This is a genomic window from Pseudomonas sp. AC211, assembly GCF_979258055.1.
In genome coordinates, this window is sequence record NZ_OZ409830.1 from 3,258,683 (window position 1) to 3,488,484 (window position 229,802).

Genomic DNA, 229,802 nt, shown 5'->3' on the forward strand with positions numbered 1-229,802 from the left:
CCGTACTCGAACCCGGTCGAGGCGAAGTCAACGTGCCGTTTCGCAAAGAAATCACCAACCACCTCGCCTCCGTGCACGCCATCGCCCTGTGCAACGCCGCCGAGCTGGCGGGCGGCATGATGACTGAAGTGTCGATTCCAGCCGGTGCGCGTTGGATTCCAAAAGGCATGACCGTCGAATACCCTGGCCAAAGCCAAAACTTCGGTACGCGCCATCGCCGACGGCAGCGCCATTGACTGGCAAACCGGCGGCGACAAAGTAGTGCCGGTGGAGATCTTCGACGAAGGCGGCGTGAAGGTTTTTACGGCGCGCATCACCATGAACGTGAAGCTCGGTTAACCCGTAAAAAAGCCGCCTCATGTGGGCGGCTTTTCTATTTGCGTTACGACTTCGGCGCTTCGCACGCCTGGCCGGACAATTCCACCCGGCCAAACTGCGCACCTTCGTTAAGTGGCGTTATGGCGAGTAGCTGATCCAGACGAATCTCCCGCTCGCCCTGCTCGTCACGCACCCGCAGGAACTCTTCGCTTGCGGCGCGGTGCGGGTGTCTAGCGCAGTGGCCTGAAGTTCGCCGCCATCGACCAGCTCAATCCGCAACGGATAAGCGTGCATGCAAGCGATTTCGAGGTAGTCGTACAAGTCGCAATTCATTGGCTGGTACTGGCTCATGCTGGTCTCCTGTTTGTGAGTGTGTCCAACAGTGGATGCCCATTGTGGTGATGGGTTCGCACGCGATGCTGACCGGTGCTGGCCGCCAAATCTATCGCGCCGCCGAAAAAGCGCGCTTAGAGCCAACGCAATTATTAAAGTTCCCCTCTATTCATCGAAATATTGCTGCGCTTACACTCGCGAACCGCTGTGCGTACCACGGAAGTTCGTTGACAGGTCGCTTTGTGACTTCGAATAAGAGAGCCCTCAATGCCCCTGTCCTTCCCAGCATCAACGTTGCGCATGTCTACACGCTTTGTCTTTGTTGGGGGGCTGCTGATGTTGGCGGGTTGCTCCACGCTGAATTTCGGCACCGCCGCGTTGACCGAAGACGAAGTGCGCAGCACCGTCGCCGCCGACAAGGCCGCCCTGGTGCGCGACGTTGAGCCGCTCATCGGCCCGCTCACCCTCGAAGGCGCCGTGGCGCGGGCCATCAAGTACAGCGCCGAGCAGCGCTACCGCGCGATGGAACAAGCGGTGGCGCAAGGCACGTTTGAAGTCGGCCAGTTCGACATGCTGCCCAAGCTCATCGCCTCCGCCGGCTACCGTGGCCGTGATAAAGAACTCATCTCGCGCGGCGAAGATTCGGTGACCGGCGAACCGTCCCTGGCCAACCCGTACATTTCCTCCAGCCGCGAAGCGATCACCACCGACGTCGGTATCTCGTGGAGTCTGCTGGACTTCGGCCAGAGCTATTACGCCGCCAAACAGAACGCCGACCGCGCGTTTATCGCTGGCGAGCGTCGCCGCAAGGCGCTGCATAACTTGATGGAAGAGGTGCGCGGCGCTTACTGGCGCGTGGTGGCGGCGCAGAAGCTGCTGCCGGTTTTGCGTACCACCATTGCCGATTCCGAGTTAGCACTTAAAGACGCCCAAGCCGCCGAAAACGAGAAAATCCGTTCGCCGCTCGAACCGCTGCGCTACCAGCGTCAGCTGCTGGAAAACCTGCGCCTGCTGGAGATGATTCAGCAGGAACTGTCGACCGCGCGCATCGAACTGGCGGCGCTGACCAACCTGCCGCTGGTTGCCGATTTCACCGTGGTCGAGCCGGCTAACGACAACAACGGCGCCTGGCTCAACCAACCGGTGGACCAGCTGGAACAATATGCTTTGCTGCGTAACCCGGACCTGCGCGAAGGTATTTATAACGGCCGCATCGCACAGGAAGAAACGCGCCGCACCCTGCTCAAACTGTTCCCCGGCGTGTCGTTCAACTACAGCTACCGCATTCCAGCGATGACGACTACCTGATCAACCGCCACTGGACCGACGCAGGCGTGCAGATCTCGTACAACCTGATGGGTCTGCTGGCCGCACCGGCGCAAATGCGTCTGGCCGATGCCGGCGTCGCCCTGGCCGATCAGCGCCGCATGGCCTGCACAAATGGTGGTGCTGACCAAACTGCATATCGCCCGCCTGCAATACGCCAACGCCACTCGCCAACTGGCGCGCGCGGACGCCATTGCCTCGAGACGAGCGCATGTCTACGCAAATCAGCAACCAGGCTGAGGCTCAACCTCACCCTGCTGGACCGCTGTTTCGTAGCAGCGCGGCGGTGCTGTCGCAGCCCGTCGTTACCAGGCGCTGTCCAGCAGCGGGCGCGGCGTCGCGCCGCAGCTGCGCTGGGTCTGGGCCGGTGGTTGAAGGCTCCGACAGCATGCCGCTGGCGCAGCTCACCGATGTGGTCGGCAGCGCCCTGCGCACCTGGAACCAGGGCCAACTGCCGCCGGTGCAGGCGTGCCCAATGAAAGCGGGTTGCACAGCGCTGACGCTGGTCGCCGCTACTCGCAGCCGGCAGCGTGAATGCGGCTGAGTCGCCTCTGGACAACCGCGAGATTCGCGCCCAGCTCACGCCGCAGCGCTACACCACGCTTTCGGCAGAAATCGGCGCGAAGATCGCCCGTTTGCCGTTGGCTGAAGGGGCGTCGTTCAAGCAAGGGCAAACGCTGGTGCAGTTCGATTGCCTGCTCCAGCAAGCGCAGTTGAACAAGGCTGAGGCCGCGCAAATGGCCGCCGACGCCGGCTGGAAAGGCAACCAGAAACTGGCGGAGCTCGACTCGGTAGGCAACATCGGATTGAATGTATCCAAAGCCGAGGCGCTGAAAGCCAAGGCCGAGGTGGCAGCCAACCGCACGCTGCTCAGCAAATGCCAGATCACCGCGCCCTTCCCCGGTCGAATTGCCGAGCAGAAAGTGCGCGGGCAACAGTTCGTTCAGCCCGGCCAGGCGCTGTTGGAAATTCTCGATGACGGCACCCTGGAACTGGAATTCATCGTGCCCTCGCGCTGGCTGGCGTGGCTACGGCCCGGCGCCACGTTTGACGTGAACATCGATGAAACCGGCAAAACCTACCCGGCCAAGGTGCAGCGAATCGGCGCGCGGGTGGACGCTGTAACCCAGTCGATCAAACTCAGCGCGGTGATCGACGGCCCGCATTGACGAGTTGATGGCCGGCATGAGCGGCAACGTGGTGATGAACCCGCCGTCGCAATAAACAACAAAAGCGGCCCAAGCCGCCTTTACGTGATCAGCGTTGTTCCGAACAGCTGTCTCAGGAGTTAGCCATGAACCAGTCCATCGCGTCCCTGCTTCGTTCTGCCATGAACGCAACGGCCGGTCCACGCTTGCGGCGCAACTCGCAGCTGTTGTCTCTGGAACAACGCTTTATGTTCGACGGCGCCGCCGTGGCCGATGCGGCCCACGCCGCGCAATCCCCAGACGCTGCCGCCACCGCCGCACCCGCCTTGCCGCCAGCTGTCACCGTGCGTGAGGCGGAGCCGACCAAAGACAACGGCAAGAAAGAAGTGGTGCTGGTCGACACCTCGCTCGCCAGCTACAAAGCGCTGGAAGCGGGCGTGCGCGATGGCGTAGGCATTGTCGAATTCGACGGCAGCAAAGACGGCCTGGCGCGGATTGCGCAATGGGCCTCGACGCAGAGCGGACTGGACGCCATTCATATCCTTTCCCATGGCTCCGAAGGTGTGCTCAACCTGGGCACCGCGCACATCACCGAAGCGTCGCTGAGCGATGCGGGCACCAAAGCCGAACTCGCGCAGTTGGGTCAGGCATTGGGCAGTGAAGGCGATTTGCTGTTGTACGGCTGCGACACCGGTGACAGCGCCGCGCTGCTTAATGGTCTGGCGCAAGCAACCGGGGCGGATGTGGCGGCTTCGACTGACCTGACCGGCGCCGCTAAACTGGGTGGCGATTGGGCGCTGGAAGCCCATGTGGGTGATGTCGATTCACGGGAGTTGGCGCTGACGGATTACGACGGTGTGCTGGCAACGGTCTCGTTCACCTATGGCTCCGATGCGAACGACATCACCCCGGTGACGACCATCGTCAAGAACGTCAGCGGTCAGAACATAACCTTCGCCAGTGGCGAGATCTATGACTACAACGACGGCGCGGGCATTTATCCGCTGGCTGCGGATCACAACTCCGTCACGCTTACCATCACCATCGGTGCGGGCTATGTGTTCGACGTCAGTTCGTTCCTGGCCCAAGGCAGCGTTAGTTCGGTTCAGGTTACAGCCACATTCAACGACGGCACCGTCGCCAACTTCACCAAGACCGGCATTAACACCAACTTCATGCTGGAGCCAGTGAACTTCGGGGCACAGCTCAACGACATAAAACAGCTTGTACTGACCTCGACGGACTACATGACGTTCCAGGACTTCGTCATCAACGACGTCAAGCTGGCCCCGCCAGTAGCAGTGGTGAACACGGCGGCGCTATCGAATGACACCGCTGCCAATGGCACCACCAATACCGACTTTGTCACCAGCGTTGCCAGCCAGACCATCAGCGGCACACTCTCGGCAAACCTCGCAGTGGGCGAGAAAGTGCAAGTATCGTTCGACAACGGCAGCACATGGGCCGACGCCACTTCGTACACTCAGGGCAGCAGCAACTGGAGCACTTCCACCACGTTGGCAGGTTCGAACACTTTCCAGGCCCGGGTCACTGGCAGCAATGGCGCCAGCTGCACGGCTTACACGCACACCTACACCCTCGACACCACCCAGCCGACCACCTCGTTTGGCAACATCACGTTCTCCCCGGATACGGGCTCCTCGAACACTGACCTGATCACCAACACCGCTAGCCAAACCATTACCGCCACCCTCAGCGCAGCGCCAGCCGGCACGGATACCGTGTGGGCATCGACCGACAACGGCAACACCTGGACCGACGTCACCAGCAAGGTGAGCGGCGCTACGCTGACGTGGACGGGCGCCACGCTCGATAACACCAACCAGACTCTGCGTTTTCGCGTTACCGATCTGGCGGGTAACGACAGCGCCACCAGCATTCAAGCGTATACGCTGGACACCACTGCTCCGACCACCCGGCGTGTCGACCGTGACGTTTTCCCACGACACCGGTACGTCGGGCGGTGATTTCGTCACTAATGACCCTGCGCAGACCATCAGCGGCACGCTTTCAGCCAACCTGCAGGCCGGTGAAACGGTCTACGTATCAATCGACAATGGGGTTACATGGGCGGCTGCGACTTCGGTTGCCGGGCAAAGCACATGGACGATAAACAGCACGCTTACGACCAGCAGCACGTTAAAAATCAGGGTCAGCGACCCAGCCAGCAACTTCGGCCCGGTGCTATCTCAGGTCTATGTTTATGACGCCACCTTGCCCACCACCACGTTCAGCGGTGTGGCGTTGTCAGCAGATACAGGCGCCAGCGCCAGCGACTTCATTACCTTTCACTCCGCTCAGACCATCTCTGCCACATTGTCGAACCCACTGGCCGCCGGCGACGTTCTGTACGGTTCGCTGGATAACGGCAACGGCTGGGTAGATCTCACCAGTAAAGTGAGCGGCACGACGCTGACCTGGAACGGTGTAACGCTGGCGGGCAGCAACACGCTGCAGCTGAGGGTTACGGATAAAGCCGGCAACAATGGCCCGGTGAGCGCTCAGGCCTACGTGCTCGATACGTCTGCCCCTGCCACCCCACCAGCGCCCGCTCTGGCGGCGGCATCCGATAGCGGCGCGTCCGGCAGCGACCGCGTGACGGCCGACAATACGCCGACCCTTACCGGCACCGCCGAAAGTGGTAGCCGGGTCGATATCTACGACGGCGCTACCCTGCTTGGCACTGCAATAGCCACTGGTGGCAACTGGACTTACACCACAGGCGCATTGGCGAACGGCGGCCACACCTTTACCGCCGTTGCTGAAGACAGCGCTGGCAACCGGTCGACGACGTCGGCCGGGCTGACCGTCACCATCGATACCGCAGCGCCTGTAGTCGGCTCGGTGGCAGTGCCGGCCAATGGCACCTACTACACCGGTGGGGCCCTGGACTTCACAGTGAATTTTGACGAAGCAGTAACTGTCGACACCACCGGCGGCACCCCGCGTATTTCGCTGGTGGTCGGCGGCAGCACGCGCTACGCCTCATACGTTTCAGGCTCCGGCACCAGCGCGCTGGTGTTCCGCTACACCGTGGTCAACGGCGACAGCGATGCCAACGGAATTGCACCTGGCGCATTCTCAAGCAACGGCGGCAGCATTCGCGATACAGCCGGGAACGACGCCACGACCACACTCAACAATGTAGGCAGCACAGCGGCGGTGCTGGTCGATGGCTCGCTACCCAGCGTAACCAATGTCAGCGCCAGCACCGCAGATGGCAACTATGGCGCTGGCCAGAGCATCACCCTGACGGTCGATTTTTCCGGCGCGGTGACGGTAGACACCAGCGGTGGCGCACCCACGCTGGCGCTCACCAGCGGCGGCACGGCTTCGTATACCGGCGGGTCGGGCGAGCAGCACATTGACCTTCGTTTACATTGTTGGCGCCGGGGACAACAGCGATGACCTCGACGTCGCCAACACCAATGCCCTGTCGCTAAATGGCGCGACGATCAAAGATGCCGGGGGCAGCCAACTGAACGCCTCAGTGGTGCTGAATACGCCCGGCACGGCCGGCTCGCTGAGCGCAAATAAAGACCTGATCATCGACACCACGGCGCCGACCAATACCGTCAACACCGCGAAATTTTCCGCCGATACCGGCACTTCGGGCACCGACTTCATTACCAAAACAGCGGCGCAGACCATCAGTGGCACGTTGACTTCCAACCTGGCAGCTGGCGAGAACGTGCATGTCTCGCTCGACAATGGCAGCAGTTGGACACTGGCCACTATCAGCGTCGGCAGCAAAAACTGGTCGCTGGCGGGCCAGACGTTGACGGGCAGCAGCACGCTGAAGGTTCGTGTCTCGGACGACGCCGGCAACAACGGCGGCGCCCTCGCTCAGGCCTATGTTCTCGATACCACCAACCCAACCACTACGTTCAGCGGTATCTCGTTTTCGGCTGATAACGGCGCCAGCGACAGCGACCTGATCACCAACGTCGCCGCGCAAACCATCAGCGCCACCCTGAGCAACGCGCCCGGTGCGGGTGACATTGTCTATGGCTCGCTGGATAACGGCGCCACCTGGGCCGACATCACCAGCAAGGTGTCGGGCACTACGCTGACCTGGACGGGCGTAACACTAGCCGGCAGCGACACGCTGCGTTTTCGTGTCACCGATGCTGCCGGCAATAACGGCAACGCCAGCGCCGCAGCGTACGTGCTGGACACCACGGGCTCCAACACCTCCGTCGCAAGCGTGAACTTTTCGGCCGACTCCGGCACCTCGCAAAGTGACTTCATTACCCGCAACTCAGGCCAAAACATCAGCGGCACGTTGTCGGCCAACCTGGCGGCCGGCGAAAGCGTGCTGGTGTCGCTGGACAACGGCGCGACGTGGGCCACCGCGTCCGCCACCGTCGGCAGCAGCAGTTGGGTGCTCAACGGGCAAACGCTGGTCAGCTCCGACACGCTGCAAGTCAAAGTGGTCGACATCGCCGGCAACGACGGCCCCGTGTTGTCGCAGTCGTATATTTACGACACCGCCGCCACCGTGCCGACCGTGGACCCGCTGACTACGCCGAGCGTGACGCCGGTGCTTACCGGCAATGCCAGCTTGGCGGCCGGCGAAACCCTGACCATTACTGTAGGCGGCGCGACGTACGACGTAACGCCGGTGGCGAGCGCCTGGAGCCTGGATTTAGCCGCAGCCGTGCCGGTAAGCGGCGCGCTGACGTTAACGTTGAACCAACAATACAGCGTGACCGCCACCGTCATCGACCTGGCCGGCAACAGCGCCAGCGACACCAGTACCGGCGAGCTGATTGTCGGCACGCTGGTGCCGCCGACCGTGCCGACCGCGCCTACCGAAGGCTTCCAAACTCCACCGGTTCGCCCCGAGCCGTTGCCGCCCATGGTTCAACCACCCTCGTTTCTGCCGCCGAGCGCCAGCGAACCTGTTGCCTTTGCCTCCGGCGTTCGACACCGGTGCCAGCAACCCATGGCAGTCGCCCAGCCTGTTTGGCGATGCGCTGTCGGGGAGCGCCGAAATCGACGGCGGTATGGCTGAGCTGATGAGCCCAGGCGCCGGCCTGGTGTTCATGGGCGGCCGAGACGGCGTGGGCAGCCGTGCGCCGCTCACCGATCTGGTGGTGCAAAGCGGTGAGCGCGTGAGCCTGCAGGTGAACGCCGAGTCGTTTATGCAAAGCCAGCCGGGGCAAACCGTGCGCCTGACCGCAGAGCTGGCCGATGGCCGTCCGCTGCCGAGCTGGTTGAAATTCAACTCCCGTGATGGTCGCTTTGAAGGCAAGGCGCCGGCTGATTTCAGCGGCAAACTCACCGTGCGCGTAATCGCCCGCGACGGCCTGGGCCATGAGGCGATACAGGAGTTCGACATCGTTATTGCGCGGCCGGATCAGGCACAGACCGCGGTGCCGGCAGCCGCAGAGTTGGCCGGCCGCAGCAGCCTTACCCAGCAACTGCGTGACGCTCGCAGCCACGGCGCCAACCGCCTCGCCGGGCTCGCCGCCGCAGCGGATGGTCGGCGCACATGAATGAAGCGGTAACCGCGCCCGCCAACCCGCTACTGACATTGATCGAACTGGGACAACGGGCGCGCGCGGCAGCCACCACCGCCGAGCTGGGCTTTGTGCTGGTAAACGACACCCGCGCCCTGCTCGCTTACCGCCAGGCCGCGTTATGGCTGAGCGATGGCGGCGTGCGCGCGCTGTCGGGCGTGGTGTCGGTGGACGGCAACGTACCTTACGCACAGTGGCTACAGCGGCTCGGCCGGCATCTTTCGAGCACACACACCAGCGACGCGCCGCTGGCCATCGACATCAACGCGCTACCTGCCGAGATCAGCGTCGAATGGGCCGAATGGCTGCCCGCTTATGCCACCTGGTTGCCGCTGCCCGCCGTGGGCGGTGGTGTGCTGCTAGGCGCCGATCATCCCCTGGCGCCGGAGCTGAATCCGTTACTCAGCGAATGGCGCGACATCTGGCAACACGCGTGGCTGGCCTTACAGCGTCCCGCGCGCTGGACGCCGTGGGCCAAGCGTACAGGCAGCGGCTTGCGTTGGCGCCGTTATGCCATCGGCGCGGCTATCGTGCTTGGGGTGCTGTGTTTTCCGGTGCGGCTCACGGTGCTGGCCCAAGGCGAACTGGTGCCGGCCAACCCGGCCACTATTCGCGCACCGCTGGACGGCGTGATCGCCGATTTCAGCGTGCGCCCGAACCAGAGCGTCAACCCTGGCGAAGTACTGTTCACCTTCGATCAGGCGCCGCTGGATAGCCGCCTGGCAGTGGCACGCGAAGCGCTGACCACCGCACGCGCCGAGTACCGGCAGGCCAGCCAGATGATGCTCAATGACCCGCAAGCGCGCGCGCAGATTTCCACGCTGCTGGGCAAGATCGCTGAGAAAGAAGCGCAAGCCACGTTCCTTCAGGGCCAGTCCGAACGCTCCCGCGTGCTCGCCCCGAGCGCCGGCATCGTACTGCTCGACGACCCCAGCGAATGGATCGGCCGCCCGGTGCAAACCGGCGAGAAAATACTGCAAGTGGCCGCCGCCAATGAAGTGGAAATCGAAGCCTGGATTCCCATCGGCGACGCCATTCCGTTGGCCGACCGGGCGCCTTTACAGTTGTACCTGGCCGCCTCGCCGCTCACCTCGCTTGAGGGCACCATTCGCTACATGAGCCACCGTGCCACGGCACGCCCAGACGGCAGTTTCGCCTACCGCGTGCGCGCCACGCTGGTGACCCCGTCGGATCAACGCATCGGCTTGAAAGGCACGGTAAAGCTCTACGGCGACCAGGTGCCGCTGGCCTACTGGGTGCTGCGTCGGCCACTGGCTGCCGTGCGCCAGTTTCTGGCGATCTGAGGCGCAGGGCATGGCCGCAACACTCCCCATTCTGCGCGACGAACTGACCATCGAACCCGGCCCACGGCTGAGCGATGGGCAACCGAGCTGGACGCTACACGACCCGGCCCGCAACCTGTTTTTCCAGATCGACTGGCCCAACTTTGAAATGCTCAGCCGCTGGCACCTGGGCCAGCCTGGCGCCATCGTCGAACAGGTCAATCGCGACACCACGCTGGAGCTTGATCTGCCCGCCTTCGACGAGCTGCAAACGTTCCTGCGCGATCAGCACCTGCTGCAGCCTTCTCTCGGCGCGGCGCCCGCCTTCGCCGCCAGCCTGACCAAACAGCGCGGCAGTTGGAGTGAATGGTTGCTGCACAACTACCTGTTCTTCCGTATTCCGCTGGTGCGCCCCGACCGTTTTCTTCGCCGCGCCAAGCCTTGCGTGGGGTTTGCCTTCACGCCGGTGTTCTGGTGGTTAACGCTGCTGGCCGCTGTAATCGGTGGCATGTCGGCGTACCGCGAAAGCGAGCGTTTCGTCGCCACCCTTATGGACACGCTCACCTGGCAAGGCATGGCCGCCTATGGCGCGGCGCTGTTCTTCGCCAAAACCTGTCACGAACTGGGCCACGCGTTCACTGCCAAGCACTACGGTTGCCGCGTGCCGACCATGGGCCTGGCGTTTCTGGTGATGTGGCCGGTGGCATACACCGACACCAACGATGTGTGGCGCCTGCCCCGCCGCGAGCAACGACTGGCCGTAGCCGGCGCCGGCATTCTTACCGAGCTGGCAATTGCCGCTTGGGCCACGCTGGCGTGGGCCTGGTTGCCCGAAGGTGGACCCAAGCAGATCGCGTTTCTGCTCTCGACCACCACATGGGTGTCGACGCTGATTATCAACGGCAGCCCGTTTATGCGCTTCGACGGTTACTTTCTGCTGTCCGACTACCTCGGCATCCCCAACCTGCACAGCCGTGCCTTTGCTCTGGCGCGCTGGGATTTGCGCGAACGCATGTTCAACGTTCAGGAACCGCCGCCGGAATATTTTCCGCCTCGCCGGCATAAGGGGCTGGTGATCTTTGCCTGGGCGGTGTGGATTTACCGCCTGGTGCTGTTTCTGGGCATCGCCGCGCTGGTCTATCACTTCTTTATCAAGGCCGTGGGCATCTTCTTGTTTATCGTCGAAATCAGCTGGTTTATCGCCATGCCGCTGTGGCGTGAAATCAAGGAATGGCGCTGCCGCTGGCCAACGATTCGACAGCACGGGCGGGTGCGGTTATCGGCATTGCTGACGCTGTTGCTGATTGGCTTGGTATTTATTCCCTGGCCCAACCGCGTACTCACCAGCGGCCTGCTGCACCCGCAACAGCACATGGGCTTGTACGCGCCCGCCAACGCGGTGGTCAGTGAAATTCCCGTCGCCAACGGCCAAGCCGTGGCGGCTGAACAACCGCTGCTCAGCCTGGCCTCGCCTGACCTGCAACTGCGCGCCAAGGAAGCCGGCGCCCGGCAAGACGCCTTGAGCTGGCAATCCGGCGCAGCGGCGTTTGACAACAAAACCCGCAAAGACTGGTTGCTGTTGCAAGACCAACTGGCCCATGCCAACGCCGAGCAGGCCACGGTGGGCGCCGACTTGCAACGCTATCAACCCGTCGCGCCTTACCCTGGCCGCTTCGTGGACATTGACCCGGACCTGCGCCAGGGCGACTGGCTGAAAATCCAGGAACCGCTAGGCGAACTGATCGGCGACGGCCCCTGGCAGGTGGTGACCTATGTCGACGAAGACGAAATCCGCCGCTTGCAGATTGGCGATCGCGCGCTGTTTATTGCCGACGGCATGGGTGGGCCAAACGTAAAAGCGCACGTCGCCAGCATCGACCACAACGCCAGCCGCACGCTCGGCGAAGCGGCGCTGTCGACCACCTCTGGCGGGCATATTCTGGTGCGCGAAAAAGGCGGCCTTCTCTATCCTGAACAAGCTGTCTACCGCGTGGTACTCGCCCTCGATACCGACGTTCCCGCCACCAGCCTGCTGGTACGCGGCCGAGTGGCGATCGCAGGGAATTGGGAATCGCCGATTTCGCGGTTCCTGCGTACAGCCGGTGCGGTGGCCTGGCGCGAGGCCGGTTTCTGATTACGGCGGCCCGGCTCAGGCGCTGCTTTTGACAAAGTCGATAAACGCCCGCAACGGCGAAGGCAAATAACGCCGACCCGGGTAATACAGAAACGGGCCGGAGAACGATTGCCACCAGGGTTTCAGCACCGGCACCAGCGCGCCGCTTTCAAAATGCGGGCGCAGCCAGTCTTCGAACAGGTAAATCACGCCCAAGCCATCGACAGCCGTTTGTACAGCCAGGTCGACGGCGCCGCCCACGCGCACGATCAATGGGCCGCTGGGGTCCACGCTGATGATTTCGCCCTTGCGCTCGTAGTCCCACAACGGCATGCCGCCGCTGGGAAATTTGCCACGTATGCAGGCGTGTTTGAGCAGATCACGAGGATGTTTGGGCGTGCCGTGGGCGGCCAGGTAAGCGGGTGACGCGGCTGTGGCGAAACGTTGAATACGCGGGCCGATGGGCACGGCGATCATGTCTTGCTCGAGGCGATCGTCGTAGCGAATGCCGGCATCGCAACCGGCAGCCAGCACGTCGACGAAGCTTTCTTCGGCGATGATTTCCAGGCGGATGTCCGGGTGCGCTTGCAGAAACGGCGTGATGATCGCGGGCAGCACCAGCCGCGCGGCGCTAAGCGGCACGTTGAGTTTCAACGTGCCGGAGGGCCAGTCGCGGAAGTCGTTGACCACGTCCAGCGCCGACTCCACTTCACTCAACGCCGGCACGATGCGCTCCATCAAGCGCGTGCCCGCTTCGGTGGGCACCACGCTGCGGGTGGTGCGGTTGAGCAGGCGCACGCCGAGGTCCGCTTCCACTCGGCGCACGGCTTCGCTGAGGTTGGAAGCCGATTTGCCGCTCAACCGCGCGCCTTCCCGAAAGCCACCCGCGTTAACCACGGTGACAAAGGCCAGCAGGTCTTGAATGTCTGTTTGCATTGTTCGCAACTCCGCACAACCCGTGCCGATTGCAGCGCATTATCAGCACAATGGTCAATGCCTATAGTGGCCGCCTCCCCCACCGAAACGAGGCCGTACCCATGAGCAACGCCAGCACTTTTCTACTCGGCGACCGCCGCGTTAACCGCATGGGCTACGGCGCCATGCAATTGGCTGGTCCGCAGGTGTTCGGCCCGCCGAAAGACCGCGCCGCCGCCCTCGCCGTGCTGCGCGCTGCCGTCGCCGCCGGGGTGAACCATATCGACACCTCGGACTTCTACGGCCCGCACGTGACCAACCAACTCATTCGCGAAGCCTTAGCGCCTTATGGCGACGAGCTTGTGATCGTCACCAAAGTTGGCGCAGTACGTGGCGCTGACGCCTCATGGAACCCGGCGCACAGCCCGGCCGAGCTGAAAAGCGCGGTGCACGACAACCTGCGCAACCTGGGCGTTGAGGTGCTGGACGTGGTGAATTACCGCGCCTGGGGCAACATGCATGCACCGGACGAGGCGTCTATCGAAGAAGGCTTCAGCACGCTCGCCGAGCTGCAACACCAAGGGCTGATTCGACATTTGGGCTTGAGCAATGTGTCCGCCGTGCAGGTGCAACAGGCGCAGGCCATTGCGCCGGTGGTGTGTGTGCAAAATCACTACAACCTTTGCCATCGCCACGATGAACAGTTGATTGCCGACCTGGCGCAACAGGGCATCGCCTATGTGCCGTTTTTCCCCCTGGGTGGAGTTTACGCCGTTGCAGTCCGACACTTTGTCCAGCGTGGCCGCCAGCTTGGGCGCATCGCCAATGCGGGTGGCGTTGGCGTGGCTGCTGCAACGCTCGCCGAACCTGCTGCTGATTCCGGGCACCTCGTCGGTCAAGCACTTGCAGGAAAACCTCAGCGCCGCCGAACTGGTGCTGCCGACCGAGGTGATCGCCGCGCTGGACGGGTTGGTCTGACGCCCGCCGCAACCGCTCATAGCCCCTAAAGCCCCGCCCGGCAGAGATACTTTGCAACGACTAGGCACTTGAGCCGGTTGCATCGCCTGTTAAATTGTCGCGGCGACGCCGGGCCCCTCTGACAGCTTTCTCAAGCTGCCATGTCGGAGTTGCAGTTTGTACAACTCTGACTTAGGAGGGGCTTATGAGCACCCTAGAACCGTTCTTCATGGCCGAGTTCCTCGGCACCGCCACCTGGTTGTGGCTCGTCTTCATCACCATCGTCATCAGCCTGCTGGTCTTCGACCTCGGGGTGCTTCACCGTGAGCACCGCGAAATTGGCGTGAAGGAAAGTCTGCTGTTGTCTGCCGGTTACATCACCGCCGGTTTGCTCTTTGGCCTGTGGGTCTGGCAGATGAAAGGCGGCGACGCCGGGATGGATTTCTACACCGGTTTTCTGATTGAAAAGTCGTTGTCGATGGACAACGTTTTTCTCATGGCGATGATCTTCAGCTTCCTGGCCATCCCGCGTAAGTACCAGCACGAGGTGCTGTTCTGGGGCATTCTCGGCGTGATTGTGCTGCGCGCCCTGATGATTGGCCTGGGCGCCGCGCTGATCGCCGAGTTCAGCTGGATTCTCTACGTGTTCGGCGCCTTCCTGCTGCTGACCGGCGTGCGCATGCTGTTCAGCAAGGTGGACGATCACCCGGACCTGTCGCAAAACCCGATGGTGAAATTTCTTCGCCGCCATATGCGCGTCACCGACCGTTTGCACGAAGGCCACTTCTTCGTGCGCCAGCCGAACGCCGAAGGCCGTGGCGTGCTCTGGGCGACGCCGTTGTTCCTGGCTCTGGTGCTGATCGAATGTGCAGACCTGGTGTTCGCCGTCGACAGCGTGCCGGCCATTTTCGCCATCACCCAGGACCCGTTCATTGTCTACACCTCGAACATCTTCGCGATCCTCGGCCTGCGCGCGCTGTACTTCGCCCTGGCCGCGATGATCCATCGCTTCGCCTACCTGAAATACGCCCTGGCGTTGGTGCTGGTGTTTATCGGCTGCAAGATTTTCCTGGTGGGCATCATCGGTAAAACCCCGCCGGTTATTTCCCTGAGCGTAACCCTCGGCCTGTTGTTCGGCGGCGTGCTGTTGTCGTTGTGGAAAACCCGCAACGACCCGCCGGCCGATACCAACACCGAACATTCCTGATCCATTGCGCGCCCCGCTAAAACCGGAGCGCACTCCCCGCTGGAGACACACATGAACACACCACGCCTGACCCTTTTCGCCCTCTTCGCCGCGCTTGGCTTAACCCTGAGCGGCTGTGAAATGGCCGAAGATTCGGCACCAAAATTCACCCAGAAAGCCGGCGAAGCCGCGAAAGAGATTGCCCGTGAAACGGTGAGCGACACCGTGAATGCGCTGAACGAGCAGATCGACAGCGCGCAGAAATCCACCAACGAATTGCTTGGCAAACCGACCGACAAATCAGCGGAAAACGAGCAGCCGCAACGCGAGGATGAAGCGGCGGAAAACAAACGCGAGCGCGACAGCGGCGTGGAAACCTGATCGCTGAAAACGCCAAAGGCCCGCCAATGGTGGCGGGCCTTCGTTCAAGCAAACGGCTTTAAATCTTGATCAGGTTCTGCGCCGCAAAGGCACCAAACGGCAGGGCCGCCAACGGGCCACCCACGGCCAGCGAGCCCAGGTCTACGGCGTGAAAGCCCATGGCTTCGATCAGCGCGCGCACTTCGGTTTTCGCGGCGGCGTCATCACCGGAGTACAACAGCACGCGCTTGCCACCGGCCACTTCCGGCTCGGCCAGCACATTCACATCCAAATGGTTGAACGCCTTTACCACGCGAGCGCCGCTTACGTAGGTGCTGAACACCGCGCTGGAATCTTTGCCGCCTAGATCAATGGCTTTGATGCCATACGCGGCCAGCGGATTGCTGGGGTCGTTGGCGTCGTCGCTGGCGGGGTCGAGTAACGCTACCGGGTTGGTGCCGTCGATGACGATGCGGTTGTTCCAGGCTGGCAACGCGCTCATCACGGCCTCGGCGTCGGTCCAGCGAATGGCGGCGAACACGATGTCAGCGCTGGCGGCTTCTGCCACCGTGCCGGCTTTAATGCTTGGGCCCAACTCAGCCACCAAGGCGGCCAACGATGCCGGGCCACGGCTGTTAGTAATGGTGGCGGCGATGCCTTTTTTCGCCAGTGCACGTGCAACGCTTGCGCCCAGGGCGCCTGAACCGATGATGCCGATACTCATGATGTTCTCCAGAAAACTTGAGGCCGAGGGCCGTGTGATAACGCGGTGTTATTTGAAAATGGGCACCGAGCCGGACGCTGTTTTCGCGCTGCTTTGCTCGCGCAGCCGACGTCCGATTTCAGCGATTTTTGCTTCGCCGGCCTCCAACGCTTCGGCGCTGGTGTGCACCGAGTAGTAACCCAGGTGCAGGTCATGGGGATGGGGCTTGGCCGAGCCGAGCACGAACACGGCGCCGTCTTTTCCACCCGTCAGGCGCACGGGCTGGCTGCCTTGTTCGAACACCGCCAACTCGCCGGCCTCGATAAATTCCGGCCCGCTCAAGTGGCCCCGGCTTACGCTCACCCACAACGAGCTGTGCCCCGCTGGCGGCGTGTATTCCCAGGTCTCGCCTTTACCCAGCGTGACCAGCAAATAATTAACGCCCTCCGGCGCTCGCACCGGGCTGCGCACCCCGGCGTGCTCGCCGACGATCACTCGGGCCGGGCCAGCGTGGGGCATGGCGGCAGCTTCGATGTATTGGCTGTCGACCTCGGCGTTCTCCAGTTCTGGCGGCAAGGCCAGCCACAGTTGGAAACCCTGAACACGCTGCGAGGTGCCGGCGCTCATTTCCTTGCCGTGCCACACGCCGCCACCGGCCCGCATCCACTCCACGCCGCCATAGGCGATTTCGCCGCTGCCGGCCTGCGGGTCATCGAAGTGCAAATTGCCCTCGGTGATCACCGTGACCGTTGCAATGCCCGAGTGCGGGTGCATCGGCATCTGACCGAGAAACGAACGGTCGCCTTCGAACAGGTCGAGAAACACAAACGGCTTGATCAGCTCGCCGAAATCGCTCGGGCTCATCAACCGCACGATGGCGCCATGTTGATGGCCAGTGGTGCGATGAGTGACGCTGCGGTGGTTGTCGGTGCGGCTACCAATGGCAGTACGAAGCGCTGAAATAGACATGACGACTCCTGATGGAAGCTGCCGTTGAACGGGGCAGCGGTGAATGTGGGAGTGATCATAGGGCGTCGGCATTGCTTTGATTAGCGGCTACAATTGCCTTTCACTCGTCCACTTATGGAGCAATGCCGATGCTGGATCTGAACGACCTGGCCCTGTTTGTTCAGATTGTCGAAGCCGGCAGCTTTGCCGCTGCCGCCCGGCGCATGGGCGTGCCCTCGAACACTTTGAGCCGGCGCGTAAAACAACTGGAAGAAACCCTGGGCGTGCGCCTGCTCCACCGCACCACGCGCAAGCTGGCGCTCACCGATGCCGGCCGCGCGTTGTTCGAGCAGAGCGCCAGCCAGGTGGGCGAATTGCTGGACGTAAGCCGCCGCTTTGTCGACGGCAGCGACGAGCCAGCAGGCCGCGTTCGGGTGACCGCCCAGGCGGATTTCTTCGACGTATTCCAAATGGAGTTCGTGGCGCGCTTTCTTGAGCAGCACCCGAAAATTCAGTTGGAATTCATGCTCAGCGACAACCATGTCGACCTAATCGCCGAACGCATCGACGTGGCCTTCCGCGCAGGCGCCCTGCCGGATTCCAGCCTGGTCGCGCGCAAAATACTGGTCAGCAGCCGGGTGTTGGTGGCCAGTCCCGACTATCTAAAAACCCACGGAACGCCCGCCGCCATCGAGAAACTGAGCGAGCACCAGTGCATTTTCCCGGCGACACCCAGCGGCTCGACCACCTGGCGTTTCACCGGGCCGCAGGGCGAGGCGCAGTGCGAAGTGACGGGCCGCGTGTGCGCCAACACGGCACAGGCACAACTGAAAGCGGCGGCGGCCGGAATGGGGATTTGCTTTCTGCCGCAGCCGATTGCGTTTGCCAGCCTCACGGCGGGCACGTTGGTGGAAGTGCTGCCGGACTATCGGCAGCGGGATATCGATATGTACGTGGTGTACCCGAGTCGCCGGCAGATACCGGCGGCGGTGACGGCTTTTGTGGAGCATGCGGTGGGGCATTTGTTGGAGGAGATGGGGCGGCAGCGGTGAGGGGGGCGGGAGCCTTGATAAAAACCACCGTCATTCCCGCGCACGCGGGAATCCAGAATTGCCCGACGAGCGCCGTTTCCTGAAAAACTCTGGATTCCGAATCGTCGGACCGCCGCCTTCGCGGGAATGACGGTGGACTATACAAAAACCTCCGTCATCCCCGCGCAGGCGGGGATCCAGAATTGCCCGACGAGCGCCGTAACCTGAAAAACTCTGGATTCCGAATCGTCGGACCGCCGCCTTCGCGGGAATGACGGCGGACTATACAAAAACCTCCGTCATCCCCGCGCAGGCGGGGATCCAGAATTGCCCGACGAACACCGTTACCTGAAAAACTCTGGATTCCGAATCGTCGGACCGCCGCCTTCGCGGGAATGACGGTGGACTATACAAAAACCTCCGTCATCCCCGCGCAGGCGGGGATCCAGAATTGCCCGACGAGCGCCGTTTCCTGAAAAACTCTGGATCCCCGCGTGCGCGAGGATGACGGTGGGCTTAGTCAAATCTCCGTGGCCTTCAGGAATGACGGTGGATTAAACAAAAACCTCCGTCATCCTCGCGTACGCGGTGGTCCGACAATTCGGAATCCAGAGTTGCATGCCGAACACCGTAGCCTGAATCCCTCGCATCCCAAATCCCGGATCAACACCACTAGCCCTCCCCAACCGCGCTCCCGATAATGCCAAACGCAAACCCACCCCCTGCAGATCCCAACCATGAACCGCCGCAAAAAAATCAATCAGCTGCTCAAAGCCCACGCGAAAAAAGGCCAGCGCTAAACTCGCGCCGAAAAGTAAGCCTAAATACGTTTGCAAAGCCGACCGCCTCAAGCTCGCGGCCGAGGCGCAAAGCGCTCCGGAGCAAAGCAGCGAAGCGCAGAACGAGGCCTGAGTCAGCCGAGGGATTTCTTCAGGAAAAACCGTGACCGGCCTTTAGGAAATTCCGGCAATTCGCCGAACACGGCGTACCCCTGCCGCTGATACAGCGCCAACGCCTCGGGGTTAAAGGTGTCCAGCCACGCTCCATGGCAATCCCGTATCAGCGCCTCCCGCTCTGCCGCTTCCAGCAGCTTGCCGCCGAACCCTTGGCCGCGAAGCGTTTCCGGCACCCAGAGCTTTTCGATAAACAACCAGCCCCACGCCGTGTAGCCGCTCAAGCCGCCAAGCACCTCGCCACCCGCATCGCCATCGCGGAGCAGAACGGCCAACGGTTGATGGCCGGATGCACCCACTTCGCCTTGGTTAAAGGCTCGCAGCCCATCGAGGATCAACTGCTGGGCCTCGGCGCTTGGTGAGTTGGAAACATCCAGTGTGATCGGTTTCATGGTCTGCCCTCCACGCCGCCTGTTAACAGCAGTTTTATGCCCGCCGCCGCAAATACCAATGCCAGCGCACCTTCAATCCAGCGCCGGGCGTGGCGGTAGGCGCGCACCATCGGCGCGGTGGAGAAGATCAGCGCATAGCCGCCAAAAATGCTCACGCTCAACACCGCGCAGGCGCCCAGGGTCGTAATCACCGTCGACAAGGTGGCGCCGGGCCCGAGACCGAGGGTCATGGTGGCGATCCAACTCAGAATCGCTTTCGGGTTGGTGAGGTGCATCAGCAAGCCTTGCCTGTACAAGGTCGCGCCGCAAACAGGCGGAGCGGCGGCCAGCGCTTGTTCATGCTGCGCTTGCGAGGTGAGCGCCGAGCGCCCGGCTTTAAAGGCGAGGAATAACAGGTACGCGCCGCCGATGATCTTCAGCACACCGATGGCTTGCGCGTAGCTGGCCAGCAACGCCGACACCCCGGACGCCGCCATCACGCCCCAGAAAAACGAGCCGCTGATAATGCCCGCCGCCAACATCAGCGCCGGGCGCCGCCCTCGGTGCATGGCCACGCCCATGATGCGCATGTTGCTCGGGCCGGGGCTGGCGGCGCCGAGGGTGTACACGGTGAGCACCAGGAGCAGGTGGTGGAAGTCGAAAGCCATGGGCCGCGCCTATCAAGCGAATGAGCAGGCCGAAGAATTATCACGTTGGCCACGGGCCCTGCCAGACACAGATGCCTCAGTAAAACTCGACCATCTGTGTGTCTACCCGAGCGCCGGGCATCATTTTTTCGAGCCCGTCGACCAACGCATCGCCGGCCGCTTGCAGCGCGTCGCGCGGCATCGACGGCAGCGCTTCAAGCACAAACCACATGCGCGTGGCGGTGCAATCCAAGCGGGTACGCACGCCTTGGCGCCAGTTCCAGCGCCGGCACGTGACGCCAATGTCGTCGCGCCAGATCACTTCGCCCTTGTCCGGCGACTCGTTGGCGAGTGCGCCGTCTTTGAAGGTGTCAAACAGCTCGGTGCCATCGGCCACGGTCAGACGCGGCGGCCCCACATAGGCGGCCAGGTTTTCGCCACCGACCGGCACGGCGAATTGCAGGCTGATGGCGTTGTACAAATCCACCACCGGATCAATGCTCGGCAATGCGCCGTCGCGCAGCACGCGTTTTCGCAGCGCTTCGGCCGAACACGGCGTGCGCTGCGGTTTGGCGCCGAACAGGCGAAACGTTTCAGCCCATGCCGCGAGGTGCGCGTCAGCCCACGCAGGGCCGCCGGCCGCTACAGCAGCGCAGGCGTTGCGCATGGCCTCGGCGGCCACCTGCGGCTGGGTGATGGGAGCGGCTTCAACGCTGATGCTCAGGGCGCAGAAGCCCGGCGCGAGGGTGGCGATTTCGGCGTCGAGAACAGGCAAAACCAATGACATGTGAACTCCCCGACTCAGCGACGTTTGAGGTTGCGCATGGCGTAACAGGCCCATGCAGCGTCGAGGGTACGGAGCGTGCGAATCAAGGCGTGGAGTCGGTGTTTCAACGGCGTTTTCCTCAGCAGATGTAAGACCAGTGTCGGTCAGCCCGCTGAATCCTCGCTGTTGAAGGCCATCAGGTCTAATGATTAGACCTGATGGCGTATTAGTTTTTCTTATCCCGCTGTCAGGCCGCCGCAGGAGCTGGCGCGGCCAGCGCAAAGCGATTTTTGCCCTGATGTTTGGCTTCATACAGCGCCAGATCGGCACGACGCATCAGGCTGAACAGGGTTTCGTCTGCCAGGTGTTCGGCCACGCCAATGCTGATTGAAAGCGTAACGCCCAGCACCGGCTGGCGATTCACGGCCTCGACAATCCGCTGCGCCAGGGCGCTGGCGGCGCCTGCATCGGCGAGCTGCGCGGCGACGGCAAACTCTTCTCCGCCGAGCCGGGCGACGTTATGGCCGGGGCTTTGTTCGCTGAGCACCTTGGCCACTTCCACTAACACGCGGTCGCCCACATCGTGGCCGTGGCCGTCGTTGATCTTCTTGAAGTCGTCAATGTCGAGCATCAGGAAAAACAGCGGCACGCGAGGTTCGCTGGCACTAACCGTGGCAGTCAGGCGCTGAATAAATGCGCGGCGATTGGGCAGCCCGGTGAGGGTGTCGCGGTAGGCCATGTCGTGCAGTTGGCTTTGCAGGTCGAACACATCTTTGCGGGTGCGGCACAGCGTGGTGCAGACCATGGTGGCGACCAGCAGGCTGGCGGTTATCAACATCAGCGTAAGGGTCAGGTCGAGCTGCCGGTCGAAGCTCGGTTGCACCACGGCAAACAGCGTGGCCCACACCGCAATGCCCGTGCTTAACGCATGGCCCGGATGGGCGTGCATCGCCGACACCGGCAAGCTGAATACCAGGCCGATAGGCAGAAACCAGATGGCCGGATTGCCAATGGCATTGGCCAGTGCACCGAGGCAGGCGGTACACGCGCAGACCAACAACAATCCGCTAAGCCAGAGCTGTTGCGTGGTGCGGGCCCGATAGGTGAGCACGCAGATGCCCGCCGACAGCACGCTGAAGCCGTATAACCAGGGGGAAATGGGTTGGCTTACATTGGCCACGATCAGCACGATCAGGCAGACAGCGGCCGCCAATATTTCGCTGGACACCACCAGCGGACGCAGTTGAGCGAAGGACTTCTGCTCAAGGCTTTCTTCGGTTCCGTGCACGCTTACTACCAGAAAGAACGGTCGGGCGCCCATGGTAGCTGAGCGGTGTGGCCAGCTCACCTCGTTTCTCAGGTGAACCGGCAACCGCCTTCAAGTGCTTAGAAATCCAACGTCAGGCCGGCATAAAACGCACGGCCATCGGCGGGCGCGTGTAACGACTGCTGCACGCTGGCGGTGGCGTCGTACCACACGTATTCGCTGTAGCGATCCGTGAGGTTTTTCACTTGCAGATCCACGCTCACGTCGGCGCTTATCCGGTAGCTCGCGCCGACGTTGAGCAAGGCAAAGTCGCCGTACTTGCCGGTGCTGTTGGTGCGTTCCAGGTAGTAGTCGCTTTGCCCGTTGACCCACGCCGACAACTGCAACGCTTCGCTGGCCTGGTAGGTGGAACCCAAGGCATACAGGTGATGGGGCACGTGGTCCATTTCCTGGCCTTTGCTGGCGGGCAGGTTGGGGTTGGGTTTGAGAATTTCCGAGAACTGCCGCGAGTACGACAGCCACACACTGGTGGCCTCGGTGGGGTACAGATTGAGCTGAATGTCGTAGCCACGGCGCAGGGTTTCGCCGACGTTTTCCGAGTCGCCGACGGCATCGTTGAGCTTGCGTTGCACCTCGTCCGAGGCCTTTTGTTCCCAGTAGGCGATGCGCCCGTCCAGCCACGGCGTCGGGTTGAATTTGAGCCCGGTTTCCCAACCGTCGTTGATCGAGGGGTTGAGGTCGTCGCGCTGGCTGGCCAGGCGGTAGCTGGCCGAACCGACGCCGATCTGAAAGCTACGGCCCCAGTTGGCATAGAGGCTGGCGTGCTCCCATGGGGCATAGACCACGCTGAGTTTTGGCTGGCGGATCAGGCCGTAGTCGTTGACGTCGGCGCGCTCGCCGGTGAGCGCGTTGCTGTAGTCGCCGTACACCTTGTCCACGCGATACGCCGGGATGATTTTCAGCGACTCCACGGGCTCGATCACCGCCTGCACATAGCCGCCGACCACATCCAGATCGAACTGCTGGTCGCGGGTTTGCGCGCTGCGTACGCGCTGAGTGGTGCGGTAGCGGCGACTTTCGTTCTCCTGGCGCTGCACGTCGGCGCCACCTTCCAAGGCGAAGCCATGCAGGTGTTCCACTTCCGGGCGCCAGGTCAGGGTGCTGAGGGCGCCGTACTGACGTTCATCGGCCACCCGCTCCTGCTGGGAAACGCTGCGCCAGTATTGGGTCCAGCGCTCATCTTTGAAGGTATTGAGGTAGGCCTTGCTGGCCCACGACAGGTCGTGTTCCAGGTTGATATCCAGGTGCAGGCTGGCCTGGTTCATTTCCCGGTTGCCCTGGTCGGTGGCGTTGTTGGCGTAGGAATCGCGCGGGTGGTCGTGGGCATCGCGCCGGTTCAGGTAACCGGCTTCGTCGGCGTCGCCCTGGTAGTGGCGCAGGATCAACCCGGCGCGCCAGGCGTCTTCATCGGCGGTGTAGAACCACTTGCCGGCGAAGCTCTGGCGGTCGGCGTTGGCGTGGTCGCGGTAGCCGTCGCTTTGCTGGTAGGCGAGAAAATAGTTCTGGCTCCAGTTGCCGCTTTCAATGCCTTTGACCACCTGCACTTCCTGAGTGTCGAAGCTGCCGTAGCGCACTCGCAGCTTGCCGTCGTTGCCACCGATGCGGGTGTTGATGCTGGCGTTGCCGGCGATGTTATGCAGGCCATAACGCGGGTCGTTGGTGCCGCGCACCACTTCAATGCTGTCGATATCCAGCGGGAACAGCATGTCGATAAAGGGCATGTTGCCGTCGTTGGTGTTGCTGGGAATGCCGTCGATCAACAGCTTCACGGCGTTCACTTCGCCCTCGCCATTGAAGCCACGAAACGACAACTTGCCGGAGGTGGTGCCCTGATTGAATTGGGTGAGCATTACGCCGGGCACGCGGTTGAACAGCTCCCAGCTGTATTGCACCGGCTGCTGTTCAATGATGTCGCTGCCGACCACGTCGACCGAGCTGAGAATGTTGCGGCTGGCCAGCGGACCGGCGTCGGGCGCAGTCACCGTAACGGCGCCGAGGGTCAGGGTTGAATCGGCCGGCGTGGCGGCAAAGTGAAGGCGGGAACGAGCAGAAACAGGCCGCCGAACGAGCGGCAAAACACAGGCGAATAAGCCATCGAATGAAATCCTGAAAGCCAGATAAGCGGGTGCGCGTTTCCTGCGAAACGGCACGTCAACAAAGCGCGGCAAGGCGCGCGGGGCAGTTCAAGCGATGGGCGGAGCGCGGGGGTTCAGCGAGGGCCAATTCAGGCGCGGGGGCGGTTGCGCGAAGCTGCGAACGACGATGGGCGCGACGCTGCGCGCGGGGATGAAATCCAGCGACCAGGCGCCGGTATTAACCGCCACCGCGGCTGCAAACGAGGAGCAGAGCGGGCAACTGACCTGGTCGAGATGAACGCTTTGCGTGTCCGAGCCGGTCAGTTCCACGCCTGCGCCGCTGTCTGTCGACACCGAGCAGAAGCCGCCGCCCAGGCCGCTGAGGTTTAGCGCGCTCATCTGGCCGTGATGAATACCGCACGCGAACAGACTGAACAGCACGCTGGCGTACAGCATCCATGCAGTCAGTGAGCGAGTGTGGCGGGCCATTTTCATGGGGCGCGACTCTAGCACCGCGCTTTGGCAACGAACAGACAGCGCATTGGGCGCAATTGCCGCACGGAACATGCGTGCGCCCTACCCTGCGTTTACATCGACGCGTATTGAATCGCCGCCGTACCGGAGCGCCAGGTGCTTGGGTTGGTGCCTTCGGTTTTCAAAAAGGTGCGGCAGAAATGCGCCTGGTCGCAGAAGCCGCATTCAGCGCCGATCTGGGTCAGGCTCTTGTCGGAGTTAGCGATCAGTTGCTTGGCCTGAGCCATGCGCTGCTGGTGAATCCATTCTTGCGGCGACAGCCCAGTGGTGCGTTTGAAGGCTCTGGAAAAATGGCTGCGCGACATGGCGCACGCCTCTGCCAATTGCGGAACGGTTAATCGACAGCCGAGGTTTTCCGCAATCATCTGTTTAGCCAATCGTTCGCGCCAAGGCGCTAAACCACCGATTACTTGAGTCTGTTTGGACTGTTCGAAATGATCAGCCGTGGGCAAAACATAGGCGCGCGAAAGACTCGCCATAACAGATTCTCCTGAAATGGATATAAGGATTGGGTGCACAAATAATGGGCAGAAAGTTAAAGGCGACTGGCTTGCGAGCCGCGGTGTTGCTGGCGTCCGCTGCTGGCTAGCGCGGCGCTCGTTATGTATCGAATTATCGTTGTTTGTTGTTTCAACTTAGCGAGTTCAACAACAGCTAATTCAAAGCAGCTGATTCAAATCGCTTGCCGGTTCCTCTTCTGTAAATAATTAACCAGTACGACCCCGGCACTGCACAGCACTAAATAAACCGCTGCCGTCAATAAATAGAACTCCACCAATTGGCCATTGCGTTGGCCTATTTGTCCGGCTGCGCCGAGAAAGTCGTTGAGGCTGATGACGTACACCAGCGACGTGTCTTTGAGCAGCCCGATGGTTTGGCTGACCAGCGCCGGGCTCATGTTGCGCAGCGCTTGCGGCATCACGATCAGGCGCAGGCACTGCAGGGTGCTCATGCCCAACGCTTTGCCGGCTGCCATCTGCCCGCCCTTTACGCTGTTGACGCCGGCACGCACCACTTCGCAGAAGTAGGCGGACTCGGCCAGCACCAGCGCAATGATCGCCGAGTACATCGCCCCCACCGTCAGGTAGGGGTTGCCCGTGATTGCCCTGAGCACAAATGGCATCAGAAAAAACATCCAGAAAATCGTCAAAATCAGCGGAATGGCGCGGAACAGATTCACGTAGCCCGCCGCCAGTTTGGCCAGCGCCCTCGGCCCGTAAATTCGCACCACGGCCAGCACGCAGCCCAGCGAAAAACCCAGCACCAGCGCGACGGCCACCAGCAGCAGCGTGGTCTGCAAGCCCTGCCACAAATAAGGCAGCGCCGGCACGATGCCGCTCCAATCAAATTCGTAACTCACCGCAGCGCCCCGGCTTCGCGCAGCTCGGGCACCGCCGTCTTCATTTCCAGGTGGCGCATCAGCAGCACGACGGCGTAGGTGATGCCCATGTAAATCAACGTGGCGGCAATAAACGACTCAAACGGCTGACCGGAAAACTCGCTGATCTGCCGACTTTGGCCGGTCAGTTCCATGAGCCCGATGGTCAAGGCCGCCGCCGAGTTCTTGAACACATTCATAAAGTCTGACGTCAACGACGGCAGCACCACGCGAAACGCCTGCGGCAGCAGCACAAACCGGTATACGCCCCAGCGCCCGAACCCCATGGCCCGCGCCGCCGGGGCCTGCTCCGCCGACACCGATTGCAGCCCAGCCCGCACCTGCTCTGCCACGCCCGCCGTGGTGTACAGCGTCAAGCACATCACCACGCTGAGGAACTGGTTCAGCATCGGGTTCATCTGCTTCAGCGCGTCGCCCCACGTTGCCGGCAACAGCTCCGGCACCACGAAGTACCAAAGAAACAACTGCACCAGCAGCGGCGTGTTGCGAAAACGGTGCACATAGACCGCCGCAGTCCAACGCAGCGCGCGGTTAGCCGAACCTCTGGCCATGCCGGTGAGCGTGCCCAGCCCCAACGCCAAGCCCCACGACAACAACGAAAGCGCCAGCGTCCACAGCACGCCCTCAGCCAGGAGCACTCCATACAGGCCTTCGCCCGTGATAGAGGGTTTGAAAAAAGAAGCTCCAGTCCCAGCTGTAGTTCATAAACGTGCGGTCCTGAAAGGCTTACTGAAGCGCCCGGTCGTTGGGATTTTGGTAAAGCTGCGCGTTTTCAGCCGACAGCGGTGCGTGTATTTGCAAGCCGCCTTTCACGTTGATTCGGGTGTTGAAGTACTTGCCGTAGAGCTGGTGCATTTCTCCGGACTTCTGCATACCGACGATCACCTCATCGGCGAGCTTTTTAAACGCCGGGTCATCCTTGCGCAGCATGCAGCCGTAAGCTTCGAGCGACTGCGGCGTGCCGACCACGGTCCACAGTTCCGGCTTTTTCGCGGTCGCGATGTTGCCGTAGAACATGATGTCGTCGCCCATCGAAGCCACCGCGCGGCCGGTCTCGACGGTGGTGAAGTTGGAGATATTGTCTTTCGATAACAGGATGCGGATGTCGAGGTTTTTCTCGCTGTTGAGGGTGCGCAGCAGGCGTTCGGAGGTGGTGCCGGCTTCCACCACCACCGACTTGCCCGCCAGGTCGGCGAAGTCCTGCACACCGGAATCCTTGCGGGTTAACAGTCGCGTGCCGACGACAAAAAACGTGTTGGAAAACGCCACCTGTTTCTGCCGCTCGGTGTTGTTGGTGGTGGAGCTGCATTCCAGGTCAACGGTTTGGTTAGCCACCAGGGCGATACGGGTTTGCGGCGTGAGATTGAGGGTGTTGATCTGGAGAGCCTGCAAACCCAGCTCCTGCTGTGCACGCTGGGCGATGCGCTGGGAAATCTCCCAACCGAAGCCGGCATGGTTGCCGTTGTCGTCGATGAAGTTGAACGGCGTCGAGGCTTCGCGGGTGCCGAGGGTGATGGCGCCGGTCGCTTTGATTTTGTCCAACGTGCCGGCGGCATGCGCCAGCCCCAGTTGAGCCACCAACAATAGCGGAGCGAGTGCCAAGACCTTGTTCATCGTATGTGCTGCCCTGTGGTTATTTTTTTCGAAAGCGTCGCAAGCGCCAACTCAAGGTCGCGCTGCAACTGGTCCAAGGGTTCCAGGCCGATGTGCAGACGCACGATCCATGGCGATTGTTTCCACGGCACCGAGGTGCGGCTGGCGCTGATGTTGGCCAAGGCCACCAGGCTTTGCGTACCGCCCCAACTGGCGCCGATCTGGAAGTGCTTCAGGCTATCGACAAAGCGCTCGATGCGGGCTTGATCGGTTTCACGCAGGGTCAAACTGATCACGCCGTTGCCGCCGCTGAAGTAGCGCTTGAAGCGCTCGTGCTGGCTGTCGCTTTCCAGTGCCGGGAAAAATACCTGCTCCACGGCCTCGACGCCTATTAGCCATTTGGCGATGTGGTAACCGCGTCTGGCGTGCTCGGCCAGACGCACCGGTAGCGTCTGCAAGCCGCGCAACACCAGGTACGCATCACTCGCCGCAACGCCGGTGCCCAGCGCCATGAACGCCGTTTTCAGGCGCTCGAACAGCTTGCGGTCTTTCACCGTGCACACGCCCATGCACACATCGGAGTGGCCGCTGGCGTATTTCGACAGCGCGGTGCTGACGATGTCGACGCCGTGCTCGAAACAATTTATCTGCCCAAAACCCCATGCGTTATCCATCAACACCAGGCTTCCGTTCTTGTGCGCCTGTGCTGAGATGACCGAAATATCCTGAATTTCCATGGTGTAAGAGCCCGGCGACTCAAGCACTACCAGGCGCGTGGAGTCGGTCAGCCAGGGTTCGATGGTGGATGCATCCGCCGGGAAAAACGTGTGAGTAATGCCGTACTGCGCCAGCAGCGAGGTGCACAGCTCGCGCGTTGGGCCGTACACGCAGTCGGCCAGCAACACGTGATCGCCCTGCTTGAGCAGCGCCAGCATCGGGTGCGTGACGGCGGCCAGGCCCGAGGGCACCAGCAAGCTGAACTCGCCGCCTTCAATGGTCGCTATCTGCTTTTCCAGCGCCCGCCCGGTCGGCGTGCCGTACAGGCCGTAGCTGAAGCCGTCGAACATGCGCTCCGAACGGTTCAAAAAGCTGCGCGCCGAGGTGAAGGTCAGCGTGGACGCATGGTGAACCGACATATTCAGCGCCGTGAACTCGGGCATAAGCGCGCGAATGGGGCGAAGGTCAGCGGGCAGAAAGAGTGATTTCACGGAGGGCCTTTGGCGTGCCAGGTTCTTAGGGTTCCGAAATTGACGCATTGCACGTATAACTTCCAATGCGAAGATGTCTTGCATCAATTCATTATTGATATAGGTAAGCGATGAACCCGCGACAAATCGAGGCTTTCCGGGCGGTTATGGTCACTGGAAGTACCGTGCGCGCCGCCGAAATGATCCACACCTCGCAGCCGGTTGTCAGCCGCCTGATTGCCCAGTTGGAAAGCAACTTGCGCTTCAAACTGTTCGAACGGGAGTCGTCCCGGCTGCGGCCGACGCCCGAAGCCAAGTCGCTATTTGTCGACGTGGAAAAGCTCTATTCGGGCATGGACCAGCTTGAAAAGAAGGCCAAGAGCCTGCGCGAAGGCCGCAGCGGTTTGCTCTCCATCGCCTGCTTGCCGGCCATGGCCTATGGGCCGATGCCGAAGTTTCTCGCCGAGTTGCAGCGCCAGTTGCCGGATTTGTCGGTGCGCCTGGATATCTGCTCCTCCAACGAGGTGCGCGAGCTGATCGCCAGCGGCCGCTGCGACATCGGTTTTGCCGCCGAAGAAATCGACACCCACGGCATCGTCGCCCGCAGCATAGCCCGCCGCCGTGCGTTGCTGGCGGTGCCGGTGGACCATCCGGTAGCGACGATGAGCGAGGTGTCGGTGCTGGACCTGGCCGACTATTCGTACCTGGGCTTGTCGTCCACCGACTCGACCCAGCGCTTTCTCAACGGCGTGATGGCCGAAGCCGGCAAGGCCCTGCGCATCACCATTGAAACGCCCTACACGCTGACCATCGCCTCGCTGGTGGTCAGCGGTGCCGGCGTCGGCCTTGTCGACCCCATCGCCCTAGAAGCCTTTGAATGGCCGGGGCTGAAATTGCTGCCGCTCAAAGAAGACATCTACTTCAATACCCTGGTGATCCACAGCGCCACGGCGCCGCTGTCCGCGCCGGGCAATCTGCTGGTGAGCATTGCCGAGCAGCACCTGGCCGGCCACTGACGGTGGCCTGCGGACAATACCGTTGCAACCCCCTACTCTTTGCTACTCGCCAAGCCGGATGTCGTCATGGATAGATTTCAGGAAATGAAGGTGCTGCTGGCCGTGACCGAGGCCGAGAGCTTTGCCGGCGGCGCCAAGCTGCTGGGCATGTCGCCGCCCAGCGCCACCCGCGCCATCGCCGCGCTGGAAAGCCGGCTGGGCACCGTGCTTTTGGCGCGCAACACCCGCAGCCTGCGGCTTACCGAAGCCGGGCGGCGCTATGTGGAAGACTGCAAACGCATCTTGCTCGAGCTTGAAGAAGCCGAGGAACTGGCCGCCGGCAGCGCCCTGCGTGCGCGCGGCAACCTGACGGTGACGGCGCCGGTGATGTTCGGCGAGCTGTACGTGATTCCGCTGATCACCAGTTACTTGGCCGCGCACCCGCAGGTGTCGGTGAATGCGCTGCTGGTCGATCGCTTGGTGCACATGGCCGACGAAGGTGTCGACGTGGGCCTGCGCATCGGCCAGTTACCCGAAGGCAACTTCAATGCCTTGAAGGTCGGCGACATTCGCCCGGTGGTGTGCGCGGCGCCGGCCTTTCTCGACCGCGTCGGCAGGCCGACAAAGCCGGACGATTTGCTCGGCGCGCAGGTGGTGATGTCGTCGGCCAGCACCTTGTTAGCCCACTGGTATTTCACCGGCCCGGACGGCAACCAGAGCGTGACGCCGACGCCGCGCCTGGTGGTCAGCTCCAACCAGGCGGCCATTAACGCCGCACGCATGGGCTGGGGGTTTACCTGCGTGTTGTCGTACCAAGTGGCCGAAGCGGTCGCCAAGGGCGAGCTGGAAATTGTGCTCAGCGCATTCGCCACCGCGCCCATCCCGGTGCACCTGGTGTACCAGAGCGGCAAGCAGGTGTCGGCCAAGGTGCGCACCTTTGTCGACCACTGCTACGAGCGCCTGGTGAACGACCCGGCGCTGCAACAGCTCGGCGCCTCTTAACGCCATGAGCACCCTGCCCAACCGCCACCAACAGATGCGCACGTTCGCCACCGTGGCCCGTACCGGCAGCCTGGCGGCAGCAGCGCGTGAACTGAAAGTGTCCACCGCCACCCTGATGCGCACGGTGGCGGCATTGGAAACACGACTGGGCGCCACCTTGTTGAAGCGCAGCCCGCGCGGCGTGAGCCTGAGCGCGGTGGGCGAGCAATTTGCCGAGCGCTGCCAGTTGATTCTTGCGCAAACCGCCGAGGCCGAACGCTCCGCCAGCGGCCTGCACAGCGATGCCGTGGGCAGGCTGACGGTGTCGATGCCGCTGCTTATGACCCATCAAGTATTTATGCCGCTGGCGGTGGATTACCTCGACGCCTTCCCCGACATGCAGCTGCTGACCCAGGCCCGCGAAACCCTGCCCAGGCTGCTTGACGACGGCATCGACGTGGCGCTGGTGGTGGGCCATCTTCCCGATTCCACCGGCTTTGCCGTGCAGGTCGGCGAGGTGCGGCCGATCATTTGTGCAGCGCCGACTTACCTCGCGCAATGGGGCGTTCCCCAGAGCGCTGAAGACTTGAAAAATCACCGCACCCTGGTGGCCAGCGCCACCGCCCAGGGTTCGGAGTGGCGCCTGCCTGTTGAAGGCGGGACGCGCTCGGTGCGAACCGCGCCGGTGCTCACCTGCTCTACGCAGCAAGGCGCCATTCAGGCAGCGGTGTGTGGCTTGGGGCTGATTCGTTGCCTGCGCTACGAAGCCCACCACGAGCTGCAGAACGGTTTGCTTGAACCCGTATTGCACGCCTTCCCGGCGCCGCTGTTGCCTGTGCACCTGACCTACCGCGAAGGCCGCAAAGCCAACGGGCGGGTGCGCAGCTTTATCGACTTTATCGCCCCGCGCCTGCGCGCCCACCCGGCCTTTCGCCCCTGAACGCGGCCGGTTATTTCACAAACTGAAATTCTGCATTGCCCGGCGTGGCGATTCTGCTCAACGGCCGGCGGGCGCAGCATGCCTGCACAGCGTCACATTCAGTCGACGCCCCCTCCAGCGGAGTGCACCCCATGCCACAGCAGCCGATCACCCTTTACCACTTTCCCCTCTCCGGCCACGCCCACCGCGTGCAGCTGATGCTGTCGCTGATGAACCTGCCGACCGAGGTGGTGTTTGTCGACCTGGCCAAAGGCGCGCACAAGCAACCGGAATTTCTCAAGCTCAACCCGTTCGGCCAAGTGCCGGTGATCGACGACAACGGCACCGTGCTCGCCGACTCCAACGCCATTCTGGTGTACCTGGCGAAAACCTACGGCGAAGGCCGCTGGCTGAGTGAAGAACCCGCTGCCGCCGCGCGCGTGCAACGCTGGTTGTCGGTGGCCGCCGGGCAAGTGGCATTCGGCCCGGCCGCAGCACGGTTGGTGACCGTGTTCGGCGCCTCGTTCAATGCCGAGGAAGTGATCAACCGCGCCCACAACCTGTTCGCCATGATGGAACGGGAACTGGCCAACACCGCCTTCCTGGCCGGTGCCGAGCCGAGCATCGCCGATGTCGCGAACTACAGTTACATCGCCCATGCGCCAGAGGGCAACGTGTCGCTGGAGGCCTACCCGAACTTGCGCGCGTGGCTGGCGCGAGTGGAAGCGCTGCCGGGTTTTGTGCCGATGCCGCCGACCGCCGCCGGCCTGCTCGCCAACTGATCGTCGCGCCCCGCTGCCGGTCAGCCCGGCAGCTCACAAGGAGGATCGCCCATGGAAACCTTGCCCAAACACCGCCGTTCGCCCTGGCATGACGGCGAACGCGTTCTGCAGCAGAAAGTGGGCGTGCTCGAGCGCATGGAAGTCGCCGGCCAGAAGTTTATTCGCGACTACATGCCCGACCAGCACCGCGAGTTTTATCAACAGCTGCCGTTCATGATCGTCGGCGCCGTGGACGATGCCGGCCGCCCCTGGGCGACTTTGCTGGAAGGCGAGCCTGGCTTCGCCCATTCCGCCGATGCCAAGCAACTGAGCCTGACCACCGCTCTGGATCCGCAAGACCCCGCCGCCTCTGGCCTGCAAGCCGGCAACGCGCTGGGCCTGCTGGGCATTGAACTGCATACGCGGCGGCGCAACCGCATCAATGGCGTCATCACCCACGCCTCGGCGCAGCAACTGGATATCGCCGTGGAGCACGCCTTCGGCAACTGCCCGCAGTACATCCAACAACGCGCTTACACCCGCGTTGCCGATGACGCGGCCGGCAAACCGGCACGCCAGGACTTCACCGCCCTCGACGCCGACGCCAGCGCCGTCATCACCGCCGCCGACACCTTTTTTGTCGCCAGCTACGTGGTGCATGACGACGGTCAGCGCTCGGTGGATGTGTCGCACCGTGGCGGCCGGCCGGGGTTTATTCAGGTGGAAGGCAACCGCCTGACCATTCCCGACTACGCCGGCAATCTGCACTTCAACACCCTGGGCAACCTGCAAACCAACCCGCAGGCCGGGCTGCTGTTTGTCGACTTCACCACCGGCGATGTGCTGCAACTGAGCGGCCATACCGAACTGGTGCTGGAAAGCCCGCTGATCACCGCGTTCGAAGGCGCAGAACGGCTGTGGACCTTCGACGTACAGCAAGTGGTGCGCCGCCCGGCAGCGCTGTCGCTGCGCTGGCAGTTCCAGAGTTTCGCGCCCACCAGCCTGATGACCGGCACCTGGGCCGACGCTAACCAGCGCCTGCGCCAGACCGAAGCGCGCAAGCAATGGCACCCGTGGCGCATCACCCGCGTGGAGCAGGAAAGCCACGACATTCGCTCGCTGTACCTGGAGGCCGTCGATGGCGGCGCCGTGAGCTTTCTGCCCGGCCAACATATTCCCGTGCGCCTGCACCTCGACAATGGCGACAGCGTGGTGCGCACCTACAGCGTGTCCAGCGCGCCGGCCGATGGGCATGTGCGCATCAGCGTTAAAGCCCAGGGCCCGGCGTCGCGGCATTTGCATGAGCAACTGAAGCTCGGTGACGTGCTGGAGATTCGCCACCCGCTCGGTAGCTTCACCTTGAAAACTGACGCTGCGCGGCCCGTGGTGTTGATTGGTGCGGGCGTCGGCATTACGCCGCTGCTGTCCATGGCGCGTGAATTGGTCGCCCAGATCAGCAGCGGCCAACGGCAACAACCGGTGTACCTGTTTCAAGGCGGCCGAAGCCTGGCCGACCTGCCCTTTCAGCAGGAACTGCAAGCCCTTCAACAGCGCGCCAATGGCCTGCTCCACCTCACACGCGCGCTAAGCACTGCCGGCGAACAGGCGACGTTGGGCGTGGATTTTGAACTGGCCGGAAGGTTGAGCATTGGGCCAATCAAAGCGCGTCTACCGCTCGATGATTACGACTTCTACCTCTGCGGCCCGGCGGCGTTTACCCAGGATATTTACGACGGTCTGCGCCAGCTGAACATCCCCGACGCGCGCATTCATGCCGAAGCGTTCGGCCCGTCCACCCTGCGCCGCCAGGGCGACGAGCAGCGCGCCACCCTCGTGCAACCGCCCCCCGCCAACACGCCCGTGCCGGTGTACTTTGCCAACTCCGCCAAGGAAGCACGCTGGACCCCACAAAGCGGCACGCTGCTGGAACTGGCCGAAAGCCGTGGCCTGAACCCCGAGTTCAGCTGCCGCGGCGGCTCGTGCGGCACCTGCCGCACCCGGCGCATCAGCGGCCAGGTGCACTACCCCAACCCGCCCGCCCAATTGCCCGACGACGACATGGTGCTGATCTGCTGCGCCGTGCCGGCCGACAGCGAAAACGGCGTTCAGCCACTGGTTCTGGACCTCTAAGGAGACGCGTGATGCGCACACTGACCTTCAACGACGCCGTGTCGCCATGGCACGACCCCACCGAGGAATCCGCCGCGCTGCCTTGTACCAGCTCGGAACGCGAACTCAGCTACATGCTGCCGCAGCTGGTTTCGCCTTATGAATGCCAGACGCGGCCTTTCATCCCCGACGGCCTCGCCCGCCTGCGCGCCTGGTTCGCGGGTATGTTCGCCCAGCATTAACGCGTCGGCGCCTCGCCCTTTACCGTGGTGCGGAACATCTCGCGGCGCATGCCGTGGTAGTCGGAAATCGGCATATGCCAGGTGCTGCGGTTATCCCAGATCGCCAAGGTGCCCTGGCGCCAACGCATGCGGCAGGTGAAGGCTGGGGAAGTGGCGAGGCTGAACAAATAATCCAGCAACGGCTGCGCCTCGGGCGGACGCAACCCTTTGATGCCCGATGTGTAGGCCGGGTTGATAAACAACACCTGCTTGCCGGTTTCCGGGTGGCGCGTCACCAGCGGATGACTGCGCGCCTCGTGGGAGGCGTCGCTGCCATAGCGGATCTGCATGTTCTCCAACAGCGCGTTGTGATTGGCGTTTTTCCCGTAGGCGCGCTCTGGGCTGTGCTCGGCTTCCAGTGGCGCCAGCAGCGCTTTCATGCCGGGCGACAGCCATTCATACGCCAGCGCCAGATTGGCGAAACAGGTATCACCGCCGTAGGCCGGAATGTCGTGGCCATACAACAAGGTGAAGGCCGGCGGGCGCTCCTGAAACGTCCAGTCCGTATGCCAGGCGCCGCCAAACACGAACGGCGCTTTTTCGTCCGCCTCCTTCACTACATGCACCACGTGGGGATGGTCTTCCATGCACGTGACGTAGGGCTCGCGGCCGAACTCGCCGAACTGCTGCGTCACCCGTTCAAGGTCGCTGACACTTAGCGATTGCCCATGGATAAACAGCACCTTGTGACTGAGCAGCGCCTGGCGCAGCTCGGCAAAACCTTCGGCGTTCAACGCGCGTAAATCCAGCCCCTCGACATCGGCGCCCAGCGCGCCAGTGGTTGGCGTCGCGCTGAAATGTTCATAACGGCCGGGTGGATTGCTGCTGGGTAGCGTGTAGATGAATTCGCTCATTTTTTGTTGTTCTCGCTGCGATCAGGTGGGCCCAGCATGGGACGGCTGAGCAGGCGGCTCCATGATCATTCCTGCCATTTCATGATGAACACTGCCAGCAGTTGGACTATAAGAAATGCCATAACAACAAGAGGGTCGCCCCATGAACTGGCGCCAACACCGCACCCTGACCGGCGTGCGTTACCTGCTCGACACCGCCCAGGCCGAAGGGCTGGACGCCAACAGTTGCCTGAAAGGCAGCGCCATCCGCCTGGCCGACGTGCACACCAGCACCGCCCAGATCGAAGCCTGGCAAGAACTCGCCGTCATCCGAAACCTGCTCGAACACTGCGACCGCCCCGGGCTGGGCTTTCTCGCCGGCCAGCGCTACCACCTCACCTCGCTTGGCCTGCTCGGCTTCACCATGCTCGCCAGCCGCACCCTGCTCGAAGCCTTCGCCTCCTTCAGCCGCTTCCAACTGATGGCACTCACCCTCTGCCCCACCCGCCTGGAACGCGACCGTCGCGGCATGTGGCTGCTGTTCGACTCCAGCGTATTGCCCCGCGACACCTGCGCCTTCGTCGTCGAACGCGGCCTGGCCGGCTCACTGCAAATCACCAGCGAACTGCTCAAACGCCGAGCCGCGCCCCTGACCGTGGAAATGACCGCCAGCGGCGGCGTACCGCACAGCGCGTTCCCCTACAGCGTGAGCGTGTCGGCCGAGCGCGACGGCATTCTGTTCTCCACCCAGGAACTGCAAAGCCCCCTGCCCCAAGCCCACATCGACGCCCAGCTACAAGGCGAACAATGGTGCCAAGCGCAATGCCAGGAAATCGCCCATCCACAAACCAACGGCCCTACCGCGCGGCATGTGCAGACCATCCTCATGGCCCAACCCGACACCCTGCTCGCCTGCCGCACCGTCGCCGAACGCCTAGGGCTTTCTGAACGCACCTTGCATAGACGTTTGGCCAGTGAAGGGCACTCGTTTCAGCGACTGAACGAACAAATAAAAAAGCGCCTGGCCAAACGGCTACTGAGCGAATCGCGGCTGGACGTGAACGCTGTGGCGCAGCGATTGGGGTACGCCGAAGCCGCAAGTTTTTCGCGGGCGTTTAGTCGGTGGACCGGGTATTCGCCAGGGTATTGGCAGCGCGTGGGTGGGGGGAATTGAGGGCTCGTTTTGGGGGCGATTGTTGGTTATAGGGATCGGGGCTAGAGCTGCTCTTGCAGGGATTGGTAATCCACTGTGAGAGCGGCTGGGCGGCGTTGCGATTGGCCGAGATAAGATTTGCTCGAATACGCGGATTCCGGACCATTACGCTGCCCCGTAGGAGCTAGCTTGCTTGCTAGCGAACCCTGCAAACGAAATTAGAGAATTGCTGTTCCAGGGTTCGCCACCAAGGTGGCTCCTACAAAAGCACCGGCGACAGCCTGTAGGAGCGGCTGGGCGGCATCCCGATCAGCCGCGATTGGCCGCGATTGGCCTAGCCTGCAAAGATTTAGAAAAAAAGAATAGATTTTTATGCGGCTCTAAATTAGAGCTGCTTAATAAAAGCTGCCTCCTTTTGTCTCTACAATCAACAAGAGACATTCAAGCCGCAAGCAGAAATAAAATCACTTATCGGTATATCAAGAAAGCTACTCTCTCCAGCGGAAAGAACATCTTGCAATGTGACTATGCCTTTTTCAAAGTCCAACGAAATGTCAAAGCAATTAAACTCGAATTCCCGGAGCAGAACGCTCTTTGAGCAAATCAGCTCATCAAAGCCATCGTTCAAAATAGAGCGAACGCTGTCGTCCAACTCTTGGGCGACAAATCGCTCTAGTAGTGTGCCGCCGCCGCTCATAATCATTCCTAACTAGTACGGGAAAGCAGTCTGAACATACTATCCCAAAAATTTATTTTGATTGCCGATGCTGGAGCGCCTGAGACGCTTGTTCCAATCACCTTACCTGCGTTGCACTCAATAACGTGCCCTCCTAGAAAAGAGGACAGATTCATCATTAAACTATAAATTAGAGCAACTTGACAAAAAAGGGGACAGATTTATTATTGAACTCTAAATTAGAGCAACTTAATAAATCTGTCCCCTTTTCTACACACATCAAGTACACCTACTAAAGCCAAGCGCAGGGCCGCACCTATATCAGAAGGGCTACTACCGCTGGGGATAGTGACATAGTTACTCTCACTTATACCCTTACCACTCCAGGCTTCTAGCTTTTCGTGATGGCTGGGGCGAATAACGATCTGATCACTCTTACTTTCGATACTGCATTTTTTCATATCTTTAAATAATGCACGCTTGGTCTTGTAGCCATAGCGCTCCAAAGTGTTGCCAACCCATTGATCATATCGTTGATTGGTCAGGTTGTAGTCGTAGAGTTCCATATCAAAAGTAGCTTCAGGATGAATCCAAACATCCTTTCGCGGCTCGGGAAGCACAAATCGTGCTATGAGCCAAGGCGTCAAGCACAGCAAGGCCTAGCTCTTTATCGGCAGCGTCAGGGCTGAAAAAATGCTCCACACCTTGCGGATCTGCTTGGCTACTTCGATAGCCAGAAAAAGTTTTCACGGAAATGAAATCTTTATTCACTTTCGCATCTGCCCAAGCTGTTTTTACGACTTCACTCATCTTAATCTACCTTGGTAATTTTCACCGTAACGCCTTTGCTCTGACCATACTCAATAGCTCTATTAATTTGATCCCACTGAGCACTCGTCGTAGCCTTTGGAACTGCCACTTGCATCAAAAAAGGGGACAGATTTATTTTTCAGCTCTAAATTAGTGCAACTTAATAAATCTGTCCTTATTTTTTTCGATAATATTAGCTGGCAAGTTCTTTTCTTCGGTATACGATCCTGAAGTCCCCACAGAACGCAGGAAGAGTATCTTGCCCCACGGTTAATTCAGCCCTACATTTCAAGCTTGAATTTTGATAGGCAGTGTACTGACAAACCACATCCTCTATTTCCTCAATGTCCTCCTCGACGCTTCTTTCTAGATAGAACTTAAGAACCCACTCGTTCGAGTCCCGCAGCAAGGCTACCATTCTAAAATTCGGCGAAATCGATCCAATCAAAGCCTGAACCAGCATAAGCATTTGATAATTCCACTCTTCCAATTCACACTTATTGATCATCAGGGTCTCCATTTCGGATTAGCTGGCACAACACTCGGGCTCTTCGTACCTTTGATAATAAAAACGCAAAAAGGGGACAGATTTATTATTGAAATCCAAATTAGAGCAATTTAATAAACCCGTCCCTTTTTCTACACATTCGTTTCCCTGAGTCCCTTGGTATAATCTAAATCGACAATATTACCGGCAGAGTCCGTAATGAACCTGGTGTATCTGGAGCGTTAGTAGTTGCTTTTGGACCAACTAATTCTCAGTCAAGTGCAAAAAAAACTTCTGGAATTACGAACTGAGCCCTCGTGGAACCATCAACTTCACAGAACTCAACTTCGTAATTTCCATCACCATAATCTTCTATAATGTAGCCCACATCATTCTCGTCGACACAATCATCAAGTCCATTTGGGCCGATATATTTCACGCGAGAATATAGAAATAGCTTCATTTTTGGCTCCTGGTGAAGCCAGAAAAAGGTGTATTCAACTTATGGGAAAAAAGGGGACAGATTTATTATTGAAAAAATGGGACAGATTTATTATTTAACTGTAAATTAGAGCAACTTAATAAGTCTACCCCTTTCCTCCTATCACCCCTGAATCACACAAAGAGCTGTAATGAGCTGCGTAGGCTGCTCCTCCAGAGGAACCCCCATCCCGTTACTTCAAGGGCACCATAATCACGACTGGTATAGAACCACTCTTCGGCCTCATCAAATTCTAAATTAGTGAATGGCAAAATATCGGCTACAAAACTTCCCAAACCTATGCTTCCCGGCAAAAGCCCTTTATAAACGAATCTATGTTCGGGCTCGCTCGGAAAGCTAAAATCATAAACCTTAACCGCGTACACCCTCCCATTACGAATAAGTATAGATAATGCAGGAACTCCCGATTTCACCTCACTGACAATTTCATCGCCACAAATAGAAAAGCAATAACCACCATTTCCGGACTCATCCAGATCATGCCTGCTCAAACAAAGGTCTGGCGCCCCCTCAAACCTATACTGTAAAGAATTTTTGTCCGTCAAATATGTAGAAAGCACAATCTCCAGATCAGCGGCACTTACATGCAAAGGTATTCCTGCAAGTGATACACCAGGAACAATTGGAGCATCCCAAACCACATAAAACTTATCCAGCGGCGTCATTCGGGAATCCACAAATTGGTGACAGGGTTGAATTTCACTTTCTGACCGTGCGGATTTAAGTATGTCGTATTTGCATCATAAATAGGCATAGAAGGTCCCTGGAATGTCGGTCTGTAGGTCGTAGGATCAATAACCTTGGCCTTACTACCATCAATATATGTAATTTTGAAGTACTCACCCACATGCAATGATTTGGCCGTTGCATCAACAGTGGAGGGACTATATTGAATCTCTCTAATGCCAGTTGTGCCACCTTCGACTTTGTACGTCTGTGCGTTACCAGATGTTCCAGTTTTCGGCGGCACGTATGTGAGCTTGGCACCATCCATCTTGAACGACTGCTGGATATCATCAATGGATTTCCCCCAAACATTCGACGGAGCATCGACCATATTTCGAGGAATTCCAGCTTGCGCTGCAAGGTCCTCCCGCAGTCCTACCCGTGTGGTTGCAGACGTAGCCGGCATTTCAGCAGCGCCAGTTGCCTTTGCACCCCTGTCCGCTATGTCTGCCGCTACGACCGGCACACCCCCAACCTGCCCTTTCGGCAACTCCCCATTCGCCACAGGCGCCGCTTTAAAATCGACCCACTTCCCTCCAACCCAGGCGACAAGCTTCCCGCCAACTCCTGCGACCAACAGTCCCGACGCGCTGTCGAGCAGCATCCCGCCGGTAGCCGCTGCGGGCATCGTTGCTACGTTGTCGAGTGCGCTTTCGATGGACTGCGCGGGGATGGGGCTGGTTATCCAGTCGACGGTAGCGCCAGGGATGCTGACTACGCCGTTGAACACGCCGTTTATTAGGTCCAGCGGGTGTGAAACGGTGTCCCACACACGGCCTGGCAAGGTGCCGGCCGCTTCTTTGGCGCCGGAGGTCATTTCTCGAAAGATAAAGCCGGTCTGTGTAGCGGCAGGATCACCGACTACCACTTGGCTCTTGTCGATATTTCCCCAGTAGGCGTTGATGCCTTCTTCGTAGTCTTGCCGCGCCCACCCTTCTACATAGGCTTTCTCCTGGAGTGCCCGGCCGTAGTCGTACATCTGTTGGTCGCGCAGTTTGCTCAGCTGATCGGTCGCGCGGGTGATGTCGTCTTTGCAGGCCTGAGCAGCACTGGCCGAGCCTTCGCAGGCGGCTCGCGCTTTGTCGGCTTCCTCGACTTCGTGATGCAGCAGCCAGTTGTATTGCGTGCTGTTTTGCGCAACCCACGATCCCGTCTGCAGGTCCTGCTCATCCCCACCCTGAATCGTCGCGGTCATCACGCCGATAAGCTGTGAGTTCATCACCAGCAGGGCTTTCTTGTGGTCGGGGTCCATTTGGCCGTACTGGTTGGCCAGGGCATCGACCACGGCTTCGTTGACGCCCGCTGCCAACGCGCCGGTTTTGAAGCTGCCACCCGCTGCTTCGGCTGCCAGGCCGCCCATGACGGCATGCAGGGCGATTTTCGCGGGGCTGCCGTCTTTCAGGTCCCAGTTGGTTGCGCTGGTCAGGTCGCCGATCAGGTTGAAGCCGGCGGCTGCGAAGGTGTTGGCGAGCGAGGCTTGCAGGGCGTCGCCCAGGCTCCCTTCGCGGCCCAGCATTTTGTTCAACACCGCCGAGGTGCTGTTTTGCAGCATCTGGTTGGCGGCGAACTGCCCAACGCCTTGCAGGCTGCTGAGCCCGCCGCTGGCGTTGGCGACGCCGACGGCGCCGGTGTTGGCTAGGGCGCCGTTGGTGGCGTCGGTGAGGGCTGGGGCCGGGCCGGTGGTGGTGCCGGTCCAGTCGTTGAAAATGCCGGCGGTTAAGCCGGCGGTTATGCCGGCGACGGCGTAGTTCTTGAGGCTGTTGCTGCTGAAGGTTTCTTTGGCGGCGGCGGCGAGGTTGCCTTTGTTGTTGATGGTGCTGACGGTGGCTGTGCCAGCAGCTGAGGTGAGCATGGCCGAGCCGGCGACGTTGGCCCAACCGGCAGCGGTCGCGTCTGCGGCCACCGTGGCGGCCGTACCCGCCGCGAAAGCGCCACCTCCGGCACCGCCTGCGAGCGTGCCGATCAGCCCGGACGCCGCGCCTGCGGTGAAGTAGGCGACGATGATGATAATGACGATGGTGGCCGGTCCGCCCAGGCCGGAATGGCTGTCGTGCCATTTGTCATGCAGCTCTTTGACCTGCCGCCAGTCGACGTCGCCGCGCGCTTCGACGTCTTTTAGCCAGGCCATGCTCGGGTCGGCTTGAACCATGGCGTCGATGGATTGGCTGACGGTTTCTTTGTTGATCTGCTTGACGTCGATGTGCAGACCTTTGACGGCCTCGATGAGCACTTCGCCCTTGGCGCTGAGTTGGCTCTGGCGCAGGGTTTCGTCGACGCGGCCTTTGTTGTCCAGGCTGGTCCACACCCAGCTGTTGCTGCTCTTTTCGTGACTTTCGGAGTGGCTATCGGCTACCGCTTCGAAGGTGATGGCGCCGCCGCTGTCGAGGCTCAGGTCGCCAGCGCTGTCGAGGGTGGCTTTGCGGTAGAGCTGGTCGCCGCCACTTTCAAGGGTCAGGTCGCCGCCTGTGGTGATGGCGCTACCGACATTGCGCACATCGGTCACTTCATCGCGCTTGGCGGATTTTCGGCCCCATGAGCCTTTTTTCGATTTGTCGCGAAAGCTGTAGTCGCTGTCTTCTGCAGAGATAACGGCCAGTTGTTCACCGGCGTAGAGGTAGGCTTCCTTCCCGGCGGTTAGCTCGCTGGCGCTGATGATCAGGTTGTTGTCCGCGCTGACGCCCAGGTCGCCACCGGCTTCAATCACGCTGGCTTGCTGGCGGACGGTGCTGGTTTCTTGGGTGACCTTTTTGCCGTTGCCTTTGTAGCGGTACTCGCTGCTGGATTCGTTGGCGGCGGCGCTGAAGGTGACGTCGTGGCCGGCTTGCAGTGCGATGTCGCCACCGGCGTTCACCTCGCTGGCGATCACGGCCAAGTCGTTGCCTGCCTTGATCTGAAGGTCGCCGCCCACTTGCACATCGCTGCCGTACTGGGACGTGCTGCTGGTTTCCCAGGCGTGGCGCCTGTCTTTGCGCATCTGGCTGTCTTGGGCTTCAGCCGAGCCGATCACCACGTCGCCACCGGCTTTCAGTTCGGCATTGCCGCCCGCTTTCAACTGGCTGCCGAGGTTGACGATGTCGCCGCCAGCGGAAAGGTGAAGATCGTTGGCCGCTTCGATGCTGGCCGCGTTATCGACAACGCTGGTGACCTGGCTAAAGCCTTTGCCGCGGCGTGCGTCGGTGGTGACGGTGCGCTGGTTGAGGATGTCGCCGGTCAGCGCGGTGAGGCTGACGTCTTTGCCGGCAATGACGCCGCCTTGGGCGTTGTGAATGCTGTCGGCGGCGAGCATCGACAAGCGCTCGTTGGCTTGCATCAGGCCGCCGTTGCCGATGGTTTCGGCGCTCACGGTCAGGTTGTTGCTGGCGCGCAGGGTGCCGCTGTTGAGTAGCGTGGCGCCGCTGATCAGCGTGACGTCGTGGCCCTGAATCAAAGCGCCATTGGGCGCCAGGCGATCGGTGGCCTGGGCGAGGTAGAGCACGGGCACCAGCACTTTCTGGCCGTCTATTTCCTGCTCTTGCATCCAGACGATGTCATGGGTGAGCGCGGCGACTTGTTCGGCGCTCAGAGCGATGCCGGGCACCAGGTTGAGCGCGGTCTTGCTGGCGATGGCGTTATCCATCAGGTATCGGAATTGCGCTTCGTCGGAACTCAGGCCGTCGAGGAAGCGTTTGCCGGTGCGCGCGGCAATGGCTTGTTGCACCAGACGCTGCTCGTACAGGCCGTCGCCGAGGCGGCGCTGAGTTACGTCCTGGTTGTAGCCGATGGTGTTGAGCAGGTAGTCGGAGCTGAGGAAGCCGCGCAGCGAGGCAAAGGCTGGATTGGTTTCCACCAGGAATGGGTGGCTGCTATCGGTATTGACGTGAAACAGGCCGTTGTGACCTTGCGGCAAGTTGAAGGCCGGCAGCGTTACCGGTTGCTGGGTGGCGTCCGGCACTAACTGCGGGTTGAGCTGCACCACCACCGGCCGACTGGCGTCCGCTACCGCGTCCGTGCCTTGCGCGCCGCCGAGCTGGGGCGCTTGGTGGGCAATCACGGACGCGTTGGTGATGGGCTGGGTGGCCTGGATGGTGACCGCGCCGCCAGCTTGGATAATGGCCGGCGCGGCGATAGCGCCTGGGGTTTGGGTTTCGATGTCGCTGACTAGCGTCCAGCGGCCGAAGTAGGCAGGCAGAACCTTTGGAAAACCCTGGGCGTTGTAAGGGTCGACGTAGTTGTCGCGGAAGCGCTCATCCGAACCATCGGAAATGCGTCCGGTGTTGTAGCGGCGCACGCGCTCCAACGTGCCGGTGGTGGCGCCCATGTTTTCCAGGCTAGTGGCGGTGATGGAAATGGCACCGCTGGCGGCGATGGTGCTGTAGTGGTTGGCGAGCTCGCCGCCCTTAATATCCAGGTTGCCACCGCTACTGATACGCGCAGCCGCCGAGTCTTCAACAACGCTGGTTTCGAAAACCTCCCTGGCGATGTAATCGACGTTGTGGTGACCGCCGCCGCAGTCGAAGCAGTTGACGCTGACCCAGCCGTGAATTTGAGTGTTTTCGGTGCGGAACAGGTCTTTGCGGTTGGTGAGCACAGCCGCCCGCAGGCTCATGTCACCCGTGCTTTCGATGCTGCCAGAGCGGTTTTCCAACAGGCTGAGCAGGTTGTCGCTGTCGTCTTTGGCGATGCTGAGCCGACCCAGACTGAACACGTCTGCCGACCTGTTGGTAAAACGGTCGAGGCGCAGCGTCATGTCCTGCCCGCTGAAGATCAGCCCGCCGTCGTTAAGCAGGCTTGTGCCTTCAAGGCGCAGCGTTCCTGCCGCGCCCAATGTGCCGTAGTTCTGCAGGCTTTCAGCTCGGGCAATAAGACCTTTGCCCGCTGTCAGTGCTCCCCGGTTGCTGAACACTCCGCTCACAGTGAAGTCGGCATTGCCGGCAACAGTCCACACCGCCTTTGCGCCCGTTTCCAGGCGCGCGGCGATCACCGTCAGGTCGCCTTGGCTCAGCAGCGAGCCGTCACCGCTGTACGCGTCGGTGAGCGTAAGGGCGAACTGGCTGCCGAGGTGGCGCACGGTGCCGAGCTGGTTGCTGAGGCTGGCGCTGGTGAGGCTGAGAGTGCTGTTGCCGACTTCGACCAAGCCGCCATCGTTGCTGAACAGCCCGCCTCATTTCGAAGGCGCTGGTGCCGCTGCTGCCGAGGGCGCGCAGTTTGCCGCCGCTGTTGCTGACGCTGCCGGCTTTGAGCTGCAAGGCGGTGGCGGATTCGATCAGACCATCGGTGTTGTTGAGGTGGCCGCTGAGGTTCAGGCCGACGGTGTCGGCGCCAACGGTGCCGTCGCTGTTGTTGAAGCTGGCGGCGTTAACGGTGAGCTCGGTTTTGGCCAGCAGACTGCCGCCCTGGTTGCTGAGGGCGCCAGCGGTCAGGACGACGCTCGCGCCTCGCAGCGTACCGGCGCTGTTGTCGGCGTCGGTGGCGGTCATGGTCAGCGCGCTGCCGTCCGCCTGCACGGTGCCGCCCGCGTTGTTCAGCGTTTTGGCGGTGAGGGTCAGGCCGTCGGCTTTGCTCAGCAGCAGGCCGTCGGCGCTGTTGTTGAGGGTGTCGGCCAGGGTCAGGCTCAGGGCTTTGTTGCTGGCGAGGGTGCCGGCGCGGTTGTCGAGGTTGTCGGCGGTGACGGTCAGGGTTTGTTGGCCGACGAGCGTGCCGCCCCGGTTGTCGATGGCGTTGGCTTTTACGCTGGCATCGCCCACGGCGACGATGGTTTTACCGGCGTTATTAAGACGTTGCAGATCGGTGTTCAAGCGGCCTTGGGAGCTGACGCTGCCGTTGTTGTTTAGCGTGCCGCCTTGGATATCGAGCAGTGCGGCGCTGTTGCCGCTGCCGTCGGCTTTTGCGCCGGCTTCGAGGCTGCCGTTGTTGGTGATGGCGGCGCTTGTGAGGCTCAGGTTGGCGCCGCTGGCGAGGCTGCTGGCGATGTCGATCTGGTCGGCGGTCAGCGTGGCGTTCTGGCTGGCGTAAACGGTGTCGGTGAGGTCGATGTGCTTGGCATTGGCGCTCACGCTGCCGGCACTGGCGACGCGCGCAACGGTGAGTTTGCCGTTGGCGTCGATGTGAATATCACCGCCGCTGGCGGCCATGTCGGCGGCAAGCTTTACGCCCACGCCGGCCTCGGTGCCGACCAGGCGGATGGCGCCGGCGTACATGCCGCCGAGTGCGGAGCTGTCGATGGCCAGCAGCGGCTTGGCGCTGCCGTCGTCGGCCTTGGCGGTGGCGGCCAGAGTGGTCGCATCCACTTCGTTGCGGCCGGCGATGATGTTCAGGCGCTGGGCTTGCAGCTCGGCGTTGAGTTTGGCGCTGCGGGTGATGAGGTCGAACTGGCTGATGTTCGACGCGTTGAGGCCGGCGCCTTCGATGTTGATTTCGCCGCCGTTGACGTCGAAGTGGTCGAGCTTGCCGTTGTCGATGACCGGCGCGCCGGTGGTCAGCGTGGCGCGCGGGGTGTTGATGAAGCCGCAGCCGTCGCAGGTGATGCCGTGGGGGTTGGCGACCACCACATGAGCGCCCTGCCCGGCTACTTCGGTGTAGCCCTTGAGCTGGCTTTGGTTGCCGCCGGTAACTTCGTTGAGGATCAGGTTCGCGGCACGACCGTTGAGGTTGCTGTTGCCGAGAATTACGCCGCCCAGTTGCGTGTCATTGAATGGGCCGGTGCCGTTATTGAGGATCAGGCCTGGCTTGCCGACGTTGTAGTCGGTGAATTTGTTGTGGGACAGGCCGCTGGCGTTGGGTGTGGCGATGTTCATGATCGGCACGCCGTTAGCCGCTTGGGTGATGGCAGCGTTGCCTGCGGCGTTGGGGTCGAGGGTGAGTTCAGCGGCGGTGCTGACGAGGGGATTGAGGAACAAGACGCCCGCGAGCAGGCGGGCGATTGAGCGGAAGAGCGGACTGGTTACGTCCATGTGGGCGTCTCGTTCGGCAGCGGTGGGAAGGCTGCAAAACTACGGCGCGCAAGCGGGGGCAGCTGCCGGGCGGGGCCGGAGGTGCCGTGTGACGGGGCGGAAAAAAGCTGGGGTTTGTTCGCTGTTAGAGGCCGTTCTTCTTTAGGCGGGCGTGGGATTGTGGTGTGCAGGGATCGGTGATCCGATCCGCCCCGATTGGCCGGGCCTGCAAACGCAAATCCCAACCCAGCACACAACCCCGTAGGAGCTAGCTTGCTAGCGAACCCTGCAAATGAAATTCGAGCATTCCTTTTCCAGGGTTCGCCACCAAGGTGGCTCCTACAAACGCTGTCGCGAGGGCAATCTCAATATTTCCCCACGGCATTAAAGAACCAGCCCTGGCTGCGATAGGACAAGTCGGTCAAGTCGTCGCTGAAGTCGCTGAAGTTGTAGCCCACGCCGGCTTTGAAGTGGTTGCCGAAGTGGCGATAAACGCCCACCAGCATGCCGGTGCGGCTGTCTTCGGCGGCGAATTCGTCGCGGCGGCGGACTTCGGCCATCAGGTCCCATTTTTTCACGACGTGCCAGTCCACCCGCGCGGCGACCAATTGCCCGCGGCTGTCGAACCAGTCGGCAGACGTGTCGCGGCTCATGCGCAGTTCGCTCAGGCGGTAGGCGTATTTACCGCCCACGCTCCAGCGTTCGGTCAGGTCGTAGATGCCGTCGATGGCGAATACGTGGCTGCGCTGGGCGTAGTCCACGGACGTGCCGGTGGCGGTCGACACCTGATCCGGTGGCGGCAGGTCGGCCAGGTAGGTGTATTTGGTCAGCAGGTTGAGCTTGTCGTTGAACACCGGGCGGTAGGCGTAGCCCAGGGACGCTTCGACGAAGTCGCCGTTGAAGTAGTCGCCACGGTCGGAGTTGCCGACGGAGAAGTCCAACTTGCCGATAAAGCGCCAGTCCGGGTTGACCTTGTAGCTGATGTTGTTGCGCATCAGCCACACGCTGAGGTCTTGCACGTCGCTGCTGTCTTCGCGGTATTCCAGGCGGCTGGCGTAGCGCAAGTCGCCGTTGCTGTAGCCGACCTTGCCGCCAATGGCGCGGCGTTTCAGGGCGTAGTCGGTCTCTTCGTTGAAGGTGCCGAATTCGGTGGTTACGCCGTAGCTCCAGTGGTCGTCCGGGGCGAAGTCCAGGCCGTAGCCTTGAATCACGCCGGCCTGGTCGCCGTGTTGCACGCGCTGTTCGGCGTACACGCTGGTGGTGTCGGTCCAGCGCGAACGGGCGCCGGAGACGAACTGGCCGGTGCGGCCGCTGCTGTCCAGGCCGCTGCGGCTGGCGAAACCGTCGTCGCTGCGGTCGCTGTCGAGCTGGTAGTTGAGGTAGACGTTGGTGCGGTCCGAGGCGTCGTAGCCCACGCCCGCTTTGGCGCCCAGGCCCAGGTTGCCGCCGGACAATTCGCCGTTCAACGAGGTGCGTTCGTTGAGGCGATAGTCGCCGCCCACGCCGAGGCGGTTGTTGGCTTGACGGGTGCCGTCGCGGGTCAGGGTGCCTTGGCCGAAGCCGTATACCGACCAGTCTTCCTGGGCGTGGTACAGGGCCTGGAACAGCGCGTCGTTGCGCTCGCCTTCGTCGTAGTCGCCGTTGTCGTAGCCGGCGTAGGTGCCGGTGTACAGGTTGCGGTAGGCGCCGCCGTAGGTTTGCCGGTCGTTGCGCATGCCGCCGGACAAACGCCAGGCGTCGCTCAGGTCGTAGGCCAGTTGCGCTTCGGCGGCGCGGCGCGAGCGGCCGCCGTCTTCGTCGGTTTCGTCGGCTTTAACAGTCACTTCGGTTTTGTCGTTCAGCGGCGCGGTGTAGCTGCCGCCCACCTGATCGGTGGCCAGCTCGGACAAACGCCCCGGTGCCGAGAAGCCGGCGTCGCGGTTTTCGAAGTAGAAGGTGCCCCGCCCTTCGGCGTCGTCAACCACGTCTTTGAGGTCGAACGCGGTTTCCACGCGGTTGGCGCGAGCGCGGGAGTCGGTGCCGGCCACTTGCTGACCAAAGCCGAAACCGCCGTCGTAGGAGAAGCGCTGGTCGAGGCTGTCGCCTTCGCTTTGTGCCGATTCCAGTTTCAGCCAGGTCCCTTCGCTGTGGCGCAGCAACAGGTCGCCGCCGCCAAGGGTTTGGTCTTCGCGGCCGGTCTGTTCTTGCATGCTGCCGGTTACGCCGACGCGCACGTTGTCGTTTACCCAGTAGGCGGCGCGACCACCGTAGGCCAGGTCGTCGAGCTGTTCCAGGCCCGGCGAGTATTCGTAGCCGACCACCAGGAACACCGGGTTGCCGGACAGGCTGCCGCCGGAGCGAATCAGGGTGCTGCCATCGGCGGTGGCCGACAGCGGCTGGGTGAGAATTACCCGGCCTTGCAGCGCGTTCACGTCATAGTCGATGCCGGCGGAAAGGTCCTGGCTGTGCAGCACCAGGCCCGAGTCTTTGTCGCGCACTTCGATGCGTACACGCTCGCTGCCTTCGGTGAGGTCTTGGTGACGGAGGTAGTACAACGAGCCACCGGTGCCACGGAAGTCTTCACGGGCCGAGGCGGTGCCGGGTTCGGCGGCGAAGCCTTCGATCTGCGCACGGCGTTCGCCAAAGGCGGTGAAGGCATCGTCGCGGTAGCGCACTTGCGCACCGTAGAGGCTGCGGTCGATCTGGGTCAGTTCGGTGTCGCGAATCTGCTCGCGGAAGTTACCCCACATGGCATGGGACTTCTCGTCCTCCACCTTGACGTAGAACTTGCCACGGGTCGGCGCGTCTTCGACCAGCGTCGAGTCGTCGCCGAAGGTGGCCCAGCCTTTGTCCGAGTCGGAGGTCATGCGGCGCAGGAATTCGCGCGGGTCTTTGTCGTTGAAGTTGCTGAACAGGCTGTCGGCGGGCGCTTCGCCGGTGTCGACGCTGCCGGTCACGGTGTATTTATCGTCCACCTTGCCTTTGGTGTAGAACGCCAGGCGGCCGTCGGCGTAGAGCTTGTCGTCGTAGTAGCGGTCTTCCTGAGTGACTACTCGGGCCGGGCCGCTGGTGTCTTGCTGGCCGACGGTGAAGTCGGCGATGGCCACCGTGAACCAGTCGTCTTGCGGCAGGCGCAGGTCGCGGCGGTAGATGCGGCCTTTGCCCTGGTCATCGAGCACGGCCACTTCCACGGTATGCAAACCGCGCGGAATGATTTGCGCGCTGGCAAAGGTGCCGTTGCTGTCGACCGGCACCGGGCGGCCCATGACGAACACGTGCTGGCCGTCTTTTACCTGCTTGCCGTTGAGCGTCACCGTGCCGCCGGCCACTGGAATGTTGTGGCGCTGCAAGCGGTTGCCGCCGTAGCCGGCCAACAGGTCGGCGGCCACGTCTTCGGGTTTTTCCTTGGGCAACTCGCCACGGCTGACCGAAAGCAACTGGGTGCTGGTTTCGTCGAAACGCCCTTCCTCGTCGTACACGCGAAGTTCGTAATACACCTGCTCCGGCGTGCCTTCTGGCGGCGTCCAGGTGCCGTTCAGTTGCGGATCGAGCACCACGGTTTCCAGCAGTTGCGGTTCGCCGAACAGACGGCGCTTACCGAGAATGCGCACCTCGGCACGTTTGATCCAATGCAGGTAGTTGCTGTAGCCGCTGAAGGTCATCGGCTCGCCGATACGCGCCACCCGCGCGCCAGACACCAGGTTCAGGCGCGGCTTGGCCGACAGGTTGTCGAAGCGCACTTGCAGCAGGTCGTGCGCCAGGGCCACGTCGACGCAGCGCTGCGTGTCGGCGCTGCCGGGCTGGGTGCCGTCTTGCGGCTGGCCGTCGACGCTGATGCTAAACGGCGTCATCGCGGCCGGTGCCACGCTGCCCGGCGCGCAGGCTTGCGGTTTGGCTGGCGTGCTGACGAGCGCTTCGTCGTACCAGATTTCCACTTCCACACGGCGGTTCAAGGTCCAGGCTTGCGGGCTGTCGCCGGTGATCAACGGCTGAGTGGCGCCGCGGCTGTCGAGCTGAATTTGCTCGGGTTTGAGTTTCAGGCGCTCACGAAACACCTCGGCCACTTCACGGGCGCGCTGCAAGCCAAGGCCCTGGTTGTCCTGGTAAATGGCCTGGCTGCGTTGCGACAACTGCTGCGGGTCGGTGTGGCCGACCAGGCGCACGCGCAGGTTGCGTTTGCCGACCAGATGGTCGAGGTGTTTTTGCAGGGCGTCGCTGTCACGCTCTGGCACGGCCGAACGGCCCGAGGCGAAACGCACTACCGGCAACCCTTCACGCAGCACCACGGCGCTGACGGTTTCGTCGCTGACGTTTACCACCTGATCGCGGTCGCCCAGGGCGCCGTCGAGTTGCCAAAGAATCAGTTTCTCGCGCGGCAATTCGCGCTCGGCGTTGGCCGACAGTGCCGGCAAACCACCCGGTGTGAACGGCCGGCTTTGCAGCAGCGATTCATCTTCCATCGCCCCGCGCGGCCCGTGCAGGCCGCAGCCTTTGTTCAGTTCACATTGCTTGCCATCCACTTGCTCGGCTACGGCCAGCGCCAGTGGGTTCAGGGTCAAGGCGGCGATGCCGCATACCCACAGATTACGCATGCTCATCGGATCACCTCCACGCTATCAGTCGCCGGTACGATTTCTTCCTCCAGTTGCAGGTCGTAGCAGCAGTCGTGGGGCTCCCAATGGGCTTTGATCCAGTCCTTCACATAGTCGACACGGGCACGGGCATCGCTCACTTCACCGTCTACCGGCATGCGGTAGGCGATTCGCAGAATCGACGGCTGTGCGTACAGCAATGGCAGTACTTCATCGAGCCGCGCCAGGTACTGCGCGGTCAGCTTGTTGTTGGCGTCGAAGGCCTCGCTGTTGAGGTCCAGACGCACCACGCGGTGCACGCTGGCGCCGAAGTTGGCTTTCACCAGACGGCCCTGGGTCATGCGCACCACGCGCGGGTTTTCGGTGGTGATGCGGTAGCCGGTTGGCAGGGTGCGTTCGTCCACTTTCAGAATGAAGTTGCTGCCACGCATCTCGCTCGGCACGTCGGCGCAGGCGATGTGGTAACGGCCGTACTCATCCGTGGTGATCAGCCAGCCTTTCGGCGTGGCCAGGCGCACGCCGGGAATGCCGGGCTCGCCTTCGTCCTGGTAGCCGTTGCGGTTTTTGTCGTCGAACACTTTGCCGATCAGGTCGGAGCAGTCGAACGTCGGGTCGGCCACCACGCGCACGCTGGCGGTGGCGACGTTGGATACCCGCGCGTTGGCCGACAGGTTCAGGGCCCATGTCTGGTTCACGTATTCGTTGAAGCCCACGCCGGAACCGACCACCAACAGCACCTTGATGGTCACCACCTGGCCGCCGTTGAGGGTGCGAGCCGGCCAGCGCAGGCGCCGCCCTTCCACTTCCGGTTCGGTGGGCACGCCGTCCACTTGTGCGGAGTTTTTGATGTATTTGAAGCCCGGCGGAATCTGGTCTTCGATGGCGATATTGGCCAGCGCGCTGGACAGCGTGTTACGCGCGGTCAGCACATAGGGCACCAGCTCGCCACGGCTGACGTTCACTTTTGGCGTGTTCTTGGTCATCACAATCGCGCCACCCAGAATCGGGTCGAGCGGAATGTGGTTGTTGATCACGTCATCGGAACTGCCGCTCAAGCGGAAGGCCAGGTAGTACTGGGTGGTGCCGCTGCCAACCGGCAGGCCGGCAGCCGAGGCCGGGCAGGCGGCCGGGTTGTGGGCAGGAATGCCGGGGCCGGGGGCCGTGGCGCCGTTTTGTACCAGCGTCGGTGCGCCGTTGTTGGTGGCGATCAGAGTGGCCTGGCAGCTCGGAATCAATGCCGAAGGCTGCTGCAGGTAGCCCGCCGGTGGCGTTACCTCCAGTTGGTAGTTACCGGCCGGGGCGGCTGGCGTCAGGAAGAACTGGTAGAAGCCGTCGCTGCCGGTGCTTTGCACGGCGCTGGCGTTGCCGCCCACCAGATGCACGGCCGGGTTGAAGCCGCTCGGGCCGATGATGCGCACCACGGCGCCGCCAACCGGTTCGCGGGTCACGGCGTCGTAGACCACGCCGGACGGATCGACCGGCAGGTTCTGTTCAACGATCTGCGCGCCGCCCGTTACCACGATATCGATGGTGCGGGTGGCCGGGTTCACCGTGCCGTTCACCGCGCCGTTCGGGTCTTGCGCCACCGGCGTGCCATACGGTGCGCGGCTCACGGGGTGGAAGAACGACAGGCTGTAGGCGCCCGGCAACAAGGTCAGTTGGTAGGAACCATCGTTGGCCGTGGTCGCGGTGGCGAGCACCTGACCACCCGCGTTGCGCGCCTCCACCAGCCAGCCTTCCAAGCCACGCTCGTTGGCGTTTTGTTGCTCGTCGCGGCTGACCGATTCAAACCACACCTTGCCCGACACGCTGGCACTGGTGGCCGCGCCGTCGCGCTCGCCGAACAGGTAGCCGAGCACATCGGCGCCGTTGATTTGCACGGCGCTGATGGCATCGCTGCCGACGCCGCCTGGTGCACCGCCGCCGCTGCCGGCAGTGTCGCGACCATCCTGATAGGCCGCAGGTTGTGTTTCGTTGACGCGGTAGGTGCCGTTGGGCAACCCGTCGAAGCGGTAGGTGCCGTCGGCCGCCGTCACGGTGGTGCAGGCGCTCAGGGGCAGCAGGGTGCCGCAAATAGCGGTGCCGTCTGCGGTGGTGCCGCTGAGGGTGACGGTCACGCCGGGAATGCCCTGCTCGTCCGGCTCGCGGCTGCCGTTGTCGTTGTTGTCCAGGTACACCAGACCCGACAGGCTGAAGCCGGTTTCGGCGAAGTCATAGGCGGTGCCGTCTTCATCGGGCGCCACCACAATGCCGCTGATGCGGTCGCTGCCGCCGGGGTTGTTGGTCGCGGTGCCGCCCAGGCTGCCGGCGTGTTCGCGGCCGTCGGCAAAGGCGTTCAGCGGCGCGCTGTTGTTGGCTTGCTGGGTCAGGGTGTAGCCGCTGGCGTCGCTGGCCGGCAGGGTGAACAGGTAAGCGCCGGTGGCGTCGGTTTGTACGGTGCAGGTGGTTTGCACGGTGCACACGTCTACGCCATTCAAGGTGTTGCCAGCCAGGCTGATGCTCACGCCCTGAATGCCCTTCTCGCCCGCCTCGCAAATGCCGTTGTCGTTAGCGTCCACGCACACGCGGCCGGCCAGGCTGGCGCTGACCAACTCGCCGAACAGGTAACCCGTGGCGGCTTCTTCGCGGCCCAGGGCGATGGCGCGCACTTCGTCGGTGCTGCCGGTTTGCACGTGGGTGCCGCCAGCGGTGCCAACGGTGTCGCGGCCATCGAAGTAGCCGGTGGGCAGCACTTCGGTGACGGTGTAGCCCGCCGCGTCAGCCGAGTTCAGGTTGTCGAACAGGAAGCTGCCGTTGGCGATGGTTTGTACGGTCACGTCGACGGCGTTGCCGTAGGCGTCGTTACCGGTCAGGCGCACGGCCGCGTTGGGGATCGGGTTTTCGCCCGCGCCAAACGCGCCGTCGTTGTTGCCGTCGACAAACACGCTGCCGGCGATGCTGGACTTGATCACCCGCACGGTGCCGCAAGCGCTGACGTTGTTGCCCGACACCGGGTCGATCTGGTCGGTGGTAGCGGTGGCGCAGGTTTGCGCGGTGCCGCCGGTGGGGTAGCTGATAAAGCGAACGGGCGCGGTGACGATGGGTTTGGCGCCCGCTGTCACGGTGCCGAAATCACACGCCAGGGCCTGGCCGGTGACGGTGCAGGTGCCGCTGGTGTTATCCACCGTGTTGGTCCAGGTCACCGGCGAGCCGCTGATGTATTCCATCTCCGACGGCAGCGTGCTGCTGAGGTCGGTTTGCCCGGAGGTGCCCGGCCCGTTGTTGTCCACTTCGAAGCGCCAGTTGAACGGCTCACGCACCTCCACCGGGCCTTGGTTTGGCACGGTGATGGCGATGTCGGAACGCACGCGGATGGTGGTGGTTTCGGTGTCGGCGTCGTCGGCCGGGTTGGTGTCGTTTTCGTTGGTGAACACTTCGGCGCGGGTGCTGACGGTGTAGCCGCTGGTGTCCGGAATGGTCAGGGCGCGGAAGGTCAGGTAGCGCGAAATGCTGGCGCCGGTGGCTAGTTGCGCATCGCTGCCGGTGAATACGCAGTTCACGGTCATGGTCGCCGGGCCGGTGACGCTGCTGCCCACTTGGTCGCAAATGCCCAGGTCGGCGCCGCCTGCTGCCGTGGCGATGCCGTTGAAGCGCATGGTTTTGCCGGCCGGTGGCGTCATGGCGTAGCTGAAGCGCAAACCGGTGGCCAGCGACGGGCCCTGGTTGGTGATGCGCGCCAGGTAGTCGATGTCGTTGTTGGCGTTGTTGCCGCCGCTGGTGGGATCAAAACCCAGCGGGTCGGGGCCGGCTGGCGCGTTGTCGTTGGTGACGATCAACACGTTAAGCGCGGCGTTACTCACGGTCAGGCTGGCGCTGGCGAAGTTGCCTTGGGCGCCACGGGTGACCGAGGCGTCGGTGCCGATGTCGCCGGTTACGCCGCTCAGGTCTTCGGCGGTGGTGGTGCTGTACACGCGCGCCTGGTTGGTCAGCGTGGCGCTGCCTTGCGAACCGCTTTGCCAGTTGGGGCGCACCACCACGCTGATGGTGCGTTGCTCGCCCGAGGGCAAGGTGAAGTTGCTGCACGTAAGCGTTTGCGTGCCGGCGTTGCTGTACGAGGTGTTGGCAGTCAGGCCGGAACAGGTGCCGCCGCCTGTGGCGCTGGCAGAAATAAAGGTGAAGCCCGGCGCGCCGTTGCCAATCAGGAAGTCATCTTTGACCACCACGTTCTGCGCCGTGCTTGGACCGACGTTGCGGAACGTCAGGGTGTAGGTAGCGTTGGTGCCCGCCTCCAGCGTGGTAGGCGTGACCACTTTGGACACCATGTTGAGGTCGGCAATCGGCTGAATGCGCACATCCACCGAGGCCACGTTGTTGCTGCGGTCCGGATCGCCCTGGCTGGTGGAATACACCGAAGCCTGGTTGGTGAAGTCGCCGTCGTTAAGGGCGCGAGCCATGGGGATGCTGACGGTAACGGTGTCGCCGGTTTTCAGCACGCCGCCGTTCTGGTCACAGCTGACCAGGCCGCTGCCGTTTACAGCGCAGGCGAAGGTGGCGGTCGAACCGTTGGTGTTGCTGACCACTGAAGTGACGGTGCCCACTACCGTGCCGGTGCGGTAGGCCGGCAGCTGGTCGCGCACTTGCAGGTCAACGGCGTCGATGGGATTGCTGTTGCTGTCGCCCAGGTTGCGCACCACCAAGCTGTAGGTCAGCGTGTTTTCGGTGTTGAGCAAGGTGACGCGGTTGCCTGGCGCCGTGGTGGTGTTGGACGGCGTGGTCACCGACTTGGCAATGGCCAGGTCCACCGAAGCGGTGGCAGCGGTAGCAGTCACCGACGCGGAGATCACGCCGATGCTGTTCCATTGGCCGGGGTGGGCGATGGTGGCGGAGTTGCTCAGCACGCCGGCCTGTTCGGCGCGGGTGATGATCACCAGTGGGTTGTTGTCGGCATTGCGCACGGGAACCGGTGCGGTGTTGGTGCACACCACGGAGGTGCGGCCGGCGCTTGGCACGCCCGGCTGGGCGGAGCAATTCCAGGGGCCGCTGGCGCTGACGAAGGTTTCCTGGTTGTCGTTGAGCACGTCGGTCAGCGTTACGGTGCCGGTTTGCGCGGCGTACGGGCCCTGCACGTTGGTCACGCGCAAGGTGCTGGTCATGTTGGTGCCGATGGCCACCGGGTTCGGGGCTTTGGTTTTGGTGAAGGCCAGGTCCACAGCGTTGTCGGGGCTGACCAGCAGCGGACGGGTGGCCGTGTTGTTGCTCGGCAGCGGATCAACCGGGCCGGCGGCGCCGCCGGTGATTACCGCGCGGTTGTCGTTCGGGCCGCTATAGGAAGTCGGCGTCGCATCGTTTGGCGCGGTGGCCGTTACGGTGATGGTGTTACTGCGCCCGCTGGCGTAGCTGCCGGCGAACGGGCAAGTCAGCAGTTGGCCGCTCCAGCTACAGGCGCCCCACCCTGCCCCGCTCGGCGTGGCCGTGCCAGGCGTGAAACCGGCCGGCAGTTGGAAGGTGACGTTAAGGCCATCGGTGGCTGGGCTAGGGCCGGCGTTAACGGCGGTGAGCACGTAGGTCACGGTTTCGCCGGGTTCCACAGGCGATGGCGACGGCACGGCCTGGGTGATTTGCAGATCGGCGCCGGGGCTGACGCTGACGCTGGCACCGCTGCTGTTGTTGCTGCCGTTCGGGTCGGCGGTGGCCGAGGTGATGGTGCCGCTAACGGACACGTTGCCGCTGGTGACCGAGTTGGACAGGCGCGTGACAATCGACAGCGGCGGGTAGTTGCCGCCCGACGCCAGACTCAGCGGCCGCAAGCAACTCACCACTTGGCCGTTGATGGCGCAGCCCCAGCCGCCGCCCGAGGCGGACTGGTAAGTCAGCGTGGCTGGCAAGGTGGTGGTGAAGGTCTGGTTAGTGGCGGCGTCGGGGCCGGCGTTGCCGCCGTTGACGGTCCAGGTGATGTCGCTGCCGCCAGGAGCGCTGGCCGGGCCGGTGACCACAGCCGACAAGTCGGCGCCATTGTTGATGGTGGCGCTGCAGGTTTGCTGGTTGTTGGCCGGGTTCGGGTCGGTGTCGCCGGAGCCTGCGGTGAACACGGCGTTGCTGCTGATGCTCGGGCCGGTGGGCGCCGAGGTGCGCAGTTGCAGGCGCACGGTGCCGCTGGACGCCCCGGCAAGCGTTGGAAATGCGCACGTCACTTCGCCAGGCGCGGCGCCGTCATGGGTACAGCCAGCCGAGGCCGAACCCGGCACATAGCTGGCGGTGGCCGGCAACGGAATACGAATGGACGCGCCGCTGGCAGCCGCCGACGAGCCGTTCTCATAGTTCAGGTCGACGGTGACCACGCCACCGCGAATGCCGGGGTTGGGGCTGGTCAAACATTGCGTCAGGCTCAAATCGGTGGTGGCCGCCTGCGCCGCCCCGGTCATTGCCCAGACTGTTGCCAACACGGCGCCGTACAAGCGCTTCCTGCGAATCAAACCCGACACAACGCGACTCTCCCTATGGTGCCAAACGGGCCTTCTGCGCTTTGCAAAGCAAAACGCTCCTAGAGCCGGGCGGCAGATGCCGCAGCCCTGAAGGTCATTACGGTGGCGTCAAAAAAGTGCGGCGAAGATCGGCGAACGCAGACCCGCGAACAAGCCGCGAACCGGCAACTGAACGGTGCGCAAAAACGCACGGGCGTCCGGGCCGGCAAAGGTCCGTTGAGCAGGGAAAACACATGAGGAAATGGGCGAAGCGCCGCTACGCATGGGCTCGCTTAGCAGGCGCTGGCACACAGCGGCTTTTGCCTGGGCGGACGGCAAAAGTCGCTTTGGCAAACCCAGCGGCGACCGGCGGCATGAACCATTTTTTCAGTAGCGTGTCCGCAGCGTCACGCCGGCGGTGCGTGGGTCGCCCACTAGCACGCCGTAATCACCGGCACCGAGTTGGGCGTACACCGCCGTCAGGTAACGCTCGTCGAACAGGTTGCGCACCCAGAATTCGGCGCTCCAGGTGGCGTCGTTTTCGCGCACGCCCAGACGCAGGTTAGTGATGGCGCGCGAGGGCATGTCGCTGCCCGGTCCGCCTTCGAGCGTGCCCTGGTAGCTGCTGCGAAAGCTGTAGTCCAGGCCAACGTACTGTTGCCAACCGGGCAACCATGGCCGGTGATAGTCAAGGCCAGCGCTGGCGCTCCAGCGCGGCGCGTTGAACAGCCGTTCGCCGCTGCGATCACACACCAGCTGCGGCGAGCCGGGGCTGCACGGTGCGTTGGCAAAGTCGGTGTAGCGCGCGTCGCTCAGCGCCACGCCCAGGCGCAAGTCGAGGCGCTCGGTGGCACGCAGGGCGCCGTCCAGCTCCACACCGCGAAGGCGCACCTGGCCGACGTTGATCAGGTTGTTGCGAATGGGCGGCGAGAATTGGTCGACCGGCGCCGAGTTCGACAGCGCCTGGTAGTCATCGACATCGGTCTGGTACAGCGCCAGGTCCAGCGACGCGCGCTCGTTCCAGAAGCTGCGTTTAAGGCCCACTTCATAAGCCGTGGCGCGCTCGGAATCAAAGGTAGGCTGGGCGCCCGGTTGAATCACTTCCAGGTTGATGCCACCGGCTTTGTAGCCGCGCGAGGCGCTGGCGTAACCCAGCAGCTCATCGGTAAAGCGGTAGCTGAGGGCCAGTTGGCCGGAGACGTTGTGCTCGTCAATGTCATCGTCGCGGTAATAGCCATACGGCTTGCCCAACGTGGTGTCGCGCAACAGCTGCCCGCCAATGCGCGAGACCAGATCATTGCCCAACGGCGCCAGGCCGGACACCGAGCGCGACAACCAGCCCTGCTTTTTCTCGTGGCTGTAACGCAAGCCCGGGGTGATATCCAAGCGCTCGGTGGCGTGCCAGGTGAACTGGCCGAACACGGCCTGGCTGACGCTGGTTTGCTCACCGTCGAATGCCTGCCGCGAACCCGCCAGCAAGGATTTTGGAATCATCGAGGGGCGAATGCCGAGCAGCTTCACTTCCGGCCGATCCCCGAGAAAAAACGCGGCGGCATCGTCACCGAAGCCAACATCGACCTGCCGGTTGAAATGTTGCTTCAGGTAATACGCGCCTACCACGTACTCCAGCGTGTCGCCGAGCGAATCGCTCAGGCGCAATTCCTGGCTGAATTGGTGGTGGTCGAGCTCAGCGCCGACCTTGGCAACGTCGAGGCCGCCGCCGTCGCCGTCCAGATCAGTGCTGTAACGCCAGTCGCGGTAGCCGCTGATGCTGGTGAGCGTGGCGCCGTTTGCCAGCTGCTGATCGAGCTGCAAGGTTACGGCGTTTTGCAGGGTTTGCGTGGTGTTGCGTTGGTCTTGCTGCACCTCGCGTTTGTACGGGTCGACCTTCAGCGGCCGGTAGCCGACGTACGCCGAACGCTGCAAGGTTTGTTGGCTGTAGTGGCTGGGCAGGAACACGTTGCTGTGCTCGTCTTGCCAACCGTATTCGCCGATCAACCGCGCGCTGAATGCGTCGGTTGGCGTAAACAGCAACTGGCCGCGAACGCCTTGGCGGTTTTGGTTGGCGAGGTCATGGCCGTCGTAGCGGTTGTCGATCAGGCCGTCGCGGCTGACGTCGAACGCGGTCAGGCGTCCGGCCAGCACGCCGTCCACCAGCGGCCCGGAAAACGTGCCGCGATATTGTTCGGTGCCGTGCTCGCCATAGGTGATTTCGGCGTTGCCTTCGGGGATGAAAGTTGGCGCGCGGCTGAACACATTAACAGCGCCGGCCGTGGTGTTTTTGCCGTACAGCGTGCCCTGCGGGCCGCGCAGCACTTCGATGCGCTCGATATCGGTCAGCTCGGAAACCGACATTCCGGCGCGGCCCAGGTACACGCCATCAAGAAACACCCCGACGCTGCCTTCCAGGCCATCGTTGTAGGCGCTGGAGCCCAAGCCGCGAATGCCGTAGCTGGCGTAGCGCTGGTTGGGCACGGACACCAGCAAGGCCGGCACCGCCTGTTGAATGGCTTCCATGTCGTGCAGCGCTTGTGCGTCGAGGCGCTCGCCGTCGAGCACGTTCATGGCCACCGGCACATCGCCGGCGCGTTCGTCACGGTGGCGGGCGCTGACCCGCACCTCTTCCAGTTGCAGCGGCTCGCTCACGGCAACCGTTTGAGGCTTTTCCTCGGCAACGGGCAAGCCGCCTGGCAGCAGCAAGGCCAAGAGCGCAGCAGAGGTTTTCAGGCTGAGTGTGGAGCGGCGCATCAACCCGTCAGCGCCTCGTGTTTGCTGCAGCTCCAACGTTCGATGCAAGCCAGCAACTCGCCACTGCCCACTGGCTTGAGCAGCACCGCATCGAAACGCTCGGTCATGCCAGCCGGTGGCCTGGCCGGAGACGCGGAATACAGCAACGCTGGCAGGTGCGGGTAGCGCTGACGCACCTCGGCGAGCAACGCCCAACCGTCCATGCCGGGCATGTTTTGGTCGCTGATCAACAGGCAGTACGGCGCTTTTGCAAGGTAGTCCAAGGCGCTGGGACCATCGGCGGCCACGTCCACGTCGAAGTTGTAGCCGGAGAGCAGGTCGAACAGGGCTTCGCGGTTATGCGCCACGTCATCAACCACAAGAATGCGCCGCTCGCCGCCCTCGACACTGCCGCCGTGGCTGTCGAGCAGGCCGCTTTCCAGTTCATCTTCGGCGGCCAGCTCCAGGCTGAGGTCAAAGGTGAAACGGCTGCCCACGCCATCGGGCGCATCAAGCTTGAGTTCCGCGCCCATGTGCAGCAGCAGTTGGCTGACGATCGAAAGACCGAGGCCGGTGCCCTGGAACTGCGCGGCATTGCGACCACGGCGGAACGGCAGCAGCAAGTGCTCGCGCTCGTCGGGATGAATGCCGATGCCGGTATCGGTGACGGCAAAGCGCACCACTGCGTTGGCGCCTTCTACGCGTAGGCACTCGACCTCGAAGCGAATATCGCCGTCGTGGGTGAATTTGGCGGCATTGCTGAGCAGGTTGATCAGTACCTGACGCAAGCGCTGGAAATCGGCACGCACCAGCGGCGGCAGGTCATCGCCGAGGTGGCAGGCGAAGCAGTTGCCTTGGCGCTGGGCGAGAAACGCCGCTTCCTCTTCGATCTCGCGCAGAAAGCCGTACAGGTAACCGGGGGCGAGGGTCAGTTCCATCTGCTGCAACTCGCTGCGGGAGAACTCCAGCAGCTCATCGATCATTTCCAGTTGCTGGCGGGCGTGGCGCTCGATTTTGCGTGGGTAGTCCCGCGACTCGCCGCCCTGCAGCAGCCGCGCGTAATCGATGATGCCCACCAAGGGCGAGCGCAAGTCATGGCTAATGCGCGCCATCAGCGAGCTGCGCGCTTTGCAACGATTCGCGCAGCTGGCGGGTACGGCGCTCTACCGTGCTTTCCAGGCGCTCGTGCTCGGCCTGACGCTGCACGTTGAGATCGGTGAGCGCGCGGTTTTCCCGGCGGCGGCTGAGGATCACTTCGGTGATCAGAGTGCACACCAACAGCACCACGCCGGGCAACGTGGACGACAGGCTGAGAAACGCATCGCGCGATTGGCCGGGCAGCACGTCGTTGAGCGAAAGCACATAGCGCACCACAAACTGCACGGTGTACAACGCCGGCACCGCGTAGGCCATCCAGCGCAACCGCACGCCCTGGCGCCAGGCGGCGAACAGCGTGGCCGGCAGCAGCGCATAGATGCCCACGCGCACCACCCACTCAACGAAGATTCGCCCGTCCGGCCGCGCCACAAACCAGTCCCAGGCGTAACCGGCGAGGTAAGCCAGCAGCAGCAGGTTGAACAGGTGGCGCCACACCGCCGGCAGCCGGCGCACCTCCAGCAATAACCGCGCGTAACCGAGCAAGCAGATAAACGAGAGAATGCTGATGAGCGTGGTGATCTCCAGCGACCAGCGCAGCAGGCTCGGCCAGGTCACCAGATAGCCGTTGATAACGGCGGTGAGCAGCAGATAAAAACACACCACGCCGGCATGGGCTTGCAACAGCCGCGAGCCGAGAATCCAGCCGACGATCAGGCTGAACGGCACAATCAGCAGCACGATGCCCAGGGTCACGCCGTCGGCCAGGTACACCGACTGGCGCTGCTCGAGCAGTGCGTCGTCGGTCCATAGCGTGGGCGCCAGAATAAACAGCGACGGGCCGGCCACCCGAACCAGCACCGTGCCCTGCTCGCCGGCTGCCAACGCCACGGGAAAACGCGGCTGACGATCCGCCACCGGCCATTGCTCCAGCGGATACGCGCTGCCAGCACGCATGGCCGCCACCTGTGCGCCGCGCTGCACGAACACCTGAACATCATGCAAGCGCGGGTTGCCGACCGTGAGCCAGCGCTGGCAAGCCTCTGCACCGTCGTTGCGGATTGCCAGGCGCAGCCAATACGCGGTGCGGCCGTACTCGCGCACCACGGGCAAGCGTTGCTGGGTGACAAACGCGTCGCTGGCTTGCACCTGCTCCAGCGTCAGGGCGGCGCTGGGGTCTTCAAGCAGTTGCACATGGCCGCTCAGGTCGGTTTTGCCGCTGCCACACAGCGGCATGGCCAGCGTCAGCGACGAGCAGCACAACGTGATGAGCAGAACAACTAAGCGGATCATTGTGCAGCCGGCACCGCATCCTGCATTTGCTGGCGGAATTGGCTGGGGGTGATGCCCTGGCGTTCACGAAATGCAGTGGTGAAATTGCAGGCGCTGCGAAAACCCACCAACTCGGCGATGTCTTGCATGCTCATGGCGCTGTCGGCCAGCAGCTCTTGCGCACGGCGGATACGCGCGTCGCGCACATACGCGAACACGGTGGTGCCCAGGTGCTCACGGAAAATCGTCGACAGGCGTTTGTCATGGGTGCCGACTTTGCGCGCCAGGTCGGCCAGCGACGGCAACTCGTCGAGGCTTTGACCAATCAGGCGCATGGCGGCGCGCAGAATCAGTTCGTCGGGCGAGGCGGATTCAGCCGGCGAATGATTGGGCATAACCGCCGTTTCGCGCCAGGCGAGCTGCAAGTGGATGCGCATACGCGCCAGCACTTCCTGCGGCTCGCACGACTTCAGCACGTAATCCACACCGCCCAGCGACAAGCCCTCCAGACGCTCTTCAAGCGAACCGGCGGACGTCAGGTAAATGATCGGTACGCGCTGGGTGGCCGGCGCTTCACGCAGCAAACGGCCAAGGGTGAAGCCGTCCATTTGCGGCATGCGCACATCCAGCAGAATCAGGTCGGGACGCAGCGCCAGGGCGCGCTGGTAGCCCTGGCGGGCGTCGGTGGCCAGCGACAGGCGCCAAGGTTGCGCGCGCAGCAGGGTCAGGATCGAGCGGATGTCTTCCGGCACATCATCGATCACCAAAATCTGCGGCACATAACTGGCCGGCATGCTCATGTTTCCATCCCCCTGCTGCGCACTTCGCCCTGATTTGGGCAGCGTCCCCGCATTCAAAAGCCCCACCCGTGCATTCAAAGGTGGGTGTGTAACGGGGCCGCTACGATAGCGCAACAAACACAGGGGGAAACATGCCCAAGCTCGCGAAATCCGACAACCAACCGTTGTTTAGGCAGCAACCCAAAGCCGTTACCCACGCCAATTTGCTGCGCGACCTGTACTGGTACGTGTGCGTGATCGAAGCGGGCGGCTTTTCCGCCGCCGCCGAGCAAACAGGCGTCGGCAAATCGAGCTTGAGCCGGCGCATCGCGCAGTTGGAACGTCAACTCAACGCGCAATTGCTCAACCGCAGCGCGCGCCTGTGCACCATGACCACCATTGGCGAGCAGGTGTACCGCCACGCGCTGGACATGGTCGCCGCCCTGGACGCCGTGCTGCTTAGCGCACAGGAATCGGCCACGCTGCCGGCCGGCTTGCTCAAACTGGCCGTGCCCAGCGCCCTGGCCGACTGGGCACTAGCGACCATGGCCAGCTTCCAGCGTCGTCACCCCGAAGTGCAGTTCGCCCTGAGCGTGGAAGACGGCCCGATAGACCTGGGCGCCAAACGCCTCGACCTGGCGCTGACGCTCGGCGCTGTGTCCACCACCAGCAGCTCGATGGTGGCGCGCGAGCTGGCGCAATTGAACATGGCCATCGTCGCCAGCCCGGTCCTGATCAAACAACTGGGCCACCCAAAGAAACTGGCCACCGTAAACGACCAGCAACTGATCACCACCGGCAACGCCGCCCTGCCCGACCCCTGGCAACTGGCCTACGACAGCCGCCGCATCAGCCACCCGGCGCTGGTAGTGGAGTCGGCGCAAACCGCGCTAAAAGCCGCGTGTGCCGGGCTGGGCGTGGCGTATTTGCCGCTGCACACCTGCCAGGCAGAACTGGCCGCGCAGCGGTTGGAACTGGCGTGCCCGAACGAAGCAGTTGGCGTGGTGACGCTGCGGGCACTGACCTTGCCGCATAAAGGCATTTCGTCGGCGACGCGGCATTTTATTGAGCATGTGAAGCAGGCGTTGCAGGGGGCGGGGTTTTGAGGCGTTTGTGGCGGTGATCAGCGTTTGCAGGAATCGCGGCTAAAGCCGCTCCCACAACAGCAACAGCAACAGCAACCTGTAGGAGCGGCTTTAGCCGCGATGCGCCGGCCCTGCAAAATCCAAATTCCAAACCAGCACACCACCCCGTAGGAGCTAGCTTGCTAGCGAACCCTGCAAACCAAAATCAAGAATTCCTGTTCCAGGGTTCGCCACCAAGGTGGCTCCTACAAAAGCGGGTTTTGCATTCGCTCCCAAAGGCCCCTCACCCGCCCTTCGGGCACCCTCTCCCGCGAGCGGGCGAGGGGATTGTTCAGGCACCGCGTTCGGCTCGGCTCCCCTCTGCCCGTTTGCGGGAGAGGGGCTGGGGGTGAGGGTTTTGCATTCGCCGCAAAAGGCCCCGCTCCCGCCCTTCGGGCACCCTCTCCCCTAGCGGGCGAGGGGATTGTTCAGGCACCGCGTTCCGCTTGGCTCCCCTCTGCCCGTTTGCGGGAGAGGGGCTGGGGGTGAGGGTTTGCGTTCGCCGCAAAGGCCCCTCACCCGCCCTTCGGGCACCCTCTCCCGCAAGCGGGCGAGGGGATTGTTCAGCCACCGCGATCGGCTTTGCTCCCCTCTGCCCGTTTGCGGGAGAGGGGCTGGGGGTGAGGGTTTGCATTCGCCGCCAAAAGCCCCTCTCCCGCTAGCGGGGGGACTGTTCGGCTACCGCGTTCCATTATTTGCGACCGCTACAAGCGCTCTACAGCCGCCCTGTTCTAAGATGCCGCCCACACCGTCACAAGGAACGCCGGCGCCATGCATGCCTCTTTCGAGCCGCTGATTCATATCGATTGGAAACTACCAGGCGGGGAGTTGTTGGCGTTGTTCCAGCATTACTACCCGGACCTGCCGCTGTTCGCCGGCCCTTCCTTTGAAGGCCTGCTTGACGAGTTTTGCAATGAAATGCCGGAACGCTGCCTGGATGCGTTGGCGCCTTTGTTAGCGGCGCAGGGGTATGATCTGTGGAACCTGGACGCCGGTGCCGACGATTACCGCCCGGTGATCGTACCCACTGCACTGCGCCAGGCGTTTGCCGAGCACTGGCAAAGTCACCCCGGCGATTTTGAGCTGACGCCCTGCCTGATCGAGCCAGCCGCCCCCGCCGCGAAAAATCCTAAAGCCAAACGCAGCAAACTCAAGTGGTTGCAGGAGGTGCACGAGTATCCGGGGCCGACGTATTTCGACGAGTCGCAGTTCAGCAACGGCTACGCCGCCATCACTGAAGAAGACGAAGGCCAGTGGCTGTGCTTTCTGATCGATTACAACCAATGGCCGCCCACTGAGCAGGACATGCTGGAGAACCGCAGCGACGACATCGACGGCGCGGACTTGCGGCTGTTGGAGGCCAGCGCCGAGCACAGCCTGTGGAAGCGCCGCGCTGTGTCTGGCGATTACAGCCACGATGATCGCTATGTGTATGAGCTGCGCCGCGGCGATGATATTCAGGCGTTCGGCCCGGCCGGCGAGCAATGGCCGGGGTTCGAAATACCGGGCCTGGTGGTGGACGGCGAAATCTTCGAACGGCAGAGGCTTTATGAGCCGAGCCCTCTGACCCGCGTATGGCGAATTACGCCACGCAGCAGCGAAGTCATTTTTGAGTTCGAGGACGAGCTGACCATTCTGTCGTTCGGCCCAGGCCGCGTGCTGTTTATGCAGCACAACGGTTCGCTGTGTTGGATCTGGAACCGGGACACCCAACAGGTCAGCCAAGGCCAACCCCTGCCCTGCTCCGCCTATCAGCTGCGTGCCGCCAGCGCTTACCTGGGTGATGACGAGGTGCTGCTGTTCAGCGAAAGCCATCGGCAGAACACTGAGCACGACGGTTACCAGGAAACGGTATTGCAGGCCTGGCGTTTCAATGTGCTGAGCGGCGCCACGAGAAAGGCGTTGCTCGATGGCTTTGGCACCGAGGTGCAGCAGGAAACGCGGATGCTCGTCACCCAGCCCAAGCACAGCATCACGCTGCGCACGTTCCAGGGGCAGTTACAGGTTTGCCGGGGGCATGGCGATTGGTGGTTGTGGACATACCGCTCCAACACGTTCGGCACCCACACCTTGGCGTGGTGGTGGAATCAACGCAGCGACGAGGTGGTGAAGCTCACCAGCCTGGACATACCGCGTGTAAAACCCGAGGTTCGCTATGTGCCCGCGCAGGACCGCTACCTGGCCTTTGAGACCGATTTTGTGGCCAGGCTGCCGGCCTTCGCCGACATGCTCCAGGCCAAGGGTGCCGAAGTGCTGAGCTTCGAATAAGCCTGGGCTTACGAAGCGGCGGGCGCGGTCAGATAGGCCACCAGGGTGTCGGCGCACGCGGTGATCGCGCCGTCGAGAACCATCTCGTAGCCATGGGTGTTTTCGGTGGGAATGGCCAGGCAGCCGGCTTTCGCTACGGTGCCCTGCCCCATCACCGCGCTGGCGTCCGAGGCGAAATCCACCAGCAGGGCGAACTGCGGCGTGTAACCGCAGCGCTCGGCGGCGTGGGCCAGTTCGGTGGCGACGGCGCGGGTGTAGTAGCCCTTCTGATCGCCCGTGTTGATGATCGGATTTACGCTCAGCTCGGTGCCGTATTCGTCCACCACCGGGCCGACTTCAATGGCAATCGCCACGTCGCACGGCAAGGTGGCGGCGGCATAGGCGGCGCCCGCGTTGCTTTCTTCTTCCAGGGTGGTGAACACGAAGTACACCGGGCGGGTGAGCTCGCCCCGGCGCTCGGCCAGCGCTTGCGCCGCTTGCAGCACGGCCGCCACGGGGGCGCGGTCATCCATGAAGTGCGCGGCCAGGGCGTCGTTTACCCGCCAGGGGCTGCGCCACTGTTTGCTCAGCACCACGCGCACGCCGGGCCGCACGCCCAGGCGCTTCAAGGCTTGCGGCGATTGGCGGGTGATCACGTGCACATCGGCCCATTTCACCGCGCCGCTTTGCACGTCTTTGCCTTGCAACGAGCCGCTGGTTTCGTGCATCGAGCCAAACGACAACACGCCCGGCAGCAAGCCCTCGTCGGCCATGATTTCCACCGGGCACATGCCGAAGTTCACCGGGTTGGCGCCGCCCAAGGCGATCACGCGCAAAGTGCCGTCGGGCTCCACACGTTTGACCACCATGGCGATTTCATCCATGTGCGCCATCACGCTCACGCCATGTTCAGGGGCAGCGCCGGCGCAGGCGGCTGCGCCAATCACGCCGAGCACGTTACCAGCCGAGTCAACCCACACGTCGTCGCAGTGGCGTTGCAGTTCTTCCAGGCAGATGGCGCGCACTTCGTCTTCCTGGCCGCCGGGGCCGCGCGCGGCAAGCAAGCGGGTGAGCAAGTGCTGCTCGCGCTGGAGCGAATCGTGGGTGCGGTCAGTCATGCGACAGTCCTTGTTACTTCATGCCCAGACGCTTGCGCATCTGCGCGGTAATGGTTTGTTTGACCTTGTCGTAGCCTTCCCACGGATCGTCGCCCAGCTCGCCGAGGCGTTCGTGCAGGTTATGGATGGTCCATTGGTTGGCGCTTTTCAGCTCGAAGATTTCATCGCGGTAAATGGGCACCGACACCGGCAAGCCTTCACGGGTGCGCACCGCATAGGCGCCAATGGTGGTGGCGCCCTGGCTGTTACGCAGGTAGTCGATGAAGATTTTACCGATGCGATTCTTCGGCCCCGACACCGCTGAGAAACGGTCCGGCATCAGGTGCGCCATGTGCTGCACGATGCGCTGGCTAAAGTTTTTCACCGCCTCCCAGCTGTCTTTCGGCTTGAGCGGCACCACCAGGTGAATACCTTTGCCTCCGCTGGTTTTCAGGAATGATTTCAAGCCCAGTTCATCGAGCAAGGCCTGGGTCAGCTGCGTGGCTTCGACCATGGCTTTCCAGGGCAGCGCCGGGTCCGGGTCAAGGTCGAGCACAAAGCGGTCGGGGTGCTGGAAGTCGGCCGAGGTGGCGTTCCAGGTGTGCAGTTCGATGGTGCTCATTTGCACGGCACCAATCAGCGCCTCAGGGTTGTTGATCATCATCACCGGCTGGCCGGCGAATTCCTTGCCCATGGATTCAATGCCCGGAATCGCCAACTTTTCGGCGTTTTTCTGGAAGAACAACTCACCGGCGATGCCTTCCGGCGCGCGCACCAGCGCCACGGGGCGATGCTGTAGGTGCGGCAGAATCCACTCGGCGACGCTGGCGTAGTACTCGACCAGTTGCATTTTGGTCGAGCCGCTGCTGGCGTCGATGACGCGCTCGGGGTGGGTGATGCGGATCTGCTCGTTGCCCTTGGTCACGGCCAGCTTGGCTTTTGGCTTGGCTTGCGCTTTGGGTGTGGCCGCAGCCTTGGCTTCTGGCTCGGCTTTAGCGGCGCCTTTGCTTTTGCCTTTGGCGGGCGGCGCTTTTGGGGTTTCTTCGGTGATCTGTTCAGCCGGTTTGTCGTTGCGCAGGCCATGGAATACCGCATGGCGCACCGAGCCGTCGCGGGTCATTTCGGCATACGCCACCTCGGCCAGCAGCGACGGTTTCAGCCAGTGCACACCGCGAAACTCGGAGCCGGTTGGCGGGTTGGCGAACGCTGGCTTTTTCACTTCCAGGGGTTTGAGTTGCGCATGAACGGTGGCCAGGGTGCGCTCATTGAAGCCGGTGCCAACCTTGCCGGCGTAACGCAGCTCGCCGCTGTCTTTGTCATGCAGGCCCAGCAATAACGCACCAAATGCGCTGCGGCTGCCTTTGGGCTCGGTGAAGCCGACGATGACGAATTCTTGCCGGTGTTTGCACTTGAGCTTGATCCAGTCATCGCTGCGCCGGCTCACATAACGACTGCCCACGCGCTTGCCGATCAGCCCTTCCAGCTGCATTTGGCACGCGCTGTTGAGCATGGCTTCGGGGGATTCTTCGAAGTCGGCGGAAAAGCGCACCACTTCGTCTTCGCTGCGTTCGAGCACTTGCTCCAGGGCGACGCGGCGCTGTTCCACCGGCACGTCGCGCAAGTCCATGCCGTTGAGGTACATGAGGTCGAACAGGTAGTAGACGATGGCGCCGCTGGCACCGCTCTCGAAGGCGTTTTGCAGCGCTTGGAAATCCGGGTTGCCCTGTTCGTTGGCGACGATAATTTCGCCATCCAGCCAGGCAGACTCCAGGCCCAGACTGGCCACGGCCTCGGCTTGGCGTGGCATTTTCGCGGTCCAGTCGTGACCGCTGCGGGTGTACAGGCGCACATCGCCGTCTTGCACGCGAGCGAGGATGCGATAGCCGTCGAATTTGATTTCGTAGCGCCAGTCGCCGCTGGGCGGGGTTTCCACCAGCGTCGCGAGTTCCGGCTTGATGGTTGCGGGCATCGCCGCTTTCACGGCGCCGCTGAGGGTGGCGCTTTTTTTGGACGCCGCGCGCTTGGGCTTGGCCGGCTCGCTGGCCACCGGTTTCGGCTCAGCCGCCTTGCCCTTGGCGCCGCGCTTTTTCGGCACGATGGTGCGGTCGCTAAGCACGCTGTCGGGTTGGGCTTCGACGATGTCGTAGTCGGCTTCGGGCTTGGCGGCTTCGTCTTGATGCTTGATTAGAAACCACTGTTCTTTGGCGCCCTGCATATGGGTGCGCACCAGGTTCCACTGGCCGCTGAGTTTTTCGCCTTCAAGCTCAAACTTGAGCCGGCCTTTTTCGTACCCGGCCACTGGGTCGCCGACCGGCTTCCAGATGCCACGGTCCCAGACGATCACATCACCGGCGCCGTAGTGCCCTTCGGGAATGTTGCCCTCGAAGGTGGCGTAGTCCAGCGGGTGGTCTTCGACATGCACAGCCAGACGCTTGACCTTCGGGTCCAGGCTCGGACCTTTGGGCACCGCCCAGCTTTTCAGGGTGCCTTGCAGCTCCAGGCGGAAGTCGTAGTGCAGGCGCGTGGCGTCGTGTTTCTGAATGCAGAACTGCAGCGCATGCTCGGTGCTTTTTTTCCGCGAGGAACGCTTGGCGCCGCTGGGTTCTGGTGTGGCGTCGAAGTCACGCTTGCGGTTGTATTCGTCGAGTGCCTTGGCCATAGAACAATGTCCGTTTATGCAGGGGCGCCGCCGGCGTCAGGGGCGCTTGTTCAGCTCGCGTTCAACCTCGCGGTTTTTCTCTTCGAGCTGCTCGGCGTCGCGTTCTTTGTTCTTGATCGAGGTCGGCGTGATGACCTTGTCGACGTCTTCGGTTTTCGGGTTTGGCTGCTCCAAAACCGCTTCGTCGTCGGGCAGTGTTTGGTTGGTTTGCGCTTGCGGCGAATTGATCGGGTTGGCGGTTTTATCAGCCGGTGCGTGGCCTCGGTTGTCGCTCATGGCGGGTGTCCTTTTATCGGTCGCTGTTAAGGGTGCAGACGCAACGCAAGCCGCTTTAGTTCAGCCGTTTTCATCTGCGCGAGCGAAGCGCGAGGCGGCAGCTTGATATCGTTTTAACGGCGCGCTGCGTCGCTGATATCGAGCTGAAATTGAAATAATATCTGTTATTTATCAATGACTTATTTTTCAAAAAAGCCTGAACCTTCGCCAACGGCGGTGGACAGAATTCATGTGGAGGCCAAACGGCTTCGCACACCTCGACTGCTAAATTAGGAGTGATGAAAATGACCACTAAAAGCACCGGAAACAGCAACCCAGGTAACTTCGCCAACGATCGCGAGAAGGCATCCGAAGCGGGCAAAAAAGGCGGCCATAACAGCGGCGGCAACTTTGCCAACGACCGTCAGAAAGCCTCCGAGGCTGGCAAAAAAGGCGGCCAAAACAGCCACGGCGGTGGACGTAGCTAAGGCTATCGCCGTGTGAGAAAGGGGCCTGGATTCCAGGCCCTTTTTTGTTGGACGTTTTTCGTTGGACGTTTTTGTAGGATTTGTTGATTGCTGGCCACGGTGATGCCAATGAACATGCCCCGGTTAAAGCAGCTTGAAAGCACCCTCGCCCTGCTGCGCGACGGTTACGAATTTGTCAGCAATGGCTGCCGTCAACTCAACTCGCCGGCCTTTGAATGCCGGCTGATGTTGCAGCGCACCTATTGCCTGCAAGGCCGCGAGGCGGCCACCTTGTTTTATCAAAGCCCACACCTGTGCCGCACCAACGCCGCGCCTCGTGCGCTGGTGCGCACCTTGTTCGGCAAAGGCGCGCTTCAGGGCCTGGACGGGCCTCGGCATCGGGCGCGCAAGCACGTGTTTATCGGCTTGCTAACGGGCGCTGAAGGCGAGCGGCTGGTGAGCGAAATCGATCGTCATTTAAGTCGCGCGATGCGCCAGTGGGCACAGGACGGCAGCGTGGACGTACTGCCCGCCATGCAGACCGTGCTCTACGAAGCAGTGGCGCGCTGGGCCGGATTGCCGGAGCGGGAAATCCATGCCGGGCATCAACACCAGTTGGTGACGTTGATTGCCGGCGCAGGCAGCAAAGGCGTTAGACATTTTCAGGCTGGGCTGGCCCGCAGGACCGCCGAGCATTGGGCCGCCGGGTTGATTCGCCGGCAACGGGACGATGCCTCGGTGGCCTCCAAAGGCAGTCCGTTCGATGTGATCGCCCGCTTTCAGGAGCCCGGTGAAAAACACGTCCCCGCGCGAATTGCCGCCGCTGAATTACTCAACTTGCTGCGGCCCGTGGTGGCGGTGAGTTATTTCATTCTGTACGCCCTGCTGGAACTGGCGCGGCACCCGCAGTGGCTGCCGCGCGTGGCCCACGACCAGCAAGCGCTTCACGGTTTCGTTCAAGAAGTACGGCGCCTGTATGCGTTCTTTCCGTTCGTGGCAGCGCGGGTGACCCGCGACTTTGTCTGGAACGGGCTGCACTTCGTCAAAGGCGCTCGGGTGATGCTCGATCTGTATGGCAGCAACCGCAATACCGACAGCTGGAAGCAACCGGAGATGTTCGATCCGGAGCGCTTCAACAATGTGCACCTGGACCCCTTCACGCTCATTTCCCAAGGCGGCGGCGATGCCCCCACCGGCCACCGCTGCGCCGGCGAATGGCTCACGGTGGCCGTGATGGAAACCGTCATTCGGGCCTTCGCCACCCGCCTCAGCTACCACGCACCCGTACTGAAAGAAACGCCGCGTCGTGATCGTTTTCCGATGGCCTTTGGCCGGCCGTTCGTGCTCACTGATGTGGCGCTCAGCGAGCCGTATCACAGGGCCCACGAGGTAGCGGTGTAGCGTGGCTGGCTCAGCGCTTGGCGACGTCCGGTTCGGCTACGCCGGCCGAGATCGCGCCCCCTCTTTAAAACCGGCCGCCTGAATGCTCCACAACGCGGCAAACGTACCGCCGAGCAAGCGCAGGTGTTCCGGCGGACCGTCTTCAACGATGCGCCCTTTTTCCAGCACCACCACGCGGTCGAAGTTAGCCAGCGTCGACAGCCGATGCGCCACCGCCAGCACGGTGCGGCCTTGCATCAGGTTGGCCAGCGCGGCTTGAATTTCCGCTTCGGAATGGGTGTCCAGCGCCGAGGTGGCTTCATCCAGAATCAGGATCGGCGCGTTTTTAACAAAGGCGCGCGCGATGCCCAGACGCTGGCGCTGACCGCCAGAGAGCATCACGCCGCGCTCGCCCACGGGGGTGTCGTAGCCCTGCGGCAACTCGCGGATAAACGCATCGCAAAAGGCGTGACGCGCGGCGTCGATGACTTCTTCATCGGTGGCTTCGGGCCGTCCGTAGCGGATGTTGTCGCGGATGCTGCGGTTGAACAGCGCGGTTTCTTGCGGCACCACGGCCATGCGCGCGCGCAGGCTGTCCTGGCTGACTTCGCTGATGTCTTGGCCGTCGATCATCACGCTTCCGCCCTGCACGTCGTCAAGGCGTTGAATCAGGCTGATAAGCGTCGACTTGCCCGCGCCCGAGGGGCCGACAATGCCGACTTTCTGGCCCACCGGAATATGCAGGTCGAAGCCGTCGAAAACCTTACGCCCGTCGGGGTAGCTGAAGGTCACCTGACGGAATTCAATATCGCCACGCGACAGCGCCAGTTGTGGTTCGGGGTCATCGAGTTCGTGGGGCTGCACGATGATGCGCAAGGTATCGTCGATAGCGCCCAGTTGCTGCGTGGTGTCCACCAGCGCCAAGGCCAGGTCGCGCGAGCCATGCAAAATGCGGAACGTCAGGGCGCTGACCATCACCACATCGCCCGCCGTCACCGTGCCGGCCAGCCACAGCTGAATGGCCCATATCAACATGCCGCCGGCCATCAACGACAAGCAGATATCGTGGATCACCCGGGCCTTTTCCAGGTACATCCAACTGCGGCGCTGGGCCCGGGCTTCCAGGCCGATTTCTTCGGCCAGGCGCTGTGCTTCTCGGTCGCGGGCGGAGAAGGCTTTGATGGTCCAGACGTTGGACACGACGTCGACCAGCTCACCGCCGACCCGCGCCGCCTGGGCCGCAAAGCGTTGATGTTTGCTGCGGCCACGAATGCCGAACGAAACAATCAGTACACCGACCACGGCGACGAAGCCGATCAGCGCCCAGGCCATTTGCCAATGCACGGTGAACAGCACCAGCACGGCGCCCGCGAAGTCGACACACGGCGGCATGATCTTCCAGGCCAGCCCACCGTAGATGGCCCCCGCTGCCTGGCCGGTGGCCGATATGCGATTGCCCAGCGCGCCCGCGTAGTGCTGGGCGAAATAGCGCATGGGGTGGCCGGTGAGGTGGCGGAACAGGTCGACGCGCAGGTCCACGCAACTGGCCACCACCGTTCGACAACCCAGCCAGCCGCCGAGGCGCCAGAACACGTTTTCGATAACGATCAGGCCAATAAACACACTTAGTGGAAACCACACATCGGCGTGCTGGCGGTCGCTGGTGGCCATGGCGTCCACCAGCAATTTCATGCCGTACTGCACCGCCACCGCGCAGCTGCCGGCGCCCACGATCAATAAAAACATGCCGCCGAAATGCCAAGGGCGGCGACGCACGTAGTGGGCGAGAAAGGCAACCGGGCTTCCCGGTAACGGCACCTCGTCGGCTGCGGGACGGCTGCTCATGCGTGCTCCAGTAGCTGGCGTTGCAGGGCGGCAAATTGCGTTTGTTGAAAGTGCAGCTCATCGGCCAGCGGCTGACACAACGGGCGCTGGCCCTGCTCGTTGGCAAAGCCGAACAGGCCTACTTCGCAGTGGCGGTCGTCGGTCCAGCCGGGGTAGTCGAGTACGGGATACAAACAGATGCCCTCCATGGGAATGCCGCGTTGCATGGCCAGGCGCACCTGCTCACACACGTAGCGCAGCCAGTCGGCGCGCAAGTCGCCTTCGGCGCCGGTTTCGGCCACCAGTAAAGGCCGTCGATAACGCTGGTACACCTCGGCCAGCATCCCGCTGAACGGGCGGTACAACGGTTCGCCACGCCACAGGGTGCCGCCGCCGGCGAACCACTGGTTGTTGTTGTAGAAATTCACGCCGACGATGTCCAGGTACTCGGGTTTGCCGCCGAGCCCGGGCCACTGTTTCCCGGCCAGCATGTCCCAGGCCTGGAATTGCGAGAGTCGATAGCGCTCGGCGTCTTCCTGCTCGGCGGCGCTGCTGCCACGGGGCACCACGTGAATAATCGGGTCGACTTGCACGAAGCGCGCTCGGGGCTCCACTTCACGAATGGCGTCGATGGCGGCGATGCTGGCGCGCACCAGCTGATGCTTCAGCTCGTCGCCCCGGCCTTCACCCAAGGGTGCGAAGTACGCCACTTCGCCGCCAGCCCACGACCAGAACGACATTTCGTTGAGCGGTGAATAAAACGGTACCGCATCGCTGTGTTCGCGGATCAGCCGTGCGGCCGCTGCCGCAAACCGAGCGAAACGCTCGACGAATTGCGGGCGCCAGATGTCGATGTCATCGGGCCAACCGTAGTGGCACAGATCCCAGATCACCTGTACGCCCGCCTCGTTCGCGGCCTTGAGCTGCGGCAGAAAACTCGACCAGTCGTAGTGCCCCGGCGTGGTTTCGATCAAGTGCCAGCGCAACCCATCGCGCACGCTGCGAATGCCGTGGGGTTGCAGTGCGGCAAAATCGTGGGCCGCCCAACGGTCGTGGCCGGTGCCGTGCAACAGGTCGAGCCGGCGCCCGTCCTGGCGCCGGTGGGTGGAGCATTCAAAACCGCCGAGGAAAAAACTGCTGAACAGCGAAGGTACATGCATCGTCCGTCCTCATCGCACCTGCTGGGCCAGCGGTTCGCTCTGCTCAGCGCGCGCCCGGGCGGCCGCCTCGCGATGGGCTTCCTCGATCCGCTGATACAACGCCAATGCCTGCCCCACCACCTGGTCCATGTTGTAGTACTTGTAGGTGCCGAGCCGCCCCACAAAGGTCACGCCCGGTGTTTCGGCCGCCAAGCGTTGGTAGCGCTTGTACAGCTCGGTGTTTTTCTGACATGGGATAGGGTAGTAAGGATCGCCATCGGCGGATGGGTATTCGTAGGTGATGCTGGTTTTCGCGTGCTGCTGGCCGGTCAGGTGTTTGTATTCGCTGATGCGCGTGTACAGCACATCTTCGGCCGGGTAGTTAACCGTGCCCACCGCCTGAAAGCATTCCTGATCGAGGGTTTTATGTTCGAAGGTCAGCGACCGATACGGCAGCTTGCCAAAGCGGAAGTCGAAGTATTCGTCGATGGGGCCGCAAAAAATCAGGTGGTCGTATTCCACCTCGTCACGCACTTCGCGGTAGTCGGTGTTGAGCATGACTTTGATGTTTGGGTGGTTAAGCATGCGCTCGAACATGCGGGTGTAACCGTGCAGCGGCATTTGCTGGAAGGTGTCGCCGAAGTAGCGGTCGTCGGTGTTGGTGCGCGTGGGAATGCGCGCCGTCACCGATTTATCCAGCTGCGAGGGGTCCAGGCCCCACTGCTTACGGGTGTAGCCGCGGAAGAATTTTTCGTACAGCTCACGGCCGATCTGGTTGATCACCACGTCTTCGCTGGTGCGAATGTCTTCCACCCGCTCGGCGCGACTGGCCAGGTACTCGGCGGCCTGTTCATCGGTTTCCAGGGTCAGGCCATACAAGGCGTTGAGCGTGGTGCGGTTGATGGGAATGGGCACTTGCTGGCCGTCGACCGCTGCCAGCACACGGTGCTCGTAGGGGCGCCATTGGGTGAAGCGCGACAGGTAGTCGACGATGCGCTGCGAGTTGGTGTGGAAAATATGCGGCCCGTAGCGGTGCACCAGCACGCCCGCCTCGTCGTAATGGTCGTAGGCGTTGCCGCCGATATGCGGGCGGCGGTCCACCACCAGCACGCGTTTGCCCAAGCCTGCGGCCAGGCGTTCGGCGAGCACGCTGCCGGCAAAACCGGCACCCACTATCAGGTAATCGAAACCGTGGCGGCGCGGCTCGGCGGCGTCATCATTGCTGGGTAGGGCCAGAAAGCTCTCGGGAATCAACGAAGGCATTTGATCATCTCCTGCATGGTCGCCTGGGTGTGATCCCAAGACATGTCGCCGAGCACACGGTCGGCATCGGTTAGAAAATTCTCGCGGTCGGCGCCCATTTCCAGCGCCTTCTCACAGGCCGCGACAAACTCCTCGGCCGTGGCGGCGATCAGCACCACGCCGCTGTCGCCGTAACCGCTAACTACATCGGCAATCGGCGTGGACACCACGGGGCAGCCGCCGGCCAGGTACTCAGGGGTTTTGGTCGGGCTGATAAAACGCGTGGATTCGTTCATAGCGAACGGCATCAGGGCGACGTTCCAGCCGGCGAGATAGCCCGGCAGCTCGTCGTAGGTTTTGCCGCCCAGATAGTGAATGTTGTCGCGCTTGGGCAGCGTTGCCGGGTCGATTTTCACCACGGGGCCGATCATCACGAACTGCCATTCGGGGCGCAGCGCGGCGATTTGGTCGAGCAGGTCGATATCGAAACGCTCGTCGATCACGCCGTAGAAACCGAGGCGTGGCGCGCCCAGGCCGGCCTGGTCTGGCGGGTTGTTCTGGAATTTGCGCGCGGCGGCGAAATGCGCCACGTCGACACTGCTGGGAAAGGCATGCACGTTCGGGTGCAAGGTGTGTTTGGCTTTCCAGATGCTGAAGCCGCCGGTGAATACCACGTCCGCACGTTCGAGCAATTGCTGTTCGCGCACGACCAGTTCGGGCGGCGCACCACGAAACGCCGAGAGCTCGTCCATGCAGTCGTAGACCACGACGTTGGCGTTGAGGTGGTCGGCAAAGCTCAGGCTCATCGGCGTGTAGTACCAGACCAGCAGGTCTTCGACGCCCAGCTTGCCGAGGTAGTCGTCGAGCAGGTAACGCAGCGCGGTGTGGGTGCGCTGTTCATCCAGCCCGGCCGGCAGACGCGGCACCAGCACTTGCACGCCCTCCTCGTCTGGCCGCACTTCGAGCCACGGCGAGACTTCATCGGTGGGTACCGGCTCTTCAAAAAACAGCACGTTGTACTCGCGGGCGAACCGCGACATCAGGTGCTGGGGACGCTGGTAGACGAAGCTCCAGCGCAAGTGCGAAAGGCACAACAGCGTGGGTATGAGTGGGTCGAAAACCACGACCGGTTCGGTCGCGATATGCGGGTGATGCGATTTGCCAATTGGCTGCTGTGAGGGTCCTGCCCAGCTCATAATTTCCATCTCCGTGCCGCGGTCCATGCGTGTGCGCAACGCTTTGGCACCGCCGTTTCGCTTAAAAAATGGCCATTCGAAAAATGGATTGACCGATGTTCGAGGGAGTTCAACCGATCGAACACGCCATCCGTCGCCCGTTTGGTTGTGCTTTGGCACGCGCGAAATGCAGGCATCGACAGCCATGCAGCGCGCAAAAAAAGGCCCACGTCAGCCGTGGACCTCGACACACTCAACTGTCTTTTTTGTAGGCCGCGCCCATGCCCAGATCGGCACCGGTGAGCGGGTCGGCCGATGGGTCTGATGCCGTGCGCACCGCCATCTGCTCAAGCGTGGTGAGCTGCTTGGTAGGTAGATCCACCGTGGCCATACCATCGCCGCCATCAACGGCCGGTGCTGGCGACTCGACGAATTCCCACTCATCGCCCTGGTTCCACGAGCCGCGTTGGTCGCCTTCGCCTTGCGACAGGTTGTAGTAAACGCTGACGTACTCCGGCACGCCCGGCAGTTTCCCTTGCGGGAAGTTGGGCTGAATGCTGTGCAGGGCTTTTTCGAATGACTTCTGGTGCGCCAGTTCGCGAGTCATCAGAAAGCCCAGCGCATCTTTGATGCCAGGGTCATCGGTGACGTTGATCAGCCGTTCGTAAACAATTTTCGCCCGTGCTTCAGCGGCGATGTTGGAACGGAAATCCGCGGTGGGTTCGCCGATGGTGTCGATGTACGCAGCGGTCCACGGCACGCCGGCCGAGTTGGTCAGCGCCGGGCCACCGCCGTAAAGCAGCGACGTGATGTGCGAGTCGTTGCCGCCGCCGGTTAGCGAGCGATACAGCTCGGCTTCCTGCTCGATGCCTTCGGCCAAATCGCCCTTGGCACCTTTGTTCAGCATGCCGACGATGGAACCGATGATTTCGAGGTGGCTGAGCTCTTCGGTGGCGATGTCGAGCAGCAAGTCTTTGCGCCCTGCATCGTCCTCGGCCAAGCCTTGTGTGAAGTAACGCATTGCGGCTGCCAGCTCGCCTTGCGGCCCCCCAAATTGTTCCAGCAGCAGGTTGGCCAAACCTGGATTCGGTGCACCGACGCGCACCGTATATTGCAGCCGCTTGTTGTGTACGAACATGGTGATTTTTCCTCTCACGGTTAACGTGTTCAGTCCATTTCCATTGCTCCTTGGCATGGGACGTTTTCATTGCCCATGACGTAAATGAGGGGAGTGGCGCGAAGAAGGTTCAGGCAGTTTTTTTTCATCTTCCGGCTCGCTTGTAAAACCTCGCAAAGCCCCGCCGCTTCGCTTGTTCAGCGTTTTTACGAGACTGCATAAAGAATTTGAACCGACGCGAAAATGCCACGCTCCCAAGTAAGGACTGACCTAAACCGGATCACTTCAGGAGAGTGAAAAATGGCGACAAAACTGGAAAATCTTTTGGACTGGCTGCGCGACGCTCACGCCATGGAACAACAAGCCGAACAGATGCTGACTGCACAAGCATCGCGCCTAGAGAATTACCCGAAACTGCGCACCCGCATCGAAAAACACATCGAAGAAACCCGAGGCCAAAAACAGCTGCTCGAAGAGGCACTGAAAAGCCTGGGCGGCGAAGCGTCGACGCTTAAAGACATCGGCGGCAAGTTGATGGCGTTCGGGCAAGCCGTGGGTGGCATGGCCATGAGCGATGAGGTGATCAAAGGCGCAATGTCCGGCTATGTATTCGAGAACCTGGAAATTGCCACGTACACGGTGCTTATCGCCGCCGCCAAAGCTGCCGGAGCGAAAGAAGTGCAACAGGCCTGCGAGAAAATTCTGCCGCAGGAAATCGCCATGGCCGATTGGCTCAGAGAGCATTTGGACGAGTTGACGCAGGCGTTCCTGGATCGCTCCGAAGCGCCAGGGCTGGACGCCAAACGATGAAATCCATTTTCCAGCACGGCTGTTGCGCACCGCGCGACACTCAAGCGCCGCTGGCAAAAACCCTGTCGTTCGCGGTGCTGCATTTCAGCATCGCGTTCACAGTGGCGTACCTGTTAACCGGAAGCGTATTGACTGGTGGGCTGATCGCCCTGATCGAGCCGGCTTGCAACACCGTGGCGTTCTATTTTCATGAGCGCCTGTGGATGCGCCGAGGCGCAGCGGTGAACCGTGAGCAAGGGCACGGGCATGGAAATTTGAGTGGTTTGTTGGGCGGTCAAGGGCGTGAGCATCAGCGCTAATCACGCCCTCGCCGCTCACGCATTCATCAGACGCAGCAGCCGATACGCGCCGTAAAAGGCAACAGGAACCACGGCAATAAAAAAGCTCAGCGTGAAGCTGAGCCCGATGAAGGAAAACAGGAAGAAGAATGCGGCGACGCCGAGCACTGTGAGCAGCGGCGCGATCCACCCCCTCAAGGTGAGCCACGTCGGTGGCGTCTTTCTTCCAGCTGTTGCGAGGGCGGCCGTTAATGTCGCGGTGTTTTCGTAGCAGAAACACATCCGCCAGAAAACTCAGCATCCCTTCAAGCAACTCGCCGATGAACCCAAACATTGGCATTTCCCTCATCACCGCGCCGCACGACGGGCGCGCATCTGAATCTAGCAGACGCGCTGTTTAGCAAACGGCACCGGTCGAGGTTTGGCATAGAACCGTTGGGCTGGCTTCACTGCGAAGCCCACCCTGATTACGAGCGCGACAAGGCTTTGAACAATCCCAGGCGCTGCCACCAATGCTTGGGCCGCGTGACCTTGTTGCCCGTGTACGTTTTTTGCGAGTACTTGGGGAACGGCCCGAACACCTTGGCCATGCGGTAGGTGTCCAGGTTGTAACCGGCCTCCAGCGCCTGCTGGTAGTAGCGATCAAACAGCACCTGCAAGTCCGCGCGCGGATGCGGCATCACGGTTCCGTCGAACCAATGGGTGCCGCCTTCGCGCTGCAACCGTTCGAAGGACAGTGCATGGGAAAACTGAGTGCCCATGTCCGAGTAGTGAAGAATTTTGATCTGTTCGATGGGCGAGTTTTCGCCGTCGATGTTGTTGTACTGCGTGTCGAACGGCTGAATCACTTGCGGGTTTTTCTTGTAGTACTTTTTCAGCTGCTGGTGGATTTCCGGCTTGCTGCGTAGCTCGTCGATAGCCGGCAAATGATCGCGCGCGGCGGCGCAATCCCACATCGATACACAGAAGCGCCACGACTGCTCGCCTCCCTTGGCCATGACGACTTTGCCGGGCTCGAATGGCGTGTTCCAGATTTCCGCCAGGTCGCAGAGCACGATGACGTCGGTGTCCATGTAAATGGCTTTGCCTTGGTAATCGCAAAAAGCCGGAATGCCCCAACGGAAGCCGGAAAACGGCGTAGTCCAGGCTTCGGTGCGCCAGCCCTGCTGCGCTTGCGGGTCTGAAAACCAAAAGCTCTGCGGGTCGCGCGACAGCTGCATCCAATGGATATCCACCGGCTGCGAGCAGTGCTTACGGATGCTGTAATCCAGCACCATCATTTGCTCGAGGTCGCAGTCGTTTGGATCGCAACCCACAAATACCCGAATGGTTTCGGTCATTCCCATGCTCCTTGCTTGCCGGCTGTGCGTGCCGGAATGTTGCGTGAAAAACTTGTTGCAGCCTTCTCAATATAGAGGCTGCTTTATGACGGTCGTAAGCCAGTTCCGCCCGACGGTAGCGCCGCCGTTCGCTTTAACACTGGCGCAGCTGGCGCTCCAGTTGTTCGCGCTCCCAACGGCTCAATAGATGAATCGGGTCGGTGCCGTAGCGAGACCAGGTCTCTTCGTTGACGGTTCGGCCATCGGGTGCGGTGCAGCCTACGCAATGGTCCAAATCGCCGCTTTCGTTGAAAACGGTGAGGTGCCAGCTTTCCACACTCACAGTGAACGCGCCGAATTCCAACTCATGCCAAGCCGGCCCGCCGCCACGACTGATAGACCGCACGCCGAGGGCCACGTCTTTTAGCAATTGGTACACCTCGCGGGCACTCAGCGGCGGCAGTGTGGGCATCCGGTTTTAACCTGACAGAAAGACAGGCGCACCATTTAGCATTTATTGGCGGCACAGAGCAGTCCCCTGCTTTGAATTATTTCTTCGGCGGCGATTTGGCCACCAGCGCCCCCGGCTACAGCGCGAACAGACACCTGCATGTCTTGCTCAGACAATACCTGCGGCGCATTGCGCTCTAGGGTGGTGTCTTCTTCCCTACCGCTGGAGCTGACCGTGGCCAACCCACCGATTACTGTATTGCGCGAAACCCAACCGATGCCCGTTGTGGATGCCTGCAAGTGGGAGCGCATCGAGGGCGACCCGCATACGGTGAACCTCAACGCATACACCTCCGATGACGGCAGCAAAATCATGGGCACGTGGATCTGCACACCGGGCAAATGGCGTGTGGAGTACGTGAAATGGGAGTACTGCCACTTCCAGGAAGGCTATTGCGTGATCACGCCCGACGGCATGGCGCCGATTCACCTCAAAGCTGGCGACATTTTTGTGGTGGAACCGGGCATGAAGGGCACGTGGGAAGTGGTGGAAACCGTGCGTAAGTATTTTGTGTTTTCGTGAGCCGCCTCGCGGCTATACGTTGGCATCAAACACTGCGGTGGCACTGAGTTGGTCACGCTTGGTTTTGTAAGCCATGAGATCGGCCATAAACGAAACGAGCGAGGATTAGAGCGAGCGACATTGCATCGCTCGGCTCGCTTTTAACCGATTACGCCGTTGCAGCCGCCGCTCTGGCAGGCCGACTAACACGCAAGGCAACCACGCTGCCCACCACCGTCAACGCCGCCAGGCTGTAGAGCGCCGCATCGGTGGAGCCGGTCTGGTCTTTGATCCAGCCGACGATATACGGGCTGAGAAAGCCCGCCATCTGGCCAATCGAGTTGATCAGCGCTAACGCTGCCACCGCCACGCTGGCGCTCAGGAACGCCGTGGGCAGCGGCCAGAACATCGGCAGCCCGGTCAGCGCGCCCATGGTGGCGATGGTCAGGCCCAGGATGGCGATGACCGGCACCGCAGCGAAGTTGGCAGCGATCACCAGGCCGATGGCGCCCATCCACATCGGTATCACCAAGTGCCAGCGCCGCTCGTTGCGCAGGTCTGCCGAGCGGCCGACCAGCAGCATGAAAATGCCCGCCATCAGGTACGGCAACGCGCTGATCCAGCCGATCACCAGCGCATCGCTGAAGCCCAGGGTTTTGATGATTGAGGGCAGCCAGAAGTTGATCGCGTACACGCCGCTTTGGATGCAGAAGTAGACAAAGCCAAGCACCCACACGAAGGGCATTGTCAGCACCGACAGCGCCGACACATTGGCTTGCACAGGACGGCTGCGGTCGTCGAATGCGATGTCTGCTGCCACGCGGGCACGTTGTTCAGGCGACAGCCAGCGCGCGCTTTCGGCGTTGTCGCACAGCAGCACAAACGCCAATGCGCCGAGCAATACGGTGGGCACGCCCTGAATCAGGAACATCCACTGCCAGCCCGCCAAACCGCCCTGGCCCGCCGCGAAGTGATTGAGAATCCAGCCAGAGAACGGCCCGCCGAGTAGACCCGACACCGGGATCGCCGACATAAACAACGCCATGATTCGCCCACGGCGCTGGTTCGGGTACCAGCGCGAGAGGTACAGCACGATGCCAGGGAAGAAGCCCGCTTCCGCCATGCCGGTGAGAAAACGCAGCACGTAGAACTCGATGGGCGTGGTGACAAACAGCAGGCACGTAGAGAACACGCCCCAGGTGATCATCATCAGGCCAATCCAGCGGCGCGGCCCGAAGCGGCTCAGCGCCAAGTTGCTGGGCAAACCGCACAGCACATAGCCAATAAAGAAGATGCCAGCGCCAAACCCATACACGGTTTCGCTGAAGCTCAAGGCGTCGAGCATTTGCAACTTGGCAAAGCCCACGTTGACGCGGTCGAGGTAATTGAACAGGTAGCAAATAAACAGGAAGGGAATCAGGTGCAGCGTGACGCGACGGTAGACGTGATCGCCTTCAACGTCGCCCACATCGCGAATCGAGGGGGTAGGCATGGGATCATTCCTCTGTGCTTTGTTGTTGTATGCAAGCTCTGCTGGTTGCCGGTGCTAGGGGCGTCTCGAGCTTAGTGATTTGGGCGTAACCGGGCTTTGGGGCTTTGCACCCATTTGCCGACGATTTTCTGTGTGCGCGCACAAAACGTTGGCGACTTTTCTCGAGCTTTTAGGGAAACCAGCCGGTTCACCTCGCAGCCTTTGGCCGTCAGAACAATTCGACCGGAGCAGTTGTTGTATGGTTGCCCAACTGTTTTTCTCGGGGCCAGCGGCATGTTCGAACTCACTCATCAATTGGCGCAGAACATCGTTGACCGGGCGATGGCCATTCTTCCTCACAACGTCAATGTGATGGACAGCCAAGGGTTGATCCTGGCCAGCGGCGAGCCGAACCGCATCAATACTCGCCATGAAGGCGCGCAGTTGGTATTGGCCAACCACCGCATTGTCGAGTTGGACGAGCAAGCCGCGCGCACGCTCAAGGGCGTGCAGCCCGGTATCAATCTGCCCCTGATGCACGACGAGCAACTGATCGGCGTACTCGGCATTTCCGGCGACCCACAGGCGCTGCGCACCTATGCCGAACTGGTGCGCATGACGGCCGAAATGCTCGTCGACCAAAGCCGCATCCAGGCCGAACAGCAGTGGCGTAAAACCCGCTGTGATGACTTATTGGCAGTGATGTTGGGCGAAACCGGCGGCTCGCAACGGCTGATCGACGAAGCCCACCAGCTTGGGCTTAAACCCCACCTGAGCCGCACGCCGCACCTGATCGAAATTGCCGACGGACAAAGCTCGAGCGAACTCGCCGATTGGCTGCGCAGCCAATACGCCGACAGTTGGTGCAGCACGCCGGCGCCGCATACGGTGTTGTGGTGCTGCCCGGTCGGCATCGAGCCCACACGGTTTGCCGACCGCTTGAAAAACCAGGGCTGGACACTGCAACGCATGGCCTCGGGCATGCCGTGCAGCGACGTGCACGCCTTGCGCCGCTGCTGCCACCGCATTGCTGAACTGCTGGCGTACGGGCAGGCGGTGAAACCGTATCGCCAGTTGCTGTCGCTGACCCGTTGCCGCCTGCCGACCTTGCTCTGGACCCACCGCGCCGAAGACACCCTGAGCGAGCTGTTGGTGCCGTTGCACAACATCGTCGCCCGCGATGGCAACGGCCAACTGTTGCGCACGCTGCGCAGTTGGTGCGAACACAACGGTCAGCCGCAGGCGTGTGCCGACGCGCTGGGCATTCATCGCAACAGCCTGCGTTATCGCATGGAGCGCATCACCGAGCTGACAGGCAAAGACCTCACCCGGCTGGACGACCTGGTTGAGCTGTACTTGGCCGTGCAACTAATGCCCAGCAGCGGCTGAGTTTTTGTGTGCCTGCACAAACCACGTCGCGCTGCCTTGTAGCCCCGGCCAAAGCGCGGCGCCGATAAAGCGTGCCAGCATGAACGCCCTCACCTGCCGGAGCCCGTTATGAAAATCGTCATCGCCCCCGACTCGTTCAAAGACAGCCTGAGCGCCGCTCACGCCGCCTCGGCGTTAGCGCGCGGGTTCAAGGACGTGTGGCCGCAAGCCGAGTTGGTGGAATGCCCAATGGCAGACGGCGGGGAAGGCACGGTGGACGCCATTCTCGCCGCGTTGCAGGGCGAAGCGCGCACCACGCGGGTATGCGGCCCGCTGGGGCAGCAGGTGAACGCACGTTGGGGTTGGCTGGCGCAATCACGCACCGCGATTATCGAAATGGCCGAAGCCAGCGGGTTGCAGTTAGTGCCGGTGCAGCTGCGCGATGCGCGCTTCAGTTCTACGCGCGGCACGGGTGAACTGGTACTCGCCGCGCTGGATGCCGGCGCGCAGAAAATCATTCTGACCATTGGCGGCAGCGCGACCAACGACGGCGGCGCGGGCATGTTACAGGCCTTGGGCGTAAAGCTGCTGGACGCCGGCGGCCACCCGATCGGGCCCGGCGGCCTGCCGCTACTCGGTGCTCAATAGTGTCGAAATAACTGGGCTCGACCCGCGCCTGGCGCAGGTGCAGGTGGAAGTGGCGGCGGACGTCGACAACCCGCTCTGCGGCCCCCACGGTGCCTCGTTCACCTTTGGCAAACAGAAAGGCGCCAGCGCCGAGCAGATTGAGCAACTCGACGCCGCCCTCGCCCACTTTGCCGATTGCGCAGCGGTAGCCTTGGGCACCGACCGCCGTGACGAACCGGGTGCCGGCGCGGCCGGTGGCATTGGGTTTGCCGCCAAGGCTTTTCTTAACGCGACGTTCCGGCCGGGCGTGGAAGTGGTGGCGGAGCTGACGGGGCTCGCGGAAAAAATGCACGGCGCCGATCTGGTGGTTACTGGCGAGGGTCGTTTCGACGCTCAGACCTTGCGCGGCAAGACGCCGCTCGGCGTAGCGCGGTTGGCTAAGCAATTGGATGTGCCAGTCATTGTCGTCGCAGGCATGTTGGGAGACGGCTACGCCGAGGTGTACGAGGCCGGCATTGATGCCGCGTTCTCGCTCGCCAATGGGCCGATGACCTTGGAAGAAGCCTGCAAGCAGGCGCCCACGCTATTGCGCGAGCGTGCTCGGGATATTGCTCGCCTGTGGCGCATCAGCGCCGCGAAGGCGAGCCGTTAGGCTACGCGGGGTCGGACATGCTCACGCGGTCGCGCACGCTGGGCCGCTCCTGCATACGCGCCCACCAGCCGCGAAGGGCATCCAGCTCGTGCGGGATTTCCAGCTCGAGCAGACCGGCAAATATCAACCCGCCAATGACCGTGATGTCGGCCATGGTGAACTGGTCGCCCGCCACAAAGGGCTGACCACGCAGCACCTGGTCGAAATAGCGCATACCGCGAAGTGCCTTGTCGCGCTGACGCAAGCCCCATTCTTGGTTCTGATAAAGCTCCACGTCAGGCCCGAGGCCGGGAGTGGCGTGGTGGAAATACACGCTGATGGCGTCGAGCAGCTCCAATTCGGCGCGCTTGCTCATCATATGGATCACGCCCATTTCCTTAGGCGTGCGGCCTGTCAGGCTTGGCGTGCCGTCGAGCGCATCAAGGTATTGGGTGATGGCGGTGCATTCGGCGATCAACGTGCCGTCTTCAAGCTCCAATACTGGCAACGTGCCAGAAAAGTTTTTGGCCAGAAACTCGGGCTTTTTGTGCATGCCTTTCCACAAATCCACCGATTCAAAGCGCACCCGCGCTTGCAGGTTTTTCTCTGCCAGAGCAATGCGAACGCGGGCTGGATAAGGGCCGGTGGGCCAGTCGTAAATTTTCAAAGCGGTCATGCTGCGATCTCCTTACCTATCAGTTGGTAGACAAACCTTAAGCTCGAAATTTCAGGCCGTCAACCTCTATCTATCAGTTGGCAGGCAAAGCTGATCCGGCTACCATTCCCTATCCCTTCTCCCTAATTACGAGGAAGCCGCCGTGAGCGCAAACGCCCGGGAAGCCATTCTCGACGCCGCTAGACTAGCCGCGCAGGCCCATGGCTATAGCGGGCTGAACTTCCGCGATTTGGCCGCCACCGTCGGCATCAAGAGCGCGAGCATTCACTACCACTTCCCCACCAAAGCCGATTTGGGCGCGGCTGTGGCCGAGCGTTATTGGCAAGACACCGTCGCCGTCCTCGAAGACTTGCTCGAGCAAACGGGCGACCCACTGGAAAGCCTGCGCCAGTACCCGAGCATTTTTCGCCGCTCGCTGGAGAACGAAAATCGCCTGTGCATGTGCAGTTACATGGCGGCGGAATTCGACGACTTGCCAGAGCTGGTCAAAGCCCAGGTGCAAACCTTTGCCGACGTGAATATCGCCTGGCTGGGCAAAACGCTGACGGCGGCCGAGGTGGTCAGTGCCGAACACAGCGACCAGCGCGCTCGGTCGATTTACGCGGCCATTGCCGGTGCGCAGCTGGTGGCCAGAAGCCGCGCCGACATCGCGTTGTACGATGAATCGGTAGCGGGCTATCAACAGGCCGGCTTGCTGCCGGCGTAAGGGCGTGGGCAAAGCCATCGCCGCTATCAACTTTCTCAATAAGCTTCGCTGCGGCACGACCTCTATGCTTCGCGCATTCCTACTTCTGCACGGAGCCACACCATGACCGACGCCGCCTCGCTTGATGACGAAACCCTGGCCTTCGCCGAGCGCGTTTTCGATGCCGCCCGCGCCGGAGCCACCGAGGATCTGCAAGCTTTGTTGGGCCAAGGCCTGCCGGCGGACTTGCGCAACCACAAAGGTGACAGCCTGGTGATGCTCGCCAGCTACCACGGCCATCTGGAAACCGTAGCCATGCTGCTTCAGCACGGCGCCGACGCGGATCTGCGCAACAATAATGGGCAAACGCCGCTGGCCGGCGCCGTGTTCAAAGGCAATGTGCCCATGCTGGAGTTACTGTTGGCCAACGGGGCCGATGTGGAAGGCGCGACGCCGGACGGCAAAACCGCATTGATGATGGCGGCGATGTTTAACCAAACCGCAGCCATTGATGTGTTGCTCGCCCATGGCGCGAACCGCGACGCCCGCGAACAAGGCGGGTTGAGCGCGCTGGATCTGGCACAACGAATGAACGCGCCATTGGCACTGGAGCGTTTGCAGCGCGGGTAAAGCCTGCGCGCCAGCCTTGAATACGACGGCAAATCCGGTAGGCTCGTGGCCTTTCTCAGAGGAGTTTCTGCCATGCCTAAAGCCACCGCTCGCCACATCCTGGTTTCCACCGAAGCTAAGTGCAATGAACTGAAAGCTGCTATCGAAGGCGGCGCCGATTTCGCCCAGGTGGCTAAAGACAACTCGTCCTGCCCATCCAGCCGCGAAGGCGGCAACCTCGGCTCGTTCGGTCCAGGTCAGATGGTTAAAGAGTTCGACACCGTGGTATTCAGCGCCCCGGTCAATGTGGTGCAGGGCCCGGTGAAAACCCAGTTCGGCTACCACTTGCTGGAAGTGACCAGCCGCCAGGACTGATCCGCCCCTAACGCCCTCGGTGCCACTGTGCGCCGGGGGCGTTTTTGTATCTGCTTACCGTCCCGATAAAGGCGGCCGCAACGGTTCGCTGACACCCACGAAGATGCAATGCGTTCGCATTGAGCTGCGCTTGACCCAAGGCAACGTCGCCGCGCAAAGGCCGCCGTATAACCGTGCGACCCGCGCCACCGCGCTTTTTTTGCCCCCGAGGTCGAGCATGAACACCCCCACTCCAACCACCACTGCCGCCACCATCTGCGCCGCCGCAGACGAGCTGAAAGGCTTCGTCGGTTTCAACAGCAAAACCGGCCAGCACATCGTGCGTTTCAGCGAAGACTCCTTTGGCCTGGACGTCGTCGAAAGCAGCATCACGCCCACCGCCGAGTTCGTCTGGGTACAAGTAGACGGCGACGTGATGATCCTCAGCCGCGAATGCCTGCAACTGCTGTTCAACCAGAATATTGACGACCGCCTCAACCTCTCGCCCGCACTTCATGTGTACATGGGCCGCCGCGACTTACCGGAAATTCGCGCCGAGCGCCGCCTGCAGAAAACCTGCAGTGGCAACTGCCAGAACGGCACCTGCAAGAACGGTCACAGCCATCACACTCATGCTGAACGGCTGTCTTCTACTACCCTTCTTTAACCGCGCGGAAATGGACCTACACGGTGACGCCCGGTCGATGCCTCGCCCCGGCAGTCGACCAGGGCGCAATCGCTGGCTCCAGCGAAGCGCCCTTTCAGGAGAACCCCTATGGTCCGCGACATCTTTATCAACCTTCCGGTTAAGAATCTGCCAAACGCCATCGCCTTCTTCACCCACCTGGGTTTCACCTTCAACCCGCAATACACCGACGACACCGCCACCTGCATGATTCTCGGCGAGCACATTTACGCCATGTTGCTCACCGAGGAGAAGTTTCAGGGCTTCACGCCCAAGGCCATCTGCAACGCCCATACCCACAGCGAAGTGCTGACCTGCGTGGCCGTGGCCGACCGCGAAAAGGTCGATGACCTGGTGAGCAAAGCTCTGGCCGCCGGCGGACGCACGCTTGGCGATCCGAAGGATTACGGCTTTATGTACCAGCATTCGTTCGAAGATCTGGACGGCCATATCTGGGAGCTGATCGCCATGCAGGAAGACGCAGTGGCGTAAAACGCAGGCAACAAAAAGCCCGGCCAGTGCCGGGCTTTGAAGGGGGGTGAAACCTGGCCGGTAATCAAGCCAGGGTATGAGCCTGCAGACGATCAGCACCGCCTTCGGCTACACGGTTGGTACGTTCAGCGCCGCCTTCGGCAACGGTGTTGGTACGGTCGGCACCGCCTTCGGCTACGCGGTTGGTGCGTTCAGCGCCATTTTCGGCAACGGTGTTGGTGCGGTCTGCACCACCTTCGGCGACTGTGTTAGTGCGGTCGGCACCGCCTTCAGCAACGGTGTTGGTGCGCTCTGCACCGCCTTCAGCTACGCGGTTGCTACGTTCAGCGCCGCCTTCAGCCACACGGTTGGTGCGTTCTGCGCCGCCTTCGGCTACGCGGTCAATCACCATGTAGCCACCTTCGTCGGCGACACGGCGGTCGGCGCCACTTTCGGCCAGAACGGTTTGCACGACGGCAGGGCTTGCAACGGAAGCGGCCTGGGCAGCTGGAATGGTGAACAGGCTAGCGATGAACAGTGCAGCGAAGGCTTGAGATTTCATGGTGGTTGCTCCAGAAGATTGGGTGTGTAAGTGAGTACGGAGCCAATCTTACGGATCGCCAGTTGTTTAAAAAGTGAACGCTTGAGATAGCTATCATCGATGAGAATGATATTGCTGAAAAGGTTTGGCTATCAGCAAGTTAAGCCCAACCCCCGGCCTATCAAACGCAAAAAGCCCGAGGTTTTACGCTCGGGCTTTTTCTCGCAGCGGTGTGCTTACAGCAAGGTTTTGATCGCGAATGCAGCGCCGACTGCCAGGGCAAACGCCAACACGGCGATCAACCCTTTGTTCACCGGCCGCGCTTCAACCACTGCTTCCTGCTGCGCACTGGCGGCGTTGGCGGTGGCCACTTTCAGCGGGTTGACCGTGGCCGCCTGCACGCTCGGGCGAATCACGGTGGGCTTGGGCACGTTCAGCGCCGGCATAAACAGCGTCGCGTCTTCATCATCCGATTGCGCCACTTCCACTTTCGGTCCGATCACCAACAGCGTGACCGAGCCCATGCGCACCTGATCACCGGGTTGCAGCACAGCCATCGCCACTTTCTGGTGATTAACGAACACGCCGTTGGCCGAGGCGAGGTCTTTGATTTCCAGCACTTCGTCTTTCAAGAAAAACTCAGCGTGGCGGCGCGACAATTCCAGGTCGCCAAAGCACATTTCGCACTTCACCGAACGGCCAAAGGTCATTGAGCCGGTGACGTGGAATTTGTGCCCTTGATGCTGCTCGCCAGTAATCACTTGCAAGAACCAGCGCGGTGCGGCAACCGGTTTGGGTTTGCTTTTGGCCGGATCGATAAGCGTCAGCTCCAGGTCGCCGAGCTTCACTTTGTCGTCTGAACGCAACTGATAGCGCGCCCCAACCCGCTCGCCATTAACGAACGTGCCGGCGGCGGTGCCGCAGTCGGTGAGGTAGTAAAGGCCGTGGTCCTGGCGGATTTCCGCGTGGAATGGGCTGATGTCGGCATCGCTCAAAACCAGGTTGTTGCGGCTGTCCTGGCCGATGGTGAAACGCTCGTCAACCAGCCAGATAGGCGCCTGACGGTTGTCGCTGAAATGAATCCTGAGCATGTGCGGCACGACCTTGAGAAATGACAACCAAACGGGAGCAATTAATCGTTAACGCGAGGCCCGCCGGAGCCTCGCGCAACAAGGGTGTCACTTTGCCACTAGTTGAAGAGTTTATTCCACAAGCGTTTGACGACGTTCGGATTATTTTCTTCAGCGGTCGTTGGCGCTGCACTCTTCGTAGCGTTGGCGGGGGCACGCGCTGGCTTGGCGGCGGCGAGTGCGGCTTTCTTTTTCGCTGCAGCGCGGGCCGCAATCTCGGCCTCGGTTTTGCGCATGCGTTCTTCGTGGCCATTGAGACTGGCGAGGAGTTTTTCGTTTTCGGGCTGCGCTTCCAGGCCGCTTTTGATCAATTGCAGCGCCTGGTCATATTGGCGCTTGTCGTAGGCCACTTCGCTCAGGTCGAGGAACCGTTCAGCCACGGCTTGCAGCCCGGTCAACGCTTGCTCGTTGCCCGGCGACCAGCCCAGCACTTGCTGGTAGTAGAACACCGCATTGTTGCCTTCGGGTTGCAGCAAGTGATCTTCGGTGGCGGCTTTCTGCGCCAGGTTCAGGCTGTTGGCGATGCGCGCTTGCAACACCCGTTGCAAGCCATCCAAAGCCTCGTCGTTGTTTTGATCGATCAGCAGCACTTGGCGATAGAAGTAGTCGGCGTTGTGCTCCGGCGGTTCAACCAGCTTGCCCTCGTTGAGGCTCAATTCACCTTGAGTAAGCAGCCCGGCGATTTTCTGTTGTTGCTGATAGTAATAACCGCCCAGCCCGGCGCCACCGGCCACAAGCACCACCGCCAACGCCGCGACCCACAGGGCGCGCTTGCTTCGCGGGGCGCGTGGCGCCTTGGCTGGTTTCGGCGGTCTGGCTGGTTTAACCGCTGCCACGTTGGCGGGCGCAGTTTTTACGGCGGCAAGCTTAGCGGCGCGGTCCGCTTTTTCAGCCTTGATGGGAACCACTTTGGCGATGCGGGTGTGGTCCAACTCCTGCTCGTTGAGCTCAGCCAGACTGGCGAGCAACACGTGGCAATCGGCAAATCGCTCATCGGGATTTTTCGCCAACATGCGGCTGAGCAAGTGCTGGTATTGACGCAGGTGATCCGGCAACTCCGGCGCGTCCATCTGCACGTGATTCATCACGGTCTGGGTGTAGCTCGACCCTTTGAACGGATTATTGCCGGTGAGCATCTCCAGCAAAATGACGCCGAGGCTGTAGATGTCGGTGCGCGCATCCAGCGGCTCGCACTGGGTCTGTTCGGGGCTGCTGTAGGCCGGGCTGCCGACCGCCACGTTGAACTGGGTCAGCTCGCTGTTGATGTCCAGCTCTTTGGCGATACCGAAGTCGGTGATTACCGCCGTGCCGTCGGCGCGAAAGAGGATATTCGCGGGCTTGATGTCGCGGTGCACCATGCCCTTGTCATGCACCACCGCCAAGCCGCTGGCGATTTGCCGGACGATGCTCAAGGCGCGCTGCGGCTCGAACACTTCGCCCTTGTGCTGCGCCAGATCGCCGCCGGCAACGAACTCCATGGCCAGGTAATAGCGGCCGTCGGGCAACTGGTCGATGTCGTGAATAGTGATGATCGAGGGGTGATGCAACGAGGCAACGATGTGCCCCTCTTTGATAAAGCGCTTGCTGAAGGCTTCGTCGTCGGCGCTGAGCAGCACCTTGATCGCCACTTGGCGGTGCAACGACTCCTGGGTGGCCAGGTACACCTCGGCCATACCGCCTTTACCCAACCGGCCATGCACGAGGTAACCGGGAATTTCTAGCAAGCTGTCATTCATAAGAAGGTGGTACGCGTCTTGTAGTTATCGGCCCAGAAGCTCTAGGTCAGGGGGGCGAAGAAAAATCGGCAGTGCCGCCACCCAGGTATCACGAAAAGCCTGGGAAGGTTCGCTCAGATTCGGCGCATTTTCCAACAAACTGTCAGAGTTTTCCTAGATTCAAAAGTTTCCTGAGGAAACTTTGCGGGCGTTGATTCGCGCCCATTTTTTCCACGACTGCGAGACCGATCACGATGCAGGAAATATTGTCGCGCCCGCCCGCCTCGTTTGCCGCCGCGATCAGTTGCTCCACCACCTCGTCCAAGGTGCTGGCGCCAGCGCTTACGGCCTGAATATCTTCGTCGCGCAATTCACCGCTGAGGCCGTCGCTGCACAGCAGCAACAACTCGCCGGGCGCCAGGCTGCCCTGCTCCACGCTCACTTCCAGGGTTTGCTGGGCCTGGCCGAGGCAACGGGTGACCACGTTGCGCCGCGGATGATGGCGCGCCTCTTCAGCGCTGAGTTCGCCGGCGTCCACCAAACTTTGCACCAGGCTGTGGTCGCGGCTGAGTTGGGCGATGCCCTGGGCGCTGAGGCGATAAGCGCGGCTGTCGCCGACCCAGGCCAGTTCGAACGCTGCGCCGTTGAAGCGCGCCGCTACCAGGGTAGTGCCCATGCCGGCCGATTCCGGGTCTTGCTCGCCGGCGGCAATAATTGCCTGGTTGGCGCTGTGGGTGGCGGTGTCCAGCGACTCACCGGCCTGCACCGCTTCCAGCAGCGTATCCAGCGCAATGGCGCTGGCCACTTCCCCGCGCTGATGCCCGCCCATGCCGTCGGCCACCGCCCACAACTGCAACGCGGGGCAGCACAGCAGTGAATCCTCGTTGTGCGTGCGCACGCGACCGCTGACCGAAAGCGCTGCATAACCGAGGGAGACTGGGGCAAAGGGAGTAGGCATAGGCCGATGGCGGACCGTTTGAGAAGTGGATAACGAATTAAGCGACGTCGAATCATGCGACCCCGCCACCGGGCTGTCATCGGTTTTACGCAAAAGTGTTAAACAGTCGAGCCTTGGCCATGCGACAGACAACTCGATTTGAGGGGTGCCAGCGCGGTGCAGAGCGACTAAAATCGGCAACCTTATTTCGTCGCCCTGGTTTTACCGCCCGTTAACAGGCCCGTAAACACCGCGCCACGACCCGCTTACCAACCAGTCAGAGCAAGAGAGCCAGCATGGGCGCACAGTGGAAAGCCAAACCTAAAGAAGCCGCCGCCAACGCCAGAGGCAAGATTTTTGGTCGTTTGGTGAAAGAAATCATGATCGCCGCACGCAACGGCGCCGATCCGGACCTCAACCCCAAGCTGCGTTTGGCCATCCACCAGTCGAAAAAGGCCTCGATGCCCAAAGACACCCTCGAGCGCGCCATCAAAAAAGGCGCCGGTCTGCTGGGCGATACCGTTACTTTCCACTCGGCCACCTATGAAGGCTTCGCCCCGCACCAAGTGCCGGTGATCATTGAGTGCCTGACCGACAACATCAACCGCACCGTGGCCGAAATTCGCGTGCTGTTCCGCAAGGGGCAAATGGGCGCATCGGGTTCGGTGACCTGGGATTTCGACCACGTCGGCATGATCGAAGCCAGCCCGGAAGGCGACGCCGATCCTGAGCTGGCCGCCATCGAAGCTGGCGCTCAAGATTTCGAACCCGCTGAAGAAGGCGCCACGCTGTTCATCACCGAACCCACCGACCTCGACGCCGTCAGCCGCGCCCTGCCGGAGCACGGCTTTACCGTGAACTCCGCAACCCTGGGGCTACCGCCCGAAAAACCCAGTGACCTCGCTGACGCCGGAGCAGATGGAAGAAGTCGAAGCCTTCCTCGAAGCCCTCGACAACCATGACGACGTGCAGAACGTGTACGTCGGTCTCTCGGGCTGATAGCAACAGCCGCTCCTACACCCAACCTGTAGGAGCGGCTTCAGCCGCGATGCTTTCGCAACACCGCTCCACCTTTATTACCTCTCCCGGACTACCCCAATGACCACCCAAACACCTTCGCCCGATCAGCCAGACCAACCGAGCGAAGTGGACGCCACTGTCGACACCTCAGCGAAAAAGCCTGGCTTCAGCTTTCCTTTCTCGGCGTTCGCCAAAGGCGCCAAAGACAACGCCCCGCTGGGCTACAAGCCCATCGACAAATCCAACCACGACAAGAAGCCGGGCCGCGCACCAAACGGCACCCGCCGCTCGATGGGCAAACGTTGAGCAGCGTCGTTGCCGGGCTGCTGCTCAAGGCCAACGAAGCGCGCGTCGTAACCCTGGCAGGCACCCGTGCCAGCCATGTGTTGGTGGCCGAGAAAATGAATAAGTTGGCCGTGGTCAAGAACCCGTCCCGGGAAGACGTGGCGGCATTCGTGCAGGCGCTAACGGCGTTCTGTACCGCCAACAAGGTGGAAAAACTGGTGCTCAACCGCCGCGCCACCAGCGGGCAAGGCGCAGGCGGCGCAGGCACGTTTCTAGTGGAGGGTGTGGTGTTGGCCAGTTCGCCGGTGCCGGTGGACTTCGTTCATCCCGCCACGCTGAAAGCCACCGAGCGCAAAGCCGGTGACAGCAAGGCGCAGAAGCCGGCCACCGTCGACTTGGGCAAAGCCTACGACCTGGCTTACGAAGGCCTGCTGTAGGCCTCGGCGCCGACGAAAAAATCCGCCAGGCGTTCAATCAGCAGCGGTTTGCTGTGGGTAAACCAACGCTTAGCTGCCCGCTCCTGCCATTCTTCTGCGCGATCCAGGCTATGGCGCGGCACGAAATCGGCGAGGAACAGGCCCAGGCTCAGCAGGTTGATGTCGTGCCCGGCCACGGTGATTTTTTCCAGCAGCTCATGCAATGCCGCGCGCAGTTCCGGCGGCCAATGCTGACCGGCGCAAATCTGCTCTTCCAACGCGCGACAGGTGTCGAGGCGTTCCAGCATCTGCCCCTCCTCCTCGTTAAGGTTTAGGCTAGCACCGCGACAGACTTCACCTGCGCCCACAATGCCTGACCGATCTTCAATTCAAGCTGATCCCGAGAAAAACGCGTGATCCGCGCCAGTAACGGCGTGCCTTGCATATCCAGCTGCACCAGCACGTGGGCGCTGTTTTCCGCCGCCACTTCAGCCACCACTGTCACCGGCAATACGTTGAGAATACTGCTGTGCAGCGGCTTTTCCAGGGCCAGGCTGACGTCGCGCGCCTTCACCTTGAAACGCATCGCCTTGCCTTGCTCCAACGGCGCATGCGCCACCTGAAAGCGCAACGTGCTGCCGGCAAAGCCCAGGCTCAGCAAGTGATAGTTGGCGTCGTAACCGCAAACGTGCGCCTGCACCACCACGCCGGCGTCGTCGCCTTGGGCCATGGGCAAGTCGAGGCGCGACAACAACTCGCCCACCGGCCCGCTGGCCCGCGCGCGCCCGCCTTCGAGTAGCACCATATGATCGGCCAGCCGCCCGACTTCATCCGGCGCATGGCTGACGTACAGCACAGGAATATCCAGCTCGTCATGCAGACGCTCCAGGTAGGGCAAGATTTCCTGTTTGCGCTTGTAGTCCAGCGCCGCCAGCGGCTCGTCCATCAACAGTAACTTCGGGCTGGTCAGCAACGCCCGGGCAATACCTATGCGCTGGCGCTCGCCGCCGGAAAGATGCTCCGGCATGCGTTCTAGCAAATGTTCGATACCCAATAATTCGACCGCCTGAGCGAGCTTCACCCGTTGCGCGGCGGCGCCAATGCGCTTGAAACCAAAGGTCAGATTGGCCCGCACCGACAGGTGCGCAAACAGGCTGGCCTCCTGAAACACATAGCCCAACGCGCGCTGATGCACCGGCAAGAAAAAACCCGTGGCGCTGTCCTGCCACAACTCGCCATTGACCCGCAAATAACCCGAGCTGGCGCGTTCCAGCCCGGCCACGCAGCGCAGGCAGGTTGTTTTCCCCGAGCCGGAATCGCCGAACAAAGCGCTGACGCCACGGCCGGGCAATTGCAGGTCGACATCCAGACTGAACGCCGCATAGTCCACCTTGAAGCGCGCTTCGATCATCGCACCACCGCCTTGCGCCCTTTGGCCTGCAACAGCAGCAGAATCGCGAACGAGAACACCAGCATGCCGCCCGACAGCCAGTGGGCTTGGGCGTATTCCATGGCCTCGACGTGGTCGAAAATCTGCACCGACACCACCCGCGTTTTATCTGGAATGTTGCCGCCAATCATCAGCACCACGCCGAATTCACCAATGGTGTGGGCGAAACCCAGAATCGACGCGGTTAAAAACCCCGGCCGCGCCAACGGCAACGCCACGCTGAAAAACGTATCCAGTGGACTGGCCCGCAACGTGGCGGCCACTTCCAACGGCCGGTCGCCAATCGCCTCAAACGCGGTTTGAATCGGCTGCACCACAAACGGCATGGAATAAAACACCGAGCCCACCACCAAACCCGCAAAGCTGAACGGCAGAATGCCCAAGCCCAGACTCTGAGTCAGTTGGCCAACAACACCGTTTGGCCCGAGGGTGATCAGCAAATAGAAACCGATCACCGTCGGCGGCAGCACCAGCGGCAACGCCACCACCGCAGCCACCGGCGCCTTGAGCCGCGAGCGGGTTCGCGCCAGCCACCAGGCGATAGGCGTGCCGATGATCAGCAGCAACACGGTGGTCACCGTGGCCAATTGCAAGGTCAGCCAAATGGCCGCGAAATCCGCGCCTGTCAGAGACATTCTCGATAACTCTTAAAGCTGATAGCCGAACGACTTGATCACCGCTGCGGCCTTGTCACCGCGCAGGTAATCGACCAACGCCTTGGCGGCTGCGCTGTCCTTGCCTTTGTTCAGGATCACCGCGTCCTGTTTGATCGGCTCATGCAAGTCGGCCGGCACCAACCACGCTGAACCGCTAGTGACCTTTCCGTCTTTATAAACCTGGGAAAGCGCCACGAAACCGAGCTCGGCATTGCCGGTGGACACGAATTGCAACGCCTGGGTGATGCTCTGCCCTTCAACCAGCTTGGGTTTCAGCGCATCGGTGAGCCCCAACTTTTCCAGCACTTGCGTGGCAGCCAGGCCATAGGGCGCGGCTTTCGGATTGGCGATGGCCAAGTGGGTGAACGCGTTTTTCTTCAACACTTCACCGTTGCTGTCGACGTAGCCGTTTTTCGCCGACCACAGCGCCAGCGCGCCAATCGCGTAAGTGAAGCGCGAGCCGGACACCGTTTCGCCTTCGCGCTCAAGCTTGGCCGGCGTTGCATCGTCGGCGGCAAGGAACACCTCAAACGGCGCGCCATTTTTAATCTGGCTGTAGAACTGGCCGGTGGCGCCGTAGGAGGCGACCAACTTGTGCCCGGTGTCTTTCTCAAAATCCGCCGCCAACGCTTGAATCGGCGCGGTGAAATTCGCGGCAACCGCCACTTGCACCTCATCAGCGAACACGCTGCTCAAGGCGAACGAGGCGGACAAGGCAACAACCAGGCGAGACAGGGTCAACGTCATAAACAGTTCCTTTGTAGAGGCAAGTTCCAGCGAAGAGGACAATCACCACACCGAGCGCTATGTTCGCGACTATATAGCGCTACACGGAGTAACGGATAGCGGTCCCGTAAAAACAACCGGCGCATCTTGGAAAATATCTGACCTTTCAGTCAAGTTCTGAATTTCACGCGCATAAAATGCCAGTGCTACCATCGCCGCCACCGCGCTTGAGCACCTGCTGCAATGAAACTCGAAGGCCAATTCTGGATCACCCACAACGGCAACGACGTCGCGGGCGAAGCGCGCATCGCCCTGCTGCGGGCCATTGACGCCACGGGCTCGATCAGCCAGGCGGCCAAAGCCGTGGGCATTAGCTACAAATTCGCCTGGGATTCCATCGACGCCATGAACGGCGCGTCCGGCAGTCCGCTGGTGGCGCGTAGCGCCGGTGGCAAAGGCGGCGGCGGCACCCAACTGACCGAGGCCGGGCGCGCCTTGATCGCCAGCTACCAGCGTTACCAGCAAGAGCACCAAGCCTTCTTGCAGCGCTTGGGCGACGACGCTGGTGTGTTGAGCCTGCTGGAATTCATGGAGCGTCTGCGCATGAAAACCAGCGCGCGTAACCAGCTATTCGGCAGCGTGGTCGCCGTTCACAACGGTGAGGTCAACGACCTCATTGAGTTTCAGCTCAACACCGGCGAGCGCCTCACCGCCTCGATTACCCACGACAGCACCGCGCGCCTGGAATTGAAGCCCGGCGTGGCGTTATATGCGCTGATTAAAGCGTCGTGGGTGCAACTGATGGCCGCCAATACCGACGCAGCGCAACCCGGCGACAACCAGCTGCACGGCCAAGTGCGCGAGATCATTCGAGGATCAGCGGAAACCGAGGTGTCGCTGACCCTGGCCGGTGGCGCCACGCTGGTGGCGGTGCTGAGCAATACCCAGGCGGACACGCTGCAGTTGGCCGTCGATCAACCCATCGCGGCCTTGATCAAAGCCGCGCACATGATCCTCGGCCGGCTCTGACCCGGCGTTATTTCCACCACGGATAGAACGACGGCATCGCATTGGCTGACTGTTCGCTGTAGTCCGCAGGACGCTTCTCCAAAAACGCCTGCACCCCTTCTTTGCCGCCGCCAACGCTGGTGTAGAACATACCGAGCGAATCAACCTTGTGCGCCTCAAGCGGGTGGGGCTGAGCGGCGTTGCGGTACATCATCTGCCGCGTCAGGGCGATGGCCACCGGGTTGTGCTGGGCAATGCGCCGGGCAATCTTGTAAGCCTCTTCGAGCAATTGATCGGCTGGCACCACGGCCTTTACAAAGCGCCCCTGCAAGGCTTCTTCCGGCTTGAGAATGTCGCCGCTGTACACCCACTCCAGCGCTTGGGAAATGCCGACAATGCGCGGCAGAAACCAGCTCGAACACGCCTCCGGCACGATGCCGATCTTGTTAAAAACAAACCCGATGCGCGCGTGCTCGCTGGCCAGGCGGATGTCCATGGCGCAGGTCATGCTGGCGCCGATGCCCACCGCCGCGCCGTTGATGGCAGCAATCACCGGCTTCTTGCATTCGTAAATGGCCAAGGTCACGCGCCCGCCGGTATCGCGCACGCCGTCGCGAATGGCCGGGTCGTCCAGGCGGTTTTGCATGTCTTCAAGCGTCGGCTGTTGGCTTTCGTCCAGACCGAACACATTGCCGCCTACCGACAAATCCATGCCGGCACAAAACGCGCGGCCCGCGCCGGTCACCACAATGGCGCGAACCTCTTCATCATCACTGGCACGGTTAAACGCATGGATCAGCTCGTGGGCCATTTCCACCGTGAACGCGTTGAGCTGTTCCGGGCGATTAAGGGTCAGGGTCAGAATGTTCTCGCTTACCTGATAGCTGAGGGTGTTGTAGGACATGCGCCGCTCCTGGCAAAACCATTGGGGTTCCTATCATGCCTAGCCAGACAAGGCGCGCCCCGGCGATTCGTAGGGCATTTGTGCCAAGGCGAACGGGGTAAATGATTTAATAGCGGCGTTTTCACCACTGAAAAACCGCCATGTCCGACCTCAGCTACGGCCCTCTCGCCGCCGAATTGCGCCCGCTGCTAAACAAGTTCTACCGCGCCCACCGCTCGCCCATGCGCGCCGGCGCTGACGAGCAACTGTGGGTGGCGAAAGAAACGGAAATTGTCGCGGCGCTGGGCTTGCGCAGCATCGGCTCGCACGCGGACGAAGGGGTTTGGTTGACCGGCCTGTTCGTGGCGCCGGCGCTGCGCGATCGCGGCATCGCCAGCCAGCTCGTGGAGGTTGCCTGCACCGAAGCGAACGGCCCGGTGTGGCTTTTGCCACCCCACACTTGGCGACTTTTACGCTCGTCTAGGCTTTAGCCGTGGTGAATCGTTGCCGGCTTCCTTGGCTGAACGATTCGCCCGATACCAACGGACCAAAACGCTCATCGTCCTGCGCCGCGATAGCCAGTGATTGGCAAGCGGTTGTCGGCTGTTACACTACGCGCCGCGCGGCCCCGGCCGCCTTCGCCCCACATCGCTTGCGTGTCAGGAACAGCATGAAAATCGACAAAAAAACCGCCATTGCCCGCCGTAATCAACAACTCGGCAGCGCAGTGCTCGGCGTCAACAACACGCACTTCGCGACCATCAACCTGAACAAAAATATCTGGTGGTTCGACATTCCCGTCGGCCGTCTGAAAATCGGCCAGTACGAATGGGTGCACCTGCTGATGCACAACCACGTGACCGATGAATTGCACCATCTGCGCGTACCGACGCTGTACCTGCGCACCCATGAAGATGGCCTGGTGACCCGCAACAAAGGCAGCCGCAACGCGACCGTTAGCCTTGAGCTGTCGGCCGATCGGGATTCGCTGTTTCAGGATGTTCGGCCGACGGGTACGGGCGTGAAGTTTGCGGAGTTTGTGCAGGGCTGAGTGGTGACCTGAAATGGCCTTTTGCAGGGATCGCGGCTAAAGCCGCTCCTACAGACTGCGTCCGGCCTGTGGTTGCGGTTGGTCCGGCGCCTTCCCTTACAAAACCTTTACACCTCACCCCGGCACTTCCTTAATCGAGACGCGTCTTACAGATACCCCGGATTCATCTCACCCGGGTATCAGGAGACAACCATGTTCAGTCTGCCCAAAGTTGCCCTGCTGTTAGGGCAGCCTTGCCCTCGCCGGGCAAGCGTCCGCCCACGGTGGAGACGGTGGACCTTTCGTTTTGGGCGCCGTGGTTGGTGCCGTGGTAGGCGGCGCTGTGGAATCGCCTCGCAGCGGGCCCCGGTGTATGTCGAAGCCCCGCCGCCACCGCCCGTTGCTTACTATCCGCCGCCACAACCGGTGTACGCCCAGCCCGTCTATGCACAGCCTGTGTACGCCCAGCCGGTGTATTACCAACCGGTGGTGGTGCAAGCGCCGCGCTATTACGGCCCGCGTTATTACGCGCCACGGCCGGTGTATTACGAGCCGCGCGGTTATGGTCACCACGGTCGCTGGTAATCGCCTCGCAGAAAAGCCCGCCCCTTCGGCGGGCTTTTTTATGGACGTCAGCCGGAGGAAGCGTCGTCCTTGGCGCGCTCGTTTTCCTCTTGCCACCTGGCCCAACGGGCGGGCATTACTCGGCCAGCCAGGTACGATTTCTCTTCGGTGGTGCCGTCTTCGTTATGAATGATCAATGTCGCGTCTTTGCCGCGTAGGAACCGTTCGGTTTCCTGAAGTAGGCGCGCTTTGGTCAGCGCACGTTTAGAGGGGCGGGTTGCGCCTTTCTTGATGAGTTGCCAGCCCTCTGGCACACGGTTGATGTGGTAGTCGCCCATGCCGTCTATATCCCTGAATCACTTGCCCATCAGTACCCGGCCGCTACGCCTAGTGCTTGAGGGGTTTTATCGATGTGTGAAACATCCGAGCAAACTGCCATCGCGGCAGTTCCGTGTAAGGGATGGGCGGTCATGCGCGCTGTTTTTATTGGCCCTTAATAGCTTAAAAACAGGTCGCCATAGTTGCTAAACCGCCATTGCGCAAGTGCTTAGGCTAATAAACAGGCGAAGGCGAAGTTGCACTTTAATATCAAAAAACCGTTTGTCGCCAACAACTTAAATTGAGCCGAACGAAACTCCGGCGCTCCCCTTCAGAGTTCCTGTAAGGCCCAAGGGGGTTTTGCGACTACTTCATAGAAGAGGAGAAACCAACATGCCTACCAACAAAAACCCCGGTAACTTCGCTAATGATCGGGCGCGGGCTTCGGAAGCAGGACGCAAAGGTGGTCACAACAGTGGCGGCAACTTTGCCAACGACCCGCAGAAAGCGTCCGAAGCAGGCCGCAAAGGTGGTCAAGCCAGCCATGGCAATAAAAAGCTGACTGACCGCTAAACCAAGCAGTACCTACATTCACCAGCCAGCTGTTGGATGAATGCGCAGAGGCCCGCGACAGCGGGCTTTTGTTTGCGTTAAAGAAAGGATGACTAGCGGTTGCGCTGGCGCCAGTCGCCATGACCGCTGCGGTTGTCGCTGCGCTGCTCGGAGCGACGGTCATTGCTACGGTGGCCGTCTCGGCGACGGTCATCGCGTTCACGGGCGTGGTGGCGATCACGGTCGCCGTCATAGCGGTGCGGCGCCGGGTAGTAGCCGCGCGACGGTTGATTCCAACCGTTGTAAACCGGGCCGCGGCGTGGCGCGCTGTAATAACGCGGCGCTGGTGCCGGCACGTAATAACGGGGAGCCGGTGCGCGGTAATAGCGCGGCGCTGAATACACTTCGTAGCGTTGAACATATGGCGCGCTGTACACCGTGCCGTAACCACCGGAACGACCGTAGCTGCGGTCGTAATTGTCGTCGTAGTCATAACCCGCACAACCCGCCAAAAACAGGCCAATCAGACCAAGCAGCAGGGTTCGATAACGCATCATGGCAGCCTCCTGAGACCGCATGGGAACCGAGCGGCGAAGGCCGTTCAACAGTGTTCCCACGATCTTGGACAGCACAGATTCCGCCCGGCTTGCTGTAGGGCGATTCATATTCCATTGCCATTTATTTCATACGCGCACCAAAGCGCAGCACGCCACTGCCCTGCGCCTCGTTTTCGCGCACGCCCCGCCCTTCTTCCCATTCCAACAAAGAGCCCGAGCCCCGTCTGCGCTGGCACGGCGCAACTTGGCACGGCTCTCGCTTTAGCTCCGGTGTGCAGGATTAACCGGGCAGTTGCCTGGGTACGCGGCACCACAATTCGCAATGGATGACTAGGGTTCCGGCTAGCGCTTAAAACGCTCAGTGACTGGTCCGAGAGTTATCGACCTCCAGTGAGGTTACACGGCGGGACAAAAGCCCGGGAGACGAACGCCACGCCGCGTTGCGCCTGCCCGCTTTTATCTCGAACTGGAGGTTTTACATGCGCAAGTCCCCGTTATTCGCCCTCGTTCTCGCCGGCCTTGCCGCCACGTTCAGTTTCAGCGCCCAGGCTGCGCCCAAAGAAAAAATTCAGCGTCTGCTGGACCCTCTACGCCGGCTGGATGCCGTGGGAATACGCAGCCGCCGAAGGCATCGTTGATAAGTGGGCGAAGAAGTACAACATCGCCATCGACGTGGTGCAGCTCAATGACTACGTCGAGTCGATCAACCAGTACACCGCCGGCCAGTTCGATGGCTGCACCATGACCAACATGGACGCCCTGACCATTCCCGCTGCCGGCGGCGTCGATTCCACCGCCCTGGTGGTCAGCGACTTCTCCAACGGCAACGACGGCGTCGTGCTCAAAGGCAAAGGCAAAACCCTGGCCGACCTCAAGGGCCAGCCGGTGAATCTGGTCGAGCTTTCGGTTTCTCACTACCTGCTGGCACGCGCCCTGGAAACAGCCGGCATGAGCGAAAAAGACCTCAGCGTGGTGAACACTTCAGACGCCGATATCGCTGCCGCTTTCAACACCAGCGATGTCAATTCGGTGGTCACGTGGAACCCGATGCTGGCGGAAATCAAAGCCCAGCCGGACACCACTGAAGTGTTCAACTCCAGCCAGATTCCCGGCGAGATCATGGACATGATGGTGGTCAACACCGCCACCCTAAAAGACAACCCAGCACTGGGCAAAGCCCTGACCGGCGCCTGGTTCGAAATCATGGAACTGATGGCCAGCGACACGCGCGCGCGCCACCGCCGCGCTGGAACACATGGCCAAGGCTTCGGGCACGGATCTGGCCGGCTTCAAGTCGCAACTGGCGACCACCAAACTCTTCTACACCGCCAAAGACGCCCTCGCCTTCGCCACCAGCCCACAGCTGCCGGAAACCATGAGCAAGGTCGCCAGCTTCTCCTTCGCCCACGGCCTGCTCGGTGAAGGCGCCAAAGACGCTGGCGCGGTCGGCATGAGCTTCGCCAAAGACGTAGTCACCGGCGACAGCGGCAACATCAAACTGCGCTTCGACCCGAGCTACGTGCAGATGGCGGCGGATGGCACGCTGTAACCCTGCTGACGATGAACTCGACCAAACCCTCCGTCATTCCCGCGCAGGCGGGAATCCAGAGTGTTGCAGGTGAAGGAAATGGTCGGGGCAACCCGATCCCAAATTCGAGACCCCCATGCGCCTGATCAATCGCCACCCCGACGGTGCCGGCCGACTGCTGCTGATTCTGCTGCCGTTCGCGCTGGTGCTGTTCGCCTACTTCACCGGCTCCTCGGCGCGGTTGGCGGACAACCCCAATGACAAGCTGCTGCCCAGCGCCGTGCAGATGACGGACGCGGTCAAGCGCATGGCGTTTACCGAAGACAAACGCAGCGGCGGCTATCTGCTCTGGCAAGACACCGCTTCCAGCCTGCAACGCCTCGGCATGGGCCTGGGCATTGCCGCCATTATCGGGCTATGCCTGGGCATCGCCGCTGGCACCCTGCCGCTGTTCAGTGCGCCGCTGTCGCCACTGCTCACGGTGCTGTCGATGGTGCCGCCGCTGGCGATTCTGCCGATTCTGTTTATCGTTTTCGGCCTCGGCGAGCTGTCGAAAGTCATGCTTATCGTCATCGGCATCACCCCGGTATTGGCGCGGGATCTGGAACAGCGGGCGCGGGAAATTCCGGCGGAACTGCTGATCAAGGCACAAACCCTCGGCGCTTCGACCTGGACCCTGATTCTGCGCGTGATCCTGCCGCAACTGCTGCCCCGTCTGCTTATCGCCTTGCGCCTGGTGCTCGGTTCGGCCTGGCTGTTTCTGATTGCCGCCGAAGCCATCGCCTCCACCGACGGCCTCGGCTACCGCGTGTTTCTGGTGCGCCGCTACATGGCCATGGACGTGATTCTGCCGTACGTGGTGTGGATCACTCTGCTCGCCTGGCTGATGGACTTGGGCCTCAAGCGCCTGACTCAGTTGGCGTTCCCTTGGTATCAGGGGGCGAAGGCATGAGTGCGTTCATTGAAGTTAAAAACGTGTGGCAAACCTACGGCGATCAGGTTGTGTTGGAGAACCTCAACATCACCGTCGCCGAAGGTGAGTTCTGCACCTTGGTGGGCACCTCGGGCTGCGGCAAATCCACGTTCCTGCGCCTGTTGCTGGGCCAGGAAGTGCCAAGCAAAGGGCAAATTCTGCTGGGCGGCCAACAGCTGGTCGGCGAGCCGGATGCCAGCCGGGGCGTGGTGTTTCAGCGCTACTCGGTGTTCCCGCATTTATCGGTGCTGAACAACGTGGCGCTGGGCCTGGAGCTGCCGCGCTCGCCGCTGCTCGGTCGCCTGTTTGGTCGGGCCAAGCGCGACGCTCGTGAGCAAGCCGCCGAGCTGTTGAAAAAGGTCGGCCTCGGCCACGCGCTGGACAAATATCCGACGCAGCTTTCCGGCGGCATGCAACAACGGCTGGCCATCGCCCAGGCGCTGATCATGCAACCGCGCGTGCTGCTGCTCGACGAACCCTTCGGCGCCCTCGACCCCGGCATCCGCAAAGACATGCACGCGCTGCTGCTGGAGCTGTGGCGCGAAACCAAGCTGACGGTATTCATGGTCACCCACGACCTGTCCGAAGGCTTCACCCTCGGCACCCGCATTCTGGTGTTCGACAAGGTTCGCCACGACCCGCACGCGCCGAACGCCTATGGCGCACGCATCACCTACGACATTCCCCTGAACCCCGACCGCCGCGCCACCCGCGCCGCCGTCGACGCCCTGCCGGCGCATGTCACCGGCAGCCTGCATTCCGTCTACCAAGGAGCCTGATCATGACCAGTGCCTTGAGCCTGCGCCCCAGCCTGTATGAAGAAACCGTACCGGGCGGCGGCCACACCTCGTTCGTGCTCAAACGTGGCCAAGTGCTGCGCATTACCGACCTCGAAGGCGGCGCCAACGTCAGCCTGATGCTGCTCAATGCCGCCGAGAAAAGTGAGCGCTTGAACCTGCCCGACAGCCTCAAGGGCCAGCACACGGCCAAGCTCACCGTCGGCCATTGCCTGTACTCGGACATGGGCCGCGTACTGGCCGCCATTACCGCCGACACCTGCGGCTGGCACGACAGTTTCGGCGGCGTGTTGAATGCCGCCGAGGTACAGGAAAAATACGGCGCCGGCCGCTACCAGGAACTGCGCAACGGCTTCTTCCGTAACGGCGTCGACAACCTGCTGGTGGAAATGGGCAAGTGGAACCTGAACCTGCAAGACCTGCTCATGACCCTCAATCTGTTCAGCAAGGTCACGGTTGATAGCGACGGTTGCTTCGCGTTTGCCGAGGGCAATTCCAAGGCTGGTGACTACGTCGAGCTGTACGCGCCGATGGACACGTTAGTGGTGCTCACCGCCCTGCAACACCCGATGGACCCCAACCCCGATTACGCGCCAAAGCCGGTGCAACTGAGCTTCAGCAAAGTGGCTGAAGACGGCATCAGCGTGCTGTGCCGCACCTCGCGCCCGGAAAACGGCCGTGGCTTCTACAACACCGAACGTCTGTACATCTGGGGGCCTTACCATGTCGCTAACCCACAGCCCCCGCCATGAAGAAGCCGCCGTTTACCGCGCCACCATCGCCGCCGGTGAGCCGTTCCTGAAGGAAGTCAAAGCCGGGCAAACCCTGCGCCTGCTCGACCTGGAAGGCAACCAAGCGGTCGACACCTTGTTCTACAGCGCCCGCAACCCGCGCGAGCGCTACGACGTGCAGCGCACCCTGCGCAAACAGAACCGCGTGTACCTCACCACCGGCACCGTGTTGTATTCCAACCTCGGCAACCCGCTGCTGACCATCACCGCCGACACCTGCGGGCGCCACGACACCCTCGGCGGCGCCTGCGCGCAAGAGAGCAACACCGTGCGCTACGCCCTCGACAAACGCTACATGCACAGCTGCCGCGACAACTTCCTGCGCGCCAGCCTGCACGACGGCCGCCTGAACAAAGCCGACATCAGCGCCAACATCAACTTCTTCATGAACGTGCCGGTTACGCCAGAAGGCGGGCTGACGTTTGAAGACGGCATTTCCGCTGCCGGCAAATACGTCGAGCTGGTGGCGCACATGGACGTGATCGTGCTGATTTCCAACTGCCCGCAACTGAACAACCCCTGCAACGGCTACAACCCGACGCCAGCGGAGTTCTTGGTATGGGACTGATTCGGCGGTGGTTGTTTGCGCTGTGCCAGAGCCGCAGTGGGCAGGTTTTGCTCCCCTCTCCCGCCTGCGGGAGAGGGGCTGGGGGTGAGGGAAAAGGCAAAACGCAAAATCAAAGTCCCCCCTCACCCTAGCCCTCTCCCCGCTGGGGCGAGGGGACGGACCGAGTCCACCTGACGCTTGCACGAAATTCCCACACCGCGGACGACCGCCGGTGCACACCCAAATACAGCGGGACGGCCCGCCTCCCCTTTCGAGGGGCTTAACGCCATGTTCACCAAACTGCTGATCGCCAACCGTGGCGCCATTGCCTGCCGCATTTTGCGAACCCTGCGCGCGCTCGAGGTGCAGGGCGTAGCCGTGTATTCCGAGGCCGACGCCGCCAGCCTGCACATTCAGCAAGCCGATGAAGCCTTCAGCCTCGGCGAAGGCGCGGCGGCGGGCACGCATGTTGCAGGTGCAGAAAATTCTTGCCGTGGCCCAGCAAACCGGCGCCCAAGCCATTCACCCGGGCTACGGCTTTCTCTCGGAAAACGCCGCCTTTGCCGAAGCCTGCGAAGCCGCCGGCATTGCCTTTGTCGGCCCAACGCCAGAACAACTGCGGGTGTTTGGCCTCAAGCACACGGCGCGCGCCCTGGCCAAGCAGCACGGCGTAGCCATGCTTGAAGGCACCGAACTGCTGGAAAACCTCGACGCCGCCCTAGTGGCGGGCGAGCAGGTTGGCTACCCGGTGATGCTGAAAAGCACCGCGGGCGGCGGCGGCATCGGCATGCGCGTGTGCCGTTCGGCCGAGGAATTGAGCGAGGCGTTCGACGCGGTCAAACGTCTGGGCCAGAACAACTTCAGCGACGCCGGCGTGTTCATCGAGAAATACATCCAGCGCGCCCGCCACCTGGAAGTGCAGGTGTTCGGCGATGGCGCTGGCGAGGTAATCGCCCTCGGCGTGCGCGACTGTTCCGTGCAGCGGCGCAACCAGAAAGTGCTGGAAGAAACCCCAGCCACCAACCTGCCTGCCGGCATGGCCGACGAACTCTGCGCCGCCGCTATCAAGCTGGCCAAGGCGGTGAACTACCGCAGCGCCGGCACCGTGGAGTTCGTCTACGACAGCGAAGCCAGCCAGTTTTATTTCCTCGAAGTGAACACCCGCTTGCAGGTCGAACACGGCGTGACCGAGCAAGTGTGGGGCGTCGATCTGGTCAGCTGGATGATTCAACTGGCCGCTGGCGACCTGCCGCCGCTCAGCGAATTGAGCGCGAACCTGCGCCCGAACGGCCACGCCATTCAAGCGCGGTTGTATGCCGAAGATCCGGGCCGCGATTTCCAGCCGAGCCCAGGCTTGCTGACCGCCGTGCAGTTCCCGCCGGCCGATGGCAAAACCCTGCGCATCGACACTTGGGTAGAGGCCGGCTGCGAAATTCCGCCCTACTTCGACCCGATGATCGCCAAGCTCATCGCCTGGGCGCCGACCCGCGAAGAAGCCAGCGCCGGGCTTTACAACGCCTTGGGCGACAGCGTGCTGTACGGCGTGGAAAGCAACCGCGACTACCTGCGCCAAATCATCCAAGACGCCCCGTTCGCCAGCGGCAACCCGTGGACCCGCTGCCTCGAGCAATTGGTTTACAAGGCTGACACCTTCGAGGTGCTCGGCGCCGGCACGCAAACCACCGTGCAGGACTACCCCGGCCGCCTCGGCTACTGGGCCGTTGGCGTACCGCCGTCCGGGCCGATGGACAGTCTGGCGCTGCGTCTGGGCAACCGCTTGCTCGGCAATGAAGAAGGCGCCGCCGCGCTGGAAATCACCATGAGCGGCCCGACGCTGCGCTTTAACACCGATGCGGTATTAGCGGTTACCGGCGCCGACATTCCCCTGAGCCTCGACGGCGCGGCGCAACCGATGAACACCGCGCTGCTGGTAAAAGCCGGCAGCACCCTGACCCTCGGCACCATCGCCGGGGCCGGCGCACGCAGTTACCTGTGCCTGCGCGGCGGCCTGCAAGTGCCGGATTATCTGGGCAGCAAAAGCACCTTCACCCTCGGTCAGTTCGGCGGCCATGGCGGCCGTGCCTTGCGCGCCGGCGATGTGCTGCATATTCCGACGCTCACCGACGCGAGCCACGGCGCCGCCCTGGACGCCGAGCTGTGCCCGCCGCTGCCAGCGGTGCGCAGCATCCGCGTGATCTACGGTCCCCACGGTGCGCCGGAATATTTCACGCCCGAGTACATCGACATCTTCTTCGCCACGCATTGGGAAGTGCACTTCAACTCCAGCCGCACCGGCGTGCGCCTGATCGGCCCGAAACCGCAATGGGTGCGTGAGAGCGGTGGTGAGGCCGGCCTGCATCCATCGAATATCCACGACAACCCGTATGCCATTGGCGCCGTGGACTTTACCGGCGACATGCCGGTCATCCTCGGCCCAGACGGCCCGAGCCTGGGCGGCTTTGTGTGCCCGGTGACGATTATTGAGGCAGACCTTTGGCAACTGGGGCAGCTGAAGGCTGGGGACAAGGTGCAGTTCACGGCCGTCAGCATTGGCGAAGCGCGCGAACTTCACGCTGCCCGTAGGAGCCAGCTTGCTGGCGAAGCTCCTGCGTTTAACAGCTTCGCCAGCAAGCTGGCTCCTACAAAAACACAGGCGAGCGAGCTGATTTCCCCGATCGTACTGGACCTCGGCGACAACGACACCCGCCTCGTCGCCCGCCTTTCCGGCGACACCCATTTGCTGGTGGAAATCGGCGCGCCGGAATTGGACCTGGTGCTGCGCTTTCGCGGCCACGCGCTGATGCAGGCGCTGGAAGCCAAGCAATTGAACGGCGTGATTGACCTGACGCCGGGCATCCGTTCGCTGCAAGTGCACTACCAGCCGGAAACCCTCAGCCTCACCGATTTGCTCGGCATCATCGCCGGCGAGTGGGACGCGGTGTGCGCGGCGCAGAACCTCGAAGTGCCGTCGCGCATCGTGCATTTGCCGCTGTCGTGGGACGACCCGGCGTGCCAGTTGGCCATCGAAAAATACATGACCACCGTGCGCAAAGACGCGCCCTGGTGCCCGAGCAACCTGGAGTTCATCCGCCGCATCAACGACCTGCCCAATCTCGACGAGGTGTACCGCACCGTGTTCGAGGCCAGCTACCTGGTGATGGGCCTGGGCGACGTTTACCTCGGCGCACCGGTGGCCACGCCGCTGGATCCGCGCCACCGCCTGGTGACCACCAAATACAACCCGGCGCGCACCTGGACGGCGGAAAACTCGGTGGGCATCGGCGGCGCGTACATGTGCGTGTACGGCATGGAAGGCCCCGGCGGCTATCAGTTCGTGGGTCGCACGTTGCAGATGTGGAACCGCTACCGCGAAGTCGAGGCGTTCGACGGCAAACCGTGGCTGCTGCGTTTCTTCGACCAGATTCGTTTCTACCCGGTGAGCGCCGAAGAACTGCTGCAAATTCGCAAAGACTTCCCCCCTGGGCCGCTACCCGCTGCAGATCGAACACAGCGTGCTCAACCTCGCCGACTACCAGGAATTTCTCGCCAAGGAAGCCGACACCATCGGCGCCTTCCGCCGTCAGCAACAAGGCGCCTTTAACGCCGAACGCGAACGCTGGATCGCCAGTGGTCAGGCGCATTTCGACAGCGAAGAAGCGGTGGCCGAACTCGGCGAAGACGCCCCGCTCGCCGTGGGCCAACACAGCATTGAAAGCCATATTGCCGGCAACCTGTGGCAGGTGCAGGTCGAGGCCGGGCACAGCGTCAAGGCCGGCGATGTGCTGGTGATATTGGAATCGATGAAAATGGAAATCCCGCTGCTGGCGCCACGCGACGGGGTGGTGAAGGAAGTGCGCGTGCAACCGGGCTCAGCGGTCAGGGCTGGGCAGCGGGTTGTTGTGCTGGAGGAAATCTGAGGTCGAAACAAACTCAACGGCTTTGCTCCCCTCTCCCGCCTGCGGGAGAGGGGCCGGGGGTGAGGGCTAACGCACACGCAAAATCAAAGTCCCCCCTCACCCTAACCCTCTCCCCACAGGGGCGAGGGGACCGACCGAGATTTAGGCAATATTTAAGGAGCCAACCATGACCCACCCATTCGACCTGCGCCTGAGCGCCGTCAAAGCCGCCTACCTGGCCGGCACCACTACGCCGCGCCAGCTTATCGGCGCGCTGCGTGAGCAAGCTGCAGCACTGAATCCGGAATTCAACCTGTTCATTCATCTGCTCACGGCAGAAGAGCTGGAGCCCTACCTCGCCGCGCTCGACGGCAAAACCGCCGACAGTCTGCCGCTGTTCGGCGTGCCGTTCGCCATCAAAGACAACATCGATCTGGCCGGCATTCCCACCACCGCCGCCTGCCCGGCGTTTGCCTATACGCCAAGCGAATCGTCGACGTTGGTCAAGCAACTGCTGGCCCTCGGCGCCGTGCCGCTGGGCAAGACCAATCTCGACCAATTCGCCACCGGCCTCAACGGCACGCGTTCGCCCTACGGCCCGTGCCGCAACAGCGTGCACCCGGACTATCCGTCAGGCGGTTCGAGCGCGGGTTCGTCCTTGGCCGTGGCGCTCGGTGTCGCCAGTTTCTCGCTGGGCACCGACACTGCCGGTTCCGGCCGCGTGCCGGCGGCGCTGAATAATCTGGTTGGGCTGAAGGCCACCAAAGGTTTGCTCTCCACGGCAGGCGTGGTGCCGGCCTGCCGCACGCTGGATTGCGTCACCTACTTCACCGCCACCGCGCGTGAAGCGAGTCAACTACTGGCGCTTACGGCCACGCTCGATCCGGCCGATGAATACAGCCGCAAAAATCCCCTGTGGAACGATGGCAGCGCGTTCGGCATACCGCGCAAAGGCTTCCGTTTCGGTGTGCCGAAGCAGCTTGAATTCCTCGGCTGCCCGGAAGGCCCGGCGCTGTTCGCGGCTACGGTGAAGCAACTCGAAGCGCTGGGCGGCGTGGCCGTGGCGCTTGATTTCGAGCCCTTCGCCGAAGCCGCGCGCCTGCTCTACGAAGGCCCGTGGGTGGCCGAGCGCTACAGCGTGGCAGGCGAGCTGATCGAGGCGCAGCCCGACGCCGTGCTGCCGGTGATTCATGCCGTGCTGTCGAAAGCGCCGGGCACCACAGCGGTTGAATTATTCCGCGCGCAGTACCGGTTGCAGCAGCTTAAAGCGGTGTGCGATCGCGCCATGGCCGAGCTCGACTGCGTGCTCACCCCGGCCTACCCGCGCCCGGTCACCCTGGCCGAGCTGGACGCCGAGCCGGTGAAACGCAATTCCGACCTGGGCTACTACACCAACTTTATGAACATGCTCGACTACGCCGCCATCGCCGTGCCGGCCGGTTTTATGGCCAACGGTTTGCCGTGGGGCGTCACGCTGTTCGGGCGGCCGTTCACCGATCAATACCTGCTTAGCCTCGCCGAAGGGTTGCAATGCCAACACGACCTGCCGCTGGCCGGCGAGCGCAGCCTTAGTCTCAGCGCACCCGCGAACCTGGCGCGAAATGACCTGGCGCGGCTGGTGGTGTGTGGCGCGCACCTGGACGGGCTGCCGCTGAACTGGCAACTCAAACAACGCGGCGGCCGACTGCTGACAGCCACGCAAAGCTCACCTGACTACCAACTCTGGGCGCTGGCCGGCGGCCCACCGTTCCGTCCGGGTATGGTTCGCGTCGCCGAGGGCGGCGTAGCAATCGAAGTGGAGGTGTGGGAATTGCCGAGCAGCGAGCTGGGCTCGTTCCTCACCGGCATTCCAGCGCCCCTCGGTTTGGGCAAGGTGCAACTGGCCGATGGCAGCTGGGAGAGCGGGTTTATCTGCGAGCCGTATGGCTTGGAAGGGGCCAGCGACATCAGCCATTTCGGCGGCTGGCGCGCCTACCTGACAAGCAGATAATTCGTAGGATCCAGCGTGCTGGCGAAGGGGTCGATCCACACCCTTCGCCAGAATCTGCTACCTGAATCCTCAAGACTCGACTCGCCACTGCTAGCTGACGTCAGCGGGATACCGAGCTAGCATGTCCCATTCCGTCAGAGCTGCTGGTCCAATGCCGTTACGTGCCCCAACCCAAACTGCTCAGCGTTATCTGGTAGTGGCGTTATTGCTACTACTGGCCAGCGGTTTTCTGGCCACCTCGCTGGTCAGCTATTACGCCTCGCTTGATTCGATTCGCAGCAGCATCGTGGACACCGAACTGCCGCTGACGTCCGACAACGTCTATTCGGAAATTCAGAAAGACCTGGTCCGGCCCATTCTTATCTTGTCGATGATGAGCCGCGACACCTTCATGCGCGACTGGGTGCTTGAGGGCGAGCAGAATCCGGAACAGCTCACGCGCTACCTCGCCGAAGTACAGGCCCACTACGGCGCGTTCACCAGCTTCTTCATCTCGGAGAAAACCCATCGCTATTACCAGGCCAAAGGCCTGCTGAAAACCGTGCGCGAGGACGAGCCGCGCGACGTCTGGTATTTCCGTGTGCGCGACATGCACGCGCCGTATGAAATCAATGTGGATGTGGACATGGCTAACGAGGACCGGCTGACCATCTTCATCAACTACAAAGTGACCGACTTCAACGGCAACTTCATCGGCGCCACGGGTGTGGGGCTGACCGTGGACGCAGTGGTCAAGCTGATCGACACCTACCAGCAGCGCTACGGTCGCTCGGTGTACTTCGTTGATACCCAAGGCAACATCGTACTCACGGGGGCCTCGGGCGGGCCGCTCGGCGCCAGGGTCGGCCAGTCGCTCAATGACGTGCCTGGGCTCGACGAACTGAAGAAAAATCTGCCCAAGCCCCAAAGCGGAAACTTCAAGTATCGGGAACACGGCCGCGACCACTTCCTGAATGTGCGTTATATCCCGGAGCTGAACTGGTATCTGTTTGTCGACAAGCATGAAGACGACGCCTTGGCCGGCGTGCGCAAAACCCTGTACCTGAACTTGCTGATTTGCGCAGTGGTGACCGGATTGGTGTTGCTGCTGGTGAACCTGGCGCTGCGCCGTTATCAGGCACGCATCGTGGCGCTCGCCACCACCGACACCCTGACCCGACTGCCCAACCGCCGAGGCTTCGACATTCTCGCCAATCAGGCTTTACAAGAGGCGGTGCGCGAACAGAAGCCGCTCGCCACGCTGATGATCGACCTCGACAACTTCAAAACCCTTAACGACACCCACGGCCATCTGGCCGGCGATGACGTGCTGCGGGGTTTCGCCGCCAACCTGCGCGGTTGCTTGCGTCAGGCCGATATCATCTGCCGCTGGGGCGGTGAAGAATTCATCGTATTGCTCAAAGACACCAACCCCGCCGCGGCGCAGCTGATTGCCGAAAAGGTGCGCCTTCTGGCCGAGCAAAGCCGCTATGCCGTCGGCGATCAGGTGCTGCAAGTAAACACCAGTATCGGCCTCACCGAGCTGGCGCCAGGCGACACCTTGCACACCCTGCTCAGCCGAGCCGACCGCGCGCTGTACCGCGCCAAACAATCAGGCCGCAACCGCGTGTGCATCGAGCCCGGCCATGCCAGCTGACACCGAGCGCTGCCCGCTGTGTGGGCAGGCGAACCAGTGCGCGGTGGGCAGTGATGATTGCTGGTGCTTCAGCGCCGAAATATCGGCCGAGGCGTTGGCGCGGTTGAGTGATGAGCAGATTGATAAAAGCTGCTTATGCCCGCGCTGCGCAAAAAGGACCGAACCGGCCCAACCAGACGTCCCGATGCGGTTACGACCGCATCGCGGCTAAAGCCGCTCCCACGCAACCCTTTTCCGCGTGAGCACCGAATGCGCCTAGATCGTTTTCTTTCCAACCTTCCCGCCGCCACCCGCTTCGATGCGCGGGCGCAGCTGGCTGCCGGGCGGGTAAAGGTGGACGGTGTGGTAACGCGCGATGGCCTGCTGGATATCCGCGAATTCAATCGCGTGGAGCTGGATGGGCAGTTACTGCAAACGGGCAAACCGGCGCTGTATTTCATGCTGCACAAACCCGCCGGCTACGTGAGCGCCACCGAACATGAGGAGCACCCCACCGTGCTCGACCTGTTGCCCGACGCCGCCGAGCACGACCTGCACCTGGCCGGGCGCCTGGACCTGACCACCACCGGTTTGCTGCTGCTGACCAACGATGGTCAATGGTCGCGTCGGGTAACCCAACCGACCAGCAAACAGCCAAAGGTTTACTACGTAGAGACCGAGCAGGCGATCACCGACAACTACCACGCCGTGTTCGCCGAGGGCCTGTACTTCGCCTACGAAAACCTCACCACCCTGCCCGCTCAGCTCGAGATTCTTAGCTCGCACAGTGCTCGGCTGACGCTGTATGAGGGGCGTTATCACCAGGTGAAACGCATGTTCGGCCACTTCCAAAACAAAGTGCTGCGCCTACACCGCGAAAGCGTGGGGGCGCTGGTGCTTGATGCGGCGCTAGCGCCGGGCGAATACCGGGCGCTGAGTGCGGATGAGATTGCGGCTTTTTCAGGGAAGAAGAGCCGCTGCCATGTCGAATCGCGGCTGACTGTAGGAGAGGCTTTAGCCTCGATTCCTGCAAGGGAATGACGATGAACCTAAGCAAAACCTCCGTCATTCCCGCGAAGGCGGGAATCCAGAGTCTCGAAAAGGAATACCGATCCACAGGCGCTCATCGGACCACCAAACCACTCCAACCAACCGCCCTAACCTAACCCCTCCACCCAAGCAGCCAAAAAATTTCGGGACTAAAGTCGCTACTACTCGCTCAAAACCCATGCAGTCGTTCTGGAGGGCCGTGATGAAGGCGCTGAAGTTGCTCGTGGGTTCGCTCGTTGTCATTTCGCTTACCGGCGCCGTTACCCCGCCGGCCACCTTGGCCCCGTTGCCGTCCGCGCAAGACCTGCGCCAGCAGCTGCAAGATCTCAAGCCGGGCCAGTTTCTCTGGTACCCGCAGGTATCACCGCAAGGCCCGGTGACGGTAGTGGTCAGCCTCACCGAACAACGCGCCTACGTGTACAGAAACGGCATCGCCATCGGCGTCAGCACGGTCAGCAGCGGCAAGAAAGGCCGCGAAACGCCAACCGGTGTATTCAGCATTTTGCAGAAAAGCGTCGAGCATAAATCCGACCTCTACAACGACGCGCCCATGCCGTATATGCAGCGCCTGACGTGGGACGGCGTGGCGTTGCACGCAGGCCATTTGCCGGGCTATCCGGCCTCCCACGGCTGCGTGCGCCTGCCCATGGAGTTCGCCAAAAAGCTGTTCGAAACCACCGGTTTCAGCTCCACCACCGTGATTGTTTCCGACGCCCACAGCGCGCCGGTCGAGGTGTATCACCCCGGCTTGCTGGCGCCGACCGTGAGCGCCGGCAAACCGGTGGCGACCGCCGTGTTGAGTGGCGACACGTTCTGGAATGACCCTGGCGTCAGCGCCGGGCCGCTGTCGGTATTGATCAGCCGCGCGGACCTGCGCGCTTATGTATTCCGCGGCGGCCAATTGGTGGGCAGCGCGCCGGTGTTGTCGCTAGACAGTAACGAGCAACACCGTGGCATGGCGGTTTTCTCGCTGCTGGAAAAACCCTCCACCAACGAACTGCTACCGCCACAGCCGCTGCATTGGTCGGCTGTGCAAGTGACCAATCCGGAATACGGCAACTCTCCGCGCGACCAACTGGGCTCGCTCAGCGTCGACCCGCAGTTCCTCAAAAACCTGCACGCCGCCATGGACATCGGCAGCACGCTGGTGATCACCGATTTGGCCTCCACCTCGCAAACGCGCAACAACGGCAACTTCACCGTGATCACCACCGAAGCCGAAAAAGCCCGTAACCGCTGGTCAAAAAATGATCGGAAGGCTTCGATCATTTGTGCACAATGCGCCCGCACTCGAACTCAAACAGGGCCATTTGATTGTTCACTCGACTTCTTTGGGGACGCGCTATTCAGCGCTGCGCGGGCGTTATCGGCCTGCTCGCACTCACCAGCGGTTTCGCTGCCCAGGCGCAAACCTTGCCCAGCGCCACCGACCTCCAGCGACTCGCGCCCAGCGCCAGCCTGAGCGCGCTAAAGCTCGCGCTCACCGCCTACCAGTGCGCCAGCCAGACCGACCCGGACAAACTGCTGACCGTCATCGACTACTCCAAACCCTCACGCGACAAGCGCCTATGGGTGTTCGACCTGAAGCATAAAAAGCTGCTGTTCGAGGAATGGGTCGCCCACGGCAAAAACAGCGGCGCCGACTTGGCCACCTCGTTTTCCAACGTGCCCAACAGCTACCAAAGCTCTATCGGCCTGTACCAAACCGGCGTCACCTACAGCGGCAAACACGGCCGCTCGTTGCGCCTGGTCGGCCTGGAACCGGGCTTCAACGACAACAGCCAATCGCGCGCCATCGTCATGCATGCCGCTGCCTACGCCGACCCGAAAGTGGTGCCCGGTCTGGGCCGTCTCGGTCGCAGCCAGGGCTGCCCCGCCGTGCGCCCAGCCATTGCCGGCAAACTGATCGACACCCTGAAAACCGGCAGCTACGTATTCGCCTACTACCCGCAGAAAAAATGGCTCGACACCTCGCGCTACCTCGGCGCGCAAAGCTGCCCCAGCACCGGCGAAACCCTGGCCGTCGTACAAAAGTGAATGCGCGTGACCGGCAGGCGAAACCGGTCACTCATCGGACAGCCCGTGCCACAGCCGTTTAATTTCCAAAAAAGCCCCGCCGTGCGCTTGCAGTGGTAAACGGTGGCTGCTTAAATCGAGTCACAAGGTCAGAGCGTGACTTATCAGTCACCACGACCATCTAAGCACGTCCCCGGTTACTGACGCCCTGCGTCAATTGGATTCCTGCCTGGTTCACCCCGCCTTCTCGCACGCGCTCCCCGCGCCGTGCAGCAGCTGTGTTGTTCGATCCTAACCGCTTTAAAAACAATAACTTACTTATTTTCATGGCTGACATTCAGTTGTCATGTCCAGGCGTTTTGCTGTCTGCCCAACACGGCTCTTTTTAGCGGCTACCCCGCTTACCGGAGCACCACCTTGCGCCAAGGAGGAAAACGACATGAGGCCAGAAACCGCCGTCGTTCATGCAAACAGCCACAACGTACACACCGAGTACTACGCCAACCCGGCGGCGCGTAAAACCGTCATCCTGGTTAATGGCTCGTTGGCCACCACCGCCTCGTTCGCGCACACGCTCAAATACCTGACGCCGCAATTCAACGTCGTCTGCTACGACCAGCCCTACGCCGGCCAATCGAAAGCGCACAACGCCCACGCGCACCCCATCAGCAAAGAAGACGAAGCCGAAATTCTGCTCGAGCTGATCGAACACTTCCACGCCGACTACGTGTCGTCCTTCTCCTGGGGCGGCGTGGCCGCGCTGCTGGCCCTGGCGCAGCGGCCCAAACGTATCGAGAAAGCAGTGATCAACTCCTTCTCGCCGCTGCTGAACGAGCCGATGCTCGACTACCTCGAAAAAGGCCTGTTCTACCTGCACACCATGGACCGCGAGAACATGGGGCACCTGGTCAACGAAACCATCGGCAAACACCTGCCCTCGCTGTTCAAACGCTACAACCACCGGCACATCAGCAACCTGCACGACCACGAATACCGGCAGATGTACGCGCACATCCACAAAGTGCTGCACCTGGACACGCATTGCCAAATGGCCTGCCTGCACAGCATCGACACGCCGCTGCTATTCATCAACGGCGAGCGCGACGAATACACCACCGCCGCCGATGCGCGCCTGTTCGGCAATCACCTCAACGACTGCCAATTCACCACCGTGACCAACGCCGGTCATTTCCTCGACATGGAACACAAAGGCGCCTGGCAACAAACCCAAACCGCCATGCTCGGCTTCCTGCAAACCGGCCAACAACGCCGCGTCCCGACGTACGAGGTCACGACCGCCATCGCCGTGTAACCCACGTAGGAAAAGCCCGCCCACCGCGAAAAACATCGCCCTGTTTATCGCGGCGGGCTTCATTTCCTAGGCGGCTTCTGGTACAAAGTCCCCCGCAAAAGCGGGTGTCGTATAATGGCATTACTCCAGCTTCCCAAGCTGATAACGAGGGTTCGATTCCCTTCACCCGCTCCAGATAATTAGAAGGCCCGTAGAGCAATTGCTTACGGGCCTTTTTTGGTTACAGCTTTGATTGTGCCGAATTTAGTCGCCGCTTCGCTTCGAAGCAGAGTGAGATGATAATCTCGGTTAACCCGTCAATAAATGGAATTAACAGATGCTTACCGCAGAGATACTGAACGCTCAACGCCTAGTCCGAACTGACGCTTACCAAATGTCGATTGGTGAAATCGTCAGCATGTATGACGAGCGGGAGATCATCATCGATCCAGACTTTCAGCGGCTCTTCCGATGGGACATCGGGCAAAAGTCAAAGCTGATCGAATCATTGTTGCTCGGAATACCCCTCCCATCTATCTTCGTATTTGAGAGAGATGATGGAGCGTGGGAGCTTATAGATGGCCTACAGCGAATGTCGTCGATCCTTGAGTTCATGGGACGCTTACGCCACCCAGATCATGGGCTTCAACCCCCATCGGTACTAGAAGCCACTAAATATTTGCCCTCACTACATAATGTAGTTTGGGAGACTTCAGAGCTGATCGACCTTCCGGAAACAGACCAAAGGCCGCTCGATAAAACGCAACAGCTCGCGATTCGCCGAGCTCGCCTGAGTGTCGAAATTTTGAAACGTCCCAGCGACGACCAGACCAAGTACGACTTGTTTCAACGGCTGAATGCCGGCGGCACTCAAGCAAACGCACAAGAACTCCGAAACTGCATAATGTTGATGATCAACGGTGACTACTTCCGTTCGGTGAAAACTGCAGCGGACGAGCCAGCTTTTAGGAACGTGATTTCTGTCAACGATGAACAGGTCGAAAAACAGAGACACATGGAAATGGCAGTGCGGTTTTTGGTTCATACGCATGTACCGTACGATGGACGCTTGGACGTCGAGGAGTATATCGACGAAGGGATCGTTAACCTTTCACTTAGCGGCAATCCAGCAAGCGCTGCGTCGATCATCAGCCAGACATTTCAAATTCTCAGCGACGTTGCGGGAAGTGATGCGCTTCGGCGCTTTCAGAATGGAACACACGGCGGGAAAATCGGACTGGTTGGCCTCGAAGGGATAGCGGTAGGCGTCGCTAAAAATCTGTCCGCCATCCTTGCTCTTGGCCCAGATGGCTCCAAACAGTTCGTCAGACGGAAAATGGAGGCTTTTGGACACAACCCGAAACCGCGGCGTTCACTTCGCCGGGCCTACGCGGCACAGTCCGTATCCAACGCACCGTGCCATTTGGAGAGGTTTGGTTCCGCCCATGAGCAAACCTTATTCCGAGGCGAACTTCTCCGAGCAAATAACAGAGGACCGTAACTGGCGTATTAAAGAAATCTCTGACTTAAAAACGGCAATCAGACGCGGTGACGCGGGTTTAAGAACAGTGCTTCTAAGAGCTTTGATTACAATCTGTTATGCCCACTGGGAAGGCTACGTCAAGTTTTCTGCAAAGAAGTACCTAGAGCATGTCGCGTTGCGAAAATTCCAATACGTCGAGCTTAATAAGCAATTCTTCACGAACTATTTCCTACCGCGGCTGGCCTCCCTTTCCACATCGAAAACTAATATGGAAGAACGAAGTGCCTTAATTGATCAGATTTTAAACTCTGCGGATCATCGCTTCAGCCGCGTAAATGAAGACTTAATCAATACAAAAGCCAACCTGAATTTTGAGGTTTTCTCAGACATTTGTTTAGTCTGCGGTTTATCGCCTAAGTGGTTTGCCGAAAAATCGACCTTCATAGATGTAGTACTTCTTAAGCGTAGGAATGCTATTGCCCATGGTGAAAATACTTTGGTGGCGTTGGACGATCTGGATGAGATTAGCAAATGACTCCATAGGGCTGATGAGAGCATTCGGCGACGCGTTGGAAAACCATGTGATGCTTCAAACCTACAGAGCCAATTGACCCCAGCAGAGAGCGAAGAAGTAATTAGGCACCTTGTATCCGCCGTTCAATTAATAAGCCTGAGGTTTCCCAACTGCAAATCGCCCTTCCCTATGACAGGCCGGGGCAAGCTACTCGCCACCGGACCGGGTTGGTTTTAGCGTTTAACATAATCGTCAACAAAGGGGCAGATTTATTAAACGGCTCTAGTTTAGAGTCGCTTAACAAATACGGTCTTTTTGTTTCCGCTTCACCCGCTCTAGTATTCGAAATACAAAAAAGCACCGCTGATGCGGGGCTTTTTGTTTCTCGCGTTTCCGACTTCGACCGAGCCATTCGGCTACTCGGTTTGAGTGCTGCCCTTTTCACTCGCTTTCGCGATGTTGAACTCACAGCCATTCACGCCCCAAGCGAAAATGAGTTTCGCCGCTAGCGCCGCGCAAACGAGGAAAGCGACAACGTTCGCAACGGGAATCAGCAAAACGGAAATTTTTTCGAAATCGATAAGGAATATGGCGAGCGGCAGGTTTACGAAGAGCAGCGGAATAATGCTCAACAACAGCGTCAATCCGAAAAACTTCAAAGCAAACTTCAGTGCAAACCCAAAGCTAGCCTCGGGTCGCTTGATAGCTGATGTACTTTCCATGTCTGACATCCCTGACAAAACCATGTAAACACCCGCGGATTATATGCGCTAGATCCTCGAATTTGCTTCACACCAACCGCTTCTCCTTAGAAGGCCGATACCCGTAATACGAGCTGTAACACCGGCTGGAAATGACTCCCCGTCACAAACCCACACGCCAGCGCCACCTCGGCAGCCGACAGCTTGGTGTGTTGCAACAGCCGCCGCGCTTCGGTGATGCGCAGTTCAAGGTAGTAGCGCTGTGGCGTGGTGCCGAGTTGCTCGCGGAACAGGCGTTCGACTTGGCGGCGGGAGCGGCCGACGTAGTCGGCGAGTTGGTCGAGTTCGAGCAGTTCTTCCAGGTTGGCTTCCATTAGCTGCACCACTTCGCGGGTGGGGTCGCTGATTTTCAGTAGGGATTTGGGGTTGACCCGACGATAGCGGGAGGCTTCGAAGGCGAGGATGTCTTCGATGCCGTCGACCAACGCGCGGGTGTGCAGTTGTTTGATCCATTCAAGAATCAGCGTTGGCGCGCCCGAGGCGGATGAGGCAGTTAGGCGGTCGCGGTCGATGACGTAGGGCTCGCTGGTGACTTCGGCTCGTTTCGCGACTTCGGCCAGGGCGGAGCGGTGTTCGGGGTGAATGGCGCAGCGGTAGCCGTTGAGCAAGCCGGCGTTGCCGAGAAACCAGGCGCCGTTCCATAGGCCGCCGAGGGGAATGTTCAGGGCGGCGGCGTCTTTTAATAGGCGGTTCAAGTCGGCGCTGGCGTGCAAGGCGGTGCGGTAGCCGCCGCAGACCACCAGCAGGTCGAGGGCGCTCAGGCTGGCGTGGTTGAAGATGGCGTCTGGGCGACCGACGAGGCCCAGGTCGCTGATGACTTATTGCCGTCGAGGCTGAAATGGCGCACGGCGAAGAGGCCGCTTTGCAGCAGGTTGGCGGTCACCAGGCTATCCAGGGCTTGGGTGAAGGCCGGCAGGGAGAAGTGTTCGAGTAGCAGAAACCCGACGCGCGTTTGCTTGCTCGCGGGCGTTTTCTCGTCGTCGAGGTAACGGTAGTTTTGTTTTTCATCACGTCACTGAAGGTTCGACGTTGCATGCCAGGTGCCTCGTTGGTCGTGCCTTTGCCTATGGTCGCCCAGTCGCGGCGGCGCCCATTCCTACAAACGACATGCGGGCAGCTCTGTTGCGCACAGCTGGCATAATCGGCGGCAACTCATAGCGGGAATAGATAAATGACCACTGAGAGCTACGACCAGATCGCGCTGTTTGCGGTGGTGGCGCAGGAGCGCAGTTTTACCCGTGCGGCGGCCAAGTTGGGTATGTCGCAGCCGGCGCTGAGTCGGGCCATGCGCCAGTTGGAAGAGCGCTTGGGCGTGCGCTTGTTGGCGCGCACCACGCGCAGTGTGTCGCCCACTGAAGCGGGTGAGCATTTGTTGCAGGTGGTGGCGCCACGGTTTGAAGAGATCAATGACGAGCTCGCGCTGCTCAGCGAATTTCGCGACAAGCCGGCCGGCACATTACGCATTACCGCAGGCGAGCATGCGGCCAACACGGTGCTGCAACCGATGCTGGCGAAATTGCTGCCGGACCATCCGGATCTGAACATCGAGATCATCGTCGATTACGGCCTTACCGACATTGTTGCCGAAGGCTACGACGCTGGCGTGCGCATCGGCGAGCAGGTGGCCAAAGACATGGTTGCGGTGCGCATCGGTCCCGATTTTCGCTTTGCGGTTGTTGGCTCACCCGACTATTTCAGCCGCCATGCTCGCCCGAAAGTGCCGCGTGATTTGATGCAGCACAACTGCATCAACATGCGGCTGCCGACCTGCGGCGGCATCTTCCCGTGGGAGTTTTCGAAGAAGGGCCAGGCACTGAAAGTGCGGGTTGAAGGGCAACTGGTGTTTAACACCATCGCCTTGCGGCTGGACGCGGCGCTGCAAGGGTTGGGCCTGACGTTTATGCCCGAAGACATCGTTCGGCCGCATATCGAAGCCGGCCGCCTGGTTCAGGTGCTGGCCGACTGGTGCACGCCCTACTCCGGCTATCACCTTTATTACCCCAGCCGCCGCCAGGCCTCGCCCGCGTTTACCCTGCTGCGCGAGGCCCTGCGTTATTCGGCGTAACGCCTAGCGCGTTGCCGCCAAGGCATCGCGCGCACGTTGCGCCGCGTCGGCGTCGTGGTGGTCGGCCAACACCTGCGCCACCTGTTGCAGCTGCGCAACGGTCAAGCCAACCCGCACGCTCGCTGCCATATGCGCGCGCAGTTGCAACTCGGCCCCAGGCGTGGCGGCGAGTGCGCCGACGGTTGCCAGCTCACGGCTTTGCCAGTCGAGGTTGTCGCGCTCGAACAGATCGCCGAACAAATGCGTTTGCAGGAACTGATTGATCGCCGGGGCGAAATCGAACAGCGGACCCTGCACGGGCGCGCCGGCAATGTGTGTCTGGTTTGCCGTACCGGCGGCGAGCAAGGCATTGCCGGTGGGCGCTGCTCGACTCGGTTCACGGCCAGGAACGTCGGTGATGCCCCGCTGCTTGCGGGCATCGAGCACTTTCATCAGTTGCCCCAGGGCGTTGAGGCTGCGCGGGAAGCCGCTGTAGGCGTAGAGCTGCACCAGAATTTCCTTGGCTTCGCTGACGGTCAGGCCAGCATCCAGGCCTTGGTTCAGTGCAGCGTCGAGTGCGGGCATATCGCTCGCCGCCACGGCCGCCGCCATTAGCGGAATGGCTTGCTGTTTAGCCGACAGCGTTTGCGAGGTGGCTGCAGGTGTTGCCTCGGGTCGAGCGCGTGGGCTTGGCCGGCTTGGTATTGCTCGTCCGAGACCTTTTCCATCCAGTCCACCGCTTTGCCATCCACCGTGCCGGTGAGTGCCAGATGGGTCATGGGCGAGGAAGACGCTGCGCCGTGCCAATGCTTGACGCCGGGCGGACACACCACCACATCGCCTGGATGAATCTGCTGAACCGGCTTGCCCCATTCCTGGTAAGGCCAATGCCTGACGTCACCACCAAGCGTTGCCCAGCCGGATGGGTATGCCAGGCCGAGCGCGAGCCCGGCTCGAAAGTGACGTAGGCGCCGGAAACTTCAATGTCGTTGTCGGCTGCAAACAAGGGCTCGACGCGCACGGGACCGGTAAAGAAGTCATCCGGGCCTTTGACGGCGGCCTGCTCACCGGCCCGGCTGATGTGCTGCGCGGCGCTAATCTCGCCCGCGCCTGCTGCTGTTTCTACAGAACGGGCTGGCCACGCACACGGCGAGGCCTAAAAGGGTTCTGTTCATCAGGCGATGCTCCACGGGTAAGCGAGCAGCCACGGTAGCGCGCGAGAGTTATTCAATAAATCGCACCCAGAACAATGCAGTCATAACTCATGCACATAAATACGCCCTGAGGCCTCGCAGAATTAGTGAACCCCAGCCACGCGACAAACCTAACTGTGTATAAGCTGCGCACCCTAAATGCCCTTTATCGCCAGGCCTCGCTATGACCCACCCACGAATCGGTTTCGCCTGCCAATACAAACACCCCGACCGCGAGTTGTCGGCGGCGGCATTGAAGCTGGTGGAAACGCCATACAACCCACGCACCACCACCTTGCGCTGGATGGAAAGCGTAGAGCCGCACGTGGCGCGGGAAAAATTGCTGGAGGTGGTGCTGCATAACCTGGCCGCGCAGCTGCGCTTGCTGGCGTACGTGGCCGAGCTGCCGCTGCCGCTGCGCATGCTGCGGTTGAGCAGCGATTTGCTGCCGTTTTATAGCCACCCGAAAGTGCATGGCTTTTATCAGGATCCGGCCATCGCGCAGCAACTGGTCGATGGCTTTGCCGCCATTGGCACGGCGGCGCGCGCGGCGAATATTCGTTTGTCGTTTCACCCCGGCCAGTACTGCGTGCTGGGTTCGGAGAACCCCGGTGTGGTTGAAAACAGCGTGGCGGAATTCGAATACCACGCCGACATGATTCGAATGATGGGCTACGGTCAGCGCTTCCAAGACCTCAAGTGCAACGTCCATATCGCCGGGCGCCTGGGCGTTGAGGGCACGCGCGCAGTGTGGGCGCGGCTGTCTGAGTGGCGCGCAATTGCATCACCTTTGAAAACGATGAAAAAGACCTATGGGCTGGATGACTGCCTGAAAATGGCCGACCTGGCGCCCGTGGTGTTGGACATCCACCACTGCTGGATTCACGAGAACGAGTACATCGCCCCGGACGACCCCAGGGTGCAACGCGTGGTCGAAAGCTGGCGCGGGCTGCGCCCTACCATGCACTACTCGCAGCCGCCGGAAAGCTTGCAGGCCCTCGGGTTCGGTGCCGAGCAGAAACTGGAAATGGCGGAGCTGCTGAAGGTAGTGTCCAAGCGCGACCTGTATGCCCACAGCGACATGATGTGGAACCGCTGGACCAACGATTACGCCCTGCAGTTTCTCGACCCGCTTCGACATCATGCTCGAAGCCAAAAACAAGAACCTGGCATCGCTGGCGTTTTATGATTACAGCCAGACCTCCAGAGGTTGAGCGCTTACTCCCGATTCACACCCCAACTACACGTTAAAACTCATGCTTACAATCCGCCCCTCTCACGCTCGCGATAGCGAGCGCGTTGTCGACATCTGGTGCAACGCTGTCGATGCCACTCACCATTTTTTGACCCCTGCCGACCGCATCGCCATCGAAGCCGACGTGCGCGCATTTCTGCCCGCAGCGCCGCTGTTGTTGGCGGTGGATCAGTCCGACCGTGCGCTGGGTTTTATGCTGCTTGATGGCAGCCACATGGAGGCCTTGTTTATCGACCCGGCCCATCGTGGTCAGGGCGTGGGTCGGCTGTTGGTTGAGCATGGACTGACCCTGTGCGGGTCGATGAGCACGGACGTCAACGAGCAGAACGAGCAAGCGGTCGGTTTCTATCAACGCCTGGGTTTCACGGTGTTCGGCCGCTCGCCGCTGGATGGTCAGGGACGTGCTTATCCGCTGCTGCACCTGCAGTATTCGCATGCCGGGAATTAGAGTCTTGCCAAGGAAGCGGCAGCGCCAGCTGCGACACGGTCACATTTTTTCAAAGCACGGATGATTGGCATTGAACGTTCTGGCACTTCCAATCTCTACCGATGGCTCGTGACGCGCCTGGCCGCCTCTGCGTTTGATCAAGGTTAACGACTAGGAATACGCGCTCAAACCGGCAACAATGCGCGCCTCATACAACTACGTTGCACGCGCATCTTTCGAAGCTGGTTGAGATCAGCAGAGGGCTTAGGTTTGGATCAGTTAAAACGCCTCAAAAGTGGAATCGCCGGCCTGGATACGCTGTTGAAGGGCGGCTTTGTTGCGGGCGCGTCGTACATTATTCAAGGGCGGCCAGGGTCGGGCAAAACGATCCTGGCAAACCAACTTGGCTTTAATCACGTGAACAATGGCGGCCGCGTACTGTTCGCCACCCTGCTCGCAGAGCCGCATGACCGGCTGTTTCATTTCTTGTCGACCCTGAGCTTTTTCGACAAGACACAGATCGGCGAAAACATTCAATTTGTCAGCGCTTTCGACACCCTGGAAAACGAAGGGTTGGAAGAAGTGGTGAAGCTGTTGCGCCGTGAGATCAGTCGGCAGAAAGCCACCGTCATGATTCTCGACGGACTGCTTAACGCTCGCTCGCGCGCGGAATCGCCCATCGACACGAAAAAGTTTATTTCCGAACTCCAAGGGCACGCCGCATTTGCCGGCTGCACCGTTTTGTTTTTGACCAGTTCCCAGTTGGAAGACGGCAGCCCGGAACACACCATGGTTGATGGCGTAATTGAGATCGGCGAAGAAAGCCATCGGGCCGCGAACCGTACGCCGCATCAAACTGCGAAAAACGCGAGGCAGCGGCGCGCTACCGGGTGTGCATGAATTCGAAATTACCGACGACGGCCTCATTGTGTACCCGCGCTTTGAAAGCTTTTCAATCGTCCCTCGCGCCCCGACAGCGATTACCTGGTGCGCGTCAGCAGCGGCATCGAGTCGCTCGACGAGTTTATCGGCGGCGGTCTGGCAGGCTCTTCCGTGACCCTGGTGGCCGGCCCTGCGGGCGCTGGCAAAACTTCCATTGGCATCGAGTTCATTGGCGAGTGCACGGAGCAGGAACCTGGCCTGTACTTCGGCTTCTACGAGTCGCCACAGCGCCTGCGCCTTAAAGCTGCGGCTTTGGGTCATGATTTCAAAGCCATGGAAGCCAGTGGCGCACTCCATGTGATGTGGAACTCGACCACTGCCGGCCTGATCGATCGCTTGGGTTACGCCTTGCTCGATACCGTCGAGAAGCACGGCATCAAGCGCGTATTCATCGACAGCCTGGGCGGCATGGCGCGCGTATCGGCCGACCGTTCACGGGTGCAAGATTTCTATTCGGCCTTAATGGCTGAACTTCGCTCCCGCGGCGTGACCGTGCTGGCCACCTGGGAAATCCAGAGTTTGCTCGGCAGCCAGATCGACGCCCCGGCGCCCGACCTCTCAAGCATCGTCGACAACCTGCTCCTCGTCGGTTTGAGCAAAATGGTTCTGAACTTCAGCGCCAACTATCGATTCTGAAAATAAGAGATAGCGCTTATGACCCGTCGTTGATGGAAGTCGTCATCGGAACTCCTGGTATATCAGTGAAGAAGGTCTGAAGCATGCGCTGGGCGACACAATCAACGACGGGGACAACGACGTTCCTGCCTGTTTTCCAAGTGCTCTGCAAAGCAGCAGGGGCGCTATGAAGACGGTGTTGATTCTCGACGACGAATATTTGATCGCGGACATTTTGAGCTACGCGCTCGAAGACGAGGGCATCCTCACCGTGACAGCAGGTCGTGGTCAGAAAGCCCTGGAAATTCTCGACCGCGAACGCCCGGATTGATCATCACCGACTTTATGATGCCGGGCATGACCGGCATCGAATTCGCAGAAGCGGTGCGCAAACGGGAAACCCACGCGAACACGCCCATGATTTTAATGAGCGGTGCGCAGGCTCATCTAGGCGTGGGTCGACCGGACCTGTTTATCGACGTGCTGGAAAAGCCCTTCGACATTCTGAAGGTGATCGACAAGGTCAAAGCTGTGCTCAAGATGCCCGTCTGAGTCGTTTCGCCTGCAAGCAAAGCCCCTCTCCCGCCCCTTCGGGCACCCCTCTCCCGCTTGGGGGGGGGGGACTGTTTAAATCTGTGTAAGCCTCCAGTACATCGCCCGCCATGCGCTCCACTATGGGCGCGGCGGCGCGGGACCATTGAATACGGTGTAAGGCAGAAACAGCGTGTCGGCGACCAGGCACAACGGAATGTCGATAACCACCAGCGGAATAAACGCGGCCAGCGGCCCGGCGTTGCCATCGGTCAGCCCCCTTCAAATACTCAATTTCAGTGGCCGTTCCACAATAGGGATGGGCGCCGCATGCGCGTTCTCATTGAATGTTTCGCTCACGGTGGCGCAGCCGGGTGCTGCTGCGATGACAGCCGCTATTGCTAAATGGCGCAGGCGCCAAAACACGCATTTCATGGAAAAGCCCTCAAGCCAGAACTGAAACCGCCCGACCGTACAGAGAACGGTAAGCTAGCTCGCCTCAATGCACGCCTTATTATTTCCTTCTCCGCACCGACAGTTTCCACACCCGCTGTACCGTCTGGCTTGAACAAATTTCGGCCATCCAACTTGAGAGGCGACGCACATGAGCAAGGCATCATTCGACGTTAGGGACATGCCCATCATTGAAGTGGACCCTGTCAAAACCAAGCCCTGCAGCCCCTGGCGGTACCTGAACAGCCCGAAAATGGTAGCGGCGTATCTCGCTGAAAAACGGAGACTCGCTGCAGAAGACGAATGCGACAAGATGCAAGCCTCGCTCAGCTTACCTACCCCTTCATCGCGGTGAGCGCCACGCTCCGCATCAGCCAAAACGCCACGGCAAACGCCGTGCTCCAGCACCAGCGTCACGCCAAAAACCACCTTCGCCACCTTCGACCACCTGCGCTGCACGGCATGAAAATGCGCGTAGCTGGCCCAGCGTTTATGCCGCCACGCCAAAGGTGCGGCCGCGTGCGGTGATGTACAGCCACACGCCGACGCCCAGCAGCGTGGCCAAGGTATTGAGCGCGGTGTACCGCTGCACCATAAACGGCGCCATAAAGGCCAGAAAGCTCAGCGCGCCAAACCACACGCCGTTGCTTAACGCCCATACGCCACCGAACACAAACGCGCCCCAGCTGCCGCCTCGCGCTTGCGGCGGCACGGTTCGCATGGGGTTGCCGGAGGTGTTCGCAATGTCAGGGAGTTCGAGGGTTTCGCTCATGCTTTTTTACTGCTTCGCGCGCTGGTGAAACTCGGCGAGGTCTTGCTCGGCGCGTTCGAGCAGGTAGTCGTCGTCTGCCGTTTTAGCTAGTTCTACGCGTTGCTGGAAATAGGCCAGGGCCTGGGCGTTGTCGCCCTGTTCATGGGCCAGTACGCCGAGTTGAAACAGCCCATCGAGCTCGATATCGAGCTTGTCGTGTTGGCGCGACAGGCTCACCACGCGCTGTAGGTACGCCTCGCTCTGCGCCAGGTCTTTTAGCTCGTACGCGTTTTGCGCCAGGTTGGTGAGCATGCCGGTGAGCTCGGCTTCGTCGGCACCGAACGTGGCTTCAGCATCGGCCAACAGTTGCTGGTTATAGGCCAGCGCAGCAGCGTACTCGCCATGAATGTGCAGCCAGTAACCCAGCTCCTGACGTAAGCCGAACTGCTGACGCACGTCCAGGCTGCGGTCTTGGGGAATCAGGGCAATGGCGGCGCGAAGGTGTTCGATCACTTCTTCGGTCAGCTCCAGCTCGGCAGCGCCCATGGACAAACTGTAATGCAGCGCCAGCACCTCGTCGGGCGGCAGCACGGGGTTGCGCTGCTGAATCGCCAACGCTTGCAGGCCGAAGCTGCGCTGCTCTTGCCACTCATCGCGCTTGCCCTGTAGCAGCGCCAGCGAGGCATAGAGCTCAGCGAGCTCGGCGGAATTTTCGCCCTGGGCTTTGGCTAGCGGAATGAGTGCGGTGAGGTCGGCATGCATTTGCGAACCGCTGAAAACGCCCTCGGGGTCGAGCAAGGTGGCGCGCAGCGGCGTAAAGCGTTCAGCGAAGGTGCTATTTGGCAAGGTAACGACCACAGGGGTCGGGGTGGCGTCTTGCATGGGGAAGGTCCTTTTCGGTTTTCTGCTTTAGGCGCTTCCGGCACCTTTGGCGGCAGCGAACGCAGCCACCATGCGGGCAATCAGTGCTCGCTCAGGCTCGGACAAAGCCCTGAACGCATCTACCAATTGGAGCTCGACGTCATCCAAGCCGTTAACCGCGGCCAAGGTTCGAGTTCCGGTTACTACGTACAGCACATCCAAACCTTGCTCAGCGAGCGCGGCCATATATCTGAGGTCAGGGCTACGGTCATTTTTCTCGTAAGCGCCCTGGTGTTACGCGATTCACCCGCCTATGTCGGCGAAGTCTTCTTGGTTAGCGCCAAGCCGCGTTCGCTCTTCACGGAGGCGATCACCTGCACTTTTGACGCAGGAAACTTCAGAAGCACTGTTTTTCAAGCTAAACATCCTTTACATGCACAATTAATAGTGCAAAATCATCTTACATGACCACGTTTAGTCATGCCAACGCACTATGCCCGGCGCTTCAACTGCCGGGCAAGGTAGTGGCTGTTCGGCAGCGAGAAATGAGATTTAACGCGCCGAGCCTTTCCAGAAATCCTTAGAGAGAACGGAATCCATGAGCACTTCGACAACCAACGTAACCACCCAAACCCACTTCTCCCCCACCGAAGGCCGACCGCTGTTTTCGGTGAACCCCGGCATTCCGGTTGAAGACGCGCTTGAACAGGCAGCTGTCATGCTGGACTGCATCGAACATTTGGTGGTGTGCGACGCCACTACCAAGAGCGGATCGGCGCGCAACAGTTTGCAGTACCTGAGCGAAATGGCCCGGGCGGTGGTGCATGCCTGTAAGAAGGACTGCTCGCTGGCCTGAAGGGCGCAACTGAACAAGCGGGCCGGCATGCGCTGGCCCGCTTTTTTGCGCGTGCGTTTTAGTCACTAATGAAGTCGCGAATAGCTTTGGTGGTGGGGCCCGGCGCTTCTTCCATCAGCCAGTGGCCGGCGCCGGGTATCACCAATTCGGTCACCTGGTCGGCCGCGTTTCGCATGACGATGGCTTCATTGGCGCCGAACGATTTCTCCCCGCCGATGGCCAGCACCGGCATGGGCAGGCGCGTGCGTTGCTGGCTTTGTTGTCGACAGCGTCCTGGCGAATCGACTGGAACTGGGCGAAGGCGGCGTGCATGGCGCCCGGGCGTGCGTAGAGGTTGGCGTAGTGCTGGCGGGTGGCTTCGTCGACTTTTTTCGGGTCGCCAGCGAACTCGTTCCAGAAGCGGTCGAGGTAAATACGCTCGCGGCCGGCGACCAAGCGCTCGGCGTCGGGGCCGCCGAAGTCGAAGTGCCAGAGCATCGGCGAGCGGACAATTTCATCCCACGGCGCAATGCCGGGCACGGGCGCATCCATCGCTACCAGGCGGTCGGTTTGTTGCGGATAACGGGCGGCGTAGGCGTAAGCGACCATGGTGCCAATGTCGTGGCCGACGATCACGGCGTGGTCAATTTTCAGCGCTGTCAGTACGCCACGAATATCGCCCGCCTGAGTCTTCTTGTCGTAGCCGCCAGCCGGAACCGAAGTGCGTCGAACACCTCGGCTTTCAACCAGACCAAGCCGTGCGTGAGCCAGCGTTATTTCAACGCATTTTCCAACGCGCCGGAGCACACCATGACGCCGGCGCCGCCGAACAAACATTCATAGCGCTTTCGGTCGGCGCCCTTACTGGCCAGGCAGTTTTTCAGAGTAATTTCGCCTTTGGCCTGATCCATCGCGTCGACCACTTGGTTGTACTGCGCGGTGGTGAGCGTGCCGGCTTGCTTGCGTTCGCGGGCGATGTCTTTGAGGTTGGGCAAGTCGATGGCGGTCCAGCGCATGGCTTCGCTGCACATTTTTTCATCGGCCGAACTCGTGGACTTGTCGCTACCAGAGGCGCTGCCTTCGCTCGTCGATTCAGCGGGTGCCGGGGGCGGGCCGTCGCTGACGTAGCCTTGGTTGATTTTGACTTCCTGCACGGCTTGGGTGGGCGGCGGTTGGTTGCCGAAGTGCTTCTGGCCGTTGGCGTCGACCCAGGTGTACACCTGAGCCTGAAGCGGCAGCACGCAACCGAGCAGGAGAAAGGGAAGTAGACGGCGACCGAGCATGAATTAAATCCTTTTAATGGCGCAGGGCTGCGCTCGGCGCACTGTAGTCAGCGCGATGCCGGCGTGCCAAGGGCCGCTTGGGTTGGGTCTGCCGGTTTGTGCGATAGGCCACTTTTTTGGCGCCAAAATCGATTAGTGGCCTCTGGTGAACACGGTTACTGAATGCTGAACATCCGCGCGTCATAGATAAAGGCGTGTGTACTGACCACGACAATGTCGAACCGCGCACGGTGGTTGGGGGTAAGCACCAGGTTGTTGGCCAAGGGGTTAACTACCGAGGGAATGATCAAGCCGAACTTGCCGGACCGTTGCAGAAACTCGGTGCCGTAGGCGCGGCTCGGTACATCGGCAGGTAGGCGGTCCCCAGCCTGGCGGCAGGTCGCTGAGGGCCGGCTGAATGTAAAGACTGGCGTCGTCGGGCAGCGCTAACTCCACCATCACCAGCGGCATCTGCGGTGGGCCGCTTTGGTGAACGAAGGTTTCCAATACGCAGGTGGACGAATCCAGGGCCAGGTATATGGCCGGCACGTCTTGCTCGTTCCAGCGCCCGCCTTCCTTGGCGGCGCCCATGCCGTCGAGGTTGTGCGCCCATTTCGCGGTGCACAGTCGCCATGCCCGCATCAGACCACGCCACCGTATTCAATCGCGCGCAATACCCGACGCACCTGGGCGGCGCTGATGTCGTTGTCGCACAACGACAGCGGTGCCTGTCCGCCCAGAGCGACGTTTGCGCGCTTCATCCAGGCGGTGGCTTTGGCTTCGTCTTCGAACACCTCGATTGCCAGCGCCGTAATGGCGGCGATGCGCAACACGCGCTCGGTGGTGGACGGGTCGAGCAAGGCGTTGTCGCGGCTCTTGCGAGTGAGGGTGGACTCGGAGACCAGCAGCACCTTCGATAACTCGCCCACCGAGATATCAAACGTTTGCCCCAGGCTGCGAGCCAGATTCGCGCTCAGCCCGTGGCGAATGACGCCCACCTGAACCTCATCGCTCATGGTTTGCAGGCGGCGGGTGATGGCGGGAAAGTCATTGGGCTCATCCGGCCAGACGATGCCCGCCGGCACATTCCAGATGGCGACCGGCGCGGCGTGGTGGTAATAGGCCGGCATTTCGGCAACAGCGATGGGTTTTTCAGCGGCTTCGGAGTGTTTTGCCGGGGCAGTTGCAGGTTTTTTACGGGAAGCCATGGGGCCACTCCTTCAGTCATTTGACTGACGCAGATAATGCAAATGACTGTACACCCGACAGCGCAGCATGCCCAGCTGAACATCCGGTAGGACGCTTGCCGCAAAACCGAGCTTTCACATCGAGCCGCCCTCCCCGTTACTATCGCCGGCCTACCCTGTTAGCCGCGAGTATCGCTATGAGTGCCAGTATCGCCCCGGTGGAATTGTCCAAAGCCTATCGCCTGCTCAACCACGGCCCCACCGTGCTGGTGTCGGCGCGCCATGCCGGCGTGACCAACGTAATGGCCGCCGCCTGGGCCTGCGCCTTGGACTTTTCGCCGCCCAAGCTCACGGTAGTCATCGACAAAGCCACGCGCACCCGCGCCTTGGTGGAAGGCAGCGGCGAGTTTGTGATTCAAGTGCCCACCGCCGCCCAAGCCCAGCTCACCCACACGGTGGGCAACCACAGCCTGGCCGACGACGCCGACAAGCTCGCCCATGCCGGCGTGCAATTAATGGAGTTTGCGGGATACGACTTGCCGTTCGTGGCGGGTTGCTCCGCCTGGCTGGCCTGCCGGCGAATTCCCGAGCCGCACAACGAGCAGACCTATGACTTGTTTATTGCCGAGGTGGTAGGCGCCTGGGCTGACACTCGCGCCTTTGCCAATGGCCATTGGCAGTTCGAACACGCCGACCCCGAACTGCGCAGCCTGCACTATGTGGCAGGCGGGCAGTTTTATCTGACGGGGGATTCGCGGGTGGTGAAGGTCGACTGATCAGGCAGGTAGGAAAACGGCGATGTCGATTTCGTCGATCTGTTCCGCCTGCAAGTAGCGTTTGGCGTAGCGCTGCGGCATGCCCCTGCGCAGGAACAGGGCGAACAGGTCGGCATCGATATGCCCCTTGTCGCGCAGGTTGGCCAAGATGCGCACCGATTCGGACAAGGTCTTGGCTTTCTTGTACGGGCGGTCGGAGGCAGTCAGCGCTTCGAACACGTCGGCAATGGCCATGATGCGCGCCGGAATCGACAGTTTGTCTTTGTCCAATTGACGCGGATATCCGGTGCCCATCAGCGTTTCGTGGTGGGTGCCGGCGTATTCGGTACGCGCTTGAGGTTGGCGGGCAGCGGCAGGTTTTCCAGCATCATGATGGTCTGGATGATGTGTTCGTTGATCTTGTAGCGCTCTTCGGCCGTCAACGTGCCGCGGCTGACACTCAGGTTGTAGAGCTCGCCGTAGTTGTACAGGTGCTCGGGCACCGTGACCTTGAAGCCGTATTTGGGGTCGTACTCGCGACTCGCCAGGCGCGGGAAGATGTGCTGTGGCTTGTCGGCCAGCAGCGCTTCCTGCGCCGGCAATTCCACCACTGCAAGGTGTTCGACGCGGTGCAATTCACCTTCGGACAACCCCAGTCGATCATCGAAGTGGCGCAGCCAGAGCCGCTTGCCAATCTGATTCAAGCGCTCGATGCGCTCAGGCTCCATCAGCTCGCTGCCAATGTTGCATTCAGCCACGTAGGCGAAGTCGTCTTGCAACTGCGCCATGGCGCGCTGGTAGTCGGCACGCGCGACGTCTTCGTCAACGCCATCGCGAATGGCTTCCAGGCAGGCGATATGGGCGTCGCGCAGCAGCACTTCAAACCGCATGCGTACTTCGTGGATGCGGTTGTAGATGGTTTCCAGTTTGGTGGCTTTGTCGACCACGTGTTCGGGCGTGGTGATCTTGCCGCAATCGTGCAGCCAGGCGCCGATGCGGAATTCGCGCCATTCGTCTGCCGAGTTGAAGCTGAAATCGGCCAATGGCCCTTCGCTGACCTTGCAGGCTTCTTCGGCCAGCATCAGCGCCAGCTCCGGCACGCGTTCGCAGTGGGCGCCGGTGTAGGCGCTTTTGGCGTCGATGGCGCCGGCGAGAATTTCGATCATGGCGTCGATCAGCGCTTTCTGCGCGTCGATTAAGTTGTGGTTGTCCAGGGCGATGGCCGCTTGGGAAGCCAAGGCGCCGACAAACGAGAGCACTTGCGGCGAGAACGCCACCACTTCGCCGGTGAGCGGGTCGAGCGCGTTCATAAAGTTCGCAGCACGCCAATCACTTCGCCCTGACGCGGCGCCAACGGCACGCTGAGCATCGACACGGTGTGGTAGCCCGACTCGGCATCGAAATGGCGAGTACCGCTGAGGTCGAACCGGGTTTCGGCATACACGTCGTCGATCACCACGGCCTTGTTGTGCAACGCGGTGTAGGTGGACACATGACGCTCGTTGGGCAGGCCGCTAACCGGGTCGTGCAGCACGATTTCGCTGGCCGGCAGGTCGTCGTCCATCGAGCGCAACGCAAAGCGCAGGGTGTCGTTCTCGGTTTTCAGGTACATGGTCGCGGCTTGGGCGTTACAGATGAGTTTGCCCTGCATCAGGATGTGCTTGAGCAGCGCATCGCGGTCGCGCTCGGAGGACAGCAGCAAACCGTTTTCCACCAGGCTGGCGAGCTTGGCTTGGGTTTCCTGCAAGGTTTGGGTTTGCAGCTGCAACGCGGCCTTCATGCTCGAATGGTTGCGGTTGAGGCTGTCGACCTCATGGAACATCGAGGCTTTGGGCTGCTCGCCCGAGAAGTCCAGATTGCGGATCAGGCGCGTGTCTTCGGCCAGGCGTTCGATGGTGCGGTTGATGCTGTCCATGCCGTTGAGCGCCAGCGGCAAGGTGCACAAAAGCACCAGCACCGACAGGCACAGCACAGTGGTCGGCGCGAGGCCAAAAGTCAGTGCCAGAATCGGCAGCAACTGCAGAAGAAAAACGCGGTTAGAACAACCTGACCAGTTCTTAAATCTGAACTGATAAATCCTGTTGTCATACTGCAACCCGTTATTAAAATTTCCTTTTTGCCGTAATACTGGCAAATCACGTTGATCGCAGCTTTTATAAGTAGCGACAATACGGCGTCACACGTTTCGCACCGTTTTACCCAGCTTGCTCAGAGGGTGTTGAGCCCAAGAATTCGGGTCATCAAGGGAGACTAGTATGTTTGTGCCAGAAAAAACCAGCCTATGGTTATGCGGTTTGCTTGCGCCACTGTTTTTTTCGTCATGGCTGCATGCCGCCGACGAGCCGTCGACGCAACCTGTCGCTAGCAAAGCCATTGGGTATGTAATGAAAACCGAGGGCGAAGCGGCCGTCATTGTCGACGGTAAGCCGCAGCCCGCCAAGGTCGGAATGCCAGTTTTGTCGGCAGCTCGATCAAAACCGGCGCCAACGGCTCGTTGGGCGTGACGCTGGAAGACAACACGCTGATGTCGTTCGGTCCGAACAGCCAGCTGAGCTTCGATGCGTTCCAGTACGAGCCCAGTGAGCAAGACCTCAAGCTCAGCGCGAAGATCACCCACGGCACGCTCAATTACATTTCGGGTGTGATCGCCAAGCTCAAACCCGAAGCCGTGGAGATCAACACCCCCACCGGCACCATCGGCGTGCGCGGCACCCATTTTCTGGTGAAGGTGGACTGAGCCTGTTCATGCCTGGGTATCTGATTCGCGGCCTAGCCGTTCTGTTGTTGGCCCTGTGCGCCACGGGCTGTGCCACGTCGAAGTCTTATGTGGTGTTGATGGAAAGCCCCGACGGCACCACCGGCGCCATCGTCGTGCAAACGGCCAACGGCAGCACCCGTGTCGATAAAAAGCTCAACGCCGTGGCGCTCGATGGCAAAACCGTCAACACCTTTGCCGTCGAGCCGCCACGCGTGCAGCTAGATTTCTCCGCCGCACTCGGCGCGCAACCGGCACTGCCGGTGACCTTCCGTCTGTACTTTGATTCCGGCGCGGCCAACCTCACCAAAGAGTCGAAAGGCGAATTCCAGAGCGTGCTCAGCACCTTGCGCGAGCGCAGGCCCTCGGCGGTGTCGGTGATCGGCCATACCGACACCGAAGGCGAGAGCAAGTGGAATGAGCAAATTGGCCTGAAGCGCGCCACGGCCATTGCCGAGGTGTTCCAGAAGGAACGCATCGAGGTGATCGAGTTGGTGGTCACGTCCCACGGCGAAAGCAATTTGCTGATCAAAACGCCGGACGACACCCCGAACCTCGCAATCGGCGCGTGGAAATAATCGTCCGCTAGCTCACTTGCGGTTCATGGCAAACGCATCGCCCTGCTCTCCCGCCAGCAACCGCTGCCGGTGAAACTGCACCAAGCCATCGTTCGGGCGCTGCTCATGCAGCGCTGCAGATACCGCCAACGCGCCGGCATCGCCGGCCATCAGCAGCTTGTAGGCGGCGTCATACGCCTCGTCCGCCGTGCTTAACGGCTCGAATACCTCCACCGCCGCCGACTTACCCTTGAGCTGCACCTTGCCCACCGCGCGCATCGGCACCTGCGGATTGCTACGTGCAATGGCGGCCGACACACACACCCGCGTGCCGAGGTGCTGGTTGAGGCTTTCCAGGCGCGAGGTGAGTGTTCACCGGGTCGCCCAGGGCGCGGTAGTCGAAAATGGTTGAGCCACCGAAATTGCCCACCACCACTTCCCCGCTGTGCACGCCGATACGGGTTTGGCCGAAGGCGGTGCCGCACGCTTGCAGCGCTGCGAGACATAACCTTGCGCAAAGCGGTCGATTTCCAGCGCGCAGTTCAGCGCGCGCTGGGCATGGTCGGCTTGTGGCAGCGGCGCCGAAAAACATAATGGCCACGGCATCGCCAACAATGCGGTCGAGCGTGCCGTCGTGGCGAAAGGCGATGCCGATCACTTCTTCCAGGTAATCGTTGAGCAGGCTGACCACGGCTTCAGGGCTTTGCCGCTCCATCATTTCGGTAAAACCGGTGAGGTAGTCGGTGAACACAAAACTGCACACCTGGCGCTTGCCACCAAGCGTCCAGTTGGCCGAGGTTATCCACCAGAGTGTTATGACCAGGTTGGGCGACACGTAACGCGAAAACGCCTCGCGCACCCAGCGCATGTTCCCGCTCACTGGCGACGTGGTGACTGATGCTCGCCACGCTGTAAATCAGCTGCCAAACCGATGCCAGGGAGTGAACAAATCAAGCAGCACGCGATGCTCGCTGAAGGCGTACCAACTGGCGCCGTTTGCAGCGCCGATCAGCAGCGCCGTCCGGCACGGCCGCCACCAGCGCGGGCAGGCGCAGCGCCAACAGCGCCACCAGCACGCTGCCGACGAGCACCAGCACCAGCGCTTCGACCGCCACCGCCCAGCCCGGCCGCTGTAAAAACTCGCCGCTGAGAATTTGCTCCAGCGCCTGCGCGTGGACTTCAACGCCAGGAATGATGCCGCCCAATGGACTGAAGCGCAGGTCTTGCAGGCCCTGGGCGGAGGTGCCGATCAGGGCAATGCTGCCGGCCAAACCTTCTGGCGCCTGCCCGGCCAGCACTTGCCAGACGGGGATGGTCCGCGCCGCTTGCGGCTCGGTGAAGTGCACCCAGAATTCGCCGCGCCGGTTGGTGGGATTTACGCGGCCGATGTCGATTTGTTCAATACCCGCCTCGCCGGCCCGCACTCGGTACATGCCCGCCCGCTGCGCCACGCGCAAAGCTTCGGCCACCAGCGACGGTCGTACTTGCTCGCCCAGCGCCAGTAGCAGCGGCACTTTGCGCACCACGCCGTCGGTGTCGGGCTCGAACGTCAGCGCGCCCGTACCGGCCGCCGCTTGTTCCAGTGTCGGCAAGGCGCGCACGGCCGAGGCGTAACTGGGCAGAAACGCCAGCGGCGGTTGCCCGGCAGTCACCAGGCCAAAGCGGCTCAGGGAGTAATTCACCGCCAGCACCGCGGCGCTCGGTAGCAAAGCCGAGCACCACGTTGCGAGCGGTCAGCGCGTTGGCCAGTTGCGCATCGTGATCGGGCAAGGCTTGCAGCTGGCTGATCAGCCCATCGTCCAGGCTCTGGTCTTTCAACAGCGACGCCGGCGAGGTGCGGTCCGGCTCGGCAAACAGCACGTCGAACACAATCGCCGCCGTGCCCGCCTCATGCAGCTTGGTCACCAACTCGGCCACCCGCGTGCGTGGCCACGGCCATTGGCCCAGGCGCGCCAGGCTGGCTTCGTCGATATCGATAATGCGCACGGGCGCGTTGTTATACGCGCGCGGCTGCCGGCGCTGGTATTGGTCGAACACGGCGTTGTACGGCGGATTTTGCACGAACGGCTTGACGCCGTCCACCAGCACCGCCGCGCTGAGCGCTACGGCAATTGCGCAACTAAATAGGCTGAGCGTCACACCTCGGCGCTAGAGCATTAGGCGTTACACCATGGCCAGGGGTTGCTTGCGCGTCGGCGGCGGGAACACGCCGTCAAGCAGGCGCAGGTCGGCGGCGTCCAGGGTCAGCTCAAGGGCAGCGGCGTTGGCGCGCACGTGGCTGGGCGTCACCGCTTTGGGGAATCGCCATCACGCCGCCCTGCTGCACCAGCCAGGCCAGGGCCACCTGCGCCGCGCCGACACCACGGCGCTCGGCGATCTGGTTCAGCGTCACATCAGCCAACATCCGGCCGCCCTGCCCAATCGGGCAATAGGCCATAGAGCGGCATGTGCTGCTGCTGACACCAAGGCAGCAAATCAAAACCGGCACCACGTTGCTCCAGGCTGTAGAGCACTTGGTTGGCGGCGGCGCAATCGCTGTTGCATCCGGATCGAGCATGTCGTCAGAGGTCGAAGTTGGACCACGCCCCAGTCGCGGATTTTGCGCTTGCTCACGCAAACGCTCGAATGCCTCGACGGTTTTCTTCCAGCGGGTGCTGACCGCGCCAGTGCAGTAAGTAGAGGTCGAGGGTGTCGGTGCGCAGGCGCTTCAGGCTGCGTTCGCAGGCTTCGATGGCACCACGGCTTGTGCTGGCGTTGTGCGGGTACACTTCTACTGAGCCAGATACACCCTGATCGCGAATGCCTTGCAGGGCATCACCCACCACGTTTTCCGCGCCACCTTCGCCGTACATTTCAGCGGTGTCGATCAGGCGCATGCCCAATTCCACGCCCAGGCGCAGGGCGTCCACTTCGGCCTTGTGTTCGCTGGCGCGCTCGCTTATGCGCCAGGTGCCGTGGCCAATGGCCCGGAAGGGTTTGGTTGGCGAGTTGAACGGTGTGCATGGGGCGTTCCATTTCCTTATCCAATTTTTTGTTCTGTTTTTCGTAGGAGCCAGCTTGCTGGCCAATCCCTGGAAACCAACAGCTTCGCCAGCAAGCTGGCTCCTGCAAGGCGGAGTGCGATGGAGCGGCGCTTTCCACTTCGGCATAGCCGTCGCCGTTCCATTGCATCAGGCAGAAGCCATGGCCGAACGGGTCGGCAAAGGTGGCGATGCTGCACCAGGCTTCGTGGCGGATCGGCGTTTCGTTTTTCGCCCCGGCGGCGATGGCGCGTTCGTAGGCGGCGGCCAGGTCATCGACCACGATGTCGACGTGCACTGGCGTCCAGTGCGCTGGTACTGGCGCGCGGCGCCTTTGCACGGTTGGCTGCCGGTAGGGTTGGCGAGCAGGTAGATCGGCGCGGGGCCACCCGGCAGCTCCGCCACCTGGCCGTCGAACAGGTAGCGCTTGAGGTGCACGCCGAACGCTTGGGTGTAAAAGGCGATACCCGCTTCGAGGTCGGGAACGTCGATGTTAAGCAGTAGATTCATGGAGGCATCCGTGGCTAGCTCGGTTGACGTGGGCTCGACTTATCTGGGCTCAGGATCGGAGCCCGGATTTCAGTAAGAGCAGCAGCGACACCGGGTTGTTCACTTTCCGGATGCAGCGGCTCTTGCAGCCACTGCAAGCGCCAGTCTGTTTCGGCCAGCAGCGTCGCATACGACTCCAGGGTGCGGAAGAACCACGGCATGGGTTCGGCAAAGCCCTCGCCAAACCCTTCGAAATGCTCGACGCGCCAACCGTCCTGGTACTGCCCTTCGCCCGCGAACTCCACGAGGTGGATGGTTTGAATCAGCAACACGCCGCCCGGTGCGATCAGGCTGTGCAAGGCATTCAGCACCGGTGCCAGCGGTTCGTCGAGCAAGGCGAAGTTGCACACCAGCACATCGAACTTGCCCAGCAGCGGCGCCTGCGCTTCAAGGTCGGCGTAACCGCACACGCGGGTATTGCCCGGAACAAATGGCCCGCGCTGTTTCGATCAGCGGCACCGAAGCATCCACGCCCACGGCTTCGATGCCATGGGCCATCAAGCCGCGACACAACCAGCCTTCGCCGCAGCCGATGTCCAGCACGCGCTTGGGCTCGCAGGCCAAAATGGCGCGCACGATGGCGGCGTCGGTAACCAGCCGTCGGCTTTCAATGCGTTGTTCGCGCACGGCGGCAGTCCAGGCGTCGGCGTTGGCCTGCCAGCTGAAATTGAGCTGTTCTCGATGATCGCGTTGCATGGTGGCGCTCGAAGAAAAAGAGAAAAAACACGCGCGGAAACGTTAACCGCATTTTGCTGCCGACAACAGCGTCTACGCTGTCACCCATGCAGAGCAACGCAGAGCCAAGGCCAATATTGAGCATGGGCGCATTGTGGCAATCGAACAGTAATTCGGCTGAGCAAACGGTGCCCGGCCTGACTTCTTCTCCTTTGCCCAACGCAAAACGCCCGCCACCCGCTCCCCTTGGCGCCGGGCGGTGCGGCGAACCTTCTGGTTAACGCTGTTGTTGCTGGTGGTCGCTGGCGCCTGGCTGGTCTACGAAGAAACCACCACCGCCCGGTTTCAATCCCGCGAACTGAGCCGCTACGCCGCCACGCTCACCTATGAATTGGCTGAAGGCCCGAGCAACGCCATCCGCTACCCCGAATACGGCCCGTTCGACAAACGCCTGGGCTACGCCCTATTTGCCAGACATGCTGGAGCGCCTGCAAAAACGCGATTACCTCATCCAGCAGCAAGCGCGCTTTTCGCCCGCCTTGATGGAATACAGCCGCCACGGCCTTTTATTCCCTACCCCGAAAAACTGCAAAGCGGCCTCGCCATCGCCGACTGCCGAGGCGCGCCGCTGTACAGCTTCACCTACCCGCAACAGCTGTACGCCCACTTCAACGACATTCCGCCCTTGATGGTCAACAGCCTGCTGTTCATCGAAAACCGCTACCTGCTCGACCCGCAGCAGCCGCTGAGCAACCCGGCTGTGGACTGGCCTCGGTTCGTGATGGCAGCCATCACCCAGGTCGGCAAAAAGCTCGACGTTCAAGGCCAGTCCGCCGGCGGCAGCACGTTGGCCACGCAACTGGAAAAGTACCGCCACTCCCCCGATGGCCTGACCCTCTCGGCGTCGACAGGCTCAAGCAAATGGCCTCGGCCAGCGTGCGCGCCTACCAGAACAGACCGCAGACATTACCTGCGCGGCAAAACATTGTGCGCGACTACCTCAACAGCGTGCCGCTGTCGGCAGCGCCGGGGTATGGCGAGGTGCATGGCATGGCCGATGGCCTGCGGGTTTGGTATGGCGCCGACTTCGCCGAGGTGAACCGCCTGCTGAGCGATGCCAGCGCCGATGTGGCGCAACGCGGTCTGGCCTCTGCGTCAGGTGCTGTCGCTGATGATCGCCCAGCGCCGCCCTTCTTATTACCTGGCCCAGGGCCACAGCCAGTTGGCGGCCCTGACCGACAGCCACATCCCGCAGTTTGGCCAGTGGCGGCGTTGTCGACCCGGCCCTGCGCGATACTGCCTTGGCCAGCACCGCCACCTGGCGCGACCTCAACGCCCAGCCCGGCGTACAGGTGGTGGAAAGCAACAAAGGCATCAGCGTGGCGCGCAGCCGCTTGCTCGAGCCTGCTGAATAAGCCGCTGTGACGCCTCTTCGACCGCCTCGACCTCGCCGCCACCACGACCCTTAACGGTCAACTGCAGCAAGCCGCCAGCGATTATTTGCAGCGCTTGGCCGATCCCGCGTTCGCCGCCCAGGCGGGGCGCTTGGCGACCGCCATGCTGACCGCGCAAACCACGCAAGCAGTGCGCTACAGCTTCACCCTCTTCGAGCGCACGCCGGACGGTTCACGGGTGCGGGTGCAAACCGACAGCACCGACCAGCCGTTCGACATCAACGAGGGCAGCAAGCTGGAATTGGGCTCCACGGCCAAGCTGCGGGTACTGACCACCTATTTGGAAATCATCGACGAACTGCACCGCCGCTTCGTCGGCCAAACCCTGGCGCAGCTGCGCAAGGTCGAGGTGCCAGGCGCAGGATTACCTCACGCGCTGGGCCGTCGATTACCTGGCGGCGGGCAACGACCCCAGCCTCAGTGCCATGCTCGACGCCGCCCTGGAGCGGCGTTATTCGGCAACCCTGGCAGACGGTTTTTCACCGGCGGCGGGCTGCACCACTAACAACTTCGCCGCAGAGACAACGGCCGTATCCCGACCATGCGCGAGTCGCTGCAAGAGTCGATCAACCTGCCGTTCATTCGCCTGATGCGCGACGTGGTGCGCTACAGCACCTACCAAGCCAGCAACAGCAGCGCGCAATTGCTTAAAGACGACCACGACCCGCGCCGCCAAGATTACCTGCGGCGGTTTGCCGACCACGAGGCACGGTGTTTTTGCTGCGCTTCTGGCGCAAGTACCAGCGCAAGAACGCCACGGAACGGCTCGACACCTTTTCTCGACGGCATGCACCCCACCGCGTCGCGCTTGGCGGCGGTGCACCGTTACCTGATGCCGGATGTCGACGAAGCCACCTTTGGCACGTTTATCAACGCGCACCTGGTGGCCGAAGAAATCGGGCCGGCACGCGTTCACGAGCTGTATGAAAAATACGGCCCCGGCGCCTACAGCCTGCCCGACCAAGGCTATATCGCCCGCGTGCACCCGCTGGAACTGTGGCTGCTCGGCTACCTGCTGCAACACCCGCAGGCCAGCTTCAACGAAGCGGTGACCGCCAGTAACAGCCAGCGCCAGGAAGTGTATGGCTGGCTGTTCAAAAGTCGGCACAAACGCGCGCGCGACAGCCGCATTCGCATCATGTTGGAGGTTGAAGCGTTTCTGGACATCCACCAGCGCTGGCAGCGCGTCGGCTACCCGTTCGACCACCTGGTGCCGTCGCTTGCCACCGCCATCGGTAGTTCGGGTGATCGCCCCGCTGCGTTGGCGGAACTGATGGGCATCATCCTCAACGACGGCATTCGCCAGCCCACCGTGCGCATCGACGGCCTGCACTTTGCCGCAGGCACGCCGCGAAGCGCAACTAGCACCAACCCCGATCAAGGCAAGCGCGTGCTCTCCAGCGAGGTGGCGACGGCTTTGCGCGGCGCCCTGGCGCAGGTGGTGGCCAAGGGCACCGCACGGCGCTTGAACGGCAGTTTCACTCTGGACGACAGCAGCGCCATGACCCTGGGCGGCAAAACCGGCACGGGCGACAACCGCATCGAAAGCGTCGGCGCGGGCGGGCGCATTCTCAGTTCGCGCTCGCTGAACCGCACCGCCACGTTTGTGTTTTACCTGGGCGACAACCACTTCGGCACGCTCACTGCGTTCGTGCCCGGGCGGGCGGCGGAAGGCTTCGCTTTACCTCGGCGTGCCGGTGCAAGTGCTCAAAAGCATGGCGCCCACGCCAACCGTATTTGCGCGCGGGCACGCAGTGTGTGGCGAGCCCGACGCAGGGCGGAAGGTTTGGGTGGATTCAAAATCATCGCGGCTAAAGCCGCTCCTACAGGTTTCGTGTTCTGTGAGAGCGGCTGGGCGGCATTGCGATTAGCCGCGATGCTCTTAGGCCCCAAGCATTTGTCGCTGCCCCTGACACTGACCCGCTGGTAATATCTGCGGCGCCCTATTCCCTGCTGTCTGGAGTACCCGCTTGGAGTCTGAATCCATCGTCTATGGCTGCATCCGCGACTGGCCGTCGACGGATCCAGAGTAGGCGCGTGTGCGTCGTGCGATCAACAGGCGTGAACTGCGAGCCCTGCCCAGCGGCGATGCCTGGCCGTTTATTGGCCGCGACATGTTTTCGTTTTGCCCCACAGCTCGGCGAAGGCTTGTACCAGACGCAAGTCATCCATTTCGGCGCCAGCTACCGGGCCATCGAATACGAATGGAGTTTGTGGGTCGAGCAGTTCGGCGCTGCTCAAGCGCTTGTACTGGGGCAGCGCAGTGGTACACCTGGAAACCGAGCTGAGCGGCAGCCGCACCTTTCGCTGGGAATCGGAACAGGGCTTTCACAGCCCGCAAGACAGCGGCGGCCTGCTGGTTCGCTGCGCCTGGGAACGCGAAAGCGCGTTGCACAGCTATCTCGCCAAGGCCGCATCTGCATGCTCAATTACCTGTGGTTCTTCCTCGCCGCGCTGTTTGAAATTGCCGGCTGCTACGCCTTTGGTCGTGGCTGCGCTGGGAAAGCGCCTGGTGGATTGCGCCGGGGCTTATCAGCCTGGTGCTGTTTGCGTTACTGCTCACCCGCGTGGAAGCGGCGTATGCCAGGCGCGCCTATGCCGCGTATGGCGGCATCTACATGGTGGCGTCGTTGTTCTGGTTGGGTGTGGTGGAGCGGGCGCAGCCGCTGAGCACCGATTGGATCGGCGCGGCGTTTTGCGTGGTGGGCGCGTTGATTATCTTGTTGGGGCCGCGCGCGATTCCGTCCTGAATTGCATTCTGTAAAAAGCTGAATGTGGTTTCGCTCACTCTTCCAACCATTCCTTCGGCACGTCGCGCTTCATGGCGAGCTGGCACTGTTCACTTTCCACGTCGAAAACAATCACCGCCTCGCCTTTGTCCAGGGCGCGGCGCACGCGGGCGACGCGGGTGTCGAGTGGGGTTTCGTCGCCGTTGTCGGTGCCGTCACGGGTGACGAAATCTTCGATCAGGCGTGTGAGTGTCTCGGGTTCAAGCATTTCTTGCGGGATCAACATGGCACTTCTCCAGAAAGCCCGGCGATGTTAACCCACTCCACGCCGTCCCATTAAGACGGCGAAATTTCTTCGCTGGCTGGGGTTTGCTCTCTGGCGACCAGGAAACGATCAAGGGTGTCGTACAGCACCTGACAGTCCAACGGTTTGCTCAGGAAGTCGTCCATGCCCACCTGGGCGCCATGCTCGCGGTGCTCGTCGAGGATATGCGCGGTGAGCGCAACAATGGGCACGGCGCGCAGGTTTTGTTGCTTCTCCAGCCGACGGATTTGCCGCGTGGCTTCGAAGCCGTCCATTTCCGGCATTTCACAGTCCATCAAGACCAAATCAACGGCGCTGGGGTCGCGGCTGTAGTCTTTGACGGCTTCAACCCCATTGGCGACCACGCGCACCACGTAGCCGCGCTTTTTCAGCAGGCCCTGCACCACCAGTTGATTCACCGGGTTGTCTTCCACCACCAGAATGCAGGCGCTATTGCCCGTTTGCTCGTCACGCGGCGGGCGGTGTTCGCTGCGCCGTTCCTGGTAAAACTCCAGCAGTGCTTCCGCGCAGCGGCGTAATGGCTAACGGTTGGGCGAGGTTGAGCAAGCGCGGGCCGTTGCTCGGCGGCAACAGCTGGCATTGTTCGGGCGGGCACAGCAGCAGAATGCGTTGGCCCTTTTCCAGGCGCGGGCGCAGGGCGTCGAGCCAATGCACAACGCTGCCGGGCCACGGCGCCATCCAGAATGAGCAACGGCGTGACGGCAAAGTCATCCAGATAAGCCTGCAGCTTTTCCGGGTTCTGGCAGCGTTCGGTGCGCATGCCCCAGCGCTCCAGCAAGCGACTCAGGGCATCAAGGCCAAGGCCGTCTAGGGAAGTGATCAGCGCGGTTTTGCCTTTCAACAGTTGGCGCAGTCGGTCGTCGTTGCGCTCACCTTCTTGCAGGGCGATATCGAATGCCAGGCGCGTGCCCTGCCCCGGCGTGCTTTGCACTTCAATCGTGCCACCCATCATTTCCACCAGCTCTTTGCTGATGGCCAGGCCCAGGCCGCTGCCGCCGTAACGGCGCGTGGTGCTGGAGTCGCCTTGGGAGAACGATTCGAACAATTGCGTTTGTGCATCGCCGGAAATACCGATGCCGCTGTCGCTCACGGCGAAGATCGGGTGCGGATCGCCCAGCAGGCTGTTATTGCGCCGGCACACGCTGACGGCCACATGCCCTTGGGCGGTGAACTTCAGCGAATTGCTCAGTAGGTTCATTAGCACCTGTTTCAGCCGAGTGGGGTCGCCTTTGATGCGCTGCGGCACGCCAGTTTCCAGGCTCACGTACAGGCGCAGGTTTTTCTCCAGCGCCTGGGCGGTGAACAGGGTCAGGGTGTCCGAAATCAGCACTTCGAGATCGAACTCGATGTTTTCCAGGCTCAGCTTGCCGGACTCGATTCGCGCGTAGTCGAGGATGTCGTTGATCACCCGCCATCAGCGAGCTGCCGGAGCTGGCGATGGTGTCGACGTAAAAGCGTTGGCTGCGGTCCAGCGAGGTGCCCTTGAGCAGTTGCAACATGCCCAAAACGCCGTTGAGCGGCGTGCGAATTTCGTGGCTCATCTTGGCCAGGAAACGGCTCTTGGCCTGGTTTTCAATTTCCGACTTGGCCGCCGCCTGGCGCGAACGGAAGCCTTCTTCTTGTGAGCAGGTTGATGCGGTCGGCCAGGCCGATGGAAAGCGTGATCAACTCGATGGTGACGCCCACCTTGACCATCGTGCCGCCATAAATGCCGAAGATTTCGATGCCCAGCGAGCCGCTGGTGGCGACGATAAACGAGGTCAGCAAAATGCCCCACGCCAGAATGTAGTACGAGCCGTAGCGCAGGCCTTGGCGCCAGATGTACACGCCGCTGACCAACAAAATAAACGACACCGACAGCACCGTGAGGCTGGCCAGAATGTTCCAGGCTTGCAGGCCGATCACCGCCACCGAGGCCATGCAACACAAAATCAGCGCCATCAGGTATTGCAGGCCACGGTCCAGCCGGGGCGAGAACTGCGCGGTGTGCAGGAAGTGACGGCTGAACTGAGTGGCGCTGAAGCTGTGCAGGAACATCAGCACATAGATGCTCACCGATTGCAGCTCGATCAGGTTGGGCATCAGCTTGAACAACATGCCGTCGAAACTGGCGGCGAACAGACCGATGTTGAGGTTGTAAACCAGGTACCAGAAGTACGCCCGTTCGCGCAGGGAAAAGAACAGGAACAGGTTGTAGCAGAACATCGCGAACAGCACGCCGTAGAAGGCGCCGTTCACGCCCATGAGGTTTTCCTGAGCGGCGGCGCTGGCGCTGTAGGTGCTGAAAAACATCGGCACGAACAACGTGCTGGTGCTTTCAATACGCAGAATTACCGTGCTCTCGCCCTGCGGCAGAGCCATGGGAACCAGAAATTGCGCACCTGCACCGGGCGCTGGGAGAAGGCAAAACGATCACCGCTTTCCTGGATCGCCACCTTGCCGTCAGCGGTTTTGAGGAAGAGTTGAATATGGTCGAGCAGCGGATAGTTGATTTCCAGATAGCCCGCCAGATCGTGCGGGCGGCTATTCAGCAAGCGAACCTTGAACCACCACACCGAGGCGTTTTTGCCGACATTAACGTGGTCGCTGCGGGCGCCGGTGAATTCCTCGTCGGGAATGGCCAGAACCTGCTCAAGGCTGAGAATGCCTTTGGGATCTTCGATATAGCCCACATAAGGCGACAGCGACAGGCGCAGGTCGTCCTGATTAAGCGGGGCAAGCGTACGTACGCTGGCCCAGGAGCCTCCAGCGAACAGGCACAGCAGCAAGACCAAACAAACACGAGGCATCCGTAAACCTCTGGCAAATTTCCGGCAGAGCTGTCAGTTCGCTCCACTCTTGTTTGTCTGGCACTTTGCCTCTATGCCGGCCGCCCTTCAAGTGTCGTTTTCACGCGTTCAACACGCTCTCTACCGTTGGCACCCGGGTGTCGCTTTCCATCTGCGCATCGTGCTCGATCTGGTGGCTGAAATTCTCCAGCGACTGGCCGCCCGGCTTGGCATCGCTGGCAAATACCGGCGGGCTCAAGATGTAGGCGCTGAGCAAACGACTGAGGCCCGCCAGGCTGTCGATATGGGTACGTTCGTAGCCGTGGGTCGCGTCACAGCCAAAGGCTAGCAGAGCCGTGCGGGTGTCGTGGCCCGCCGCAACGGCCGATTGCGCATCGCTGTGGTAGTAGCGAAACAGGTCGCGGCGCACCGGCACTTCGTTTTTTTCCGCCAGGCGCAGCGGGTGGCGCGACAAGTGATAGTCGTACGGCCCGCCGGAATCCTGCATGGCCACGCTGACGGTGTGCTCGCTGGATTGTTGCCCCGGCGCTACCGGCGCGATGTCGATGCCGACGAACTCGCTCACATCCCAGTGCAACGCCCCGGCCGCCCCCGAGCCCACTTCCTCGGTGATGGTGAACAGCGGGTGGCAGTCTATGGCCGGCTCGATGCCGCTTTCGACCAACCCTTTGAGCGCGGTGAGCAAGGCGGCGGTGCCGGCTTTATCGTCCAGATGGCGGGCGCTGATATGGCCGCTCTCGGTGAACTCGGGCAGCGGATCGAAGGCCACGAAGTCACCCACATTAATGCCCAGCGACTCGCAGTCCGCGCGGGTGCTGCTGTAAGCATCCAGGCGCAATTCAACGTGGTCCCAACTGATCGGCATCTGGTCGATGGCCGTGTTGAACGCGTGCCCGGGAGGCCATCAGCGGCAACACGCTGCCACGGAATACGCCGGTTTCAGTAAACACGCTAACGCGGCTGCCTTCGGCGAACCGGCTCGACCAGCAGCCCACTGGTGCCGGGCCCAAACGACCGTTGTCTTGCACTTGCCGAACAATGGCGCCGATGGTGTCCAGGTGAGTGGATACCGCGCGGTCGGGGCTGTTCTGCTTGCCCTTGATGGTGGCGCGAATGGTGCCTCGACGGGTCAGTTCGAACGGAATGCCGAGTTCTTCCAGGCGTTCGGCCACGTAGCGCACGATGGTGTCGGTGAAACCGGTGGGGCTGGGAATAGCGAGCATTTCCAGCAGCACGCGGCGCAGGTAGTCGAGGTCGGGTTCGGGGACTTTTTTCATTCAGGTCTCCTTCTATGAATGACGTCATTCCCGCCCAGGCGGGAATCCAGAATGGCAGGGTGTGACGCGAAGGCCGCGCCAACCCATTTGCTGAATCCCCGCGTGCGCGGGGACGACGGATGATCAGCCAGCGGTCTGGCTAAGCGGAAACAGCAGGTCGATCAAACCGTTCTGCCGTCGGCTGCGGTTGGTGGTTGGCCAGGCCGGCGCGCTCGTTCGCTTCGATAAACACGTACTCGGGCTGATCGGCTGCCGGCACCAGCAGGTCGAGGCCGACCACGGGAATATCCAGCGCCCGCGCCGCGCGTACGGCACGGCATCGGCGAGCACCGGATGAAGAATCTCGGTGACGTCTTCCAGAGTGCCGCCCGTGTGCAGGTTAGCTGTACGGCGTACCGCCAAGCGTTGGCCGGCGGGCAACACGCTGTCGTAGTCGAAACCGGCGGCGCGCAGGGTGCGGTGGGTTTCTTCATCCAGTGGAATACGGCTTTCACCGCCCGTGGCCGCTTGCCGACGGCGGCTTTGTGCTTCGATCAGAGCGCCGATGCTGTGGCGTCCATCACCAATCACCTCAGCCGGACGGCGGATAGCAGCGGCCACCACTTCAAAGCCGATCACCAGAATGCGCAGGTCGGCGCCTTCGTGGAAACTTTCCAGCAGCACGCGGTTATCGAACGCCTTGGCGCGCTTGATGGCGGCCTCGACTTCTTCGTCGCTGCGCAAGTCGATGGCCACACCCTTGCCCTGCTCGCCATCCACGGGCTTGACCACCACGCGGCCATGTTCGGCGAGAAAGTCGGCGTTCTCTTCAGGCTCGCCGGCCAACTGCTGGGCCGGCAACTCCAGGCCCACACGGCGCAAGGCGCGGTGGGTGAAGCACTTTGTCTTGGCACAGCGTCATGCTCACGGCGCTGGTCAAATCGCTCAGCGACTCGCGGCTGCTGAATGCGCCGCCCGCCCTGGCTGAGGGTGAACAGGCCAGCTTCGGCGTCGTCCACCTGCACCTCGATGCCGCGACGACGGGCTTCGTCGACGATGATCTTGGCGTACGGGTTTAGCTCCGCTTCCGGCCCAGGGCCTCAGAAACAGGGTTTCGTTGATGCCGTTCTTGCGCTTGAGCGTGAACGTGGCCAGGTCGCGGAAACCCAGCTTGGCGTACAAGCGCTTGGCTTGATGGTTGTCGTGCAGCACCGACAAGTCGAGGTAGCTCAGGCCCCGGCTCATAAAGTGCTCGATGAGGTGGCGCACCAGCACCTCGCCCACGCCGGTCGCGTGCAGCGCGGCGACACGGCCAGGCACCAGGAAGCGCAACCGTTGTCGGGGTCGTTGAAGGCTTTGCGATGATTGAGGCCCATCATGCCGCCGATAATCATGCCGCTGTCGGCGTCTTCGGCCAGCCAGTATTCCGGGCCGCCTTCCTCGCGCGGCGTCAGGCGCTCCGGGTCCACGGGCAACATGCCGCGTTCCTGATACAGATTGTTCAGCGCTTGCCAGTCTTCCACGCTCTGCGCGCGACGCACGTTGAACCCGCGAAAACCACGGCGCGCCTGGCGGTAGTCGGTGAACCACAGGCGCAACGTGTCCGAGGGTCAAGGAACGAACCCTGCGGCGCCTGCGCCAACACTTGATGCGGCGCCGACACGTACAACGCGATGTCACGTTCGCCGGGTTTTTCGTTCAGCAGATCGCTGGCCAGCAGTTCAGGCGTCGGGTAGGTGTGCCCGATCAGAATCCTTCCCCAGCCGCAATGCAGTGCCTGCGGCGGGTGCGGGTTCTGGTCACCATCTTCGGCAAAACGCGCCTGCAAGCGCTCATAGGACGGCGGTTGGCCGCGCAACAGGCGCTGGCTGTAGGCATAGCCTTTCATCAACAAAAATTCCCTTGCAAAACAGACCGTCTGAAAACCATCGAAAACACGGGCCCGTTACAGGCCCTGCTCGCTTAACCACAGGTTCAAGGCCGCCAACTGCCACAGCTTGGAGCCGCGCAACGGGGTGAGTTGGCCTTGGGGGTCGGTGAGTAATTGATCCAGCATGGTGGGGTTGAACAGGCCGCGATCCTGGCTGGGGTCCAGCAGCAGGTCGCGCACCCAACCGAGCGTGTTGCCTTCCAAATGCTTGAGGCCCGGCACGGGAAATAGCCCTTCGGCCGATCAATAACGGCTGCGGGAATCACCAAACGAGGCTGCCTCCTTGAGCACCTGCTTGCCGCCATCGGGCAACTTGAAGCGCCCGGGATGCGCGCCGACAGTTCCACCAGGCGGTAATCCAGAAACGGCGTACGCGCCTCCAAACCCCAGGCCATGGTCATGTTGTCCACGCGTTTGACCGGGTCGTCGACCAGCATCACCGTGCTGTCCAGACGCAGCGCTTTGTCTACAGCAGCCTCAGCGCCGGGGCGCTGGAAGTGCTCGCGCACGTAATCGCCGGCGCGGTCGCCCGTCAGCCAGGCGGGTTGCACGGTGTCGCGGTATTCGTCGTAGGTGCGGTCCAGAAAGGCCGCGCGATAAGCGGCATACGGGTCGGCCGCACCGTCCACCAGCGGGTACCAGTGGTAACCGGCGAACAGCTCATCGGCGCCCTGCCCGCTCTGCACCACCTTGCAGTGCTTGGCCACTTCGCGGGACAGCAGATAGAAGGCGATGCAGTCATGGCTGACCATCGGCTCGCTCATGGCGCGGAAGGCGGCCGGCAGTTGCTCGATGATCTCGCGCTCGTCAATGCGCAGCTGGTGATGGCGGGTGCCGTAGTGCTGGGCGATCAGGTCGGAATATTGAAATTCGTCGCCGCGCTCGCCGCCGGCGTCCTGGAAACCAATCGAGAAGGTCGACAGGTTTTCCGCCCACTTCACGCAGCAGGCCCACCAGCAAGCTGGAATCGACGCCACCCGAAGCAGCACGCCCACATCCACGGCCGCGCGTTGGCGAATGGCCACGGCTTCGCGCAGGCTGTCCAGCGTCAGGTCGCGCCATTCCGTCAGGCCGTAGCCCTGTTCGTCTGCAGCGGCGCCGTAGTTCAGGGTCCACCAGGTTTGCTGGGTGGTTTTACCGTTGGCGTCGATACGCAGCCAGGTGGCGGGCGGCAGCTTGCTGACGTTGGCCAGCAGCGTGCGCGGCGCCGGCACCACGGCGTGGAAGTTCAGGTAGTGGTTGAGGGCGACCGGGTCGAGGGTTTTGTCGATATCGCCTCCTTGCAGCAAGGCCGGCAAGGTGGAGGCAAAACGCAGGCGCTCGGCGGTGTGCGACAGGTACAGCGGCTTGATGCCCAGACGGTCGCGGGCGATGAAGAGCTCGCGCTTGTCGCGCTCCCAGATGGCGAAGGCAAACATGCCGTTGAGCTTGGGCAGCAGATCGGCGCCCCACGCGTGGTAGCCCTTGAGCAACACCTCGGTGTCGCCGTCGAGAAAAACTGATAGCCCAGCGCTTGCAGCTCGGTGCGCAGCTCCGGGTAGTTGTAAATGGCACCGTTGAAGACCATCGACAAGCCCAGTTGGCTGTCGATCATCGGCTGACCGGAGGCTTCCTCCAGGTCCATGATTTTCAGCCGCCGGTGGCCCAACGCGATCGAACCCTGGCTATGAAAGCCGTGGGCATCGGGGCCTCGCGGGGCGAGGTGATGGGTAATGCGCTCGACCGCTGCGAGGTCGGCGGGGCGATTGTTGAAACGTAACTCTCCAGATATTCCGCACATAGTCCTTACCGGGTTTCCGTTGGGGATGAAGGGGGCGCGCTTTCACTGCGCTACTGAAGCAGACCGGCTTAGGGCCTGAGAGTTTTAGATAAATGTGTTCTAAGTTGCTGATGGGCGCGGGGATTCAAAACGGCATTTGTGGCGTTACGAATATCGGCGTCCTAGCGGCGAGCCTGGATTCCCGCCTGCGCGGGAATGACGATTTACTGAAATTCAGGCAAAAAAAACCGGCTCACTAGGAGCCGGCAAAAAGCACTAAAAACGTAATCAGGCGTCCTGATATTCCTGCTCGGCCTTATCGAAGCGCGCCAACATAGTCGGCGTCGGGCCATGGCCAATCTTGCTGAACACCAGAATGGCGATGGAGGCGAAGATAAAGCCCGGAATGATTTCGTACAGGCCCAGATCGTTGAGGAAGTTTTTCCACAGGATCACGGTCAGGGCACCGACCAACATGCCGGCGAGCGCGCCGTTGCGGGTCATGTTTTTCCAGGTCAGGGAAATCAGCACCACTGGCCCGAACGCCGCGCCGAAGCCGGCCCAAGCGTAGGAAACCAGGCCCAATACTTTGCTTTCCGGGTTAGCCGCGATGGCGATGGCCACGATGGCAACCAGCAGCACCATGGCGCGGCCGACCCAGACCAGCTCCACTTGCGAGGCGTTTTTACGCAGGAAGGATTTGTAGAAGTCTTCGGTCAGGGCGCTGGAGCACACCAGCAATTGGCAGCTCAAGGTGCTCATCACCGCAGCCAGAATGGCCGACAGCAGCACACCGGCCACCCACGGGTTGAAGAGGATTTTCGCCAGTTCGATAAACACGCGCTCCGGGTTCTCGGTGACGGCGCCAGCGACTTCCGGGTGCGCCGAGAAGTAAGCGATACCGAAGAAGCCCACGGCGACCGCGCCGCCCAGGCACAGCACCATCCAGGTCATGGAAATACGACGGGCCGTGGCAATCGACTTCACCGAGTCAGCGGCCATGAAGCGCGCCAGAATGTGCGGCTGACCGAAATAGCCCAGGCCCCAGCCCATCAGCGAAATCACGCCGATAAAGCTCGCGCCTTTGAGCATGTCGAAGCTGGTGGAGTCTTTCAGCTCAATGGCGGCGAAGGTGGGGTCGATACCGCCGGTAGCCAGCATGACCACGATGGGCGTGAGGATCAGGGCGAAGATCATCAGCGACGCCTGCACGGTGTCCGTCCAGCTCACTGCCAGGAAACCACCGATGAAGGTGTAAGCAATGGTCGCCACAGCACCGGCCCACAGCGCCGTTTCGTAGCTCATGCCGAATGTGCTTTCAAACAGCCGCGCACCGGCTACCACGCCCGAAGCGCAATAGATGGTGAAGAACAGCAGAATGACCAGCGCCGAGAAAATGCGCAGCACCTTGCTGGTGTCTTCGAAACGGTTGGTGAAGTAGTCCGGCAGGGTCAGGGCGTTGCCGTTGTGCTCGGTTTGCACGCGCAGACGACCAGCCACGAACAGCCAGTTGAGGTAGGCACCGATGATCAGGCCGATGGCGATCCAGCTTTCCGACAGGCCGGACATGTACACCGCGCCTGGCAGGCCCATGAGCAGCCAGCCGGACATGTCCGAAGCACCGGCGGACAACGCCGTAACGAAACTGCCGAGGCTACGGCCGCCGAGAATGTAGTCGGAGAGGTTTTTGGTACGCAGGTAGGCGAACAGGCCGATCATGACCATGGCGGCGATGTACACCACAAAGGTGATCAGCATGGGAGTGCTGGCAGTCATAAGAAAGGTCTCTCTTATTTGTTGTTATGCGAAAGCTGGGGATAGCCCGCCTTCGGCGTTGGTTTTTTCAATTGCTGTAAAACCCGATGGCGCTTGTGGCGCCTGTCGCAAACATCGCACGGGCCAGGCCCGGCGATGAAAACCAGTACGGCATCCGTCCGTAGGAAACGCTCGACGCTTTATTGGGTTTAGTGCAAGCCCCCGGGCAATGTGAACATTCGGACAGTAGGGGCGGAAAAGCGGAGCACGGAATGTAGAGGCTTAGTGCGACGGGGTTCTTATTAAAAACTCTGGAGTTTTTGTTGAAAACTCCGGGGGCGGGAACTTCGGCTAATGATGATGCGATGCCCTGTAGGAGCTAGCTGGCTAGCGAACCCTGCAAACCTCGGCGACCAGCGTTTCCAGGGTTCGCGACCAAGGTCGCTCCTATAAAAACGTCTCCTTGGCCCCTACCGCTCAATCACCTGCCCGCGCATCGCGGCCAGCCGCGCCAGCAACCGATTCTGCGCCCGCTGCGGCACGCCCTCTTTGGCCATGGCGTCTTGCAGGTCTTCAACCAGGGCGTTGAAGTCGCTGCGGGTCAGGTTCTGGCCTTTGTGGCTTTCTTCCATGGTGTCGCCGGTGTAACTGCAGGGGCCGCCGGCTTGCACGCAGAACTGCTCGACCAACTTGTCGCGCAGGCGCTCGATATCGACGTTGGCGAAATGCTCAACGATGCGCGGGTCTTTGGCAATGTTGAGCAACATGCCTTCGACGATGCGAGTAATGCCTTCGCGCTCACCCAGCTCCCGGTAGAGGCTGTCATCGGTGGGCGGTTGCTGGGCGCAGGCGGCGAGCAGCACCAGCATCAGGCTGAGTAGCAGGCGCATGCTAAAAGCTCCCCTGGATGGACAAGTAAGCGCCGTCCTGGTTGTCCAGCGTGGCGATCTCGCCCAAGCGGGCGTAGGCCAGCACCACGGAAAGGTGCTTGTTGGGGAAGTAACCGATAAACACGTCTGCCCAATCGCTTTCGCCGGCAAAGGACAGGTTGTCGGGCTTCTCACGGTATTCCACGCCCAGCGCCCAGCGGGGGTTGAACAGCACCGCGACCGATCCTTCTTTAAGCACGCTGCGCTCATCGCGCCGGTCACCGCCAAAGCCCAGCAAGCCCAACTCGTTCGCCCGGCTGTAGCGCAGGCCGCCGTTAACCAGCAGGTTGTAGCCAAACGCGCCGCCGAGGAACAGGCGACTGGCGGTGATATAGCCTTCGGTGTCTTCGTCGCGGGCGGCGCCAACCAGGCTGGGCACCAGAAAGTCTTTCTGCCGTTTGTGTTCGATGCCCAGGGAAACCTGCGGCAACTGGTCGTACATCAGGTCGCCGAACAGGCGAACCTTAAGGCCGAAGATGTCTTGGCTCAGGGTGTTTTCCGGCAGGTTCAGGTCGCGCGCCAACGTGCCGAGATCAAAGCGTTGACGGGCGTAGGAGAGCTCGATGCGGTTGCCGTACGACACCGCGCCGCCCGCTACATCGAGCCGGTAGTCGCCGGTTTCCACGCGGGTGACAAAGGCATTGCCGCCCCACTCGCCCTGCTCGCCATAGCCGGCCAGCACGGCCCAGGGCGTAATGCCGCCGCCGGCCGCGCCGTCGATGCTGCTGGCACCGCCGGTGGCGAGCAGGCGGCCGTTGTCGGCCAGCACCAGACTGGTGCCGAATGTCAGGCTGAGCCCCAGGGTCAGCGCGCTCACGGTTTTAATCATTGGCTCATCCCTGTGCAGATCTAATGCGCCATCGCCAGGTTGGCGTGTAACGGCTGTGCGACCCAGGCCTCGAACGCGCTGGCCGTGAGCGGCCGGCTGATGAGATAGCCCTGGGCGGTGTCGCACTTCCATTTTTGCAGCAGGCGCAGGCTGCGCTCGAATTCGACGCCTTCGGCCACCACTTTCAGGCCCAGGCTGTGGCTCATTTCGATGGTGGAACGAACGATCACCGAGTCTTCGCTGGCATCGTCCAGTTCGCGCACAAACGATTGGTCGATCTTCAATTCCTGTACGGGCATGCGTTTGAGCTGGGCAAGCGAGGAATAGCCGGTGCCGAAATCGTCGACCGACAAGCTGATGCCGCAGGCGCGCAGGCTGTGCAGCACTTTCAGGGCAATGTCGGGGTTGGCCATGACGGCGCTTTCGGTGATTTCGAAAATCAGTTGCTCGGCCGGTACCGCGTAATGCGCCAGCAAACGGCTGACACGGGTGGCCAGGCCGATGTCGTGCAGGTCTTCAGCGGAAATGTTTAACGACATCAACACCCGCAGCCCGCGCTGGTTCCATTCCCGCAGTTGCCGCAGCACGTCTTCGATTACCCAGGCGGTAAGGCCCTGAATACTGCCGGTGCGCTCGGCCAGCGGAATGAACTCGCCTGGCGAAACCATGCCGTATTGCGGATGCTGCCACCGCAACAGCGCTTCGGCTTGGCGCACATGGCCCTCTTTGATGTTGAGCTTGGGCTGGTAATGCAGCACCAGCTCGCCGGCTTCGGCCGCTCGGCGCAAGTCGCGGATCAGGGTGATCTGGCGCTCGTGGTCGTCTTCGCGGCCGTGCTGGTACAGCTGCAAGCGGCCCGGCGCGGTGGCGGCGTCGCGCATGGCGAGGTTGGCGCGGCGCAGCAGCTCGTCGGGCGTGGCGCCATCGTCCGGGTAAACGGCGATGCCAATGGCGCAATCGAGGGCAATGTCATGGCTGCCGACCCGCAAGGGCTTGATCAGCAACTGCTGCAACTGGTCGGCGGTGGCCACGGCGCTGTCGCGGTCGCTGCCATCGACCATCAACAGGAACTCATCGGCTAATAGCCGCGCCAGGCTGTCGCCCGGGCGCAGCACCGCTTGCAGACGGCGGCTGACTTGTTGCAAGGCGAGGTCGCTGCCGCCGGCACCGCAGGTTTCGTTGACCGAACGGATATTGCCGATGCCCAGGTTCAGCAACGCCACCGGGCGCTCGGCGGTAATCGAACTGCCAAGCCGCTCGATGGCCAGGGTGCGATTGGGCAAGCCGGTCAGGCCGTCGTGCAAGGCGTTGTAGGCGAGTTGCCGTTCGCGCTCGGCGAGGTCGGTCTGCATTTGCTGAAAGGTTTTGGCCAGCACACCCAGCTCATCGCTGCGGTGCAAATCCAGGGTGCCCTGGTAGTCCCCCTGCCCGACTCGCTCGGCCACCCGCGCCAGCTCACGAACCGGACGTGAAATGCTGCGCGCCAATAACAAGGCGCCGGCCAGCGAGGCAATAAGCGCACAGACCGCAATCAGCAGCACGCGCTGATCCAGCGGCTTGAAGGCGACCAGCGCCTGATCCAGCGAACTGTGTAAAAACGCTTGCACTTGGTAGTGGCTGCCGGTGGCCAGCACCAGTTGCTCGTTCAGGTACCGCTGCCCGGAAAACTCGAATTCCTTCAGCGTGGTGGTGCGTTCCAGCTGCAGGTTCGAGGACATCATTTCGGTTTCCTGCGCCGCACTCAGCGTGCTGATCAGGCGGCCGGGGGAACCGTCTTCAATGGCCAGGAACGACACGTCGAGGTTGGTCAGCGCGCGCAGCTCAGCCGCCAGCGCTTCGTCCATGCGAAAGCCCATGACCACACGGGCGATCGGAATGGGCGCGAGAATCTGGGTTTCAACCAATAGATGCGGCTCGTGGTTGATCGACACGATTAGCGCCGACTGCCCATTACGCCGCGCCTCGGCCAGTTCGGTGGCGTAGCGAAACAGCGCGCCTTCGGGAAACGGATCTGGGCCGGCGCTGCCAGGCTGCTGGCGGTGGCCGTGATGGTGCCGTCGAGGCCGAGCAGCAGCACTTCAGTGGCATCGATGCGGCCACCATGATTGGCCAGCACAGAGCGGATGGTGGCGTTATCGCCGCTGGCCACTGCGTCTTTGAAGCCGAAGTCGGAGGACAGCACCTGCACCGCGTCACGAATTTGCCGGCTGCGCATGTCCATCAAACGCTCGAACACCCGCACGCCCACTTCAAGCTGTTCCCCAGCCTGTTTTTTTAACCGCTTCGGCGGTGGCCACTTTTACGGCGAAGTACAGCGTGCCGATCACCACCAACAACAGCAGGATCAGGACACCGGCAATGCGCGATTGGAAGCTATTGCTGAGTTTCACTCGCTGCCTTCTTGAATGCGTTGCCAAATGCCGACGGCTTGGGTGCTGGCGCGGGCACCGAAGTATCCGCCGCCGCGCCCACGTTTATCGCGTATTGCTGAGTGCTGCCAGCGTCGCCGAGGGTCAGTTCGCCGCCCTTTTGCGGCAATAGATCGGGCGCTTTCGGGTGCCAGAGCGTGACATTGTAATGGCCGGCAGGCAGGTCGAGGCGCACCTTGCCGGCGGCGTCGCTGGCGGCAAACCAGGGGTCATCGGTGACATAGATGTAGCCGATCATCCAGTCGTGAATGTTGCAGCCCAGCACCACCACGCCCGGTTTGTCGAAGGTAATCGGCTCGGACGGCGTGCCTTCGTACAACCGCAGCTCGAAGCGCTTGGCCGGCGAGAACGAATAGACGTGGTGGCGAATGTTGTCGCTGTTGGGGAAGGTAACTTTGGTACTGGTGTGAACCGCGAGCACCGATGGCGCGAACTGTTTTTGCACCTGATCCATGATCGCCGTCTGGGCCGGTAAGGCCGCATCGGTAGGGCCTTGCAGCGTGATCACCGCGCCTTCGAGCGGTTTGCCCTGCGCATCCACAAAGCTGGCTTGAAACGGCGCCGCGCCGACCGAGCAACTGGTGAACACCACACACACTGCGGCGAGTGACAGCCATGACGAACACCTGCGAACAACCTGGGCCAAGCGACGCGATTCGGGCATAGCTACTACCTTGTGTGTGTGGCCTTGAAGTCTGAGGCGATACGGCGGTTTAGAGCGCTTTACCCCGTCACCATCAACGCGCTGACCAGCAGCCTAACGGAGTTACACGAGAACTTCACCTGCAAAAAAGCGGCAATGTGCCACCACCACAGAAAGGCGTCAGCCGGCGGCCGCATGTAGGAAATATAGACGGGAAATGGGCGAGGCCCAGTATTGCTGGCAATCAGCGCTACGGCTCGCCGCGCAGACGTTTCGGCGTGAGGCCCAAATAGCGGCGCATGGCGGTGGTGAGCGCGCTCTGGCTGGAGAAACCGCACTCTTCGGCGATGCGAATCAGCGGCAGGCTGCTTTCACGCAACAAGCGCGAGGCGCGGTCGAGGCGAATTTTCAGCAGGTACTGGTGCGGCGTGAGGCCGAGGCTGTCTTTGAACTGCGCGTGGAAATGGCTGGGGCTCAAGCACGCGACGTGGGCCAGTTCCGCCACGCTGATGCGCCGGGCCAGGTGTTGGTCGATATAGGCGTCGAGCCGCTCGACGTTCAACGGGCCGGGCGCCCGCTCGTTGCGCTCGCCAAACAGCCGCACGTGCAAGGCGCGCAGCAGCACACCACTCAAGGAGCGCGCCAACTGCGTATCGCTGCCATAGCGCGCCAGTTCGGCGCCGGCGTAGCTGAGCAGGTTTTGGAAGTCGGCATCCAGCGCGGGGTAACGCGGCATGTCGAACAGACGGGCGAGCAGTTCCAGGTCGTCGGCGGAACTACCCTGTTCATCCAGATCAATGATCAACATGCGGTTGTCGCCGACGCCGGCGAACTGATGCTCGGCATCGCCCGGCACCAGGCACGCGCGCATCCGGCACACCTCACCGCCACGCCCGTTCACCTCGAATTCCGCACGGCCAGCCAGCGACAACACCAGTTGATGGTGGTCGTGAGCGTGTTCATGGGTTTGGTCGTCGAGACGGAGCAGGCGAGCTTCAAGCATGGCGCAAGGCGGGTCGAAATGAGGCGCGCATGGTACGTGAACGGGCCATTTTTCCCAGCCGCAACCGACGGGTGAATGCCACGCAAGCTGGCTTTTTCCGGGGCCTGCAGCAACTTATGGGTGCGCTGCCCAGGCGCAAAATCGAGCCGCTTCGCTTGTCAATCAACGCGCGCCATTGAATTAGTTACCCGTCCGACCCATCTACCTAGTCATGTAGTGATCACAGGTGCCGCATGAACGACCACGTTACTGATATCGACGACGACGAAACGCAAATGCCCGAGGGCCTGCACCTTCCCCACGCCCTGGCGTTGCCCAACGTGCGCCCGCCTGAACGGCTTTACGTTATTCCTATTCATAACCGCCCGTTCTTCCCGGCCCAGGTGTTGCCGGTGATCGTCAACGAAGAACACTGGACCGAAACGCTGGAGCTGGTCGGCAAAACCGACCACCACAGCCTGGCGCTGTTCTACGTCGACGAACCGGTGACCGACCCGCGCCATTTCAATACCGACAGCCTTCCCGAGCACGGCACGCTGGTGAAAATTCACCAGGCCAGCCGCGTCGACGGCAAGCTGCAATTCGTAGCCCAAGGCATGCAACGGGTGAAGATTCGCGGCTGGCTGAAACGGCATCGTCCGCCCTACTTGGCGGAAGTGGAGTACCCACCGAGTGCCGATGACCGCCGCGATGAGGTGAAGGCGTATGGCATGGCGCTGATCAACGCGATCAAAGAATTGCTGCCGCTCAACCCGCTGTACAGCGAAGAGTTGAAGAACTACCTGAACCGCTTCAGCCCTAACCAGCCATCGCCGCTCACCGACTTTGCCGCCGCGCTTACCACCGCCACGCCTAAAGAGCTGCAAGATGTGCTCGACACCGTGCCCGTACTGGAACGCATGGAAAAAGTGCTGCCGATGCTGCGCAAGGAAGTGGAAGTGGCGCGCCTGCAAAGCGAACTGTCGGCTGAGGTGAACCGCACCATTGGCGAGCATCAGCGCGAGTTCTTCCTCAAGGAGCAGCTCAAGCTGATTCAGCAGGAGCTGGGGCTGACCAAAGACGACCGCAGCGCCGACCTGGAACAATTCGAGCAGCGCCTGGAAGGCAAAACCCTGCCGGAGCAGGCGAAAAAGCGCATTGAGGAAGAGCTGAACAAACTGTCGATTTTGGAAACCGGCTCACCGGAATATGCGGTGACGCGCAATTACCTCGACTGGGCGACCAACATTCCCTGGGGCGTACACGGCAAAGACAAGCTCGACTTGCAACACGCCAAGCAGGTGCTCGACGCCCAGCATTCCGGGCTGGATGACATTAAAGAGCGGATTCTCGAGTTTCTCGCCGTTGGTGCGTTCAAGGGCGAGATTTCCGGCTCCATCGTCTTGCTCGTCGGGCCGCCGGGCGTGGGCAAAACCAGTATCGGCAAATCTATCGCCGAAACCCTGGGGCGTCCGTTCTACCGCTTCAGCGTCGGCGGCATGCGCGACGAAGCAGAAATCAAAGGCCATCGCCGCACCTACATCGGCGCCCTGCCCGGCAAATTGGTGCAGGCCTTGAAAGACGTCGAAGTGATGAACCCGGTGATCATGCTCGACGAAATCGACAAGCTCGGCGCCAGCCACCAAGGCGACCCGGCCTCGGCGCTGCTGGAAACCCTGGACCCGGAGCAGAACGCCGAATTCCTCGACCACTACCTGGACCTGCGCCTGGACTTGTCCAAGGTGCTGTTCGTGTGCACCGCCAATACCTTGGATTCCATCCCCGGGCCGTTGCTCGACCGGATGGAAGTCATTCGCCTGGCCGGCTATATCGCCGAAGAAAAATTTGCCATCGCCAAACGCCACCTGTGGCCCAAGCAATTGGAAAAGGCCGGCGTACCCAAACACCGCCTGAGCATCAGCGACAACGCGCTCAAGGCAGTGATTGAAGGCTATGCCCGCGAGGCCGGGGTTCGGCAGTTGGAAAAACAGCTGGGCAAAGTGGTGCGCAAGGCTGTGGTGAAACTGCTCGGCGACCCAGACAGCAAGCTGAAAATCGGCCCGAAAGATTTGGAAGGCTACTTGGGGATGCCGTTGTTTCGCCGCGAGCAACTGTTGGCGGGCGTTGGCGTTATCACCGGCCTGGCCTGGACCAGCATGGGCGGCGCCACCTTGCCGATTGAAGCGACGCGCATTCACACGCTCAACCGCGGCTTCAAGCTGACCGGCCAACTGGGCGAAGTGATGAAAGAGTCGGCCGAGATTGCGTACAGCTACGTCAGTTCGCACCTGAAGGAATTTCGTGGCGACCCGACCTTCTTCGACCAAGCTTTCGTTCACCTGCACGTGCCGGAAGGCGCTACGCCAAAGGATGGCCCCAGCGCCGGCGTGACCATGGCCAGCGCCCTGCTCTCGCTCGCGCGCAACCAGGCGCCGAAAAAAGGCGTGGCCATGACCGGCGAGCTGACCCTGACCGGCCATGTACTGCCCATCGGCGGCGTACGCGAAAAAGTGATCGCCGCGCGGCGCCAGAAAATCTACGAGCTGATTCTTCCGGAAGCCAACCGGGGCGACTTCACCGAATTGCCGGAGTATTTGAAAGAAGGCATCACCGTGCACTTCGCCAAGCGCTTTACCGATGTGGCGAAGGTGCTTTTCTAAACAACTGCACGTTTGGAGTGCACGGATAGCGCAAAGCACCGTCATCCCCGCGCAGGTGGGGATTTAGAGTTTTTGCTGTGACGGTGACCTTGAAGCCTCCAGTTTTGGAATCGAAGTGGCCGGAAATGGCGGAGGTTTGCCAGGCATAGCGCCATAATTTGGCGCTATGCTTGCCGCCACTCATCGCCCCTTGGACAGGATCAATTCATGACCGCTGCACGCCTGCTTCTCCCGATCGGCATCGCTCTGCTCGCTGCCTGCGCCCAACAACCTGGCAAAAATGTTGCCGTCCAGGTGGATAAGTCGAGCGACTGCCCGGCGACCTTGCGTCCCGGCCAGCAATTGATCGTGACCCTGAGCAGCAACCCCACCACCGGCTTTCGCTGGCAAACCAAAGATGCCGCCGCCAACGTGCTGCGCAGCCTTGGCCCAGAGGTTTACAGCAACCCGGAAGACGCCGGCATCGTCGGCAGCGCGGGCGTGTCGACCTGGCGTTTTCAGGCCACCTCGGCAGGCACGGGCGAGTTGCTGATGGCCTATCACCGCCCATGGGAACCAGAAGTCGCGCCGGCCGAGCTGTTCGACTGCCCTATCACCGTTAAATAAACCGAGTTCGCTGCGCAATCGCCGCTTAGCCCCTTTGCAGCCGAAGGGGCTGGCGGCGCTCGTGCAGCTGGTTAAAATGGCGCCCTTTTGAGCCAAGCGTAACCACCGTGAGCCAGGAATCCGACCGTCTCTTTGCTGTGCCGCTGCCTTCCGTGCCGGACTTCACCTTCAATGAAGCCGTGGCGCGCGTGTTCCCGGACATGATTAAACGCTCGGTGCCCGGCTACCCGACCATCGTCGAGAACATCGGAGTGCTGGCGGCCCAGTTCGCTCAGCCGCACAGCGTGCTCTACGACCTAGGCTCTTCGCTGGGGGCGGTCACCCAGGCCTTGCGCCGGCATGTGACCTGCAGCGATTGCCGGGTCATTGCGGTGGATAACTCCTGCGCCATGGTCGAGCGCTGCGCTGAGTACCTGCATGCCCAGGACTCGATGTTTCAGGAGTTGCTGCCGGTCGAGGTGGTTGAGGCCGATATTCTTGGCCTGCAACTGCAACCCACGTCACTGGTGGCGCTGAATTTCACCCTGCAATTCATCCAGCCGGACCAACGCTTGCAGTTGCTGACTCAGATCCGCCAGGCGTTGCTGCCGGGCGGTGCGCTGATTCTGTCGGAGAAACTGCGCTTCGATGATGAACAGGAACACGAGCTGCTCACCGAGCTGCATGTCGCCTTCAAACGCGCCAACGGCTACAGCGAGTTGGAAATTGCCCAGAAACGCAACGCCATTGAAAACGTGATGAAACCCGACAGCCTTGAGCAACACCGCGAGCGCCTGCTGGCCGCAGGGTTCAGCAAAGTAGTGCCGTGGTTCCAGTGCCTGAACTTTGCCTCGTTGATTGCCTTGCCATGATTGATTTATCCCCTTTGGTCCGCCACTTGGCGGGCACACCGTTGGCTACTTGGGCCAACGGCTTGCAAGCGCAGCTCGACAGCAAAATGGAAAAAGGCCACGGCGATCTCGAACGCTGGCAAGGCGCGCTGGACGCCCTTCCCGCTTTGCATCCCACACTGATTGATCTGGAAACCGGACTGCGCCTGGATTGCGACTGCGACGAAGCCACGCGCGCACAGATGCGTCAGGCACTGATGGGCTTGTCGCCGTGGCGCAAAGGCCCGTTCGACTTGTTCGGCGTGCACGTCGACACCGAATGGCGCTCGGATTGGAAATGGTCGCGGGTGTCGCCGCATTTGGATTTACGCGGCAAGCGCGTGCTCGATGTTGGCTGCGGCAACGGCTATTACCAATGGCGAATGCTCGGCGCCGGTGCCGACAGCGTGATCGGCATCGACCCCAACTGGCTGTTCTTCTGCCAATTCCAGGCCGTACAACGCTACCTGCCGGACCGCCGCGCCTGGCATCTGCCGTTCGCGCTGGAAGATTTGCCGGCGGGGCTGGAAGGCTTCGACACCGTATTTTCCATGGGCGTTTTCTACCACCGCCGCTCGCCCATCGAGCATTTGCTGGCGCTGAAAGACTGCTTGGTTAAAGGCGGCGAGTTGGTGCTGGAAACCCTGGTGATCGAGGGCGACGTCAACCAAGTGTTGGTGCCCGAAGACCGCTACGCGCAAATGCGTAACGTGTGGTTTTTGCCCTCAGTACCGGCCTTGGAGCTGTGGCTGCGCCGTGCCGGCTTCAGCGACGTGAAGTGCGTGGACGTCAGCGTGACCAGCGTCGAGGAACAGCGCAGCACAGAATGGATGCGCTATCAGTCGCTGAGTCACTTCCTTGATCCCAACGACCACAGCAAAACCGTGGAAGGCCTGCCAGCGCCGATGCGCGCCGTAATTACGGCGCGCAAATAACCCAAGCGCCATTTAACAATCGGGGTACCGCGTTAGCGATTCGCCGCCGCCACGATCAATTGCTTCATCTCCGCCACCGCCGCTTTGAAGCCCACAAACAACGCGTGCGCCACCAGCGCATGGCCGATGTTCAGTTCGTTAACGCCTTTGATCGCCGCCACCGCTTCCACGTTGTGGTAGTGCAAACCATGGCCTGCGTTGACGATCAGACCTTGGGCCAGGCCAAAAGCGACGCCGTCGGCAATTCGTTTCAGTTCATCGGCGGTTTCGCTTGGCGTGTGGGCGTCGGCGTAGCGGCCGGTGTGCAGTTCGATAGCCGGTGCGCCGATGCGCCGTGAGGCTTCAATCTGGCGCTCGTCGGCGTCGATAAACAGCGACACCTCACAGCCCAGTCGGGCCAGGCGCTCTACCGCCGCTTTGATTCGCGCTTCCTGGCCGGCAACGTCGAGGCCGCCTTCGGTGGTGAGCTCCTGGCGCGTTTCCGGTACCAGGCAAATGTGGGCCGGACGAATGCGCTCGGCGAAGCTGAGCATTTCTTCGGTCACGCCCATTTCGAAGTTCATGCGCGTTTGCAGCACGTCCTTGAGCAGCAGCACGTCGCGCTCTTGGATATGGCGGCGGTCTTCGCGCAGGTGCACGGTGATGCCGTCGGCGCCGGCTTCTTCGGCGTCGAGCGCGGCTTTTACCGGGTCCGGGTAGCGGGTGCCACGGGCTTGGCGCAGCGTGGCGACGTGGTCGATGTTCACGCCCAACAGAATTCGGTTGGCGTCAGTCACGGGGTGGCTCCTTCAACGTCATGAACAATTCACGGCTGACCAGCGGTCGGCCGCCTAAATGGGGTGCCAGGGCTTGGCGCATTAAACGTTTGGCGGCGGCAAGGGCGCCGGGCGCGGTCCAATCGGCTTCGACCATGGCGAGCAATTCGGCGCCTTGAAACAGCCCCGGTTGGAACAAATGAACCGGCTCTAAACCGGCATCGGGCAGCAGGCGATAGAGCTGACCGGCTACGACCGGCTGGCCGTTCAGGTCTTCACCGAGGGCAAAACCATACCCCCAGCTCATCGAGCAGGCGCCATTCGAACGCACGCAGCAACGGCTCCAGCGCGCGGCCGGCGGCCAAGGCTTCGAGCGTTGCGGCGTAATGCTCAAACAGAATGGGATGGGGATCTTCAGCGGGCAGCAAGCGCAGGATCAACTCGTTCAGATACAAACCGCTAAACAGCGCCTCGCCATTTAGCCAGCGGGGAATGCCGGCGGCTTCGAGGCGGCCAACGTTTTTCAGTTCGCCCCGCCCACGAAACTCGACTTCCACCGGCACAAACGGCCGAGCGAGCGTACCCGCCTTGCCGCGCGCACCACGAAGCACGGCGCGCAGCCGACCTTGTGGTGTGAGGAAATCAACCAGCGCGCTGCTTTCGCGGTAGGCCCGGCTATGCAGAATGAAGGCCGGTTGCGCGCTGTTTAACATGGGAAGCCTCGCAGCGACGGGGCTTAAAGGTCGGCGTAACCCAGCGAACGCAGGGCGCGTTCATCGTCGGACCAGCCGCCTTTCACCTTGACCCAAAGGTTGAGCATGACTTTGGAGTCGAACAGCACTTCCATGTCTTTGCGCGCATCCATGCCGATGCGTTTAATGCGCTCGCCTTTGTCGCCGATGATGATTTTCTTCTGGCCGTCACGCTCAACCAGAATCAAGGCGTGGATGTGCAAGGTCTTGCCCTGCTGCTTGAATTCTTCGATTTCGACGGTGATTTGATACGGCAGCTCGGCACCCAACTGACGCATGATTTTCTCGCGAACCAGTTCGGCGGCGAGGAAACGGCTGCTGCGGTCGGTGATCTGGTCTTCGGGGAAGAAGTGCTCGTTTTCCGGCAGGTATTTTTCGATCAGGCCTTCCAACGCGTCGAGGTTATGCCCGTGCTGCGCGGAAATCGGCACGATCTGCGCGTTCGGAAGCTGGCTTTGCAGCCACTCCAGATGCGGCATGAGCTCGGATTTATCTTCAATGCGGTCGGTTTTATTGATCGCCAAAATCACCGGACCTTCTACGTACTGCACGCGCTCAAGAACCATTTGGTCTTCGTCGGTCCAGCGGGTGCGCTCGACCACGAAGATCACCACGTCGACGTCTTTCAACGCAGCCGATGCGGTTTTGTTCATGTAGCGGTTCAGCGCTTTTTCACCGTTCTTGTGCATGCCGGGGGTATCGACGTAGATGGCTTGAACCGTGCCTTCCGTCTTGATGCCAAGCATGTTGTGGCGAGTGGTTTGCGGCTTGCGCGAGGTGATCGCCAGTTTCTGGCCAAGAATGTGGTTGAGCAGCGTCGACTTGCCCACGTTGGGCCGGCCGACGATGGCGACATAGCCACAGCGTGTTGCGGTTGAATCAGTCATGGCCATTCTCCACACCAAGGGCAATCAAAGCGGCCGCTGCGGCCACTTGTTCGGCAATACGGCGGCTGGCGCCCTGCCCGATGGTTTTGTCATTCAATAAGGTGATCTGGCACTCGACTACAAAGGTCCGGCAATGCGGATCGCCCTGGATATCCACCACTTCGTAGCGCGGCAGGTCGCAGCCGCGCGACTGCAGAAATTCCTGCAGGCGGGTTTTCGGGTCTTTGTTGGTGTCGACCAGCGTCAGACCGTCGAGTTCTGAGCTTAGCCACGCCAACACGCGCTCGCGCGCCGCTTCCATGCCAGCGTCCAAATAAATGGCGCCGATCAGGGCTTCCAGCGCATCCGCCAGAATCGACTCACGGCGGAAACCGCCGCTCTTCAACTCCCCGGAACCCAGGCGCAGGTATTCACCCAAATCGAAACCGCGGGCCAGAACGGCCAGGGTTTCGCCTTTTACCAAGCGCGCGCGCAAACGCGACAACTGGCCTTCGCGCGCCTGTGGAAAGCGCTCGAACAAGGCCTCGCCGGCAACAAAATTGAGGATGGCATCACCGAGGAACTCCAGGCGCTCGTTATTACGTCCGGCAAAGCTGCGGTGAGTGAGGGCCAGGATCATCAGATCCTGGTCTTGGAAGGTATAACCGAGCTGACGCTCTAAACGACTCAGAGCAGCACTCACGGCATACGCACGCGGAATTCTTTGTCGAAACGAGCGACGAGATCGAGGTTTTGAATGACCGGTTCGCGCTTCTCGTATTTCAGATGCACACGGAATTCGCCGTTTTCGATTTTAACTTCCATTGCTTTATCCAGATCGAGGCCGCGGATGCTATTGATCTGCATGCTTTTGACGACGTGCATACGGAAGTCGTGCTCGCTCTCGATGCCCAACGCTTTGTCTGTTTCCACCGACGTGATGGCCTTTTCCAACGCCATATTGTCCAAGTAATGCGGAAGCATCTTGAACGTGATGCTGGCAAAAAATGCCACTACAGATAGCAGAATCAGCCACCCCAGCAGCCCCATACCCTTCTGCGAACGCGCAAGCGCCATGTTTGACCTCAGTGTCAGTATTTTTTTAAAAGTCCACAGCCTCTGCGGGCCTGACTATATATAGCGTGCGGCGCTGGTTTTCGCAGCGCCGACAGATCAGTGAATCAGGCCTACCCGTGACAGAGTCGGCACGTTGCGCAATTTCGGATCAGCCCAGCTCAACCAGACCGCAAACGCTTTGCCGACGATGTTCTTGTCTGGAACCATGCCGAGCAATTCTTTCGGAATTTTCGGATCGTTCCAATAACGGCTGTCGTTCGAGTTATCGCGGTTGTCGCCCATCATGAAGTAATGACCGGCTGGCACGGTCCACTCGTTGCCCGGATCGGCGCGGTAGCGGTTCATTTCGATGCGGATCAAGTGCTCCACTTCGCCTAGTTTTTCCTGATACAGCGTGGCGCTGCCAAGGGAACCGGGCTCTTCGCCGAGCAGCTTTTTAGCCACTGACTCGCCGTTTACGAACAGCTGTTTATCGGCGGTGTAGCGCACCTTGTCGCCCGGCAAACCCACTACCCGTTTGATGTAGTTGATGGTCGGCTCGCTAGGATAGCGAAACACCATGACATCGCCGCGCTGCGGGTCGCCCACTTCGATGACCTTGGTATCAAGCACCGGCAAGCGAATGCCGTAGGCGAATTTGTTCACCAGAATGAAATCGCCGACTTCCAGCGTTGGCTTCATCGAGCCAGACGGAATCTGGAACGGTTCAACCAGGAACGAGCGAAGCACCAGCACGATCGCCAAAACCGGAAAGAACGATTTGCCATATTCCACCAGCAAAGGCTCGCGATTGAGCTGATCAAGCACGGCTTGATCGGGCTCGGCCACCTGCCCTTGGTAGGCGGCGACCGCTGCATTGCGACGAGGCGCCAACAGCACCAGGTCGAACAGAGCGAGCACACCGCAGACAGCCACAGCGATTACCAACAACAGCGGAAAATTGAACGACATAGGTATTAACCATCCAACCTGAGCACTGCGAGGAAGGCTTCTTGTGGAATTTCCACGTTGCCGACCTGCTTCATCCGTTTTTTACCGGCTTTCTGCTTTTCAAGCAGTTTGCGCTTACGGCTGACGTCACCGCCGTAGCACTTAGCCAATACGTTCTTGCGCAGCGCCTTGACGGTGGTGCGAGCCACAATCTGTCCGCCGATGGCAGCCTGAATGGCCACATCGAACATCTGCCGCGGAATCAGTTCTTTCATCTTTTCAGTCAGCGCACGACCTTTGTAATGCGCGTTGTCGCGGTGCACGATCAGCGCCAGGGCGTCTACCTTGTCGCCGTTGATCAGCACATCAAGCTTCACCAGATTGGCCGACTGATAACGGTCGAAATGGTAATCCAACGAGGCATAACCGCGGCTGGTGGACTTCAGACGGTCGAAGAAGTCCAACACCACTTCGTTCATCGGCAGGTCGTAGCTGACCTGAACCTGAGTACCCAGGAACAGCATGTCGCGCTGAACGCCACGCTTCTCGATACACAAGGTGATGACGTTGCCCAAATGCTCCTGGGGAACCAGGATATTGGCCCGCACGATCGGCTCGCGCATGTCTTCAATTGCCGACAAATCTGGCAACTTGGAGGGGTTATCGACGTAGATGGTTTCGCCATTTTTCAACAGCAATTCGAAGATTACCGTCGGCGCTGTGGTGATCAGGTCCAGGTCGTACTCGCGCTCCAGTCGCTCCTGAATGATCTCCATGTGCAGCATGCCGAGGAAGCCGCAACGGAAACCGAAACCCAGCGCATCGGAACTTTCGGGTAAGTATTGCAGCGAGGAGTCGTTGAGCGTCAGCTTTTGCAGGGCTTCACGGAAGTCTTCGAAGTCATCCGAGCTTACCGGGAACAGACCGGCGTAAACCTGCGGCTGAATACGTTTGAAACCTGGCAGCACGTCAACGTCCGGCGTCGAGCTGAGGGTCAGCGTATCGCCAACGGGGGCGCCGTGAATGTCTTTGATGCCGGCGATGATAAAGCCTACTTCGCCGGCTTTCAGGTCCACCGTGGCGGTGTGCTTGGGCGTGAACACACCCACGCTGTCCACCAAGTGAATCTTGCCGGTGGACTTGACCAGAATCTTGTCGCCCTTCTTCACGCAGCCGTGGCGCACGCGCACCAGCGAGACGACGCCCAGGTAATTGTCGAACCAGGAGTCGATGATCAGCGCTTGCAGCGGATCCTCAATATTGCCGGTGGGCGCAGGAATGGTGTGCACCAGACGCTCGAGCACTTCATCAACACCCATGCCGCTCTTCGCGCTGCACGCGACGGCGTCGGTGGCATCAATGCCGATGATTTTCTCGATTTCTTCTTTGACGCGGTCTGGATCGGCCTGCGGCAGGTCCATTTTGTTCAATACGGGCATCACTTCCAGGCCTTGCTCGATTGCGGTGTAGCAGTTCGCGACCGATTGCGCCTCAACGCCTTGACCGGCGTCGACTACCAGCAATGCGCCCTCGCAGGCAGCCAGCGACCGGCTGACTTCGTATGTGAAGTCAACGTGACCGGGGGTATCAATGAAGTTCAGCTGGTAGGTTTTACCGTCACGCGCCTTGTAATGGAGGGTGACGCTGTGGGCCTTGATGGTGATGCCGCGTTCGCGCTCGAGGTCCATGGAATCAAGAACCTGGGCTTCCATTTCGCGTTCGGACAAACCGCCGCACATCTGAATGAATCGGTCGGCCAGGGTCGATTTGCCGTGGTCGATGTGGGCGATGATGGAGAAATTACGGATATGACTCAGGTCACTCACGGATCAACACTCAAAAAGGCCGCAGGCAGATTGCCCGCCGAAAAATAGCCGGGAAGTGTACCCGATCGGCGGCAGGGGCGTCACCCGTGCCGCCGACAGGCGCCCACGAAAAAGGGCGGTAAAAACCGCCCTTTTGTGTATTACCGACTAAGCGTCACTCAGACAACTTGAAGGTAATGAAGCTTGCACGGCCTTCACGAAGCACGCGCATCGACACCGAACGGTTCTTCGGCAGCGCTTGAGCGACCTGGGTAAAAGTCTTCGCCGAATCAATGGCCTGGTTATTCAGGTGAGTGATGACATCGCCTGGACGCAGACCAATAAGAGCGGCAGGGCCGTCTTGTACTTCCTTGATGACCACACCGCCCTTGAGATCAAGCGCTTTGCGCTCGTCAGCGGTGAGCTCAGCAACCTTGACGCCCATACGATTGCTGTTGCGTTCCACGGCCGACTCACCGCCACCGTTGGCAGCGACTTCATCGTCATCGGCGGGCAGGTTGCCGATGGTCAATTCCACGGTCTTGCGCGAGCCTTCACGAATCACTTCCAACTGGGCTTTGCTGCCCGCCTTCATGCGGCCGACCAGGTGAGGTAGATCTGCCGACATGACGATAGGTTGGCCGTTTAGGCTCAAAATAACGTCGCCGACCAGCAGGCCGCCTTTGGCTGCGGGACCGTCTTCCATCACTTGAGCGACCAATGCGCCGGCTGGTCTATCCAGACCAAACGACTCAGCCAGGTCTTTGTTGACCTCTTGGATCACTACGCCCAGCCAGCCACGGCTGACTTTGCCTTCGGTTCGCAACTGATTGGCCACGTCCATCGCCACATCCATCGGAATGGCGAACGACAGGCCCATGAAGCCACCCGAACGGGTGAAAATTTGCGAGTTGATACCGATTACTTCGCCATTCAGGTTAAACAGCGGGCCACCCGAATTGCCGGGGTTGATCGCCACGTCAGTTTGAATGAACGGCACATAGCTCTCATTCGGCAGGCTGCGTCCCTTCGCGCTGACGATGCCGGCGGTAGCGGAGTGGTCAAAGCCAAATGGCGAGCCAATGGCGAGCACCCAAGCGCCAACTTTGAGTTCTTCCGATTTACCGATTTTCACGACCGGAAGATTTTTGCCATCAACCTTGAGCAATGCCACGTCGGTGCGAGGATCAGCGCCGATCAGCTTGGCTTTCAATTCGCTGCGGTCAGACAGGCGCACGATAATTTCGTCAGCGCCAGTCACGACGTGGTTGTTGGTCAGCACATAGCCATCGGGAGAAATGATGAAGCCGGAGCCCAGCGACTGCGCGCCACGCTGTTGCTGGCGGCCTTGGGGCGAGCGTTGCTGTGGGGGCATGTTGCGTTCGAAGAATTCGCGAAACATCGGCGGCAGACCTTCCAGATCAGGAATGTCTTGGCCGGAAGCGCCTGCAACACGGTCCGGAACCTTCTGCGTCGTACTGATGTTGACGACGGCCGGCGCGGCAGCCTCGACCAGGGTAGTGAAATCAGGAAGTTCAGCGTGGGCAGTTAACGTCTGCCCCAGTAAAAACAATGTCAGAAAGGCAGATAAGCCAGATTTAAGGCTAAGCATTGACTTCGGCTCCCATAAAGGAAAAGCAAGTACCACATGAATTGTCGCGCCGATAGAACGCGACATACGACTCTATGGTGAACACGCGAACCGTAACTGAGCGCTCGCGTGAAAATCTCGACAGCGTTATTGCGCCGCCTGCATGTCCCCGGCGCGCATCGATAGCGCGACACGCTCGGCAGTTCCTAACGGGATTTCGCCAATAACCGTGACCATCACGTCGCCCGAGGTGGTAGAGATGCGTTTGGAAACCGCAACAGTGGGACCCAACTGCGTGCGAGCATCTTCAACCGTGGCACCATTCAGCGGCTCGAGGAAAACCGAAAAACGCGCCAAACCATCGCCATACATCAGGCATGCGACAGGTTGGGAAGATAGCGCGCTGTGGCGCTCGACCGCGCTATTGAGACTGAAACCGGGCGGCATCCATTCGGAGTGCCACGCCTTCGGATCCACGGCCTTACTTTCGACAAAGCGAACGGGCTGGCAGCTCGAACCTGGTTTCAGGTCAGCTTCTGAAGGAGGGTTCATTTCGATAGTAGAAAACTGGAAACGCTCAAGCAGTTGGCCTTTTTCATTAAGCAGCAACGACTTCAGCGGCAAGCCTGTTTCGCGGTCTAGATGCAGCTCGAAGCCATAACGGTGCTGATCACGCGGCAACACCGCTAGCACCACCGCGTCCCGCCCAGCGACACGCGACTCGCCAATAATGCGCAAGTCGTACCAGGCTGAAAGTTGTTTGGTATCCAGCGCTCGAACAGGCCAACTCTGACCTTCGGCAACCTGATCGGCCAAGCCACCGCTTACACACTCGGTGCGACGCCCAACCTTCACCACTTCTTGCACCGGCCCGTCGAGTTGCAAAAGCCGCTCGCGCACTTCTGCGCCACCAGACGCCTGATGCCAGATTGTATGAGTGGAGAAACTGCCGTTACGTTCGTAGACAAACGTGCCGTGGAAACTTTGCTGCTGCTGGGCCTCAGCGAGGCGGCCCAGCCAATCTTGCGCGTCGGCGGCGCTAACTGGCTGGGCCAGCGCGCCACCTAACAGAAGCAGGTAGGAAAGTCCGCGCATGATCCTCCTCAGCGGTTTTCCAGACTTGCAGCACGCGCATAGGGCAACACACCTTCAGACGTGCTCATCGCAGCCTGCTGCGCGTGTTGACGCAGATAGCCCGGCAAGCGCTGCTCGTGCCAGTTCAATTGGCTCGGGCTTGAAGCTTTGGATTGCTGAGCGGAAACCGGCTCGGAGCTCTCGGTATAGCCAGCCAACAGAGCAGCGCCCTGTACTTGAGGCATTGGCAGCGTTGGCTGCACGTTGTTCTGGGCGAGTTGCGTACCCATCACTTCGTCTTGGTTATAGAGACGAACGCCAGCCAGAACCGCCAGAGTCACCGAGGCAGCAACTGCCAAGCGACCCAGACCGCGCCAACGACCCGCAACCACAGCTACAGGAGCAACAACCGGAGCAGCTTCATCGGCGAGCGCCTTGGACACCGCCGAAGCGATATCGAGGTTCGGTACCAGCAGATCTTTGTGCATAACTGCACGAGCTACTTGATAGCGCGCCCAAGTCGAGCGCAATTGGGCGTCTTCGCTGGCGCTGAGCACGCGGCGCAGCTCCAGCTCATCTGCCTCGTTATCCATAAGGGCGGATAACGATTCTTGCAGGGCTTCACGACTCATGGCGATTCCTCTCTTGGCTAGCGCCGCTGTCTCAGGCTCCCTGCAACAAAGGTTGCAGGACTTTATCAATGGCCTCACGGGCTCGGAAAATCCGCGACCGTACGGTACCTACTGGACATTGCATGACACTCGCAATGTCCTCGTAACTAAGACCATCAAACTCTCGCAAAGTTAGCGCGGTGCGCAAATCTTCTGGCAATTGTTCAATGGTTCGATGCACGGCGTTTTCAATCTCGTCCCGTAGCATCAACCGCTCTGGAGATTCGATGTCCTTGAGTGCGTGATCGCCCTCGTGAGAACTCTGCGTCTTCAGCGCTTACATCACTTTCTGGTGGGCGACGACCGCGCGACACCAGATGATTCTTCGCCGTGTTGATGGCGATGCGGTACAGCCATGTATAAAAGGCGCTGTCGCCGCGAAAATTAGCCAGTGCACGGAAAGCTTTAATAAACGCTTCCTGGGCAACATCCTGAGCTTCATGAGGATCGTGCACAAAACGCACTATCAACCCGAGAATCTTGTGCTGATACTTCAGCACCAACAGATCAAAAGCTCGTTTGTCGCCACGCTGCACCCGCTCGACCAACTGCTGATCATCTTCCTGGGTAAGCATGAACACTCCTCAATTGAGTTCGGAGAGAATGCTGTTCCAGCAAGTGAATCAACTTGCCAAGATAGACTCGGGTCTTGCGCAAAAGTTCTCCCCTCCAAACACGTTCCGCACACATATTCTTTTGTCTTGCACGGAATCGCGCAGCACGGCTAGCACGCCGGCTGCGCGGATAATCTTGTCACCGGTTTAGTTGTAATGAGGCCGCGGCAACAGCCGCTCTCGATACAACGCAAACGGCATTGTCCCCGTCTGGGTGACTGCCTATGGAACCTGGAAGTCTAAGAAAGTTCCCAGGGCCCAGCGGCCGTCATAAGCCCGCTATTGTGCAGCCCGCCCCGCCTATATACTAGTGGCCGCTTCTCGTGGAATTCGAACATGAGCCAACATTTTCAGCACGACGTTCTGGTCATCGGCAGCGGCGCTGCCGGCCTCACTCTGGCGCTGACCCTGCCAAGCCATTTGCGCATAGCCGTGCTTAGTAAGGGTGACCTCACAAATGGTTCAACTTATTGGGCACAGGGCGGCGTTGCAGCTGTGCTCGACACCACTGACACCGTCGAATCCCACGTTGCCGACACCCTCGACGCAGGCGCCGGCCTGTGCCGTGAAGACGCTGTGCGCTTCACCGTCGAGCACAGCCGCGAGGCCATCGAATGGTTGATCGAACAAGGCGTGCCCTTTACCCGTGACGATGAAACCGCGCGGGAAGATGGTGGGTTCGAATTCCACCTGACGCGAGAAGGCGGCCACAGCCACCGCAGAATTATCCATGCCGCCGACGCCACTGGCGCAGCCATTTTCAACACCCTCCTCGCCCAAGCCCGGCAGCGTCCGAATATCGAGCTGCTAGAACAGCGCGTTGCAGTCGACCTCATTACCGAACGCAAGCTAGGGCTGCCCGGCCACAACTGCCTGGGCGCGTACGTGCTGAATAGAAACAGCGGCGAAGTCGACACCTACGGAGCGCGCTTCACCGTGCTGGCCAGCGGCGGTGCCGCCAAGGTTTATCTGTACACCAGTAACCCTGACGGCGCCTGTGGCGACGGCATTGCCATGGCTTGGCGCGCGGGCTGTCGGGTCGGCAACCTGGAATTCAATCAATTCCACCCGACCTGCCTGTACCACCCCAAGGCCAAGAGCTTTCTGATTACCGAAGCCATCCGTGGCGAAGGCGGCTTGCTCAAGCTGCCGAACGGCGAGCGCTTTATGCAGCGTTTCGACCCACGCGCCGAGTTGGCCCCGCGCGATATCGTGGCCCGCGCCATCGACCACGAAATGAAGCGCCTCGGTGTCGACTGTTTGTACCTGGACATCAGCCACAAACCCGCCGAATTCATCAAAAGCCACTTCCCCACTGTTTTATGAGCGCTGCCTGGGGTTTGGCATCGACATCACCAAGGAAGCGATCCCGGTGGTACCGGCCGCCCACTACACCTGCGGCGGCGTGGTGGTCGACCAACATGGCCACACCGACGTGCCGGGCCTGTACGCCATTGGCGAAACCACCTTTACCGGCCTGCACGGCGCCAACCGCATGGCCAGCAACTCGTTGCTCGAATGCTTCGTCTATGCCCGCTCGGCAGCGGCGGACATCCTTCAACAATTGGTGAGCAAACCCACACCGCAGCGCCTGCCGAGCTGGGACGCCAGTCAGGTGACCGATTCGGACGAAGACGTGATCATTGCCCACAACTGGGATGAGTTGCGCCGGTTTATGTGGGACTACGTCGGCATCGTGCGCACCAACAAGCGCCTGCAGCGCGCTCAGCACCGCGTGCGCTTGCTGCTCGACGAAATTGATGAGTTCTACAGCAACTACAAAGTCAGCCGCGACCTGATCGAGCTGCGCAACCTGGCCCAGGTGGCCGAGCTGATCATTCGCTCCGCCATGCAGCGCAAAGAATCACGCGGCCTGCATTACACCCTCGACTACCCGGACCAACTGCCCGAAGCCCGCGACACTATTCTGGTGCCGCCCATCTACGGCGAGTGAATTTCAGCCGTACCCGCAGGCGCCGGTGGACATCCGCCGGCAATCGCGTCGCTCGCCACACAAAGCCCCCGAACCCACCACTGCCCCGGCAGACGAAAGCGCAGCACAACCACTTGCGGCAACGCCATGCTGTCGGGGAACAACTGAACCGACTGCCAGCCATGGCCGGTCTGCCACAGGTGCCACCCGTCCGCGTCATGGCGAATGCCAGAAAAGTGAGAAGTGGCGAAGCGCCAAGTCCAGACGGCATGAGCGCTACACAGCGCACCGCCCAGAAGCGTCATCCATATAGGAAGGGCCTCCACCAGCAAGGCGAGCCAGGCGCCGAGCTGTGCGCCGAGATACACCGCCAGCAGACGCCGGGAGAGGCTGCCAGCGGCATTCGAAAGCTTTACTTGGGTTGGACACGATCCAGAATCATGCGAACCATGCGGCGCAGGTCGGCGTCTTCCGGCTCGCCGCGCTGCATGAACCAGCCAAACATGTCCTGATCTTCGCACTCCAGCAGTTTGCGATAGCGCTCGCGGTCTGCGTCATCCAGGCTCGGGTAGACTTCGCGAACGAAGGGCACCAGCAACACGTCGAGTTCCAGCATGCCGCGGCGGCTGTGCCAAAACAGGCGGTTCAGTTCAATATCGTCGACCATCAAAGCGGCTCCTGCAAAATAGGCCGGCAGTATAGCGGCGCCACGCCGATACCGGCACCCGCTGACAAGCTCAAGGCAGGGCCCTATGATTAGCCCCCCAGACTTTCAATCAGCGATTTCTCATGGCCGATTCAGCTTTTTTCTGCACGCTGTCCCACGAAGGCGTTCTTGCCGTTCGCGGCCCCGACGCCAGCAAATTCCTTCAAGGCCAGGTCACCTGCAATCTCAACTACCTGAGCGATAGCAACGCCAGCCTCGGCGCCCGCTGCACCCCCAAAGGCCGCATGGTGTCGAGCTTTCGCATTGTCAGCGAAGGCGACGGCTATGTGCTGGCGATGGCCAGCGAACTGCTGGAACCGCAGCTCACCGACCTGAAAAAATACGCCGTCTTTTCCAAATCCACTCTCAGTGACGAAAGCGCCGACTGGCTGCGTATCGGCCTCTACAACGCCGACGAAGTCCTCAGCGAGCTTGGCCTGATGCTGCCGACCGAAGCCGATGGCGTTGCCCGTACAGACAATTTGTTCGCCATTCGCCTGAGCGACGGCCGCGTCGAGCTCTGGATTCGCAGCGCCATCAGCGCCGACGTCATGCAACAAATCCAGGCCAAACTCCCAGAGCGTCCCCTTAACAGCTGGCTACTCGCCCAGGTTCGCGCCGGCATCGGCCAGGTATTTGGCGCGACGCGCGAGCTGTTTATTCCGCAAATGATCAATTTGCAGGCCGTGGGCGGCGTCAGCTTCAAAAAAGGTTGCTACACCGGCCAGGAAATCGTCGCGCGCATGCAGTACCTCGGCAAACTCAAACGCCGCTTGCAGCGCTTGAGCCTGGAAGGCGCCGAATTACCGGCCGTGGCCAGCGAACTGTTCTCCCCCGTGCACCGCTCCAGCGTTGGCGAAGTGGTGCTGGCCGCACAAAGCGAAACGGGCGTGGAACTGTTGGCGGTATTGCAGGAAGATGCCGTCACTGATGGACGGATTCATCTCGGCAGCGAAACCGGCCCGGCTTTGCAGCTCTTGGACCTGCCTTACACCTTGAACTCGGATCGCGAGATTCAGCGTTAACCCTATTACTTTCCGGCCGCCTGCCCGCCAAGCGCCCCAGTCTCCAGAGAAACGTCCATGAGCAAACTCGCTGATAAAGTCCAACACGAACTGATCCAGGCCATCGAAAACGATGAACTGGTACTGCCGACCCTTCCTGAAGTGGCGCTGAAAGTTCGCGAAGCGGCGGAAGACCCGGACATCAGCATCCCCCAGCTCAGCAAGGTGATCGGCAACGACGCCGCCCTGACTGCGCGCATCATCAAAGTGGTGAACAGCCCGTTGCTGCGCACCAATAAAGAAATCACCGATCTGCAAATGGCCGTCAGCCGCCTCGGCATCAACTACACCTGCAACCTGGCGACCGGCCTGGCGATGGAACAGATGTTCCAGGCCACCTCCGACGTGGTCGACCGCAAAATGCGTGAAGTGTGGAACAAGAGCACCGAAATCGCTGGCATCAGCCACGTGCTGTGCCGTCACTACACGCGCCTGATGCCCGACCAAGCCACCCTCGCCGGCCTGATCCACCAGATCGGCGTGCTGCCGATTCTGACCTACGCCGAGGAACACGATGAGTTGCTGTCCGACTCCATCAGCCTCAACCACGTGATCGAGAAAATTCACCCGATCATTGGCGACAAAATTCTCAGAGCGTGGGATTTCCCCGAGAACATCGCCATCCTCCCGAGCCAATACCTGGACTTCACCCGCAACTCGCCAAAAGCGGATTACGTCGACATCGTTCAGGTCGCCACCCTGCAGAGCTACCTGGGCAGCGAACACCCTTACACCCAGCTCGACTGGTCGCAGATTCCGGCCTTCGCCAAGCTTGGCCTCGACCCAAGCGCCGATCTGAACGCCGACGAAGACCTCTCCGCCGCCATGGAAGCGGCCATGGGCATGCTGCAATAACAGCGCCCCATCACCGTAGGTTGGGCTGAGCGCCAGCGAAGCCCAACACGCTAGACCGGCAAAAACGCCACCCGCACCAACAGCCCGCCGCTCGGCCCGTCATGCAACGTGATGGTCGCCTGATGCGCACGGCAAATCTCGCCAACAATCGCCAATCCCAGCCCTGCCCCGCCAATTTTCTGCGGATTGCGCCGGTAGAAACGTTGGAACACCTTATCGCGCTGGTCCGCCGGAATACCTGGCCCGTCGTCTTCCACTTCCAGAATGCTCGGCGCCAGCACGCGCAAAATCACATTGCCGCCGGCCGGCGTATGGGCCAGGGCGTTGTCGACCAGGTTGCTCAGTAGCTCATTGAGCAACGTCGGCTCGCCGGTCAGCCATACCGGCTGCTCGGCCTCCAGCGCTAACGCAATGCCTTTGGAATGCGCCAGCGGTGCCAGCGCCATGCCCAGCTCGCGGCACAGCTGACTCAGGTCGATTTGCTCCGCGCCACCCTCGGCGATTGCTCGCGCGCCACTTTCAATGCGCGCCAATGACAGCAATTGATTAGCCAGGTGGGTAAGGCTGTCGGTGTTCTGCGCGGTTTCACGCAATGTCTGCTGCCAGCGCTGCGGCTCCTGCTCGCGCAGCCCCAGCTCAACCCGCGCTTTCAACGCCGCCAACGGCGTACGCAGTTCGTGGGACGCTTCGGCAATAAAGTCGGCCTGGCGCTGAAACAATCCGCGTAAGCGTTCGGTGAATTGGTTCAGCGCCTCCACCAGCGGCATCAATTCCCGCGCAGTGGCGACCACCGGCAACGGCCGCAAGTCGTCCAGTTGCCGCTCGGCCACGGCGTTGCGCAATTGATTAAGCGGGCGCAGCGCGGCGCTGATGGTGAACCACACCAGCACCAGCGCCGTCAGCGACAGCAGCGCCAAGCGCCACAGCGAATCCACCAGCAGCCCGCGCGCGAGGCGTTCGCGCGCCTCTTCGGTTTCCGCCACACGAATTTCGGCGGTGCCGCTGATGGTCGGCTCGCTGACCGGGCGCAACAAGCTCACCACGCGCACGTCCACGCCCTGGTAATTGGCGTCGTAAAAACGCGCCAGCGCCGGATAGTCGTCGGTGCGCGGCGTGTTGCGCGGCGGGTCGGGCAGGCTTTCGTAGCCGGAAATCAGCTTTCCTTGCACGTCGGTGACTTGATAGAAAATTCGCCCGGCGCTGTCGTAGGCGAAGGTATCCAGCGCCACATACGGCACGTCGGCGCGCAGGCTGCCGTCATCCTCGTACAGCCCTGCCGAAATTGCCCGCGCCGACGCCAACAGGGTGCGGTCGTATGCGGTGTCGGCCGCCTGGCGCGCGTTCCAGTAGGCGCTCAGGCTGCCAATTAGTAACAGCGCGGCAAACAGGGCGGCCAACCGGCGCAGCAGGCGCCCACGGAGGCTGCCGATCTCACGCATCCTGGCTTTCCAGCAAGTAGCCCAAACCCCGGAAGGTGACGATGCGCACCGAGCTGCCTTCCAGCTTTTTGCGCAGGCGGTGCACGTAGATTTCAATGGCGTCGGGGCTGGCGTCCTGATCCAGGCCGAACACCTGCGAAGCAAGCTGCTCCTTGCTCATCACCCGCCCCGGCCTGGCGATCAGCACCTCGAGCACGGCTTGCTCGCGGGAGGTCAGCGTCAGCACTTCATCATTGAGGCTGAAGCGCCGCGTGCCCAGGTCATACAACAACGGGCCGCAACGCTGCTGCTGCTCGCCGCCGAGCACGCTGCGGCGCAGCAATGCTTTCACGCGCGCCTCCAGCTCGGTCAGCTCGAAGGGCTTGGCCAGGTAATCGTCGGCGCCGAGGTTAAGCCCGTGCACGCGGTCCTTCACTTCACCGCGTGCGGTGAGCATCAGCACCGGCAGGGTTTTACCCCGTGCCCGCAGGCGCGCGAGCACTTCAAACCCTTCCATGCGCGGCAGCCCGACATCGAGCACCGCCAGTGCGTAGTCTTCGCTGCTCAAGGCCAGGTCAGCCGCCACGCCGTCGTGCAGCACGTCTACTGTCCAGCCGGCGGCCTTGAAAGCCTGGGCAATGCTATCGGCCAGTTGGGGGTGGTCTTCGACCAACAAAATGCGCACCGGGATTCTCCGCAAGACGGCGTGTGCCGTGGAGTGTAACGGGCCGCTCGCGCGTGTGAAGGGCCGCGCCGTTTTCTTTCAGCGTGAAAGCTTGGCGAAAGTTTCGCGCCTTAGCATCCGGCCAAGGTGGCTCGAACCACCTATCAAAAACAAAAACAAAAACTGGAGACACCTCATGCCCACTGCTACCCGGCAGGCATTGCCACCTGTGCGTCCACTGTCCCTCGTGCTCGCAGGCGCAACCCTCGCTTCCCTGACGCCCGTCACGGCCCACGCCGAATTCATTAAAGACAGCAGCGTCAATTTCGAAACCCGCAACATGTACTTCAACCGCGACTTCCGTGACGGCACCGGCCAGTCCAAGCGCGATGAATGGGCGCAAGGTTTTATGCTTGATATGCAGTCGGGCTTCACCGAAGGCACCGTCGGTTTCGGCGTTGATGCACTCGGCATGCTCGGTCTCAAGCTCGACTCCAGCCCCGACCGCACCGGCACCGGCCTGTTGCCCACCCACGATGACGGCAAAGCGGCCGACGAGTACTCCAAGTTGGGCGTGACCGCCAAGGTCAAGGTGTCCAACAGCGTCTTGAAAGTCGGCAGCTTGATTCCCGAACTGCCCACGCTAAACCCCAACGACGGCCGCATCCTGCCGCAAACCTTTGAAGGCGGTCTGCTGACGTCCGAAGAAATCAAAGGCCTGACCTTCACCGGTGGCCGCCTGGAAAAAGCCAAAGACCGCGACGACACCAACTACGAAGACCTGGCGCTGAACAACAAGAACAGCCGCTTCTCCAGTGCCGCCAGCGCCGACAACTTCGACTTCGCCGGCCTCGACTACAAGCTCACCGACAAAATCACCGGCAGCTACCACTTCGCCCAACTGGACGACGTGTACCGCCAGCATTACATCGGCTTGGTGGCCGCGCAGCCCATGGGCCCCGGCACCGTTTCGGCCGACCTGCGCGCCTCGTTCAGCGACGACCAAGGCAAAGCCGAAGGCGGCAAGGTCGACAACCGCGCCCTCAACGGCATGCTCAGCTACGGCCTCAACGGCCACAAACTCGGCCTCGGCTACCAGCACATGAGCGGCGACACCGGCTTTGCCTATGTCGACGGCACCGACCCGTACCTGATCAACTTCGTGCAGATCAATGACTTCGCCAACGCCGAGGAACGCTCCTGGCAAGCGCGCTACGACTATGACTTCGCCAAGCTCGGCGTGCCCGGCCTGACGTTCATGACCCGCTATGTCAGCGGCGACAACGCCGAAGTCACCGGCAGCAACGAAACCGGCAAAGAGTGGGAACGCAACACCGAGTTCAAATACGTGGTGCAGAGCGGCGCGCTGAAGAACGTATCGCTGCGCGTGCGCAACGCCACGTTCCGCTCGAACTTCGCCCGTGACGCCGACGAGATTCGCATCATGGTCGGCTATACGCTCGCCCTGTACTGAACTGCGAAGCCATCACCTGATTTCCTGACCCAAAATAAAAACTCCACGGGAGACTTCACATGATCAAGCCCCTGCACCGCCGCCTCGCCTTGGCCGCTGGCTGCCTGATGCTCAGCAGCCAATTGATGGCCGAGCCCAAACGCCCTGAATGCATCGCCCCGGCCGCACCCGGTGGCGGTTTCGATCTGACGTGCAAGCTGGCGCAAAGCGCGCTGATGAATTCCAAGCTGCTGACCAAACCCATGCGCGTCACCTACATGCCCGGCGGCGTGGGTGCCGTGGCCTATAACGCCGTGGTCGCGCAGCGGCCTGGCGATGCCGGCACGATTACGGCCTGGTCCAGCGGTTCGCTGCTCAACCTGGCGCAGGGCAACTTCGGCCGGTTCGATGAAAACGCGGTGCGCTGGCTCGCTGGCATCGGCACCAGCTACGGCGCCATCGCCGTGCGCAACGACTCGCCGTACAAAAACCTCGACGACCTGGTGAAAGCGCTCAAGGCCGATCCGGGCAAAGTGGTGATCGGTTCGTCCGGCACCGTCGGCAGCCAGGACTGGATGCAAACCGCCATGCTCGCCAAGGCGGCCGGCATCAACCCGCGTGACCTGCGCTATGTGGCGCTCGAAGGCGGCGGCGAAATTGCCACGGCCCTGCTGGGCGGGCATATCCAGGTCGGCAGTACCGACATTTCCGACTCCATGCCGCACATCAAGGCCGGCAACATGCGCATCCTCGCGGTGCTCTCGGACGAGCGTTTGCCGGGTGCCGACAAGGCCGACATTCCGACCGCCAAGGAACAGGGCTACGACATCAGTTGGCCGGTGGTGCGCGGCTTCTACCTCGGGCCAAAGGTCAGCGATGAGGACTACGCCTGGTGGAAAGCCAGCTTCGACCAACTATTGGCCTCGGAAGACTTCGCCAAGCTGCGCGACCAACGCGAGCTGTATCCCTTCGCAATGACGGGTGAAGAGCTGGACAGCTACGTGAAAAAACGCGTCGCCGACTACAAGCAGATGGCCCAAGAGTTCGGCCTGACCCAGTAATTCCTCTCACCGTTCTGTAGCCGGGGCGCCCGAATCGCGGCGCCTCCAGGCCAGGAGATCACCATGCTTTTTCAACGCCTCTTCAGTGCGGGCTGGCTAGTCGCATGCCTGGTTTTTGCCTACCTGGCCTGGAGCTACCAGGCCGCGTTCTCTTACGAGCCGGTCGGCCCGCGCGCTTTTCCGCTGCTAATGCTCGGGCTGATGGCCGCCGCCTTGCTGTGGCTGACCCTGCGCCCCACGCACATCGAACACAAAGAAGGCGAGCCGGTGCTGGACCGCGATTCGCTGCGCAAAGTAATGGCCTGCGTGGTCCTGATGCTGGTGTACGCCGGGCTGTTCGAGCCGCTGGGCTTTATCATCTCCAGCACCGTGGTCGGCATGCTGATGGGCCGTCTGTATGGCGGCCGCTGGAAACCCAGCGCCATCGCCGCCGTGCTGATCAGCATCGGTTTGTACGTGCTGTTCGACCGCACCCTCGACGTTCCCCTGCCGCTCGGCGTGCTCGACTTCCTGGAGCTTTGACATGGACACACTCGGCTATCTGGGCCAAGGCTTCGGCGTTGCCCTCACCCCGTACAACCTGATTACCGCGCTGATCGGCACGCTGATCGGCACCGTCGTCGGCCTGCTGCCGGGCCTGGGGCCAATCAATGGCGTGGCACTGCTGATTCCTGTGGCCTTTGCCCTCGGCCTGCCGCCTGAGTCGGCGCTGATTCTGCTCGCCGCCGTGTACTCGGGCTGCGAATACGGCGGACGCATCAGCTCGATTCTGCTGAACATTCCGGGCGAAGCCTCCACCGTGATGACCACCCTCGACGGTTACCCCATGGCTCGTCAGGGCATGGCCGGCGTGGCCTTGTCGCTGTCGGCGTGGAGTTCGTTCATCGGCGCGTTTATCGCCATTTGCGGCATGGTGCTGTTTGCGCCGTTGCTGGCCAAGTGGGCGATTGCCTTCGGCCCGGCGGAGTATTTCGTGCTGATGGTATTTGCCATCGTCGCCTTGGGCGGCATGGCCGGCGACCGGCCGATGAAAACCTTTATCGCTGCCCTGCTCGGCCTGTTCCTGTCGACCATTGGCATCGACGCCAACAGCGGCGTGTACCGCTTCACCTTTGACAGCATTCATGTGGCCGACGGCATTCAGTTCGTGGTGCTGGTGCTCGGGCTGTTCTCGGTCAGTGAGATGTTGCTGCTGCTGGAAAAAACCCACCACGGCCACGTCGCGGTGAAAGCCACCGGGCGCATGTTGTTCAACGTGAAAGAAGCGGCGTCGGTGTTTGTCGTCAACCTGCGCTGCGGCCTCATGGGTTTTGTGCTCGGCGTATTGCCGGGTGCCGGCGCCACGCTGGCCAGCGCCGTGGCCTACATGACCGAGAAGAAAATTGCCGGCGAGAAAGGCAATTTCGGCAAGGGCGACATGCGCGGCCTGGCCGCACCGGAAACGGCGATTGGCGCAGCGGCGTGCGGTGCCATGGTGCCGATGCTGACCCTCGGCGTTCCAGGCTCGGGCACCACGGCGGTGATGATCGGCGCGCTGACGCTGTACAACATCACCCCCGGCCCGATGCTGTTCCAGGAACAACCGGACATCGTCTGGGGCCTGATCGCCTCGCTGTTTATCGCCAACTTCATGCTGGTGATCCTCAACATTCCGATGATCCGTCTGTTCACCCGCATCCTTAACGTGCCGAACTGGGTGCTGGTGCCGGTGATCGCCATCATCACCTCCATCGGCGTGTACGCCGTGCATGCCACCACCTTCGATTTGTTCCTGATGGTGATCATCGGCATCTTCGGCTACATCCTGCGCAAGCTCGACTTCCCGCTGTCGCCGCTGCTGCTGGGCTTTATTCTCGGCGGGCTGATGGAGCAGAACCTGCGCCGCGCGCTGTCGATCTCCAATGGTGAACTGGGCATTTTGTGGGGCAGCCCAATCACCATGGGCGTGTGGGTGCTGGTGGTGGTGATGTTGGCACTGCCGATTGTGCGTATCTGGCGCCGCCGTGCGAAACAACGCCGCGAGGTGGCCAATGCCTGAGAACGGGCGGCCCTGGTGGCCGACGCCGCTGGTGGGCGCCGTGGGTGGCGTCCTGGCCAGCCTGGCCCATTGGCCGCTGCCCTGGATGATCGGCGCACTGGTGGCGGTCATCCTGTTTCGTTGCAGCACGCCCTGGCTGATCCGTGATCTGCCGGGCGGACGCAAAACCGGGCAATGGATTATCGGCATTGGCATCGGTTTGCACTTCTCCAGCGCGGTGGTCGAACAGGTCGCCGCGCACTTCTGGCTGATTCTGTTTGGCGCGCTGATCACCACCCTCTCCAGCGGCATCGCCGTGTGGCTTCTGCGCCGCACCGGCGAGGACCGCGCCACAGCGTTTTTCTCCAGCATGCCGGGCGGTTCCGGTGAGATGGTCAACCTCGGCCTGCGCAACGGCGCCGTCACCAGTCGCGTGGCCGCAGGCCAAAGCTTGCGCGTGGTCGCGGTGGTGCTGTGCGTGCCGGCCACCTTCAAATTCTTTATGGGCGATGGCCCGGCGCTCAGCCATAGCGGGCAGGTCGACTGGCTGTGGCTCGCTGCACTGGTTCCACTCGGTGGCGCGGTGGCGCTGCTGTGGCAACGCTTGAAGCAACCCAATCCCTGGCTGTTCGGCCCGCTGCTTATCAGCGCAGGCGCGAGCATGCTGTTCGACTTGAACCTTGGTTTGCCGCCAGGTGCCAGTCAGGTTGGGCAGTTGCTTATCGGCAGTGGCCTAGGCTGCCACTTCGACCGCGCCTTCTTCCGCCGCGCGCCCTCCTTTCTCGCCCGCACCTTACTGGGCACCGCGCTGATGATTGGCTTTGCCGCCGTGTGCGCGCTGGGCCTGGGCTGGCTCACGCATTTGGATATCCGCTCGCTGACCCTGGGCATGATGCCCGGCGGCATTGCCGAGATGAGCCTGACCGCCGAAACCCTGCAACTGTCGGTGCCGCTGGTAACCGCCATGCAGGTGATGCGCTTGCTGCTGGTGTTGTTCCTGGCCGAGCCGCTGTTCCGGCGTTGGCAGTCTCATGCGGGCCAACGCGACACCTAGCACTTCTGCACCTGTGCCGGGTCTATGCTTGCGTACATCTGCAGAGGAGCCGCCCATGGCCACGCGATTGCGCATTGTGTTGCTGGTCATCAGCCTGGCGCTGCTCACCTCGTGCAGCCGCCTGGACCTGGGCTACCGCAACCTCGACTGGCTGATTCCCTGGTCGCTGGACAACTACATTCCCCTCACACCCGAGCAGAAAGCCTGGCTCAAACCGCGCCTGGTCACGCACCTGAACTGGCACTGCACCACGCAGTTGCCGCTGTATGCCGACTGGCTACAACGCAGTGCCGAGCTGGCCACCGAACCCGATCCCGCCCCCGCCGAGTTCGACGCGCAATTCAGCGCGTTTCGCCATGCCGTCGACGCTGTGGCCGTGCGCCTCACACCCGACGCCACTCAATTGCTGCAAGGCTTGAGCGATCAACAGGTCACGGCGCTTGGCGAGAACATGGCCAAGCAGAACGAGGAACAGCGCGACGAATACCTCGGCGTTCCGCTCGCCGAGCAGATCGACGAACGTCGCGAGCGCATGGAAGAACGGCTCAAGCCGTGGTTTGGCCGCTTGCAGCCGGAACAGAAAGCGCGGGTGAAGGTGTGGGCCAAGCAGCTTGGCGACTACAACGAGGCGTGGCTGGATAACAATCGTGCCTGGCAACAGGCGTTTCTGGCGGCCGTGCGGGAGCGGCGCGGCCCACAGTTTCCAGATCAGGTGAAAGGCCTACTGCAAGACCGCATGAGCGTCGCGACCCCGGCGTATCGCGAACGCTTCGTTGGCGCCCAGAACGCCTTGGCAGATTTGTTCAGCGACCTGCTCGCCAGCGCCAGCCAGCAGCAGCGCGAGCGCCTGGTGGAGCGGCTGCAGGGCGCGCGCAAGCAAGTGACGGAAATGACTTGCCCGGCGGCGCTTTAGTTAAATCGGCGTTTGCAGCAATCGAGGCTAAAGCCTCTCCTACAGGGACTGAGTGACGCACTTGATGTCTGTAGGAGCGACTTTAGTCGCGAAGCGATCGCACAGACCGACACCGACGTTTGCAGGGTTCGCCAGCAAGCTGGCTCCTAGAGGTGCAGTGCATTTCCTGTGGGAGAGGCTTTAGCCTCGAGTTTTTGATCGCGTACCGCCTTACAACGGCGGCAATTGCCAGTTGATCGGCGCAAGCCCTCGGTCTTTCAAGTACTGATTCGCCCGGCTGAAATGCCCGTTGCCGATAAAGCCGCGGTGCGCCGACAACGGCGACGGGTGCACGGATTTCAGCACCAGATGCCGAGTGGTATCGATCAACGGTTGTTTGCTCTGCGCATGGGCGCCCCAGAGCAAGAACACCAGATGCCCAGGCCGCGCATTCACCACTTCGATGACTTTGTCGGTGAACGGCTGCCAGCCTTTCTTGGCGTGCGAACCGGCGTTGGCCTGCTCCACCGTCAGCGAGGTATTGAGCAGCAGCACGCCCTGCTCGGCCCAGCTTTGCAGATACCCGTGGGGGGCGATGTCGATGTTCAGGTCGCGCTTGAGTTCTTTGTAGATGTTTTGCAGCGACGGCGGCGTCGGCACGCCCGGCTGCACGGAGAAGCACAGGCCATGGGCCTGGCCCGGACCGTGGTAAGGGTCCTGGCCGATGATCACGACTTTCACCTGATCCAGTGGCGTGGAGTTCAGTGCGTTGAAGATCATCGGTCCCGGCGGAAAAATCACTTTGCCGGCGGCTTTCTCGGTGCGCAGAAATTCGCTCAGGGTTTGCATGTAAGGCTTGTCGAACTCCTCGCGCAATGCCTCTTTCCAGCCTGCTTCGAGCTTGATTCGATCATCTGCGGTCATGCGCCTACCCCTTGAAAAAACTGCTGCGCACGCTAAGGAACGCAGCGTGCCAAGTCAACCCGAGCTGATGCGTGTGCATCACGGCGCTGGATGCACATTGTCGGCAGGCGTTGGCGGGTCAAGACTCCAGCCGAACCCCACGGAGTCACCGCCATGAACGCAGCTGCCGGCATTACCCGCGAACGCCTGGAACAGGCCATCGCCCACTCGACATTCGCCAATATGCTCGGTGCCGAGCTGCTGGATTTTGCCCCGGGCAAGGTCAGCCTGCAGGTGCACGCGCGGCCCGACCTGTGCCAACACCACGGTTACATTCACGGCGCAGTGGTCGGCTTTATGGTCGACAGCGGTTGCGCCTGGGCGGCGGCCTCGATGGTGGGCGATGTGGTCACCAGCGAATACAAACTGAACCTGCTGGCGCCGGCACTCGGCGAAAAGCTCATCTGCCGCAGCGAAGTGCTCAAAGCCGGGCAGCGCCAAGCCGTTTGCCGTGCCGATGTGTTCGCTGTGAAAGATGGCGTGGAGAAGCTGGTGGCGACCGGCTTGGCGACCATCGCCCGGGTGTAAAAACGACCGTTCGAAGCACCACGGCCGCCCAATGGTCCTGCGCCTGGCGAAATGCTTACTACGCTTGAAAGGGTAAGCAGACCAGGAGATTGCATAAATGGAGACCGGTCACGAAGGTCTGAAGTTTTCGCTGTACTCGAGCTTCCTCAAGGGCAACGCCAAGGTTCCGCAGATGCCGGAAACCTCGTTGCGCCTGCGCAAGTTATTGGATTCGCCCCACGCCTCGCTGGAGCAAGTCACGCGCCTGCTGCACAGCAATCCGCCGCTGGCCGCGTATTTATTGCAGTTCGCCTCGAGCCCCATGCTGCGCAACGTGCGCCAGGGCGTGAATTTGCAGGAAGTGGTGTCGCGCATCGGCATGCAGCGGGTCAACAACCTGGTGCTGACATTTGCCGTGGAGCACCTGTTCACCAGCCAGGACCCGGTGTTGCAGAAAGTGTTTCGCGCACGCTGGAACGCTTCGCTGATGTGCGGCGCGTATTGCGCCTGCCTCGCCCAACAACTCACTCGCCTGCCCATGGAAGACGCCATGCTCGGCGGCTTATTGCAAGACATCGGCAGCCTGCCGTTGCTCGACGAGCTGGAACGCTGGCCGGAAGTACCGCGTGAGCCGCAGGAGTTGCAAAATTTGTGCGATCAGCTGTCAGCCGACGTCGGCGTGATTGTGCTGACCGCCTGGCGCTTGCCCTCGGTGCTCATCGACTGCGCCCGTTATCGCAGCGGCTGGCAGCGTCAGCATGAGGGCAGCGCTGATCTGGTGGACGTGGTGCAAGTGGCGCGGCAGCTGAGCAGCGACTGCGACGACGAACACTTGGTGCAACTGCCGGCCTGGCGCCGCTTACTCGGGGACCGTGCCGACGACCTGGCGCCGCAAATGCTGCGCGACGAGTTGGGCGGCGAGGTGGCGTTCTGGTTCAAGCTGCTCGGCGGCAAACCGAATGCGTGAGCGGCACCCAGCGGTTGCCGAAATCTGCGTTTGAAAAAACCTGTCGCTCAGGCAAAACGGCGGGGTGCGCAAGCCACTCACTTTTTGCATACTCAGCCGTGCCATTTGCTGAAGGCGCCAGCCATTACCCATGGGGCGCCGCCACCAACGACAGGGACACGAGTTAATGAGCACTGCCATCGAAACCTATCACCCAGGCCTGGCCGACCTCACCCACAAGCTGACGGTCGAAAAACATGGCCACACTGCCCTGCTGACCATCAACCATCCGCCCGCCAATACCTGGGACCGGGAATCGTTGATTGGTCTGAAACAACTGATCGAGCACCTCAACCACGACGACAACATTTACGCGCTGGTGATTACCGGCCAGGGCAGCAAATTTTTCAGCGCCGGCGCCGACCTCAACCTGTTTGCCGACGGCGACAAAAGCCGCGCACGGGAAATGGCTCGGCGCTTCGGCGAAGCATTCGAAGCGCTGCGCGATTTTCGCGGTGTGTCCATCGCTGCCATCAATGGCTATGCCATGGGTGGCGGGCTGGAATGCGCGCTGGCGTGTGACATCCGCATCGCCGAACGCCAGGCGCAAATGGCGCTGCCCGAAGCCACCGTCGGCTTGCTGCCTTGCGCAGGCGGCACTCAGGCCCTGGCCTGGCTGGTGGGCGAAGGCTGGGCCAAGCGCATGATTTTGTGCGGCGACCGGGTCGATGCCGACACGGCGCTGCGCATCGGCCTGGTCGAGCAAGTGGTCGACAGCGGCGAAGCCCGTGGCCATGCGCTGTTGCTGGCGGCCAAAGTGGCGCGGCAAAGTCCGGTGGCGGTGCGCACCATCAAACCGCTGATTCAAGGCGCCCGCGAACGGGGCCCCAACAGTTGGCTGTCTGAAGAGCGCGAGCGCTTCGTTGACTTGTTCGATGCCGACGACACCCGCGAGGGCGTCAACGCGTTCCTGGAAAAACGCGACCCGCAGTGGCGCAACAAATAAGCCTTTCGCCGGGGCGAGCGACGGCAAGCGCTCGCCCGCCCGCCATATGCCGAGCACGGCAGAGTTTAGGAACCGCTTTCTATGAATGTGATTTTTGAAGAACTGGCAGGCCAGCATGGCGCCCGTATTGGTGTCGCCACACTGGACGCCGCCAGCAGCCTGAACGCGTTGTCGTTGCCGATGATCGAGGCGCTGGACGCCAAGCTCGCGGCGTGGGCGCAAGACCCCAGCATCGCCTGCGTACTGCTGCGGGCCAACGGCGAGAAAGCCTTCTGCGCCGGCGGCGACGTGCGCAAGTTGGTAGAAGCGTGCCGCGAACATCCGGGCGAAATTCCGCCGCTGGCCGGACGTTTCTTTAGCGACGAATACCGCCTCGACTACCGCATTCACACTTACCCGAAACCCTTTATCTGCTGGGGCCATGGCTATGTGCTGGGCGGCGGCATGGGCCTGCTGCAAGGCGCGAGCATCCGCATCGTCACGCCGAGCAGCCGCCTGGCCATGCCGGAAATCAATATCGGCCTTTACCCCGACGTGGGCGGCAGTTGGTTCCTCAGCCGCTTGCCGGGCAAGCTCGGGCTGTTCCTTGGCCTGACCGCCACGCAAGTCAACGCCCATGACGCGCTGCTGCTCGGCTGGGCCGACCGTTTCCTGGCCGACGACCAGCAAGACACGCTAATCGACGGCCTGCTGCAACTGAACTGGAGCGAACAACCGGCGCGGCAGCTCAACAGTTTGCTCAAGGCGTTGGAACACGAAGCCAACCAGCAATTACCCGACGCCCAACTGATGCCCCGGCGCAACCACATCGACAACCTGCTCGACGTCGCCGACTTGCCCAGCGCCTGGAAAGTGCTGGTGGCCATGGAAGGCAGCAGCGACGGTTTGCTCGCCCGCGGCGCCAAGACACTGGCCGGCGGCTGTCCGCTGACCGCGCATTTGGTGTGGGAACAGATTGAGCGCAGCAAGCATCTGTCGTTGGCCGAGGTGTTCCGTATGGAATACGCCATGAGCTTGAACAGCTGCCGGCATCCTGAATTTGCCGAAGGGGTGCGCGCGCGCCTGATCGACAAAGACAACGCCCCGCACTGGCATTGGCCCGATGTGGCGACCATTCCCCGCTCGGTGATCGACGCGCACTTTGTGCCGACCTGGGAAGGCGAACACCCGCTGCACGACTTGTAGGCGCCAGCGCGCCGCTGCCCGGTGAAACAGTCACCGGCAGCGGGCGTGTTTCTCCAGGCCCATGGCTATCTCACCTACGCAACCGCCATCCTTAGCCGCCAGACCGCCGCACACTCCGTTTTCTATAGTCGCCGCCGCTGTTGCAACAACCGCCAGACCCCGCGTCATGGCGGCTGTGCGCGGGACACTGCGAAGTGTACCGGTGTCTATGGGGCCGGTCGGTCAACCCGCGTACAGCTGCCTCCTTTACCAAATGCCCTGCAAAGCGCCACGTCAGATGCAAGCCACCCCGCTTTCATGCTCAGATGGTCGCCCACGCACCCTGAGCCTTTCCAATGCACGTCCCCGCTCAACGCCCGCTGTGGCAGGTCTACGCCCTCTTCCTGGTTCCTATGGTGCTGTCCAACTTCCTGCAAGGGCTGTCGGGCACGCTCAATAGCATTTACATCGGCCAAATGCTTGGCACCCAGGCGCTCGCGGCGGTGTCGGGCATGTTTCCCATCGTGTTTTTCTTTATCGCCCTGGTCATCGGCCTGGGCGCCGGCGCCTCGGTATTGATCGGTCAGGCGTGGGGCGCTAATGAACCGCAGCGGGTCAAAGCCATCGCCGGCACCACGCTAACACTCGGGGCGTTGATTGGCGTGCTGGCCGCCGTGCTCGGCACGGTGTTCGCCCGTCAGGCCATGGTGGCGCTGGGCACACCGGCCGACGTGCTGGACGACGCCACCGCCTACATGCAGGTGATGATGCTGATCATGCCGCTGCTGCTGGTGTTCGTGCTGTTCACCCAACTGTTGCGCGGCGTCAGCGATACCGTTTCGCCGCTGTTGGCGCTGCTTCTCTCGACCGTCGCCGGCTTGCTGTTAACGCCGGCGCTGATTAAAGGCTGGCTGGGCTTACCGCCATTGGGCATTCAGAGCGCGGCGTATGCCGGCCTGTTCAGCAACCTGCTGGCGATGGTGCTGCTCACCGTGCGCTTGCGACACAAACGCCACGTGCTCGCCCCCGACCGCGAGCTGTTTCGGGCGCTGCGGGTAAACCGCGAGATTATCGGTCTGGTGATGCGCATCGGCCTGCCGACGGGGTTGCAGATGGTGGTGATTTCTCTCTCGGAGCTGGTGATTCTGGCGTTGGTCAACGGCCACGGCTCGCAAGCCACTGCCGCCTATGGCGCGGTCACGCAGATCGTCAACTACGTGCAATTCCCCGCGCTGTCGATTGCCATCACCGCCTCCATACTCGGCGCCCAAGCCATCGGCGCCGGCCAGGCCAACCGCATCGGCGCCATCTTGCGCACCGGCCTGCTGATCAACACCTACCTGACCGGCGCGCTGGTGCTGTTGGGCTATGGCCTGTCGCACTGGTTGCTGGGCCTGTTTATCACCGACCCGGCCACCCGCGCCGAAGCCGAACACCTGCTGCATATCATGCTCTGGAGCATGCTGATTTTCGGTTACCAAGCCGTCGTCGGCGGCATCATGCGCGCCAGCGGCGTGGTGTTGGTGCCGGTGGCCATTTCGATCTTCTGCATCCTCGGCGTGCAAACGCCCGGTGCCTATTTGCTCGACGCCCACTTCGGCCTCGAAGGCGTGTGGATGGCCTTTCCCCTGGCCTACCTGACCATGCTGGCGTTGCAGGTTTTGTATTACCGGCTGGTGTGGCGGCATCGGCAGATCCGGCGCTTGGTGTGATGCTGGCATTGAGCTAGCCAGGCGCGGATTTCACCGGCATTATCCGCCTCATTAAACAACGGCGAGACAGCAAATCTTCGCCCCGCCATTGGTTCATGGAATGAACGCTGATTACGACGACGCTCCCTATTACCTGCAACGCACCCAGCCGCGTGCCGCCTATGGGCGTTGGCTGCTGTCGCTGACCTTTGGCACCTTGTTCAGCCTAAGCCTGCTCTATTTCGCCGGGCAATCGTTCAACCATCCAGCACAGATCGCAGCGCCAATGCCGACTGGTATGCCTATGCCTATGCCTATGCCTATGCCGAATCCGAGCCCTGATTTCCGCAGCGAACCCATTGTTTACCCCGAAGCCGAGGTAGCATCGCCGACCGCTCCGTTACCGGCTGTAAGTGCACCGAAACAAACGGTATTCAACGATCAAAATTACCAACCCAAGCGGCTGGTTAATACAGTGTCCATGCCACCCGTTCCGACGCGCTCGCCGCCCGTTGCCCAGAGCAGCGGCGTGGTTACCGGCATCACTGAAAAACGCTCGGTGTGCTGGCCACTTCCCGAAGGCAGTATCGAGCACCGCGATTGCAAACGAATGGTGCAGCTCAATACGCGAAATCGATAACGCCAGAGACCAACCCCCTTAGGAGCCCACATGATCGACTTCAACAACAAAGGTTTCTTCAAGCTCAAGCAAAACGACGAGTACGCCGAGCGCGTGACCGCGCTGCTGGTCGACGGTGAACAGGTGATCGACGCCTACAAATCCATGCGCGACGGCGTGGTGTTTACCAATAAGCGCATCATCGCGGTGAACGTCCAAGGCCTCACCGGCAGCAAGAAAGACTTCACCTCTCTGCCTTACAAAAACATCGTGGCCTACTCGGTCGAAACCTCAGGCACGTTTGATCTGGACTCGGAGCTGGAGATCTATTTCTCCTCGGTTGGCCGGGTGAAGTTCGAGTTCACGGGGCGCACCTCGATGGTGGAAATCTCAAAACTGATTTCCAAACACGTGCTGTAAGGGTTCGCCAACAGCCTGAGCGCTAATCTCCTGCCGCTAACGCGGCCACCCGCTGTACCAACATGCTTTTCATCTCCGCCAACCACGCCTGTTGCTGCGCCGTACTGAGCTGCGCAGTCAGGCAGTAACGACGCCCGCCCCACACCGCCGTCAGCCACGCATCCACGGTTTCGCCGCTTGGCTGGCGAGGCAGGTCGTGGCAGGCGGCAAACACCTCACGCCATTTACCGGCCAGCTCTTCATAGGCGCGCTGCTGGTGTTTGCGCTCGGCGATCTTGTATTCCAATGCGATCAGCTCATACCCGAACATCGAGCGCTCGGGTTCCGGTGGGTTGCAGCACACCTCCAGCAATTGCTCGATGCGCTGTTGCCAGCTGAGTGCGATGGGTTGCACCACTTCGGCGTCCACGCGTTGCAGCATGCATTCGATGCCATAGCGCACATAGCCCGACAGCAGCGCTTCCTTGCTGGGGAAATAGTCGTAGAGGGTGCCGATGGCGACGCCCGCTTCCAGTGCCACGGCGCGGGTGGTCAAGGCACTCCAGCCATCGCGCAACCAAATCCGAACAAAGGCCTCGAAGATGGCCTCGACGGTGAAGATCGCGCGGGCCTGGCTCGGCCGCTTAAGCGGCTTGCTGCGCGGCTTTACCGGGCTGGCTGGCGGTGTGCTGGCGTTTCCGAACCCGCGTTTCATGGTTAGCTCGTACTCTGTGGAGACACGCTTTGCCCCCACAAAAAACAGGAGCCGTCATGTCAGATCGCCGCAACGTAACACGCCTTCTTACCGAAAAAAACGCACTGGACCAGAGCCACATCCGCACCCACGAAGAAGACCTCAGCGCGGGGCCCGGCGAGGTGGTGGTCAAGCTCGATCGGCTGTCGCTGACCACCAACAACATCACCTACGCCGCGTTTGGCGACTCGATGAATTATTGGGACTTCTTCCCCACCGGTGACGCGGCGTTGGGTCATGTGCCGGTGTGGGGTTTTGCCGACGTGGTGTCGTCGACGGTTGAAGGCGTGGCGGTTGGCGAGCGTTTCTATGGCTACTTCCCCATTGCCAGTCATTTACGGATGAAGCCCGAACGCGTAACGGACCGTGGTTTCTACGACGGCGCCGACCATCGCCGCCTGCTGACCTCGGCGTACAACCAATACACCCGCTGCAGCTGGGACACGTTCTACAACCCACGCACCGAAAACTTGCAAATTCTGCTTAAGCCGCTGTTTCTGACGTCCTCCATGCTGGCCGACTTCCTCGAGGACAACGGCTTCTTCGGCGCCACCCGCCTGGTGTTCTCCAGCGCCTCCAGCAAGACCGCGTTCGCCACGGCCGTATGCCTGAACGACGCAGGCGTAAAGCGCGTGGCACTCACCTCCGGCAGCAACACCGAGTTCGTCGCCGGCCTGGGCTGCTACGAGCAGAGCGTTGCGTATGAGCAGTTGGAGCAGTTGGCCAACGATCAACCGACGCTGTACGTCGACTTCTCCAGCGACCTGGCCTTGCGCGACCGCGTCCACCAACACTTCGGCGAGCACCTGGTTTACAGCTGCTGCGCCGGCTCAGCGCAGAACACCGACCCGGCCCAACTCACCGCCATTACCGGGCCGCAGCCGCAACTGTTCTTCGCGCCGATTCAGCTGCGCAAACGCAATGCTGACTGGGGACCAGAAAAGGTGTCGGAGCATATCGGAGAGGGGCTGGTGCGTTTTTACGATCAGGTCACGCCGCTGCTGGACGTGGTCGTCAGCCAGGGCTTCCCGGCTGCGCAAGCGCTGATTGCCCAGCTGTACCACGGCAAGGTGTCGCCGAAGGAAGGGCATGTGGTTGAGCTGTAGCGGGAGCGCTGGGCGGCGTTTCGATTAGCCGCGATGGTGTGTTTAAGAGCATCGCGGCTGAAGCCGCTCCTACAAAATCTTCCGTGAACCCATGAGAAAGCCCGACTCAATGTCGGGCTTTAGCATTTAAAGTTGGCTTTCAACGCAGCATGGCCGACGGCCCGGAAGCCGAATGTCGATTAACAAAAAAAGCCCCGCATCTGCGGGGCTTTTTTATTAATCGACGAACCGTGTGGCTATCCAGAACAGGCTGGCTGCCAGCCCCATCGAAATGGGCAAGGTCAGCAACCACGCCAGCAAGATATTGCGCACCGTGCCGCCCTGCAGGCCGCTTTTGTTCGCGACCATTGTGCCGGCAACACCGGACGACAATACGTGAGTGGTCGACACCGGCAGGCTGAACACGTTGGCCAGGCCAATGGCGCACGCGGCGGTAATCTGCGCCGACATGCCCTGGGCGTAGGTCATGCCTTGTTTACCAATCTTCTCGCCGATGGTCAGCACCACGCGCTTCCAACCGACCATGGTGCCGATACCCAGCGCCAGCGCCACGGCCAGAATGACCCAGAACGGCGAGTATTCGGTGGTGGCGGTGAGGTCTTTACGCAGCTTGTCGAGGTCGGACTTTTCACGGGAGTCCAGGGCGTCGAGCTTGCCCACTTTCTTCGCCGTGTCGTCCAGGCACAGCAGGTAGCGGCGCACTTGAATGCGCGTGTCTGGTGCCAGGCTGTGATAGTCGGTCGCGCCTTTGAGGTCTTTCAACAGACCGGCAATGGTGGCTTCTGTCTGCTGCGGGTTGCAGCGGAACAGCTCGGGCATTTCGGCGGTGTCGCCTTTGCCCAGCGCCAGGAATTCACCAAGGCTTTCACGATTGCGATCGTAGAATTGGCTCAGGTGAACCGTCGCATCGCGGGTGCGTTCGATCTGGTAGGTGGTGCTGTTCAGGTCGAGCACGAACTGCGCCGGAACAATGCCGATGAGCACCAGCATGATCAGGCCGATGCCTTTCTGCCCATCGTTGGAGCCGTGCACAAAGCTGACACCCATGGCCGACAACACCAGCACCAGGCGATTCCAGAATGGCGGGTGTTTCTTGTCGTCGATCTTGCGGCGCTGCTCGGGGGTTTTGTGCATCTTCGACAGCGGGCGCCACGCTTTCAGGCCCAGCAGTACAAGCGCTGCTACCGCGAAACCAGCAATGGGCGAGGCGATCAGCGACATGCCGATATCAATCGCTTTCTGCCAGTTCACGCCGTCTGCCAGCGGAATATCGCTGATCAGCGCATTGGCCAGGCCGACACCGAGGATCGAACCGATCAGGGTGTGCGAACTGGACGCTGGAATACCGAAGTACCAGGTGCCGAGGTTCCAGGTGATGGCCGCCGCCAGCAACGAGAACACCATGGCCAGACCGTGGCCGGTGTTTACGTTGATCAGCAGTTCGACCGGCAGCAAGTGAACGATGGCATACGCCACGCCAACGCCGCCGAGCAACACACCGAGGAAGTTGAAAACACCGGAGAGCATCACCGCCAGATGGGGCGGCATGGCTTTGGTGTAGATAACGGTTGCCACCGCGTTGGCGGTGTCATGGAAGCCGTTGATGAACTCGAAGAACAGGACGAATGCCAGGGCCAGGATCAGGCTGATGAGTACCCAGGGTTCCAGCCCGCTGAAAAGATCGAACATGTGGTTTTCTGTTCAGGTCGAAAGGGGGCGCGATTATGCCAGATAACCGCAGCGTGAAAATCCTCAAACTGCTAGCTGGTAACGCTAGCAGAAAAACCGTCACGCCACGGTCATAAACCCCACAGCCCGCGCGGGGTGCGGGCCGGTGCGGCAAATTGTTACTGGGCGGCGAGCGCTGCAGCACGCGGACGAAGCAGCACAGCCAGAACGATCATGCTGGCGGCCAGCCCGGTGAGGACGATAAACGGCACCTGATAACTGCCGGTCAAATCGCGCACCAGGCCAGTCAGAATCGGCGTGAAACTGCTGATGCTGTAACCGGCGCACAGCATCATGGCAGTCCATCGGCTGACGGCCAGCGGCGTGTTCACTTCGTACATCGGCAGCACCAACGACAACGCAAACGAGCCGCTCAAGGCAAAGCCCAACAGCAGCGCAACAACCTGCGGCAGCAGCTGCGGCATAAAGGAAATCATGCCCAGGCACAGGCTTGAGGTGATGGCACAGACCAGCAGCAGCTGCGCGCGATTGTCGCAGCGCTGGGCCAGCCATGGCAGCACGAAGGCGCTGGGCAGGCCGATCATCATGAACGAGCTGAACAAGGTGTTGCTCTGCGAAGCGTCGAAGCCGACTTCGTGATAACGCGCCGTCAGCCAGGTGGTCAGCGTGTAAAACAGCCCGGCCTGAATGGCGAAGAAACCGGTAATCACCCAGGCGCGCGGTTCGCGCCACGGCAAGCCACCGCCGCCGCCAACCTCGGCCGGGTCTTCCTGTTTGTTTGGCACCCACAGCCAGAGCAGCACGGCAACCAGCGCCGGCACCGCCCAGATCGCCAGCCCCCAATGCCAGCGCTCGTCGAGCAGGCCGGTCATCGGCCCGGTCAATACCGCGCCGCCGGCACCGCCGATGGTCATGCTCAAGGAATACCAGGCCACCACGCGGCCGACCTTGCCGACAAAGTGGCGCTTGATAAAACCGGAAAGCAGCGGCCCCGCCACGGCAATGCCGGCGCCGACAAACACCGCACTGCCGATTAAAACCACGCTGTTATGGCTGGCCAGACGCAGCAGCAAGGCGCCGCCGATCAATGCCATGCAGCCGGTAATGGTGCGCTCCAGGCCGAAACGCACGGCGAGGCGCGGCGCAAAAGGCGCGAGCAAGCCCATGCACAACACGGGCAAGGCGGTGGTCAAGGCGATAAGGCCGCGACTCAACGACAGTTCATTGGCGATCTGTTCGATGAGCGGAGCGAGGGAGGTGATGCCAGGGCGCAAATTGATCGCGGCCAGCACCAGGGCGACAAAGAGCAGGCCCCGAGAGATGGGTTTCACAGGAATAGTCAACGTGGCGACGACCAGGCAGGCCGGGCCAGCAACCCTACTATTCAAGGACGGTGACGAACAAGCCTGGCCGGCAAAAAAATTGACCGGCCAGACAAGTTAACAGCACACGACTTACTTGCCCTTGGCGCGCATCTTCTCGGCCATCACGGCCATTTCGTTGTAGAGCAGCTCCGGGTTCTTCTGCTTAACGGCCCAGGCCATACGGCCTTGCTCGTGCGGCAGAATCATGAACTCGTTGTTAGCCACCGAGGTGAAGATGTAGTCAGCAATGTCGGCCGCGCTGATGGGGCTGCTTTCGAGCAGTTTGCCGACTTGGGCTTTCATGGTCGGGGTCGGGCCGCGGAACGAATCCATCAGGTTGGTCTGGAAGAACGATGGGCACACCACGTGCACACCGATTTCCTGCTGCTTGAGTTCGGCCAGCAAGCTTTCCGACAACGCCACCACGCCGGCCTTGGCCACGTTGTAGTTGCTCATCGCCGGGCCCTGCATCAACGCGGCCATAGAGGCGATGTTGATGATCCGACCTTTACTGCGTTCCAGCAGCGGCAGGAAGGCTTTGCAGCCTTTGACCACGCCCATCAGGTTGATGGAAATCTGCCAGTCCCAGTCTTCCAGCGACAGGTCGCTGAAGAAGCCGCCCGAGGCGACGCCCGCGTTGTTGACGATGATATCGACGCCACCAAACTTGGTTTCGCATGCCTGCGCCAAGGCGGTGAGCTGGCTGTAATCGCGCACGTCGCAACGCAGGGTAAAGCCATCGCCGCCGGCTTCGCGCACCAGCTTCAGGGTTTCTGCCAGGCCCGGCTCGCTGACATCGGACAGCGCCAATTGCCAGCCTTCGCGCGCCCAACGCAACGCGATTTCGCGGCCCAAGCCAGAACCCGCGCCGGTGATCATCATGCGATTTTGCATAGTAAGGCTGCCTTTTCTTATAGGTGTCATGGGTGAGGAGTGATGCCAGTGTAGCGAACGCAATCCCCCGGCCCACGCACCATTAGGCTGCTGAATGAGCGAAGCAAACCGCGCTCATGCCTGGGCCTTTTTTGCTCGCATGGCGCCGCGAATCACGTACGCGTAAACCGCGATATTGAGCACCAGCACCACGGCGCCGAAGCCCAGCTGCATCTCGGCAGTTAGGCCGCTTGGGTAGATAAGCGGGATCAGATAATGCTCGATAAAACCGCCGTCATAGCCTTGCTGCCCAGCGGCTTGGCGCAAGTGGTTTTCCAGCGGCGTGAGCGGGCAATACAAATGCAGAAACTCCACGGCGGCGCCCCACGTGACGGCCGGTAAATGCAGCGCCATCAGCCAGCGCCAGCGCAACACCAGCAGCCCGCCGAACAGCACAAACAGAATGAACAACAGGTGCACCAGCACCACGGCATCAGCGGCCAGGCGAAACGCCATCTTCCCCTCCTCCTGCATCGCGCAGAAATAACCTGAATTATTAGAAAGCTCGCTTAGTCGTACTAAGTAGACGAGGCAAGCGCAACGGTTGCACGGCCTCCGAAGGAAGTTGCATTCAACGGTCTAGAACAAGGAATACACCCATGGGCCTCAGCACAATTTTGATCGTGGTACTTATTCTTCTCCTCGTCGGCGGCCTGCCGCTGTACCCGCACTCCAGAAGCTGGGGCTATGGCCCGTCGGGCATTCTGGGCACCATTTTGATCATCGTGATCATTTTGGCGCTTGCTCTGGCAGGATCTAGTTCCTCGCCGGCAACTGAAAAGCCCCGCCTAGTGCGGGGCTTTTTTATGCCTGGCGATCGGCTGCGCGTCGGCCGGGCGGCGTTAAAACGGGTTTTCAATGCTCATTGGCTACAGCCAACTGCGCTTGAAAACCCGTTTTTGCCTTGCCCGTCTCTAGCTCGCTCGATCGCGATTCGCGCGTGAGAATTTAAAAGCATCGCGGCTAAAGCCGCTCCTACAGGGTGGGCAGGAGCAGCTATAACCGCCATGCGCTTAAAAAAAAAGGCAGCCCGAAGGCTGCCCAAATCACTCAGAAGCTATGTCGATCAATGCGCCGCTGCACCACTGGCGCCCAGGCCGGTTTGCGAGCGAACGAATTGCGGTAGGAAGCGTGCACGCTCTTCGCTGGCCGAAGTGGATTTGTCGGTGATCGAGAAGAACCAGATGCCCACGAACGCCACGAACATCGAGAACAACGCCGGGTATTCGTACGGGAAAATGGCCTTGGCATTACCCAGCACCTGAACCCAGATGGTTGGGCCAAGAATCATCAGGCCGACGGCCGTCAGCAGCCCCAACCAGCCACCCACCATCGCGCCGCGGGTAGTGAGGTTTTTCCAGTACATGGAAAGGAACAGCACGGGGAAGTTGCAGCTCGCGGCAATGGAGAACGCCAGGCCCACCATAAAGGCGATGTTCTGTTTCTCGAAGAGAATGCCCAGGCCGATGGCGAGAACGCCGAGGGCAATGGTGGTGATCTTCGATACGCGCAGTTCATCTTTCTCGTTGGCTTTGCCGCCTTTGATGACGCTGGCATAAATGTCATGCGACACCGCCGAGGCGCCGGCCAGGGTCAAGCCCGCAACCACAGCCAGAATGGTGGCGAACGCTACGGCCGAGATGAAGCCCAGGAACAGACTGCCGCCCACGGCGTTGGCCAAGTGCACCGCCGCCATGTTGTTACCGCCCAGCAACGCGCCGGCTGCATCTTTGAACGCCGGGTTGGTGCTCACCAGCAAGATCGCGCCGAAGCCGATGATGAAGGTCAGGATGTAGAAGTAGCCGATGAAGCCGGTGGCGTAGAACACGCTTTTGCGGGCTTCCTTGGCATCGCTCACGGTGAAGAAGCGCATGAGGATGTGCGGCAAACCGGCGGTACCGAACATCAGCGCCAAGCCGAGGGAGATCGCCGAAATCGGGTCACTGACCAGCGCGCCCGGGCTCATGATTGCCTGGCCTTTGGCGTGCACTTTCACGGCTTCGGAGAACAGCGTGCCGAAGTCGAAGTTGACGGTTTTCATCACCATCAGTGCCATGAACGAAGCGCCCGAGAGCAGCAGCACGGCTTTGATGATTTGTACCCAGGTGGTGGCCAACATGCCGCCGAACAGCACGTACAGCACCATCAGAATGCCGACCAGAATCACCGCCACGTGGTAATCCAACCCGAACAGCAGCTGAATCAGCTTGCCGGCGCCAACCATCTGCGCGATCAGGTAGAACGCCACCACCACCAGCGAACCACTTGCCGACAGGGTGCGGATTTCTTTCTGCTTGAGGCGGTATGACGCCACGTCGGCAAAGGTGTATTTGCCCAGGTTGCGCAGACGCTCAGCGATCAGGAACAGAATGATCGGCCAGCCCACCAAGAAGCCGATGGAGTAGATCAGGCCGTCATAGCCGGAGGTGTATACCAGCGCGGAAATACCCAGGAACGAGGCCGCCGACATGTAGTCGCCGGCAATCGCCAAACCGTTCTGGAAGCCCGTGATTTTCCCGCCCGCCGCGTAATGGTCGGCAGTGGAGTTATTGCGTTTGGACGCCCAGTAGGTGATGAACAAGGTGGCACCGACAAACGCCACGAACATGACGATGGCCGCCACGTTGATCGGTTGCCGCTGCACCGCGCCGCTGATGGCATCGGCAGCCCAGAGGGCGGGAGCGAAGGCGAGCAAGGCGCACGCCGCAAGGTTACGCGCGATCATTTTCACCTCGTCCAGAATGGCCTGGTTCATGTCATCGAACTCGCCGTTGGCGCGGTACACATAGATACCGGTCAGCACAAAGGCGGAGAGAATCAAACCGATACCGGCTGGAATGCCCCAGGTGGTGGGCGACCCTTCGCTGATCGGCGTGCCGAACAGGCTGGGGTCAAAGGCAATGATCAGAATGAAGGCCACGTACAGGCCAAGCATGATGGCGGAAAGTATCCAGGCGAATCGCTCGCGCTTGGCTACCAATTCTCTGAAGCGCGGACTTTTCTCAATCCGCTCGTAGATGCTGTCGTTCATTTTATTTTTATCCTCCGCAGCACGGGTTGCTGGTGAGCTAACAATAGTTCGCTCAGGGCCGGAAGACAGACGACCTTAGTCTTATTCGAAACATTTAAAAGCATCGCGGCTGAAGCCGCTCCCGCAGATTCCACGTGCCTGTGGGAGCGGCTGGGCGGCATTCCGCTTTAGCCGCGATGCTCTTGATGGGATCCAAAAAACAACAAAGCCGCTCAAGTGAGCGGCTTTGTGCAAGCGCAATTACCCCTATTTCAACCAGCCATCCACGCGATCCGGGTGCTCTGCCACCCATTTTTTCGCGGCTTCGGCTGGCTTGGCGCCCTCTTCCACGGCCAGCATCACGCTGCCGATTTCGTCGGGGGTCCAGTTGAATTTCTTCAGGAAGGCCACCACGGTCGGTGCCTTGGCTTCCAGGCCAGGGTTAGCCACGCTGTCGACGTGTTCGGCTGCGCCATAGACGTTTTTCGGGTCTTCGAGGAAACGCAGTTTCCACTTGGCGAACATCCAGTGCGGAATCCAGCCGGTGACCGCGATCGGTTTTTCCGAGCGGATGGCGCGGGCCAGTTCGGCGGTCATGGCGCTGCCGGAGCTGGCGAGCAATTTGTACTCCAGGCCGTAGTCTTTGATGGCCTGGTCGGTTTTCAGCATCACGCCTGAGCCAGCGTCGATGCCGACGATGCGGCCGCCGAAGGCGTCTTTTTGCGCTTGCAGATCGCCTACGGTTTTCGCGGTGACGTACTCAGGCACGATCAAACCGATTTTGGCGTCGTTGAAGTTAGGGCCGAGGTCGACCACTTGGTCTTTGAGTTTTTCGTAGTAAGCGCCGTGGGTGACGGGCAGCCAGGCCGAGAGCATGGCGTCGAGCTGACCTTTGGCCACGCCCTGCCACATGATGCCGGTGGCGACGGGCATCAGTTGCACGTCGTAGCCAAGTTTCTGTTTGATGATTTCCGCCGCCACGTGGGTGGTGGCGACGCTGTCGGACCAGCCATCGACGTAGCCGATTTTCAATGTGGGTTTATCGGCGGCACCTGCCAAACCGGTGCTCAGTGCCAGTGCCAAACCGGCACCCAAACCCAATAACCGACGCATTTTGCTCATAAGTCTGTTCCCCGAAAAGTGTGGCTCGGCGGCTGCCGAGTGGCAGGTAGTTGTGTCTGTGTGGTTGTTCTTGTGGACGGGCCTCTCGCAAAATTCTGCTGGCCCACGCCCTGAGTCAGTCGTGTGCCGACGCCCTGATAATCGACCCAACCGCAGCGCTCACCTGCTCCAAGAACGACATCAACACCGCGAAGAAACGACATCGTTGACTCAGGAACGACAAGGTCGATATCCAGCACCGTCAACGCCTGCTCCAAGCCCTTGAAATTTATGATTGAACGCGCATTCAAGTACCGCTGCGCCGGGCCCATTAATATGCACTCACACACGGCATTGGCGGCTCTACGCTAAACAGAACGAATGCAGGTAAACTGCGCGGCTTTGCCCCCAGACGCGCCTAACTATGCCCGCATCCTCTCGCTTCCCCGCCCTGCCCTATGTGTTCGCCTGCCTGCTTGCCCTGTTCGCCATTGGCGGCCTGTGGTTTGGCCTGGGTCAACCGTTGGTACTGCCCGACGCAGCGACGCCGACGCACAAATTGCAGTGCGCCTCGTACACGCCGTTCGACAAGGATCAGTCGCCCTTCGACCAGCCTTTCGCCCTGCGTCCCGAGCGCATGGATGCCGACCTGGCATTGCTGGCCACGCGCTTCCACTGCATTCGCACCTACTCCATGACTGGCCTTGAAGCCATTCCCGACCTCGCTCGCAAGCACGGCCTGAAGCTGATGCTGGGCGCCTGGGTGAACGGCAATCCGGTGGACACCAAGAAGGAAGTCGATGCGCTGATCAAGTCGGCCAACGAGAACCCGGATGTGGTGGAGTCGGTGATCGTCGGCAACGAAACCTTGCTGCGCAAGGAAGTCACCGGCGCGCAACTGGCCAAGCTGATCGGCGACGTAAAGGCGCAAATCAAGCAGCCGGTCACCTACGCGGACGTGTGGGAATTCTGGCTCAAGCACCCGGAAGTGGCGCCAGCGGTAGACTTCCTGACCATTCACTTGCTGCCGTACTGGGAAGATGACCCCACCGGCATCGACGAAGCTCTGGCTCACGTGGCCGAAATTCGTCAGGTGTTCGGCAGCAAGTTCGCGCCCAAAGATATTTTTATCGGCGAAACCGGCTGGCCGAGTGAAGGCCGTCAGCGCGAAACCGCTGTGCCGAGCCGCGTCAACGAAGCCAAGTTCATCCGTGGCTTCGTTGCCATGGCCGAAAAGAACGGCTGGAATTACAACCTGATCGAAGCGTTCGACCAACCGTGGAAGCGCGTCAGCGAAGGCGCCATGGGCGGCTACTGGGGCCTGTATGACGCCGACCGACAGGACAAAAACGTGCTGGCCGGTCCGGTCTCGAACTTCGCCAACTGGACGTTGTGGCTGGGCGTCAGCGGTGTGATTTTCTTCGCCACCCTGCTGCTGGCCGGGCGCCCCAACTCCACCCGTTCGGCCTTGGTGCTGCCGCTGCTCGCCGCTGTCGGCGCCTGCAGCATTGCGCTGTGGGGCGAGATGGCGCGGGTTAACAGCCGCTATATCGGCGAATGGGCGTGGGCGGCATTTCTGGTGGGGCTGAACCTGATCGTGCTGGCTCACGGCGCCTTGGCGTTGTCGAGCAAAGCCGGCTGGCGTGCCGGCGCCTATCAATGGCTGCAAGCACGCGGTGGCTGGTGGTTGGCCGCGAGCGGCTTCGCGGCGGCGGTATTAATGCTTGGTCTGGTGTTCGACCCGCGCTACCGCTGCTTCCCAAGCATGGTGTTGCTGCTGCCAGCGCTGTTGTACGTATGCCGCCCCGTGGCCGGGCCGCGCCGTGAAATTGCCCTGCTGACGCTGATCGTCGGCGCCGGCATCCTGCCGCAGTTGTATCAGGAAACCCTGGGCAACTGGCAGGCGCTGGGTTGGGCGGCGGTGAGTGCGCTAATGGTCGCCGCGCTGTGGCGCAGCTTGCGGGTTCGGGCCAGCTAGGCCAAACGCAGGCAATAAAAAACGGGGCTCACGATGAGCCCCGTTTTTTTTTGATCAACAGCATCGCGGCTAAAGCCGCTCCTACAGAATCACATTCATCCTGTAGGAGCGGCTTTAGCCGCGATGGTTTTCAAGCCAGACGCGGCGCGCGCACCAACCGCAACGCGGCGATCACCACCGCAAACACCGCCAGGCTGGCGCTATAGAGCACCAGCGCCGGCAAGGCGAACACCAGCGCAGCGACCGCCAACCACCAGCCGGCACGGCCCGGCACCACGAACGCCAGCAGGGCGCCGCCCAGACCGGCCCAGGCGATAACACGGAAATGAATCAACAGCCCCAGGCCGTCACGCACCTGGCATTCCCAGCGCTGCGCCTGGTCAACGCAAATGCCGACCCACTGGCTGTCTTCCATCAGGGCGAAACGCAGTCCGTAGGCGGCGGCCAGCCACAGGGCCAGAACGATCAGCAAGGCGATCAGGGGCAAACGACGGGACATGGGTTTCTCCGGAAAATAAATCGGCGCTCAGGATAAACGCCCGAACGCCGTATGCAAGCGCCAGAGCACCAAAGATCAAGCCTTGGCCACGGTTTTCATATCATCCTGTTGCCGCACGCGCAGGGAGCCGGCAAGCTCCGCTCAGTTCGCCATTCCAGGAGCCTGTATGTCCCGTATTCAATTGCGCACCGCCACGCCCGATGACGTCGGCCTGATCCTCAGCCTGATTCACGAGTTGGCGGTGTATGAAAAACTCAGCGACCAAGCCGTCGCCACCCCCGAAGACCTCACGGCCAACCTGTTCGGCCCGCGCCCATACGCCGAAGTGCTGATCGGCGAGCTGGATGGCGAGCCGCAGGGGTTTGCCCTGTTCTTCTCCAGCTTCTCGACCTTCCTGGGCAAGCCCGGTATTTATCTGGAAGACCTGTACGTTCGCGAAGCGGCGCGCAGTTCCGGGCTGGGCAAGGCCTTGTTGGCACGTTTGGCGCAGCTGGCCGTAGAGCGCGGTTGTGGTCGTTTGGAGTGGGCGGTGCTGGACTGGAACGAGCCGGCGCTGGGCTTTTATCGCCGCCTTGGCGCGCGCCCGCAGGACGACTGGACCACCTACCGACTCAGCGGCGCAGCACTGGCTGAGCTGGCAAAACAAGCCGAGTAAATATGTCTGTGCTATACCAGCGTGTCTGCTGTCATATCGCCAGATTCACTCCGCACTTTATCTTCTAAAGGGATTTGCGATGCCGCGCCTCTCACGTTTTGCTGCGCTTATGGCAGGTTTATGCCTCAGTCCGTTGTTGTCGGCTGCCGACATCGATGAGGCCAGCTATGGGTTTCCACTGACCAACCCGTTCGAGGCGACCATCGCCACGACGCCTCCGGAATTGCGCGCGCAAGTGCCGGATGACCTGGACATCGACCAGGCCGATTACAACCTCAAACTGCGCCCCGAGCGTGAACTGGAAGTGCCAGATAACTTCTGGCCGGTGAAAACCCTGCGCTACCGCATGGCCAAACAAAAAGGCCCGGCACCGCTGATTTTCATCATTGCCGGCACCGGTGGGCATTATTCCAGCTCGCTGGCCGAAGGCCTGAAGAAGGTGTTCTACGGCGCGGGCTACCACGTGGTGCAGCTCTCCTCGCCCACCAGCTACGACTTCATGACCGCTGCTTCGCGCCACGCCACGCCCGGCGTGAGCACCGAAGACGCCGAAGACTTGTACAACGTGATGCAAGCGGTGCGTGCCCAGCACCCGGAAGTTGAAGTAACCGACTTCTACCTCACCGGCTACAGCCTCGGCGCGCTAAACGCGGCGTTTGTCAGCAAGCTGGATGAAACCCGGCGCAGCTTCAACTTCAAGAAAGTGTTGATGCTCAACCCGCCGGTCAACCTCTACACCTCGATCACCAACCTCGATCGCCTGGTGCAAACCGAGGTGAAGGGCGTGTCCAACAGCAGCACCTTTTATGACACGGTGCTGAGCAAGCTGACCCGCTACTTCCAGCAGAAGGGTTACATCGACATCAACGATGCGATGCTCTACGACCTGCAACAGTCCAAAGAGCACCTGTCTGACGAGCAGTTGGCGATGCTGATCGGCACTTCGTTCCGTTTCTCCTCGGCCGACATCGCCTTTACGTCTGACCTGATCAACCGCCGCGGCCTGATCACCCCGCCGGAAACGCCGATCAGCGAGGGCACCAGCCTGACCCCGTATTTCCGCAAAGCCCTGCAATGCGACTTCGATTGCTACATCCGCGAGCAGTTGATTCCCATGTGGCGCGCGCGCACCGACGGCGGCAGCTTGCTGCAGTTGATCGATCAGGTGAGCTTGTATGCGCTGGAGGATTACCTGAAAACCAGTGACAAGGTGCTGGTGATGCACAACAAGGATGACGTGATTCTCGGCCCCGGCGACCTGGGCTTTTTACGCAGAACGATGGGCGACCGTTTGACCGTTTACCCGCACGGCGGGCACTGCGGCAACCTCAACTACCGCGTAAATACCGCCGCCATGCTGGAGCTGCTGGAAATGACCAAGACTTCCTTGCTGCTGGCTCTGTTGCTGGCCACTGGCGCGGCGCAGGCTGCCGACCCGCAAACACCGACGACCGCGCCGGCTGCCGACGCGGATGGCTTCACCGAGCCGCTCAAAGCGCTGAAATTCAACGCCGGCCTGGACCAGCACGAATTCGAACGCTCGACCCTCGACGCCTTGAACGTGTACGACCCGCTGGAATCGGTGAACCGGCGCATTTACCACTTCAACTACCGCTTCGATGAGTGGGTGTTCCTGCCGGTTGTGGAAGGCTATCGCTACGTTACCCCGCAGTTCGTGCGCAGTGGCGTGAGCAACTTCTTCAGCAACATTGGTGACATCCCCAACCTGGTGAACAGCCTGTTGCAGTTCAAAGGTCAGCGCTCACTGGAAACCACCGGCCGCCTGTTGCTGAACACCACCATTGGCGTGGTGGGCCTGTGGGACCCGGCGACCATGATGGGTTTGCCTAAACAGTCGGAAGACTTCGGCCAGACGTTGGGCTTCTATGGCGTGCCTGCGGGCCCGTATGTGATGTTGCCGATTCTCGGCCCTTCGAACCTGCGCGATACTGGCGGGTTGCTGGCAGACTTCACGCTGGAAAACCAGATCAACTTCCTCAACGTGGCCGAAATCAGCCAGGACCACCCAGAGCTGTTCCTGCTGCGCTCCATCGACCGCCGCTACGTGACCACCTTCCGCTACGGCCAGACCAACTCGCCGTTCGAGTACGAGAAAGTGCGTTACGTGTACACCGAAGCGCGCAAGTTGCAGGTTGCCGAGTAAACGCTTGGTTGGGCTTCGCCGCTGGCGGAGCCCAACGGGCTACCGGATTAACGACTTAACTCGGGCGCCAACGTCTGCGCCACCTGCGGCTCCAACCCAAGAAAACGCACCAGCTCGGCCTTCTTGGCCATGGCGTCCTGATACCCCAGTTCGATCAGCTCATTGCAATAACCCGACTCGAACAGCAAGTAACTCAGCACCCCCGCCCCGCCCGCTTTCTTGGCTCCCGGCCCGCGCAAAAACATGCGCAGGGTGCGCGGCAGCTCGTGCCAATGGCGCGCGGCGATGTGGTCCAGCGGCTGGCTGGGGGAAATCACCAAAACGTCTACCGGCTTGATTGCCGAACTTTTCGCCGGCAGGTCGGCGGGCAGCAAGCGGCACATCTGGTTCATGCGTTCGAGCAGCTCGATGTCGCTTTCCAGGCTGTCGATAAAGGTGCTGTTGAGCAAATGGCCGCTGACCTGCGCCAGACTCGGCGGCCCCGCCACTTTGGTGCGCACCGGCACATTGTGAGGATTGGCGTTGCCACTCACACCGACCACCAGGACACGGTTGGCGCCCAGGTGCAGCGCCGGGCTGATGGGAGCGGATGAGCGCATGGCACCGTCGCCGAAATATTCCCGATTGATTTTCACCGGCGGGAATATCAGCGGAATCGCCGCGCTGGCCAATAGATGTTCAAGCTGCAAACGCGTCGGCACACCCACGCGGCGATGACGAAACCAAGGGTCGATGGCGGCGCGGCCCTGGTAGAAGGTAACCGCCTGGCCAGAGTCGTAGCCAAAGGCAGTCACTGCCACGGCGCGCAGTTTGCGCATACGCACGGCGGCGGCGATTCCGGTGAAGTCGAGGTTTTCAGCCAGCAGCCCGCCCAATGGAGAACTGTCGAGCAGCGCTACCGGCGCCCGTTTCCCCAGGCCCAGCAGGCTATGGCCAAAGAAGCGGCTGGCTTGGCGCACGACACCGGCAAAATCACTGCGGTACACCTGATGGGTGTGGAAGTTTTGCCACACATGGGTCAGGCGTTTAATCGCTTCATTGAACTGCAACGCACCGCACGCCAGGCCCACGGCGTTGATGGCGCCGGCCGACGTGCCGACGATGACGGGAAAGGGGTTTTGCGTGGTGTCGGGCAGCAAGTCGGCAATCGCCGCCAGCACGCCCACCTGATAAGCCGCCCGCGCTCCACCGCCAGAGAGAATCAGGCCAGTCACCGGTTTGCTTGGATCGTGCGCCAGATTCATCGAAGCCTCTCTGCGGGGGTTTTCGCGAGTATAGAAGTGCGTCGCGATTGTGTGAGCAGCTCGTGCGATTCAGCGTTTGCCGTAAAGCTTCGCCTGCCCCGGTGGCCGCGTTTTAAAACGACGGTGCGCCCACAAGTATTGTTCGGGGCAACTGAGAATGGCCCGCTCCACCCACTGATTCACCCGCAGGCAGTCTTCTTCCTCGGACTCGCCAGGAAAATTGCGCAGTGGCGGATGTATCACCAATTTATAGCCGCCGCCATTGGGCAGACGTTTCTGTGTAAACGGCATGACCTGCGCGCGGCCCAGGCGGGCGAACTTGCTGGTGGCCGTAACGGTGGCGGCGGTGATGCCAAACAGCGGCACGAACACGCTTTGCTTGAGGCCGTAATCCTGATCCGGCGCGTACCAGATGGCGCGGCCGGCACGCAGCACTTTGAGCATGGCGCGCACGTCTTCGCGCTCAATGGCCTGGGCATCCTGGTTATGGCGCTCGCGGCCACGGCGCTGAACAAAATCGAACACCGCGTTTTTATGTTCGCGGTACATACCGTCGATGGTGTGGCGCTGGCCCAACAAGGCGGCGCCAATTTCCAACGTGGTGAAGTGCACCGCCATCAGAATCACGCCCTGCCCTTGCAGCTGCGCTTCCTGCAAATACTCCAGTCCTTCAATGTGGGCCAGGCGCGCCAGGCGCTTGGTCGGCCACCACCAGCTCATGGCCATTTCAAAAAAGGCGATACCGGTGGAGGCGAAGTTTTCTTTCAGCAGCTTTTTGCGTTCGCTGGCCGACATCTGTGGGAAGCACAACTCAAGGTTGCGCGCCGCAATCTCGCGACGAGAACGGGCGCCGGCATACATGATCCAACCAAGCCCCCGGCCCAACCCCAGCAGCAGCGGATACGGCAACTGCACCAACAGCCACAGCAAACCGAGGCCGAGCCAAAGCAGCCAGTAACGCGGATGAAGAAATTGGCGGCGAAACTGTGGACGATCCATCGAGCTTTCCGAAAATCAAACAAAGGCGCGCATTCTACAGGACTGCACGCGGCTTGCGGCCCAACCGCGTTCTCGCTATAAGTCCGGTCTTATTCGCGGCCGCCCGCCAGCGCGCCGGCCCGTTAGTTATTTCCGACATCAGCACATTATTAAGGCCATCAGGCACCCCATGAGCCAAGCCGATCTGCTCAACCAAGACCCCGTATTCCAGCTCAAAGGCAGCATGCTCGCCATCACGGTGCTCGAGCTTGCGCACAATGATCTTGAGCGCCTGGAACAGCAACTGGCCGAAAAGGTTGCCCAGGCGCCGAACTTCTTCAGCAACATTCCGCTCGTGCTCGCGCTGGACAAACTGCCCGCCGCCGAAGGGATTCTCGACCTTGGCGAGCTGATGGCGCTGTGCCGTCGCCATGGTTTGCGCACCCTGGCCATTCGCGCCAACCGTGAAGAAGACATCGCCGCCGCCCTGGCCCTCGACATTCCGGTACTACCGCCTTCCGGCGCGCGGGAAAAGCTCGTGGAACCGGTGGAGATCACGGCGAAAAAAGAAGGCGGAAAAACCGCCAGAGCCTGTGGTTAAACCGACCAAAGTTATCAATTCACCCGTGCGCGGCGGTATGCAGGTGTATGCCCAGGGCGGCGATTTGATCGTGCTGGCACCCGTCAGTGCCGGTGCGGAACTTCTCGCTGACGGCAACATCCATGTTTACGCGCCCATGCGCGGCCGTGCTCTGGCCGGGGTAAAAGGCGACACCAAAGCGCGGATTTTCTGCCAGCAGTTGGGCGCCGAAATGCTCTCGATTGCAGGGCAATACAAGGTCGCTGAAGACCTGCGCCGCGACCCGCTATGGGGCGATGCAGTTCAGGTCAGCCTGACCGGTGACGTGTTGAACATCACCCGGCTTTAACGGATACTGCGGCCACTTTTCAGGACACAAAACGGGCATCTGGAAGCCACCTTTTCGTTGGCGCCAGATTCCCGCATTTCTTCATATTTGGGGTGAATCACCTTGGCCAAGATCCTCGTAGTCACATCCGGCAAAGGTGGCGTCGGTAAAACCACCACCAGCGCCGCCATCGGTACCGGCCTCGCCCTGCGTGGGCACAAGACTGTCATCGTCGACTTCGACGTCGGCCTGCGTAACCTCGATCTGATCATGGGCTGTGAACGCCGCGTTGTGTACGACTTCGTTAACGTCGTCAACGGCGAAGCCACCCTGACTCAAGCACTGATCAAAGACAAACGCCTGGAAAACCTCTACGTTTTGGCCGCCAGCCAAACCCGCGACAAAGACGCGCTGACCAAAGAAGGCGTGGAAAAAATCATCAACGAGCTGCGCCAGACCTTCGAATACGTGGTTTGCGACTCGCCAGCCGGTATCGAAAAAGGCGCTCACCTGGCGATGTACTTCGCCGATGAAGCCATCGTAGTAACCAACCCGGAAGTGTCCTCGGTACGTGACTCCGACCGCATGCTCGGCCTGCTGGCCAGCAAGTCGCGCCGCGCCGAACTGGGCGAAGACCCGATCAAGGAACACCTGCTGCTGACCCGCTACAACCCTGAGCGCGTGCAGAAAGGCGAGATGCTTGGCGTCGAAGACGTTGAAGAAATCCTCGCCATTCGCCTGCTCGGCGTTATTCCCGAGTCGCAAGCGGTACTCAAGGCGTCCAACCAGGGCGTGCCGGTAATTCTCGACGACCAGAGCGACGCCGGCCAAGCTTACAGCGATGCCGTCGACCGCCTGCTGGGCAAAGAAGTCGCGCACCGTTTCCTCGACGTTAAAAAGCAGGGCTTCATGCAACGCCTGTTCGGAGGTCGCGAATGAACATTTTCGACTTCTTTCGCGAGCGTAAAAAAGAGACCACCGCGTCGATTGCGAAAGAGCGTCTGCAGATCATCGTCGCCCACGAGCGCGGCCAGCGCAGCAAACCGGACTACTTGCCGGCCTTGCAGCAAGAGCTGGTTGAAGTGATCCGCAAGTACGTGAACATCGACTCGGATCAAGTGCAGGTTGCCCTGGAAAACCAAGGCAGCTGTTCGATTCTCGAGCTCAACATCACCCTGCCGGATCGTTGATTCGAAGGGTTCAGATAACGGCGGCTTCGGCCGCCGTTGTCGTTTTTTGCGAATGTGTTTTGTAGGGCCTCTGCATGCCGCTGTCGAACGTTGAAATCGTCTACCAGGACGAACAGATCCTGCTGGTCAACAAGCCCACCCTGCTGCTCTCGGTGCCTGGGCGCGCGGACGACAACAAGGATTGCCTGATCACCCGCTTGCAAGAAAACGGTTACCCCGAAGCGCGCATCGTGCACCGCCTGGACTGGGAAACCTCGGGCCTGATTCTGCTGGCCCGCGATGCCGACACCCACCGCGAGCTGTCGCGCCAGTTCCATGACCGCGAAACCGAAAAAGCCTATATCGCCTTGTGCTGGGGCCAGCCGGAACTGGACAGCGGCAGCATCGATCTGCCCCTGCGCTACGACCCACCGACCAAACCTCGCCATGTGGTTGACCACGAACACGGCCGCAACGCCCTGACCTTCTGGCGCGTGCTCGAGCGCTGCGGCGACTGGGCTCGTGTCGAGCTAACCCCCATCACCGGCCGCTCGCACCAATTGCGCGTGCACATGTTGTCCATCGGCCATCCGCTGCTGGGCGACGGCTTGTACGCCCACCCACAGGCGCTGGCCGCTATCCGCGCTTGTGTCTGCATGCGGCAATGTTGGCCTTCACGCATCCCAAAACCGGCGAGCGTTTGCGCTTTGAATGCCTAGCGCCGTTCTGATTAATGAAAGGATGGGGCTGAGTACCACACCGGCCTGACCCATATCAGGATGTTGTGTCACCCGCGTTACAAAACATTGCAGAAAGCTACAGTGATGGCCTCATAATGGCGCCCTTTCACTCGTCACCAGCACGGAGGCTGGCGCAATGTTTATTCAACAGCTTCATCGCGACTACCCCTTCCCCGTGCAATTCCAGAACACCACGTTGTTCCTGCGCGAAGCGCCTGATGCTTCCGCGCTGCAAGCCCTGGAGCAATTGGTGCATGGCCGCAAGAACGCCAACCACAAACGCTACAGCCGCCCTTTCTGCGCGGGCAGCAAAGCGTTGTTCGCCAAGATTCAGCCGCTCACTGACATCAAGTCCAAGCTGCGTGTTACCTGGCGCAAAACCCATCGCGATGGGCGCTATGACTGGGCCATCGAAGAGCTGATCAACACCGCCGAAGCCAATCGCCGTGGCGCGCAGGTGCCGCCACTGGTGGGCTTCGGTCATACCAAGTCCGGGCTCGGCATTACCCGTGAACTGTTTCTGCTCACCGGCCTGCTGAACGATCTGGTCGACGGCCACCTGTGGCTCAAGCAAAACCCGGAAGCGGTGAATCAGTTCATCGCCACCGCCTTCGCCCTGCTCGGCAGCCTGATCGAGAAAAACATTACCCATATGGATTTTTGGGTAGGCAACGTGATGATCAGCCCGGACGGCGCCACCGCGCACGCCATCGACCTGGAAAACGGTTTCTCCCACCGTTCGGAACACTTCAGCGAAACCCTGGGTTTCCAGATGGGCTTCTTCTATTACCGCGAGATCCACAAGTTCATTATCGAACGGCACTACGACGCGCTGGTGGAGGCGTTCATTGCCACGCAAGGTCCGCTGGACCGCGCCCGCTTCGACGCGGTGTACCAGCTTGCCAAGCACGAGAAAGTGGGCCGCAAAGAGCGTCGTGACGTGTTTCTCAGCGGCAAGCTGGTGATCGGCTGAAGCCTGCGACGGTATACGGTAAACTCCGCGCATTGCCGCCTGGAGTGCCTTATGCGCGAAGAATTGAATCAGGGCCTGATCGACTTTCTCAAGGCCTCGCCAACGCCGTTTCATGCCACCGCCAGCCTGGCCATGCGCCTGGAAACGGCCGGTTATGTGCACCTCAATGAGCGGGAAACCTGGCACACCGAAGCCGGTGGCCGCTACTACGTTACCCGTAATGACTCCTCCATTATCGCGTTCAAGCTCGGCAAGCGCCCACCGCTGGAAGGCGGTTTGCGCCTGGTTGGCGCGCATACCGACAGCCCGTGCCTGCGGGTAAAACCGCAGCCGGAATTGCAGCGCCAAGGCTTCTTGCAGTTGGGCGTGGAAGTGTATGGCGGCGCCCTGCTCGCGCCGTGGTTCGACCGCGACCTGTCGCTGGCCGGGCGCGTCACCTTTCGCCGCGACGGCAAGGTTGAAAGCCAGCTCATCGACTTTCTGGTGCCCATCGCCACCATTCCCAACCTGGCCATTCACCTGAACCGGAAGCGAACCAGGGCTGGGCGATCAACCCGCAGAACGAATTGCCGCCGATTCTGGCCCAGGTTGCAGGGGACGAACGCTACGACTTCCGCGCCCTGCTCGCCGATCAGCTCGGTCGCGAACACGGCCTGAATGCCGACGCGGTGCTCGATTACGAGCTGAGCTTCTACGACACCCAGGACGCCGCCGTTATTGGCCTGAATGCCGACTTCATCGCCGGCGCACGCCTGGACAATCTGCTGTCGTGCTTCGCCGGCCTGCAAGCGCTGCTGCACAGCGCCGACGAAGAAAAGCTGCTTCCTCATCTGCACCGACCACGAAGAAGTCGGCTCCAGTTCCTGCTGCGGCGCCGATGGTCCGATGCTCGAGCAAGTGCTGCGCCGCAGTGCTGCCGCAAGACGAAGACTTTGTGCGAGTGATCCAGAAATCGCTGCTGGTGTCGGCCGACAACGCCCACGGCGTGCACCCCAACTACGCCGACAAACACGACGGCAACCACGGCCCGAAGCTCAACGCCGGTCCGGTGATCAAGGTCAACAGCAACCAGCGCTACGCCACCAGCAGCGAAACCGCCGGCTTCTTCCGCCATTTATGCCTGGCCGAAGAAGTGCCCGTTCAAAGCTTCGTGGTGCGCAGCGACATGGGCTGCGGCTCGACCATCGGCCCGATCATTGCCAGCAACCTGGGCGTGCGCACCGTCGACATCGGCCTGCCGACCTTCGCCATGCACTCCATTCGCGAACTGGCCGGCAGCCATGACCTTGAGCATCTGGTGAAAGTGCTCACGGCGTTTTACGCGACCGAGTTGTTCTAAACCCGAGCCTCAAACCTGTAGAAGCGGCTGGGCGGCATCCCGATTAGCCGCGATGCTGTTAAAACATCGAGGCTTAAGCCGCTCCCTACTCCGGCACTTCCACGCTCACGTGAATCGCATCGTGCCGCCAGCATTCGATGTCGCAGTCAATCAAGCGGCCGTGCTGATCGCGGTTCACACGGGTAATGCGCAGCGCCGGGCTGCCCACCGACACCTTCAAGGCCGCCGCCGCTTCCAGATGCAGCGCGGTGGGCACCATGTCAAAGCGCACGCGGCCGTAGTGAATGCCGTACTCGCGGGCGTACAGCTCGGTCAGCGACAGGGTCAGGTCAAAATCGAGAATGCCGGGAAAGTACGCCGGGTTCAGGTAATGCTCGACGTACAGCACCAGCCGGCCATCGACGCGCCGCGCGCGGCGAATCTGAATCACGCTGGACAACGCCGGCAGTTCAAGCAAGTCGCAAATTGCCGCAGGCGCTGGCAGCAGGCGCGCGGCAATCACTTCCGTGGAAGGCGTGCGGCCCTGCTCGCCAACCATGGCGTCGAAGTGGCTGCGCACCAGCGGGTTGTAGGCCAAACGTGGCAGCGACACAAACCAGCCCCGGCGCTCTTCACGGTAAATCAGGCCTTGAGCCTCCAACTGGCCCAACGCTTCACGCAAGGTGATGCGCGTGGTGTCAAACACCTCGCTCAATTTGCGCTCGGCCGGCAACTTGCTGCCCGAGGGCAGCAGGCCATGCTCTATCTGTTCTTCCAGTGCGCGACAGATCGCTGTCACGGCACGGGGCGCCTCATCTCGCATTAATTGCCCTCATCTGGACTAGTCCAGCCCCATTTCGGAGCCGACTCGAGCGCCGAAACTGCCCGAAACCTGCAAATAACCCTAGCCAGCCTAGATGACTATTGGATGACACGATTGTGCTTTTGCATGGCTCATGCCAACCGTGAGCGGCCAGCTATATTTTTTAAATCAAGCACTTATCCATGGTCTACGCTTGCTGGACGCTCGCCCCGCGCGTTTTCGCCGGGCGGCGTGCCAGAGCGGTCCGACACAAAATTGTCATCCATTACCGCTAACTTGGCGTGGCTATTGCTGATCTAGACCAACACCCTCAACACGAAGGAGCGTCGAATGAAACGCCTGTTGCTAGCTTCAATCCTGGGATCGACCATTGCTCTGGCTAACCTCGCCATGGCCGCCGACACCGACCTGAAAAGCCTGGAAGCCGCCGCCAAGTCCGAGGGCGCGGTAAACAGCGTGGGCATGCCAGAACAGCTGGGCCAACTGGAAAGACACCTGGGTCGACCTGGGCAAACTCTACGGCCTCAAGCACCTGGACACCGACATGGAGTTCGGCGCAGGAAATCGCCAAATTCGCAGCGGAAAAAGACAACGCCACCGCCGATATCGGTGACGTGGGTGCGGCCTTTGGCCCCATCGCGGCGCAGCAGGGTGTAACCCAACCCTACAAACCCAGCACCTGGGCACAGATTCCCGACTGGGCCAAAGACAAAGACGGCCACTGGATGCTCGCCTACACCGGCTCCATCGCCTTCATCGTCAATAAGAAGCTGGTGAAAGACGTACCGAAGTCCTGGGCCGACCTGGAAAAAGGTAAGTACAAAGTCGCCATCGGTGACGTCAGCGCTGCCGCTCAAGCAGTAAACGGCGTACTGGCTGCCGCCATTGCCAAAGGCGGTGACGAGAAGAACATTCAGCCGGGCCTCGACCTGTTCGCTCGAAATCGCCAAGCAAGGTCGCTTGTCGCTGTCCAACCCCACCATTCAGACCCTGGAAAAAGGCGAAGTGGAAGTGGGCGTGGTCTGGGACTTCAACGGTCTGAGCTACCGCGATCAGATCGACCCAAGCCGCTTTGAAGTGCTGATTCCGTCCGACGGTTCGGTGATTTCTGGCTACACCACCATCATCAACAAATACGCCAAGAACCCGAACGCGGCCAAGCTGGCGCGTGAGTACATTCTGAGCGACGCCGGTCAGATCAACCTGGCCAAAGGCAACGCCCGTCCGATCCGCGCCGAGCACCTGAAACTGCCGGCTGAGGTGCAGGCCAAGCTGCTGCCGAACGAGCAATACGCCAAAGTTCAACCGATCAAAGATGCCAAAGCCTGGGAAGAAACGTCCAAGGCCCTGCCGAGCCTGTGGCAGGAAAACGTGATCATCAACATGGAATAAAGCGTCAGGCGGCGATAGAAGAAAGCGGCGTGACCGCTTTCTTCTTTTTCAGCCCGTACGGTCACTGTAGGAGCGGCTTTAGCCGCGATGCTTTTCAAGCGCAACAGCATCGCGGCTTAAGCCGCTCCCACAAGGACTGAGGCACGCCTTTCCAACGGTGGAATAGCACATGAAACACAACGTCATTCTGGTGTTGCTCGACGGCCTCAACTACGGCGTGGCCGAACATGCCATGGGGCACTTGCAGGCTTACTGCGGCGCTGGGCGCGCAGCGCTGTACAAGCTCGAATGCGAACTGCCGGCACTCTCGCGGCCGTTATATGAGTGCATTCTGAGCGGCGTACCACCGATCGAAAGCGGCATCGTGCACAACGATGTGTCGCGTCTTTCCACTCAAAAAAGCATCTTCCACTACGCCAGCGCGGCAGGTTTGAGCACGGCGGCAGCGGCCTACCATTGGGTCAGCGAGCTGTATAACCGCAGCCCATTCCACGCAGCGCGCGACCGTCATACCGAGGCGCCGGAATTGCCCATTCAGCATGGGCATTTCTATTACGCCGACCACTACCCCGACTCTCATCTGTTTGCCGATGCCGAAAGCCTGCGGGTGCGCCACGCGCCCAACTTCCTGCTGGCGCATCCGATGAATATCGACGACGCCGGCCACAAGCACGGCCTCGACAGTCCGCAATACCGCAACAGCGCCCGCAGCGCTGACCTGTTGCTCGCCGAATACCTGCAGCGCTGGCTCGATGCGGGCTACCAGGTGTTGGTGACCGCCGACCACGGCATGAACAACGACCGTTCGCACAACGGCCTGCTCACCGAAGAGCGCGAAGTGCCGCTGTTTGTGCTCGGCGATGCCTTCAGCCTGGACAATTTTGCCCAACCGAAACAAACCGACCTGTGCGGCACCATCTGCGAACTGCTGGGTGTGCCCCACGACAAACCTGTCTGCCGGGAGCTGTTGAAGTGAGTTCAGTCACCCGTGGTAAATGGCTCGGCCTGCTGTGCCTGCTGCCCTTTGCCGTTTTCTTTATTGCCTTTCAGATCGCGCCGTTGCTGTGGGTGGCGATTAACAGCCTCGACAGCGCCGCCGGCTGGGGCTTGAGCAACTACGCGAAAGTGTTCAGCTCGAAGTTTTATTTGCAGGCCATTCAGCACAGCCTGGAAATTTCCTTCTGGTCGAGCGTGATCGGCATCGTGATCGCCATTCTCGGCGCGTATTCGCTGCGCAAGGTCGACAGCAAACTACGCGATTTCGTCATGGCGTTTTCCAACATGACCAGCAACTTCGCGGGCGTGCCGCTGGCGTTTGCCTTTGTGATTCTGCTCGGCTTCAACGGCGCGCTGACCATCATCCTTAAGCAAGCCGGCGTCATCGACGACTTCAACCTGTATTCGAAAACCGGCTTGATCGTGCTCTACACCTACTTCCAGATTCCCCTCGGCGTGCTGCTGCTCTACCCCGCCTTTGACGCGCTGCGTGAAGACTGGCGCGAGTCAGCCGAACTGCTGGGCGCCAGCACCTGGGACTTCTGGCGCCACATCGGTTTGCCAGTGCTGACGCCAGCGCTGCTGGGCACGTTCATCATTTTGCTGGCCAATGCCTTGGGCGCTTACGCCACCGTGTACGCCCTGACCACCGGCAATTTCAACGTCCTGCCGATTTCGCATCGCGGCCATGGTGGCCGGTGATATTTCCCTCAATCCAAACCTGGCCAGCGCCCTGGCGATGGTGCTGGTGGGGCTGATGGCGGTGATTACCGTAGTGCATCAATGGCTGTTGAAGAGGAGCTACCATGTCGCGCGTTGAAACCCGGGCGGCCGGGCTGTATCACCGCACGGTGGTCACCTTGCTGTTCCTCATTCTGTTATTGCCGCTGGCCGGCACCCTGCTCTACTCAATCTCCACCAGCTGGTCGGCGACCATTCTGCCCGACGGCCTGACGCTGAAATGGTATGCGCAGCTGTGGACCGATCCGCGTTTTCTGACCGCATTCGGGCAATCGCTGCTGGTGTGTTTTGGCGCGTTGCTGCTGTCGGTGGTGCTGATTCTGCCGCTGCTGTTTGTGGTGCATTACCACTTCCCCAAGCTCGACGGCTTGATGAACATTCTGATCTTGCTGCCCTTCGCCGTGCCGCCCGTGGTGTCGTCGGTTGGCCTGTTGCAGATCTACGGTTCCGGCCCGCTGGCCATGGTGGGCACGCCGTGGATTCTGATCGGCTGCTACTTCACCGTGGCGCTGCCGTTTATGTACCGGGCCATCACCAACAACCTGCAAGCGATCAACCTCACCGACCTGATGGACGCCGCTCACCTGCTCGGCGCCAGCACCTGGAAAGCGGCCTTTCTGGTGGTGCTGCCGAACCTGCGCAAGGGCCTGATGGTGTCGTTGTTCCTGTCATTTTCTTTCCTGTTCGGTGAATTCGTATTCGCCAACCTGCTGGTCGGTACGCGCTACGAAACCTTGCAGGTGTACTTGAACAACATGAAAAACAGCAGCGGCCACTTCAACAGCGCCCTGGTGATTTCCTACTTCTTTTTTGTGCTGCTGTTTACCTGGGCGGCCAATCGTTTGAACAAGGACAAAGCATGAGTTTTCTGAGCATTCAGGGGCTGCACAAAAGCTACGCCGCCACCTCGATTTTCAGCGATATCAACTGCGAAATCGGCAAAGGCGAATTCGTGACACTGCTCGGCCCGTCCGGCTGCGGCAAGTCCACCCTACTGCGCTGCATCGCCGGCTTGACGGAAGTGAACGGCGGCAAAATTCTGCTTGAAGGCAACGACCTGGTGCCGCTGTCGCCGCAGAAACGCGACATCGGCATGGTGTTCCAGAGCTATGCGCTGTTTCCCAACATGAGCGTGCAACAGAACGTCGCCTTCGGCCTGCGCATGCAAAAAGTCAGCAAAGACGACAGCGCCAAGCGCGTGAAGGAAGCGCTGGACATGGTGGAGCTTGGCACCTTCGCCGACCGCTACCCGCACCAGCTTTCCGGTGGCCAATGCCAGCGAGTGGCATTAGCACGCTCGCTGGTGACGCGTCCGCGCTTGCTGCTGCTCGATGAGCCGCTTTCGGCCCTCGATGCACGTATCCGTAAGCACCTGCGCGAGCAAATTCGCAGCATTCAGCAAGAGCTGGGGCTGACCACTATTTTCGTGACCCACGACCAGGAAGAAGCGCTGACCATGTCGGACCGCATCTTCCTGATGAACGCCGGCAAAATCGTGCAGAGCGGCGACGCTGAAACCCTCTACACCGCGCCGGTCGACGCCTTCGCCGCCGGCTTTATCGGCAACTACAACCTGCTTGACGCCGATGCTGCCAGCCGCCTGTTGCTGCGCCCGGTGAACAGCCGTGTGGCCATTCGCCCGGAAGCCATTTCGCTCGGCAACGGCGATATCGACGCGCAGGTGCGCAGCCACAGCCTGCTCGGCAACGTCATTCGCTACCGCGTTGAAGCCCGTGGCGTCGAACTGCTGGTGGACGTGCTGAACCGCAGCGCCGCAGACGTGCACAACAACGGCACGCAACTGACCCTGAGCATCGACAGCAACGCGATCCGGGAGGTGGCGTGATGGCCCTGGCGATTTTCGACCTCGACGACACCCTGATCGACGGCGACTGCGCCAGCTTGTGGAGCGAACACATGGCCGATATCGGCTGGGTGGACGGCGAGTCGTTTGTAAAAAAAGACCACGAGCTGATGGCCCTGTATGCCGAGGGCAAACTGGCGATGGAAGACTACATGACCTTCAGCCTGTCGCCGCTGGTGGGCCGCACCGCCGAGGAAGTGGCGTTTGTGGTCGAGCCGTTTGTGGAAGACGTGATCGAGCCGATTTTCTTCAGCGACGCCACCCGCTGTCTGGCCACGCACCGCGCGGCCGGCGACCGGATTTTTTGGTGATCTCCCGCTTCAGCGCATTTCTTGGTCAGCGCCATTGCGGCGCGGCTGAAAATTGATGAAGTGCTGGCGATTGATCTTGAAGAAGTGCACGGCCACTACAGCGGCAACACGCAGGGCGTGCTGACTTACCGCGAAGGCAAAGTGACGCGCCTGCACGCTTGGCTGGCTGAACAGAATGAGAGCCTGGAGGGCGCCTATTTCTACTCCGACTCGCGCAATGATTTGCCGCTGTTGGCGCAGGTGAGCCACCCTCACGTGGTGAATCCAGACCCCGTGTTGCGCGAGCACACTGAGACGGCGGGCTGGCCAATTCTTAACTGGCGTTAACGGTTGCCACGCCCTCTCCCGCTAGCGCTTTGTTGCTGCGGGGGAGGCCTGACACTCGTTCTTCCGATAGTTGGGCGGTTCCCGCGCTCTGCAAACTGCCCTCCTTGGCTTACCATGGCGCGCTTTTTCCGCCCAGGCACAAGGACCGGCTGCATGCATCACCTCAAACCGCTTACCCGCCATTACACCGAGCAAACCATTCGGGGCATCACGTTTCACCTCGAGCCGACTCAGCGGGTAGCCATCGCCGCCGCCATCGAGCAGTTCTTCACCAACCCCGAACAACGCATCACCCTCGATCCGCCGGAAGACACGCGCCTGGTTTGCCTATTAAACGGCGAACAACAGTGGGTGCTGAAATACAACCGGCTGCAGCATTGGAAGAAGCAACTGCAGAATTACCTGGGCATTCGCAAAGCGGTGGGCTTGCACGACCTGACCAATGAATTCGTCAACCTGTCGGCCATCAGCGCCAAAGCGGATTACGTGCCGCGCATCGCCGCCTACGGCTACAAGGCCCGCTTCCCGTTTCTGCGGGAGGAGTATTTGCTGATCGGTTTTTTGCCCGATCACCAGAGTGTTGACGCGCGATTGACGGTGGCGCCTGAGCAGGCGCCAACGCTGCTGCCCGAGGTGTTTCGCCTGTTCGCACGGATGCTCGACGACGGTTTCGTGCACATGGATCCCCATCCGAAAAACATCCTGATTGCGCCGGATGGCCAACTGAAACTGATCGACTTCGAATGCTGCGCCCATACCGTCATCAACCGCGATGCCAGCCTGGGTTTCCTGATGGGTTACGTGTTCACCTACTGGCTCAAACGCTTTGTCGCCCTCGACGACTACCGCGCCTGTTGCGGAGCGCT

General features: G+C 61.2%; 187 protein-coding genes, 1 tRNA gene, 44 pseudogenes and 1 riboswitch (2 of these 233 running past the window's edge). Of the genes and pseudogenes, 117 read left to right on the plus strand and 115 right to left on the minus strand.

Translation table 11 applies throughout. The features are described from left to right. A pseudogene (locus tag ACZZZP_RS15315) lies at positions 1-339 on the plus strand (hotdog fold domain-containing protein) (it extends 103 nt beyond the left edge of the window). A 43-nt stretch (positions 340-382) separates the two neighbouring features. Here ACZZZP_RS15315 and ACZZZP_RS15320 read toward each other — a convergent pair. Further along, positions 383-669, minus strand: a pseudogene (locus ACZZZP_RS15320) (Rho-binding antiterminator). A 249-nt stretch (positions 670-918) separates the two neighbouring features. Between ACZZZP_RS15320 and ACZZZP_RS15325 the strand changes: the two are divergent. From ACZZZP_RS15325 to ACZZZP_RS15370, 10 genes are all read left to right on the plus strand, one after another. Continuing rightward, entirely contained in the window at positions 919-1,959 is a 1,041-nt protein-coding gene (locus ACZZZP_RS15325) for a TolC family protein (protein WP_463536659.1), read from the plus strand. A gap of 87 nt (positions 1,960-2,046) precedes the next feature. Then, the gene (locus ACZZZP_RS15330) at positions 2,047-2,217 is read left to right on the plus strand and encodes a hypothetical protein (protein WP_463536660.1); all 171 of its coding nucleotides are present in this window, start codon (positions 2,047-2,049) and stop codon (positions 2,215-2,217) included. Then, positions 2,189-2,521, plus strand: coding sequence for a hypothetical protein (locus tag ACZZZP_RS15335; protein WP_463536661.1), 333 nt, complete (start codon positions 2,189-2,191; stop codon positions 2,519-2,521). The genes ACZZZP_RS15330 and ACZZZP_RS15335 overlap by 29 nt, the downstream gene beginning before the upstream one ends. After that, positions 2,508-3,146: an efflux RND transporter periplasmic adaptor subunit gene (locus ACZZZP_RS15340; RefSeq protein ID WP_463536662.1), complete on the plus strand. Its 639-nt coding sequence runs from the start codon at positions 2,508-2,510 to the stop codon at positions 3,144-3,146. Before ACZZZP_RS15335 ends, ACZZZP_RS15340 begins: the two co-directional genes overlap by 14 nt. Before the next feature lie 125 nt (positions 3,147-3,271). Beyond that, the gene (locus ACZZZP_RS15345) at positions 3,272-5,113 is read left to right on the plus strand and encodes a DUF4347 domain-containing protein (protein WP_463536663.1); all 1,842 of its coding nucleotides are present in this window, start codon (positions 3,272-3,274) and stop codon (positions 5,111-5,113) included. Beyond that, positions 5,076-6,554, plus strand: a complete 1,479-nt coding sequence (locus ACZZZP_RS15350) for an Ig-like domain-containing protein (protein WP_463536664.1) — start codon at positions 5,076-5,078, stop codon at positions 6,552-6,554. Before ACZZZP_RS15345 ends, ACZZZP_RS15350 begins: the two co-directional genes overlap by 38 nt. Then, positions 6,511-8,163, plus strand: coding sequence for a beta strand repeat-containing protein (locus tag ACZZZP_RS15355; protein ID WP_463536665.1), 1,653 nt, complete (start codon positions 6,511-6,513; stop codon positions 8,161-8,163). The genes ACZZZP_RS15350 and ACZZZP_RS15355 overlap by 44 nt, the downstream gene beginning before the upstream one ends. Beyond that, positions 8,156-8,647 (plus strand): putative Ig domain-containing protein, encoded by a 492-nt coding sequence (locus ACZZZP_RS15360; protein ID WP_463536666.1) that lies wholly within the window; start codon positions 8,156-8,158, stop codon positions 8,645-8,647. Before ACZZZP_RS15355 ends, ACZZZP_RS15360 begins: the two co-directional genes overlap by 8 nt. Beyond that, entirely contained in the window at positions 8,644-9,975 is a 1,332-nt protein-coding gene (locus ACZZZP_RS15365; protein ID WP_463383331.1) for an efflux RND transporter periplasmic adaptor subunit, read from the plus strand. The genes ACZZZP_RS15360 and ACZZZP_RS15365 overlap by 4 nt, the downstream gene beginning before the upstream one ends. A 10-nt stretch (positions 9,976-9,985) precedes the next feature. Continuing rightward, a complete protein-coding gene (locus ACZZZP_RS15370; RefSeq protein ID WP_463383332.1) occupies positions 9,986-12,088 on the plus strand; it encodes an efflux RND transporter periplasmic adaptor subunit in 2,103 nt (700 codons plus the stop codon). A gap of 15 nt (positions 12,089-12,103) precedes the next feature. On the opposite strand, the gene ACZZZP_RS15375 is transcribed toward ACZZZP_RS15370, so the two are convergent. After that, positions 12,104-13,003, minus strand: coding sequence for a LysR family transcriptional regulator (locus tag ACZZZP_RS15375; RefSeq protein WP_463536667.1), 900 nt, complete (start codon positions 13,001-13,003; stop codon positions 12,104-12,106). A gap of 101 nt (positions 13,004-13,104) precedes the next feature. Here ACZZZP_RS15375 and ACZZZP_RS15380 point away from each other — a divergent pair. From ACZZZP_RS15380 to ACZZZP_RS15390, 3 genes and pseudogenes are all read left to right on the plus strand, one after another. After that, a pseudogene (locus ACZZZP_RS15380) lies at positions 13,105-13,960 on the plus strand (aldo/keto reductase family oxidoreductase). Between the two features lie 184 nt (positions 13,961-14,144). Then, on the plus strand, positions 14,145-15,146 hold the full coding sequence (locus ACZZZP_RS15385) for a TerC family protein (RefSeq protein WP_463383335.1): 1,002 nt from the start codon (positions 14,145-14,147) through the stop codon (positions 15,144-15,146). A gap of 51 nt (positions 15,147-15,197) precedes the next feature. Beyond that, positions 15,198-15,506, plus strand: a complete 309-nt coding sequence (locus ACZZZP_RS15390; RefSeq protein ID WP_463383336.1) for a hypothetical protein — start codon at positions 15,198-15,200, stop codon at positions 15,504-15,506. A 58-nt stretch (positions 15,507-15,564) separates the two neighbouring features. Here the strand turns inward: ACZZZP_RS15390 and ACZZZP_RS15395 are convergent, their stop codons facing one another. Both ACZZZP_RS15395 and ACZZZP_RS15400 read right to left on the minus strand, forming a co-directional pair. Beyond that, the gene (locus ACZZZP_RS15395) at positions 15,565-16,209 is read right to left on the minus strand and encodes an NADPH-dependent F420 reductase (protein ID WP_463383337.1); all 645 of its coding nucleotides are present in this window, start codon (positions 16,207-16,209) and stop codon (positions 15,565-15,567) included. 48 nt (positions 16,210-16,257) lie between these two features. Continuing rightward, entirely contained in the window at positions 16,258-17,157 is a 900-nt protein-coding gene (locus ACZZZP_RS15400; RefSeq protein WP_463383338.1) for a pirin family protein, read from the minus strand. Positions 17,158-17,285: 128 nt separating this feature from the next. Here ACZZZP_RS15400 and ACZZZP_RS15405 point away from each other — a divergent pair, with 128 nt between their 5' ends. Together ACZZZP_RS15405 and ACZZZP_RS15410 are read left to right on the plus strand one after the other, a co-directional pair. Beyond that, positions 17,286-18,188: a LysR family transcriptional regulator gene (locus tag ACZZZP_RS15405; RefSeq protein WP_463383339.1), complete on the plus strand. Its 903-nt coding sequence runs from the start codon at positions 17,286-17,288 to the stop codon at positions 18,186-18,188. Positions 18,189-18,904: 716 nt separating this feature from the next. Next, positions 18,905-19,079, plus strand: a pseudogene (locus ACZZZP_RS15410) (DUF2986 domain-containing protein). Between the two features lies 1 nt (position 19,080). Here ACZZZP_RS15410 and ACZZZP_RS15415 read toward each other — a convergent pair. The 11 genes and pseudogenes from ACZZZP_RS15415 to ACZZZP_RS15465 all read right to left on the minus strand — a co-directional run bounded on the left by ACZZZP_RS15415 (position 19,081) and on the right by ACZZZP_RS15465 (position 28,992). Further along, positions 19,081-19,512, minus strand: a complete 432-nt coding sequence (locus ACZZZP_RS15415) for a GNAT family N-acetyltransferase (RefSeq protein ID WP_463383341.1) — start codon at positions 19,510-19,512, stop codon at positions 19,081-19,083. Further along, positions 19,509-20,159 (minus strand): LysE family translocator, encoded by a 651-nt coding sequence (locus tag ACZZZP_RS15420; protein ID WP_463383342.1) that lies wholly within the window; start codon positions 20,157-20,159, stop codon positions 19,509-19,511. Before ACZZZP_RS15420 ends, ACZZZP_RS15415 begins: the two co-directional genes overlap by 4 nt. Before the next feature lie 76 nt (positions 20,160-20,235). Beyond that, entirely contained in the window at positions 20,236-20,925 is a 690-nt protein-coding gene (locus ACZZZP_RS15425; protein WP_463383343.1) for a B3/B4 domain-containing protein, read from the minus strand. A gap of 226 nt (positions 20,926-21,151) precedes the next feature. Continuing rightward, on the minus strand, positions 21,152-22,252 hold the full coding sequence (locus ACZZZP_RS15430) for a GGDEF domain-containing protein (RefSeq protein WP_463536668.1): 1,101 nt from the start codon (positions 22,250-22,252) through the stop codon (positions 21,152-21,154). Positions 22,253-22,290: 38 nt separating this feature from the next. Next, positions 22,291-24,213 (minus strand): TonB-dependent receptor, encoded by a 1,923-nt coding sequence (locus ACZZZP_RS15435; RefSeq protein ID WP_463536669.1) that lies wholly within the window; start codon positions 24,211-24,213, stop codon positions 22,291-22,293. A 201-nt stretch (positions 24,214-24,414) separates the two neighbouring features. Further along, a complete protein-coding gene (locus ACZZZP_RS15440; protein ID WP_463383346.1) occupies positions 24,415-24,801 on the minus strand; it encodes a DUF2946 domain-containing protein in 387 nt (128 codons plus the stop codon). A gap of 92 nt (positions 24,802-24,893) precedes the next feature. After that, positions 24,894-25,319, minus strand: a complete 426-nt coding sequence (locus ACZZZP_RS15445) for a helix-turn-helix domain-containing protein (protein ID WP_122493707.1) — start codon at positions 25,317-25,319, stop codon at positions 24,894-24,896. Between the two features lie 194 nt (positions 25,320-25,513). After that, a complete protein-coding gene (locus ACZZZP_RS15450; RefSeq protein ID WP_463383347.1) occupies positions 25,514-26,200 on the minus strand; it encodes an amino acid ABC transporter permease in 687 nt (228 codons plus the stop codon). Further along, positions 26,197-26,944, minus strand: a pseudogene (locus ACZZZP_RS15455) (amino acid ABC transporter permease). The gene ACZZZP_RS15450 and the pseudogene ACZZZP_RS15455 overlap by 4 nt, the downstream one beginning before the upstream one ends. Before the next feature lie 21 nt (positions 26,945-26,965). Then, complete coding sequence (locus tag ACZZZP_RS15460) at positions 26,966-27,853, minus strand: transporter substrate-binding domain-containing protein (RefSeq protein WP_463383349.1); 888 nt, start codon at positions 27,851-27,853, stop codon at positions 26,966-26,968. Beyond that, positions 27,850-28,992: a trans-sulfuration enzyme family protein gene (locus ACZZZP_RS15465; RefSeq protein WP_463536670.1), complete on the minus strand. Its 1,143-nt coding sequence runs from the start codon at positions 28,990-28,992 to the stop codon at positions 27,850-27,852. The genes ACZZZP_RS15460 and ACZZZP_RS15465 overlap by 4 nt, the downstream gene beginning before the upstream one ends. A gap of 158 nt (positions 28,993-29,150) precedes the next feature. On the opposite strand from ACZZZP_RS15465, the gene ACZZZP_RS15470 reads away from it, so the two are divergent. From ACZZZP_RS15470 to ACZZZP_RS15495, 6 genes are all read left to right on the plus strand, one after another. After that, complete coding sequence (locus ACZZZP_RS15470; RefSeq protein WP_122493712.1) at positions 29,151-30,035, plus strand: LysR substrate-binding domain-containing protein; 885 nt, start codon at positions 29,151-29,153, stop codon at positions 30,033-30,035. A gap of 66 nt (positions 30,036-30,101) precedes the next feature. Beyond that, positions 30,102-31,016: a LysR family transcriptional regulator gene (locus ACZZZP_RS15475; RefSeq protein ID WP_463383351.1), complete on the plus strand. Its 915-nt coding sequence runs from the start codon at positions 30,102-30,104 to the stop codon at positions 31,014-31,016. 4 nt (positions 31,017-31,020) lie between these two features. Further along, positions 31,021-31,935 (plus strand): LysR family transcriptional regulator, encoded by a 915-nt coding sequence (locus ACZZZP_RS15480; RefSeq protein WP_463383352.1) that lies wholly within the window; start codon positions 31,021-31,023, stop codon positions 31,933-31,935. A 131-nt stretch (positions 31,936-32,066) separates the two neighbouring features. Beyond that, entirely contained in the window at positions 32,067-32,696 is a 630-nt protein-coding gene (locus ACZZZP_RS15485; protein WP_463536671.1) for a glutathione S-transferase family protein, read from the plus strand. 51 nt (positions 32,697-32,747) lie between these two features. After that, on the plus strand, positions 32,748-34,805 hold the full coding sequence (locus ACZZZP_RS15490) for a pyridoxamine 5'-phosphate oxidase family protein (protein ID WP_463383353.1): 2,058 nt from the start codon (positions 32,748-32,750) through the stop codon (positions 34,803-34,805). An 11-nt stretch (positions 34,806-34,816) separates the two neighbouring features. Beyond that, positions 34,817-35,026: a hypothetical protein gene (locus tag ACZZZP_RS15495; RefSeq protein ID WP_463383354.1), complete on the plus strand. Its 210-nt coding sequence runs from the start codon at positions 34,817-34,819 to the stop codon at positions 35,024-35,026. Here ACZZZP_RS15495 and ACZZZP_RS15500 read toward each other — a convergent pair. Beyond that, on the minus strand, positions 35,023-35,919 hold the full coding sequence (locus tag ACZZZP_RS15500; protein ID WP_463383355.1) for a TauD/TfdA dioxygenase family protein: 897 nt from the start codon (positions 35,917-35,919) through the stop codon (positions 35,023-35,025). The genes ACZZZP_RS15495 and ACZZZP_RS15500 overlap by 4 nt on opposite strands. 142 nt (positions 35,920-36,061) lie before the next feature. On the opposite strand from ACZZZP_RS15500, the gene ACZZZP_RS15505 reads away from it, so the two are divergent. Further along, the gene (locus ACZZZP_RS15505; RefSeq protein WP_463536672.1) at positions 36,062-37,072 is read left to right on the plus strand and encodes an AraC family transcriptional regulator; all 1,011 of its coding nucleotides are present in this window, start codon (positions 36,062-36,064) and stop codon (positions 37,070-37,072) included. A gap of 406 nt (positions 37,073-37,478) precedes the next feature. On the opposite strand, the gene ACZZZP_RS15510 is transcribed toward ACZZZP_RS15505, so the two are convergent. From ACZZZP_RS15510 to ACZZZP_RS15580, 15 genes and pseudogenes are all read right to left on the minus strand, one after another. Continuing rightward, complete coding sequence (locus ACZZZP_RS15510) at positions 37,479-37,748, minus strand: hypothetical protein (protein ID WP_463383357.1); 270 nt, start codon at positions 37,746-37,748, stop codon at positions 37,479-37,481. A 218-nt stretch (positions 37,749-37,966) separates the two neighbouring features. Further along, entirely contained in the window at positions 37,967-38,293 is a 327-nt protein-coding gene (locus ACZZZP_RS15515; RefSeq protein WP_463536673.1) for a contact-dependent growth inhibition system immunity protein, read from the minus strand. Between the two features lie 13 nt (positions 38,294-38,306). Continuing rightward, positions 38,307-38,537 carry a contact-dependent growth inhibition system immunity protein gene (locus ACZZZP_RS15520; RefSeq protein WP_463383359.1) on the minus strand — a complete coding sequence of 77 codons (231 nt, stop codon included), beginning with the start codon at positions 38,535-38,537 and terminating at the stop codon, positions 38,307-38,309. Position 38,538: 1 nt separating this feature from the next. Further along, positions 38,539-38,652, minus strand: a complete 114-nt coding sequence (locus ACZZZP_RS15525) for an endonuclease toxin domain-containing protein (protein ID WP_463383360.1) — start codon at positions 38,650-38,652, stop codon at positions 38,539-38,541. 78 nt (positions 38,653-38,730) lie between these two features. Next, a complete protein-coding gene (locus ACZZZP_RS15530; RefSeq protein WP_463383361.1) occupies positions 38,731-39,045 on the minus strand; it encodes a hypothetical protein in 315 nt (104 codons plus the stop codon). 250 nt (positions 39,046-39,295) lie between these two features. Beyond that, positions 39,296-39,487 carry a DUF4926 domain-containing protein gene (locus tag ACZZZP_RS15535; protein ID WP_463536674.1) on the minus strand — a complete coding sequence of 64 codons (192 nt, stop codon included), beginning with the start codon at positions 39,485-39,487 and terminating at the stop codon, positions 39,296-39,298. A 152-nt stretch (positions 39,488-39,639) separates the two neighbouring features. Further along, complete coding sequence (locus tag ACZZZP_RS15540; protein ID WP_463383363.1) at positions 39,640-40,191, minus strand: hypothetical protein; 552 nt, start codon at positions 40,189-40,191, stop codon at positions 39,640-39,642. Next, a complete protein-coding gene (locus ACZZZP_RS15545; RefSeq protein ID WP_463536675.1) occupies positions 40,188-45,365 on the minus strand; it encodes a DUF637 domain-containing protein in 5,178 nt (1,725 codons plus the stop codon). The genes ACZZZP_RS15540 and ACZZZP_RS15545 overlap by 4 nt, the downstream gene beginning before the upstream one ends. A gap of 88 nt (positions 45,366-45,453) precedes the next feature. Further along, positions 45,454-47,181 (minus strand): annotated as a pseudogene (locus tag ACZZZP_RS15550) (filamentous hemagglutinin N-terminal domain-containing protein); the annotation flags it as partial. Between the two features lie 344 nt (positions 47,182-47,525). Next, positions 47,526-51,737 (minus strand): OmpA family protein, encoded by a 4,212-nt coding sequence (locus ACZZZP_RS15555; RefSeq protein ID WP_463383365.1) that lies wholly within the window; start codon positions 51,735-51,737, stop codon positions 47,526-47,528. Beyond that, the gene (locus tag ACZZZP_RS15560) at positions 51,734-58,192 is read right to left on the minus strand and encodes an SdrD B-like domain-containing protein (protein ID WP_463383366.1); all 6,459 of its coding nucleotides are present in this window, start codon (positions 58,190-58,192) and stop codon (positions 51,734-51,736) included. The genes ACZZZP_RS15555 and ACZZZP_RS15560 overlap by 4 nt, the downstream gene beginning before the upstream one ends. 366 nt (positions 58,193-58,558) lie before the next feature. Beyond that, a complete protein-coding gene (locus tag ACZZZP_RS15565; protein ID WP_463383367.1) occupies positions 58,559-60,919 on the minus strand; it encodes a TonB-dependent receptor in 2,361 nt (786 codons plus the stop codon). Continuing rightward, positions 60,919-62,010: an ATP-binding response regulator gene (locus tag ACZZZP_RS15570; protein ID WP_463536676.1), complete on the minus strand. Its 1,092-nt coding sequence runs from the start codon at positions 62,008-62,010 to the stop codon at positions 60,919-60,921. Before ACZZZP_RS15570 ends, ACZZZP_RS15565 begins: the two co-directional genes overlap by 1 nt. After that, on the minus strand, positions 61,997-63,286 hold the full coding sequence (locus ACZZZP_RS15575; protein ID WP_463536677.1) for a 7TM-DISM domain-containing protein: 1,290 nt from the start codon (positions 63,284-63,286) through the stop codon (positions 61,997-61,999). The genes ACZZZP_RS15570 and ACZZZP_RS15575 overlap by 14 nt, the downstream gene beginning before the upstream one ends. Beyond that, positions 63,283-64,065 carry a response regulator transcription factor gene (locus ACZZZP_RS15580; protein ID WP_463383369.1) on the minus strand — a complete coding sequence of 261 codons (783 nt, stop codon included), beginning with the start codon at positions 64,063-64,065 and terminating at the stop codon, positions 63,283-63,285. The genes ACZZZP_RS15575 and ACZZZP_RS15580 overlap by 4 nt, the downstream gene beginning before the upstream one ends. A 131-nt stretch (positions 64,066-64,196) precedes the next feature. Between ACZZZP_RS15580 and ACZZZP_RS15585 the strand changes: the two genes are divergently transcribed. Then, complete coding sequence (locus ACZZZP_RS15585; protein ID WP_463383370.1) at positions 64,197-65,150, plus strand: LysR family transcriptional regulator; 954 nt, start codon at positions 64,197-64,199, stop codon at positions 65,148-65,150. A gap of 789 nt (positions 65,151-65,939) precedes the next feature. After that, on the plus strand, positions 65,940-67,436 hold the full coding sequence (locus ACZZZP_RS15590) for a hypothetical protein (protein WP_463383371.1): 1,497 nt from the start codon (positions 65,940-65,942) through the stop codon (positions 67,434-67,436). A gap of 8 nt (positions 67,437-67,444) precedes the next feature. Here ACZZZP_RS15590 and ACZZZP_RS15595 read toward each other — a convergent pair whose 3' ends face one another. From ACZZZP_RS15595 to ACZZZP_RS15605, 3 genes are read right to left on the minus strand one after another with little or no spacing between them, the layout of a single operon-like run. Next, on the minus strand, positions 67,445-68,533 hold the full coding sequence (locus tag ACZZZP_RS15595; RefSeq protein ID WP_463383372.1) for a M20/M25/M40 family metallo-hydrolase: 1,089 nt from the start codon (positions 68,531-68,533) through the stop codon (positions 67,445-67,447). 13 nt (positions 68,534-68,546) lie between these two features. Then, the gene (gene ligD, locus ACZZZP_RS15600; RefSeq protein ID WP_463536678.1) at positions 68,547-71,171 is read right to left on the minus strand and encodes a DNA ligase D; all 2,625 of its coding nucleotides are present in this window, start codon (positions 71,169-71,171) and stop codon (positions 68,547-68,549) included. A 36-nt stretch (positions 71,172-71,207) separates the two neighbouring features. Continuing rightward, positions 71,208-71,447: a hypothetical protein gene (locus ACZZZP_RS15605; protein ID WP_122493732.1), complete on the minus strand. Its 240-nt coding sequence runs from the start codon at positions 71,445-71,447 to the stop codon at positions 71,208-71,210. 284 nt (positions 71,448-71,731) lie between these two features. On the opposite strand from ACZZZP_RS15605, the gene ACZZZP_RS15610 reads away from it, so the two are divergent. Further along, a complete protein-coding gene (locus tag ACZZZP_RS15610; RefSeq protein WP_122493733.1) occupies positions 71,732-71,914 on the plus strand; it encodes a con-10 family general stress protein in 183 nt (60 codons plus the stop codon). A 108-nt stretch (positions 71,915-72,022) separates the two neighbouring features. Continuing rightward, entirely contained in the window at positions 72,023-73,294 is a 1,272-nt protein-coding gene (locus tag ACZZZP_RS15615) for a cytochrome P450 (RefSeq protein ID WP_463383373.1), read from the plus strand. 36 nt (positions 73,295-73,330) lie between these two features. Here the strand turns inward: ACZZZP_RS15615 and ACZZZP_RS15620 are convergent, their stop codons facing one another. From ACZZZP_RS15620 to ACZZZP_RS15640, 5 genes are all read right to left on the minus strand, one after another. Then, the gene (locus tag ACZZZP_RS15620) at positions 73,331-75,118 is read right to left on the minus strand and encodes an ABC transporter ATP-binding protein (protein ID WP_463536679.1); all 1,788 of its coding nucleotides are present in this window, start codon (positions 75,116-75,118) and stop codon (positions 73,331-73,333) included. Continuing rightward, the gene (locus ACZZZP_RS15625; protein WP_463383375.1) at positions 75,115-76,257 is read right to left on the minus strand and encodes a glycoside hydrolase family protein; all 1,143 of its coding nucleotides are present in this window, start codon (positions 76,255-76,257) and stop codon (positions 75,115-75,117) included. The genes ACZZZP_RS15620 and ACZZZP_RS15625 overlap by 4 nt, the downstream gene beginning before the upstream one ends. A gap of 9 nt (positions 76,258-76,266) precedes the next feature. Further along, complete coding sequence (gene glf / locus ACZZZP_RS15630) at positions 76,267-77,499, minus strand: UDP-galactopyranose mutase (protein WP_463536680.1); 1,233 nt, start codon at positions 77,497-77,499, stop codon at positions 76,267-76,269. Continuing rightward, positions 77,487-78,674: a glycosyltransferase family 1 protein gene (locus ACZZZP_RS15635; protein ID WP_463383377.1), complete on the minus strand. Its 1,188-nt coding sequence runs from the start codon at positions 78,672-78,674 to the stop codon at positions 77,487-77,489. The genes glf and ACZZZP_RS15635 overlap by 13 nt, the downstream gene beginning before the upstream one ends. A gap of 232 nt (positions 78,675-78,906) precedes the next feature. Continuing rightward, entirely contained in the window at positions 78,907-79,791 is an 885-nt protein-coding gene (locus tag ACZZZP_RS15640; protein ID WP_463383378.1) for a manganese catalase family protein, read from the minus strand. 279 nt (positions 79,792-80,070) lie between these two features. On the opposite strand from ACZZZP_RS15640, the gene ACZZZP_RS15645 reads away from it, so the two are divergent. Next, the gene (locus ACZZZP_RS15645; RefSeq protein ID WP_463383379.1) at positions 80,071-80,580 is read left to right on the plus strand and encodes a ferritin-like domain-containing protein; all 510 of its coding nucleotides are present in this window, start codon (positions 80,071-80,073) and stop codon (positions 80,578-80,580) included. Beyond that, entirely contained in the window at positions 80,577-80,879 is a 303-nt protein-coding gene (locus tag ACZZZP_RS15650) for a DUF2061 domain-containing protein (RefSeq protein WP_463383380.1), read from the plus strand. Before ACZZZP_RS15645 ends, ACZZZP_RS15650 begins: the two co-directional genes overlap by 4 nt. Positions 80,880-80,894: 15 nt before the next feature. Here ACZZZP_RS15650 and ACZZZP_RS15655 read toward each other — a convergent pair whose 3' ends face one another. From ACZZZP_RS15655 to ACZZZP_RS15665, 3 genes are all read right to left on the minus strand, one after another. Further along, positions 80,895-81,056: a hypothetical protein gene (locus ACZZZP_RS15655; RefSeq protein WP_463536681.1), complete on the minus strand. Its 162-nt coding sequence runs from the start codon at positions 81,054-81,056 to the stop codon at positions 80,895-80,897. Between the two features lie 269 nt (positions 81,057-81,325). Beyond that, complete coding sequence (locus tag ACZZZP_RS15660) at positions 81,326-82,198, minus strand: glycosyltransferase (protein WP_463383382.1); 873 nt, start codon at positions 82,196-82,198, stop codon at positions 81,326-81,328. A 133-nt stretch (positions 82,199-82,331) separates the two neighbouring features. After that, entirely contained in the window at positions 82,332-82,649 is a 318-nt protein-coding gene (locus ACZZZP_RS15665) for a DUF7693 family protein (protein ID WP_463383383.1), read from the minus strand. Between the two features lie 255 nt (positions 82,650-82,904). Between ACZZZP_RS15665 and ACZZZP_RS15670 the strand changes: the two genes are divergently transcribed. Continuing rightward, the gene (locus ACZZZP_RS15670; protein ID WP_122494711.1) at positions 82,905-83,210 is read left to right on the plus strand and encodes a cupin domain-containing protein; all 306 of its coding nucleotides are present in this window, start codon (positions 82,905-82,907) and stop codon (positions 83,208-83,210) included. A 148-nt stretch (positions 83,211-83,358) separates the two neighbouring features. On the opposite strand, the gene ACZZZP_RS15675 is transcribed toward ACZZZP_RS15670, so the two are convergent. Then, positions 83,359-84,681: an MFS transporter gene (locus tag ACZZZP_RS15675; RefSeq protein ID WP_463383384.1), complete on the minus strand. Its 1,323-nt coding sequence runs from the start codon at positions 84,679-84,681 to the stop codon at positions 83,359-83,361. A gap of 273 nt (positions 84,682-84,954) precedes the next feature. Between ACZZZP_RS15675 and ACZZZP_RS15680 the strand changes: the two genes are divergently transcribed. Continuing rightward, on the plus strand, positions 84,955-86,049 hold the full coding sequence (locus tag ACZZZP_RS15680; RefSeq protein WP_463383385.1) for a sugar diacid recognition domain-containing protein: 1,095 nt from the start codon (positions 84,955-84,957) through the stop codon (positions 86,047-86,049). Positions 86,050-86,157: 108 nt separating this feature from the next. Then, positions 86,158-87,307 (plus strand): annotated as a pseudogene (locus ACZZZP_RS15685) (glycerate kinase). A 1-nt stretch (position 87,308) separates the two neighbouring features. Here ACZZZP_RS15685 and ACZZZP_RS15690 read toward each other — a convergent pair. After that, positions 87,309-87,962, minus strand: a complete 654-nt coding sequence (locus ACZZZP_RS15690) for a glutathione S-transferase (RefSeq protein WP_463383387.1) — start codon at positions 87,960-87,962, stop codon at positions 87,309-87,311. Between the two features lie 142 nt (positions 87,963-88,104). Between ACZZZP_RS15690 and ACZZZP_RS15695 the strand changes: the two genes are divergently transcribed. From ACZZZP_RS15695 to ACZZZP_RS15715, 5 genes and pseudogenes are all read left to right on the plus strand, one after another. After that, entirely contained in the window at positions 88,105-88,668 is a 564-nt protein-coding gene (locus ACZZZP_RS15695) for a TetR/AcrR family transcriptional regulator (protein ID WP_463383388.1), read from the plus strand. A 102-nt stretch (positions 88,669-88,770) separates the two neighbouring features. Further along, the gene (locus ACZZZP_RS15700; RefSeq protein ID WP_463383389.1) at positions 88,771-89,277 is read left to right on the plus strand and encodes an ankyrin repeat domain-containing protein; all 507 of its coding nucleotides are present in this window, start codon (positions 88,771-88,773) and stop codon (positions 89,275-89,277) included. A 72-nt stretch (positions 89,278-89,349) separates the two neighbouring features. Then, positions 89,350-89,631, plus strand: coding sequence for a peptidylprolyl isomerase (locus ACZZZP_RS15705; protein ID WP_122453555.1), 282 nt, complete (start codon positions 89,350-89,352; stop codon positions 89,629-89,631). Between the two features lie 217 nt (positions 89,632-89,848). Next, positions 89,849-90,181: pseudogene (locus ACZZZP_RS15710) on the plus strand (DUF2025 family protein); the annotation flags it as partial. A gap of 204 nt (positions 90,182-90,385) precedes the next feature. After that, on the plus strand, positions 90,386-90,787 hold the full coding sequence (locus ACZZZP_RS15715) for a VOC family protein (protein WP_463383390.1): 402 nt from the start codon (positions 90,386-90,388) through the stop codon (positions 90,785-90,787). A gap of 64 nt (positions 90,788-90,851) precedes the next feature. On the opposite strand, the gene ACZZZP_RS15720 is transcribed toward ACZZZP_RS15715, so the two are convergent. From ACZZZP_RS15720 to ACZZZP_RS15735, 4 genes are all read right to left on the minus strand, one after another. Continuing rightward, the gene (locus tag ACZZZP_RS15720; RefSeq protein ID WP_463383391.1) at positions 90,852-91,328 is read right to left on the minus strand and encodes a phage infection protein; all 477 of its coding nucleotides are present in this window, start codon (positions 91,326-91,328) and stop codon (positions 90,852-90,854) included. A gap of 215 nt (positions 91,329-91,543) precedes the next feature. Continuing rightward, positions 91,544-92,398: an FHA domain-containing protein gene (locus ACZZZP_RS15725; protein ID WP_463383392.1), complete on the minus strand. Its 855-nt coding sequence runs from the start codon at positions 92,396-92,398 to the stop codon at positions 91,544-91,546. A 98-nt stretch (positions 92,399-92,496) separates the two neighbouring features. Beyond that, the gene (locus ACZZZP_RS15730) at positions 92,497-94,173 is read right to left on the minus strand and encodes a serine/threonine protein kinase (RefSeq protein ID WP_463383393.1); all 1,677 of its coding nucleotides are present in this window, start codon (positions 94,171-94,173) and stop codon (positions 92,497-92,499) included. A 142-nt stretch (positions 94,174-94,315) separates the two neighbouring features. Continuing rightward, positions 94,316-95,110, minus strand: a complete 795-nt coding sequence (locus ACZZZP_RS15735; protein ID WP_463383394.1) for a PP2C family protein-serine/threonine phosphatase — start codon at positions 95,108-95,110, stop codon at positions 94,316-94,318. Between the two features lie 275 nt (positions 95,111-95,385). Here ACZZZP_RS15735 and ACZZZP_RS15740 point away from each other — a divergent pair. The 3 genes and pseudogenes from ACZZZP_RS15740 (at position 95,386) to ACZZZP_RS15750 (ending at position 96,831) form a co-directional block, all read left to right on the plus strand. Further along, positions 95,386-96,088: pseudogene (locus ACZZZP_RS15740) on the plus strand (YebC/PmpR family DNA-binding transcriptional regulator). 99 nt (positions 96,089-96,187) lie between these two features. Continuing rightward, positions 96,188-96,415: a hypothetical protein gene (locus tag ACZZZP_RS15745; protein WP_463383395.1), complete on the plus strand. Its 228-nt coding sequence runs from the start codon at positions 96,188-96,190 to the stop codon at positions 96,413-96,415. After that, the gene (locus ACZZZP_RS15750) at positions 96,412-96,831 is read left to right on the plus strand and encodes a DUF3010 family protein (RefSeq protein ID WP_463383396.1); all 420 of its coding nucleotides are present in this window, start codon (positions 96,412-96,414) and stop codon (positions 96,829-96,831) included. The genes ACZZZP_RS15745 and ACZZZP_RS15750 overlap by 4 nt, the downstream gene beginning before the upstream one ends. Here the strand turns inward: ACZZZP_RS15750 and ACZZZP_RS15755 are convergent. The 4 genes from ACZZZP_RS15755 to modA are packed head-to-tail and all read right to left on the minus strand — an operon-like array spanning position 96,813 to position 99,663. Continuing rightward, positions 96,813-97,118 carry a hypothetical protein gene (locus ACZZZP_RS15755; protein WP_463383397.1) on the minus strand — a complete coding sequence of 102 codons (306 nt, stop codon included), beginning with the start codon at positions 97,116-97,118 and terminating at the stop codon, positions 96,813-96,815. The two genes, ACZZZP_RS15750 and ACZZZP_RS15755, sit on opposite strands and share 19 nt — an antisense overlap. 23 nt (positions 97,119-97,141) lie before the next feature. Then, positions 97,142-98,221 carry a molybdenum ABC transporter ATP-binding protein gene (modC, locus tag ACZZZP_RS15760; RefSeq protein WP_463383398.1) on the minus strand — a complete coding sequence of 360 codons (1,080 nt, stop codon included), beginning with the start codon at positions 98,219-98,221 and terminating at the stop codon, positions 97,142-97,144. Further along, positions 98,218-98,895, minus strand: coding sequence for a molybdate ABC transporter permease subunit (modB, locus tag ACZZZP_RS15765; protein ID WP_463383399.1), 678 nt, complete (start codon positions 98,893-98,895; stop codon positions 98,218-98,220). Before modB ends, modC begins: the two co-directional genes overlap by 4 nt. A 12-nt stretch (positions 98,896-98,907) precedes the next feature. Further along, positions 98,908-99,663: a molybdate ABC transporter substrate-binding protein gene (gene modA, locus ACZZZP_RS15770; RefSeq protein ID WP_463383400.1), complete on the minus strand. Its 756-nt coding sequence runs from the start codon at positions 99,661-99,663 to the stop codon at positions 98,908-98,910. Positions 99,664-99,885: 222 nt separating this feature from the next. Between modA and ACZZZP_RS15775 the strand changes: the two genes are divergently transcribed. Further along, positions 99,886-100,671: a TOBE domain-containing protein gene (locus tag ACZZZP_RS15775; protein ID WP_463383401.1), complete on the plus strand. Its 786-nt coding sequence runs from the start codon at positions 99,886-99,888 to the stop codon at positions 100,669-100,671. Between the two features lie 7 nt (positions 100,672-100,678). On the opposite strand, the gene ACZZZP_RS15780 is transcribed toward ACZZZP_RS15775, so the two are convergent. Next, positions 100,679-101,554, minus strand: a complete 876-nt coding sequence (locus ACZZZP_RS15780; protein ID WP_463383402.1) for a crotonase/enoyl-CoA hydratase family protein — start codon at positions 101,552-101,554, stop codon at positions 100,679-100,681. Between the two features lie 140 nt (positions 101,555-101,694). Here ACZZZP_RS15780 and ACZZZP_RS15785 point away from each other — a divergent pair. The 3 genes and pseudogenes from ACZZZP_RS15785 (at position 101,695) to ACZZZP_RS15795 (ending at position 103,148) form a co-directional block, all read left to right on the plus strand. Beyond that, positions 101,695-102,118 (plus strand): annotated as a pseudogene (locus ACZZZP_RS15785) (GNAT family N-acetyltransferase). An 85-nt stretch (positions 102,119-102,203) separates the two neighbouring features. Further along, positions 102,204-102,584, plus strand: a complete 381-nt coding sequence (locus ACZZZP_RS15790; RefSeq protein WP_463383403.1) for a hypothetical protein — start codon at positions 102,204-102,206, stop codon at positions 102,582-102,584. A 192-nt stretch (positions 102,585-102,776) separates the two neighbouring features. Further along, positions 102,777-103,148 (plus strand): annotated as a pseudogene (locus ACZZZP_RS15795) (hypothetical protein). A gap of 47 nt (positions 103,149-103,195) precedes the next feature. Here the strand turns inward: ACZZZP_RS15795 and ACZZZP_RS15800 are convergent. Next, positions 103,196-103,465 (minus strand): DUF2188 domain-containing protein, encoded by a 270-nt coding sequence (locus tag ACZZZP_RS15800; RefSeq protein WP_122493768.1) that lies wholly within the window; start codon positions 103,463-103,465, stop codon positions 103,196-103,198. Between the two features lie 373 nt (positions 103,466-103,838). On the opposite strand from ACZZZP_RS15800, the gene ACZZZP_RS15805 reads away from it, so the two are divergent. After that, a complete protein-coding gene (locus tag ACZZZP_RS15805; protein WP_463536682.1) occupies positions 103,839-104,018 on the plus strand; it encodes a con-10 family general stress protein in 180 nt (59 codons plus the stop codon). 92 nt (positions 104,019-104,110) lie between these two features. On the opposite strand, the gene ACZZZP_RS15810 is transcribed toward ACZZZP_RS15805, so the two are convergent. After that, entirely contained in the window at positions 104,111-104,554 is a 444-nt protein-coding gene (locus ACZZZP_RS15810; protein ID WP_463383405.1) for a hypothetical protein, read from the minus strand. Positions 104,555-104,873: 319 nt separating this feature from the next. Further along, positions 104,874-104,979: riboswitch (guanidine-I (ykkC/yxkD leader) on the plus strand. Positions 104,980-105,033: 54 nt separating this feature from the next. On the opposite strand from ACZZZP_RS15810, the pseudogene ACZZZP_RS15815 reads away from it, so the two are divergent. The 17 genes and pseudogenes from ACZZZP_RS15815 to ACZZZP_RS15895 all read left to right on the plus strand — a co-directional run bounded on the left by ACZZZP_RS15815 (position 105,034) and on the right by ACZZZP_RS15895 (position 123,066). Beyond that, positions 105,034-106,103: pseudogene (locus tag ACZZZP_RS15815) on the plus strand (putative urea ABC transporter substrate-binding protein). A gap of 115 nt (positions 106,104-106,218) precedes the next feature. Continuing rightward, on the plus strand, positions 106,219-107,034 hold the full coding sequence (locus ACZZZP_RS15820; protein WP_122493771.1) for an ABC transporter permease: 816 nt from the start codon (positions 106,219-106,221) through the stop codon (positions 107,032-107,034). Continuing rightward, positions 107,031-107,834 (plus strand): ABC transporter ATP-binding protein, encoded by an 804-nt coding sequence (locus ACZZZP_RS15825; RefSeq protein ID WP_122493772.1) that lies wholly within the window; start codon positions 107,031-107,033, stop codon positions 107,832-107,834. Before ACZZZP_RS15820 ends, ACZZZP_RS15825 begins: the two co-directional genes overlap by 4 nt. A 2-nt stretch (positions 107,835-107,836) precedes the next feature. Beyond that, entirely contained in the window at positions 107,837-108,604 is a 768-nt protein-coding gene (locus ACZZZP_RS15830; protein ID WP_463536683.1) for an urea amidolyase associated protein UAAP1, read from the plus strand. Next, positions 108,576-109,211, plus strand: a complete 636-nt coding sequence (locus ACZZZP_RS15835) for an urea amidolyase associated protein UAAP2 (protein WP_463383407.1) — start codon at positions 108,576-108,578, stop codon at positions 109,209-109,211. The genes ACZZZP_RS15830 and ACZZZP_RS15835 overlap by 29 nt, the downstream gene beginning before the upstream one ends. A 267-nt stretch (positions 109,212-109,478) precedes the next feature. Then, positions 109,479-109,580: pseudogene (locus ACZZZP_RS15840) on the plus strand (biotin carboxylase N-terminal domain-containing protein); the annotation flags it as partial. A gap of 76 nt (positions 109,581-109,656) precedes the next feature. Continuing rightward, a pseudogene (uca, locus tag ACZZZP_RS15845) lies at positions 109,657-113,107 on the plus strand (urea carboxylase). Positions 113,108-113,273: 166 nt separating this feature from the next. After that, positions 113,274-115,076, plus strand: coding sequence for an allophanate hydrolase (gene atzF, locus ACZZZP_RS15850; protein WP_463383408.1), 1,803 nt, complete (start codon positions 113,274-113,276; stop codon positions 115,074-115,076). Positions 115,077-115,227: 151 nt separating this feature from the next. Then, positions 115,228-116,712 (plus strand): sensor domain-containing diguanylate cyclase, encoded by a 1,485-nt coding sequence (locus tag ACZZZP_RS15855; RefSeq protein WP_463383409.1) that lies wholly within the window; start codon positions 115,228-115,230, stop codon positions 116,710-116,712. Beyond that, a complete protein-coding gene (locus ACZZZP_RS15860) occupies positions 116,702-116,923 on the plus strand; it encodes a cysteine-rich CWC family protein (protein WP_463383410.1) in 222 nt (73 codons plus the stop codon). Before ACZZZP_RS15855 ends, ACZZZP_RS15860 begins: the two co-directional genes overlap by 11 nt. A 38-nt stretch (positions 116,924-116,961) precedes the next feature. Beyond that, a complete protein-coding gene (locus tag ACZZZP_RS15865) occupies positions 116,962-117,732 on the plus strand; it encodes a pseudouridine synthase (protein ID WP_463383411.1) in 771 nt (256 codons plus the stop codon). A gap of 211 nt (positions 117,733-117,943) precedes the next feature. Next, positions 117,944-118,992 (plus strand): annotated as a pseudogene (locus tag ACZZZP_RS15870) (L,D-transpeptidase). A 93-nt stretch (positions 118,993-119,085) separates the two neighbouring features. After that, entirely contained in the window at positions 119,086-119,778 is a 693-nt protein-coding gene (locus ACZZZP_RS15875; RefSeq protein ID WP_463384730.1) for a murein L,D-transpeptidase catalytic domain family protein, read from the plus strand. 418 nt (positions 119,779-120,196) lie between these two features. After that, positions 120,197-121,069, plus strand: coding sequence for an alpha/beta fold hydrolase (locus tag ACZZZP_RS15880; RefSeq protein ID WP_463383412.1), 873 nt, complete (start codon positions 120,197-120,199; stop codon positions 121,067-121,069). Positions 121,070-121,169: 100 nt separating this feature from the next. Further along, positions 121,170-121,243 (plus strand) — tRNA-Gly (locus ACZZZP_RS15885). A 142-nt stretch (positions 121,244-121,385) separates the two neighbouring features. Then, positions 121,386-122,549, plus strand: coding sequence for a GmrSD restriction endonuclease domain-containing protein (locus ACZZZP_RS15890; RefSeq protein ID WP_463536684.1), 1,164 nt, complete (start codon positions 121,386-121,388; stop codon positions 122,547-122,549). Further along, positions 122,494-123,066, plus strand: coding sequence for an MAE_28990/MAE_18760 family HEPN-like nuclease (locus ACZZZP_RS15895; RefSeq protein WP_463536685.1), 573 nt, complete (start codon positions 122,494-122,496; stop codon positions 123,064-123,066). The genes ACZZZP_RS15890 and ACZZZP_RS15895 overlap by 56 nt, the downstream gene beginning before the upstream one ends. Positions 123,067-123,461: 395 nt before the next feature. Here ACZZZP_RS15895 and ACZZZP_RS15900 read toward each other — a convergent pair whose 3' ends face one another. Together ACZZZP_RS15900 and ACZZZP_RS15905 are read right to left on the minus strand one after the other, a co-directional pair. After that, complete coding sequence (locus tag ACZZZP_RS15900) at positions 123,462-123,767, minus strand: hypothetical protein (protein ID WP_463383415.1); 306 nt, start codon at positions 123,765-123,767, stop codon at positions 123,462-123,464. Positions 123,768-123,834: 67 nt separating this feature from the next. Continuing rightward, positions 123,835-124,841: pseudogene (locus ACZZZP_RS15905) on the minus strand (GlxA family transcriptional regulator). Between the two features lie 136 nt (positions 124,842-124,977). Here ACZZZP_RS15905 and ACZZZP_RS15910 point away from each other — a divergent pair. Further along, positions 124,978-125,871, plus strand: coding sequence for a LysR family transcriptional regulator (locus tag ACZZZP_RS15910; protein WP_463536686.1), 894 nt, complete (start codon positions 124,978-124,980; stop codon positions 125,869-125,871). Between the two features lie 3 nt (positions 125,872-125,874). Here the strand turns inward: ACZZZP_RS15910 and ACZZZP_RS15915 are convergent. Continuing rightward, a pseudogene (locus tag ACZZZP_RS15915) lies at positions 125,875-127,025 on the minus strand ((R)-mandelonitrile lyase). A 202-nt stretch (positions 127,026-127,227) separates the two neighbouring features. Here ACZZZP_RS15915 and ACZZZP_RS15920 point away from each other — a divergent pair. From ACZZZP_RS15920 to ACZZZP_RS15940, 5 genes and pseudogenes are all read left to right on the plus strand, one after another. Further along, positions 127,228-128,232 (plus strand): UV damage endonuclease UvsE, encoded by a 1,005-nt coding sequence (locus ACZZZP_RS15920; protein WP_463536687.1) that lies wholly within the window; start codon positions 127,228-127,230, stop codon positions 128,230-128,232. A gap of 67 nt (positions 128,233-128,299) precedes the next feature. Continuing rightward, a complete protein-coding gene (locus tag ACZZZP_RS15925; RefSeq protein WP_463383420.1) occupies positions 128,300-128,746 on the plus strand; it encodes an acetyltransferase in 447 nt (148 codons plus the stop codon). A 249-nt stretch (positions 128,747-128,995) separates the two neighbouring features. After that, a pseudogene (locus ACZZZP_RS15930) lies at positions 128,996-130,383 on the plus strand (ATPase domain-containing protein). A gap of 86 nt (positions 130,384-130,469) precedes the next feature. After that, positions 130,470-130,613 (plus strand): hypothetical protein, encoded by a 144-nt coding sequence (locus ACZZZP_RS15935; RefSeq protein ID WP_463536688.1) that lies wholly within the window; start codon positions 130,470-130,472, stop codon positions 130,611-130,613. Continuing rightward, positions 130,610-130,834: a response regulator gene (locus tag ACZZZP_RS15940; RefSeq protein WP_463536689.1), complete on the plus strand. Its 225-nt coding sequence runs from the start codon at positions 130,610-130,612 to the stop codon at positions 130,832-130,834. The genes ACZZZP_RS15935 and ACZZZP_RS15940 overlap by 4 nt, the downstream gene beginning before the upstream one ends. 120 nt (positions 130,835-130,954) lie before the next feature. On the opposite strand, the gene ACZZZP_RS15945 is transcribed toward ACZZZP_RS15940, so the two are convergent. Then, a complete protein-coding gene (locus ACZZZP_RS15945) occupies positions 130,955-131,044 on the minus strand; it encodes a YceK/YidQ family lipoprotein (protein ID WP_463536690.1) in 90 nt (29 codons plus the stop codon). Between ACZZZP_RS15945 and ACZZZP_RS15950 the strand changes: the two genes are divergently transcribed. Continuing rightward, positions 131,031-131,273: a hypothetical protein gene (locus tag ACZZZP_RS15950; protein WP_463537000.1), complete on the plus strand. Its 243-nt coding sequence runs from the start codon at positions 131,031-131,033 to the stop codon at positions 131,271-131,273. The genes ACZZZP_RS15945 and ACZZZP_RS15950 overlap by 14 nt on opposite strands. Before the next feature lie 483 nt (positions 131,274-131,756). On the opposite strand, the gene ACZZZP_RS15955 is transcribed toward ACZZZP_RS15950, so the two are convergent. Further along, the gene (locus ACZZZP_RS15955; RefSeq protein WP_463536691.1) at positions 131,757-132,038 is read right to left on the minus strand and encodes a hypothetical protein; all 282 of its coding nucleotides are present in this window, start codon (positions 132,036-132,038) and stop codon (positions 131,757-131,759) included. Between the two features lie 6 nt (positions 132,039-132,044). After that, complete coding sequence (locus ACZZZP_RS15960; RefSeq protein ID WP_463383425.1) at positions 132,045-132,899, minus strand: tetratricopeptide repeat protein; 855 nt, start codon at positions 132,897-132,899, stop codon at positions 132,045-132,047. Here ACZZZP_RS15960 and ACZZZP_RS15965 point away from each other — a divergent pair. Next, on the plus strand, positions 132,894-133,346 hold the full coding sequence (locus ACZZZP_RS15965; RefSeq protein WP_463536692.1) for a hypothetical protein: 453 nt from the start codon (positions 132,894-132,896) through the stop codon (positions 133,344-133,346). The two genes, ACZZZP_RS15960 and ACZZZP_RS15965, sit on opposite strands and share 6 nt — an antisense overlap. Positions 133,347-133,476: 130 nt before the next feature. Continuing rightward, positions 133,477-133,734, plus strand: a complete 258-nt coding sequence (locus tag ACZZZP_RS15970; RefSeq protein WP_463383427.1) for a DUF3077 domain-containing protein — start codon at positions 133,477-133,479, stop codon at positions 133,732-133,734. Positions 133,735-133,792: 58 nt separating this feature from the next. Here ACZZZP_RS15970 and ACZZZP_RS15975 read toward each other — a convergent pair. The 5 genes and pseudogenes from ACZZZP_RS15975 to parS all read right to left on the minus strand — a co-directional run. Beyond that, a pseudogene (locus tag ACZZZP_RS15975) lies at positions 133,793-134,433 on the minus strand (alpha/beta fold hydrolase); the annotation flags it as partial. Positions 134,434-134,486: 53 nt separating this feature from the next. Beyond that, positions 134,487-134,996 carry a DUF4124 domain-containing protein gene (locus ACZZZP_RS15980; RefSeq protein ID WP_463536693.1) on the minus strand — a complete coding sequence of 170 codons (510 nt, stop codon included), beginning with the start codon at positions 134,994-134,996 and terminating at the stop codon, positions 134,487-134,489. Between the two features lie 155 nt (positions 134,997-135,151). Then, positions 135,152-135,286: a hypothetical protein gene (locus ACZZZP_RS15985; RefSeq protein ID WP_463536694.1), complete on the minus strand. Its 135-nt coding sequence runs from the start codon at positions 135,284-135,286 to the stop codon at positions 135,152-135,154. Next, complete coding sequence (locus tag ACZZZP_RS15990) at positions 135,264-135,617, minus strand: RES family NAD+ phosphorylase (RefSeq protein WP_463536695.1); 354 nt, start codon at positions 135,615-135,617, stop codon at positions 135,264-135,266. The genes ACZZZP_RS15985 and ACZZZP_RS15990 overlap by 23 nt, the downstream gene beginning before the upstream one ends. Next, positions 135,617-136,183, minus strand: a complete 567-nt coding sequence (gene parS / locus ACZZZP_RS15995) for a type II RES/Xre toxin-antitoxin system antitoxin (protein ID WP_463536696.1) — start codon at positions 136,181-136,183, stop codon at positions 135,617-135,619. The genes ACZZZP_RS15990 and parS overlap by 1 nt, the downstream gene beginning before the upstream one ends. Positions 136,184-136,359: 176 nt before the next feature. Here parS and ACZZZP_RS16000 point away from each other — a divergent pair, with 176 nt between their 5' ends. After that, entirely contained in the window at positions 136,360-136,938 is a 579-nt protein-coding gene (locus ACZZZP_RS16000) for a flavin reductase family protein (protein WP_122493796.1), read from the plus strand. Here ACZZZP_RS16000 and ACZZZP_RS16005 read toward each other — a convergent pair. Beyond that, positions 136,939-138,227: pseudogene (locus ACZZZP_RS16005) on the minus strand (HD-GYP domain-containing protein). Next, entirely contained in the window at positions 138,224-138,934 is a 711-nt protein-coding gene (locus tag ACZZZP_RS16010; RefSeq protein ID WP_463536697.1) for a GAF domain-containing protein, read from the minus strand. Before ACZZZP_RS16010 ends, ACZZZP_RS16005 begins: the two are co-directional and overlap by 4 nt. Before the next feature lie 483 nt (positions 138,935-139,417). On the opposite strand from ACZZZP_RS16010, the gene ACZZZP_RS16015 reads away from it, so the two are divergent. Together ACZZZP_RS16015 and ACZZZP_RS16020 are read left to right on the plus strand one after the other, a co-directional pair. Beyond that, positions 139,418-139,654: a FecR domain-containing protein gene (locus ACZZZP_RS16015; protein WP_463536698.1), complete on the plus strand. Its 237-nt coding sequence runs from the start codon at positions 139,418-139,420 to the stop codon at positions 139,652-139,654. Between the two features lie 8 nt (positions 139,655-139,662). Further along, positions 139,663-140,250, plus strand: coding sequence for an OmpA family protein (locus tag ACZZZP_RS16020; RefSeq protein WP_463536699.1), 588 nt, complete (start codon positions 139,663-139,665; stop codon positions 140,248-140,250). Between the two features lie 12 nt (positions 140,251-140,262). Here the strand turns inward: ACZZZP_RS16020 and ACZZZP_RS16025 are convergent, their stop codons facing one another. From ACZZZP_RS16025 to ACZZZP_RS16065, 9 genes and pseudogenes are all read right to left on the minus strand, one after another. After that, the gene (locus ACZZZP_RS16025) at positions 140,263-140,547 is read right to left on the minus strand and encodes a hypothetical protein (protein ID WP_463536700.1); all 285 of its coding nucleotides are present in this window, start codon (positions 140,545-140,547) and stop codon (positions 140,263-140,265) included. Continuing rightward, positions 140,525-141,097, minus strand: coding sequence for an adenylate/guanylate cyclase domain-containing protein (locus ACZZZP_RS16030; protein ID WP_463536701.1), 573 nt, complete (start codon positions 141,095-141,097; stop codon positions 140,525-140,527). The genes ACZZZP_RS16025 and ACZZZP_RS16030 overlap by 23 nt, the downstream gene beginning before the upstream one ends. An 82-nt stretch (positions 141,098-141,179) precedes the next feature. After that, on the minus strand, positions 141,180-141,920 hold the full coding sequence (locus ACZZZP_RS16035; RefSeq protein ID WP_463536957.1) for a CHASE2 domain-containing protein: 741 nt from the start codon (positions 141,918-141,920) through the stop codon (positions 141,180-141,182). Next, positions 141,919-142,368 (minus strand): annotated as a pseudogene (locus ACZZZP_RS16040) (CHASE2 domain-containing protein); the annotation flags it as partial. The pseudogene ACZZZP_RS16040 and the gene ACZZZP_RS16035, both read right to left, overlap by 2 nt. Before the next feature lie 24 nt (positions 142,369-142,392). Next, a pseudogene (locus ACZZZP_RS16045) lies at positions 142,393-143,232 on the minus strand (aldo/keto reductase). A 225-nt stretch (positions 143,233-143,457) separates the two neighbouring features. Beyond that, positions 143,458-143,589 (minus strand): annotated as a pseudogene (locus tag ACZZZP_RS16050) (VOC family protein); the annotation flags it as partial. Positions 143,590-143,645: 56 nt separating this feature from the next. Beyond that, positions 143,646-143,759, minus strand: a pseudogene (locus ACZZZP_RS16055) (VOC family protein); the annotation flags it as partial. A gap of 14 nt (positions 143,760-143,773) precedes the next feature. Next, positions 143,774-144,208, minus strand: coding sequence for a methyltransferase domain-containing protein (locus tag ACZZZP_RS16060; protein ID WP_463536702.1), 435 nt, complete (start codon positions 144,206-144,208; stop codon positions 143,774-143,776). After that, a complete protein-coding gene (locus ACZZZP_RS16065) occupies positions 144,186-144,494 on the minus strand; it encodes a class I SAM-dependent methyltransferase (protein ID WP_463536703.1) in 309 nt (102 codons plus the stop codon). The genes ACZZZP_RS16060 and ACZZZP_RS16065 overlap by 23 nt, the downstream gene beginning before the upstream one ends. A 122-nt stretch (positions 144,495-144,616) precedes the next feature. On the opposite strand from ACZZZP_RS16065, the pseudogene ACZZZP_RS16070 reads away from it, so the two are divergent. The 3 pseudogenes from ACZZZP_RS16070 to ACZZZP_RS16080 all read left to right on the plus strand — a co-directional run bounded on the left by ACZZZP_RS16070 (position 144,617) and on the right by ACZZZP_RS16080 (position 148,677). Beyond that, positions 144,617-147,798, plus strand: a pseudogene (locus ACZZZP_RS16070) (transglycosylase domain-containing protein). A 99-nt stretch (positions 147,799-147,897) separates the two neighbouring features. Further along, positions 147,898-148,310, plus strand: a pseudogene (locus tag ACZZZP_RS16075) (hypothetical protein); the annotation flags it as partial. Between the two features lie 38 nt (positions 148,311-148,348). After that, positions 148,349-148,677 (plus strand): annotated as a pseudogene (locus tag ACZZZP_RS16080) (YnfA family protein). 34 nt (positions 148,678-148,711) lie between these two features. Here the strand turns inward: ACZZZP_RS16080 and ACZZZP_RS16085 are convergent. The 5 genes and pseudogenes from ACZZZP_RS16085 to ACZZZP_RS16105 all read right to left on the minus strand — a co-directional run bounded on the left by ACZZZP_RS16085 (position 148,712) and on the right by ACZZZP_RS16105 (position 156,589). After that, complete coding sequence (locus ACZZZP_RS16085; RefSeq protein WP_122493806.1) at positions 148,712-148,942, minus strand: YheU family protein; 231 nt, start codon at positions 148,940-148,942, stop codon at positions 148,712-148,714. Between the two features lie 50 nt (positions 148,943-148,992). Next, a pseudogene (locus ACZZZP_RS16090) lies at positions 148,993-151,770 on the minus strand (hybrid sensor histidine kinase/response regulator). Positions 151,771-151,870: 100 nt separating this feature from the next. Further along, positions 151,871-153,047 (minus strand): annotated as a pseudogene (locus tag ACZZZP_RS16095) (osmoprotectant NAGGN system M42 family peptidase). Positions 153,048-153,170: 123 nt separating this feature from the next. Beyond that, positions 153,171-154,914: pseudogene (ngg, locus tag ACZZZP_RS16100) on the minus strand (N-acetylglutaminylglutamine synthetase). A gap of 57 nt (positions 154,915-154,971) precedes the next feature. Further along, positions 154,972-156,589 (minus strand): annotated as a pseudogene (locus tag ACZZZP_RS16105) (N-acetylglutaminylglutamine amidotransferase). Between ACZZZP_RS16105 and ACZZZP_RS16110 the strand changes: the two are divergent. After that, on the plus strand, positions 156,470-156,715 hold the full coding sequence (locus ACZZZP_RS16110; protein ID WP_463537001.1) for a hypothetical protein: 246 nt from the start codon (positions 156,470-156,472) through the stop codon (positions 156,713-156,715). The pseudogene ACZZZP_RS16105 and the gene ACZZZP_RS16110 sit on opposite strands and share 120 nt — an antisense overlap. 288 nt (positions 156,716-157,003) lie before the next feature. On the opposite strand, the gene putP is transcribed toward ACZZZP_RS16110, so the two are convergent. The 6 genes and pseudogenes from putP to ACZZZP_RS16140 form a co-directional block, all read right to left on the minus strand. Beyond that, positions 157,004-158,491 (minus strand): sodium/proline symporter PutP, encoded by a 1,488-nt coding sequence (gene putP, locus ACZZZP_RS16115; RefSeq protein WP_463383441.1) that lies wholly within the window; start codon positions 158,489-158,491, stop codon positions 157,004-157,006. Between the two features lie 449 nt (positions 158,492-158,940). Then, positions 158,941-159,360 carry a group I truncated hemoglobin gene (locus ACZZZP_RS16120; RefSeq protein ID WP_463383442.1) on the minus strand — a complete coding sequence of 140 codons (420 nt, stop codon included), beginning with the start codon at positions 159,358-159,360 and terminating at the stop codon, positions 158,941-158,943. A 1-nt stretch (position 159,361) separates the two neighbouring features. Beyond that, the gene (locus ACZZZP_RS16125; RefSeq protein WP_463383443.1) at positions 159,362-160,228 is read right to left on the minus strand and encodes a DUF3034 family protein; all 867 of its coding nucleotides are present in this window, start codon (positions 160,226-160,228) and stop codon (positions 159,362-159,364) included. A gap of 20 nt (positions 160,229-160,248) precedes the next feature. Next, positions 160,249-162,618: pseudogene (locus ACZZZP_RS16130) on the minus strand (putative bifunctional diguanylate cyclase/phosphodiesterase). Beyond that, a complete protein-coding gene (locus tag ACZZZP_RS16135) occupies positions 162,602-163,246 on the minus strand; it encodes a methylamine utilization protein (protein ID WP_463384731.1) in 645 nt (214 codons plus the stop codon). The pseudogene ACZZZP_RS16130 and the gene ACZZZP_RS16135 overlap by 17 nt, the downstream one beginning before the upstream one ends. A gap of 304 nt (positions 163,247-163,550) precedes the next feature. Beyond that, positions 163,551-164,303 carry an AraC family transcriptional regulator gene (locus ACZZZP_RS16140; protein WP_122493815.1) on the minus strand — a complete coding sequence of 251 codons (753 nt, stop codon included), beginning with the start codon at positions 164,301-164,303 and terminating at the stop codon, positions 163,551-163,553. Between the two features lie 275 nt (positions 164,304-164,578). Between ACZZZP_RS16140 and lon the strand changes: the two genes are divergently transcribed. From lon to cmoB, 4 genes are all read left to right on the plus strand, one after another. Continuing rightward, complete coding sequence (gene lon / locus ACZZZP_RS16145; RefSeq protein WP_122494726.1) at positions 164,579-166,942, plus strand: endopeptidase La; 2,364 nt, start codon at positions 164,579-164,581, stop codon at positions 166,940-166,942. A 207-nt stretch (positions 166,943-167,149) separates the two neighbouring features. Next, a complete protein-coding gene (locus tag ACZZZP_RS16150; protein WP_122493816.1) occupies positions 167,150-167,548 on the plus strand; it encodes a protease inhibitor I42 family protein in 399 nt (132 codons plus the stop codon). A 107-nt stretch (positions 167,549-167,655) separates the two neighbouring features. Beyond that, positions 167,656-168,399: a carboxy-S-adenosyl-L-methionine synthase CmoA gene (cmoA, locus tag ACZZZP_RS16155; protein ID WP_463536704.1), complete on the plus strand. Its 744-nt coding sequence runs from the start codon at positions 167,656-167,658 to the stop codon at positions 168,397-168,399. After that, positions 168,396-169,352 carry a tRNA 5-methoxyuridine(34)/uridine 5-oxyacetic acid(34) synthase CmoB gene (gene cmoB / locus ACZZZP_RS16160; RefSeq protein ID WP_463536705.1) on the plus strand — a complete coding sequence of 319 codons (957 nt, stop codon included), beginning with the start codon at positions 168,396-168,398 and terminating at the stop codon, positions 169,350-169,352. Before cmoA ends, cmoB begins: the two co-directional genes overlap by 4 nt. A 32-nt stretch (positions 169,353-169,384) precedes the next feature. Here the strand turns inward: cmoB and pdxJ are convergent, their stop codons facing one another. From pdxJ to rpoE, 11 genes and pseudogenes are all read right to left on the minus strand, one after another. Then, positions 169,385-170,128, minus strand: a complete 744-nt coding sequence (gene pdxJ / locus ACZZZP_RS16165) for a pyridoxine 5'-phosphate synthase (protein ID WP_122493819.1) — start codon at positions 170,126-170,128, stop codon at positions 169,385-169,387. Continuing rightward, positions 170,121-170,820, minus strand: a pseudogene (gene recO, locus ACZZZP_RS16170) (DNA repair protein RecO). The gene pdxJ and the pseudogene recO overlap by 8 nt, the downstream one beginning before the upstream one ends. A 23-nt stretch (positions 170,821-170,843) precedes the next feature. Then, positions 170,844-171,746, minus strand: coding sequence for a GTPase Era (era, locus tag ACZZZP_RS16175; protein WP_122493821.1), 903 nt, complete (start codon positions 171,744-171,746; stop codon positions 170,844-170,846). Further along, on the minus strand, positions 171,739-172,428 hold the full coding sequence (gene rnc, locus ACZZZP_RS16180; protein ID WP_122452879.1) for a ribonuclease III: 690 nt from the start codon (positions 172,426-172,428) through the stop codon (positions 171,739-171,741). Before rnc ends, era begins: the two co-directional genes overlap by 8 nt. Beyond that, positions 172,425-172,802 (minus strand): DUF4845 domain-containing protein, encoded by a 378-nt coding sequence (locus tag ACZZZP_RS16185; protein ID WP_463383446.1) that lies wholly within the window; start codon positions 172,800-172,802, stop codon positions 172,425-172,427. The genes rnc and ACZZZP_RS16185 overlap by 4 nt, the downstream gene beginning before the upstream one ends. A gap of 96 nt (positions 172,803-172,898) precedes the next feature. Then, a complete protein-coding gene (gene lepB, locus ACZZZP_RS16190) occupies positions 172,899-173,753 on the minus strand; it encodes a signal peptidase I (protein ID WP_122493823.1) in 855 nt (284 codons plus the stop codon). A gap of 5 nt (positions 173,754-173,758) precedes the next feature. Beyond that, entirely contained in the window at positions 173,759-175,558 is a 1,800-nt protein-coding gene (gene lepA / locus ACZZZP_RS16195; RefSeq protein ID WP_122493824.1) for a translation elongation factor 4, read from the minus strand. Between the two features lie 154 nt (positions 175,559-175,712). Further along, positions 175,713-177,149, minus strand: coding sequence for a DegQ family serine endoprotease (locus ACZZZP_RS16200; protein WP_463383447.1), 1,437 nt, complete (start codon positions 177,147-177,149; stop codon positions 175,713-175,715). 126 nt (positions 177,150-177,275) lie between these two features. Continuing rightward, the gene (locus tag ACZZZP_RS16205; RefSeq protein ID WP_463383448.1) at positions 177,276-178,223 is read right to left on the minus strand and encodes a MucB/RseB C-terminal domain-containing protein; all 948 of its coding nucleotides are present in this window, start codon (positions 178,221-178,223) and stop codon (positions 177,276-177,278) included. A gap of 8 nt (positions 178,224-178,231) precedes the next feature. Next, complete coding sequence (locus ACZZZP_RS16210) at positions 178,232-178,834, minus strand: sigma-E factor negative regulatory protein (RefSeq protein ID WP_463383449.1); 603 nt, start codon at positions 178,832-178,834, stop codon at positions 178,232-178,234. Positions 178,835-178,865: 31 nt separating this feature from the next. After that, a pseudogene (rpoE, locus tag ACZZZP_RS16215) lies at positions 178,866-179,448 on the minus strand (RNA polymerase sigma factor RpoE). A 375-nt stretch (positions 179,449-179,823) separates the two neighbouring features. On the opposite strand from rpoE, the pseudogene nadB reads away from it, so the two are divergent. Further along, positions 179,824-181,441: pseudogene (gene nadB, locus ACZZZP_RS16220) on the plus strand (L-aspartate oxidase). On the opposite strand, the pseudogene ACZZZP_RS16225 reads toward nadB, so the two are convergent. Both ACZZZP_RS16225 and ACZZZP_RS16230 read right to left on the minus strand, forming a co-directional pair. Beyond that, positions 181,410-181,849, minus strand: a pseudogene (locus ACZZZP_RS16225) (protein YgfX). The pseudogenes nadB and ACZZZP_RS16225 sit on opposite strands and share 32 nt — an antisense overlap. Continuing rightward, positions 181,833-182,087, minus strand: a complete 255-nt coding sequence (locus ACZZZP_RS16230) for an FAD assembly factor SdhE (RefSeq protein WP_122452870.1) — start codon at positions 182,085-182,087, stop codon at positions 181,833-181,835. The pseudogene ACZZZP_RS16225 and the gene ACZZZP_RS16230 overlap by 17 nt, the downstream one beginning before the upstream one ends. Before the next feature lie 122 nt (positions 182,088-182,209). Here ACZZZP_RS16230 and ygfZ point away from each other — a divergent pair, with 122 nt between their 5' ends. Both ygfZ and ACZZZP_RS16240 read left to right on the plus strand, forming a co-directional pair. Continuing rightward, complete coding sequence (gene ygfZ / locus ACZZZP_RS16235; RefSeq protein WP_463536706.1) at positions 182,210-183,151, plus strand: CAF17-like 4Fe-4S cluster assembly/insertion protein YgfZ; 942 nt, start codon at positions 182,210-182,212, stop codon at positions 183,149-183,151. Positions 183,152-183,208: 57 nt separating this feature from the next. Next, positions 183,209-184,045: an HDOD domain-containing protein gene (locus ACZZZP_RS16240; RefSeq protein ID WP_122493830.1), complete on the plus strand. Its 837-nt coding sequence runs from the start codon at positions 183,209-183,211 to the stop codon at positions 184,043-184,045. A gap of 50 nt (positions 184,046-184,095) precedes the next feature. Here the strand turns inward: ACZZZP_RS16240 and ACZZZP_RS16245 are convergent, their stop codons facing one another. Both ACZZZP_RS16245 and ACZZZP_RS16250 read right to left on the minus strand, forming a co-directional pair. Then, complete coding sequence (locus tag ACZZZP_RS16245; RefSeq protein ID WP_463383452.1) at positions 184,096-185,484, minus strand: sensor histidine kinase; 1,389 nt, start codon at positions 185,482-185,484, stop codon at positions 184,096-184,098. Then, complete coding sequence (locus ACZZZP_RS16250) at positions 185,477-186,148, minus strand: response regulator (RefSeq protein ID WP_463383453.1); 672 nt, start codon at positions 186,146-186,148, stop codon at positions 185,477-185,479. Before ACZZZP_RS16250 ends, ACZZZP_RS16245 begins: the two co-directional genes overlap by 8 nt. A gap of 175 nt (positions 186,149-186,323) precedes the next feature. On the opposite strand from ACZZZP_RS16250, the gene ACZZZP_RS16255 reads away from it, so the two are divergent. The 6 genes from ACZZZP_RS16255 to ACZZZP_RS16280 all read left to right on the plus strand — a co-directional run bounded on the left by ACZZZP_RS16255 (position 186,324) and on the right by ACZZZP_RS16280 (position 192,625). Continuing rightward, positions 186,324-187,601 carry an OprD family porin gene (locus ACZZZP_RS16255; protein ID WP_463383454.1) on the plus strand — a complete coding sequence of 426 codons (1,278 nt, stop codon included), beginning with the start codon at positions 186,324-186,326 and terminating at the stop codon, positions 187,599-187,601. 59 nt (positions 187,602-187,660) lie between these two features. Continuing rightward, positions 187,661-188,641, plus strand: coding sequence for a Bug family tripartite tricarboxylate transporter substrate binding protein (locus ACZZZP_RS16260; RefSeq protein ID WP_463536707.1), 981 nt, complete (start codon positions 187,661-187,663; stop codon positions 188,639-188,641). Positions 188,642-188,704: 63 nt separating this feature from the next. Beyond that, positions 188,705-189,163 (plus strand): tripartite tricarboxylate transporter TctB family protein, encoded by a 459-nt coding sequence (locus ACZZZP_RS16265; protein WP_463383455.1) that lies wholly within the window; start codon positions 188,705-188,707, stop codon positions 189,161-189,163. Between the two features lies 1 nt (position 189,164). After that, a complete protein-coding gene (locus ACZZZP_RS16270) occupies positions 189,165-190,679 on the plus strand; it encodes a tripartite tricarboxylate transporter permease (RefSeq protein WP_463536708.1) in 1,515 nt (504 codons plus the stop codon). Next, positions 190,672-191,712, plus strand: coding sequence for an AbrB family transcriptional regulator (locus tag ACZZZP_RS16275; RefSeq protein ID WP_463383456.1), 1,041 nt, complete (start codon positions 190,672-190,674; stop codon positions 191,710-191,712). The genes ACZZZP_RS16270 and ACZZZP_RS16275 overlap by 8 nt, the downstream gene beginning before the upstream one ends. A 55-nt stretch (positions 191,713-191,767) precedes the next feature. Next, positions 191,768-192,625 (plus strand): DUF6279 family lipoprotein, encoded by an 858-nt coding sequence (locus ACZZZP_RS16280; protein ID WP_463383457.1) that lies wholly within the window; start codon positions 191,768-191,770, stop codon positions 192,623-192,625. Between the two features lie 210 nt (positions 192,626-192,835). Here ACZZZP_RS16280 and ung read toward each other — a convergent pair whose 3' ends face one another. Further along, a complete protein-coding gene (ung, locus tag ACZZZP_RS16285; protein WP_122493839.1) occupies positions 192,836-193,528 on the minus strand; it encodes a uracil-DNA glycosylase in 693 nt (230 codons plus the stop codon). 153 nt (positions 193,529-193,681) lie between these two features. Here ung and ACZZZP_RS16290 point away from each other — a divergent pair, with 153 nt between their 5' ends. From ACZZZP_RS16290 to ACZZZP_RS16320, 7 genes are all read left to right on the plus strand, one after another. Then, positions 193,682-194,095 (plus strand): PaaI family thioesterase, encoded by a 414-nt coding sequence (locus ACZZZP_RS16290; protein ID WP_122493840.1) that lies wholly within the window; start codon positions 193,682-193,684, stop codon positions 194,093-194,095. Between the two features lie 97 nt (positions 194,096-194,192). Next, positions 194,193-195,041: an HDOD domain-containing protein gene (locus ACZZZP_RS16295; RefSeq protein ID WP_463383458.1), complete on the plus strand. Its 849-nt coding sequence runs from the start codon at positions 194,193-194,195 to the stop codon at positions 195,039-195,041. A 166-nt stretch (positions 195,042-195,207) separates the two neighbouring features. After that, on the plus strand, positions 195,208-196,026 hold the full coding sequence (locus tag ACZZZP_RS16300; RefSeq protein WP_122493842.1) for an enoyl-CoA hydratase: 819 nt from the start codon (positions 195,208-195,210) through the stop codon (positions 196,024-196,026). Between the two features lie 81 nt (positions 196,027-196,107). Next, positions 196,108-197,211 carry an enoyl-CoA hydratase/isomerase family protein gene (locus ACZZZP_RS16305; protein ID WP_122493843.1) on the plus strand — a complete coding sequence of 368 codons (1,104 nt, stop codon included), beginning with the start codon at positions 196,108-196,110 and terminating at the stop codon, positions 197,209-197,211. Between the two features lie 335 nt (positions 197,212-197,546). Next, positions 197,547-198,902 carry an MATE family efflux transporter gene (locus ACZZZP_RS16310; protein ID WP_122493844.1) on the plus strand — a complete coding sequence of 452 codons (1,356 nt, stop codon included), beginning with the start codon at positions 197,547-197,549 and terminating at the stop codon, positions 198,900-198,902. 100 nt (positions 198,903-199,002) lie between these two features. Further along, positions 199,003-199,521 carry a hypothetical protein gene (locus ACZZZP_RS16315; protein WP_463383459.1) on the plus strand — a complete coding sequence of 173 codons (519 nt, stop codon included), beginning with the start codon at positions 199,003-199,005 and terminating at the stop codon, positions 199,519-199,521. A 30-nt stretch (positions 199,522-199,551) separates the two neighbouring features. Then, positions 199,552-199,920 carry a PH domain-containing protein gene (locus ACZZZP_RS16320; protein WP_463383460.1) on the plus strand — a complete coding sequence of 123 codons (369 nt, stop codon included), beginning with the start codon at positions 199,552-199,554 and terminating at the stop codon, positions 199,918-199,920. Between the two features lie 22 nt (positions 199,921-199,942). Here the strand turns inward: ACZZZP_RS16320 and ACZZZP_RS16325 are convergent, their stop codons facing one another. Next, on the minus strand, positions 199,943-200,614 hold the full coding sequence (locus tag ACZZZP_RS16325; RefSeq protein ID WP_122493847.1) for a TetR/AcrR family transcriptional regulator: 672 nt from the start codon (positions 200,612-200,614) through the stop codon (positions 199,943-199,945). 56 nt (positions 200,615-200,670) lie between these two features. Here ACZZZP_RS16325 and ACZZZP_RS16330 point away from each other — a divergent pair, with 56 nt between their 5' ends. Beyond that, positions 200,671-201,759 carry a DUF2855 family protein gene (locus tag ACZZZP_RS16330; protein WP_463383461.1) on the plus strand — a complete coding sequence of 363 codons (1,089 nt, stop codon included), beginning with the start codon at positions 200,671-200,673 and terminating at the stop codon, positions 201,757-201,759. 216 nt (positions 201,760-201,975) lie between these two features. Here the strand turns inward: ACZZZP_RS16330 and ACZZZP_RS16335 are convergent, their stop codons facing one another. The 4 genes from ACZZZP_RS16335 to ACZZZP_RS16350 all read right to left on the minus strand — a co-directional run bounded on the left by ACZZZP_RS16335 (position 201,976) and on the right by ACZZZP_RS16350 (position 206,201). Beyond that, positions 201,976-203,448, minus strand: a complete 1,473-nt coding sequence (locus ACZZZP_RS16335; RefSeq protein WP_463383462.1) for an inorganic phosphate transporter — start codon at positions 203,446-203,448, stop codon at positions 201,976-201,978. Positions 203,449-203,606: 158 nt separating this feature from the next. Next, positions 203,607-204,779, minus strand: coding sequence for an MFS transporter (locus ACZZZP_RS16340; RefSeq protein WP_463536709.1), 1,173 nt, complete (start codon positions 204,777-204,779; stop codon positions 203,607-203,609). 123 nt (positions 204,780-204,902) lie between these two features. Then, entirely contained in the window at positions 204,903-205,706 is an 804-nt protein-coding gene (locus ACZZZP_RS16345) for an SDR family oxidoreductase (RefSeq protein WP_463383463.1), read from the minus strand. 114 nt (positions 205,707-205,820) lie between these two features. Beyond that, positions 205,821-206,201, minus strand: coding sequence for a DUF2784 domain-containing protein (locus ACZZZP_RS16350; RefSeq protein WP_463536710.1), 381 nt, complete (start codon positions 206,199-206,201; stop codon positions 205,821-205,823). 143 nt (positions 206,202-206,344) lie between these two features. Here ACZZZP_RS16350 and ACZZZP_RS16355 point away from each other — a divergent pair. Then, positions 206,345-206,488, plus strand: a pseudogene (locus tag ACZZZP_RS16355) (DUF3309 family protein); the annotation flags it as partial. A 323-nt stretch (positions 206,489-206,811) separates the two neighbouring features. Here ACZZZP_RS16355 and actP read toward each other — a convergent pair. Both actP and ACZZZP_RS16365 read right to left on the minus strand, forming a co-directional pair. Further along, positions 206,812-208,776, minus strand: coding sequence for a cation/acetate symporter ActP (gene actP, locus ACZZZP_RS16360; RefSeq protein ID WP_463536711.1), 1,965 nt, complete (start codon positions 208,774-208,776; stop codon positions 206,812-206,814). A 246-nt stretch (positions 208,777-209,022) separates the two neighbouring features. Continuing rightward, positions 209,023-209,877 (minus strand): glycine betaine ABC transporter substrate-binding protein, encoded by an 855-nt coding sequence (locus tag ACZZZP_RS16365; RefSeq protein WP_463383464.1) that lies wholly within the window; start codon positions 209,875-209,877, stop codon positions 209,023-209,025. A 403-nt stretch (positions 209,878-210,280) separates the two neighbouring features. On the opposite strand from ACZZZP_RS16365, the gene ACZZZP_RS16370 reads away from it, so the two are divergent. After that, positions 210,281-211,834, plus strand: coding sequence for a glycoside hydrolase family 17 protein (locus ACZZZP_RS16370; RefSeq protein WP_463383465.1), 1,554 nt, complete (start codon positions 210,281-210,283; stop codon positions 211,832-211,834). Positions 211,835-211,964: 130 nt separating this feature from the next. Here ACZZZP_RS16370 and ACZZZP_RS16375 read toward each other — a convergent pair whose 3' ends face one another. Continuing rightward, entirely contained in the window at positions 211,965-212,333 is a 369-nt protein-coding gene (locus ACZZZP_RS16375; RefSeq protein WP_122452841.1) for a hypothetical protein, read from the minus strand. Positions 212,334-212,499: 166 nt separating this feature from the next. On the opposite strand from ACZZZP_RS16375, the gene ACZZZP_RS16380 reads away from it, so the two are divergent. The 3 genes and pseudogenes from ACZZZP_RS16380 to ACZZZP_RS16390 all read left to right on the plus strand — a co-directional run bounded on the left by ACZZZP_RS16380 (position 212,500) and on the right by ACZZZP_RS16390 (position 215,152). Further along, positions 212,500-212,988, plus strand: a complete 489-nt coding sequence (locus tag ACZZZP_RS16380) for an N-acetyltransferase family protein (RefSeq protein WP_463383466.1) — start codon at positions 212,500-212,502, stop codon at positions 212,986-212,988. 79 nt (positions 212,989-213,067) lie between these two features. Continuing rightward, a pseudogene (locus ACZZZP_RS16385) lies at positions 213,068-214,351 on the plus strand (alpha/beta fold hydrolase family protein); the annotation flags it as partial. 9 nt (positions 214,352-214,360) lie between these two features. Beyond that, positions 214,361-215,152 (plus strand): MlaA family lipoprotein, encoded by a 792-nt coding sequence (locus ACZZZP_RS16390; RefSeq protein ID WP_463383468.1) that lies wholly within the window; start codon positions 214,361-214,363, stop codon positions 215,150-215,152. 47 nt (positions 215,153-215,199) lie between these two features. Here the strand turns inward: ACZZZP_RS16390 and ACZZZP_RS16395 are convergent, their stop codons facing one another. Together ACZZZP_RS16395 and ACZZZP_RS16400 are read right to left on the minus strand one after the other, a co-directional pair. After that, positions 215,200-216,396 (minus strand): patatin-like phospholipase family protein, encoded by a 1,197-nt coding sequence (locus tag ACZZZP_RS16395; RefSeq protein WP_463383469.1) that lies wholly within the window; start codon positions 216,394-216,396, stop codon positions 215,200-215,202. Between the two features lie 69 nt (positions 216,397-216,465). Beyond that, the gene (locus ACZZZP_RS16400) at positions 216,466-217,395 is read right to left on the minus strand and encodes a lipid A biosynthesis lauroyl acyltransferase (RefSeq protein ID WP_463383470.1); all 930 of its coding nucleotides are present in this window, start codon (positions 217,393-217,395) and stop codon (positions 216,466-216,468) included. A 169-nt stretch (positions 217,396-217,564) separates the two neighbouring features. Here ACZZZP_RS16400 and minC point away from each other — a divergent pair. From minC to ACZZZP_RS16430, 6 genes and pseudogenes are all read left to right on the plus strand, one after another. After that, a pseudogene (gene minC, locus ACZZZP_RS16405) lies at positions 217,565-218,303 on the plus strand (septum site-determining protein MinC). A gap of 102 nt (positions 218,304-218,405) precedes the next feature. Continuing rightward, positions 218,406-219,221 carry a septum site-determining protein MinD gene (minD, locus tag ACZZZP_RS16410; RefSeq protein WP_122452834.1) on the plus strand — a complete coding sequence of 272 codons (816 nt, stop codon included), beginning with the start codon at positions 218,406-218,408 and terminating at the stop codon, positions 219,219-219,221. Then, positions 219,218-219,472 (plus strand): cell division topological specificity factor MinE, encoded by a 255-nt coding sequence (minE, locus tag ACZZZP_RS16415; RefSeq protein ID WP_108095523.1) that lies wholly within the window; start codon positions 219,218-219,220, stop codon positions 219,470-219,472. The genes minD and minE overlap by 4 nt, the downstream gene beginning before the upstream one ends. 74 nt (positions 219,473-219,546) lie before the next feature. Beyond that, a pseudogene (locus tag ACZZZP_RS16420) lies at positions 219,547-220,181 on the plus strand (RluA family pseudouridine synthase). A gap of 146 nt (positions 220,182-220,327) precedes the next feature. Further along, positions 220,328-221,164 (plus strand): hypothetical protein, encoded by an 837-nt coding sequence (locus ACZZZP_RS16425; RefSeq protein ID WP_463383472.1) that lies wholly within the window; start codon positions 220,328-220,330, stop codon positions 221,162-221,164. 51 nt (positions 221,165-221,215) lie between these two features. Next, positions 221,216-222,503, plus strand: a pseudogene (locus tag ACZZZP_RS16430) (M18 family aminopeptidase). Positions 222,504-222,588: 85 nt separating this feature from the next. On the opposite strand, the gene ACZZZP_RS16435 reads toward ACZZZP_RS16430, so the two are convergent. Further along, a complete protein-coding gene (locus ACZZZP_RS16435) occupies positions 222,589-223,305 on the minus strand; it encodes a UTRA domain-containing protein (protein WP_463383474.1) in 717 nt (238 codons plus the stop codon). 330 nt (positions 223,306-223,635) lie between these two features. Here ACZZZP_RS16435 and ACZZZP_RS16440 point away from each other — a divergent pair. The 7 genes and pseudogenes from ACZZZP_RS16440 to ACZZZP_RS16470 form a co-directional block, all read left to right on the plus strand. Further along, positions 223,636-224,697 (plus strand): annotated as a pseudogene (locus ACZZZP_RS16440) (ABC transporter substrate-binding protein). A gap of 169 nt (positions 224,698-224,866) precedes the next feature. Continuing rightward, positions 224,867-225,673 (plus strand): alkaline phosphatase family protein, encoded by an 807-nt coding sequence (locus ACZZZP_RS16445; protein ID WP_463536712.1) that lies wholly within the window; start codon positions 224,867-224,869, stop codon positions 225,671-225,673. Next, positions 225,670-226,513: pseudogene (locus tag ACZZZP_RS16450) on the plus strand (ABC transporter permease). The gene ACZZZP_RS16445 and the pseudogene ACZZZP_RS16450 overlap by 4 nt, the downstream one beginning before the upstream one ends. After that, positions 226,500-227,297: an ABC transporter permease gene (locus tag ACZZZP_RS16455; protein ID WP_463383476.1), complete on the plus strand. Its 798-nt coding sequence runs from the start codon at positions 226,500-226,502 to the stop codon at positions 227,295-227,297. Before ACZZZP_RS16450 ends, ACZZZP_RS16455 begins: the two are co-directional and overlap by 14 nt. Beyond that, positions 227,294-228,280 (plus strand): ABC transporter ATP-binding protein, encoded by a 987-nt coding sequence (locus tag ACZZZP_RS16460; protein ID WP_463383477.1) that lies wholly within the window; start codon positions 227,294-227,296, stop codon positions 228,278-228,280. Before ACZZZP_RS16455 ends, ACZZZP_RS16460 begins: the two co-directional genes overlap by 4 nt. Next, positions 228,280-228,936: pseudogene (locus tag ACZZZP_RS16465) on the plus strand (HAD family hydrolase). The gene ACZZZP_RS16460 and the pseudogene ACZZZP_RS16465 overlap by 1 nt, the downstream one beginning before the upstream one ends. A 153-nt stretch (positions 228,937-229,089) precedes the next feature. Then, positions 229,090-229,802 carry the 5' portion of a lipopolysaccharide kinase InaA family protein gene (locus tag ACZZZP_RS16470; protein WP_463536713.1) on the plus strand. Its footprint extends 115 nt past the window's final position, so only the first 713 of its 828 coding nucleotides appear in the window; the start codon lies at positions 229,090-229,092; its stop codon lies off the right edge, out of view.

Bases quoted from the DNA above. Each gene is read 5' to 3' on its own strand.
- ACZZZP_RS15325 (WP_463536659.1), top strand. From the start codon at position 919: ATGCCCCTGTCCTTCCCAGCATCAACGTTGCGCATGTCTACACGCTTT.
- ACZZZP_RS15330 (WP_463536660.1), top strand. From the start codon at position 2,047: ATGCCGGCGTCGCCCTGGCCGATCAGCGCCGCATGGCCTGCACAAATG.
- ACZZZP_RS15335 (WP_463536661.1), top strand. From the start codon at position 2,189: ATGTCTACGCAAATCAGCAACCAGGCTGAGGCTCAACCTCACCCTGCT.
- ACZZZP_RS15345 (WP_463536663.1), top strand. From the start codon at position 3,272: ATGAACCAGTCCATCGCGTCCCTGCTTCGTTCTGCCATGAACGCAACG.
- ACZZZP_RS15360 (WP_463536666.1), top strand. From the start codon at position 8,156: ATGGCTGAGCTGATGAGCCCAGGCGCCGGCCTGGTGTTCATGGGCGGC.
- ACZZZP_RS15365 (WP_463383331.1), top strand. From the start codon at position 8,644: ATGAATGAAGCGGTAACCGCGCCCGCCAACCCGCTACTGACATTGATC.
- ACZZZP_RS15370 (WP_463383332.1), top strand. From the start codon at position 9,986: ATGGCCGCAACACTCCCCATTCTGCGCGACGAACTGACCATCGAACCC.
- ACZZZP_RS15375 (WP_463536667.1), bottom strand. From the start codon at position 13,003: ATGCAAACAGACATTCAAGACCTGCTGGCCTTTGTCACCGTGGTTAAC.
- ACZZZP_RS15385 (WP_463383335.1), top strand. From the start codon at position 14,145: ATGAGCACCCTAGAACCGTTCTTCATGGCCGAGTTCCTCGGCACCGCC.
- ACZZZP_RS15390 (WP_463383336.1), top strand. From the start codon at position 15,198: ATGAACACACCACGCCTGACCCTTTTCGCCCTCTTCGCCGCGCTTGGC.
- ACZZZP_RS15395 (WP_463383337.1), bottom strand. From the start codon at position 16,209: ATGAGTATCGGCATCATCGGTTCAGGCGCCCTGGGCGCAAGCGTTGCA.
- ACZZZP_RS15400 (WP_463383338.1), bottom strand. From the start codon at position 17,157: ATGTCTATTTCAGCGCTTCGTACTGCCATTGGTAGCCGCACCGACAAC.
- ACZZZP_RS15405 (WP_463383339.1), top strand. From the start codon at position 17,286: ATGCTGGATCTGAACGACCTGGCCCTGTTTGTTCAGATTGTCGAAGCC.
- ACZZZP_RS15415 (WP_463383341.1), bottom strand. From the start codon at position 19,512: ATGAAACCGATCACACTGGATGTTTCCAACTCACCAAGCGCCGAGGCC.
- ACZZZP_RS15420 (WP_463383342.1), bottom strand. From the start codon at position 20,159: ATGGCTTTCGACTTCCACCACCTGCTCCTGGTGCTCACCGTGTACACC.
- ACZZZP_RS15425 (WP_463383343.1), bottom strand. From the start codon at position 20,925: ATGTCATTGGTTTTGCCTGTTCTCGACGCCGAAATCGCCACCCTCGCG.
- ACZZZP_RS15440 (WP_463383346.1), bottom strand. From the start codon at position 24,801: ATGAAAATGGCCCGCCACACTCGCTCACTGACTGCATGGATGCTGTAC.
- ACZZZP_RS15445 (WP_122493707.1), bottom strand. From the start codon at position 25,319: ATGGCGAGTCTTTCGCGCGCCTATGTTTTGCCCACGGCTGATCATTTC.
- ACZZZP_RS15460 (WP_463383349.1), bottom strand. From the start codon at position 27,853: ATGAACAAGGTCTTGGCACTCGCTCCGCTATTGTTGGTGGCTCAACTG.
- ACZZZP_RS15465 (WP_463536670.1), bottom strand. From the start codon at position 28,992: ATGCCCGAGTTCACGGCGCTGAATATGTCGGTTCACCATGCGTCCACG.
- ACZZZP_RS15470 (WP_122493712.1), top strand. From the start codon at position 29,151: ATGAACCCGCGACAAATCGAGGCTTTCCGGGCGGTTATGGTCACTGGA.
- ACZZZP_RS15475 (WP_463383351.1), top strand. From the start codon at position 30,102: ATGGATAGATTTCAGGAAATGAAGGTGCTGCTGGCCGTGACCGAGGCC.
- ACZZZP_RS15480 (WP_463383352.1), top strand. From the start codon at position 31,021: ATGAGCACCCTGCCCAACCGCCACCAACAGATGCGCACGTTCGCCACC.
- ACZZZP_RS15485 (WP_463536671.1), top strand. From the start codon at position 32,067: ATGCCACAGCAGCCGATCACCCTTTACCACTTTCCCCTCTCCGGCCAC.
- ACZZZP_RS15490 (WP_463383353.1), top strand. From the start codon at position 32,748: ATGGAAACCTTGCCCAAACACCGCCGTTCGCCCTGGCATGACGGCGAA.
- ACZZZP_RS15495 (WP_463383354.1), top strand. From the start codon at position 34,817: ATGCGCACACTGACCTTCAACGACGCCGTGTCGCCATGGCACGACCCC.
- ACZZZP_RS15500 (WP_463383355.1), bottom strand. From the start codon at position 35,919: ATGAGCGAATTCATCTACACGCTACCCAGCAGCAATCCACCCGGCCGT.
- ACZZZP_RS15505 (WP_463536672.1), top strand. From the start codon at position 36,062: ATGAACTGGCGCCAACACCGCACCCTGACCGGCGTGCGTTACCTGCTC.
- ACZZZP_RS15510 (WP_463383357.1), bottom strand. From the start codon at position 37,748: ATGAGCGGCGGCGGCACACTACTAGAGCGATTTGTCGCCCAAGAGTTG.
- ACZZZP_RS15515 (WP_463536673.1), bottom strand. From the start codon at position 38,293: ATGGAACTCTACGACTACAACCTGACCAATCAACGATATGATCAATGG.
- ACZZZP_RS15520 (WP_463383359.1), bottom strand. From the start codon at position 38,537: ATGAGTGAAGTCGTAAAAACAGCTTGGGCAGATGCGAAAGTGAATAAA.
- ACZZZP_RS15525 (WP_463383360.1), bottom strand. From the start codon at position 38,652: ATGCAAGTGGCAGTTCCAAAGGCTACGACGAGTGCTCAGTGGGATCAA.
- ACZZZP_RS15530 (WP_463383361.1), bottom strand. From the start codon at position 39,045: ATGATCAATAAGTGTGAATTGGAAGAGTGGAATTATCAAATGCTTATG.
- ACZZZP_RS15535 (WP_463536674.1), bottom strand. From the start codon at position 39,487: ATGAAGCTATTTCTATATTCTCGCGTGAAATATATCGGCCCAAATGGA.
- ACZZZP_RS15540 (WP_463383363.1), bottom strand. From the start codon at position 40,191: ATGACGCCGCTGGATAAGTTTTATGTGGTTTGGGATGCTCCAATTGTT.
- ACZZZP_RS15555 (WP_463383365.1), bottom strand. From the start codon at position 51,737: ATGAGCATGCGTAATCTGTGGGTATGCGGCATCGCCGCCTTGACCCTG.
- ACZZZP_RS15565 (WP_463383367.1), bottom strand. From the start codon at position 60,919: ATGCGCCGCTCCACACTCAGCCTGAAAACCTCTGCTGCGCTCTTGGCC.
- ACZZZP_RS15570 (WP_463536676.1), bottom strand. From the start codon at position 62,010: ATGGCGCGCATTAGCCATGACTTGCGCTCGCCCTTGGTGGGCATCATC.
- ACZZZP_RS15575 (WP_463536677.1), bottom strand. From the start codon at position 63,286: ATGATCCGCTTAGTTGTTCTGCTCATCACGTTGTGCTGCTCGTCGCTG.
- ACZZZP_RS15580 (WP_463383369.1), bottom strand. From the start codon at position 64,065: ATGAGCATGCCGGCCAGTTATGTGCCGCAGATTTTGGTGATCGATGAT.
- ACZZZP_RS15585 (WP_463383370.1), top strand. From the start codon at position 64,197: ATGCCCAAGCTCGCGAAATCCGACAACCAACCGTTGTTTAGGCAGCAA.
- ACZZZP_RS15590 (WP_463383371.1), top strand. From the start codon at position 65,940: ATGCATGCCTCTTTCGAGCCGCTGATTCATATCGATTGGAAACTACCA.
- ACZZZP_RS15595 (WP_463383372.1), bottom strand. From the start codon at position 68,533: ATGACTGACCGCACCCACGATTCGCTCCAGCGCGAGCAGCACTTGCTC.
- ligD (WP_463536678.1), bottom strand. From the start codon at position 71,171: ATGGCCAAGGCACTCGACGAATACAACCGCAAGCGTGACTTCGACGCC.
- ACZZZP_RS15605 (WP_122493732.1), bottom strand. From the start codon at position 71,447: ATGAGCGACAACCGAGGCCACGCACCGGCTGATAAAACCGCCAACCCG.
- ACZZZP_RS15610 (WP_122493733.1), top strand. From the start codon at position 71,732: ATGACCACTAAAAGCACCGGAAACAGCAACCCAGGTAACTTCGCCAAC.
- ACZZZP_RS15615 (WP_463383373.1), top strand. From the start codon at position 72,023: ATGAACATGCCCCGGTTAAAGCAGCTTGAAAGCACCCTCGCCCTGCTG.
- ACZZZP_RS15620 (WP_463536679.1), bottom strand. From the start codon at position 75,118: ATGAGCAGCCGTCCCGCAGCCGACGAGGTGCCGTTACCGGGAAGCCCG.
- ACZZZP_RS15625 (WP_463383375.1), bottom strand. From the start codon at position 76,257: ATGCATGTACCTTCGCTGTTCAGCAGTTTTTTCCTCGGCGGTTTTGAA.
- glf (WP_463536680.1), bottom strand. From the start codon at position 77,499: ATGCCTTCGTTGATTCCCGAGAGCTTTCTGGCCCTACCCAGCAATGAT.
- ACZZZP_RS15635 (WP_463383377.1), bottom strand. From the start codon at position 78,674: ATGAGCTGGGCAGGACCCTCACAGCAGCCAATTGGCAAATCGCATCAC.
- ACZZZP_RS15640 (WP_463383378.1), bottom strand. From the start codon at position 79,791: ATGTTCGTACACAACAAGCGGCTGCAATATACGGTGCGCGTCGGTGCA.
- ACZZZP_RS15645 (WP_463383379.1), top strand. From the start codon at position 80,071: ATGGCGACAAAACTGGAAAATCTTTTGGACTGGCTGCGCGACGCTCAC.
- ACZZZP_RS15650 (WP_463383380.1), top strand. From the start codon at position 80,577: ATGAAATCCATTTTCCAGCACGGCTGTTGCGCACCGCGCGACACTCAA.
- ACZZZP_RS15660 (WP_463383382.1), bottom strand. From the start codon at position 82,198: ATGACCGAAACCATTCGGGTATTTGTGGGTTGCGATCCAAACGACTGC.
- ACZZZP_RS15665 (WP_463383383.1), bottom strand. From the start codon at position 82,649: ATGCCCACACTGCCGCCGCTGAGTGCCCGCGAGGTGTACCAATTGCTA.
- ACZZZP_RS15670 (WP_122494711.1), top strand. From the start codon at position 82,905: ATGCCCGTTGTGGATGCCTGCAAGTGGGAGCGCATCGAGGGCGACCCG.
- ACZZZP_RS15675 (WP_463383384.1), bottom strand. From the start codon at position 84,681: ATGCCTACCCCCTCGATTCGCGATGTGGGCGACGTTGAAGGCGATCAC.
- ACZZZP_RS15680 (WP_463383385.1), top strand. From the start codon at position 84,955: ATGTTCGAACTCACTCATCAATTGGCGCAGAACATCGTTGACCGGGCG.
- ACZZZP_RS15690 (WP_463383387.1), bottom strand. From the start codon at position 87,962: ATGACCGCTTTGAAAATTTACGACTGGCCCACCGGCCCTTATCCAGCC.
- ACZZZP_RS15700 (WP_463383389.1), top strand. From the start codon at position 88,771: ATGACCGACGCCGCCTCGCTTGATGACGAAACCCTGGCCTTCGCCGAG.
- ACZZZP_RS15705 (WP_122453555.1), top strand. From the start codon at position 89,350: ATGCCTAAAGCCACCGCTCGCCACATCCTGGTTTCCACCGAAGCTAAG.
- ACZZZP_RS15715 (WP_463383390.1), top strand. From the start codon at position 90,386: ATGGTCCGCGACATCTTTATCAACCTTCCGGTTAAGAATCTGCCAAAC.
- ACZZZP_RS15720 (WP_463383391.1), bottom strand. From the start codon at position 91,328: ATGAAATCTCAAGCCTTCGCTGCACTGTTCATCGCTAGCCTGTTCACC.
- ACZZZP_RS15725 (WP_463383392.1), bottom strand. From the start codon at position 92,398: ATGCTCAGGATTCATTTCAGCGACAACCGTCAGGCGCCTATCTGGCTG.
- ACZZZP_RS15730 (WP_463383393.1), bottom strand. From the start codon at position 94,173: ATGAATGACAGCTTGCTAGAAATTCCCGGTTACCTCGTGCATGGCCGG.
- ACZZZP_RS15735 (WP_463383394.1), bottom strand. From the start codon at position 95,110: ATGCCTACTCCCTTTGCCCCAGTCTCCCTCGGTTATGCAGCGCTTTCG.
- ACZZZP_RS15745 (WP_463383395.1), top strand. From the start codon at position 96,188: ATGACCACCCAAACACCTTCGCCCGATCAGCCAGACCAACCGAGCGAA.
- ACZZZP_RS15755 (WP_463383397.1), bottom strand. From the start codon at position 97,118: ATGCTGGAACGCCTCGACACCTGTCGCGCGTTGGAAGAGCAGATTTGC.
- modC (WP_463383398.1), bottom strand. From the start codon at position 98,221: ATGATCGAAGCGCGCTTCAAGGTGGACTATGCGGCGTTCAGTCTGGAT.
- modB (WP_463383399.1), bottom strand. From the start codon at position 98,895: ATGTCTCTGACAGGCGCGGATTTCGCGGCCATTTGGCTGACCTTGCAA.
- modA (WP_463383400.1), bottom strand. From the start codon at position 99,663: ATGACGTTGACCCTGTCTCGCCTGGTTGTTGCCTTGTCCGCCTCGTTC.
- ACZZZP_RS15775 (WP_463383401.1), top strand. From the start codon at position 99,886: ATGAAACTCGAAGGCCAATTCTGGATCACCCACAACGGCAACGACGTC.
- ACZZZP_RS15780 (WP_463383402.1), bottom strand. From the start codon at position 101,554: ATGTCCTACAACACCCTCAGCTATCAGGTAAGCGAGAACATTCTGACC.
- ACZZZP_RS15790 (WP_463383403.1), top strand. From the start codon at position 102,204: ATGAAAATCGACAAAAAAACCGCCATTGCCCGCCGTAATCAACAACTC.
- ACZZZP_RS15800 (WP_122493768.1), bottom strand. From the start codon at position 103,465: ATGGGCGACTACCACATCAACCGTGTGCCAGAGGGCTGGCAACTCATC.
- ACZZZP_RS15805 (WP_463536682.1), top strand. From the start codon at position 103,839: ATGCCTACCAACAAAAACCCCGGTAACTTCGCTAATGATCGGGCGCGG.
- ACZZZP_RS15810 (WP_463383405.1), bottom strand. From the start codon at position 104,554: ATGATGCGTTATCGAACCCTGCTGCTTGGTCTGATTGGCCTGTTTTTG.
- ACZZZP_RS15820 (WP_122493771.1), top strand. From the start codon at position 106,219: ATGCGCCTGATCAATCGCCACCCCGACGGTGCCGGCCGACTGCTGCTG.
- ACZZZP_RS15825 (WP_122493772.1), top strand. From the start codon at position 107,031: ATGAGTGCGTTCATTGAAGTTAAAAACGTGTGGCAAACCTACGGCGAT.
- ACZZZP_RS15830 (WP_463536683.1), top strand. From the start codon at position 107,837: ATGACCAGTGCCTTGAGCCTGCGCCCCAGCCTGTATGAAGAAACCGTA.
- ACZZZP_RS15835 (WP_463383407.1), top strand. From the start codon at position 108,576: ATGTCGCTAACCCACAGCCCCCGCCATGAAGAAGCCGCCGTTTACCGC.
- atzF (WP_463383408.1), top strand. From the start codon at position 113,274: ATGACCCACCCATTCGACCTGCGCCTGAGCGCCGTCAAAGCCGCCTAC.
- ACZZZP_RS15855 (WP_463383409.1), top strand. From the start codon at position 115,228: ATGCCGTTACGTGCCCCAACCCAAACTGCTCAGCGTTATCTGGTAGTG.
- ACZZZP_RS15860 (WP_463383410.1), top strand. From the start codon at position 116,702: ATGCCAGCTGACACCGAGCGCTGCCCGCTGTGTGGGCAGGCGAACCAG.
- ACZZZP_RS15865 (WP_463383411.1), top strand. From the start codon at position 116,962: ATGCGCCTAGATCGTTTTCTTTCCAACCTTCCCGCCGCCACCCGCTTC.
- ACZZZP_RS15880 (WP_463383412.1), top strand. From the start codon at position 120,197: ATGAGGCCAGAAACCGCCGTCGTTCATGCAAACAGCCACAACGTACAC.
- ACZZZP_RS15890 (WP_463536684.1), top strand. From the start codon at position 121,386: ATGCTTACCGCAGAGATACTGAACGCTCAACGCCTAGTCCGAACTGAC.
- ACZZZP_RS15895 (WP_463536685.1), top strand. From the start codon at position 122,494: ATGAGCAAACCTTATTCCGAGGCGAACTTCTCCGAGCAAATAACAGAG.
- ACZZZP_RS15900 (WP_463383415.1), bottom strand. From the start codon at position 123,767: ATGGAAAGTACATCAGCTATCAAGCGACCCGAGGCTAGCTTTGGGTTT.
- ACZZZP_RS15910 (WP_463536686.1), top strand. From the start codon at position 124,978: ATGACCACTGAGAGCTACGACCAGATCGCGCTGTTTGCGGTGGTGGCG.
- ACZZZP_RS15920 (WP_463536687.1), top strand. From the start codon at position 127,228: ATGACCCACCCACGAATCGGTTTCGCCTGCCAATACAAACACCCCGAC.
- ACZZZP_RS15925 (WP_463383420.1), top strand. From the start codon at position 128,300: ATGCTTACAATCCGCCCCTCTCACGCTCGCGATAGCGAGCGCGTTGTC.
- ACZZZP_RS15935 (WP_463536688.1), top strand. From the start codon at position 130,470: ATGAAGACGGTGTTGATTCTCGACGACGAATATTTGATCGCGGACATT.
- ACZZZP_RS15950 (WP_463537000.1), top strand. From the start codon at position 131,031: ATGTCGATAACCACCAGCGGAATAAACGCGGCCAGCGGCCCGGCGTTG.
- ACZZZP_RS15955 (WP_463536691.1), bottom strand. From the start codon at position 132,038: ATGAGCGAAACCCTCGAACTCCCTGACATTGCGAACACCTCCGGCAAC.
- ACZZZP_RS15960 (WP_463383425.1), bottom strand. From the start codon at position 132,899: ATGCAAGACGCCACCCCGACCCCTGTGGTCGTTACCTTGCCAAATAGC.
- ACZZZP_RS15970 (WP_463383427.1), top strand. From the start codon at position 133,477: ATGAGCACTTCGACAACCAACGTAACCACCCAAACCCACTTCTCCCCC.
- ACZZZP_RS15980 (WP_463536693.1), bottom strand. From the start codon at position 134,996: ATGCTCGGTCGCCGTCTACTTCCCTTTCTCCTGCTCGGTTGCGTGCTG.
- ACZZZP_RS15990 (WP_463536695.1), bottom strand. From the start codon at position 135,617: ATGCGGGCATGGCGACTGTGCACCGCGAAATGGGCGCACAACCTCGAC.
- parS (WP_463536696.1), bottom strand. From the start codon at position 136,183: ATGGCTTCCCGTAAAAAACCTGCAACTGCCCCGGCAAAACACTCCGAA.
- ACZZZP_RS16000 (WP_122493796.1), top strand. From the start codon at position 136,360: ATGAGTGCCAGTATCGCCCCGGTGGAATTGTCCAAAGCCTATCGCCTG.
- ACZZZP_RS16020 (WP_463536699.1), top strand. From the start codon at position 139,663: ATGCCTGGGTATCTGATTCGCGGCCTAGCCGTTCTGTTGTTGGCCCTG.
- ACZZZP_RS16030 (WP_463536701.1), bottom strand. From the start codon at position 141,097: ATGCGCTGGGTGCGCGAGGCGTTTTCGCGTTACGTGTCGCCCAACCTG.
- ACZZZP_RS16065 (WP_463536703.1), bottom strand. From the start codon at position 144,494: ATGCAACGCGATCATCGAGAACAGCTCAATTTCAGCTGGCAGGCCAAC.
- ACZZZP_RS16085 (WP_122493806.1), bottom strand. From the start codon at position 148,942: ATGTTGATCCCGCAAGAAATGCTTGAACCCGAGACACTCACACGCCTG.
- putP (WP_463383441.1), bottom strand. From the start codon at position 158,491: ATGACTGCCAGCACTCCCATGCTGATCACCTTTGTGGTGTACATCGCC.
- ACZZZP_RS16120 (WP_463383442.1), bottom strand. From the start codon at position 159,360: ATGCGCCTGCTACTCAGCCTGATGCTGGTGCTGCTCGCCGCCTGCGCC.
- ACZZZP_RS16125 (WP_463383443.1), bottom strand. From the start codon at position 160,228: ATGATTAAAACCGTGAGCGCGCTGACCCTGGGGCTCAGCCTGACATTC.
- ACZZZP_RS16140 (WP_122493815.1), bottom strand. From the start codon at position 164,303: ATGCTTGAAGCTCGCCTGCTCCGTCTCGACGACCAAACCCATGAACAC.
- lon (WP_122494726.1), top strand. From the start codon at position 164,579: ATGCCCGAGGGCCTGCACCTTCCCCACGCCCTGGCGTTGCCCAACGTG.
- ACZZZP_RS16150 (WP_122493816.1), top strand. From the start codon at position 167,150: ATGACCGCTGCACGCCTGCTTCTCCCGATCGGCATCGCTCTGCTCGCT.
- cmoB (WP_463536705.1), top strand. From the start codon at position 168,396: ATGATTGATTTATCCCCTTTGGTCCGCCACTTGGCGGGCACACCGTTG.
- era (WP_122493821.1), bottom strand. From the start codon at position 171,746: ATGACTGATTCAACCGCAACACGCTGTGGCTATGTCGCCATCGTCGGC.
- ACZZZP_RS16185 (WP_463383446.1), bottom strand. From the start codon at position 172,802: ATGGCGCTTGCGCGTTCGCAGAAGGGTATGGGGCTGCTGGGGTGGCTG.
- lepB (WP_122493823.1), bottom strand. From the start codon at position 173,753: ATGTCGTTCAATTTTCCGCTGTTGTTGGTAATCGCTGTGGCTGTCTGC.
- ACZZZP_RS16200 (WP_463383447.1), bottom strand. From the start codon at position 177,149: ATGCTTAGCCTTAAATCTGGCTTATCTGCCTTTCTGACATTGTTTTTA.
- ACZZZP_RS16205 (WP_463383448.1), bottom strand. From the start codon at position 178,223: ATGCGCGGACTTTCCTACCTGCTTCTGTTAGGTGGCGCGCTGGCCCAG.
- ACZZZP_RS16210 (WP_463383449.1), bottom strand. From the start codon at position 178,834: ATGAGTCGTGAAGCCCTGCAAGAATCGTTATCCGCCCTTATGGATAAC.
- ACZZZP_RS16230 (WP_122452870.1), bottom strand. From the start codon at position 182,087: ATGGTCGACGATATTGAACTGAACCGCCTGTTTTGGCACAGCCGCCGC.
- ygfZ (WP_463536706.1), top strand. From the start codon at position 182,210: ATGGCCGATTCAGCTTTTTTCTGCACGCTGTCCCACGAAGGCGTTCTT.
- ACZZZP_RS16240 (WP_122493830.1), top strand. From the start codon at position 183,209: ATGAGCAAACTCGCTGATAAAGTCCAACACGAACTGATCCAGGCCATC.
- ACZZZP_RS16245 (WP_463383452.1), bottom strand. From the start codon at position 185,484: ATGCGTGAGATCGGCAGCCTCCGTGGGCGCCTGCTGCGCCGGTTGGCC.
- ACZZZP_RS16255 (WP_463383454.1), top strand. From the start codon at position 186,324: ATGCCCACTGCTACCCGGCAGGCATTGCCACCTGTGCGTCCACTGTCC.
- ACZZZP_RS16260 (WP_463536707.1), top strand. From the start codon at position 187,661: ATGATCAAGCCCCTGCACCGCCGCCTCGCCTTGGCCGCTGGCTGCCTG.
- ACZZZP_RS16265 (WP_463383455.1), top strand. From the start codon at position 188,705: ATGCTTTTTCAACGCCTCTTCAGTGCGGGCTGGCTAGTCGCATGCCTG.
- ACZZZP_RS16270 (WP_463536708.1), top strand. From the start codon at position 189,165: ATGGACACACTCGGCTATCTGGGCCAAGGCTTCGGCGTTGCCCTCACC.
- ACZZZP_RS16275 (WP_463383456.1), top strand. From the start codon at position 190,672: ATGCCTGAGAACGGGCGGCCCTGGTGGCCGACGCCGCTGGTGGGCGCC.
- ACZZZP_RS16280 (WP_463383457.1), top strand. From the start codon at position 191,768: ATGGCCACGCGATTGCGCATTGTGTTGCTGGTCATCAGCCTGGCGCTG.
- ung (WP_122493839.1), bottom strand. From the start codon at position 193,528: ATGACCGCAGATGATCGAATCAAGCTCGAAGCAGGCTGGAAAGAGGCA.
- ACZZZP_RS16290 (WP_122493840.1), top strand. From the start codon at position 193,682: ATGAACGCAGCTGCCGGCATTACCCGCGAACGCCTGGAACAGGCCATC.
- ACZZZP_RS16295 (WP_463383458.1), top strand. From the start codon at position 194,193: ATGGAGACCGGTCACGAAGGTCTGAAGTTTTCGCTGTACTCGAGCTTC.
- ACZZZP_RS16300 (WP_122493842.1), top strand. From the start codon at position 195,208: ATGAGCACTGCCATCGAAACCTATCACCCAGGCCTGGCCGACCTCACC.
- ACZZZP_RS16305 (WP_122493843.1), top strand. From the start codon at position 196,108: ATGAATGTGATTTTTGAAGAACTGGCAGGCCAGCATGGCGCCCGTATT.
- ACZZZP_RS16310 (WP_122493844.1), top strand. From the start codon at position 197,547: ATGCACGTCCCCGCTCAACGCCCGCTGTGGCAGGTCTACGCCCTCTTC.
- ACZZZP_RS16315 (WP_463383459.1), top strand. From the start codon at position 199,003: ATGAACGCTGATTACGACGACGCTCCCTATTACCTGCAACGCACCCAG.
- ACZZZP_RS16320 (WP_463383460.1), top strand. From the start codon at position 199,552: ATGATCGACTTCAACAACAAAGGTTTCTTCAAGCTCAAGCAAAACGAC.
- ACZZZP_RS16325 (WP_122493847.1), bottom strand. From the start codon at position 200,614: ATGAAACGCGGGTTCGGAAACGCCAGCACACCGCCAGCCAGCCCGGTA.
- ACZZZP_RS16330 (WP_463383461.1), top strand. From the start codon at position 200,671: ATGTCAGATCGCCGCAACGTAACACGCCTTCTTACCGAAAAAAACGCA.
- ACZZZP_RS16335 (WP_463383462.1), bottom strand. From the start codon at position 203,448: ATGTTCGATCTTTTCAGCGGGCTGGAACCCTGGGTACTCATCAGCCTG.
- ACZZZP_RS16345 (WP_463383463.1), bottom strand. From the start codon at position 205,706: ATGCAAAATCGCATGATGATCACCGGCGCGGGTTCTGGCTTGGGCCGC.
- ACZZZP_RS16350 (WP_463536710.1), bottom strand. From the start codon at position 206,201: ATGGCGTTTCGCCTGGCCGCTGATGCCGTGGTGCTGGTGCACCTGTTG.
- actP (WP_463536711.1), bottom strand. From the start codon at position 208,776: ATGAACGACAGCATCTACGAGCGGATTGAGAAAAGTCCGCGCTTCAGA.
- ACZZZP_RS16365 (WP_463383464.1), bottom strand. From the start codon at position 209,877: ATGAGCAAAATGCGTCGGTTATTGGGTTTGGGTGCCGGTTTGGCACTG.
- ACZZZP_RS16370 (WP_463383465.1), top strand. From the start codon at position 210,281: ATGCCCGCATCCTCTCGCTTCCCCGCCCTGCCCTATGTGTTCGCCTGC.
- ACZZZP_RS16375 (WP_122452841.1), bottom strand. From the start codon at position 212,333: ATGTCCCGTCGTTTGCCCCTGATCGCCTTGCTGATCGTTCTGGCCCTG.
- ACZZZP_RS16380 (WP_463383466.1), top strand. From the start codon at position 212,500: ATGTCCCGTATTCAATTGCGCACCGCCACGCCCGATGACGTCGGCCTG.
- ACZZZP_RS16390 (WP_463383468.1), top strand. From the start codon at position 214,361: ATGACCAAGACTTCCTTGCTGCTGGCTCTGTTGCTGGCCACTGGCGCG.
- ACZZZP_RS16395 (WP_463383469.1), bottom strand. From the start codon at position 216,396: ATGAATCTGGCGCACGATCCAAGCAAACCGGTGACTGGCCTGATTCTC.
- ACZZZP_RS16400 (WP_463383470.1), bottom strand. From the start codon at position 217,395: ATGGATCGTCCACAGTTTCGCCGCCAATTTCTTCATCCGCGTTACTGG.
- minE (WP_108095523.1), top strand. From the start codon at position 219,218: ATGAACATTTTCGACTTCTTTCGCGAGCGTAAAAAAGAGACCACCGCG.
- ACZZZP_RS16425 (WP_463383472.1), top strand. From the start codon at position 220,328: ATGTTTATTCAACAGCTTCATCGCGACTACCCCTTCCCCGTGCAATTC.
- ACZZZP_RS16435 (WP_463383474.1), bottom strand. From the start codon at position 223,305: ATGCGAGATGAGGCGCCCCGTGCCGTGACAGCGATCTGTCGCGCACTG.
- ACZZZP_RS16445 (WP_463536712.1), top strand. From the start codon at position 224,867: ATGAAACACAACGTCATTCTGGTGTTGCTCGACGGCCTCAACTACGGC.
- ACZZZP_RS16455 (WP_463383476.1), top strand. From the start codon at position 226,500: ATGTCGCGCGTTGAAACCCGGGCGGCCGGGCTGTATCACCGCACGGTG.
- ACZZZP_RS16460 (WP_463383477.1), top strand. From the start codon at position 227,294: ATGAGTTTTCTGAGCATTCAGGGGCTGCACAAAAGCTACGCCGCCACC.